Source organism: Galbibacter kalidii, assembly GCF_026241135.1.
Taxonomy (GTDB): Bacteria; Bacteroidota; Bacteroidia; order Flavobacteriales; family Flavobacteriaceae; genus Galbibacter.
The window spans coordinates 115,344-331,087 of the sequence record NZ_JAPFGA010000003.1 but is presented as its reverse complement, the minus strand read 5'-3'; the positions used below and the strand labels follow the sequence as shown (position 1 = coordinate 331,087).

The 215,744-nt window shown below is 38.5% G+C and carries 166 protein-coding genes and 1 tRNA gene (1 of these 167 only partly in view); 96 read left to right on the top strand and 71 right to left on the bottom strand.

The features are described from left to right. The first annotated feature begins 452 nt into the window (after nt 1-452). The 15 genes from OOZ15_RS05410 (at nt 453) to OOZ15_RS05340 (ending at nt 20,859) form a co-directional block, all read left to right on the top strand. Nucleotides 453-1,496 carry a hypothetical protein gene (locus tag OOZ15_RS05410; RefSeq protein ID WP_265954931.1) on the top strand — a complete coding sequence of 348 codons (1,044 nt, stop codon included), beginning with the start codon at nt 453-455 and terminating at the stop codon, nt 1,494-1,496. Nucleotide 1,497: 1 nt separating this feature from the next. Beyond that, on the top strand, nt 1,498-2,787 hold the full coding sequence (locus OOZ15_RS05405; protein ID WP_265954930.1) for a hypothetical protein: 1,290 nt from the start codon (nt 1,498-1,500) through the stop codon (nt 2,785-2,787). After that, nucleotides 2,784-3,902, top strand: coding sequence for a hypothetical protein (locus OOZ15_RS05400; RefSeq protein WP_265954929.1), 1,119 nt, complete (start codon nt 2,784-2,786; stop codon nt 3,900-3,902). Before OOZ15_RS05405 ends, OOZ15_RS05400 begins: the two co-directional genes overlap by 4 nt. Further along, the gene (locus OOZ15_RS05395; protein ID WP_265954928.1) at nt 3,899-4,726 is read left to right on the top strand and encodes a hypothetical protein; all 828 of its coding nucleotides are present in this window, start codon (nt 3,899-3,901) and stop codon (nt 4,724-4,726) included. The genes OOZ15_RS05400 and OOZ15_RS05395 overlap by 4 nt, the downstream gene beginning before the upstream one ends. 34 nt (nt 4,727-4,760) lie before the next feature. Then, the gene (locus OOZ15_RS05390) at nt 4,761-7,580 is read left to right on the top strand and encodes an RHS repeat domain-containing protein (RefSeq protein WP_265954927.1); all 2,820 of its coding nucleotides are present in this window, start codon (nt 4,761-4,763) and stop codon (nt 7,578-7,580) included. 11 nt (nt 7,581-7,591) lie between these two features. Next, the gene (locus OOZ15_RS05385; protein ID WP_265954926.1) at nt 7,592-13,090 is read left to right on the top strand and encodes a DUF6443 domain-containing protein; all 5,499 of its coding nucleotides are present in this window, start codon (nt 7,592-7,594) and stop codon (nt 13,088-13,090) included. Between the two features lie 7 nt (nt 13,091-13,097). Then, on the top strand, nt 13,098-13,400 hold the full coding sequence (locus tag OOZ15_RS05380; protein ID WP_265954925.1) for a DUF7683 domain-containing protein: 303 nt from the start codon (nt 13,098-13,100) through the stop codon (nt 13,398-13,400). Between the two features lie 226 nt (nt 13,401-13,626). Next, nucleotides 13,627-14,808, top strand: a complete 1,182-nt coding sequence (locus OOZ15_RS05375; RefSeq protein WP_265954924.1) for an RHS repeat domain-containing protein — start codon at nt 13,627-13,629, stop codon at nt 14,806-14,808. Then, nucleotides 14,808-15,278 (top strand): WapI family immunity protein, encoded by a 471-nt coding sequence (locus tag OOZ15_RS05370; RefSeq protein WP_265954923.1) that lies wholly within the window; start codon nt 14,808-14,810, stop codon nt 15,276-15,278. Before OOZ15_RS05375 ends, OOZ15_RS05370 begins: the two co-directional genes overlap by 1 nt. 165 nt (nt 15,279-15,443) lie before the next feature. After that, a complete protein-coding gene (locus OOZ15_RS05365; RefSeq protein WP_265954922.1) occupies nt 15,444-15,896 on the top strand; it encodes a hypothetical protein in 453 nt (150 codons plus the stop codon). A gap of 121 nt (nt 15,897-16,017) precedes the next feature. Continuing rightward, complete coding sequence (locus OOZ15_RS05360; RefSeq protein WP_265954921.1) at nt 16,018-16,176, top strand: hypothetical protein; 159 nt, start codon at nt 16,018-16,020, stop codon at nt 16,174-16,176. Next, nucleotides 16,151-17,344, top strand: a complete 1,194-nt coding sequence (locus tag OOZ15_RS05355) for an RHS repeat-associated core domain-containing protein (RefSeq protein WP_265954920.1) — start codon at nt 16,151-16,153, stop codon at nt 17,342-17,344. The genes OOZ15_RS05360 and OOZ15_RS05355 overlap by 26 nt, the downstream gene beginning before the upstream one ends. Nucleotides 17,345-17,349: 5 nt before the next feature. After that, nucleotides 17,350-17,871, top strand: coding sequence for a DUF6843 domain-containing protein (locus tag OOZ15_RS05350; protein ID WP_265954919.1), 522 nt, complete (start codon nt 17,350-17,352; stop codon nt 17,869-17,871). A 165-nt stretch (nt 17,872-18,036) separates the two neighbouring features. Then, nucleotides 18,037-20,436 (top strand): scabin-related ADP-ribosyltransferase, encoded by a 2,400-nt coding sequence (locus OOZ15_RS05345; RefSeq protein WP_265954918.1) that lies wholly within the window; start codon nt 18,037-18,039, stop codon nt 20,434-20,436. Nucleotides 20,437-20,439: 3 nt separating this feature from the next. After that, nucleotides 20,440-20,859 (top strand): hypothetical protein, encoded by a 420-nt coding sequence (locus OOZ15_RS05340; protein WP_265954917.1) that lies wholly within the window; start codon nt 20,440-20,442, stop codon nt 20,857-20,859. Here the strand turns inward: OOZ15_RS05340 and OOZ15_RS05335 are convergent. Then, nucleotides 20,854-21,060, bottom strand: coding sequence for a hypothetical protein (locus tag OOZ15_RS05335; RefSeq protein WP_265954916.1), 207 nt, complete (start codon nt 21,058-21,060; stop codon nt 20,854-20,856). The two genes, OOZ15_RS05340 and OOZ15_RS05335, sit on opposite strands and share 6 nt — an antisense overlap. A 504-nt stretch (nt 21,061-21,564) precedes the next feature. On the opposite strand from OOZ15_RS05335, the gene OOZ15_RS05330 reads away from it, so the two are divergent. Together OOZ15_RS05330 and OOZ15_RS05325 are read left to right on the top strand one after the other, a co-directional pair. After that, nucleotides 21,565-22,509, top strand: coding sequence for a hypothetical protein (locus OOZ15_RS05330; RefSeq protein ID WP_265954915.1), 945 nt, complete (start codon nt 21,565-21,567; stop codon nt 22,507-22,509). A gap of 7 nt (nt 22,510-22,516) precedes the next feature. Beyond that, nucleotides 22,517-22,918: a hypothetical protein gene (locus OOZ15_RS05325; protein WP_265954914.1), complete on the top strand. Its 402-nt coding sequence runs from the start codon at nt 22,517-22,519 to the stop codon at nt 22,916-22,918. Nucleotides 22,919-22,947: 29 nt separating this feature from the next. Here the strand turns inward: OOZ15_RS05325 and OOZ15_RS05320 are convergent, their stop codons facing one another. The 6 genes from OOZ15_RS05320 to OOZ15_RS05295 are packed head-to-tail and all read right to left on the bottom strand — an operon-like array spanning nt 22,948 to nt 29,239. Further along, on the bottom strand, nt 22,948-23,460 hold the full coding sequence (locus OOZ15_RS05320; RefSeq protein ID WP_265954913.1) for a hypothetical protein: 513 nt from the start codon (nt 23,458-23,460) through the stop codon (nt 22,948-22,950). Then, nucleotides 23,450-24,658: a PilN domain-containing protein gene (locus OOZ15_RS05315; protein WP_265954912.1), complete on the bottom strand. Its 1,209-nt coding sequence runs from the start codon at nt 24,656-24,658 to the stop codon at nt 23,450-23,452. The genes OOZ15_RS05320 and OOZ15_RS05315 overlap by 11 nt, the downstream gene beginning before the upstream one ends. Continuing rightward, complete coding sequence (locus OOZ15_RS05310) at nt 24,658-26,919, bottom strand: type II secretion system protein GspD (protein ID WP_265954911.1); 2,262 nt, start codon at nt 26,917-26,919, stop codon at nt 24,658-24,660. Before OOZ15_RS05310 ends, OOZ15_RS05315 begins: the two co-directional genes overlap by 1 nt. A gap of 2 nt (nt 26,920-26,921) precedes the next feature. Continuing rightward, on the bottom strand, nt 26,922-28,334 hold the full coding sequence (locus OOZ15_RS05305; protein WP_265954910.1) for a GspE/PulE family protein: 1,413 nt from the start codon (nt 28,332-28,334) through the stop codon (nt 26,922-26,924). A gap of 3 nt (nt 28,335-28,337) precedes the next feature. Further along, nucleotides 28,338-28,820: a general secretion pathway protein gene (locus OOZ15_RS05300; RefSeq protein WP_265954909.1), complete on the bottom strand. Its 483-nt coding sequence runs from the start codon at nt 28,818-28,820 to the stop codon at nt 28,338-28,340. A 5-nt stretch (nt 28,821-28,825) separates the two neighbouring features. Next, on the bottom strand, nt 28,826-29,239 hold the full coding sequence (locus OOZ15_RS05295) for a prepilin-type N-terminal cleavage/methylation domain-containing protein (protein ID WP_265954907.1): 414 nt from the start codon (nt 29,237-29,239) through the stop codon (nt 28,826-28,828). Between the two features lie 364 nt (nt 29,240-29,603). Between OOZ15_RS05295 and OOZ15_RS05290 the strand changes: the two genes are divergently transcribed. The 13 genes from OOZ15_RS05290 to OOZ15_RS05230 all read left to right on the top strand — a co-directional run bounded on the left by OOZ15_RS05290 (nt 29,604) and on the right by OOZ15_RS05230 (nt 45,552). After that, nucleotides 29,604-30,785 carry a hypothetical protein gene (locus OOZ15_RS05290; protein ID WP_265954905.1) on the top strand — a complete coding sequence of 394 codons (1,182 nt, stop codon included), beginning with the start codon at nt 29,604-29,606 and terminating at the stop codon, nt 30,783-30,785. Next, complete coding sequence (locus OOZ15_RS05285; protein ID WP_265954903.1) at nt 30,782-31,543, top strand: hypothetical protein; 762 nt, start codon at nt 30,782-30,784, stop codon at nt 31,541-31,543. The genes OOZ15_RS05290 and OOZ15_RS05285 overlap by 4 nt, the downstream gene beginning before the upstream one ends. 2 nt (nt 31,544-31,545) lie before the next feature. Continuing rightward, entirely contained in the window at nt 31,546-32,460 is a 915-nt protein-coding gene (locus OOZ15_RS05280) for a hypothetical protein (protein WP_265954902.1), read from the top strand. Further along, on the top strand, nt 32,457-33,395 hold the full coding sequence (locus tag OOZ15_RS05275) for a hypothetical protein (protein ID WP_265954899.1): 939 nt from the start codon (nt 32,457-32,459) through the stop codon (nt 33,393-33,395). The genes OOZ15_RS05280 and OOZ15_RS05275 overlap by 4 nt, the downstream gene beginning before the upstream one ends. Continuing rightward, nucleotides 33,396-36,257, top strand: a complete 2,862-nt coding sequence (locus tag OOZ15_RS05270; protein WP_265954898.1) for a SpvB/TcaC N-terminal domain-containing protein — start codon at nt 33,396-33,398, stop codon at nt 36,255-36,257. Between the two features lie 5 nt (nt 36,258-36,262). Beyond that, nucleotides 36,263-40,570, top strand: a complete 4,308-nt coding sequence (locus tag OOZ15_RS05265) for a DUF6443 domain-containing protein (RefSeq protein ID WP_265954897.1) — start codon at nt 36,263-36,265, stop codon at nt 40,568-40,570. Between the two features lie 4 nt (nt 40,571-40,574). Next, nucleotides 40,575-41,054, top strand: coding sequence for a hypothetical protein (locus tag OOZ15_RS05260; RefSeq protein WP_265954896.1), 480 nt, complete (start codon nt 40,575-40,577; stop codon nt 41,052-41,054). 439 nt (nt 41,055-41,493) lie between these two features. Then, nucleotides 41,494-41,904, top strand: a complete 411-nt coding sequence (locus tag OOZ15_RS05255) for a hypothetical protein (RefSeq protein WP_265954894.1) — start codon at nt 41,494-41,496, stop codon at nt 41,902-41,904. A gap of 96 nt (nt 41,905-42,000) precedes the next feature. Next, nucleotides 42,001-42,726 (top strand): DUF2490 domain-containing protein, encoded by a 726-nt coding sequence (locus OOZ15_RS05250; protein WP_265954893.1) that lies wholly within the window; start codon nt 42,001-42,003, stop codon nt 42,724-42,726. Between the two features lie 127 nt (nt 42,727-42,853). Further along, nucleotides 42,854-43,681: a carbonic anhydrase gene (locus OOZ15_RS05245; protein ID WP_265954891.1), complete on the top strand. Its 828-nt coding sequence runs from the start codon at nt 42,854-42,856 to the stop codon at nt 43,679-43,681. A 363-nt stretch (nt 43,682-44,044) separates the two neighbouring features. Next, entirely contained in the window at nt 44,045-44,281 is a 237-nt protein-coding gene (locus OOZ15_RS05240; RefSeq protein ID WP_265954889.1) for a helix-turn-helix domain-containing protein, read from the top strand. After that, nucleotides 44,268-44,603, top strand: coding sequence for a HipA N-terminal domain-containing protein (locus tag OOZ15_RS05235; protein WP_265954888.1), 336 nt, complete (start codon nt 44,268-44,270; stop codon nt 44,601-44,603). Before OOZ15_RS05240 ends, OOZ15_RS05235 begins: the two co-directional genes overlap by 14 nt. Beyond that, the gene (locus OOZ15_RS05230) at nt 44,593-45,552 is read left to right on the top strand and encodes a HipA domain-containing protein (RefSeq protein WP_265954887.1); all 960 of its coding nucleotides are present in this window, start codon (nt 44,593-44,595) and stop codon (nt 45,550-45,552) included. The genes OOZ15_RS05235 and OOZ15_RS05230 overlap by 11 nt, the downstream gene beginning before the upstream one ends. Before the next feature lie 126 nt (nt 45,553-45,678). On the opposite strand, the gene OOZ15_RS05225 is transcribed toward OOZ15_RS05230, so the two are convergent. From OOZ15_RS05225 to mnmE, 3 genes are all read right to left on the bottom strand, one after another. Next, nucleotides 45,679-45,948 (bottom strand): phage integrase SAM-like domain-containing protein, encoded by a 270-nt coding sequence (locus OOZ15_RS05225; RefSeq protein ID WP_265954885.1) that lies wholly within the window; start codon nt 45,946-45,948, stop codon nt 45,679-45,681. After that, nucleotides 45,917-46,036: a hypothetical protein gene (locus tag OOZ15_RS20420; protein ID WP_265954883.1), complete on the bottom strand. Its 120-nt coding sequence runs from the start codon at nt 46,034-46,036 to the stop codon at nt 45,917-45,919. The genes OOZ15_RS05225 and OOZ15_RS20420 overlap by 32 nt, the downstream gene beginning before the upstream one ends. Nucleotides 46,037-46,208: 172 nt before the next feature. Further along, nucleotides 46,209-47,618: a tRNA uridine-5-carboxymethylaminomethyl(34) synthesis GTPase MnmE gene (gene mnmE, locus OOZ15_RS05215; protein WP_265954881.1), complete on the bottom strand. Its 1,410-nt coding sequence runs from the start codon at nt 47,616-47,618 to the stop codon at nt 46,209-46,211. Nucleotides 47,619-47,843: 225 nt separating this feature from the next. Here mnmE and OOZ15_RS05210 point away from each other — a divergent pair, with 225 nt between their 5' ends. Further along, nucleotides 47,844-48,185, top strand: coding sequence for a DUF4870 domain-containing protein (locus tag OOZ15_RS05210; protein ID WP_265954879.1), 342 nt, complete (start codon nt 47,844-47,846; stop codon nt 48,183-48,185). A gap of 101 nt (nt 48,186-48,286) precedes the next feature. Here OOZ15_RS05210 and dnaN read toward each other — a convergent pair whose 3' ends face one another. From dnaN to OOZ15_RS05190, 4 genes are all read right to left on the bottom strand, one after another. Continuing rightward, nucleotides 48,287-49,405, bottom strand: a complete 1,119-nt coding sequence (dnaN, locus tag OOZ15_RS05205; protein ID WP_265954878.1) for a DNA polymerase III subunit beta — start codon at nt 49,403-49,405, stop codon at nt 48,287-48,289. 69 nt (nt 49,406-49,474) lie between these two features. Beyond that, nucleotides 49,475-51,139, bottom strand: coding sequence for a gliding motility-associated ABC transporter substrate-binding protein GldG (gldG, locus tag OOZ15_RS05200; RefSeq protein ID WP_265954876.1), 1,665 nt, complete (start codon nt 51,137-51,139; stop codon nt 49,475-49,477). Nucleotides 51,140-51,148: 9 nt separating this feature from the next. Beyond that, nucleotides 51,149-51,856, bottom strand: coding sequence for a gliding motility-associated ABC transporter permease subunit GldF (gldF, locus tag OOZ15_RS05195; RefSeq protein ID WP_265954875.1), 708 nt, complete (start codon nt 51,854-51,856; stop codon nt 51,149-51,151). Between the two features lie 19 nt (nt 51,857-51,875). Then, nucleotides 51,876-52,703 (bottom strand): SAM hydrolase/SAM-dependent halogenase family protein, encoded by an 828-nt coding sequence (locus tag OOZ15_RS05190; RefSeq protein ID WP_265954874.1) that lies wholly within the window; start codon nt 52,701-52,703, stop codon nt 51,876-51,878. A gap of 361 nt (nt 52,704-53,064) precedes the next feature. Between OOZ15_RS05190 and OOZ15_RS05185 the strand changes: the two genes are divergently transcribed. Continuing rightward, nucleotides 53,065-54,021: a PhoH family protein gene (locus tag OOZ15_RS05185; protein WP_265954872.1), complete on the top strand. Its 957-nt coding sequence runs from the start codon at nt 53,065-53,067 to the stop codon at nt 54,019-54,021. Nucleotides 54,022-54,645: 624 nt separating this feature from the next. On the opposite strand, the gene tnpA is transcribed toward OOZ15_RS05185, so the two are convergent. The 8 genes from tnpA to OOZ15_RS05145 form a co-directional block, all read right to left on the bottom strand. Then, nucleotides 54,646-55,101, bottom strand: coding sequence for an IS200/IS605 family transposase (tnpA, locus tag OOZ15_RS05180; RefSeq protein WP_265954870.1), 456 nt, complete (start codon nt 55,099-55,101; stop codon nt 54,646-54,648). 170 nt (nt 55,102-55,271) lie between these two features. Beyond that, nucleotides 55,272-56,258: a Gfo/Idh/MocA family protein gene (locus tag OOZ15_RS05175; RefSeq protein ID WP_265954868.1), complete on the bottom strand. Its 987-nt coding sequence runs from the start codon at nt 56,256-56,258 to the stop codon at nt 55,272-55,274. Then, nucleotides 56,242-57,969, bottom strand: coding sequence for a sodium:solute symporter family protein (locus OOZ15_RS05170; RefSeq protein WP_265954866.1), 1,728 nt, complete (start codon nt 57,967-57,969; stop codon nt 56,242-56,244). Before OOZ15_RS05170 ends, OOZ15_RS05175 begins: the two co-directional genes overlap by 17 nt. Nucleotides 57,970-58,107: 138 nt before the next feature. Then, nucleotides 58,108-60,612: a PIG-L family deacetylase gene (locus tag OOZ15_RS05165; protein WP_265954865.1), complete on the bottom strand. Its 2,505-nt coding sequence runs from the start codon at nt 60,610-60,612 to the stop codon at nt 58,108-58,110. 110 nt (nt 60,613-60,722) lie between these two features. Next, a complete protein-coding gene (locus OOZ15_RS05160) occupies nt 60,723-63,095 on the bottom strand; it encodes a S9 family peptidase (protein ID WP_265954864.1) in 2,373 nt (790 codons plus the stop codon). A 219-nt stretch (nt 63,096-63,314) separates the two neighbouring features. Then, entirely contained in the window at nt 63,315-63,908 is a 594-nt protein-coding gene (locus tag OOZ15_RS05155; RefSeq protein ID WP_265954862.1) for a Maf-like protein, read from the bottom strand. Nucleotides 63,909-63,972: 64 nt separating this feature from the next. Then, nucleotides 63,973-64,503: a KdsC family phosphatase gene (locus OOZ15_RS05150; protein ID WP_265954860.1), complete on the bottom strand. Its 531-nt coding sequence runs from the start codon at nt 64,501-64,503 to the stop codon at nt 63,973-63,975. After that, nucleotides 64,484-65,251, bottom strand: coding sequence for a Rossmann-like and DUF2520 domain-containing protein (locus tag OOZ15_RS05145; RefSeq protein ID WP_265954859.1), 768 nt, complete (start codon nt 65,249-65,251; stop codon nt 64,484-64,486). The genes OOZ15_RS05150 and OOZ15_RS05145 overlap by 20 nt, the downstream gene beginning before the upstream one ends. Before the next feature lie 141 nt (nt 65,252-65,392). On the opposite strand from OOZ15_RS05145, the gene OOZ15_RS05140 reads away from it, so the two are divergent. From OOZ15_RS05140 to OOZ15_RS20255, 6 genes are all read left to right on the top strand, one after another. Then, entirely contained in the window at nt 65,393-66,445 is a 1,053-nt protein-coding gene (locus OOZ15_RS05140; protein WP_265954858.1) for a hypothetical protein, read from the top strand. Nucleotides 66,446-66,565: 120 nt separating this feature from the next. Continuing rightward, nucleotides 66,566-69,811 carry a cytochrome c biogenesis protein gene (locus tag OOZ15_RS05135; RefSeq protein ID WP_265954857.1) on the top strand — a complete coding sequence of 1,082 codons (3,246 nt, stop codon included), beginning with the start codon at nt 66,566-66,568 and terminating at the stop codon, nt 69,809-69,811. Between the two features lie 470 nt (nt 69,812-70,281). After that, nucleotides 70,282-70,902 carry a glutathione peroxidase gene (locus OOZ15_RS05130; protein ID WP_265954856.1) on the top strand — a complete coding sequence of 207 codons (621 nt, stop codon included), beginning with the start codon at nt 70,282-70,284 and terminating at the stop codon, nt 70,900-70,902. 184 nt (nt 70,903-71,086) lie between these two features. After that, entirely contained in the window at nt 71,087-71,803 is a 717-nt protein-coding gene (gene bshB1, locus OOZ15_RS05125; RefSeq protein WP_265954855.1) for a bacillithiol biosynthesis deacetylase BshB1, read from the top strand. 62 nt (nt 71,804-71,865) lie between these two features. Further along, nucleotides 71,866-71,941, top strand: a tRNA-His gene (locus tag OOZ15_RS05120). Nucleotides 71,942-72,044: 103 nt separating this feature from the next. Further along, nucleotides 72,045-72,302 (top strand): GIY-YIG nuclease family protein, encoded by a 258-nt coding sequence (locus tag OOZ15_RS20255; RefSeq protein ID WP_265954854.1) that lies wholly within the window; start codon nt 72,045-72,047, stop codon nt 72,300-72,302. A gap of 194 nt (nt 72,303-72,496) precedes the next feature. Here the strand turns inward: OOZ15_RS20255 and OOZ15_RS05110 are convergent, their stop codons facing one another. From OOZ15_RS05110 to OOZ15_RS05100, 3 genes are all read right to left on the bottom strand, one after another. After that, the gene (locus OOZ15_RS05110; RefSeq protein WP_265954853.1) at nt 72,497-74,065 is read right to left on the bottom strand and encodes a M28 family metallopeptidase; all 1,569 of its coding nucleotides are present in this window, start codon (nt 74,063-74,065) and stop codon (nt 72,497-72,499) included. Nucleotides 74,066-74,352: 287 nt separating this feature from the next. Next, on the bottom strand, nt 74,353-75,201 hold the full coding sequence (locus OOZ15_RS05105) for a DUF5777 family beta-barrel protein (protein ID WP_265954852.1): 849 nt from the start codon (nt 75,199-75,201) through the stop codon (nt 74,353-74,355). Nucleotides 75,202-75,264: 63 nt separating this feature from the next. After that, nucleotides 75,265-75,642, bottom strand: coding sequence for a hypothetical protein (locus OOZ15_RS05100; RefSeq protein ID WP_265954851.1), 378 nt, complete (start codon nt 75,640-75,642; stop codon nt 75,265-75,267). Nucleotides 75,643-75,950: 308 nt separating this feature from the next. Here OOZ15_RS05100 and OOZ15_RS05095 point away from each other — a divergent pair, with 308 nt between their 5' ends. Both OOZ15_RS05095 and OOZ15_RS05090 read left to right on the top strand, forming a co-directional pair. Then, nucleotides 75,951-76,274 carry a hypothetical protein gene (locus tag OOZ15_RS05095; protein ID WP_265954850.1) on the top strand — a complete coding sequence of 108 codons (324 nt, stop codon included), beginning with the start codon at nt 75,951-75,953 and terminating at the stop codon, nt 76,272-76,274. Next, nucleotides 76,267-76,845 (top strand): YceI family protein, encoded by a 579-nt coding sequence (locus OOZ15_RS05090; RefSeq protein WP_265954849.1) that lies wholly within the window; start codon nt 76,267-76,269, stop codon nt 76,843-76,845. Before OOZ15_RS05095 ends, OOZ15_RS05090 begins: the two co-directional genes overlap by 8 nt. Before the next feature lie 323 nt (nt 76,846-77,168). On the opposite strand, the gene OOZ15_RS05085 is transcribed toward OOZ15_RS05090, so the two are convergent. The 4 genes from OOZ15_RS05085 to OOZ15_RS05070 form a co-directional block, all read right to left on the bottom strand. Continuing rightward, nucleotides 77,169-78,050, bottom strand: a complete 882-nt coding sequence (locus OOZ15_RS05085; protein ID WP_265954848.1) for a sugar phosphate isomerase/epimerase family protein — start codon at nt 78,048-78,050, stop codon at nt 77,169-77,171. A 163-nt stretch (nt 78,051-78,213) separates the two neighbouring features. After that, the gene (locus OOZ15_RS05080) at nt 78,214-80,169 is read right to left on the bottom strand and encodes an OmpA family protein (RefSeq protein WP_265954847.1); all 1,956 of its coding nucleotides are present in this window, start codon (nt 80,167-80,169) and stop codon (nt 78,214-78,216) included. 12 nt (nt 80,170-80,181) lie between these two features. Continuing rightward, nucleotides 80,182-81,108, bottom strand: coding sequence for a PorP/SprF family type IX secretion system membrane protein (locus OOZ15_RS05075; RefSeq protein ID WP_265954845.1), 927 nt, complete (start codon nt 81,106-81,108; stop codon nt 80,182-80,184). 44 nt (nt 81,109-81,152) lie between these two features. Further along, complete coding sequence (locus OOZ15_RS05070) at nt 81,153-85,727, bottom strand: Ig-like domain-containing protein (RefSeq protein WP_265954844.1); 4,575 nt, start codon at nt 85,725-85,727, stop codon at nt 81,153-81,155. A gap of 942 nt (nt 85,728-86,669) precedes the next feature. On the opposite strand from OOZ15_RS05070, the gene OOZ15_RS05065 reads away from it, so the two are divergent. From OOZ15_RS05065 to OOZ15_RS05000, 14 genes are all read left to right on the top strand, one after another. Next, the gene (locus tag OOZ15_RS05065; protein WP_265954842.1) at nt 86,670-87,686 is read left to right on the top strand and encodes a chymotrypsin family serine protease; all 1,017 of its coding nucleotides are present in this window, start codon (nt 86,670-86,672) and stop codon (nt 87,684-87,686) included. Nucleotides 87,687-87,717: 31 nt separating this feature from the next. Then, complete coding sequence (locus OOZ15_RS05060) at nt 87,718-87,954, top strand: hypothetical protein (RefSeq protein ID WP_265954840.1); 237 nt, start codon at nt 87,718-87,720, stop codon at nt 87,952-87,954. 208 nt (nt 87,955-88,162) lie between these two features. Continuing rightward, a complete protein-coding gene (locus tag OOZ15_RS05055; protein ID WP_265954838.1) occupies nt 88,163-90,961 on the top strand; it encodes a helix-turn-helix and ligand-binding sensor domain-containing protein in 2,799 nt (932 codons plus the stop codon). Nucleotides 90,962-91,193: 232 nt separating this feature from the next. Further along, nucleotides 91,194-94,229, top strand: a complete 3,036-nt coding sequence (locus OOZ15_RS05050; RefSeq protein WP_265954836.1) for a SusC/RagA family TonB-linked outer membrane protein — start codon at nt 91,194-91,196, stop codon at nt 94,227-94,229. A 4-nt stretch (nt 94,230-94,233) separates the two neighbouring features. Continuing rightward, the gene (locus OOZ15_RS05045; RefSeq protein ID WP_265954833.1) at nt 94,234-95,757 is read left to right on the top strand and encodes a RagB/SusD family nutrient uptake outer membrane protein; all 1,524 of its coding nucleotides are present in this window, start codon (nt 94,234-94,236) and stop codon (nt 95,755-95,757) included. A 130-nt stretch (nt 95,758-95,887) separates the two neighbouring features. Beyond that, nucleotides 95,888-96,967 (top strand): LamG domain-containing protein, encoded by a 1,080-nt coding sequence (locus OOZ15_RS05040; protein ID WP_265954832.1) that lies wholly within the window; start codon nt 95,888-95,890, stop codon nt 96,965-96,967. Between the two features lie 95 nt (nt 96,968-97,062). Further along, nucleotides 97,063-98,421 (top strand): glucoamylase family protein, encoded by a 1,359-nt coding sequence (locus tag OOZ15_RS05035; RefSeq protein WP_265954830.1) that lies wholly within the window; start codon nt 97,063-97,065, stop codon nt 98,419-98,421. A gap of 94 nt (nt 98,422-98,515) precedes the next feature. Continuing rightward, a complete protein-coding gene (locus tag OOZ15_RS05030) occupies nt 98,516-99,895 on the top strand; it encodes a glucoamylase family protein (RefSeq protein ID WP_265954829.1) in 1,380 nt (459 codons plus the stop codon). A 67-nt stretch (nt 99,896-99,962) separates the two neighbouring features. Beyond that, complete coding sequence (locus OOZ15_RS05025; protein ID WP_265954827.1) at nt 99,963-100,940, top strand: metallophosphoesterase; 978 nt, start codon at nt 99,963-99,965, stop codon at nt 100,938-100,940. A 4-nt stretch (nt 100,941-100,944) separates the two neighbouring features. Further along, nucleotides 100,945-101,739 (top strand): carboxylesterase family protein, encoded by a 795-nt coding sequence (locus OOZ15_RS05020; RefSeq protein WP_265954825.1) that lies wholly within the window; start codon nt 100,945-100,947, stop codon nt 101,737-101,739. A gap of 2 nt (nt 101,740-101,741) precedes the next feature. Further along, nucleotides 101,742-104,081 carry a beta-glucosidase BglX gene (bglX, locus tag OOZ15_RS05015; protein ID WP_265954823.1) on the top strand — a complete coding sequence of 780 codons (2,340 nt, stop codon included), beginning with the start codon at nt 101,742-101,744 and terminating at the stop codon, nt 104,079-104,081. Between the two features lie 164 nt (nt 104,082-104,245). Beyond that, nucleotides 104,246-106,024: a sulfatase family protein gene (locus OOZ15_RS05010; protein ID WP_265954821.1), complete on the top strand. Its 1,779-nt coding sequence runs from the start codon at nt 104,246-104,248 to the stop codon at nt 106,022-106,024. Nucleotides 106,025-106,155: 131 nt separating this feature from the next. Continuing rightward, on the top strand, nt 106,156-107,997 hold the full coding sequence (locus OOZ15_RS05005; protein WP_265954818.1) for a family 43 glycosylhydrolase: 1,842 nt from the start codon (nt 106,156-106,158) through the stop codon (nt 107,995-107,997). A gap of 164 nt (nt 107,998-108,161) precedes the next feature. Continuing rightward, nucleotides 108,162-108,509 (top strand): cupin domain-containing protein, encoded by a 348-nt coding sequence (locus tag OOZ15_RS05000; protein WP_265954816.1) that lies wholly within the window; start codon nt 108,162-108,164, stop codon nt 108,507-108,509. 58 nt (nt 108,510-108,567) lie between these two features. Here the strand turns inward: OOZ15_RS05000 and OOZ15_RS04995 are convergent, their stop codons facing one another. Beyond that, nucleotides 108,568-108,942 (bottom strand): DoxX family protein, encoded by a 375-nt coding sequence (locus OOZ15_RS04995; protein ID WP_265954814.1) that lies wholly within the window; start codon nt 108,940-108,942, stop codon nt 108,568-108,570. 6 nt (nt 108,943-108,948) lie between these two features. Beyond that, complete coding sequence (locus OOZ15_RS04990; protein ID WP_265954812.1) at nt 108,949-109,587, bottom strand: FMN-dependent NADH-azoreductase; 639 nt, start codon at nt 109,585-109,587, stop codon at nt 108,949-108,951. An 81-nt stretch (nt 109,588-109,668) separates the two neighbouring features. Here OOZ15_RS04990 and OOZ15_RS04985 point away from each other — a divergent pair, with 81 nt between their 5' ends. From OOZ15_RS04985 to OOZ15_RS04960, 6 genes are all read left to right on the top strand, one after another. After that, entirely contained in the window at nt 109,669-110,025 is a 357-nt protein-coding gene (locus OOZ15_RS04985; protein ID WP_265954810.1) for a winged helix-turn-helix transcriptional regulator, read from the top strand. Between the two features lie 265 nt (nt 110,026-110,290). Beyond that, entirely contained in the window at nt 110,291-110,617 is a 327-nt protein-coding gene (locus tag OOZ15_RS04980) for an ArsR/SmtB family transcription factor (protein WP_265954808.1), read from the top strand. After that, on the top strand, nt 110,607-111,107 hold the full coding sequence (locus OOZ15_RS04975) for an SRPBCC family protein (RefSeq protein WP_265954806.1): 501 nt from the start codon (nt 110,607-110,609) through the stop codon (nt 111,105-111,107). Before OOZ15_RS04980 ends, OOZ15_RS04975 begins: the two co-directional genes overlap by 11 nt. A gap of 300 nt (nt 111,108-111,407) precedes the next feature. Then, nucleotides 111,408-111,785, top strand: a complete 378-nt coding sequence (locus tag OOZ15_RS04970; RefSeq protein WP_265954804.1) for a group III truncated hemoglobin — start codon at nt 111,408-111,410, stop codon at nt 111,783-111,785. Between the two features lie 286 nt (nt 111,786-112,071). Continuing rightward, nucleotides 112,072-114,381, top strand: coding sequence for a TonB-dependent receptor (locus tag OOZ15_RS04965; RefSeq protein WP_265954802.1), 2,310 nt, complete (start codon nt 112,072-112,074; stop codon nt 114,379-114,381). Nucleotides 114,382-114,406: 25 nt separating this feature from the next. Beyond that, nucleotides 114,407-115,537, top strand: coding sequence for a PepSY-associated TM helix domain-containing protein (locus OOZ15_RS04960; RefSeq protein ID WP_265954801.1), 1,131 nt, complete (start codon nt 114,407-114,409; stop codon nt 115,535-115,537). Between the two features lie 54 nt (nt 115,538-115,591). Here OOZ15_RS04960 and OOZ15_RS04955 read toward each other — a convergent pair whose 3' ends face one another. The 6 genes from OOZ15_RS04955 to OOZ15_RS04930 all read right to left on the bottom strand — a co-directional run bounded on the left by OOZ15_RS04955 (nt 115,592) and on the right by OOZ15_RS04930 (nt 126,137). Further along, nucleotides 115,592-116,644 carry a YARHG domain-containing protein gene (locus OOZ15_RS04955; RefSeq protein WP_265954798.1) on the bottom strand — a complete coding sequence of 351 codons (1,053 nt, stop codon included), beginning with the start codon at nt 116,642-116,644 and terminating at the stop codon, nt 115,592-115,594. A 38-nt stretch (nt 116,645-116,682) separates the two neighbouring features. Continuing rightward, nucleotides 116,683-117,027 carry a 5-carboxymethyl-2-hydroxymuconate Delta-isomerase gene (locus OOZ15_RS04950; RefSeq protein WP_265954796.1) on the bottom strand — a complete coding sequence of 115 codons (345 nt, stop codon included), beginning with the start codon at nt 117,025-117,027 and terminating at the stop codon, nt 116,683-116,685. Nucleotides 117,028-117,087: 60 nt separating this feature from the next. Then, a complete protein-coding gene (locus tag OOZ15_RS04945) occupies nt 117,088-118,023 on the bottom strand; it encodes a PorP/SprF family type IX secretion system membrane protein (RefSeq protein ID WP_265954795.1) in 936 nt (311 codons plus the stop codon). Between the two features lies 1 nt (nt 118,024). Beyond that, nucleotides 118,025-123,715 (bottom strand): T9SS type B sorting domain-containing protein, encoded by a 5,691-nt coding sequence (locus tag OOZ15_RS04940; protein WP_265954794.1) that lies wholly within the window; start codon nt 123,713-123,715, stop codon nt 118,025-118,027. A 108-nt stretch (nt 123,716-123,823) separates the two neighbouring features. Next, entirely contained in the window at nt 123,824-124,339 is a 516-nt protein-coding gene (locus tag OOZ15_RS04935) for a hypothetical protein (RefSeq protein ID WP_265954793.1), read from the bottom strand. A gap of 136 nt (nt 124,340-124,475) precedes the next feature. Further along, nucleotides 124,476-126,137, bottom strand: a complete 1,662-nt coding sequence (locus tag OOZ15_RS04930; RefSeq protein WP_265954792.1) for a tetratricopeptide repeat protein — start codon at nt 126,135-126,137, stop codon at nt 124,476-124,478. Nucleotides 126,138-126,459: 322 nt separating this feature from the next. Between OOZ15_RS04930 and OOZ15_RS04925 the strand changes: the two genes are divergently transcribed. The 5 genes from OOZ15_RS04925 to OOZ15_RS04905 all read left to right on the top strand — a co-directional run bounded on the left by OOZ15_RS04925 (nt 126,460) and on the right by OOZ15_RS04905 (nt 139,050). Beyond that, nucleotides 126,460-130,632: a hybrid sensor histidine kinase/response regulator transcription factor gene (locus OOZ15_RS04925; protein ID WP_265954790.1), complete on the top strand. Its 4,173-nt coding sequence runs from the start codon at nt 126,460-126,462 to the stop codon at nt 130,630-130,632. Nucleotides 130,633-131,445: 813 nt separating this feature from the next. Further along, nucleotides 131,446-134,655, top strand: coding sequence for a SusC/RagA family TonB-linked outer membrane protein (locus tag OOZ15_RS04920; RefSeq protein WP_265954788.1), 3,210 nt, complete (start codon nt 131,446-131,448; stop codon nt 134,653-134,655). 17 nt (nt 134,656-134,672) lie between these two features. After that, nucleotides 134,673-136,385 carry a RagB/SusD family nutrient uptake outer membrane protein gene (locus OOZ15_RS04915; RefSeq protein ID WP_265954786.1) on the top strand — a complete coding sequence of 571 codons (1,713 nt, stop codon included), beginning with the start codon at nt 134,673-134,675 and terminating at the stop codon, nt 136,383-136,385. 28 nt (nt 136,386-136,413) lie between these two features. Continuing rightward, nucleotides 136,414-137,217 carry a hypothetical protein gene (locus tag OOZ15_RS04910; protein ID WP_265954785.1) on the top strand — a complete coding sequence of 268 codons (804 nt, stop codon included), beginning with the start codon at nt 136,414-136,416 and terminating at the stop codon, nt 137,215-137,217. A 168-nt stretch (nt 137,218-137,385) separates the two neighbouring features. Continuing rightward, on the top strand, nt 137,386-139,050 hold the full coding sequence (locus tag OOZ15_RS04905) for a tetratricopeptide repeat protein (protein ID WP_265954783.1): 1,665 nt from the start codon (nt 137,386-137,388) through the stop codon (nt 139,048-139,050). A gap of 2 nt (nt 139,051-139,052) precedes the next feature. Here OOZ15_RS04905 and OOZ15_RS04900 read toward each other — a convergent pair whose 3' ends face one another. Both OOZ15_RS04900 and OOZ15_RS04895 read right to left on the bottom strand, forming a co-directional pair. Continuing rightward, nucleotides 139,053-140,186: an alpha/beta fold hydrolase gene (locus OOZ15_RS04900; RefSeq protein ID WP_265954781.1), complete on the bottom strand. Its 1,134-nt coding sequence runs from the start codon at nt 140,184-140,186 to the stop codon at nt 139,053-139,055. After that, nucleotides 140,176-140,967: a sterol desaturase family protein gene (locus OOZ15_RS04895; RefSeq protein WP_265954779.1), complete on the bottom strand. Its 792-nt coding sequence runs from the start codon at nt 140,965-140,967 to the stop codon at nt 140,176-140,178. Before OOZ15_RS04895 ends, OOZ15_RS04900 begins: the two co-directional genes overlap by 11 nt. Nucleotides 140,968-141,763: 796 nt before the next feature. On the opposite strand from OOZ15_RS04895, the gene OOZ15_RS04890 reads away from it, so the two are divergent. From OOZ15_RS04890 to OOZ15_RS04870, 5 genes are all read left to right on the top strand, one after another. Next, nucleotides 141,764-142,807 (top strand): c-type cytochrome, encoded by a 1,044-nt coding sequence (locus tag OOZ15_RS04890; protein ID WP_265954778.1) that lies wholly within the window; start codon nt 141,764-141,766, stop codon nt 142,805-142,807. A gap of 2 nt (nt 142,808-142,809) precedes the next feature. Next, nucleotides 142,810-143,502, top strand: a complete 693-nt coding sequence (locus OOZ15_RS04885) for a Tat (twin-arginine translocation) pathway signal sequence containing protein (RefSeq protein WP_265954777.1) — start codon at nt 142,810-142,812, stop codon at nt 143,500-143,502. 242 nt (nt 143,503-143,744) lie between these two features. Then, nucleotides 143,745-144,497 (top strand): sulfite exporter TauE/SafE family protein, encoded by a 753-nt coding sequence (locus tag OOZ15_RS04880; protein ID WP_265954776.1) that lies wholly within the window; start codon nt 143,745-143,747, stop codon nt 144,495-144,497. 237 nt (nt 144,498-144,734) lie between these two features. Next, complete coding sequence (locus OOZ15_RS04875; protein ID WP_265954775.1) at nt 144,735-145,148, top strand: hypothetical protein; 414 nt, start codon at nt 144,735-144,737, stop codon at nt 145,146-145,148. Between the two features lie 7 nt (nt 145,149-145,155). Then, nucleotides 145,156-145,593, top strand: coding sequence for a GNAT family N-acetyltransferase (locus OOZ15_RS04870; protein WP_265954774.1), 438 nt, complete (start codon nt 145,156-145,158; stop codon nt 145,591-145,593). 212 nt (nt 145,594-145,805) lie between these two features. Here OOZ15_RS04870 and OOZ15_RS04865 read toward each other — a convergent pair whose 3' ends face one another. The 3 genes from OOZ15_RS04865 to OOZ15_RS04855 all read right to left on the bottom strand — a co-directional run bounded on the left by OOZ15_RS04865 (nt 145,806) and on the right by OOZ15_RS04855 (nt 152,397). Beyond that, entirely contained in the window at nt 145,806-147,353 is a 1,548-nt protein-coding gene (locus tag OOZ15_RS04865; protein WP_265954772.1) for a glycoside hydrolase family 10-like protein, read from the bottom strand. A gap of 88 nt (nt 147,354-147,441) precedes the next feature. Continuing rightward, complete coding sequence (locus tag OOZ15_RS04860) at nt 147,442-149,148, bottom strand: RagB/SusD family nutrient uptake outer membrane protein (RefSeq protein ID WP_265954770.1); 1,707 nt, start codon at nt 149,146-149,148, stop codon at nt 147,442-147,444. Nucleotides 149,149-149,166: 18 nt separating this feature from the next. After that, nucleotides 149,167-152,397, bottom strand: a complete 3,231-nt coding sequence (locus OOZ15_RS04855; RefSeq protein WP_265954768.1) for a SusC/RagA family TonB-linked outer membrane protein — start codon at nt 152,395-152,397, stop codon at nt 149,167-149,169. A 341-nt stretch (nt 152,398-152,738) separates the two neighbouring features. On the opposite strand from OOZ15_RS04855, the gene OOZ15_RS04850 reads away from it, so the two are divergent. Continuing rightward, nucleotides 152,739-153,488 carry a DeoR/GlpR family DNA-binding transcription regulator gene (locus OOZ15_RS04850; protein WP_265954766.1) on the top strand — a complete coding sequence of 250 codons (750 nt, stop codon included), beginning with the start codon at nt 152,739-152,741 and terminating at the stop codon, nt 153,486-153,488. A gap of 50 nt (nt 153,489-153,538) precedes the next feature. On the opposite strand, the gene OOZ15_RS04845 is transcribed toward OOZ15_RS04850, so the two are convergent. After that, a complete protein-coding gene (locus OOZ15_RS04845; RefSeq protein ID WP_265954764.1) occupies nt 153,539-154,399 on the bottom strand; it encodes a BadF/BadG/BcrA/BcrD ATPase family protein in 861 nt (286 codons plus the stop codon). Between the two features lie 415 nt (nt 154,400-154,814). Beyond that, a complete protein-coding gene (gene nagB, locus OOZ15_RS04840) occupies nt 154,815-156,731 on the bottom strand; it encodes a glucosamine-6-phosphate deaminase (RefSeq protein ID WP_265954763.1) in 1,917 nt (638 codons plus the stop codon). Between the two features lie 282 nt (nt 156,732-157,013). Here nagB and OOZ15_RS04835 point away from each other — a divergent pair, with 282 nt between their 5' ends. The 3 genes from OOZ15_RS04835 to OOZ15_RS04825 are packed head-to-tail and all read left to right on the top strand — an operon-like array spanning nt 157,014 to nt 160,099. Further along, entirely contained in the window at nt 157,014-158,039 is a 1,026-nt protein-coding gene (locus OOZ15_RS04835; protein ID WP_265954762.1) for a sensor histidine kinase, read from the top strand. Further along, nucleotides 158,036-158,770: a LytR/AlgR family response regulator transcription factor gene (locus tag OOZ15_RS04830; protein WP_265954760.1), complete on the top strand. Its 735-nt coding sequence runs from the start codon at nt 158,036-158,038 to the stop codon at nt 158,768-158,770. Before OOZ15_RS04835 ends, OOZ15_RS04830 begins: the two co-directional genes overlap by 4 nt. A gap of 30 nt (nt 158,771-158,800) precedes the next feature. Further along, entirely contained in the window at nt 158,801-160,099 is a 1,299-nt protein-coding gene (locus tag OOZ15_RS04825; RefSeq protein ID WP_265954758.1) for a sugar MFS transporter, read from the top strand. 312 nt (nt 160,100-160,411) lie between these two features. Here OOZ15_RS04825 and OOZ15_RS04820 read toward each other — a convergent pair whose 3' ends face one another. After that, a complete protein-coding gene (locus OOZ15_RS04820; protein WP_265954756.1) occupies nt 160,412-160,999 on the bottom strand; it encodes a superoxide dismutase family protein in 588 nt (195 codons plus the stop codon). A 96-nt stretch (nt 161,000-161,095) separates the two neighbouring features. After that, entirely contained in the window at nt 161,096-162,721 is a 1,626-nt protein-coding gene (locus tag OOZ15_RS04815) for a M1 family metallopeptidase (RefSeq protein WP_265954754.1), read from the bottom strand. 420 nt (nt 162,722-163,141) lie between these two features. Between OOZ15_RS04815 and OOZ15_RS04810 the strand changes: the two genes are divergently transcribed. From OOZ15_RS04810 to OOZ15_RS04795, 4 genes are all read left to right on the top strand, one after another. Further along, nucleotides 163,142-163,831: a hypothetical protein gene (locus OOZ15_RS04810; RefSeq protein WP_265954752.1), complete on the top strand. Its 690-nt coding sequence runs from the start codon at nt 163,142-163,144 to the stop codon at nt 163,829-163,831. 118 nt (nt 163,832-163,949) lie between these two features. Beyond that, entirely contained in the window at nt 163,950-164,735 is a 786-nt protein-coding gene (locus OOZ15_RS04805; RefSeq protein WP_265954750.1) for a DUF4349 domain-containing protein, read from the top strand. A 124-nt stretch (nt 164,736-164,859) separates the two neighbouring features. Next, nucleotides 164,860-165,300: a DinB family protein gene (locus OOZ15_RS04800; protein ID WP_265954748.1), complete on the top strand. Its 441-nt coding sequence runs from the start codon at nt 164,860-164,862 to the stop codon at nt 165,298-165,300. A gap of 256 nt (nt 165,301-165,556) precedes the next feature. Then, the gene (locus tag OOZ15_RS04795; protein ID WP_265954746.1) at nt 165,557-165,778 is read left to right on the top strand and encodes a hypothetical protein; all 222 of its coding nucleotides are present in this window, start codon (nt 165,557-165,559) and stop codon (nt 165,776-165,778) included. A gap of 64 nt (nt 165,779-165,842) precedes the next feature. On the opposite strand, the gene OOZ15_RS04790 is transcribed toward OOZ15_RS04795, so the two are convergent. From OOZ15_RS04790 to OOZ15_RS04770, 5 genes are all read right to left on the bottom strand, one after another. Beyond that, on the bottom strand, nt 165,843-167,252 hold the full coding sequence (locus tag OOZ15_RS04790; RefSeq protein WP_265954744.1) for a transglutaminase-like domain-containing protein: 1,410 nt from the start codon (nt 167,250-167,252) through the stop codon (nt 165,843-165,845). Between the two features lie 53 nt (nt 167,253-167,305). Then, nucleotides 167,306-167,872, bottom strand: coding sequence for a YdeI/OmpD-associated family protein (locus OOZ15_RS04785; protein ID WP_265954743.1), 567 nt, complete (start codon nt 167,870-167,872; stop codon nt 167,306-167,308). Beyond that, on the bottom strand, nt 167,869-168,702 hold the full coding sequence (locus OOZ15_RS04780; RefSeq protein WP_265954741.1) for a dienelactone hydrolase family protein: 834 nt from the start codon (nt 168,700-168,702) through the stop codon (nt 167,869-167,871). The genes OOZ15_RS04785 and OOZ15_RS04780 overlap by 4 nt, the downstream gene beginning before the upstream one ends. A gap of 113 nt (nt 168,703-168,815) precedes the next feature. Beyond that, nucleotides 168,816-170,150, bottom strand: a complete 1,335-nt coding sequence (locus OOZ15_RS04775; RefSeq protein WP_265954739.1) for a M28 family metallopeptidase — start codon at nt 170,148-170,150, stop codon at nt 168,816-168,818. A 40-nt stretch (nt 170,151-170,190) separates the two neighbouring features. Further along, nucleotides 170,191-172,401 carry a bifunctional alpha,alpha-trehalose-phosphate synthase (UDP-forming)/trehalose-phosphatase gene (locus tag OOZ15_RS04770; RefSeq protein WP_265954737.1) on the bottom strand — a complete coding sequence of 737 codons (2,211 nt, stop codon included), beginning with the start codon at nt 172,399-172,401 and terminating at the stop codon, nt 170,191-170,193. A 166-nt stretch (nt 172,402-172,567) separates the two neighbouring features. Here OOZ15_RS04770 and OOZ15_RS04765 point away from each other — a divergent pair, with 166 nt between their 5' ends. Next, nucleotides 172,568-174,376 (top strand): glycoside hydrolase family 15 protein, encoded by a 1,809-nt coding sequence (locus tag OOZ15_RS04765; protein ID WP_265954736.1) that lies wholly within the window; start codon nt 172,568-172,570, stop codon nt 174,374-174,376. Between the two features lie 13 nt (nt 174,377-174,389). Here the strand turns inward: OOZ15_RS04765 and agaR are convergent, their stop codons facing one another. The 6 genes from agaR to OOZ15_RS04735 all read right to left on the bottom strand — a co-directional run bounded on the left by agaR (nt 174,390) and on the right by OOZ15_RS04735 (nt 180,787). Continuing rightward, entirely contained in the window at nt 174,390-175,157 is a 768-nt protein-coding gene (gene agaR, locus OOZ15_RS04760) for a transcriptional repressor AgaR (protein ID WP_265954734.1), read from the bottom strand. Nucleotides 175,158-175,313: 156 nt separating this feature from the next. Then, the gene (locus tag OOZ15_RS04755) at nt 175,314-176,744 is read right to left on the bottom strand and encodes a Gfo/Idh/MocA family protein (protein ID WP_265954732.1); all 1,431 of its coding nucleotides are present in this window, start codon (nt 176,742-176,744) and stop codon (nt 175,314-175,316) included. After that, a complete protein-coding gene (locus OOZ15_RS04750; RefSeq protein ID WP_265954730.1) occupies nt 176,731-177,726 on the bottom strand; it encodes an amidohydrolase family protein in 996 nt (331 codons plus the stop codon). Before OOZ15_RS04750 ends, OOZ15_RS04755 begins: the two co-directional genes overlap by 14 nt. Beyond that, complete coding sequence (locus OOZ15_RS04745) at nt 177,707-178,549, bottom strand: class II fructose-bisphosphate aldolase (RefSeq protein WP_265954728.1); 843 nt, start codon at nt 178,547-178,549, stop codon at nt 177,707-177,709. The genes OOZ15_RS04750 and OOZ15_RS04745 overlap by 20 nt, the downstream gene beginning before the upstream one ends. Nucleotides 178,550-178,551: 2 nt before the next feature. Next, nucleotides 178,552-179,496 (bottom strand): carbohydrate kinase family protein, encoded by a 945-nt coding sequence (locus OOZ15_RS04740; RefSeq protein WP_265954726.1) that lies wholly within the window; start codon nt 179,494-179,496, stop codon nt 178,552-178,554. Between the two features lie 151 nt (nt 179,497-179,647). After that, the gene (locus tag OOZ15_RS04735; RefSeq protein ID WP_265954725.1) at nt 179,648-180,787 is read right to left on the bottom strand and encodes an SIS domain-containing protein; all 1,140 of its coding nucleotides are present in this window, start codon (nt 180,785-180,787) and stop codon (nt 179,648-179,650) included. Nucleotides 180,788-181,143: 356 nt separating this feature from the next. Here OOZ15_RS04735 and OOZ15_RS04730 point away from each other — a divergent pair, with 356 nt between their 5' ends. The 4 genes from OOZ15_RS04730 (at nt 181,144) to OOZ15_RS04715 (ending at nt 190,955) form a co-directional block, all read left to right on the top strand. After that, nucleotides 181,144-184,053, top strand: a complete 2,910-nt coding sequence (locus OOZ15_RS04730) for a SusC/RagA family TonB-linked outer membrane protein (RefSeq protein WP_265954723.1) — start codon at nt 181,144-181,146, stop codon at nt 184,051-184,053. A gap of 26 nt (nt 184,054-184,079) precedes the next feature. After that, on the top strand, nt 184,080-185,735 hold the full coding sequence (locus OOZ15_RS04725) for a RagB/SusD family nutrient uptake outer membrane protein (RefSeq protein WP_265954722.1): 1,656 nt from the start codon (nt 184,080-184,082) through the stop codon (nt 185,733-185,735). A 70-nt stretch (nt 185,736-185,805) separates the two neighbouring features. Continuing rightward, nucleotides 185,806-189,123: a VCBS repeat-containing protein gene (locus tag OOZ15_RS04720; protein WP_265954720.1), complete on the top strand. Its 3,318-nt coding sequence runs from the start codon at nt 185,806-185,808 to the stop codon at nt 189,121-189,123. Nucleotides 189,124-189,152: 29 nt separating this feature from the next. Continuing rightward, nucleotides 189,153-190,955, top strand: a complete 1,803-nt coding sequence (locus tag OOZ15_RS04715) for a DUF3472 domain-containing protein (RefSeq protein WP_265954719.1) — start codon at nt 189,153-189,155, stop codon at nt 190,953-190,955. Between the two features lie 75 nt (nt 190,956-191,030). Here the strand turns inward: OOZ15_RS04715 and OOZ15_RS04710 are convergent, their stop codons facing one another. The 5 genes from OOZ15_RS04710 to lysA all read right to left on the bottom strand — a co-directional run bounded on the left by OOZ15_RS04710 (nt 191,031) and on the right by lysA (nt 195,346). After that, nucleotides 191,031-191,609 (bottom strand): NUDIX domain-containing protein, encoded by a 579-nt coding sequence (locus tag OOZ15_RS04710; RefSeq protein ID WP_265954717.1) that lies wholly within the window; start codon nt 191,607-191,609, stop codon nt 191,031-191,033. 19 nt (nt 191,610-191,628) lie between these two features. Next, nucleotides 191,629-192,087, bottom strand: coding sequence for a VOC family protein (locus OOZ15_RS04705; RefSeq protein WP_265954716.1), 459 nt, complete (start codon nt 192,085-192,087; stop codon nt 191,629-191,631). Between the two features lies 1 nt (nt 192,088). Continuing rightward, nucleotides 192,089-193,228 (bottom strand): serine hydrolase, encoded by a 1,140-nt coding sequence (locus tag OOZ15_RS04700; protein ID WP_265954715.1) that lies wholly within the window; start codon nt 193,226-193,228, stop codon nt 192,089-192,091. Between the two features lie 34 nt (nt 193,229-193,262). Next, nucleotides 193,263-193,787: a thioredoxin family protein gene (locus OOZ15_RS04695; RefSeq protein WP_265954713.1), complete on the bottom strand. Its 525-nt coding sequence runs from the start codon at nt 193,785-193,787 to the stop codon at nt 193,263-193,265. A gap of 305 nt (nt 193,788-194,092) precedes the next feature. Beyond that, nucleotides 194,093-195,346 (bottom strand): diaminopimelate decarboxylase, encoded by a 1,254-nt coding sequence (gene lysA, locus OOZ15_RS04690; RefSeq protein ID WP_265954712.1) that lies wholly within the window; start codon nt 195,344-195,346, stop codon nt 194,093-194,095. A 242-nt stretch (nt 195,347-195,588) separates the two neighbouring features. On the opposite strand from lysA, the gene OOZ15_RS04685 reads away from it, so the two are divergent. Next, entirely contained in the window at nt 195,589-196,233 is a 645-nt protein-coding gene (locus OOZ15_RS04685) for an LON peptidase substrate-binding domain-containing protein (RefSeq protein WP_265954711.1), read from the top strand. 546 nt (nt 196,234-196,779) lie between these two features. Then, on the top strand, nt 196,780-197,973 hold the full coding sequence (gene sucC, locus OOZ15_RS04680) for an ADP-forming succinate--CoA ligase subunit beta (protein WP_265954710.1): 1,194 nt from the start codon (nt 196,780-196,782) through the stop codon (nt 197,971-197,973). Between the two features lie 144 nt (nt 197,974-198,117). On the opposite strand, the gene OOZ15_RS04675 is transcribed toward sucC, so the two are convergent. After that, nucleotides 198,118-198,816 carry a phosphoadenylyl-sulfate reductase gene (locus OOZ15_RS04675; RefSeq protein ID WP_265954708.1) on the bottom strand — a complete coding sequence of 233 codons (699 nt, stop codon included), beginning with the start codon at nt 198,814-198,816 and terminating at the stop codon, nt 198,118-198,120. A gap of 167 nt (nt 198,817-198,983) precedes the next feature. On the opposite strand from OOZ15_RS04675, the gene OOZ15_RS04670 reads away from it, so the two are divergent. Further along, complete coding sequence (locus OOZ15_RS04670; RefSeq protein ID WP_265954707.1) at nt 198,984-199,388, top strand: TerB family tellurite resistance protein; 405 nt, start codon at nt 198,984-198,986, stop codon at nt 199,386-199,388. 246 nt (nt 199,389-199,634) lie between these two features. After that, nucleotides 199,635-200,066, top strand: a complete 432-nt coding sequence (locus tag OOZ15_RS04665; protein WP_265954705.1) for an Hsp20/alpha crystallin family protein — start codon at nt 199,635-199,637, stop codon at nt 200,064-200,066. 189 nt (nt 200,067-200,255) lie between these two features. On the opposite strand, the gene uvrB is transcribed toward OOZ15_RS04665, so the two are convergent. The 4 genes from uvrB to OOZ15_RS04645 form a co-directional block, all read right to left on the bottom strand. Beyond that, on the bottom strand, nt 200,256-202,250 hold the full coding sequence (gene uvrB, locus OOZ15_RS04660; RefSeq protein WP_265954703.1) for an excinuclease ABC subunit UvrB: 1,995 nt from the start codon (nt 202,248-202,250) through the stop codon (nt 200,256-200,258). Nucleotides 202,251-202,321: 71 nt separating this feature from the next. Then, nucleotides 202,322-203,431, bottom strand: a complete 1,110-nt coding sequence (locus OOZ15_RS04655; protein WP_265954702.1) for a T9SS type B sorting domain-containing protein — start codon at nt 203,429-203,431, stop codon at nt 202,322-202,324. 14 nt (nt 203,432-203,445) lie between these two features. Continuing rightward, nucleotides 203,446-204,276: an ABC transporter permease gene (locus tag OOZ15_RS04650; RefSeq protein WP_265954701.1), complete on the bottom strand. Its 831-nt coding sequence runs from the start codon at nt 204,274-204,276 to the stop codon at nt 203,446-203,448. Continuing rightward, nucleotides 204,276-205,178: an ABC transporter ATP-binding protein gene (locus tag OOZ15_RS04645; RefSeq protein WP_265954699.1), complete on the bottom strand. Its 903-nt coding sequence runs from the start codon at nt 205,176-205,178 to the stop codon at nt 204,276-204,278. The genes OOZ15_RS04650 and OOZ15_RS04645 overlap by 1 nt, the downstream gene beginning before the upstream one ends. A 114-nt stretch (nt 205,179-205,292) precedes the next feature. Between OOZ15_RS04645 and OOZ15_RS04640 the strand changes: the two genes are divergently transcribed. Beyond that, nucleotides 205,293-206,363 (top strand): hypothetical protein, encoded by a 1,071-nt coding sequence (locus OOZ15_RS04640; protein WP_265954697.1) that lies wholly within the window; start codon nt 205,293-205,295, stop codon nt 206,361-206,363. 101 nt (nt 206,364-206,464) lie between these two features. Here OOZ15_RS04640 and OOZ15_RS04635 read toward each other — a convergent pair whose 3' ends face one another. Genes OOZ15_RS04635 through rlmH form a run of 3 tightly spaced genes read right to left on the bottom strand, consistent with a single transcriptional unit; the run spans nt 206,465 to nt 208,033 of the window. Then, complete coding sequence (locus OOZ15_RS04635) at nt 206,465-206,956, bottom strand: GNAT family N-acetyltransferase (RefSeq protein ID WP_265954695.1); 492 nt, start codon at nt 206,954-206,956, stop codon at nt 206,465-206,467. Between the two features lie 6 nt (nt 206,957-206,962). Further along, entirely contained in the window at nt 206,963-207,544 is a 582-nt protein-coding gene (locus tag OOZ15_RS04630; protein WP_265954693.1) for a non-canonical purine NTP diphosphatase, read from the bottom strand. Nucleotides 207,545-207,559: 15 nt separating this feature from the next. Continuing rightward, nucleotides 207,560-208,033: a 23S rRNA (pseudouridine(1915)-N(3))-methyltransferase RlmH gene (gene rlmH, locus OOZ15_RS04625; protein ID WP_265954692.1), complete on the bottom strand. Its 474-nt coding sequence runs from the start codon at nt 208,031-208,033 to the stop codon at nt 207,560-207,562. A gap of 108 nt (nt 208,034-208,141) precedes the next feature. Between rlmH and nadC the strand changes: the two genes are divergently transcribed. From nadC to priA, 4 genes are all read left to right on the top strand, one after another. Further along, the gene (nadC, locus tag OOZ15_RS04620) at nt 208,142-208,999 is read left to right on the top strand and encodes a carboxylating nicotinate-nucleotide diphosphorylase (RefSeq protein ID WP_265954691.1); all 858 of its coding nucleotides are present in this window, start codon (nt 208,142-208,144) and stop codon (nt 208,997-208,999) included. 2 nt (nt 209,000-209,001) lie between these two features. Then, nucleotides 209,002-209,943: a YihY/virulence factor BrkB family protein gene (locus tag OOZ15_RS04615; RefSeq protein WP_265954690.1), complete on the top strand. Its 942-nt coding sequence runs from the start codon at nt 209,002-209,004 to the stop codon at nt 209,941-209,943. Nucleotides 209,944-209,955: 12 nt separating this feature from the next. Beyond that, nucleotides 209,956-210,387 carry a DUF2147 domain-containing protein gene (locus OOZ15_RS04610; RefSeq protein WP_265954689.1) on the top strand — a complete coding sequence of 144 codons (432 nt, stop codon included), beginning with the start codon at nt 209,956-209,958 and terminating at the stop codon, nt 210,385-210,387. Nucleotides 210,388-210,472: 85 nt separating this feature from the next. Beyond that, nucleotides 210,473-212,935: a replication restart helicase PriA gene (gene priA, locus OOZ15_RS04605; RefSeq protein WP_265954688.1), complete on the top strand. Its 2,463-nt coding sequence runs from the start codon at nt 210,473-210,475 to the stop codon at nt 212,933-212,935. Nucleotide 212,936: 1 nt separating this feature from the next. Here the strand turns inward: priA and OOZ15_RS04600 are convergent, their stop codons facing one another. Beyond that, nucleotides 212,937-213,629 (bottom strand): LytR/AlgR family response regulator transcription factor, encoded by a 693-nt coding sequence (locus tag OOZ15_RS04600; protein ID WP_265954687.1) that lies wholly within the window; start codon nt 213,627-213,629, stop codon nt 212,937-212,939. A 209-nt stretch (nt 213,630-213,838) separates the two neighbouring features. Here OOZ15_RS04600 and rpsF point away from each other — a divergent pair, with 209 nt between their 5' ends. The 4 genes from rpsF to OOZ15_RS04580 all read left to right on the top strand — a co-directional run. Beyond that, the gene (gene rpsF, locus OOZ15_RS04595) at nt 213,839-214,177 is read left to right on the top strand and encodes a 30S ribosomal protein S6 (RefSeq protein WP_265954686.1); all 339 of its coding nucleotides are present in this window, start codon (nt 213,839-213,841) and stop codon (nt 214,175-214,177) included. Nucleotides 214,178-214,182: 5 nt separating this feature from the next. Beyond that, a complete protein-coding gene (gene rpsR, locus OOZ15_RS04590; RefSeq protein ID WP_265954685.1) occupies nt 214,183-214,479 on the top strand; it encodes a 30S ribosomal protein S18 in 297 nt (98 codons plus the stop codon). 13 nt (nt 214,480-214,492) lie between these two features. Beyond that, nucleotides 214,493-214,948, top strand: coding sequence for a 50S ribosomal protein L9 (gene rplI / locus OOZ15_RS04585; RefSeq protein ID WP_265954684.1), 456 nt, complete (start codon nt 214,493-214,495; stop codon nt 214,946-214,948). Nucleotides 214,949-215,060: 112 nt separating this feature from the next. Continuing rightward, a protein-coding gene (locus OOZ15_RS04580) for a TonB-dependent receptor (protein ID WP_265954683.1) crosses the window boundary here: on the top strand, nt 215,061-215,744 show its 5' portion. 2,493 nt of this gene lie beyond the right edge of the window; the window shows 684 of its 3,177 coding nt (coding positions 1-684); its start codon is at nt 215,061-215,063; its stop codon lies beyond the right edge, outside the window.

The window sequence follows — 215,744 nt, the reverse complement described above, 5'->3', positions numbered from 1 at the left end:
TCTTTCTTCATACTGTGTAAAATTTAAAATTAATAAAAAAATATCGGGGGTCATGACCCCCGATATTTTCTATTTACACAGTTTATGAGATGCTACCATGTGTAAAGAGAAATAAGATAAGAACCGTCTAGATTTTTCAAAAAAATCTTCTAATTTTCTATTGATATTTAAGAAAATTTTATATTTTTGAGGCTATACGCATGATTTAGCATTCCCTCATTCTAAATTTTGTAACCTAAAAACCTGGCAACCTACTATGATTGCACATCTTCATGTAAAGGATATCCTTATATTCTTTTCTACTCCGATATTATACTTAAACGGATATTTCCAATATCAATTTACTAAGATTCTAAAAATATTCCATTGTTTCAGTAAGATATTACTGCCTTTATATTAGGGATTTTACAGAATGAAAACTTCACTATATACAATATCTTAAAACTTAACAAATGACTAAAAATCTACTTTCTATCGTACTACTATTGGCCTGTTGTTTCTCTTATGGTCAAACTGTTACCCAAGACCAGATCCTCGATAAGAACCAGGCAACAATATTTTTAGGGACAGGCGGGGATTCAGGTCCTCATGGGTTCGTCTTTGATGATGACAGCGGTACTCCTTTGCTGGGGATGTTTTACAGAACGTCCTCTAATCAATTACGGGTGGAAGATTACAGTAATGGATCAGGAATTTTCTCCATAGATGGAGATACGAAGTATTCCTATTTTACCGATCGATTGGGTATTGGTACTTCCACCCCAACCCAAAAATTGGATGTAAACGGGAACATTGCTGTAAGTAACAGTATTGTAGGTCCTACCCTGACCATAGATTTGAATAAAGGCAACACCAATGCTCCAAAGAAAATTACATCAAATCATGTGGGAGGATACTATACTATGGAATTCCAGACCTATAGTTCACTTTATGAAAAATTGCAGACCCGGATATTGATGCGTGGCGGAGGTTCTGATGCCATAGAGTTTTATGACAAGGACGAAAACCAGTTTATAATCTTCAATGGAGCTAATGGTAATGTCGGCATTGGGGTGTCAAATCCTGGTTCTAAATTGGTGGTAGACGGAAAGATACGTAGTGAAGAAGTTAAAGTGGAAGTGGTGAATGCACCGGATTATGTGTTTGAAGAGGAATATCACCTAAGGACCTTAAAGGAAGTAAAAGAATATATCAAAAAAAACAAGCATTTGCCGGAGATCGATCCCGGAAAGGAAATGGAACGGGATGGAGTAGATTTGGGGGTGATGAACATGAAGCTCTTAAAGAAAATTGAAGAGCTGACATTATACCAGATTCAACTTCAGGAGAAAATAGAATCACTGACCTCCAGTGCAATTCAACAACAAGAAATACTGCAAGAGAATAAGATTCTTAAAGAAGAAATGTCAAACCTGCAAACCCAAAACAAACAATTGTACAAAAAACTGGAGCAGATAGAACAAAAGTTGTCAATACAGAACAATAAAGAAGATTAAGATGAAAAAGCTAAAGCTATTTTTAATAATAAGCAGTTTGACATGTGGCAGTCTGTTAGCACAAGAAACTTATTATGACGCAACTGCCGGGGATGGGTATGGATTCCGATTTTGGGGTGGTAATGATTCCTATAAAATCCATATAGGGAATACGGCTGAGTACCATTACGGCCCTGTTACGGATTATAGCATAAAGATGAATATGAATGATGTGTCGAATAGGGGATGGACATGGGGTGTAGATGGAGTTACACCTATAGCTGCACTGAATACACAAGGAGATTTTCAAGTTGCAGGAAACATACTGGCATCAAAAAGGATAGGAATTGGAGTCACAGATCCTCAAACATATATAGATGTTGTAAACAGTACCGCCAGTGAAAGTTTTTTAAGGTTTCGGACGCAAGATGCGCTATCAGACCATCTGTTAATTGCCAATACCACTGGAGAGCCGGGGCAATTTATTCCGTTGATCAAAGGGAAGCATGTTACAGACAATAGAACCGCCATAACCTTTATGGGAGAGGTAAATCCGGAAAATGATACAGGCTCAACACCAGTGGTTAGTTTTAATGCAAGAAGGTATAATGGTATGCTTACAGAACGACCATTGTTCAGTTGGGCAAATTATTCAACACGGCTTATGGTGATGCATGCAGATGGTAGATTAGGAGTAGGCACGATGAACCCGAGGAGTAAATTAGAGGTCAAGGGAGTGATTACTTCTTCTTCCAATACAACAACCAATTACAGCAGTTTCTTTGTTAGCGGGGATGGTAATGCCTATATGAATTTTGCTGGTGGAGACTCCAGTAGCAGAATTGGATTTCAGATAGATGGCAGCAGTGCTATGAGTATATACAACAATAAAAGTGTCGGAATAGGAACAGGAAATACAGGCCCTCACAAACTAGCCGTAGAAGGTTCTATCGGGGCCCGTGAGGTAAAGATCCAAGCCTCTGGCTGGAGTGATTTCGTCTTTGAAAAAGATTATAACCTCCCAACCCTTGAAGAAGTCGAACAGCATATTCTGGAAAAAGGTCATTTAAAAGATATCCCTTCTGCCAAAGAAGTAGAAAAGAATGGTATTTACCTTGGAGAGATGGATGCTAAACTATTGCAGAAAATAGAAGAACTCACGCTTTATACTATTGAGCAACAGAAAATGATAAAAGAACAGCAAGAGCTCGTGAAACAGCAACAAGAACTCCTGAAGCAGCAAGAAGAAAATTTCACAGAAATAGTTGCAGGGCTAAAGAAAGAAATAGAAACAATAAAGGATAAGGAATGAGAAAACTTTACTTTTTATATCTTTTGATACCGATACTTAGTTGGTCCCAAACCAATACTTTTCCTGATTCAGGCAATGTGGGGATCGGTACTATAACTCCTTCTTCCACACTCGAAGTTAAATCGGATGCCAACACGAATTCAAGGATCCATATTAATACAACTACGGATGGAGATCCGTCTATCATAAGGTTTCAGGATGCAGGTGAAACAACCTGGGGTTTTCTGTCAAATTATCCAACATTGGGTAAATTTAGTTTATACAACTATCAAAATAATTCTAATGCTTTGGTCCTTAATCAAAATGGGGATATAGGTATTGGCACTAGCACTCCTAGAACAAAATTGCATGTAAACGGTTCCAGTGAGTCCCAATCTGCAAGCATAATAAGCTTTGGAACTTTATCAGATAGTGATTTTGTCACTTCAAATATCTACCGAAGCTTCTCTGGATCAACATATACCGATGGTATCAGTGGAAATATCGGTAAATATATTTCATACAGATCTATATTTGGAGGATATTCCAATTACAATGGGAATGGCCCCGGTTTCTATAGTCAGGGGCATTACCCTAGAATGTTTATGGAAGTTATTTCCGGAAATCATGGTGCCATGTCTGGACTTCCGACCGACTCACCTATAAAAAACGGTTATATCTATCAACAAATTAAAGGACCTGCAGAGAATCAACTAAGTACTCCTGTTAAAGCTACAAATAATAATTCTCAATGGTTATGGGGAGTTAGTAGTGCAGGAAACATTATTGTTGCCGGAAAAATTGAATCCAGAGAAGTAAAAGTAACCGTCAATGCCGGGGCCGATTTTGTTTTTGAAGATAACTACAACTTACCCACATTAGAAGAAGTTCAGCAATTTATACAGGAAAATGGACACCTCCCTGAAATCCCGTCTGCCAAAGACATGGAAACGAGCGGGATTCACCTAAGTGAAATGAATATAAAATTGCTACAAAAAATTGAAGAACTCACACTTTATACTATTGAGCAAGAGAAAAGACTTAAAGAAGAGGAAAGTGAAGTGGAAAAACTTAAAATAATTGTAAAAGAACAACAGAAACTTATCAACCAACTATTTAAAAAATTTGAAGAGTGAAAAAACTAGTTATAATCTTTGTCATTATATTTTTTGTAGAAGCTTCTGCTCAGGATTTAACTCAGAATTATCGTAAAATAATCCTGAATTCACCCAACAACGTAAGTCTGTTCCAAAGTACATCCAGCAATGGTATTTGGGCTAGTGGAATGATTAATGGAGATCGATGGGGTGTGTTCGAGGACGCCACCGGCTCTAAAGAAAGGGTTTCTATACTTTCCGGAGGAAAAGTAGGGGTTAATACAATTGCCCCGGAATCGTTGTTACATATCAACCAAATTAACAGACATAGTGGATTGATGATAACCGAAGAGGGCAATTCACAGTCGGTAAGATTGCACTTGGCTAAGTTTGATGACGGGAGAGAATATGGGTATTTTAAATTGGGTGATTCTACCATGTTAAGGGGGAATGGGGAGCGGTCTTATTTTAAGGGCAGCTTAGGAATCGGAACAATCAATCCTGGGAACTGGAAATTAGCTGTCAACGGAAAAATCCGAGCTAAAGAAATCAAAGTAGAGACCAGCTGGAGCGATTTTGTTTTTGAAAAAGATTACAACCTCCCAACCCTCGAAGAAGTAGAACAGCATATTAAAGAAAACGGACATCTTAAGGATATTCCCTCGGCTATAGAAGTGGAAGAAAACGGGATTTATCTAGGTGATATGAATGCAAAGCTTTTACAGAAGATCGAGGAGTTGATGCTTTATACTATTGAGCAGCAGAAAAGAATTAATAAGTACGAAGAAACTTTAAAACAATTGAAGGAGATTGTAGTTAAACAACAGAAAGTTATCAAAAAACTAGAAGTTAACCACGACTAAACGAAATTTACTAAAATATTTAATGAATATGAACATGAAAAAAGCTAAATATCTATATATCTGTGTATTAATGACTTTTAATGTCGTTTTAGGACAGTCTTACGAATTACCTAAAATTATTCCTCCCTCACCAGAGTCTCAAAAATTTATTGAGTTTATTGATTTTCCTAATCAATTGTCTTTAGGTATTCCCAGCATGAATATTCCTATTTATAATATTGAGTATAAAGACATAAGCTTCCCTATTTCTTTATCATATAGTTATTCTGGCCTTAAGCCCAATGAGGATGTTAGCGGATTTGTTGGTCTGGGATGGTCGTTAAACGCTTTTGGTCTTATTGCGAGATCAATAAATGATGAAGCCGATGAGAAATTTTGGAACTTTAATATTCCTTTGGAAGCTGAAATTTCGAGTAATAACAATAATTTAGAACAGGATGATGATGCCTTAGTTCTCGATCAAATAGCATTGGGGCATAAGGATTCATCTCTTGATTTGTTTTCTTTTGTCCTGCCGAACGGAAAGTCGGGTAAGTTTGTTTTTGGAAGAAACCAGCAGTTAAGTGAGTTTTTAAAGCCAAAATTACTGCCTTATCAACCTGTCAAAATTATTCCCACTTTTAGCGATAATAAGTTTCAGTATTTTGATATTCTGGATGAATCGGGGACGTTGTACAGGTTTGGAAAGTCTTTTAACGGAATTGATACAGCATATGAAGATTATTCAAATATTTCTACCTCAACATTTCCTTTAGGAAGGACCTCCTGGTTACTAATGGAAATAATATCCAAAAACAAAAGGGACACTATTCATTTTAAATATGAAGATGTCATTGTCCGTGCCGATGGATTAAAATATTTTAAAAAGCATAATGTTCAATTCAGTAAGTCCATAACATCAGTAGGTGGAGCTCATACTATAAGTAGCACGGTAAATCATAATGTTTATTATTATACCAAAAAGAGAATTAGAAGTATAGAGTTTAAATCAGGTCATATTCAATTCAATTATTTATATGACTATCCGGAATGTTTATTAAAGGACATAAAAATATATCAAAAAAGCAATGCCAATCCTATTCGGACAATCAAATTTGACCTTTCAAAATTTGCAAATGTTGAGGCTAATCGTAAGAACTGGTATAAATTAGATGAACTTAGTTTTTTAGACTCCAAGAACAAGGAAATCTCCAAATATAGTTTTGAATATGAAAATGGACGATTTCCATATATTGAAAATGAACCTTTTAATAGTAATGCCCAAAATAGTTTTGAAATAGATTTTTGGGGATATTATAATGGAGAATGGAATGAAGATTTACTTCCAGATTTTTTTTGGGCGCCTTATGTAGCTAATATTTTTGGAGACGCCGACAGGTCTCCTAATTATAATTATGCGAAGCTAGGGGTGTTAAATAAAATTGTATTTCCATCTGGGGGAGAACGCATTTATGAATATGAAGGTAATGATGATTATACTGCAGGAATTCGAGTAAAATCTATTATTAACAGGACAGGAAATAATGATCTAAAAAGAACTTATCAATATTCAGATCCGTATTATAGGCTAAACTCAGATGTATACTATCAAAGTCATTTTATGAATGCATATGACAGGACAACAGACCCTGTTTCCAATACAATGACAGCTTCTTCCTCCTCGAATTGTGATGTGGGCATTAATGGTTCTCCTATTATATATGGAAAGGTAACAGAGTTTATTGGAGATGAAACAAGCAGTAATGGTATAATAGAACACTATTTTGATACCTCTTTTATAGATAGGAGAAGATCGGATCAGTGGAGTATAAGTAAAGGATATCCATGGCAACATAGTGAGATTCAATTTTTACCTAAATTCTATTATGATAAAACCTTTGGAAGTACATTCGAGAATAAAACGGTTTACTTGAATACTGATTTAGATACACTAAAAATCGTAAACAATTACTATTCTCATAATGCCAACATGGTTGCTCGTGGGCTAGATGTTTCTAAAGTTGTGAAGAATAACGCCAACGTGAAATTGAAAGCATATTTCTTTACTTTTTATAATATTGAATTTAACCAACTTCATCAAAGATTAGATAGCACTAAAGTAGTGTCCTATTATGATAGCGGTAATTTGATAACTAGGGGACAGTACGAGTATAATAACCATTTATTTTTGAAAAAGAAACAAATCCAAACTAGTCTCGGGGAGCATTTGAGAGAGGATTACTTCTATCCTGAAGATTATTCAACAGCTCCTTATACAGCAATGGTTTCGAGAAATATTTTGTCTCCGGTAATTGAAAAGAAAAATTATAATATCGAGAACGGGGAATCGAATGAAGTTCTTTTAGAATTATCAAAAACCATCTATAAGGATTGGGGCAGTAATAGGATTTTGCCAGAGAAGGTGTTAACCTCGAAGGGGAGTGGTCCTATAGAGCCACGGATCGAGTACAAACGCTATGACAGTTACGGGAACCCAGAGGAAATGCAACAGGCGAACGGCTCTTCGGTAGTGTACCTGTGGGGGTATAATGGTCAATATCCCATAGCTAAGATCGCGAACGTAACCTCTTATGGGAGTATTCCATCTTCCCTGATCACAGCTGCCAAGAACGCCTCGAACACCGGAAGTGAGAGTAGTCTGACCAGTGCACTGGAGGATATCCGGGATGCGATGCCCAATGCCCAAGTAACGACCTACACCTACGACCCCTTGGTAGGGGTGAGCACGATCACTGATTCCAAAGGTTACACGACCTATTATGAATACGACGATTTCAACCGCTTGGAGTTTGTAAAAAACGATGCGGGAGAGCTGCTTTCCGAAAACAAGTACCACTATAAAGACCAAAACTAATGCCAATACCTATGAAAACCTACCTCTTAAAAACGATATATACGACACTCCTTTTTATATGCTTTACCGGGCTAACAACAATAGAGGCCCAGTGCTATAGCTCATCACTAAGCAAAAACCCGTTGGAATTTCCGTTAAACGGGGGCTACCAGACAACAACCGTAAGTTTTCCTTCCGGGGGCTGTGATAACCCAACGATCAGTGTCTATAACGTGCCCAGTTGGCTGACGGTAAATGTATCCGGTTATACGATACAGGTTACCGCCCAAAGTTTGTCGAGCGGGTACAGGGAAGCCAGTATCCCGGTGAGGGCCAACGGCAACACGGTCAACGGTTTTATAGTAAAACAAGGGACCGAGCCACCCCCACCCCCACCGGAACCTTGCTCGGTAAGTGGTTTTAGCGGGGGTACTTTTAATCCTTTTGGTGAAACCAAAAACTATAACCTTAGTTTCTCCAATTGTAGTTCGAGTACTGCTACATTTTCTTTTACCACTTCAAGTGGGCAGTCGATCCCTAGTTGGATCTCCATTTCCCAGACGGGCACTTCTATTTCTGTGACTTGTAATGAAAACAATACTGGTAATACTCGCACAGTTATTCTCGTAGGCAGGGCGAATGTTGGAGGTGATGATGTCGCTATTGGTGAACAAATAAGTCAGCTCTCTTGTTCCAAAACCTGGTACAAAGATGTAGATAATGACGGTTATGCCGAACTTACCCGTGTAGAATGTGCAAGCCCGGGTTCAGGCTACTCCACTACGGTAAAGCCATTGGGGGACTGTAATGACTCCAATGCATCGATCAATCCGGATACCAAATGGTACAAGGATGCCGATGGTGACGGTTTTGCAGCAACGGTAAAGACACAATGTGCAAGTCCTGGATCAGGATATACAAGGACAGTAAAACCGTTGGGGGACTGTAACGATTCCAATGCATCGATCAATCCGGATACCAAATGGTACAAGGATGCCGATGGTGACGGTTTTGCAGCGACGGTAAAGACACAATGTACGAGCCCGGGAACGGGATATACAAGAACCGTAAAGCCATTGGGTGACTGTAATGATTCCAGTGCGGCGATCAACCCGGACACCAAGTGGTACAAGGATGCCGATGGGGATGGATTTGCAGCCACGGTAAAGACACAATGTGCAAGTCCTGGATCAGGATATACAAGGAGTGTAAAGCCATTGGGTGACTGTAACGATTCCAGTGCGGCGATCAACCCGGACACCAAGTGGTACAAGGATGCCGATGGGGATGGATTTGCAGCGACGGTAAAGACACAATGTATGAGCCCGGGAACGGGATATACAAGAACCGTAAAGCCATTGGGTGACTGTAATGATTCCAATGTGGCGATCAACCCGGACACCAAATGGTACAAAGATGCCGATGGTGACGGTTTTGCAGCTACGGTAAAAACACAATGTGTAAGCCCTGGATCCGGTTATACAAGAACCGTAAAGCCCACGGGGGATTGCAATGACAACAATGCTTCGTTAAATCCTGATACTACTTGGTATTTGGATGCTGATGGTGACGGGTATGCAGTTTCAACAAAAACACAATGTACGAGCCCCGGAGCAGGATATGGTACTACTACAAAACCATTAGGGGATTGTAATGACGGTAATCCTTCATTAAACCCTGATGCTACATGGTATGCCGATACCGATGGTGACGGCTATGGAGATCCTAATGCGGCACAATCGGCATGTGACCGGCCTACCGGTTATGTAAGCAATGATGATGATCACGATGATTCGACCGAGCTGATCACCAACATCCCCCCACAGAACTTTTACAGGGATGCCGACGGTGACGGTTTTGGGGAACCTGGCGATACGGTGTACCAAAGTGTTAAGCCTTCCGGCTATGTGACCAACAACAACGACCAGTGCCCGGACGAATACGGGGACAACAATGGCTGTCCTTACGAAGAAGCGACCTTGAGCAACGAGAACTATATCTACACCCGTACCTACCAAAGCCCTATGACTGCCCCCGGGGGTATCAATGAGAACAGCGATGTGATCGAACAGGTCACCTATTTCGACGGCCTTGGCCGTCCGATGCAGCAGGTGGGCATCAAAGCCTCTCCGGGGTCACAGGACATCGTGACCCATATCGGTTATGACGACTATGGGAGGCAGGACAAGGAATGGCTCCCATATATGGCGGGGGGTACCATAGGGAATTACCGGGGAATGGACCCTGACGGAAAAACCCAAACGTATTATGAATCGCATTATCCAGACGATGTGGTACAAGGGAGTGCGAACCCTTATTCAGAAAAAGTGTTCGAACCTTCACCACTCAACAGGGTGTTAAAACAGGCAGCCCCAGGAGAATCCTGGAAAAAAGACGGCGGGCATGAGATCGAGTTTTCTTATGATATAAATGTCGTTAATGAAGTACGGCTGTTCCAAGTAGGTTTTGTAAATGGGGATACAGAGGCCCCGGAACTTGAAATAGATACCGTAGGCCATTACCTGGCCGGTGAACTGTACAAGACCGTGACCAAGGACGAGAACTGGCAACCGGGTGACGGGAACCTCCATACCACGGAAGAGTTCAAGGACAAGCAGGGCCGGGCGGTCCTGAAACGCACTTATGGCCCATCGGACATAAATATGGACGGGAGCATCTCGGCAGGGGAATCGGAGGTGCAACACGACACCTATTATGTGTATGACCTTTTTGGAAACTTGACTTATGTATTGCCTCCAAAGATTAATGCGACAACAGCGAATATAGCTACTCTAAGGTCAAATTTGAATGCTTTAGGATATCAATATAAGTATGATGAGCAGAACCGCTTGGTGAAGAAAAAGATACCGGGCAAGGGCTGGGAACACATTGTGTACAACAGACTCGACCAACCGGTGCTGGCCCAGGATGCCAACCAGAGGGACAACAACGAATGGCTGTTCACCAAATACGATGCCTTTGGCCGGGTGGCCTATACGGGCATTGTCCAGAGCATTGATGACAGGACAGCTATGCAAGCCTCGGCAGACGCATTCAGCACACAGTTTGAAACCCAGACAGCTACGGCAAGTACCTATGCGGGAACGCCCGTACATTATACCAAACAGGCTTTTCCGGACAGTTTCAGTGAAGTCCTGACGGTGAACTATTACGACACCTATGTGGACACGGACGGCCTAACGGTACCTTCCCAAGTGTATGGTGAGCCAAAGGCCACTGGTATAGAAACCAAAGGCTTGCCAACGGTGAGCAAGGTAAAGGTGCTCGATGATGACAGCCCGAACACGTGGACCACCACCATAACGGGCTATGACAAAAAAGGAAGGGCGATCTATACGGCCGAGCAGAACGATTACCTGAACACCACGACCATCAACGAAAGCGACCTGGACTTTACCGGAAAGGTCTTGGTGAGCAAGACCAAGCACCGGAAAGGGACAGGCACCTGGATAGTGACGATCGACAATTACACCTATGACCATAGGGGCAGGCTTGTGGACCATTATCAGTGTATAGGAGAGGGAAGCAGTTTTGAAGGCTGTGACGACACGGCAGATTATGTAAACAAGTCCTATTCGGCTCCGTTAAGCGAGACAACTATAAAAGAGGCCAGTGGGTCCTTTACCTTGCAGCCGGGCTTTCATTTTGTGGCTTCGAGCGGTAAGACCCTTCATTTATCAATAGCCCAAAAAGGGGAACTGATCGCCCATAATGTCTACGACAATCTGGGACAGCTCAAGACCAAAAAGGTAGGGAACACCGAAAGCACCCCTTTACAAACGGTCAGCTATGATTATAACATCAGGGGCTGGCTCAAGAAGATCAATGCCCCATCGAGTTTGGGAACAAGTTTGTTCGGTTTTGAGATCAGGTACAATGACATCGCTGATACCGATAAAAAGCTGTTCAACGGGAACATCAGCCAAACCCTATGGAATACCCAAAGTGAGAATTCGACCAGTAATCCTGTAAGTAATCAGTATACCTACAGCTATGATGCGCTTAACCGGATCACGGGAGCAACGGACAATACCGGCAACTACAATGTAAGTGGTATTGCCTATGACCAGAACGGGAACATTACCGCCTTGGAAAGGCAGGGGCACACAGCTATGGAGAGTAACGGGGAAATTACTGCCTATGGCCAAATGGATGCCCTTACCTATACTTATGGAGTAGGCAACAAACTGACCAAAGTATTGGACGACGGTAATGATACCTATGGATTTAAGGATGGGAACACGGGGACGGATTATGATTATGATGCCAATGGCAACCTTACCCAGGACTTGAACAAAGGGATACCAACGGATGGTATCACCTATAATCACCTGAATTTACCTGCCAGTATCACCATAGGAGGTGGAAATATTTCTTATATTTACGATGCGACGGGTGTCAAGTTAAAGAAAACGGTAAGCACGGGTAAGGTAACGGAATATGCCGGGAATTACATCTATGAGAACAACCAGTTACAGTTCTTCAGCCATGCAGAGGGCTATGTGACTCCCAATAGCAATGGGTATGATTATGTTTATCAATATAAGGATCATTTGGGGAACGTACGTTTGAGCTATATGGATGCCAATAGTAATGGTAGTATAACGGGCGATGAGATCATTGAGGAGAGCAATTATTACCCTTTTGGGTTACAGCACAAGGGTTATGGACCAGGGATTTCATCGCTAGGAAATGATGTAGCGAAGAAATTTAAATATCAGGGGCAGGAACTCACTAAGAGTTTGGGTTATGAAATGTACGAGTTTGAATTAAGGCATTATGATGCGGCAATAGGAAGGTTTATCACTACCGATCCATATGAACAATTTCATTCTCCATATATGGCAATGGGTAATAACCCTGTAGTTTCTTTTGATCCAGACGGTGGAAAATGTTATGATGGTAATGGAAATGTAGTAGCATGCCCTGATTCTGAAATCTATGACGATTATAGGGAAAGTGATGAAAAACATATAACTGTTTTAGGGGAAGTAGAAGTTTCGAATTCAGATTCTAATTTTGATAAAGGCAAAAGAGAGTTTTTAAGAAGCGAAGACGTTCAGGTAGAAAAGTTTATGAATGTCCATGTAGATGAAATAGCTATGGGAGTAGTATTAATGGCTACCACAACCTCTCAATTAGATGGCCCAGAACCCGGGCCAGCTGATGTAGCAGCAGTAGGAGAGCTTTTGACTGGAGCAATGCTGATATCTTTACTTATACAGTCAGAAGATTTTGTTAATGAAAACCATGCTTTAATAACCCAATCCCTTAATTATATACCACCTCCAAAAACTCTTCCGGGATTCCCGGGGGCTACCAAAGTTAAACGTAAAAATGAGAGAGCTAGATGGCATTTGCCTAATGGTGACATTGGCGAATGGGATTCTCAACATGGAGAATTGGAAGTATATGACAAAACAGGTAAGAAACATAAAGGAGCGTATGATCCTGATACAGGGGAAAAGAAAAAAGATGGTGATCCAAAAAGGAAAACAGATAAAAAATAGTGAAATAATGAAAGATTTTAAAATACAAAGATGTATAACCTTTTACGAAAAAAAGGGAGATACTTTCATCGGAGATAGAATTTTATCTGAAGAAGAAGTCTCGTTAAGAGAATTGAAGGAAATTTTCGGTTATTCAGAGAAAGATTCATTACTTTACGAACAATATGATATAAATAATGAAATAGCTAGTATGTTAAGTGATAAAATAGATTTTACTTTTAATTTTGATAAGTATGATTATTTTTTAGAAACGTTTAGTGTTGATGCTAATAAGAAAACAGGAAATGGAATTAGATTAAAAGATTGTTGAATGGTTGAGGTGCATAACAAAAGAGAAAGTGTTGAAAGCCTCGCTCTCCGAAAAGTATAATGAATAAAAATAGTGTGAGTACTGAGCGAACGCCCCCTTACTTCGCACATTCATCTGCTGTAGGTAGAAGTATAACAACAACAACAAAACCACAACCGTAAAAAAGTTGTGGTTTTATCTTGTAAAAAGCAACTAGAAAATTAATTATATTTATGACACTTCGGGCATGAAACTGAGAAAAGAGGTGACCGAAGGAGGTTCTATGACAAAGACGACGGACTATGCCGGGAAATATATCTATGAAGATGACCATACAGGAGAGGGGCCAGAACTCGAGTTCTTCAGGCATGCAGAGGGCTATGTGACCCCGAAGAGTAGTGGGGGCTATGATTATGTCTACCAGTACAAGGATTACTTGGGTAACATACGATTAAGTTATATGGATGCCAATAACAATGGTAGTGTGACGACCGATGAGATTATCGAGGAGAGCAATTATTACCCTTTTGGGTTACAGCACAAGGGTTATGGACCAGGGATTTCATCGCTTGGAAATGATGTAGCGAAGAAATTTAAATATCAGGGGCAGGAACTCACTAAGAGTTTGGGTTATGAAATGTACGAGTTTGAATTAAGGCATTACGACCCAGCCACTGGAAGGTTTGTTGCCATAGACCCATATAAACAGTTTAGGTCTCCTTATATTGCGATGGGTAATAACCCTGTAGTGGCTTTTGACCCAGATGGCGGGAAGTGTTTTGATGCCAACGGGAATGAAGTGGTTTGCCCTGATGATGAAATGTATGACGATTACAGGGACAGTGACAAAAACCATATAACCCTGTTGGATGAAGTAGAGGTTGCCAGTTCTGACTCTTCCAATGAAGAAGAATACGTGGACATAAATGCTCCAATAGGTACTCAAGCTCTACCCAGAAAACGTACACTACTCGGCAAGGCTTATGCTAACTTGGAACCTAGGTCAGTCACCATAAACGGGATTACTTATAATGTCGATGCCGAAGGTACAGTTACTGGAATAAAACCTTTAGGAGGACTTGGGGCAATGGGCTTACTAGGAGGACTCGGATCTAGTGGCAACCTATTAAAATTTAAAGGATTAGTGCAAAATTTATCTTTAAGGTCTTTGACTCATCATCAATTGGTTAAAGCTTTTAAAGGAACTGGATTAAGTTTATCGGGGCATGCGATAACTAGATTGAAAGATATAAGACTTCAAAATTTAGGGGTTAGAACCTTGAATGACTTTAAACAAATCATAAACAAAGGTTCCAAGTTTGACGCAGGAGGAGGAGCAATAGGCTTTTCACATAAAAGAGTAGAAGTTATAATCAACCCTCAAACCAAAGTAATTGTAACCATTAGGCCAGTAAAAAATATAAGGTAATGCTTTCTATTAGAGATAAAAATAAACACTTTAGGCTAGGGATATTAGGCTATGAATTTCTGGATTCCGATATACTAGAAGATTTAAACTGGTTAAATATCGAAGTATATGCTTCTGATAAGAATTATCAATGGAAGGCTAACGGTGCATATTTAACCTCAACAGATTTATCTAAACTATATTCTTGGCTTTCAGATATTGAAAAGTCGAGGGAAGTCGATGATAGAATTAGTTTTTTAGAGCATGAATTATCATTCAGTTATGATAAAAGGAATTTGAAGTTATCAATAAACCTAGATTTTAATTTACACCCTAAAGGCAAAAATTATGATTATACAAAGGATGTAGAATATCAAATGAAGTTTGAGCTATACGATGTCAATATCCATAAGGTCTTAAAATCGTTAAAGAAAATGATAGATGATTATCCTATTCGATATTCTTCTAATGATAATAAGATTATAAATTAATATCCCCGATTCTTTAATGGGAGCATTAGTGGAAAAATATCAAAAAAATTTAGACACAGGGTAACCGCATTAAAGTTAGAGGTGCAGCAGATAATGGATATACAATTGAAATGTGGATAAACACTAAAATAAAAATCATAGAAACAGCATATCCATTAAAATAATATGAGAATACAAATTGACACATTAACTATTACCAAAGAAGGGGGGAGAGTTTTTGGAAACATTTATTTTACCGACCAAGAATTTTCCTTCCCGGAAAAAGGTTGGAATGATTTTGTGATCATCATTTTGAATTGGTGGTGTTCTGCTCTAAAGGGATTGTTGTTAAATGAAAGATTACAAGATGAATTTTTATTTATGGATGGACCTTTTACGGTTAGGGTCACTTACCTTAAAGAAGAGGTATTCAATCTAATCTTTTTGTCTAGTGATGAGTTGGAAGCAAATTACGAAGTTCCTATTAAGGATTTTTCAAACAATTATCTTAGGGAGATAAACTCGCTTATTAGGAAGATCGATGAATTTGGTTGGAACGACGAAGAAATAGAAAGTTTAAAAATTAATTATAGAGATTTAAAAATGATTTTAAAAAACTATAAAATAGAAAACACATAAATGACCTAGATGTGAGGTGTTCTTATCTCGCACAATGAAAAATTCAAAAAAAGTACATGTTAAAAAGTTGTGGTTTTTTCTTGAGAAAAACAACTAACGAATTAACTATATTTACAACGCTTTGGGCACCAAACTGAGAAAAGAGGTGACCGAAGGAGGTTCTGTGACAGGATGGAGCGTTAAAAAATGCCTAGCAGGCATTTTTAGCGATCAGGCCAGGCAGCGCGGTGGAGACTATGCCGGGAATTACATCTATGAGAAACCAATTACAGTTCTTTAGCCATGCTGAGGGCTATGTGACCCCGAGTGGTAGTGGAGGCTATGATTATGTGTACCAGTACAAGGACCACTTGGGCAACATACGCTTGAGCTATATGGATGCCAATAACAATGGCAGTGTAACGACTGCTGAGGTTATAGAGGAGAGCAATTATTACCCTTATGGTTTACAGCACAAAGGTTATGGCCCGGGGATTTCATCGCTTGGAAACGATGTAGCCCAACGTTGGAAGTACAACGGGAAAGAGTTTGATGAGAGCCTTGACATAAACACCTATGACTTTGGGGCGAGGAACTATGACCCCGCCATTGGACGTTGGATGAATATTGACCCGTTGGCAGAGAAAATGTATTCACAATCCACTTACAACTATGCATTTAATAATCCTATGTTATTTGTAGACCCAGATGGAATGTTCCCAATCATCATCCACGTTAGAAGTTTTGTTCCAACAAAGAGCTTCGTTTTAGGGAATCAATTCGCTGGAGACGATAGAGGGTTTAGTGCAAATAATAGTTCGAAATCTAGATTACATCAACAAACAAGTTATGAAACTGATACTGGAGCTTATACTCACAGAGCAACAGGGACATTTAGTTATAGTTATTATGGCGCTATGGGCTATTCAAGGGCATATGTAGATGATTCAGGGTCTTCCTTTGGAAATGTAAACTCGCACCTTTATGGTAGTAATGCAGCTTTATTAGTAGCTCCTAGTCCAGTTGGGCCACCACATTCAATTGATTCAAGCTTTATGACACCAGACATTGATATTCATTCAGGATTAAATGTTGAAGTCTCTCAATTAGATGGAGGCGACCAACTGCTTAATATTAGCGGTAACATAACTGGAGATGCTTTTCCAAATGCAGAAGCTTATGTAGAAGATGTTAATGGGAATACTATTTTTCTAGGAGCATTTGCAACGGCAACTAGTGTGCAAACAGGAATGTTTACTCATTTACCGGGAAATGGTGATAGTCCTATGATGATGAATATTAATCTTTCGATTCTAACAGATGGCGACGGTATCTTTAAAGGAATACAAGCTGGAGACAAAACCATATCTATTGATGAATGGAACAAGAATTTTGAAAGTATGAGTATTGATGAGTTTAGAGAAAAGTATGGAGATTATTATAATCAGTTATTTGGGAATCAAAATTAGATGATATGAGAAACTTGATTTTAACTTTAATATTAGGGTGTATTTTTTTAAGTTGTGCTGAAGAGGGAGAAGATTCTATACGATTAATTCCTAAAGGTTATGAAGGTCCTGTTTTAATAGTTTTTAATCAATCTAAAGGAGAACCCAAAGAATATGAGGATGGGAAACGAGTTTATAGAATTCCTGAAAATGGTATTTTAGAAACCCAATTTGAACCCAATTATGGTATTCAGAAGCATCAGTTTTTTTATGTAGATTCATTAGGTAATAGAGAGGAAATACCTTTTGTCATTGTTCAAGAGCAAGATTCTTTGTTAAAAGTTAAAGATAGAACTAAAGTGTATGCTTTTGGAGAGTCTGCTCCTGGAAAAGGAACAGGTTTTGAACCTAATGAAGGAAAATTCACTTTGCCTCACTCTCGTGAATTTTATATCGGAAATCTTTTAGATATAGAAAAATCATATCAAAGTAAAATGAAGTTTTCTAGAGACCACATAAAGAAATTTAGAATTTTTGAAGATAAGTAAACTATAAATTATTATTACTCTTAAAATTTACCACCCTTCGGGGTGGTTTTTTTTATGCTTTAGAGCGAAGTAACATTTTTGGAAAAGAAATTCTTGAACTTCTTTTTGGTCAGCATCGTATCGATGATTTTAAGGATAGTGGATTTATCTTCCTCGTCAAGCTGATTGATAAGTTTAATCTATTCGTTCTCCCGTACCCAAGGCCTGGCCACGGTGAGCAAGGTAAAGGTGCTCGACGAAGACAGTCCGAACAGCTGGACCACCACCATTACAGGCTATGACAAAAAAGGAAGGGTGATCTATACGGCCGAGCAGAACAATTACCTGAACACTACGACCATCAACGAGAGCGACCTGGACTTTACCGGAAAGGTCTTGGTGAGCAAGACCAAGCACCGGAAAGGGACAGGCACCTGGATAGTGACGATCGACAATTACACCTATGACCATAGGGGCAGGCTTGTGGACCACTATGAGTGTATAGGAGAGGGAAGCAGTTTTGAAGGCTGTGACGACACGGCAGATTATGTAAACAAGTCCTATTCGGCTCCGTTAAGCGAGACAACTATAAAAGAGGCCAGTGGGTCTTTTACCTTACAGCCGGGCTTTCATTTTGTGGCTTCGAGCGGTAAGACCCTTCATTTATCAATAGCCCAAAAAGGGGAACTGATCGCCCATAATGTCTATGATAACCTGGGGCAGCTTAAGACCAAGAAGGTGGGGAACACCGAAAACGCCCCTTTACAGACGGTCAGCTATGATTATAACATCAGGGGCTGGCTCAAGAAGATCAATAACCCATCGAGTTTGGGAACAAGCTTGTTCGGTTTTGAGATCAAGTACAATGACATCGCTGATACCGATAAAAAGTTATTCAATGGAAATATCAGCCAGACCCTATGGAACAGTAAGAGCGTAAACCCAAACCCACCGGACAACCCGGTAAGTGGCCAGTATACCTATACCTATGATGCGCTAAACCGGATCACTGACGCCATAGACAATACCGGCAACTACAATGTAAGTGGTATTGCCTATGACCAGAACGGGAACATCACGGTCTTGGAACGGAAGGGAGCCTTGACACAAGACCCGAACAGCCCAACAGACTTTGGGGCAATAGATCAGCTCTCGTATACCTATGATACCGGCAACCAGCTTTTAGGAGTATCCGATCAGGTCACGGGAGTGACCTCGGAAGTGGAATTCAAGGACGGGAACACTGGGACAGATTATGCTTATGACGCCAATGGAAACATGACCCAGGACCTGAACAAAGGGATACCAACGGATGGTATCACGTACAACCATTTGAATTTACCCACGAGCGTTACCATTGGTAGCGGAAATATTTCTTATATTTACGATGCGACGGGTGTCAAGTTAAAGAAAACGGTAAGCACGGGTAAGGTAACGGAATATGCCGGGAATTATGTTTATGAAAACAGTTCTTTGAAACAGATTACCCAACCTGAAGGATATATAGAACCAGATGGCAGTGGTTGGCAATATGTATACCGCTATGTGGATATCTGGGGCAATACGAGACTTACTTATGCTGATGATAATGGCGATGGTAGTGTAGGGACTTCTGAAATAAGAAGGGAGCAGAATTATTATCCTTTTGGACTTGAACATAAAGGGTATAATATCGGGATGTACGGGGTGAAGAACAACCTGAAAACCTATCAAGGGCAGGAATTTACCGAAGATTTAGGACTGAACACCCACGAATGGAAATACCGCGTTAGCGACCCTGCAATAGGTAGGTTCTGGCAAGTTGACCCACTGGCTGAGGATTATGTTTATAACTCTACCTATGCCTTCCAGGAGAACAAGTTGGGAATGGGCACAGAACTTGAAGGGAAAGAGCTAAAAAAATGGTTCAATCAAGCAGTTGATGGCTTAAATAGATTGTTTGTCGAACCGGTAAAAAACACGAATCGAAGGCAAGCGGAAAGAGCGGCTGTTTATGGAACACCTGACAGGTTGGGCCCTACAAAGAATATCACGGGGAATTATTTTGGAGATGCTGCTTATAAATTAGCTGGAGGAGAAACCATATCCAAAGCACTGGCTGGCGATGCAAAAGCTCAATTTCGGGTAATAGCAGGGGCAGAAGTTGCTTTGGTACCTGGAGGTAGAGGGATTGGAGATGATGTTGCTACAGGTGCTACAACTAAATCGACAGTAAAAACAAGCAATTTTGTTTTTAGGGGAGATACAAGAAATCCTTCACAAATCTTTGAAGAAGGGCTTACCTCTAAAGGGGTCAACTTTAATTTATTAGACCATGCAACAGGACTCATTGATGATAGTGGATTTATATCAACATCAACATCTTCAAATATTGCGAGAAAATTTGCAGGAAAAAAGGGGTTTGTGTATACAATTGAAGCTCCTGCAAATGGAATAGGTGTTAATGTAAAGCTTGGGGATCAAAGCCCGTTCCCCCTTGAATCAGAAATTGCCTTTCCTCTTGAAATACCTTCATCAAATATTCAAGGGGCGAGACAGGTTGGTTCTGATGGGAAATTTATAGGGCCATATATTAAAAAACCTTAACAATTGAAAGAAAAGAAATTAATGTTTGTTAATATTGATGCCTCTAAAAAGTTGAAGGCATCAATATATTTGTATAAGGACAAAAAAAATAATTGTTTAATCAATCTCCATAAGGTATTTGAAAATGAAACTACTTTTTCCGGAGACGACTTTTTTGCTTCTTTTTGTAAATTGCGCAATTGGGTTTATAAGAAGGGGCAGCTTTTTCCTATGTGTAAAGGAGCATTAATAAATGTATATCCATCAAGAATGAGTAGGCAAATGTCGAATGGTATGAAGGCATATTATTTAACTTTAGGAAAGCAAGCCGAGATGAATGATATTGTTGATATATTTGAACCAATTAGAGAAGATGAAATAATCAAATTGTCAACGTCAGAACAACAGACAGAATATTTTAAGAAATGGATAAAAAGCTTATAAACTTTTTAGGTTTTTATAGTTTGGATTTTCAATAAATTCACCTGTTATGATTCCTTTATCATTAACTTTCCAAGCACCTTTTATAGCTTCTTTAGGTACTTCTTGAGTATGTTTAAAAGACTCATCAATCACATAAACCCAGCCATTAGGGTTTTTCAATGCCTCTATAATAGCTTCTTTTGTAGGTTTTAGGTCACTCATAACTTTAAATATATGCTTTTTTCCGGATCAATGTATCAAGGCTTCTTCTCAAAGGTAAGAAAAAAAGAATTAGTTTTTTTGAATAAAGGAATTGACGGGGAAGCGTTGAAAAATAGGATCTTCAATACAATAACAGCAACAAAGCCACAACCGTAAAAAGTTGTGGTTTTGTTGTCTATTAATTTATAGAAAACGACAGTCTTATTTTTAGAGCTATTCCCTATTTATAATTCTGAACAATAACAAAAGCCTCCAAAAACCCTTTCCAGGCTCTAAAATTTTTCTTTTTTTCAAAGTTGATAAGGAAAACTTCCCCGAACTTGGTTTTTTGTTCAAGGTAAGAATCTTAGTGTTGTTGTCATGTGACAAAGTTTTGTATATGTTTGGAGGAAAATAATTAGATATGCATGTCGATTACTATTTGAAAGCAGAAAATTTTAATTGTTTAATGGGATTAATCTCAATATATTTGCGTGTAAAATTTATGTTTAATTAAAATATATTATGAGAGGGTTAATTTTTGTATTTGTTATTTTTCAATCTGTTTCACTTTTTTCTCAAGAGACATTTCAAACGGTAACTGAACGAGGAAGTGTTACCGATAGGCGCCTGGGTTTTTATGCAGGAGGATCTGTAGCATATAATAACCTGGTTGTTGATGGATTGACTATGAATTATAAGGATCCGTTAGTGATAAGACGAAATTTGGACTATTTGGGTTTAGCTATGGATAATGCTGCTATTCGGTTTGATATTGATAATGATGCCATTGATGGAACTCCTACATCATTGATGTTTGTATACCCTAATTCTGGAATTCCATATATGAGAAGAATAGGGAATGATCATACTATATTCAAGATTTGGAGTCCGAGAAATTCTGATAATGCTTATGAATCAACATTAGCCTTAGTAAATGGTGATGGGGAAGAAGAAATTTTAGATTTATACAATATGAGTTATCCGTCAAACCATTCGTTTGGTATTCGTATGCAAAAAAGAGGGGTAGGTGTATATAAACCCTTCCATTTTGAATATAGTGATGGTAATGAAACTTACCCGGTCTTTACAATGAATCCGGACAAAAGCAGTTATTTTTATGGAGATTTATCTATAGGAACTCAAAACTCTCAGGGGTATAAACTAGCAGTTGCAGGTAAAATAATATCGGAAGAGGTAATAGTAAAACTCCAGAATAACTGGCCGGATTATGTTTTTGGAGCGGATTATGAGCTACGATCGTTAGGAGAACTTGAAGATTATATAAAAAAACATAAAAAACTTCCAAAAATGCCTACGGCAGATGAAGTGAAGAAACATGGGATAGCAACAGGGGAGACTAATAAATTACTTCTCGAAAAGGTTGAAGAGCTTACGTTGTATATTATTGATCAAAATAAAAAGCTAGAAAAAATGCAACAGGAAATAGATGAATTAAAAGATAAATAAGCGTAAAATGAATTTAGGTAAGGTATTTTTTATTGTGACCTCTATTTTTTATTGTGGGCTTGCTTATGGTCAGAATAACAGAGACGGCTTAAGAAAAGTTGACTCAATCCGTAAAGAGAAATTGAAGGATTTGAAATTGGGAAATGGAGGGAGTTATGTTGGTGTCGCCCCTGAAAAGGAGAAAAGAAAAAGTAAATTAGACAAGTCATCTATCAAGCAAAATAAAAAATCAAAAAGAGGCTTTATTCAGCATGGAAATTATGTTGGGGTAAACAAAATGACCGAAATCAAGAAAATGAAGTCTAGTGAAAAGAGGGAAAAACTTAAGAAGTTAAAAAATAAAGAGAAATTAAAAATAGATCCAAATGATGGTAGCTATATTGGGGTGAAACCATATAAAGATAACTAAAATTGTATTAGCCTATTCGTGTTTTAGCATTATTTATAATTCTGAACAATAACAAAAGCCTGTAAAAACTCTTTTCTGGTCCTAAAATTTTTCTTTTTTTCAAAGTTGATATGGGAGACCTCCCCGAACTTGGTTTTTTGTTCAAGGTTGTACACTAACTTGAGAATGGAATTAAAACCGCCTTCAACCACAAATTGATGGGAATTGACGGTAAGGTCATTTCTTTTAAAGATATGGGCATCGTTAAATTCAACAAGCTTTAAATTCAAAGAGTCCACATTTTGGTTCAGGCTTTTCAGGAGGTTGTTCTGTAGGGAAGTGCCCCCAATCTGGTATTTGTTAAGCAGGGAATCCAAATGTTGGTTTTGCTTGTTGAGCATATATTGTTGTCTGGGGATATTCTGGAAAAGCACGTTTTCCTTGCTTAATTCCTTGTAAGTGTTTCGGAGGGCAATGGTTTTGGAGATCGCATATTGATATGAAATAAAAAGCACGAGCACCAAGCCTATTGCCAAAATGATATTTTTTGTTTTATTCTTCATGGTCGATAGTAATGGTTATTGAAAATAGGGAGGCCTTGTTTTTTGAGTATTCATAAGAGGTTATTTCAACATTGTCGATCCATTCGTGATCCTCCAGCTTCTCCACCCATTTGGAGAAAGTCTTGCTGTCAGAGGAAAGCCCTTCGATATTAATGTGTTTTTTTTGCATCAAGATTTCTTTATCGGGCCTGATTTGCTTTTCAATAGGTTGATAGATGAGTTTGTTGAGCAATACAGATGAAGGAAGGCTGTTAACTATATCATTGAGATATAGGGAAACCTTGGAAGAAGAGGAAGAGATCATGTCATTGATCATTTTTTCCTTGGCCTTTACGGTTTTATCCAGTTCCAATATCTTTTGCTTGTTTTGGATATTCACCTGTCGGGTTTGCTGCAAACCTTCATTTTTATTGAAATAATGGCTGTAGGCAATATAGTTTATCAGCAAGATAAAGAGGATAAGTCCAAGAGACGCTTTTAGACCAAGGGAAAAGATACGCCTGTGTTGATGTTCTTCTTTTAAGCTTTTGTTGATCTCATCAAAATTGGATGCCGTGATGCTTCCTGCCTGTAAATAAGCCAATACGTTGGCAAAACCCAACAATTGTTCATTGTTTATAGTCAGACCGTTCAAGTCGTACTCTTGTGAAGTACTATTGGTTTCAGGGGTGATATTGGAGATGCTGTTATCTTCCAAAGCCACTATCTTATTATTCAAACGGACAGTATTTGTATCAAGGTAAGGGGTGACTGTATTTAAATTGGAAATCCCCAAAGAGAATCCTGTACATTCAATGTTGTTTTTACTGAACAGTTCAAGGTATTTACCGACATCCTTTTTTCTACAAATGGCAATGACACTCTGCTTTTGATTACGTGCTATCTCATAATAAAAATCATCGATCTTTAAATTGGGAAAGGCTGAGTTCAATAAAGATAGGTCATTCATGTTTGTAGTATCTACAATTTTGGTGATGACATGATCGGTATTGATGATTAAAAATGAGTCTTTACCCCCCGATTTTAAACCATTGGGACCAGCTATATCTTCAATGGTATGGGATTGCTCCAATTCGATGGCAGACTTCAGCTTTTTAAAATTACATAGGATAGCCTTTTCCTTGCCTTCCGATGAAAAGACTTCTAGGGTGTTGTAAACACTGCCTTCTTTGATATATGAAATTAACCGATTATACATTAATAAATGACTGTAGGTTTGATAAGTATGGTGAGTTTCTTTTTGGAATCTTCCCTTTTTCTTGAACTGAACAACCATTTGATGATCGGAATCCTTGACAATAGGGGCACACCGGTACCGGAGTCGTTCTTTGCTTTTTCTTCCAACCCGCCAAGGATAACCAGATCCTGGTCGCGAACCCTGATAATGGAACTGAATTCCCTGGAAGTCAATCCCGGAGGGGCATCCTCCTCGATTCTTTCCCCGCTGAAGCTGGATTGTATCACATTGATGTCAAGGGTGATCTGTCCGTCCCCGGAAACCAGCGGTTTTATGCTTACGGCCAATTCGGCATCGATGGGCAGGTAATTCCGTATTTCCGAAGACTGTGGGATTTGGGAACCGTAATAATTTTGGTTGGTCACCACATAATAGGTGGTTTCGCCAATGGACAGGTTGGCCCTGTGGCCGTTTAAGGTGGACAAACGAGGTGTCGATTTTATTTTTATGTTGCCATTGGATTCCAGTGCTTTGATAGAGGCATAAAAGTTTGGAACCACCTGCCCAAAGTTAAGGGAACCAAAACTGCCAAAACCACCAATGACACGGTTTATGGTTTCAGCACCATAACTGACGTTGGCATCGGGAAACATATTCCCCTGTGTCTCGGTGGGCTCTTCCCCGATACCCATTCTGAATCCGGCTTCTATGGTTGCTGATCTGTTAACTTCCAATAGCATCACTTCGATAAGGATTACCGGCACAGGTTTGTCTATTTGTTTGATAAAAGCCTTAAAACGATTGATATTTGATGCCGGACCGCTTACCAAAAAACTGTTTAGCTCATAATCGATCTTAATATCCAGATCGTTCTTTATCTCATCAGGAAGAATATTGACCAAGGCCTCGGCCTTATTGTCACTGGAACTCAATGTGCTTCTATTGGTGCTAAGGCTTTGTCTGCTACTTGTGTTTTGCCTGTTGTTTAAATTATTATTCATACCGCTGCTGTAATTGTTGCCGTATTGGTTTGAATAATTCCCCCCCATTCCCATATAATTGGTGGTGCCAGTTACGGTTCGGCCACTACTTCTGGAGGTGCCGGACATGGTAGTGGGGTCTCCCAGTAGTTCTACCGAACGGTGCATTAAATGTACCACTTCAACTTTGCGTACACTTAACTGGTTTGAAGTACCGAAAAAGTAGATATTTCCTTCTTTTTTATAGGTAAAATGAGGTGTAGTGTTCTGGTTGTTTCGGTTAGTCGCTTGATTGTTATTCCCTTGATTCGGATTTGAATTGTTGGTGTAAGTGGTATTGGCAGAATTGGTTTCCACGTTGTTGCTTTCAAATGTTTTATCCAAAAGCTTGTCGAAAGTGATCCTATCGGTTTTAAATGTAATGTTACCCGCTTGTTCCAGAGGGGTAGCCGTGTAGATGTTTAATTTAAGGTCATAAGCAATTTCATTGATCACATTGGCTATGGATGCATTTTTAAAATTGACAGCGATTTCTTGCCTTAGGGTATCCAATACTTCGTAATAAAAATTATTGGATTTTAGTGTCCTTACAGGCCTGCTTTGAACCACAGGGGTATCGCCTTGAACATTGTTTTCTGATGGGTTTTGAAGTTGATTGCTGCTAAAAAGGAAGAATCCGTCTCTGGACTTGTTCAACGTCAGGCCATTGGTTAGTGCTAGGTTTTTCATAGCGGTTTCAACGGGAACATCCTTGAGGTAAATGGTCAAGGGGATACTTTCCATACCCGTGGCAAAGAGTAAATTATGACCAGACAGGTCCATTATTTTTCTAAAGCTATCTCCTAGGGGATCATTTTTAAGGTCCAGGGAGATCAATTGGTTTTCCGGGTCATAAGAAACGTAGATCTCTTTTTGAACCTCAGGTTTTACGGGGGGCTCATAAGGCTTAACGGAAAGGATGTTTCCGGTAAAATCGATATCGAGATTGTATTCCTTGCAGAGAAATACCAACAGGTCGGCTACGGTAACATCAGAAAAATTATTGATAATGGTAATATTGTTCAACTCCGGGGAAACGGCAATGTTCACTTGGTGGACTTTGGACACTGCCATCAAGAAATTAGCGATGGTCACATTGTTTACATTAATGTCCAGTTTTAAATTCTCTGTCAGTCCCGTATCTTCAACAGCCAGTAATTCAAGTTGGTTCTTTATATTTTCAATATGCTGTTGCCGTTGCTGGGCAACAGCGGTGAAACATATAAAACATATCAGTAGCGTTAGGGTAATTCTTTTCATCATGTTCAATCACTTAAGAGCGAATATACTTCTTCTACGGAAGTGATACCGCTTTTTATTAAATTAATGGCGTTATATTTTAAGGTTTTTATGTTTTTTTCTTTTAAGAAAGCATCGATCTGGAGCTCGTTGTTCTTTATATGGGGGATCAGGTCGCTGTTCACCGGAATAATCTCGTAAAGGGCTTTTCTGCCTTTATATCCGGTGTGGAAGCATTCGTTGCAACCCTGTGCGACATAATGTGTCGTTAATTCTTCAGGAATGCTAAAGTTCGATGGCAATAAAGAACGATCGATTTCCTGTTGCTTTTTACAAAGCGGACATAATTTTCTGACCAGCCTTTGGGCGATACTCACATTTAACGTACTTGCAATCAGAAAAGAAGGGACTCCCATGTCGATAAGCCTGGAAATAGTCCCCCAAGCCGAATTGGTATGTATGGTGGAAAGCACCAAATGTCCGGTAAGGGCAGCCCTGATCGCCATATTGGCTGTCTTAACATCCCTGATCTCCCCGACCATGATCACATCGGGATCCTGTCTTAAAAAAGTGCGCAGGGCAGAAGCGAAATCAAGTCCGATATTCTCTTTCAGTTGCACTTGATTCACACCTTCCAGTGTATATTCAATGGGATCTTCAATGGTCAGGATATTGGTTTGTTTGTTGTTCAATATCTTAAGGGTGGCATACATGGTCGTGGTTTTCCCCGATCCTGTAGGCCCTGATATAAGAATAATACCGTTGGGCTTTTTAATGCTTTCCCGGTATATTTTAAGTTCGTGCTCAGTAAACCCTAAATCCGTCAAATCAAATTTACTGCTGTCCTTGCTCAATATCCGCAACACGATTTTTTCGCCGTGTAGGGTAGGTAGGGAAGAGACACGGATATCAAATTCGTCGGTATCGGTAGTGACCGTGATCCTACCGTCCTGTGGCAATCGCTTTTCACTGATATCAAGATTGGCCTTTATCTTTATTTTGTTGACTATAATAGGGTATTCCTCAATGGGGATACTGTATTGCTCGGTGAGCTTCCCATCCAGGCGGAACCGGATCCTGCATTTGGTTTCATAAGGCTCAAAATGGATATCACTACTGCCTGTTTCTTTTGCGGTGATCAATATACGCTCCAAAAAATCGGCGGTATAGGTCAGGGTTTGGTTTTGGTCCTTTTTGTTCTTTCGGTAGTTACTGCTCAGGTATGGAAAGAATTCTTCTTCTTTCAGTTTTTTTAGCTTGACCTTGTAGCCCAGGATAATTTCCAATTCGCTTACAATGGAATCAGAAACCGAATCCAAGGAAAGGAAAGTTACCTGTTCTGCCGATTTTTCCACGGGCACTATTTGATAGTGAAAGGCCTGTTCCGCAGAGATCAGTTGCAAGAGGTCGGGGTTTATGTGGTAGTTTTGGTCTTTCATCAGTTAAATTAAATAGGTAGAAGGGAAAAAAGGAGCATAGCTGGCTAGGGTTATGATAGCAAAAAACAGGGAAACATAACCTGCAAAAGGAACCGTTTTATATGCATATTGTTTTTTTAGCAGTAATGAAATCAATAATGTAAAGATCATTGCCAATGCCAGTAACAGGATAAACGTAATGGTCGGAAATCCAAAGGCAACAGCCATAAGGATAAAGGCATCCCCCAGACCGAAGGTTTTGTTGATAAACCCCGTTTTTAATTTCAACCTGCTATATAAGTACAAAACAAGTAGGATTGCCAAAACGATCATCAGGTTAAGGCAGATAGAATAAAAAAAGTATTCAGGACTAAGACTCATAATATAAAACGTTACACCAAACAGCAATCCTGCCAAAGGGAATAAAAACCATTCAACCAGTTGATGTTTATAATCCCGATAAAACACAACTAACAGGACAATGATCAATAATATTTTAGTGACCATTAATATCAATCCTTTACGATTTGTTTTGGATTACCCGACTGGTCGATTTCCCATACATTGAACACCCCATCCCCGTCAAAATCGGTAATCGCTTCAGCACGGGCTTTAAATAGGGCATTGTCTGCCTCGATGATCTGGTATTGATAGTTGGCATTACCATTGTTTTTCACCGTTACCGGTGGCTCATAATCCAATTCGTTTAAATCGTTAGTGTATTTGGAATGCATGTACCTGTAGGTGGTTTGTGCATTGTAAATGGCTTTCAACTGTGTTTGGGCCTCCACACTCTTGGCCTTGGAGATCAAGGGCATAAGATTGGGAAGTGCTATAAGTAAAAGAATACCTATAATGGCCAAAACAATCAGCATTTCCTGCAAATTAAAAGCGGGGATTTTCTTTATGCTGTTCTTTATTTTCATGGAGTAGGTTTTATGTAAAAATAGGAAAATAATAGGTGTATATACTAAAAAAATGTTAATTTTATTTTGATTTGTTCAAATAATCATATAAGTTAGCAGAGTAAATACCTTAAAAATAATTAATTGGATACTATATATTAGTAATGATAATCTTTCATAAAACAGATTCAGTTATAAACTATGATCTACAGAGGGCACAATATAATAATATTAGCTTGTCCGACAATATGGTCAAGATAAAAAAATATTGAATAATGCCTTTTTTAATGACAAATTATTGCTTTTTCAGGGATTGCTCGCATTTCTATGCCTCTTCCGGTTAACGCTATGATTTCCCTAACCTAATAACAAACTACTAATCTTAATGAAAAAACTACCTATACTACTATTACTTTTTGTCGTACCTTATTTTCTTCTTGCTCAAGAAGTCCCCTACACAGATTATCAAAACACGGAGCGGAGTACCCATGGAAACACTGACGGTTTGGTGTATTACGATGCAAACTTTCACCCGGAATACCCGGAATTTAATGGAGATGGAGGGGGGTTGAGTATCTATACCCCCGAAGATGGCTGGGGAGCCATATTTTCCACAAACAATATGCGTTGGCTTACGCCCACTTTTTACGGTGGGATATTCAATAACAAGGTAGGGATAGGAACCGCAGCCCCGGGAGCATTGTTGGAGGTCAAGAGTTCAAATAACAATTCAGTAAGGTTTAATAAAAATGACACCCCGTCCATAACCTTCAGACCCAATAATGGCAATTCAATTTTTCATATTGCCCATAATTTGAACAATAGGTTGACGATATCCCAAGGGACAAATGTTGATGCTACCAACTTATTTACCATTGTAAATTCGGGGAATATAGGTGTTGGAACAACAACTCCTTCGGCAAAGTTGGATGTAAACGGAGCTTTTAAGGCCACCCATAATGCATCAGGAGAACGGAATATCATCATGGAAGCTCCTTCTTCAGTAAATCATAGGGGTAACGGTACACAAAATGCTACCGGATTGGTATATAGACTAGCTCAAAATACGGCATCGGGGGATCCTATTTTTCAGGTAAGAAGTCAAGGACAGGCAGTACGGTTTTTTGTGGAACATGATGGTTACACTGGAGCTACGCATAACTCCGCTTGGTTTGGAGGGGATTTCAACAATTATTTTAAAAGTAATATAGGGATTGGCACAAAAAATCCCGGGAATTGGAAGTTGGCCGTCAATGGAAAAATTCTAGCCAAAGAAATAAAAGTACAGACCGGTTGGAGCGATTTCGTTTTTGAAGATAACTACACACTCCCAACCCTTGAAGAAGTCGAACAGCATATTCTGGAAAAAGGTCACCTAAAAGATATCCCTTCCGCTAAAGAAGTAGAAGAGAATGGGGTTTACCTTGGAGAGATGGATGCTAAACTGTTGCAGAAGATCGAAGAGTTAATGCTTTATACCATAGAGCAACAAAAGCGGATAGAAAAACTGGAAGAATTAGTATTGGAGTTAAAAACGAATAAAAAGGAACAAAAAAGTAAAAGATGAGAAGAATATTATTTTTCATATTGGTAATCATTATGATGAAGTCACACGCACAGTGGGCAGATAACGGAAGTTCTTTGACTACAAGTGATAATGTAGGGATTGGTACTACGAATCCAATAGCAAAACTTCAAGTGAATGGGGATTTTTATTTATACAGTAATGATGCCTATGAAAGTGGTTGGGGAAAAACGCATTTTTATTGGAATAGGCATTCTTTAATAATGGGAACTCCAAAAGGAAGGTATGCACACAATAGGATAGAATTAAAACCCGGTGGCTCTAACACAGGAGAGCTAATCTCATCTTTGGAAATGTATCAGGCCATAGGGATAGATAATTATGATAAGCGAATAAGGCTTTCAACAAGTAATTTCCATCCAACTTGGTTCGATGGTGGGAATGTTGGAATAGGAACTAGGGCTCCTGGAAGTTGGAAGCTGGCGGTCAACGGAAAAATCCGAGCTAAAGAAATCAAAGTAGAGACCAGCTGGAGCGACTTCGTTTTTGAAGATAACTATACACTCCCAACTCTTGAAGAAGTCGAACAGCATATTCTGGAAAAAGGTCATTTACAAAATATCCCTTCTGCCAAAGAAGTAGAAGAAAACGGGGTTTACCTTGGAGAGATGGATGCAAAACTCCTTCAGAAAATTGAAGAACTCACACTTTATACCATTGAGCAGCAAAAAGAAATAGAATTATTAAAGAAGGAGAATAAAGCCCAAAGAGAAGAAATTGAAAAACTAAAAACAAAATAGGTATGAAAAAATCCTTTTCATTATTACTCCTTTTATGTATTGTGGTACAGTTAGGACATTCACAAAATCAAACAGTAAAAACTGTTACCGTAGACGATGCCGGATGGAAGCGGGTTGCTTTATTAAATGGAGCTTATGGCCGAGGTTACAACGAACTTACCTTATTGACAACAGGCGGAGCAAATGCCCCTCATGTCGCTAAAATAAGTTGGTTTAAGGGTTGGTCTAATTATGGCGGCTTGAATATCGTTTCTGTTAGCAGAAATGGATATTGGTCTGATGCCCGGATTACTTTCGACGGGACTTATGCTTATTTGGAAATTAATTTCACGACCCAGATCTTACACTTAAAGGTCCTTCATGATCAATCTGCTTGGAATTCCGGAGCAATAATAGAAGGCACACTGCCGACAGGTGGGGGAGAGATCATTACACAAGCAAAATTTGGCAGGGTCAATTTTAGTGAGGATGACTTTTATCTTGCATATAATGGGAATCTGGGGCTAGGCACTACATCTACAGGCCCTCATAAACTAGCCGTAGAAGGCTCCATAGGAGCCCGCGAGGTAAAGATCCAAGCCTCTGGCTGGAGCGATTTCGTTTTTGATAATGACTATAACCTTCCAACTCTTAAAGAAGTTGAACAACACATCAAAGAAAAAGGCCACCTTAAAGATATTCCAAGTGCTAGAGAAGTAGAAGAAAACGGAATCTATTTAGGAGAGATGGATGCAAAACTATTGCAAAAGATAGAAGAATTGACACTTTACACCATTGAACAGGAGGAAAAAATAAAGAAGCAGGAAGAAAAATTACTGGAACAGCAACGTGAAATTAAACAACTAAAGAAACAAAATAAAAGAATAGACCAACTCGAAGATCAAATCAACCAACTTTTAAATACAATAGAAAAATGAAAAGGATAATTTCAACTTTTGTATTTCTGTTTTTGTTAAATGTAACAGCACAGGATCATTATGAAGGAAAATTTCGTTTAGGTCAGGAATCCACCAACCAGTGGTATAAGTTGGCTGTTTTCGACTTTACAGATAATAGCACCTACAATTCAGTAAACGTAAATGCCGAAATAAACTTTGTAAGGACTCAGGAAAGAGGATATACGGCCAAAGTGCAATTGATTATGAGGGAAGGTCCAACCAGTTTAAATGGGCGTTGGAATTATACTTTAATGGGAACCCAAATGGATGACGCGGTTAAGTTTAAAAAAATATCCCCTTCTGTATTTGAATTGTATGCTAAATCTTCAGGTGGTGGTTTTGGTCATCTTTCTATCGAAATGTCTGTGACAAAAGAACAGTTAATGATTGTAGATGTTCCTTCTTCAACGACACTTATAGCTAACCCTGAAACCTATGAAGATGTTCCCAAGTCGGGTAATTTTTCATTTATATCCGGTAATGTGGGGATAGGAACATGGAACCCTGATTCAAAATTGGCTGTAAACGGTAAAGTTCATGCTAAAGAAGTAAAAGTAGATGTCGTTGGTTGGAGCGACTTCGTCTTCGAAAAAGATTATGATCTCCCAACCCTCGAAGAAGTAGAACAGCATATTAAAGAAAAAGGTCACCTAAAAGATATCCCCTCTGCCAAAGAAGTAGAAGAAAACGGGGTTTACCTTGGAGAGATGGATGCTAAGCTGCTGCAGAAGATTGAGGAGTTGACGCTTTATATTATTGAGCAGGAAAGACAGATAATGCAGCAACAAAGCATAAACAAAAATCTTGATGCAAAAAGACTAGAGCAGAAAAATGAAATTAAAAAGCTTAAAGAAAAGAATAAAGAGTTGGAATTGAGATTAGATAATCTAGAAAAGTTAATTATAAGAAATTAAATGATGTTGAAAAAAATTATTTTATTAGGATTATTAGTAAGTACTATAGTGGTGAATGCCCAATTTAATGAGCGGGTAGAAAACATTTTTCCGCCTTCTCCTGAAGCAAGTGCATTAGCAGAATATGCTAAAATCCCCGTTGATATGTATACAGGGGTAGCTGATATTAAATTACCTGTTTTGAGTTTAAGAGGAAATGATTTAAATATACCGATAACCCTTAGTTACCATTCGGCAGGAATTAAGGTTGATGAAATTGCGAGTAATGTAGGACTTGGGTGGACATTAAATACTGGAGGAGTTATTACAAGAGTGGTTCGTGGAAAGCCTGATGATCATGAGTATGGTTATATAGGAACAAATGAAATTGGTAAAATAATAACAGATCAGCCATTTAGTGCTCTAAGCAGTACTTATGTAGCAGGATTTGGAACAGGGTCTTATGACTCAGAACCTGATATATATTATTTTAATGTTTTAGGAAAATCAGGTCGTTTTACATTTGATGCCTATGGCAATGTGGTTATGATGCCAGAACAGGACTTTAAGATTATCCCTCCGGAAGGTTTTGGTCCGAATGGAACGGGGAGCCATTGGGTTGTTATTGACACTAATGGGACAACATATAAATTTGGAGTGACCAGCAATTCTAGGGAAGAATCGGAAGTGACCACTATATATAATGGAGGAGATCCTGATATAAAAGATCCCTTCATATCAAGTTGGTATTTATCAAATATAACGACCGCAAAGGGTGAAAAATTCGATTATGAATATAACCATGGAAATCAAGTTTCATTTAATACAACGATTGAAGAGTATAGTGATTTAGATTGTACAGTGACAGGCCAAAGTCATGAATATTTTGCAAAAACGAAAGTTGAAGCTTCCATAACTAGTAGCTATTTAAAAAAAATAAGTTCCGATTATGGGTATATAATGATATCAACTTTAAGCCGTCAGGATCTTATAGCTGCAAAAAGAATTTCAGAATTGAAGCTTTACGATTATAATGATAATCCAATTAAAACCATCCGCTTTGGGTATAGCTATTTTCCTTCCAAAGAAAATTGCTCAGAACCTGATTGTAAACGATTAAAACTGGACTTTATTGATGAGCTTTACCCTGATCATAATTTCACAAAAAAATATCAATTTAAATATAATAGCACTCGACTACCAAAAAGAGGATCATCGGAGATTGACCATTGGGGATATTACAATGTAAACAACCAAACAGAACTTATACCAAGGGGCAATCCGTTATTGATAAATCAATATAGAACTTCTGACATAATTGGCGCTAAAGCCGGTATTCTTAAAAAAATAATCTATCCAACTGGAGGCTATACGAAATTCAATTATGGATTAAATAGTTTTTATAATAATGGCAATAAAGTAAGTGGGGGATTAAGAATAAGCTCTGTTGAAAATAATGATGCTAATAACGGTAATACCATTACTCACTATAATTACACAATGGGTTCCTCTGGAAACAGTAGCGGTATTCAATACACTACACCCGATTATAATTCCGAAAAAACATTGACTTACCCTTTAAACAATGGAGGGCAAACTGTAATTGAATATTGTGATGGATATTTTATAAGATCGTCTTCTTTTAATGAATTATTTGATCTTAATGGTTCTCATATTGGATATGGAGAAGTTAAAAAAATACGAGCTGATGGTAGTAAAGAAATAAATAAGTATACAACATTGACTACAAATCCAGATCAAAGAATTAATTCAGATTATTTTCAAGTATTAGTTAAGGAAACCACAAATAATAATAGTGTTGAGAGATTGAAAAATATAAATCCTTATGAAAGCCCATATGCTCCTCCATCAATTAATAATTCTTATCAGCGGAGTAAATTACTAGAAAAAAGTATTAAGGATGCAAATGGTATAGAAGTTTATAAACTTACTAACAATTATGAAGAAAGTAGCAATAATAGTTTGTCAACTAAGGGATTGAGGTTTTACACACTTATAAATATGGTATATGCTCAACCTGGTTATTATGCTGTTTATTTAACATTTAATATTGGAAAATACACAGAGAGCAATAAAAATTACCAACTAATAGAATCTATCGAGAAAACTTATAATGGAAGTGATTTTGTTACAAAAAAAATAAATTACAAATACTCTAACAATCATCCAACTTTAGTGACTGAGGAAACCCTAAGTACAGAAAATTCTGAATTAAAGAGAAAAGTACTTAAGTATCCTTTTGATATTAGCTCCACGATTAATAATGTGTTAGTAAATAAAAATATGATTGCAAATCCTGTAATTAAGGAAACACATTATAGTAATTCTGACATCTTCATTGAAGAAAACATCTTTGAATATAATACGGCAAATTATATGAATACAGGAAATGCTCCCCTACTTAAAACGGTTGAATACACAAAAGGCGATAAACAATATTTCAATTTAACTATTGATAAGTACAATATGGATGGAAACATTATCCAATACCATAAAGGAGATGGTGTCCCTGTAACTGTAATATGGGGTTATGGAGATAAATATCCTGTAGCAAAAATTGAAAATGCAGACTATTCTCAGATTTATCATGGTACGATTGGATTAAACATGAATGTTATTAACAGTACTTTGACAAGTGATACGGCAATGAGAGACGAATTGAATAAATTGAGAACGCATTCTTCCATGAAAAACACTTTGGTCACTACCTATACTTACAGACCTTTAATTGGGATGACCAGTACAACAGATCCAAAAGGTAATACGACTTATTTTGAATATGATGACTTTAATCGTGTGAAGCAGATTAAAGATAAGAACCTTAATATACTATCTGATAATTATTACCACTACAAAAACTAAGACCAATGAAAAATTATTTGCTAAAATCAATATATATAACACTTGTTTTTATAGGCTTTTCTGGGTTAACAACAATACAAGCTCAGAGTTGTTATGGTTTATCACTAAGCAAAAGTGAATTGAACTTCTCATTAAGTGGCGGATACCAAACAACGACCATAAGTCTCCCTTCTGGTTGTTATAGCCCAACTATTAGTGTCGGGAACGTTCCCACATGGCTAACGGTAAATATATCTAACTATACAATACAAGTTACTTGTCAAAGTTTTTCCAGTGGGTACCGAGAAATCAGTATCCCTGTGAAGGCAAATGGAAGCTATGTCAACGGTTTTAAAGTAAAGCAAGGGACTGAGCCAACTTCCCCACCAGCTTCGTGCAGTATAACTGGTTTTAGTGGAGGGAATTTTGACCGTCTTGGTGAGACAAAGAATTTCCCATTAACATTTTCTGATTGTAGTGCAAGTTCTGCATATTTTAATTTTAGAACATATGATAATCAGCCTGTACCATCATGGATAAATATTTCGCAAACAGGCACCTCTATTTCAGTTACATGTGATCCTAATACAACAAGTGCAACAAGAGGGACAACAATTTTGGGTACTACCACTATAGGGGGGCAAAGTGTCACGATTGGTTCACAAATAACTCAATATGCATATAATAATACAGTAAAACATGGTCTTGCCAATGATAATCTTGTTTATACTAGAAAACCTCGTGTTCGGACACAAGACATTTCTGAACTTGGTGATGATGAAATGATTGAAAATGTATCATATTTTGATGGGCTTGGAAGGCCAAAACAAAATATATCCATTAGAGCTGGTGGTAATCATGAAGATATCATTACCCCTATTGTTTATGATAATTTGGGAAGACAATCTCTAGAATATTTGCCTTATGCTACCAGTACTAATGGTGGTAAAATATTTAATGATCCTATTAGCGGTGTTGAGGGCTTTTATAACTCTCAAAAGTATGAAAATACACTTAACCCATATACAGAGACCTACTTTGAATCCTCTCCACTTAATCGAGTAAAAGAAAAAGGGGCTCCTGGAGCTGCTTGGGTTGTCAATAAAAGTAGTAATACAGATCACACGGAAAAATATGAGTATAAGGTAAATGATTTACAGGAAGTAAGGCTCTTTGAGGTGGATTTTGTCAATAATAACACTCAATTGCCTAGTCTGGTACAAGGTTCATATTATAGTCCCGGTGAATTATATAAAAAGGTAGTAAAAAATGAAAACTGGACTTCAGGAAAGAACAATACGGTTGAGGAATTCGCAAATTTATTAGGGCAAACAGTCCTAAAACGAACATACACAAGTACTGATATCAATAATGATGGAATATTGGAAAGTGAAGTGAAACATGATACCTATTATGTATATGATGTTTATGGAAATCTCACGTATATGATACCGCCTAAAGTGAACACAGCTGATGGTATTTCTCAAACTGAACTGAATGAATTATGCTATCAGTATAGGTATGATGAAAAGAACCGGATAATAGCAAAGAAGATACCTGGGAAAGGGGACAGTAACAACTGGGAAGAAATTGTGTATAATGGAAATGATCAACCTATCTTAACACGTGACCCGAAACTAAAAGAAGAAAACAAATGGTTGTTTACCCTTTACGATGCTTTTGGCAGAGTAGCATATACCGGTATTGATTCGGGAAATAGTACTTCCCGTTCTGTCTTACAATCAGCAGCTGATGCAACTACCAAACAGGTGGTTACAAAATCAAATACTGCACAAACATATGCTAATACCACGGTTTATTATTCTAAAGATGCATACCCTAGGAGTTTTGATGAAGTTCATACCATAAACTATTATGATGATTATACTTTTGACCGTGCAGGATTGAGCGTTCCTACAGGAAGTATTTTTGGTCAGGTTATTGCTGCAAATGTTAAAGGTTTGGCAACCGGAACTAAGGTAAGGGTTCTGGGGGTGAGTTCTGCTAAATGGATTACCACAATAACGGCATATGATACTAAGGGAAGAGCAGTTTATGTAGCAAGTAAAAATGAATATTTAAATACAATAAATATTGTAAAGACCAAATATGATTTTTCTGGAAATATATTAAAAACAAGAACAATACACACAAAAGGAAGTAAAACCATTGTTACAGTAGATGCTTATGAGTATGACCATCAGAATAGGCAAAAAAAACACTATCAATGTGTAGGTGATAGCTCGCTGTCTAATAATTGCCCAAATTCAAGTATTGATGATGAAAAAACGATAACAGGTGCTAAAAGCTCCACAATGAATGTAGTTGCAGGGAAAAGCATTACATTGGGAAACACATTTCATTTTATAGCCGGGAGTGGTAAAAGTTTTTCTGCTAAAATTAAACACAATGGGGAGCTTATTGCACAGAATCATTATGATGAACTTGGTCAATTAGACTATAAAAAAGTAGGAGGAAAAGACAATAATGAATTGCAAATAGTGAATTACACCTATAATATAAGAGGTTGGTTGAAAGGGGTCAACAATGTAGACAATATAGGGAATGACCTATTTGCTTTTCAATTACATTATAACACACCGACCCACAATAGTGCCGATGCGTTGTTCAATGGGAATATCTCACAGGTGAACTGGAAAACCCAATCTGACAACTCATCTAAGTTTTGGTACATATATCATTACGATGCCTTGAACCGGATTACGGATGGACAATTTGCAGGCGGAGGTTGGTGGGACCGTTATAGTGTAAGTGATATTAGCTATGATAAGAACGGGAACATCAATACATTAACACGTAGGGGACATAAAGTGGAGGATCCCGTTGCCAGCAATGAGAGTCATTTTGGGATTATGGATAAATTGACCTATAGTTATAACATTGGAAATAAACTCCTTAAAGTAGTAGATAATGTGTCTATAGACCAGTTTGGTTTTAAGGATGATGCTGTAAACACAATGGCAGATACTGCAAATGACTATGTGTATGATGCCAATGGCAATATGACCAGTGATGAGAATAAAGGAATAACGGGCATAGCCTACAACCATTTAAATTTACCCACACGGGTTGAGTTTGGAAATGATAGAATTGATTATATTTATGGAGCTGATGGAACAAAACAAAAGAAAAAGGTAATTAAAGGAGGAGCTGTGACAAAAATAACGGATTATCTTGGTAATTATGTATATGAAAATAATGAGTTGAAACAAGGCACTCATTCAGAAGGATATTTTGAACCGAAATCAGGGGGAGGATACCAGTATGTGTATAAATATATAGATATCTGGGGTAATCATCGGGTTACATATGCTGATGACAATGGAGATGGTGTAGTTGGAACTTCAGAAATTAGAAGGGAGCAAAATTACTACCCTTTTGGATTGGAACATAAAGGATATAATGGTGGGATATATGGGGTTAAGAATAATCTTAAAACTTTTCAAGGACAGGAATTTACGGAAGATTTAGAACTGAACACCCATGAATGGAAATACAGATATAGTGATCCTACGATTGGTAGGTTTTGGCAGCTAGACCCATTAGCTCAGGATTATGCATATAACTCTACCTATGCATTTCAAGAGAATAAAATTGGAATGGGAAGAGAACTTGAAGGTGCGGAAATTTTGAGAAATAATACAGGATGGTTTAAAATAGAGTTAATGTTTGGAGCAAATAATAATGTTTCATTAAGGAATAATAATGTCCCCTCAGTTTTTAAAAATAATTATAATCAACCTTTGTTTTCGGCAGCTTCTGTTGGGTTGAATGGTTCAGGATTAAATAATAATACTTCAGAACCAACTATATTACCATCAAATGATTTACCGAATATTCCGGAATGGACCATGGGAGGTTATGATAATGTTGTTTCAGATGAGCTAGGTTATGGTTATCAAATACATAACAGGAATAGAACAGGAGGGAAAATAGAGGGACTATTGTTCTTGTTTAACTTGTATGATACTTATGATAATAAGGTTCCTATATGGAAGGCCTATGATCAACTTAAAAGTAATTTAACAGGATTTGATAAAGCAATTGGATTAGTTAATAATTCAAGTTTAAATGAAAGTGTCAAATTTAAATTTGATGTCATTAATTTTGTTTATGATGGAAGTTTACCTATAGGGGATGTTAATAAATACGGAATTGAAATGCCATCTATAAATCAGTTTGAAGTTTTAGAAGCAGGAATGAAAATATTAAATGACAATGGTTTGTCAATAAGTAAAGAAACTTATAATTTATATCAATTTTATAACAAATGGTATGATTATAGTGACCGTAATACAATAATAAAAGATTAATTTTATGGAAAATTTTATTCAAAACGGATTATACTCACTAATCATCATTTCTTTTCTAACTTGCTGTAATAAAGTAGAAGGAGGTGGAGTGGATTATGTAACTTATCAAATGAAAGAGTATCTTTCACGTAATGATAGTGTTGAATTTGATAATTTGATTATGCACAAAAGTTCCTTTATGCCAGAGGATAATGAATTCGGTCTATTGCACAGGTTATATGGTAGTTCTTTATTTCATGATAGTGAAAATATACCATATGTCATTGTTGATACATTAAATGAGATGGGACAACTTGTCATAAAGGTGAATTACTTTGAGGGATATGACAGCATAACAGCTATAAAGAAAATTGATTTATTACTTTATTTTGGCCCTAAAGGATATTTTCCTCTTGATAAACTATCTAAATTTGAAACTTTAAAGGTTTATGACAGCATAAGAAGGAGAGAAATATTTTTTGAAAAATATAAGTTTAATGAATAGATTTCACAGCTCATTCTAACTACGACTTTACATATTTATTTATCTGCCGGTTATAGGATAATAAAAGCAACAAAACCACAACCAGTAAAAAAGTTGTGGTCTTATCTTGTAAAAAACAACCAGTTACAGTTCTTTAACCATGCGAAGGGCTCAATGGTAATGTCTATCAATTTTTTCAACTCACGCTCATAAGGTTTTCCATGTATCGCCTGCAGCACCAAAAAATGGAAATGGGACAATGGCATCCCCATTCAGTTCAATTCCATCGGCACAAAAAGTGATTACCAAAGCAAATAGGAACATGAAAGAGGTGTTGAATTCTACTTGTCTACATCTTGGTTAGACCTCAGAAGACTTCCCTGTCCGTTAAAAGAATCATAAAATAATAAATAATAGCAAAGGGAAATTAACATTGTTTACCTTTGCGACCGATTTTTTTATGAAAGGTGTAAACAACATATTGGGACTGCTTTTTTTTAACAGATATAATGATCGTAAGGGACTGTCGGTTATATCGCTGTTAATCGCTTTTGTCCTGCTCGTCTCTTTTGCTTCTGCAGATACCGGTTATGAAGGACAGGATTTGCATACCTCCCATTATTATAAAACATCAGGTAGCCATATAGCAGGCGATGTATTGACTTCTTTACATTTTATAGAAGAATCTTTGGGTATAGAAAACGAAGAAAATGACAATGAAAATGATTATGGTATTTGTCTTCGGTCTTTTCGTAACAAAAAGACGCCCTTTTTTAACTCTCATTTTCCGAAACAATTAAATAGCTTTTACTCTCATACTGAATATTACATCTTGTATTGTTGTTTAAAGATACATCTCTTGGTATCATAAGTATTCAATGCTGATCTTGCCTGATCGGCGGTTTTATTTTATCCATTCAAGAATAACACAGTTGACATCGGTTAACTGTATTAAACAATCAATACAATGAGATTATATATCGGAATTCTTTTTTTACTGGTATGTGGCTTAACGTTTTCACAAGAACACACATACGATCAATCCAGTGCATGGTTTTCAATAATTGCGGATGCTCCCATACACAACAACTTCTATGGCAAAACGGAGATGCATATAAGAAGAACCCATTTCCTTTCGGACTGGCAACAATTCTTACTCAGGCCCTCTGTGCATTATAAATTAAACCCAACGGTCGATTTTGCTGTAGGATATACCTATATAAGAAACCATACTTATGCTCCTTATACTGCACCTATCGATAAAAATGAAAATAATATTTGGCAACAAATAACGCTAAGTCACAAAAGCAATAAAGTGAAGTTCAAACACCGGTTCAGGTATGAAGAGCGGTTTATCGATAAGGTCGTCGAAAAAGATGGCGGGTATGCATTAAAGGGGAATACGTACGCCAACCGTTTCCGTTATCGGTTTACAACTTTTTTCCCGTTGTTGAACATAGCTGAGAAACATGCTTTGTCCGCTCAGTTTTTTGATGAAATTTGGCTTAATCAGAATAAAAACGGGATCTTGCCTAAGGGGCTTAACCAGAACTGGTTTTATGCTGGCTTGGCATTTGATCTTAGCCCCAAGTCTTCTGTAGGGATCGGCTATCTCAACGATTATTTGGCCTTGAAGGGAGATGACTTTGAAGACAATAATATATTACAAACCACTTTAGTGTACCATTTTTAAAATCCATAAAAACAAAAAGTGCTATGAAATACCCAGACAATATTGTTATACCAACTGACCTGCCGATAGGACAGGTATTATTGTCTGGGTATATCATAGCTGATATAATTTATTAAAAATAAATAAAATGAAACAGATGAAACATCATATTTTTTATATTTCGTTAATATTGGGCTTGAATTTTATGACCTCATGTCAGAATGTTCAGAAGAAACAACCAGAGGTAAGTAAAGAAGTGAAGCAAGAGGCGAAAAAGAAAGAAGACAAACACTGGAGTTACCAGGGAGAAACAGGGCCTGAACACTGGGCTAAAATTGAGAAGAACACAGAATGTGGTGGCAAATATCAGTCGCCCATAGATATTGTTGGGGCACAGTCTGATAGTAACTTGCTTCCGTTAGATATTCATTATAGCAGTAAAACAAAAATTCATAATGTGACCAATAACGGACATTCCATTCAGTTCAATTTTGATCCGGGAGACTATATTGTCCTCAATGGCGAGAAATACGAATTAAAGCAATTTCATTTTCACGAATCAGCCGAACATACCATTAAAGGAGTGCGATACCCCATGGTAATACACCTGGTTCATGTAAACAAAAATGGTAAATATGCTGTATTGGCGGTAATGGCTGAAGAAAGTAGGGTCAATAGTGAATCTTTTGATTTCCTGGAGAGTTATTTACCTCTTTCCGTAAAAGAAACAAAGGATATCGGGAAGTCATTTAATATGAATAGTGTTCTTCCCGAAAAGAAACAATACTATACATATGAGGGTTCTTTAACTACGCCTCCGTGTACTGAAGGTGTGCAATGGTTTATATTTAAAAACCCTGTTGATGTTTCTTTAGAAATGATAAAAGAACTACAAGAGGTTATGCCTGTCAACAATTATAGGGATATACAACCCCTTAATGGAAGGGTAGTAAAAAGATCTTTCTTTACAGACTAAATTAACCTCAATAGTTTAGGGATTCTACACCTGTCTGTGCCGATTCAGGCAGGTGGAATGCCTGGACAAAGGTTCGTTTTGTATCTCTTGGTTTCACCTGTAGCTTTTGTTGTAATATTTGGATTTGTTTTCTTCGATTATAATAATTTATTTTTTAAAACTTCTATTCGTTTATAGAATTCTTTATAGTTGCCCCAAATTCAGTTAATCTTTACGAATCTGTTGAAGAAATCGAATTTAAAGTACAATAGCTAATTTATATGCAAAAACATATAATATATACATTTATAACAAAATTATATGTAATTAAATATAATTATGTATATTTGATTTAAATTATATGTAAAAGCATATACTTGTATTATGAAAGAATTAGCAAGTTTCGTAAAAACCAGAAGGAAGTCTGTAAACCTTACCCAAGAAGAATTTGCAGAAAGGGCTGGTGTTGCCCTAACCGTAGTCCGTAAAATAGAACAGGGGAAGACCAATTTGAATATGGAGAAGGTCAACCTTGTCCTGAAAATGTTTGGGCATCAGTTGGCCGTAGTCGATTCAAAGGAGTTTACTAACTATTTATCAGAACAAAATGAGGAGCGCTAATATATTTTATGGTAAATATTTAGCCGGGGTATTGGTGGAAACCAATGACGGGGAATATGAGTTTACCTATGATAAAGCTTATGTAAAAGATCATCCAGGGCAGTTTATCACTTTTACCATGCCGGTACGAAGGGAACCATATAAAGAAAAAAGGTTGTTCCCTTTTTTTGAAGGATTGATACCAGAAGGATGGCTGTTGGATATTGCGAGTAAAAATTGGAAAATTAACCGTAATGATAGAATGGGACTCTTATTGGCCTGTTGTCAAAACTGTATTGGAGCGGTGAGTGTTGTACCAAAAACCGGAGACGATGAAGCGTAAAAAATGTTTGTACTGTTACGAAGAAACCACTAATGAAAATGAGTTTCATGAAAAATGTGCAATGGAGTTTTTTGGCACTTCGCATGTTCCTGAGTTGCCATATAACATGGGACAAATGGCTGAATTGGCTAAAAATGTGGTGGAAAGAAGTATCGCAGTTCCGGGGGTACAAGCAAAGCTGTCTATGTCGTTAGTAAAAGAGGCCCAAGAAAAAACAAACAGGAGGTTGACCGTAGTTGGGGCTTTAGGAGGAAACTACATTTTTAAACCGCCTTCAGAAGATTTTGAGGAAATGCCCGCCAACGAACACCTGACCATGCGAATAGCTGAAGCTTATGGTATTCAGGTGGTGCCATCAGCTTTGATACGATTGCAGTCTGGGGAACTTTCATATATCACCAAAAGAATTGATAGGACTGAAAAAGGAGGTAAAATTCATATGCTTGATATGTTTCAAATAACAGAAGCTTTTGACAAGTACCGGGGCTCTATGGAAAAGATAGGGAAAGCACTAAATGAATATTCCAGCAATACCCTATTAGACAAGCTTATTTTCTTTGAACTCACGTTATTTTGTTATTTGACCGGAAATAACGATATGCATTTGAAGAATTTTTCTATGATATCAACTGATACAGGTTGGGTGTTGGTCCCAGCATATGATTTGTTGAATGTTACTATTGTTAATCCCGATGATACAGAAGAGTTGGCATTGACCATAGAGGGAAAAAAGAAAAAGCTAAAACGGAAACATTTTGATAGGTTGGCAGAGGGACTTGAACTCACGCCCAAACAAATCAGGGGAGTTTATACCCGTATGAAAAAAAATAAGATCAAAGCACTTGATTGGATCAATCATTCTTTTTTGTCTGATGAAATGAAGGAAGCCTATTTAGGAGTACTTAACGAAAGATACAATAATATTCTTGGTAAACATTACCAAATGTAGGTATTCTTTCGATCAATCACTCTTTCAGGTATGAAAGCATAATATGCTATCTTAAATCTCTTCATTACCTTCTGCTTGACCTTACTAATTGAGGGTTTTTGTGTGATATCTAGTAATTCAGCCTTGCTATAGAACACTGAACGACCGATCTTGTAGTATGGTATTTTTTCCTTTTTTTTCAGTGCCACTTTTGATTTTGGCTTTTGTGTCTAAATACTTTTTAAATCCTTTAATGAAGTTTTCATCAATTTCATTACACCTTAGAGTAGAGGAGCAGTATTTTTCTAAATGCTTTTGAGCTGCATCCCAATTGTCATAGTTTCCCTTACTCTCGTAGCGTTCCTCTTTTAACTGATTGTAATATTCAAGAAAATTGGTTTTGCTTTTTGGTTCCATTGGGGTCAATGTATAAACCTTTGTAGTACTCTAAGTAAAGACTGTACTTCCCGCTTTTTAGTTTTTTCTTCTTTAGGCTTATTCTCATAAGAGGTGTATTTTGGTACACCTATAAAGGTTATTTTAAATAAAGGTGTACTTTCGATGTAATAAAAGGACAAAAATAAGCTTATAAAGAGAAAATGAAAATTAGTTTTATGTCTGTAAAGTACTGGTATTATTGAGTTTTGTATACTTTTGCTTTCCTTTGTTTTCAGTAATTACTTCCCGATACAAAAATTAGCAAAAATATTACCCAGAAGATCATCAGAAGAAATTTCCCCGGTGATTTCACCGAAATGATACAAAGCCTGACGGATGTCGATGGCGAGTAAATCACCTGAGATCCCGTTGGCCAATCCTTCTTTTACTTTGTCGATTTCTGATAAGGCTTTTAACAAAGAATCGTAGTGGCGGCTGTTGGTCACAATGGTTTCATTATTGCGTAAGGCTCCGGTGTTGACAAATTCCAGTAATTTATTGGTAAGTTCTTCTACACCTTGTCCGGTCTTTGCCGATAAAAGATGAACATTTGGGATTTGGGATTTGAGATTTGAAATTTCCTCTTCAGAAAGGAGATCGACTTTATTGGCAATGATTACCAGCGGTTTTTGAGGGAATCTGTTCTTGATTTTTTCAATCTCAACCTTCAGTCTTGAACCTTGAATTTTGAACTCTTTTGCATCAAACAACATAACAGTTACCTGCGATTGTTCAATTTTTTCAAAAGTCTTTTTTATACCAATACTTTCCACCACATCTTTAGTGTCACGAATTCCGGCGGTATCAATAAACCTAAAACCAATACCTCCGATGTTTATTTCATCCTCGATAGTGTCACGTGTAGTTCCGGCAATGTCACTTACAATGGCGCGTTCCTCATTTAAAAGGGCATTGAGTAAGGTGGATTTTCCAACATTGGGTTCGCCTACAATGGCTACGGGGATTCCGTTTTTGATGACATTACCCACAGCAAAGGAATCAATCAGGCGTTTTAAAACCAATTGGATTTTCTCCAGCAGGGCATTGAATTGTGTTCTGTCAGCAAATTCCACATCTTCTTCAGCAAAATCCAATTCCAACTCGATCAGGGAAGCGAAATTAAGCAGTTCTTCCCGCAGTTTTTTTATTTCGCTGCTAAACCCGCCACGCATTTGTTGCATGGCTATTTGGTGACTGGCCTCATTGTCTGAAGCGATGAGGTCGGCTACGGCTTCGGCCTGGGACAGGTCGAGTTTTCCGTTCAGGAAAGCCCGAAGTGTAAATTCCCCTGCATCGGCCATACGGCAGCCATTCCGTAGAAATAGTTGTATGATTTCCTGTTGAATAAAGGGTGAACCGTGGCAGGAAACTTCAACCACATTTTCACCTGTATATGAATTAGGAGCCTTAAAAATGGAAACCAAAACCTCGTCCAGGGTTTTATCAGCCTGCCCTGAGCCTGTCGAAGGGTCAATAATATGCCCTAAATGAATAGTATGTGACTTTTGTTCGGAGAGTTTTTTTTGGCGTATGGACCTAAAAAGCGGTTCCGTTATCGAAACTGCATCTTTTCCTGAAATTCGAATGACTGAAATAGCACCTGCACCCGAAGGTGTGGCTAAGGCAACAATATTATCCTGAATCTTCATACACCAAATTTTAAGCAAAAGTACAAATACTGTTGAAGATTAAAGGGAAATATCGAAATTAGGTTTTTGGATGAAAATCACTTGTTCTCAATACTTTTTCCTTCGGAAAAAATTCGAACTGACGTGATTCTCATATATCAATTCTCTTTTTTAGCGATGTATAATAAATTGTAACAAATTACATGATCGTTCGTCATATATGTGTAAACCATCAATCAAAAAGTTATGCAACGAACAGACAATCAATTATTAGTAGTAACACATTTAAGTCAGTTATTGGATTATATAACAGGTTTTGGAGGCTTAATTGTTCCTTTGATCTTATGGCTTTGTAACAAGGAAACCATCTACAGTATGGATGATCACGGAAAGGCAATTATCAACTTTCAATTGAGTATACTCATCTATACACTGATCAGCATTCCGCTTATTTTGCTATTGGGACTCGGAATTTTGACCTTGATCTTTATAGGAATTATCGCTTTTGTATTTCCTATCATTAACGCGATTAAAGCTTCCAATGGAGAGGAGGTTTATTATCCTTTTAGTTTGAATATTATCAAATAGATAAAAAAGTTTAAATCACTAAAGTATAAACAATACAAAACCCCGTTAAATTAACACACAATTTAAACGGGGTTTTTATGTAATGGGTTGTAGTAAGTATATTAACTATTAAGCATCACCGGCATAACCAGCATGGTAATTTCTTCACCTTCGTCCAAACCGTCAACAGGGGTTAAAATTCCCGCTCTGTTTGGCAAACTCATCTCCAAAGAAACATTATCTGATGAAAGATTGTTTAACATTTCGTTCAAAAATCTGGAATTAAATCCTATTTCCATATCGTCGCCCTGATAATCACAAGTGAGACGTTCTTCTGCCTTGTTGCTATAATCTACGTCTTCCGCAGAAATATTAAGCTCTGCACCGGCAATTTTCAAGCGTATTTGATGTGTAGTCTTGTTTGAAAAAATAGAAACCCTTCTCACTGAGCCAAAGAATTGACCTCTGTCGATTGTTAGTTTATTTGGGTTTTCTTTTGGTATTACGGCTTCGTAATTCGGATATTTCCCGTCGATCAACCTACATACCAATTCAATATTGTCAAAAGTAAATTTGGCATTGCTTTCGTTGTATTCGATCACAACATCACTTTCATTTCCTGCTAAAATTCCTTTGAGCAATGTCAGCGGTTTTTTCGGCATGATAAATTCAGTAACCTGTGAAGCTTGCACATCATTTCTTCTGTACTTCACCAATTTATGAGCATCGGTAGCCACAAAAGTCAGGTTCTCAGGAGAAAATTGAAAGAATACACCGCTCATGACCGGACGAAGATCGTCGTTTCCGGAGGCAAAAATGGTTTTGCTGATAGCGGTTGCCAAGATATCTCCCAAAAGTGTTGTTGAAATGGCATCGGCCAATTCTACCGAATTCGGAAATTCGGCACCATCGGCATAAGCCAAGGCATATTTTCCGTGATTAGAACTGATTTCTACCGTATTGTTACTTTCCACAACAAACGTCAAAGGTTGTTCCGGAAACGTTTTTAGCGTGTCTAATAACAATTTTGCGGGAACGGCAACACTCCCTTCAGAATCTGAATCTACCTCAAGCACGGCACTCATGGTCGTCTCCAGATCGGAGGCAGAAACCGTAAGTTTGTTTTGATTCAATTCAAACAAAAAATTATCGAGTATGGGTAGCGTGTTACTGTTATTGATAACACCTCCTAAAACTTGAAGTTGCTTTAATAGGTATGAACTTGATACTATAAATTTCATTTTCTCAATTTTCTAACACTTACAAAGATATCTTAATTGATTTTTTTACAGAAAATAACTTATTAACATTTACGTTGTGTATTTTCTTCTTTTAAAGTAGGTAAATAAGCCTCCAAAAACAAGTATTAAAACTATTGGAACACCAATGTTTACAAGTTGCCAGAAGCCTTTTTCATCATAAGTTTTTTGTTTGTCGAGAAAAGACAGGGTTACTTCTTTTGTACGAATGTTTATAAGTCCGTCGTCGTCCAAAAGGTAATTTACGGAATTTAAGAGGAATTCTCTATTGGCATAAAATTGTTTTGTCCATTTATCAACGCCGTTGATCAAAGGCTTTTTATTCACATAATTGTAGTTCACAATATCACCGTCTGCAATGACGATCATTTTGTTGTCCGCATCGTTTTCTCCTTTTTCTGAATCCAAAGCAAAGGGTTTTACCCTGTTTTGGAATGCGGATGTGAATTTTCCCTCCAACAAAACACCCAAAGTGTTGTTTCCTTTGTTGAACGTCTCAATGGCTTGCTGTGAGTCAAACTGATCCAGACTGTAACCAATAGGCGTACCGACTGCTTTGGATTGTGGCGAACTTTTCAGCAGGATTGTTTTTTGAACACCGTTGGGCAAGGTGTCGATGGTATTGGCAAATTCCAGTTTCACTACATTTAATCCGGTATTGATAGGGTGGTTGTCTGCCGAAGCTACCATAGGCGAATAAAACCAATTGATAGGTATTTCCCCGTTTTGGTCGGTTACCGTTACCGGAATTGAAATGAGGTCTTGTACCAAAGTCTTATTGATGCGAACCCCGTAGCGGAAAAGCATATCGTCCAGATTGAGGTCCATGGGATAGGCCACAGACGAATAGCTTTCATTTTGCAGGCTGTCCAGATCGGCAACAACCTGATCGACCATCCAAAGAGTTTTTCCGCCCTTGATGATATACTGATCTAGGATGTATTTTTCGGTATCTCTAAAGGCTATGGTGGGTTTTGCAATTATGGCGGCCTCAAAGCGGTTTAGGTTCTCCAAAACCTGTTTTGGGTCGTTCTTCAAGGAGTCTAAATTGAATTCCCCGAGCTGATAATAGTTGCGTAGGCTCAATAAAAAATCAACCATATATTTATCGGGCATTTCCCCATTGCCTTTCAAGACAGCTACTTTCTTTTTGTCGGTTATGGTGAGTTGTTTAAAAGCATCTGCAAAGGCGTATTCCAATTGCTGAACGGAATTGTTTACACGTTGTTCGCTGTTTGCTCCCAATTTGTTTTGTAGCAGCGATACTCTCACTGTTTTTTCACCCATATTAACCAGCGCCCAGGGGAAAACCAATTCCCTCGACATTCTATTGCCTTCTTCAACTGTTACCGAAGCGGGTGTTAAGCCCAATTCCTGTAGCGATTGCACATTTTGTTCCCGAGGCATATCATTATCCAACGGATCTATAAAATTAACCCTGATTTGGTTGTTGACCGTAGCAAATTCCTCCAGTAGTTGTTTTGTTTCAGTTTGCAGTCTTCTGAATTCCGCAGGAAGATCCCCTTCCAATAAAACATCAACGATAATGGCCTGATTAGTATTTTGTACCGTGTTTTTAGAAGCTTCCGATAGGGTGTAGCGTTTGTTTTTTGTAAGGTCTGCCCGTAGTACAAAAAAGGAAACTATAAAATTGATCCCGATAAGAATCAGAAGCAACAGAATGATTTTAACACCGATTTTTTTAGTAATGTCCACCACAGCTTTTTATTTCAGGTTAAAAATAGTTAATACGAGGAAAAAGGCCGAAACGCTAACGAAATAGACAATGTTCCTAAGGTCGATTACCCCCCGGGCGATGCTGTCAAAATGATATTTCAGGCTTAGATTTTCCATAAACGAGAGTCCTTCAACAGTAGAAAACCCCGAAAATCCGTAATAGAATGAGAAACACAATAACACAGCCCCCATAAAAGCAATGATTTGGTTCTCGGTAACGGAAGAGGTAAAGACTCCAATAGCGGTATAGGAAGCGATCAGGAATATGAGACCGATATATGACCCTGTTATACTACCCATATCGATATTTCCAACGGGGCTGGCGAGATTCCAAATGGAAACCACATACAAAAGGGTTGGAATGAGCGCAATAATGGCTAAGATAAAAGCACCGAAAAACTTTCCGAAAACAATTTGGCGTTTGTTGACAGGGCGGGTGAGGAGCAACTCCAAAGTACCCATTTTCTTTTCTTCAGAAAAGGTTTTCATGGTCACGGCAGGAATGAGGAAAAGCAAGATCCATGGCGCCAACTGAAAAAACGGATAGAGGTCGGCAAAACCGCTTTCTGGAATATTGAATTCACCTTTAAAGACCCAAAGAAAGAGACCGCTTAGTACTAAAAACAATCCGATGACCAAGTAGGCGATGGGCGTTGAAAAAAAGCTGTTTATTTCTCGTTTTATAATAGCAAACACAAGCTGTTTTTGTTTAAAGTTATATAAAATTAATGGTAATAGGGTCTCTGTATTTCAATCCCAAAAGGGTAGAGGCACCACCCACAGTATCCAGGTTACTTCGGTAGATGGCGAGTTCAATCAGCGAAGCCGAATTGAATATGGCCAGTTTCTCCCCGTCTTTTTTGTTGACAGACTCCGTATCGAAGTTAACCACGTCACTGTATTTGTGATAAACGTTTGTAAATTTATGATTACGTGCCCATAATTCAAAACCTCTTCCCCGTTTATAGGTTTCAAACAAACGCTTGGAAATATTGGTCACCACATTTCCGTAGTTGTCGATATAGATAACGCTACCGGTTATTTGGTTTTCCTCGTTGTTGATAATAGGCGAGAGCCCTTTAGGCATTTTCAGTTTTTTGATAGCTTTCCCAATGACTTCCAGAGTACCGCCCCTGGAAATGTGTCCGGCTACTTTCACAAAAACATCCAATACGGGAAAAACACTCTTGATACGGTCGTGAATATTGATTTCTACGATCTTCTCCGGATTGACCTCATTGGCCAAAAAAGAAAGAATACCGTTGTCGGCACCGATAAAGAAATGCCCGTCGATGGCTACAGCCACATGTTTGTTCACCGGAGTGAGTTCAGAATCAACACCTATAATATGAATACTTCCTTTTGGAAAGGTTTTATAGGCATTTCCTATGATATAAGCAGCTTCCACAATATTAAACGGACTCACCAAATGGGAAATATCAACAATGTTGGCATCTTCTATCTCACTAAGAATAAAACCTTTAATGGCACCTACAAAATGATCCCGCTCACCAAAATCTGTAGTTAAAGTAATTATTGCCATTTATTAAAAATGTTGATGTTTTTTTAATTTAAGAAAGTGATTTTTTGCTTAAGTTTGTTAGGAAACTATAACAAATACAAGATTTAAGCAAATACCTTGCACAAAAGTACATTAAATTTTTTCATTTAAAATGATGAGAATGCATGAATGAAGGAAATTGGTAAAACTTGCGTGACGGAAGGAGGGTTTTCCTGCCCGCCTACTGAACAGGCAGGAAATGAAACTAAAATTTGTTTATGGTTGTTAATAATTTTAATTTTTTATGTCAGAAATCTGCTGAAAAATAAATGAATATTACGTATTTTAATACATACTGTTAAACAGATGACATGATGAAGAGTACTCACTTAAACTTTAGCTTTTGAACGAACTTATAATCGAACTCACTGAAATCAATCCAAAAGACTTTTTTGGAACCCGAAATGCTAATATAGAACTTCTTAAAAAGTATTATCCAAAACTGAAGATTGTTGCCCGGGGCAATAAGATCAAAGCCTATGGGGATGAAGAATTGCTGGAGGAATTTGACAAACGACTCGATATGTTAGTGACCCATTTTGGGAAATACAACAAGTTGGATGAAAATACCATCGAGCATGTACTTTCGAGTGATAGCGGACAGGATCTTATTGACGCCCAACTTAATGGAGAAGTATTGCTTCACGGTACAAATGGACGTTTGATCAAAGCGCAAACTGTTAATCAGCAGAAATTGGTGGAAATGATGAAAAAGAACGATATGGTCTTTGCCATCGGTCCTGCCGGAACCGGAAAAACCTATACAGGTGTGGCTTTGGCGGTCAAAGCCTTGAAAGAAAAGCAAGTACGACGGATCATATTGACAAGACCTGCGGTGGAAGCAGGGGAGAACCTCGGATTTCTACCAGGTGACCTGAAAGAAAAGCTCGATCCGTATATGCAACCACTTTATGATGCGCTACGCGATATGATCCCTGCGGAAAAATTGCAGAATTATATTGAACATGGAATCATACAAATTGCGCCCATGGCGTTTATGCGTGGACGAACCCTCGACAATGCTTTTGTGATTCTCGATGAAGCTCAAAACACCACACACGCCCAGATGAAAATGTTCCTGACACGAATGGGAAAAAATGCCAAATTTATTATCACTGGTGATCCCGGACAGATAGACCTTCCACGACGTGTAACCTCAGGATTAAAAGAAGCCCTTTTGGTACTCAAAGACATAAAAGGCATTGGTATTTTGTATTTGGATGACAAAGATGTGATCCGTCACCGATTGGTTAGAAATATTATCGCTTCCTATAAAAAAATAGAGCATAATAACACTTGATTATCATCTAGTTATGTGTGTTGACATGGTGCTTGTTGTCATGTAAGTGTATTAACTTAAAATTGAGAATCATAAAAAGAGCTGTATATATTAGGAGTGATTTTGTGTTTGTTTAGTTTAATGAGTTGTGGCGTTACTTACGGAGGAATATATGCCAGAGGTTCTTCAAGTCACGCTCCCGAACAAATGAAAAAGGTTTACGGAGCACAAAGTGCCAGGGAATTCGCGCTGGGACAATAGCGAAAGTATGTGAATTACTTTGGAAATTAAGAAGATAAGAAATCAGTAAAGAATATATAGGGGGAGGATTTTAAAGTTCTCCCTTTTTTATTTTTGATTGGAATTTGGTAGTAGCCCCGCTAGGGGCGCAATATTAATAAATTAACCATCAGACCCTAACGGAACTTGGTTGATCGGTCTTCAATATACTTATGGCGATTGCCTACTCTCCTCCTTTGGAGGAGTCGGAAGGAGGACTTCTGTCTATTAACCATGAGAACTCAATGGAACAGTTTAAAAGCTCCGTTAGGAGCGCAATATTAATAGAATGATATGATTCCAAAATCCGATACAAGCTCCGTAGGAGCGTAATGTTAATAACGCAATATTATATTAATCGAAGAATTATTCCGAAAAAATATAATCATCATTATAATCAATTTCATAATCCTTCAGAAATTCAATGTATTCCTCCCGAAACGATTTTTTCTTATGATGTTCTTCTTGATTTTTAATGTAATTGATAATTCTCGGCAATTGTGATTGTCCAATTGAAAATGCACCAAAACCTGTTTGCCATTCAAATTTTCCGTTCACGTATTTATTCTCGTTTACCCATCTTGATGAATAGGCTTTTATATCACGTACCAAATCAGATAAATTACAGTTGGGTTTTGTTCCTAATAAAATATGAATGTGATCAGGCATTCCATTGATAATCATTAATTTTTGGTTTTTATTGGAAATAATTCCTGTAATGTATTTGTATAATTCAGCTTTCCAACTTTCTGAAATTAAATTATCTCTTCCTTTTACGGCAAAAACAATATGAAAATAGATTTGTGTGTAGGTATTAGCCATTTTAATATTACGCTCCTACGGAGCTTGGTTTGGTTGGTGTTGTATGTGGTTGCTATTAATATTGCACCCCCTACGGGGCTGGTTCGGTCTGTGTTTATTTGTTTTGCTATTAATATTACGCCCCTAATGGGGGCTGATTTTACTTCCGACTCCCGACTTCGGTCTTCCGTCTAATAATACCTCAATCCAATAATTTCCTTCACTTCGTCCATGAGCTGCATCAATTTCCTACTGAACTCGTGGGGCATAATCGGACTTTCAGTTTTGCCATCACGTATGAGTTCGTTAAAATGCATAGTTTCATAATTGTAACCTTTGGTAGTTACGCCAAAATCGATGGTATCTTCCTTACCACTGGCATCGGTAAAGCAGATAGAAGTCGGTCTGTGGAATTGTGTATTCAGTTTGATGCTTCCTTTTTCACATGTGATCACGGCTGTTGTGGGTGTTTCCTTCAGCAGTGTGGATTTAAGCTTGGCTATCGCTCCATTTTTATAGTTGAATTCCATATCACAAGAAGAGTCAGCACCGCTTTTAAAAAAAGTGGCCTTGGCCTTAATCTCATCGGGCATTCCTAAAATGGACAAAGCAGCAAAAATAGGATAGATACCAATATCGAGTAGGCTTCCACCGCCTAGTTTTTTATCAAATAGGCGTCCGTTAGGGTCAAAATCCCGATAAAATCCGAAGTCGGCTTCCACACTTAATACTTTTCCGTAGCTACCTTTTTTTAAAAAGTCAAGCAGATGTTGATAATGTGGTAAGAAATAAGTCCACAGTGCTTCCATGAGCAGCACATTCTTTTCTTTGGCTTTTTGAAGCATCTCTTCAACTTCCGCACTATTGAGTCCTAAGGGTTTTTCACACAAAACCGCTTTTCCGTGTTCTAAACAATCAAGGGTGTATGTTTTGTGGAAAGCATGTGGTGTTGCAATATAGATGGCATCTACCAAAGGATCTTTCATTAGCGATTGATAATCACCATAGGCAACCTGACCTTGGTATGTTTGGTTGAAAGCTTCAGCCTTTTTCAAATCCCTTGAAGCCACAGCATGGAGTTCAGCATCATTTATACTTAGCAGATCTTGGGCAAAAGATTGGGCGATTCGCCCCGGGGCCAAAATACCCCATTTTATTTTTTTATCGTTTGATGGCATTGGTTGTCCGGTTGATAGTTTCAAAAATGATTGCAATAAGGATCACCATAGCACAACCTATAAAATTGAGCCACAGATACCCTAGTTTTTCGTTTCCGTCCCCATATCTGTAAATAGCGAAATAATAGATTAGGATAACAATAAATTGTGTGATAATGGCACTGAGGAAAACGGCATTTCCACGAATGAATTTTATAAAGAATGCAATGAGGAAGATCCCCAAAACATTACCGTAAAATATAGAACCTATGATATTCACCAGTTGAATGAGGTTGTCAAGCAAGGAAGCAAAATTAGCAAAAAGAATGGCTATGATTCCCCAGCCCAAAGTGAACCAACGCGTGGCATTAAGGTAGTATTTATCATTCCGTTCTTCTTTTTTAGCTCTTCGGAAGAGATCGATAGTGGTAATGGTGCCCAAGGCATTCAATTCAGAAGCGGTGGACGACATGGCTGCCGAAAATATAACGGCCAGCAGCAAGCCCATAAGTCCGGTAGGAATGTTGTTCAGTATAAAATGAATAAAAACATAGTCTTTGTCGTTGGTTTCCAGGTCTTCATCTACTTTTTCTATGAGAGCGCTGACCTCTTTTCTCCTTTCCCGTTCTTTTATATTGATATCCTTAATATTCCTTTTGGCAGCCATGATAAGATTGTAGTCCTTCACGTCGAGTACGGCAGAGAAATGTTCCTGAGCCATTTTCTTCTGTTTTTCCAATGCTAGATGTTGTATTTCCAATTGGTGATACTCTTCAGCATATTCCGACTGTTCTACGGCTTCTACTGCGGAAGGATTGAAATTGAGTGGAGAATGGTTGTATTGATAAAACACAAAGACCATCACCCCTACAAGAAGGATAAAAAACTGCATGGGCACTTTAAAGAGTCCGTTGAAAACAAGCCCCAACTGACTTTCCCGCACCGATTTTCCCGAAAGGTAACGCTGCACCTGACTTTGATCTGTACCGAAATAGGCAAGTGCTAAAAAGAGTCCCCCTGTAATCCCACTCCAAAATGTGTAACGACTTTTGGTGTCCAACGAAAAGTCGAGAATATTCAATTTGTCGTTTGCCCCGGCTATTTTCATTGCCTTTCCGAAGGAAATATCATCTGGAAGGTAGCTTAGCACCAAAAAAAAGGCGGCAAACATTCCGGTCATGATCACAAACATTTGTTGTTTTTGTGTGACGTTTACGGCTTTTGTTCCTCCTGAAACTGTATAGATGATCACCAGAATACCGATGATGATGTTAAGGGTTTTAAGATCCCATCCCAAAACGGCAGATAGAATGATAGACGGAGCGTAGATGGTAATTCCGGCAGCTAAACCACGTTGTATTAAAAAGAGTATCGCAGCTAGCGATCGGGTTTTTCGGTCGAATCTTTTCTCGAGGAATTGATAGGCGGTGTAAACTTTGAGTCTGTGATAAATCGGAATGAAAACAATACAAATGATCACCATAGCGAGCGGCAATCCGAAATAGAACTGCACAAATCCCATACCGTCATGAAATGCTTGTCCCGGAGTAGACAGGAAGGTAATGGCACTAGCTTGTGTAGCCATCACAGAGAGTCCCACGGTCCACCATTGGGCTTCTTTGCCTCCAAGGACATAATCGCTTACGTTTTTACTTCCTTTGGTACGCCAATAACCGTAGCCTACAATAAATAATAGGGTTCCTATTAAGACAATCCAATCGATCAGTTCCATAAGCGGGGTTTATTTATTGGAGATCATAATCAGGAAAAAAATAAAAATGTAGAGCACATTCATAATGAGCACTATGGTGTATTCTCTTTTCCAAATAAACTTGTTCAGCATAATTTACCCTTTAAATATGATTTGTTTTTAGTTTTCATTTTTCCCCATGGAGAGCATATTGGCAAATAATTTATATGCTCCCGGAACCCCGGCGGGTAATTCCCTGAAAAAACTCAATCCGGTATAAATATAATAACCTTTTCCGTATGGAGCGACCAAAAGGCTACCGTCCTTTTTACTTTCTCCTTTGTCGCGCATAGAAAGTACAGCGGTAAATTCTTTGCCCCACTTATCAGGGAAGTAAAGCCCACGCTCTTGTGCCCAACCATCAAAATCTGTTTTTGTTATTTTGTTTGGGGTGTTTAATACAGGGTGGTCTTTGGCGTTAAAGCTGACTTCGGCGTTTTCATCGGTGACCCGATCTCTCGATAATTGCATCAAATAAGGTGCCAAGTCATTCATTTCCCTTACGTTCCTGCTGGCAGTATTGTACTGAACAATGAGATTACCTCCTTGCTTGATGTAATCGAAGAGTATATCTTGTTTGAATGCAATACTTTCACTTACATTATAGGCCCTGATACCTACAACAACTGCATCAAAACGTTTTAGAAGTCCGCTGTTGATAGCTTCAGGCAGGATGGTGGTTACATTATAGCCTATTTGGCGTAAACTTTCAGGAACAACATCACCGGCTCCTACAATATACCCGATGTTTTCTCCGGATTTTTTAATGTTCAAACGCACCAGATGTGCTTCCGAAGGCAATAAAACTGATTGTTTCGGGATATGTGTATAATCGATATACACCAGTTTTTTGTCGTATTTTTTCCCGTTTAAGGAAACCGTTGGAGTGATGCTGATTTTACTTTCGTTATTGGGCGGGGTAACGGTAAATCTTACAGTTTTTGTATCTCCCTTATTTGCGATGGAAAAATCAAAACTTTCCGGGCTTATTTTCCATCCGTTTTGATGAGCAAGCGTAACCGATCCCGATATATTATCTTTTCCTGAGGTAATGGTCACGGGAATTTCCTTGGCGTGTTCATCTGAAAAAATAATAACCTCATTATCAATCGCCGCTGAAACCGGAGGAAGTATTTCAAAAGGTTGATAGACCTCTCCTTTGTCCGGTTTTGAAAATTTGTAAGCAATGTCCTTTTCAAAAGGAATTTCAACTCCGAGAACTTCCAAAAGAAAAGTAGCTTTGACCAATCGTGGTGTTTGTGGTTTACCTCGTAGTTCTTTCGATGCTGAATACATCCCTAAACTACCCTTGTCAGCAAGCCAATAGGGGGTCGTGTATTTGCTGTTGTCGGGGATGTTAATGTTTATTTCTGATGAAAAAGGCTGGTTATTACTTAGTTTTTTATTCAGTGGATGCAGACTGTTTGATGGGTTTGTTTTTACTGATTTCAATACCATGTCCACATCAGAACGGTTTATGGCATTGACGGCTATCGTTATGTTTTCTCCCGGTACAGCCGATGCATTTTGAGTATTGGCTTCAATAAAAAGTCCGCTACAGGCCTCTATAATTGCTTTGATCTCTTTAAGTTTAACTTCTCGCCAATAGGAATCGTCTAACGAATTTATAAGCTGATAGGTCTCCAATAACTGCGGAATGTGAGCAGAAGGATTTTTGAAATTGAATTCCGTTTCTACTTTTTCAAGGATATTTTGAATGGCTTTCCCGCCCTTTATCCGTGTCCACGTAGTGTTGATGCCTTCAAAGATGTTGTTGCTCTTCGGAAGGTCACCTTTCAGCAGTTCGATATATTCCTGTTCGGTTCCGCGGGAAGAAGTCCTACCAAAGCCTTGACTTAAATGCTGACTCCTGGCTATGGAGGCGATTTCATTGTTGCTTTTCCCAAAAATAGGGTAGTAGGTGCCGATATCAAATTGAAGTAGTTTTGATTTGTCGGCTTTCTCAAAGTTTTCACGACTTCCATAAAACCACCAGGATGTGTTGAAAAACAAGCGTTTCGGTTGCCAAACGTCCGTTTGTTTAAGCTGATCAGGATAAGCGGTTTCTTTTCCGGCAAGGTCGAAAGCTTCAAAACTCAATATAGCTGAAGAAGTGTGATGTCCGTGTGTACTCCCCGGAGATCGGTGGTCAAACCGGTTGATGATCACATCGGGTCTGAAATTTCGAATGACCCGAACTACATCGGACAAAACTTCGTCTTTGTTCCATATTTCAAGGGTCTCATCGGGATGTTTTGAATACCCGAAATCGTTTGCCCGTGAAAAAAACTGTTCCCCACCATCTACACTTCTTGCTGCAAGCAATTCTTGTGTTCTTAAAACACCAAGCAGCTCCCGAAGTTCTGGACCGATAAGGTTTTGTCCGCCATCCCCTCTGGTCAAGGAGAGATAGGCAGTTCTCGCTTTTATATCATTTGATAAATAGGAGATCAATCTGGTATTTTCATCGTCGGGATGTGCGGCAATATATAAGGCCGTCCCGAGAAAGTTCAGTTTTTGAACAGCTTGATAAATATCAGAAGATGTATAGGTTTTCGGTTTTTGGGAATAACCGGAAAACAGACATATACATCCAATCAAAAAAAAGAACAAAACTCTTTGCATAAAGGGAAGTTTAAGGTGCATAGCTTCAAATATAAAAAAGAAATGGTTTTATGGGATATTTCAAAAGTTAAATATCAATAACTTATCAACCTTAACTGTTCTGAATAACCTCATTCTTTATTCAGCAGGCTTTTTTGAAACAGCTTAAAAATACGGGTGTATTCGTCTGTCCAACTGCTGGGTTCAACAAAACTATGTCTTTCTACCGGATAGACGGTCATTTCCCAATTTTCTTTTCCGAGTTCGATGAGGCGTTGTGACAAACGCACCATATCCTGAAAGTGTACGTTATCATCGATCATACCGTGCAAAATCAACAGGTCACCTTTTAAGCCATCAGCAAAATAAATAGGCGAACTTCTGCGGTAAGCCAGACTATCTGTTGCGGGGGTGTTTAAAATACGGGCGGTGTAGCCATGATTGTATGCGGTCCAGTCGCCAACCGAGCGAATGGCTGCTCCGGCACTGAAAGTATCAGCGGCACTGAACATCCCCATCAGGGTGATAAAACCTCCATAGGATCCTCCGTAAATCCCGACCTTCTCTTTGTCTATTCCATAATTGCTAATGAGGTATTCGACTCCGTCTACTTGATCAGAAAGATCTTTTCCACCCATATGGCGGTAAATTCCGGTACGCCAGTCACGTCCGTAACCGGCACTTCCCCGGTAATCAATATCCAGAACGGTATATCCGTTGTCCACCAATAGGTTGTGGAACATGTATTCCCTAAAATAGGAACTCCACCATTTGTGGGCGTTCTGCAGATATCCCGCCCCGTGTACAAAAATAACAGCCGCGTTGTTCTTTACATCAGATTTTGGTTGATAGAGCCTTGCATACACCTTTGCGTCGTCATCTGCTTTGAAGGTAATGATTTCGGGATCTTTCCAGTTGTATGATTGAAAATCTTCTGTAGTAGAATGCGTAATTTGTTGCGCCGGTTTTGTTTTGGATGTCAACGGATTGGATTGCAGATACAACTCCGTTGGTTTGTTACTGTATGAATGCAGAATGGCCATTTGTTTTTCATCCGGAGAAAGGCTTACATCATTCTTTCCGGTCATTTCGGTAAGTTGTTGAAATTCCCCTCCCTTCAGTGGCATGCTGTAAAACTGACGGTCGCCAGGATGGGTTTTGTTGGACGCAAAATACCAGCGTTTTTTGTCTTTTGATATTTTCGGATCGTAGATTTCAAACTCGCCTGAAGTAAGTGCCTTTGCTTTTTTGGAGGAGACATTCATACTGTAAAGATGGGAATAACCTGTTTTTTCAGACATAAACCAGATGTTTTTATCATCGGGCATCCATCCCAAGCTTCCACCTCGCCAACCTCCAATTCCGGGACCGGCAATCCAGGCTTTATCGTGTTGATGATCCAGATTGGTGACGGTTCCGTTTTCGGCATCCAAAAGAACGATCCAACGGTCTTTATAGTCGTTGGAGTTGATATCGAGAACAGCTTTGGTACCTTTATCATTCCAGTACGGACCACTGATATAACCAATCCGATCGTCGTTTTCATAGGTCTTGTTTGGATAATCTTTGGTGTATTCCGGAACATAATCCAGTCCTTCAAGATTGTCCAATACCACTGGATAGACCTCTTTTTTTTTCACGTTGTAGATAGACATTTCATATTTGGTGGGCTTATTACCCACTTTAGAGCGTGTGTTCTGACTCTCGGTATAACCCGATTCGGTAACGTAATGTGGAACGATCGTCCTTTTATTTTTCGAACGTTCTGTAGTCAGGAAGGTGACGAATTTACCGTCGGGACTTATTTTTTGATTAAAAACAGATTTTCCATCTTTTTGAATGGGAAGCGGGGCTTTTTCATCATAACGTTCCATGAGTTTGTCATGCATATCATTTTTGGTCTTGCGCTCGCGAAGCACATCAAAGAGTGCTAGCTGATCGTTGTAGAGCCATTCCTCCCGGCTGTCTCTTTGCTTTGGTCTGTCTTTTTTATTGGTAAAATCGGTTATTTGTACGGTTACACCCGAACTGATGTCCCAAGTATAAATATTGTCGTCTTTTCTATAAGCGATCTGTGTTTCGTTTTTGATGAAATACGGACTGCTCTCACGTTCTTTGGTATCGGTAATTTGAAGGGGTTTGTTTGTTTTTATGTCGAACAAAAAAATATTGCCGTGTTTGCTGTATACTTTTTTGGTGTGGTCAGCATTGTATTTCGCATAGGGGGATGGCAGATTGTATTCGGTTTCAAAATCAGCCTTATCGATCTTTTCCGTTTTCAGGTTGTAGGCATACAACGAATCGCTATAAGCTTTTTCAGGATTCCACTGAAAATAAATAGTGTTTCCGTCTTCAGACCAATAAACATCAGAGGGAAGGTGGCCTACAAAATCATCACCTTGCATGATTTGTTCAATAGATAGGGTGGAAAGGTTGCCTTTTTGAGCAAAACAATGTAGTGTGAGCAGTGAAAAAAGACTGCTGAGAAGTAAAAGTTGCTTCATGTTCCTGTTTGAGATTAGATTACCCCTCAAAAGTACATGAATTTTTTTTATTGAAAATTACTACTCATAAGAGGCTGTCTGCCAATTTAGATGTCATACTGAACTTGTCGAAGTATAGTTTATGAAATTCAATATGTCTTCGACAGCCTTTCGATAGCCCTTCGACAAACTCAGGGTGACAAATCAAATTCACCAAGGGCTTTTTAGACAATCTCTTTGTTATGGATTCACCAAGCTGTTGAGGGTTCTGTACACCTCATAAACCGGTAGTCCGACCACATTAAAGTATGATCCCTCTATTTTTTTGATACCGATTTGTCCGATCCATTCCTGAATGCCATAGGCACCGGCTTTGTCAAAGGGTTTATAATTTGTTACGTAATAATCAATTTCTTCAGCTGTCAATTCCTTAAAAAAGACTTTGGTAATATGATTGATAGTTTTTTCCAATCTCGAGGTAGTAAAACAAACTGAAGTAATCACTTCGTGCATTTGTCCGGAGAGCGATTCCAGCATTTTGATGGCCTCTTCTTTACTTTTTGGTTTTCCTAAAGCCTTGTTTTCATGCCAAACAATGGTATCTGAAGTGATCAGGATATCACTTTCCTTCAACTCTTCTTTGAATGGCAAGGCTTTTAGTTGTGCCAGATAATCGGAAATCTCATATTTAAAGAGACGTTTGGGGTAGACCTCTTCTACTTTTTTTAAACGTACTTCAAAATCGAGGCCGAGTTCTTTGAAGAACTGTTGCCTTCTCGGCGAACCCGAAGCCAAAATGATATGGTGTTTTTTTAATTGTTCGTTGAGTAGCATGGAGGATTTTGTTGATAGTTGTTGGTTGTTCGTTGTTGGAATTTAGTGCTTGGAATTTGGAATTTTACTCAATCGTAGCATCAAAGCTATTATTCCATTTGCCTTGTACTTTCAATACCTGTTCTATAACATCCCTTACACAACCTTTACCGCCTTGTTTATGGGAAATGTATTTTGAAATTTCCTTGATCTCGGCAACGGCATCGTTAGGACAGCAAGGCATACCTACCATTTTCATGACGTGATAATCAGGGATATCGTCACCCATATAGAGCACGTTTTCGGACTTAATATTGTAGACATCAAAATATTCCTCTAGATCGCTAACCTTATCGCTTGCACCTAGGTGAATATCCGTGATTCCGAGTCCGCGTAGGCGTTGTCGTACGCCTTCGTTCTTCCCACCGGAAATAATGCAGATGTTATAGCCTTTGTCGATAGCAGTTTTCATCGCATAACCGTCTTTAACGTTCATGTTGCGTAACATATGTCCGTCGGTAGTGATAACCATGGTGCCGTCTGTCAATACACCATCGACGTCAAAAACAAAAGTAGTGATATGTTCAAGGTATTCTTTATAACTCTTCTCTTCCATAGGTGTTTATAATAGATGCTGTTAATATTTTATAGATGTCTTTATATGCGTTGTTTTCGATTTGATCGAGATGCGAATTTATGGTTTTTATATCGTTTCTGATAGCCGGACCGGTTTGTGCTTCTTTCGGATTTACTTTCATTAGTTTTTCTGAAGTCTCCTTGATTAACGGATGAAGAATCTCGAACGGAATCTTGTCTTTTTCACACAAATCGTTTCCGATGTAATACAGGTGATTCACAAAATTATTGACAAAAACTGCAGCGATATGTAGGGTTTTCCGCTGATGGGAATTCATTTCATAAACTTTATCAGAAAGGGCATTGGCTAATGTTTTGAGGGTATTCAAGTCTTTTTGGTTTTCAGCTTCAAGGCAAATGGGGATTTCTGAAAAATCCACCGGCTTTTCTTTGCTGAAAGTCTGAAGCGGATAAAAAACACCTCTTCTGTTCTTTTCGGCCAACTCGTTCATGGGCATACTTCCGGAGGTGTGAACTACAAGTCTGTCGGAAAAGGGAAGCGTTGCAGAAACCTCTGCAATGGCGTTATCGCTTACTGCAATGATGTACAGATCGGCATCTTTCAGTTTATTGAGGTCGTCTGTTATTTCTAGGTGTTTCTCGAAACTTTTGATAGCCTCGATATTTCTGTTGTAACATTGAATCAAGTTAACAGATGTAAGTTCGCGTATAACAACAAACAAATGATGGGCTATATTCCCTCCTCCAAGTAGAACAGTGTTTAACATGCTGCTAAATTACGGAATGATATTGAGTTATTGATTTCAGCTAAATAAAACATGTAGAATATAAATTAACGTTTATATTTGATATCATGAACTGGTTGAAATCAGTTCCATAAATCGTTTAGTCAAACAAATATAGTAAGCATGAAAAAACTAATACCTGCAATACTCATTTTTATGATATGTAATTATGGATTCTCTCAAGAGGAAACTTCAGAAGAAGAAATAAAAATGATATATTCTTTTTTCTTTGAGATGAATAAAGAAGTATTTAAAGAACCCACATACGCATATAAAGAAGTGCCTATTGATATTAATGAAGAATTTGGAGCTAATGTGATTTCCTCAGAGACTATTAATTCCATATTGGATTCATTGCAAAAAAATGCTGTGATTAAAATTGAATACGGGTTGATATGGAAGAATTTGATGTTGAAGGCCGAATTTCCACGCTTGGGAGAGGGTGATGGAATGGTCGATGGTGTAGAAGTTTCATTAATCGATACCAAAATATATGAAAAGGATGTTCCGGTTGAGATTCAGGAAATAGAGGGGGTTACAGTTTATGAAGGCGATAATAACTTCTTCGATATAAACGAGGAAACTTCGAATGATGATTATCGCTCTTTAAGTTTACGAAACGAGATTTTAAGCGAAATTCAAAATGTGAATGATGTCACAGGCAGCGCAGAATATGCTGTTCAGTTTATGACGGGATATGAAACGGTTGAGTTGTCAAAACAAGATATTGGGAAGAAATTCAAATTAGGAGGAAATGAATACCTTCTGATAGATATTTTCCAAAATAAGGTTGTTATAGATGAACTGACCGAAGAGGCAGAAGAGGAAATAATGAATATTGAATTGATTAACCTTTCTGAAGACGGTAAACACCGACAAGTACCTTATTCCGCAACCGAATTAGCCGAATTAAAGGAAAAAGACGAGAGATATAAGGATGTTGAAGTCTTACCATTCGACAAAATTGAAATTTTTGAGGATAATTATAAGATTTTTAAAAACCACCTGGATATTACAATAGAAGAGTATAAAGAATTGCTGCCTTATGAAGAGTTTAAGGAATTGGAAGACCAGAATGAATATGTTGTTCTATTGAGTCCGGCGCCCGTAGAGAACACTTTTATACTGTACAAACTGGTGTTTGGAACAGAAAAAGAAATAAAAGTAGCATTATAATGATTTAAAAATACTCGAAGGGGAGTCATATCTTAATAATATCCAAAATTAACGCTTTAAGTCGCAAAAACACATTATTTTTGCGGACTGAAATTTAACTGCTAAAAATAGAACATTCCGATGTTAGATTCCCTTAAAAAATTCATTTTTTCTACACGTTTGATGGCCATACTTTTTGTTGCTTTTGCAACGGCTATGGCGTTTGGTACATTTATAGAAACTTGGTACAGCACGGAAACCGCCATGATATGGATTTATGACACCTGGTGGTTTGAGGCGATGATGCTGCTTTTTGTTGTCAATTTCATCGGAAATATAAAACGATACAATTTATTAAAAATAGGGCAGTGGCCGATTTTGATGCTGCACTTGTCTTTTATTTTGATTATTTCCGGAGCGTTTATCACCCGCTATTTTAGTTTTGAAGGTTCTATGCCAATCCGTGAAGGTGAATCAGCTGATTATATCCTGACACGGGAAAAATATGTTTCGGCTTTTGTCGATGGGGAAATCAATGGGGAAGATAGACGTAAACCCCTTCAGGATGAAATTAAAGTCACACCTGAAGCCATACAGGCCTCACTTCCTTGGAAATTCGATTTTAACGGACAACCGTTTACGATTTCTTATGCTGGGTTTATTCAAGGCGCTGAAGAAGGCCTGATAGAAGATGAAACCGGAGAAGAATACCTGAAAATCGTTGAAGCCGGAGGAGGGAACAGGCACGATCACTATTTGAAAAAAGCTGAAGTGGCTAGTATCCACAATGTTTTGTTTGCTTTTAATAAACAAACCCCGGGCGCCATTAATATTGTCATAAATGATTCTGTGAGTACGATTGAATCTCCTTTTGAAGGAACTTTTATGCGTATGGCCGATCAACATCAAGGGGAGGTTGTAAAAGACAGCGTCCAGGAGTTGATGTACAGATCACTTTACAATGCGGCGGGAATGCAGTTTGTTTTTCCCGATCCGGTGGTGAAAGGACACTATGGCGTGGTGGAAGCAGAGCAGAAAAGAGAAAACATACAAGATGCCCTTATTTTGGATGTTTCCTCAAACGGAGAGACAAAACAAGTACGTTTGTTGGGAGGTATGGGCTATATCAACGATCCGAAGACTGTAAAAGTAGGCGGACTCGATTTTCATTTGGCTTACGGGTCCATTAGGCACCAACTGCCATTCAGTATCAAGTTGAATGATTTTATTGCTGAAAAATATCCGGGAACTGAAAAAGGATATTCTTCTTTTAAGAGTAAAGTTACTGTTAACGATACGCGCTCTTTCGATTATGATATTTATATGAACCATATTTTGGATCACGGAGGCTATCGTTTTTTTCAGTCTGGATTCGACCCTGATGAAAAAGGAACCATTCTTTCCGTAAATCACGATTTCTGGGGGACCTGGGTGACTTATATCGGTTATGCTTTGTTGTATTTGGGACTTATTGGAACCATGTTCTTTGGCAAGACCCGTTTTAGGAAATTGGGCGAAATGCTTAAAAAAGTAAAGTCTAATAAAGCAGCTTTGACTGTCGTTGCTGTACTGTTTACTGCTTTTAGTGGTCTGGCGCAAGAAGAACACGTACATACAGAAGGAGACGGACATGTACATGAAACAGTCGAGCAGGAACAAGGGCAACAGGAACACACTCATGTCGCTGCACCGACAAGACATCAGGTGGATTCTGTTTTGAAGACCACCATTGTAAATAAAGAGCATGCGGCTAAGTTTGGAAAATTGGTCATTCAGGATGACCAAGGGAGAATGAAGCCGGTCAACACTTTTGCGTCGGAATTACTTCGTAAACTGACAAAATCGGACACTTTCAAGGGGATGGATGCCAATCAGGCCTTGCTTTCCATGATCCAGAATCCTGCCTTGTGGTATAATGTTGAATTCATTTATATCACCAAGAAAAATGACAGTATCCGCACTATTATCGATGTGCCTTCGGAACAGAAATACGTAAAGGCGATCGATTTCTTTGAAGGTACCAGTTATAAACTATCACCCTATTTACAGGATGCTTATGCAACCAATACACCCAATCAATTTGAAAAAGCATTTAGGGAGTTCGACCTTAAACTGGGATTGATCAATCAAGCTTTGGGAGGGGAGATCCTTAGAATGTATCCTTTGCCCAATGACAAAAACAACAAATGGATTTCGGCTACCGATTATCAAAAAGGGGATGTTCAGATAAAAGATTCCCTTTATGCCAATTTTATCGATAAATCCTTACCTTTTTATGTAATGGCACTCCGAGAGGCTAAAGCTACCGGAGATTATTCGCAAGCCGATAAAATACTGAAAGCATTCAGGCAAAACCAACAAAATTATGGTGCTGAGGTGCTGCCTTCAGATACTAAAGTGAAAGTGGAGGTGATGTATAATGAGATCAATATCTTCCAGGAATTGTTGGTTTGGTATATGATTGTAGGGATCGTCATGTTCGCATTTATCATTACTCAGATATTTAAAGACTCAAAAGTAATCCGCAGCCTGATTACCATTAGTAAAATAGCCATCTTCATCATGTTCATCCTGCAAACAGCCGGATTGATTGCCCGCTGGTATATCAGCGGACATGCACCTTGGAGTGATGCCTATGAAAGTGTGCTTTATGTGGCCTGGAGTACAATGGCACTCGGACTCCTATTCGCGAGAAAAAGTGACCTTACCATTGCCGCGACCGCTTTTGTAACGGCGCTTATCCTCTTTGGAGCGCATATGAATTGGTTGGATCCGGCCATTGCCAACCTGCAACCGGTGTTGGATAGTTATTGGCTTATGATCCACGTAGCCATTATTGTGGGAAGCTACGGACCTTTTACCTTGGGAATGATTCTTGGGGTGGTAACACTGTTCCTGATGATTTTTACGACCAAAAAGAACAAGGCTAAAATGGAATTGAGCATTCAGGAACTTGTTATTATAAATGAATTGGTCCTAACCGTCGGTATTGTGATGTTGGCTATCGGAACATTTCTCGGAGGACAATGGGCCAACGAAAGTTGGGGACGCTATTGGGGTTGGGATCCTAAAGAAACCTGGGCGTTGATTAGTGTTATGGTCTACGCTTTTGTGGTACACATGAGGTTGGTTCCGGGATTAAGAGGCCGATGGGCATTCAGTTTTGCCAGTATTGTGGCTTATGCCAGTATTATGATGACCTATTTTGGGGTGAATTTCTACCTTTCCGGACTGCATTCTTACGCCAGTGGTGATAAAGTGATAACACCGGCCTTTATTTGGTATTCTGTGGCGTTTGTTATCGTGCTGGGAGCTGTCAGCTATTGGCGCTACCGTAAGCATTATTATAAAACAAACGGTTCCTCAGGATTAAAGAATGGTATTTGATTAATAGCCTCTATGACGTTTTATTGAACTATTGAATATACTGAACTAGCTATTTTTAGATGAAATTTCAATGTTTGTGGTTTTGGCTTAGGCCTACGATAAAAATATTGAAAATCAAGGAAGCAGTGGGGGATTGAAGATGAAAATCTGTTTGACCCAGACTGCACATTGAACTGGCCGTGACGTTGGCAAGCGTCTGGGGAGTTTATTTTCATCTGTGGCGGTGGGTTCTGTAGTATTTTCTTATGTTTTTATCGCCAGCCTAGATTTTTTTGGCTTGGTTTATCCTGAGCGTAGCCGAAGGGTTTTTTCATCAATGAATTGCACAGCAATCATGAACACCTATAAAAACAATAAAAAAGAGGTGAATAAAAAAATGAACAGGTGAAATTTATTTCAGATGGAATTGAGTTTTAATGTATTTGTAAGCTAATTTTTATAATTTTATCAAATACATTAAGGATAAGGAAATGAAAAAACACAGCTTTAATTTTAGAAATGCATGCCTTTTCTTCATAGCATTGATTTGTTTTACAGCTTGCAAGGAAGAAAAGAAAGAAAAAACAGAGCAGCTAACAGCTGTAGTTCAAGAAAGCCAAAACAAGATGCAACAGGAAAATATATACCAATTTAAAGTGGAAGACCTCTACGGTGAGGAATTTGATTTTTCTCAGCTGAAAGGGAAGAAGATCATGGTAGTGAACACGGCAAGTGAATGCGGATTAACTCCGCAGTATGAAAACTTGCAAGAGCTTTATGAGACTTTTAAAGATGACAATTTTGTGATTGTCGGTTTTCCGGCCAATAACTTTGGCGGACAAGAACCGGGGAGCAATAAAGAAATAGCCGCTTTTTGTAAAGAGAATTACGGAGTGACCTTCCCCATGATGGCTAAGATTTCGGTGAAAGGAGACGATATACATCCGGTATATCAGTTTTTGACACAGGAATCGAAAAACGGATTTCAAGATTCTGAAGTGGAGTGGAACTTTCAAAAATATTTAATAGACGAACAAGGGTATCTCGTGGATGTTATTTCGCCGAGAACCTTACCAATAGATGAAAAAATAATTAGCTGGATCAAGGGTTGATGAATCATCCAAAACAATAATTATAGACACATGAAACGAACATGAATTTTATTAATCATAAAATGCATAAAAATGCAAGATTAAAAAAATTCATGTGAGCCTGTCTGCTGCAGGCTGGAGCGCAGCGGTTCCATATGTGCAACATTTTTTTGCATATTTTGGACAATGCAAAAAAATTAAACATATGAAATTAGATATACTGGCATTCGGAGCACATCCGGATGATGTGGAATTAGGTTGTGGAGCGACTATAGCAAAAGAAATATCTTTAGGAAAAAAAGTCGGAATCGTAGATTTGACCAGAGGTGAGTTGGGTACTCGTGGCTCTGCTGAGATCAGGGACAAAGAGGCTGCCGCTTCGGCAGAGATTCTCGGGGTTTCTGTACGCGAGAACTTACGCTTTGCCGACGGCTTTTTTGTAAACGATAAACAGCATCAATTAGAGGTGATAAAAATGATCCGAAAGTATCGTCCGGAGGAGGTATTGTGTAATGCCATAGACGATCGGCATATCGACCATGGAAGAGGTAGTAAATTGGTGAGCGATGCCTGTTTTTTAAGCGGATTGATAAAAATTGAAACTTCATTGAATGGAGAAGGGCAGGAGGCATGGCGTCCGAAACATGTTTACCATTACATTCAGTGGAAAAACCTGGAACCTGATTTTGTGGTGGATGTAAGCGGATTTATGGGTAAGAAAGTAAAAGCAATTCAGGCTTATGCTTCTCAATTTTTTGATCCGAATAGTGAAGAACCGCAAACGCCTATCAGTAGTAAAAACTTTATAGATAGTGTGGATTATCGCGCTCAGGATCTTGGCAGACTTATTGGTGTAGGTCACGCTGAAGGTTTTACTTCGGAAAGGATATTGGGGGTAAGTGAGTTAGATAAATTGGTGTAAAAATTGCAAAAAAATCTTTGTAAAAGTGACAAAATCGATTACATTTGCATCCGCAATTAAATGGTGGTTGTAGCTCAGCTGGTTAGAGCGCTGGATTGTGGTTCCAGAGGTCGCCGGTTCGAACCCGGTCTTCCACCCAAATTTATGAGCTTGCTCATAAATTTGTCCTGACCGTAGCGTCAGGACTTTAAAGCATTCAAGCCTCACTTTATTTGGTGAGGCTTTTCTTATTTTAAGCTCTATGTCATTTTACGTTTACATACTGTATTCTCAAAAGCTTGACAAATACTATAAAGGTTATACGAATGATGTAACTCAAAGGTTACAGCAGCATAATTCAGGATATGAATCTTTTACTTCAAAAGGTGTTCCGTGGGAGCTAAAATTAGCTCTTCCAAAACCCACAGAACGTGAAGCGATACAGTTAGAGCGAAAATTGAAAAACTTGAACAGGGTACGATTAGAAGCTTTTATAAAAAAATATGGGAGTTCTGATTAGAACGATTGGTAAAGTTGATGTTTTATCGTCGAAACCCGGCCTTCCACTCAAGACGATTGATAAAATCAATGTCTTGATACCGACACTGCGTTGTCGGAACCAAAAAGACAAAGCTTCCCAAAAGGGGAGCTTTTTTTGTTTAACATAGACCCAAGAGCAAGAACCTGACAGGTTTATTTCTGGAAAATAAGATGTTATTCAGTGGCCTTTGGCTTGTCAACTTTGACTCTTTCAGCTCTGTTGGCTACTTCCCATGCAGTATGGAAAATCAATTGAGTTCTGTTTGTCAATAAATCGTAGTTGATTTTATCCGGGGTGTCCGATATTTTGTGGTAATCGGCATGTGTTCCGTTAAAATAAAAAATAATCGGTACGTTGTGTTTTGCAAAATTGTAGTGGTCACTTCTGTAATAAAAGCGATTCGGGTCGTTCTCGTCATTATAGGTGTAATCCAACTCAATATTAGTGTATTTTTTGTTGACAGCTTCCGACAAGTTATGAAGTTCTGTACTTAATTTGTCAGAACCTATCAGGTAGATATAATTTCTCTCGCCATCTCTTTTTGGATCAATTCTTCCGATCATATCGATATTCAGATCAGCTACGGTTTGCTTTATTGGGAAAATAGGATTTTCTGAGTAATATTCAGATCCCAACAATCCTTTTTCCTCTCCGGTAACGTGCAGGAAAACAATCGATCTTTCCGGGCCATTGCCTTCATCGGCTGCTTTTTTGAAGGCTTCTGCAATTTCAAGTATGGCTACGGTTCCGCTTCCGTCGTCGTCGGCGCCGTTGAATACATTTCCGTTGGGATCAACTCCCACATGATCTAAATGTGCTGAAATAACCAAATATTCTTCCGGTTTGCTCTTTCCTTTGATAACAGCCACTACATTTTCAGAATCTACATCTTCAACCTTGTTTTGAAGATCCAACTTAATTTTTTGATCTAAAACTTTGCTATTATTAGAGGTATTTATTTCAGGATAAATTGTCGTTGCAACTTCTTCATTTATAAAAAAATAAGCAGGCTTTTCCTCATTGCTTTTCAAGGAAATGCTTCCGCCGTTATCAGCTTGTAAATAGTGTTGATACCTTCCCATAGCTCTACTGAAATACGTATCGTCGTAATACAGAATACCAGCCGCCCCATTTTTGTGGGCAGTTTCTATCCTTGTGCCCAAGGTTTCTCTCCAGTTCGACCATTTTGAAGGCTCATTGGTTCCGGAGAAGGTATAAGTCCCGTCTTCATTTTTTGGTTCCCCTATTTTGATCAATACATATTTTCCGGAAACATCAACGTTTGAATAATCAGAATATACATCTGTTTCAATACCGAAACCTGCATATACGATATCATAAGATTGATTTGGAACAGAAGAGAATGTGATAATCCCATCGCCTAAAGCATAGTCACTATCGCCAATTTTAATACTTCCGGAAGGAATCCCACTTATTTCCAAGGGTACTTTCTGAAAGTAATCATCGTTTCCTTTGGCTGCCGGAATACCCAATTCCAAATACTCCTTTTTTAAATATTCTACCGCTTTTTTCTGTCCCGGTTCTCCGGTTTCCCTTCCTTCAAATTCATCAGAGGCATAGGTGTATAAATGTTCTTTTAATTCTTCTTCAGTAATGGTATTCGCATAAGAAACACGGCTTGTTTCTGTTGTGTTAACCTCTGCTGAGGGGGTATTTGCATCTTGGCGGGCACTATTGCATGCCAATGCAAAGAATAACCCAACGTATAGGATTTTTTTCACAGATTTGAATTTTAAGTTAATTTTACAAGTTAGAATCTAGCCTCAACACTCCTTTTAGGAAACCCCGGAGGGACCCATTTTTTGTTAAAGCATTGATATTTTTCAAATATAACCAGAGCAAGTTAATAAAATACAATTACAATATTTAATAAGCTGTTAAAATTGACTGACTAAGTGAGGTTTTTAATGTCCCGACACTTGTGTTTAAATTATTACCTAACCTGCTCGACTATGTCATTCAAGCGGGTGCTTGTGTGTGCTCTGAGGTAGTTTACTTGGATGCTAACTTAGAAAACCCGTGATAGGTTAAATCCGAAGTAAATATCGCCATCGCCCCAATCGCCGGTGGCTTGCCCCAGATATCCGGCCTCATGCATGGGCTGGGCATTACTAAAATGCATCTGAAAAACATGTCCGCCGGTTTCCAAATCCACTCCTATGGAAAGCGGATTGTTGTATGGTGAACCATCAGCTCTGTTAAGATGTACGCCATAATCAGCATTGATAGACCAACGTTTTCCTAATTTGTAGCGTCCGCCAAAGCCTAATGCGAATTGTGATTTTTCCTGTGGTTCATAAAACACATAGTTTTCGTGAAAGAATGTAGGCATTAATTGCAGTGAGAATTTTTCAGAAAATTTGCGCGAAGCTAATACTTGTATGGTATTGGTGAGGCGATCGGAAAAAGAGATGTCAGGTTTGATGTTTTCATCCAAAAAGGTGTTTATCGACAGTTGATAAAACCCCACTATGGTAAAAGGAAACCCTTGCGATCGCTGCTGTACCAATCTGTATTTTAAAGAAGCTTCGTAAGTTTGTTGAAAGGAGCTTCGGGAAATACCTATTTGAAAGCCATGTCCCATACTATACACAAATTGAAGGCGTGTAACGGCATTATCCAATCCGAAGAAGTCGTCTATACCATTTTTAACACTCCCGAACCTGTGTGAGACTATAAAATACAGGTCATTTTTGTCCGCTATCTTTGTCGATTCAAAGTTAACGATCTTCAATCCCTTAAAGGCCGCTTTAACGACATAGGTTGTATCTTGGTGTTCGGCTAATTCGTCAAGTAGGTCCTCTTGTGCACCAACCACGAGAGGCATTAGAAGCAATAATAAAAAGTATTTTTTCATTTGTTATTTGTTTTAAGTTAGTTCAGGTGTAACAACTTACCTGATATTAATCAGTTTAAAATCTCACATAGTGGGGAGTATAATACATTGATCAAATTTCAACTCTTCCAACAATTCATCATAACCTATAAAACGTCCTTTGAATGTGATTAGACTGTCTTTTATAGGTGGAGTTTCAGAAAACCGGGCAACTATTCCGTTGTTGAGAATCAACAAGCTTTCGTTTTGTTCTACCAGCTTCCCTGTTATGACAAGCGTTTTGTTGAGGCACTTATCCATAACCATATTCTTATCAGAATTAAAAAGCTGTGCAAAATCGACTGCTGTACCGGTATACGAGGGTGTTTCCGATTCAATTGTTCTATGGGGTTTATATATCCAAAAGAACAATGCTGCCAGAGCGATCCCTATTAATAAAATTAGCCAGCCTTTCCTTTTCATGATCTCATTATAATTTACTCTATTAAATATAAGAAAAATGGATTTATTTGATTAAATTATTAAAAAAATCGTATATTTATTAATAATAAATCACTTCTTGACACTATTTATTAATAATATGACACGAATTATGTGTTAATAATATTAGACCTCTTAGCAGGTAGTTTCTATCTGAGTGTAATAAATGGTGAATAATGTTTGAGTATTATTCTAATTTATAGGATCGCATATTCATCAGTAAAAATCAATTAACATATTTCATTCCCTCAAAAATGAATATAAAAAGTATTATTTCAGGATGTTTTGCAATGTTGTTGATCGGCTGTTCCGGTAGTGATGATAGTGCAATGGAGCCGCCACCCGGAAATGGTGGAAACGGTGAAGAAGTTACTTATTCTGGCGATGTAAAAGCTATTATAGACAATAATTGTATTCAGTGTCATGCTAATCCGCCGCAAAATGATGCACCAATGTCACTTGTCACCTATAATAACGTGGTTGATGCAGTGAATAACAGGGGACTTAATACCCGTATTAATAGTAGCTCTAACCCGATGCCACCTACCGGACTGATGTCTCAAAGTAACCGGGATATCATTGATGCGTGGATAGAACAGGGTCTGAATGAATAAACTAAATGTTAGAATGGTACCTAAATGGTTTTCATACAGCTTTACATGTTGTATGCTGTTGTGGAGTGTGATTTCCCATGCGCAGGAGAAACACCTTACACGTACCGGAAATGTAGTGTTTGAAGCTTCTGTACCTTCTTTTGAAGAAGTTAAGGCCAAACATGCAAACGTATCGGCGGTGTTGACAGATTCCGGGGAAATTGCAGCATTAATCCTCATGAAAGGATTTCGGTTTAAGCTGGCACTGATGGAAGAGCATTTTAATGAAAACTATACGGAAAGTACGCGTTATCCGCAGGCTACTTTTAAAGGAAGGATTACCGATTTCACCACAGAACAACTTACTGAAACCCCTGTTGAATATTCTGCTGCCGGGGTGATGTTAATTCATGGCGTGAATAAAGACATTACCATCCCGGTTTTGTTGAGTAGGAACGGGGATGCTGTTATTCTTAGCTCAGAATTTGTATTGCTCCCGGAGGATTTCAATATCAAAATCCCTAAAATAGTACGCAATAAAATTGCAGAAACAGTAGATGTTTCTGTTTCTTTAGAACTAAAAACCCAATAAAAAAAGGTGTTTTAGGAAGCAAATTGAAAAAAAATTGTTTCCTAAATCTCAAAGAATTTACACCTTGATTTTTTAAGGGTATTGTTATTGGTTATTGCAGTTTGTCTCTTTATGCTGATCTCTGTCATTCTATATTGGCTATCCTTACCATGTAGTTACTGCATTTTTAAGAAAAAAGGATTGAAGTGAGGTCTGAAAAGCCCTAGGTGAATTTGATTTGTCACCCTGAGCCTGTCGAAGACATATTGAATTTCAATAAATTATACTTCGACAGGCTCAGTATGACATCTGAATTTGCAGCTTTTTAGACAGCCGCTACATTTTTATTTAAATCCGAATGTTTTAAGTCCGTCATGGCTTATTTTGATAGCTTCAAGAGCTTGTTGCCCGTCGAAGGTCATGTCTTGTTCCACCATATAATATTTCATGCCGGATTCTTCTTTTTTATCTAAAATACGCCCAAAGTCGATGGTTCCCGTTCCTACAGGAGCATACCTTCCTTGTTCGTCCATATCTTTTACGTGCCACATTTTAAAACGTCCTGGATATTTTTCAAAATATTCAACAGGATCTGCTCCGGCTTTGGTTACCCAATACAAGTCCATTTGGAAATTCACGTGTTTAGGATCGGTATTCTCCAGGAAATATTCAATCGGAACAATACCATCTTTATTTTTCTTAAATTCAAAATCGTGGTTGTGATAAAGTAGCTTTATACCCGCTTCAGTACATTTTTTTCCAATAGTATTTATGATATCGGTTACGGTTTTAATATCACCTTTCATCCCCATGGTTCTGGTTTTTTGGTCGAATGTGAAGTGTCCCATTGGTGGAATGGGGATCACAAAATATTGAAAACCGGCCGCTTTTACATCAGCTATCATTTTGTCGGCATTTTCTAGGGTCACTGTTGCATTGTGGGAACTGATGGGGGTTAGCCCAATCTCAGAAACAAAACTTTTAAAGTCTTCGGGAGACATATTGTAAAATTTGCCATTGTCATATCCGGCAGCTTCTATGTTTACATAGCCTGCATCAGCTACTTTTTGCAGCGTTGCTTTGGCATCTTTGCCCATATCATCACGAACGGTATAAAGAGCCAAACCGCCAAAATTATCTTGTGATGAACCTGAACAGGCACTTATAAGAATGAGAGTCGTTGCCACCAGTAAAGTCAGTGGCTTTTTAAAAAATGAAAAATTCATAAGCTTGAGTCAATTAGTTAGTATCTTTATTTCTTTCTACCAAAAATAGAAAAATAGTTGATAGTAAAGGGTTTCTTATGAAAATTAACATTTTAGGTATAAAAAAGGACTTGTCGATGTCATAGGTGATGTTCATTAATGTCGACAAGTCCGATTTATCACTCTATAAATCCTTGGTCTCAAGGGTTTGTTTTTCAATGATGATAAAGTTTGATCTTCGGTTTACAGAATGGTCAGCTTCACTACATCGCACACCATTGGAACAACGGTTCTTTAGTTTGGTTTCACCAAATCCCCGAGCACCTACAATCCTTTTTTCTGCTATACCACTGGCGATTAAATAACGTTTGGTACTTTCTGCCCTTTCGTTGGATAGGCTGAAGTTGTAGTTATCTGATCCACGGGAATCGGTATGTGATTCTATTATGATCCTGACTCCCGGGAATTCATTCATGACAAAGAGTACCTTTTCCAATTCAGCGATGGCCTGTGGAGTGATATCTGCTTTGTTGTATTCAAAATAGATAGGATCCACGTCAATCTTGGTCTGGTTCCCTTCTTTAACCGTGAGGCTTTCCAAGGAGGTTAAATAAACATTATTGTTTTCCAGTTTTGCATTGGGATCATCGGTGATTTTTGCATAAACGGTCTCCGAGGTATAGTTAGGCTTTGAAAATAGGAGCTTGTGTTCCTTTTTGAAAGGAAGTTTCAGTTTATAATATCCGTCTTCATCAGTTTCAATGTGGTGAGTGAGCATATCACTTAAGACATCATGGATAATTACTGAAGCATCCGGAATAGGGGCTTCAGTAACTTTATCATACACATGTCCGGAATAATGTTGATATAAAATCGGTTTTTTCTTTTTAAAATAATAAATATCATCATCTCCTTTTCCCATACTTCTGTTGGAAGCAAAATAACCTGTGTTTTCTACCGGGTCAATAATATAGCTGAAGTCATCCATGTTTGAATTGACTACCGGACCAAGGTTTATAGGGATAGTATAGTCTGTTTTTGATTTTATTTTTGACTCAAAAATATCAAGTCCCCCCAAACCATAGTGAGAGTCCGAAGCAAAATATAAAATACTATCGGTTGCAAAAGGAAACATTTCCCGTCCGGCGGTATTGACCATTGGTCCAAGGTTCACCGGGGTGTTTGTTTTACCATCTTCAAAAACTTCAGCTACATAAATATCTGTTTCTCCATAGCCTCCGGGCCTATCGGATACAAAATATAAATATTTCCCATTAGGTGTAATAGTAGGATGGCTATTGGAATACTCAGGGTTGTTGAATGCTAAATCCTCAACATTTGTTATACGGTCTCCTTCCACATATCCTCTTACGATCTTCAGTTTTGAAATCCCATCTTTATTGGATTTTAATTTCTTGTTCTTTACATAGTTTTGAGTGAAAAACACAAATTTTTCATTTTTGCTGAAGCTTACGGTAGCACTGTGAAATCTTGAGTTTAGGTTTTCTCCAAAAGGGCGGAGGTTTTTCAGTTCCCCATTACTTTTATTCCGATCGGCAATATATAAGTCCAAATAGGGTTGTTTGTTCCATTGATAAAGATTTTCTTTAACTATTATCGAATCCCTGCTGGATGAAAACACTAGGTGGTCTTTATAGAATATAGGGGCAAACTCTGCCTTTGCAGTATTGATCCCCAAATTGTACACCTTATACAGGGGGTCATTACCGGAAAGACTATCCAAATGTTTCTTTTGGGTAGTGATCATTTCGAGCCTATCGAGGTCGTCTGTATAATATTCTCTTATTAAACGATTTGCTTTTTCATAATCCCGGACAGCTTTGGCCGATTGTACATACTTGATAAATGTGCTTTCTTTTACATTTTTTTCTTTAAGTCCGTACAATTTGTCATACCATACATAAGCGCTTTGAAAATCAAAAAGGTTAAAATAGCAGTTGGCCAGATTTTCAACATCATCATTGTTGATGGTATTGCTGCCATGAATTACTTTTAGATATAGCTCAGCAGCTTTGTCGAACTGGAAATTGTCATAATATTCATCAGCTTTCCACGTTGCTTGTGAATATGAATTCATATGAATAATGACAGCCAGTATTAGTGTAATATATTTTTTCATAGATTTCATTTTTTAGAAGAATCTAGGGGATGTTGCTCTTCTGTTTAAGTTGGGTAATGTGTATTTTAACATGATCTCATGCGAACCGTCATTGTACCTGTTAAGTTCGGTGGTTGCATAATCGAAGGCATAACCTGCAAAGAAATTTCTTGATATCTGCAAACCGAACATGGCGCTCATGGAATCGTTAAAGCGATAAGAGCCTCCGAAAGTAAACTTATCCATAACCAAAGCATTAAGGGATACATCAACAGTAATTTGTGTTCCTTCGGTATATTTGATCAGGGTAGCGGGCTTTAACCTGAGTTGAGGCCCCATATCAAACACATAGCCTCCCATTAAATAAAACTGTGTGGATTTATCGATCACCAATTGATCATCATCGTTATAGGTCTCCGTTTTAACGAAATTCGGCGTAGAAAGCCCTAAATACCATTTATCACTGTACAGATAAGTACCGGCACCGATAATGGGCCTTAGGTTATTTAAGTTTTCATTAAAGTTGGGGTCATTCGGATCAGCATATTCCCCTTTGGACCAATCGACATTTAGAATATCGATACCCACATTCATTCCGAATGACAAGCGGGTATTGTATGAAATGGGGATGCTGTATGAAAACACCCCGTTCATATCCAATTGATTGGAAGGTCCTATGTTGTCGTTGACCAAGGTGAACCCCAAACCAATACGCTCTCCGCCTCTTCCTCCAATGGTTAGTGATTGAATCGATGGCGCTCCATCTAAACCTGTCCATTGAGAACGGTGCAAGAGACCAACCTCCAATCTGTTGGCTCCGGCATATCCGGAATTCAATACCATGGTGTTGTACATGTATTGCGTGTATTGTGGGTATTGTTGAGCTGTCGCTGTTTGAATACTTGCAACGAAGAACGTGATCAGGGCGATTGTTATTGTATTTTTATTTATGATCTTCATGAATTTATTTTTTTGACGTTTTTAAATAGGGGTCTTTTTATATGCTATTTTGCAATGAATAACCATCCGGATTTGTCTACTCCGAGTTCAGGAACCAGAAGCGAATAGAAGTAAGTACCGGCTGGAAGCTGATGATCCCTTGCAACGGTACCACCCATATTGGCTGTCCCGGTCCAATCGTTTTGATATCCTCTTACTTCATATATTTTATTTCCGTTTCGGTTAAAGATCCTTAATTCACTATTTGGATATTGCTCAATGCATTCAATCCTGAAATAATCATTATATCCATCGTTGTTTGGTGTAAACTCATTGTAGACAACCAGGCAATTCAAGGTTATAGTCACTTCAGAAGAATTATTACCGTCATTTGCATCTTTCGGTGTTGATGTCCTGATGGAAGCAACATTGGTATGACTTCCTGTTGGATTGACTTCAACACGGATGTTGAGCGTAGCGGTTTCATTTGCCACAAGTTCGTTGATTGTCCAAGTGCTGTTTGATGGGTTGTATGTACCGATTGAAGCTGAATGGTTTACATAACTGAAACCAGTTTGTATACGTTCATCAACAATAATGTCGGTAAATTCAGTATTTCCGTTGTTGCTGACAGTAATGCTGAATTCAATATTATCTCCCACCAAAGGATTTGTATTGTCTACCGTTTTGGTGATCGTAATATCTGAAGCAGGCGGACTTTCTATAGTCAGCTCGTCTGTGGTATCATCGTTAGCTGTATTGCCATTTGCATCCGTAGCGGTAGCAATAACGTCATAAGTGCCGTCATCAAGAGCATTCTCTTCCGGAATGGTCAGTGACCAAGTATCGTCACCATTATCTACCAGATTGCCATCACCTTCGGTGTATACAACCCCGTTTACTTCTACGGTCAGCTCATCATCAGAATCGACTGTACCGGTGATGGTTGGTGTCGGGCTATCAGTTGTGATTTCATTCACCGTTGGTGTGGTTGGTCCTGCAGTAGAATCTATAGTTAGCTCGTTTGTGGTATCATCGTTAGCTGTATTGCCATTTGTACCCGTAGCGGTAGCGATAACGTCATATGTGCCGTCATCAAGGGCATTTTCTTCCGGAATGGTCAGTGACCAAGTACCATCACCATTATCTACCAGATTGCCATCACCTTCGGTATAAACAACTCCATTGACTTCAACAGTAAGATCATCATCAGAATCAGCCGTACCTGTAATAACTGGCGTTGGATCATCGGTGATCAACTCATCAACTGTTGGTGTAGTTATTGCTGTGGAATCTACAGTCAATTCGTCTGTGGTATTATCATCAGCTGTATTGCCATCTGCATCCGCTGTGGTAGCGATAACATCATAAGTCCCATCAGGAATTTCATTACCGTCCGGGATTTGCAATGTCCATGTGCCATCACCGTTATCGATAAGGTTACTATCCCCTTCGGTATATACAACGCCGTTTACTTCCACTGTCAGGTCATCCTCCGAATCCGCTGTACCTGTAATAATTGGCGTAGGATCGTTGGTGGTCAGTTCATCAACTGTTGGCGTAGTAGGCAAAGATGTGTCTATGGTCAGCTCATCTGTGGTCTCATCGTTGGCTGTATTACCTGCTTCGTCGGTAGCTATTGCAGTTACATCATAGATGCCATCCGGAATTTCGTTACCGTCCGGGATTTGCAATGTCCATGTGCCATCACCGTTATCGATAAGATTACCATCCCCTTCGGTATAGGTCACCCCGTTTACGGTAACACTCAGCTCATCTTCAGAATCGGCTGTACCTGTAAGAATAGGAGTTGGATCGTTGGTAACCATCTCATCCACTGTTGGCGTAGTAGGCAAAGATGTGTCTATGGTCAGCTCATCTGTGGTCTCATCGTTGGCTGTATTACCTGCTTCGTCGGTAGCTATTGCAGTTACATCATAGACACCATCCGGAATTTCATTGCCATCCGGAATTTGCAATGTCCATGTTCCGTCACCATTGTCGACGAGATTACCATCCCCTTCGTTGTAAGTGACTCCGTTTACCGTTACGCTCAGATCGTCAGCTGAATCCGCTGTACCTGTAAGAACAGGCGTTGGATCGTTTGTTGTGAGCTCATCAACTGTTGGAATAGTCGGTGGGGTGGTGTCAATAGTATATTCATGTGTGTCTTCAGCTGTAGATGTACATTCAGCGGTAATATGAGTGATTGTTGCTTCTACTGTTAAATCACTATCGGCAATAAGTTCGCTACCGGGAACGCTTATTGTAAAGCTGTTGTCACTTTCTACCGTTGTGTTATATGCTGTTCCGTTTACCATTACAGAAATTGCATCCCCTGGTAAGGCATCACCACCAGCTTGACCAACAATGTTTACATTGCCTTCAGCTTCTTGGGCATTTACTACATTGTCTTCAGCTACACTGGTTATAGTTATAGTCGGATTATTTTCAAGTCCTTCTATAGTCCGTGGATTTACATAAGCTCCATAAACTTCAACTATGTTAAGAACACTGGCCAGAGCCCCTATCTCAATACGAACTTCATCATAATCCCCTGTAGTGATCACCCCTGCAAATTGATATCGCTCCGGGTCACCTGTGATTTCAATATCCAACAAGTCTAAAGTTTCTATCAATAAAAGGCCACTACCTGTATTAGAATCGACTTCAGTACCATTTAAATAGGTACTAATAGTAACGACATCCAGTAGCCCCGCTTGGAGTACGTCATTGGCATCGCGGATTAAAAATCCTGCCTGACTTCCGGCGGGATAAACACCCAAGGCATTTTTTACAGCAACGGAAGCGACTTCTGCTACCCCTATTCCTAAGGTGGCTGTGGCAAAGTCTGTTTCATCTTCGGTCAATACATTTTCAGCATTACTTAGCGAGGTTTCCACACCAGCCACTCCCATAATTCCGGTAAATTCACTATTGAGGATCACGGGTTGACTGGGATTAGTCAATGGTGCTATGTCACAGACAATAGGTGCTTCACACAGGGTTTCAAGGATAACACCATATATATTGGTTACGCCGATGTCAACACCAGCCAGTTGATTTATAGTAATCTGAACTTCATCAAAAGGCAAAGAGGCTACAAAACCAATTTGATAACGGCCGTCATCTGCAAACAATAATCCGCTATCAACTGCCAATAATTCATCTGTACTGACATCAACGGTTTCTTGTTCCACACCGTCTAAATAAGTAGTTAGGGTTACATTATCCAGTAATTCCACACTTAGAAGCCCTCCGGTACTAATGTCGAATCCGGCATAAGTATCTGCAGGATATGTGTCTAGAGGGTCGGCTATAGCCAAAGAGGCGCTACCTATGATACCTACTGCCATATCGATGGTTGCAAAATTGGTGTCGTCTGCATCGATTACAGCATTTACATTGGTAATATCACCTACTCCAATACCGCTGATCCCCGTGTTGATTCCATTAATATATAGAGGAAAGTCAGGTTCAGTTGCCAAAACAGGAGTGTTACATGTCAACACCGAGGCGTCGGCGGGACAAAATGATTTCAGGGTTAATCCGTAAACGTCTATACTTCCCAATAATCCCCCTCCGGTAATTTGGACTTCGTCAAATTCTGCTGTGGTGATAATTCCGATTTGAGTGCGCTCGTTTCCTGAGTTTAAAATACTCGTGTTTAGAGCTAGGATTCCGTTGGAAGATCCACTAATACTTTCTTGCTGTGTTCCATCTAAATAGGTGGTAATGGTAATTTCATCCAATAATTCTGTACTGAGAAGTGAAGTGGATTCAATATCAAACCCTGCAAAAGTACCGGCTGAATAACTGGACACTTCATCCCTAATGGCTAAAGATCCTGTACCGAGTGTAAAATCCAAAGTGGTAAAATTATCCGGGTCACTGTCGACTACATTTTGGGTGTCTGAATTACCATTGATTGTTAAGATATTACTTAAATCACTGTTCTCGTCAGAAACACTCATTGGATAGGCAGGTCGTGTCATAGGAGTAGTAGTGTTACACGCCAAAGCAGGACCGGCTTCAAAAGCTATAATGGTAGCATGATATATTTCTGCATCATATGCTGCTGCTACAAGGGTTTCATATTCTATTCTAACTTCATCAAATGCTGATGGAGCTACAAATCCCACAGTTGCAGAGCCGTCCGACAGTAAACCTACATTGATCAGGGCGGTGTCTAATACCAATTCATCACCTGTTGGATTACCGTCATTCCAAGTGGAAATGGTAATAGATAGCCCAACGCTTATGTCCAATAAACTGGAGCCGCCAATACGGAAGCCCGCCCATGTACCGGCAGGGTAAGTATTTGTATCATCACTTACACTAAAGGTGGCATTACAACCTGCTCCAACACCTAAACCCAACACAAAATTTATAAAGGCCGCATTGGTTAAATCGGCATCTACAAGGTTGGCTTGATCTCCGGCGCTTCCCAGACATAGAGGGAGTGCACTTGGAACATCGTCAATAAGGGTGGCAGTCACATTTGGATAAGTACTTGAAATCCATGGCGAAGGCGTGTTAGCAGGTGCATTGGTTATTTGTGCTTGTGTTATCTGTAAGCTTGATATCAATACAAAAAGAGACAAGGCGGTTTTTAATAATGTCTGTTTCGGTGTTTTCATAAGGAATATATTTTTAGCACTGTCCTGTTGAACGCTTTTTGTCTTGTTATTTAAGAACTTACAAAGAACGAGAAGAGTGCTGTTGATCAAAATGAATGGTAGTTTGAATTTCATATGTGGTAGGGTGTAATTATTCTAAATAGGTGTTTTATCAATACAGCTATAACAACTGATTGAGATTAAATAGTTCCAAGGTTAATTTTTGCTCTTTAAGAAGAGCAGAAAATACGTTGAATCGAAGATAAATCTGAACTGTTGTGAACAGGTTGTCGGCATTGTCTATTCCTGTGAAAACTGTAGAATAAACCGGTACTTGAGAATAAGTATTAATGCTAATAAATAAGAATGGTAAAGTCAACACATTCTTATGTGTCGGGAAAGTAGTTTTTTTCATAGGATTCTTTATTTGGTTAATTAACAAACTAATGACTCCTAAGCCAATAAACCGGCTTGGTATAGATTTTGGGGAAAATTTATATTAAATAATTACGCTAATAGTTATCTACTATGACACGCCTAAACCGAAAATTGGCTTAGTGTAGATTTAAAAGGGGAAAGATGTTATAATTCAATATAAACAATATTTCGGTTGTTTAAAGTAGTATACCACTTACAACAAAAACGTTAAGATGTTTGATATTTGTGTTAAAAATAGTAATATTTATCCTAAAAAAATAATATTTTTTTAATTTTTTTAATTTTATTAATATGTTTTTTCTATATACTATGAAAATCGTAATGTTGAAAAGTTAACAGGTTAGTGTAAATAAAAAGTGACAGGCTGTTATTTTCCCTCACGTTAAAAATAAGGGTCTGATTTGTAATTTATTAGAGAAAAAAGCGTTAAATTTAAGAGTAACTAATCAAGAATTTCATCAAGTTCTACTTCAAATAAATAGACGAAGCCTAACGTTATTTATTAATTATTGAAAGAAGGATGAAATGAGTAAAGATATAGAAGAAATTCGGGCTATACTTCGGGAAGAAGGGTCTGAACTTATGAAGAAACCGAATGTAGTAGCTACCGGGATCGGTTATAAAATTGTTGCTGGTCAGCCTACTACCGATTTGGCTATTATTTGCTCGGTGGAGGTAAAAAAAACGTCTACCGTATTAAAAGAAGAAGATATTATCCCCGCATCTGTGCAGGGTGTCCCCACTGATGTAAAACCCTGTGGTATTTTAAGGGCATTCCAAGACCCTACAGAACGATTCAGACCTGCTCCGGGAGGGGTTAGTATGGGGCATTTTCAAATTACAACAGGAACTTTTGGATGTGTTGTGAGTAAAAATGGAGAAAAATTTATTTTATCCAATAACCATGTGCTTGCTAACAGTAATGCGGCCCTAGTCGGGGATCCGATACTTCAACCGGGTGCTTTTGATGGCGGAAGTGTGACACAGGATCAAATAGCAGTGTTGAGTGAGTTTGTGCCCATCCATTTCGAAGGAGAGGAAGATAATGATGATAACAGGCCATGTCGAACGGCCAGGGTAGTAGCATCAATAATAAATACACTAGCCCCTGTGGTAGGGAGTAGAAGTAGGCTTCGTCCGTATACAATTCAGCAGGAAAACAATTTAGTTGATTGTGCTATCGCCCAGCCTTTAAACTCGAACGACATCACTGAGGAAATCCATCAAATTGGATATATCGCCGGAGTAGTAGAAGGACAATTGGGAATGAATGTAAAAAAAAGTGGAAGAACAACAGGGCTTACCACCGGTGTGATCGAACAGATTGATGTAAGTGCCAGGGTGAATTATGGTGCGAACAAGGTTGCTCTTTTTACAGACCAGCTTATGGCAGGTACTATGAGTCAGGGTGGAGATAGCGGATCGGCAGTATTGGACGAAAACAATAATTTAACAGGGCTACTGTTTGCCGGAAGTGAAACGACTACCATTATAAATCGTATTCAGAATGTCTTTGATTTATTACAAATTGACTTACCGTAAAAGAAATTTTTAGATTTAGAAAATGGAAATTATGCGTGGACAAATTGAAAAAGCGTTGGAAATAAAAAGATACCGGGAAAAAAAGTGGTTGGCCATCCCGGGAGTAACGGCTATAGGGATAGGCGTAGTAGGGGATAATCATATGGGAATTATTGTTTCTGTTGAAGAAAATGCAGATGAAATAAGTAAAAAATTCCCTAACTACATTAAAGGGATCATGATCGAAGTGCGGGAAACAGGAAAACTAAAAGCAACTGAGGGTTCATAAAAAGAAATCAAACGGAAACGACAATCATCCTGAAAAGATAGCTAGATGAACAAATAAGGAAATTTATTGTTATTTTAGGGCCTGATCGGTCAATTACCTCGGGACAACTCCATGAGGCACCCGCCTGAATGACACAGTCGGACTGGTTAGGCAAAAAAACTAAAAAAACATTTCAAATCTCACTTAGTGAGTAAATTTTTTTAAGTGGATGAAGGTATCTAGAGTCTTTTATGTGTTGTTGTTTTTATTGTCTATAAACAATATTTCTGCTCAATATTTTCCCTATTTTCAGAACTATTCCCTCGGAGCCTATAATGCCGGAAATCAGAACTGGGATGTTTCCAGATCGGATAATGGTAAATTATATGTCGCAAACAATAATGGTTTGCTGGAATACGACAGACTTAAATGGGGATTTTTCGAATTGCCCAATAAGACTACCATTCGCTCTGTTTCTGCAATAGGGGATAAGGTATATACAGGGTCTTATGAAGAGTTTGGATACTGGTCATACAATCCAAAAGGGGAATTAAAATACAAATCTTTAAACGACTTGTTGGGACAAACCGAATCCACCGCGGAAGAATTTTGGCAGATCATGAGTTATAAGGATGCTGTGGTTTTTAGATCTTTCCTGAAATTGTATATCCTCAAAAACGGGGAAATAACCCAGATAAAACCTAAATCTACAGTAATTTCTATTAGTAATGTTGACGATACGCTTTATGTGGCTACATTGAGAAATGGTATTTATACCCTTAACGATAAATATGAGCTGATCCCTTTTTTAAATGCCCCGGTTTTGTATGACAAGAAAATGGTTTCCGTGTCAAAGTTGGATGACCAATTGTTTATTGCAACGGCACTGGGTGGGTGTTATCTGTATAACGGCAATAATTTAATTCCTTACAATAGAGAGGTTAATCCACTGCTCAAAGAGCATCAACTCAATAAATTCTCCAAGTTAAATAACGGGAATTTGGTTTTCGGAACCATTAAAAATGGAATTTTCGTATCAGATTCCACAGGAAAGATAGTTTATAATATCAACAAGGAAGACGGATTGGCAAACAATACGGTTTTGGGGCTTACGGTGGCTGATGATCGTATCTGGCTTGGACTTGACAACGGTCTTACTTCTATTGATCTGAATAGCCATCAGTGGTTTTACAACGATGTATCCGGAGAATTGGGCGCTGTTTATGATGTTATCAGGTATCGGGATATCGTATATATAGGTAGTAATACGGGGCTGTTCTATATCGATGAGAATGGAGATCTACAATTTATTGACGGCAGTCAGGGGCAGGTTTGGGACCTAACGGTTGTTGATGGAGAGTTGTTCTGCGGACACAATAATGGTACCTATAAGGTAAGAAATAGACGTTTGGAATTAATCTCCCCTTATACGGGAGGGTGGACGATAAAAAAAGCGTCTGAAAGTCAAAACAAATACATTCAGGGGACTTATGCCGGGCTTGTTAAATTTGAGAAGGAAAATGGGAATTGGAAAGCCTCTCATATGGGGAAAACGACAATTCCTGTTCAATTTTTGGTTTTTGAAGATCAATATACAGCATGGGCTGCTCATGCCTATAAAGGGTTGTATAGAGTCAAATTCGATAGAAACCACGATTCTATTGTCAGTATTAAGAACTACGAGGATAAAGGACTCTCCTCAAGCTATAATGTAAGGGTGTACAATTTGAAAAACAATATTTGCTTTAAAGTCAACAGTGGTTGGCAAAAATATGAACCCTTGTTAGATAGTATTGTTCCATATGATTATTTAAATAAAAATTTAGGTAAAGACTCCTACATCATTTCCGAAGATATTTCAGATCAATTGGCCGTTAAGGGAAACACTGGAGGGATAAAATTCTCATCGTTTTCCGGTGATACTAACGGGTTTTCTTTAGGAAAGAAATATATTGAGAACCGATTGATAGTGGGGTATGAAAAAGTATCCAAGATCAATAATTCTACCCATGCTTTAAATTTGAACAATGGGTTCATGTTTATCAATAGTGATGGTTACACACAGAGTGCCATTGTAGATGTTCCCAAAGTTGAAAAGTTGATTCTAAATAAAGAATTACAGGAAATCAGAAACATTGATGTTGTGAATATGAGCTTTCGCGATAGCTTGAATGTGTTGGTTTCCTCAGCAAAATCTGAAGATTTCTTTTTTGAATATAAATTGTTAAACGGACAGGATCACCAAGTAAACTGGCATGAGGTCAGTGGCAATAAAATTGAAATATCTGAACTCAACCCCGGAAGTTATACGCTACAAATAAGGACAAAAAACACACAAGGCATTACTTCTGAATTGAAAAAGCTTGAGATAGATGTCTCCCCGCCATGGTATCTGGATACCTTAGGAGTTGTGTTGTATGTGGCAATAGCAGTTGTTATAATTGGGATCTTTTACATGCTTCACAAAAGAAAAATAAGGAAAGAACAAGATTTGCTACAGAAAAAATTTGTGGAGGAGCAGGAAGAATTGCTTAAAGAAAAGGCATTGGAAAATGAAAAGAAGATCATGAAACTGAAAAATGAAGCGCTGAGCAGGGAAGTAAAATTAAAAAGTAAGCAATTGGCCAATACAGCCATGGCATTGGTGAAGAAAAACCAGACCCTGCAAGAACTGAAAAAAGAACTACATGATAATAAAGAAGATTTTAATAACCGTTTTTCATTTAAAAAACTGGTCAAAAAAGTAGATTATTCCATTGCGCATGATGACGAATGGGAAATATTTGAATACAATTTCAATCAGGTTCACGAAGAGTTTTTTAATAAGTTGAAGGAATTCCATCCGGATATATCCCAAAAAGATCTAAAGTTATGTGCCTACATCAAAATGGGATTGTCAACCAAAGAAATTGCGCCACTGATGAATATCTCCATTCGAGGAGTTGAAACCCATAGATACCGTCTTAAAAAACGTTTGAATTTAGATAATAGCAGTTCTTTGGTTAATTATTTACGAAATCTGAATTAAACGATACTTGAAAACGTTAAATTAACAATAAAAAAATACGTCATTACTACTTCATTTGGGTTTTAAGGTTTCGTTTTTCCTCGTTTTATATTAAATTTAACATACGTCAATACCTAATTATTAACTACTCCTTTTCGGTTGACGTATTTAAAGTGTAGCGGGTTTTTTACTAATAAGTGAAATACCTGATATCTTGCTTTTGAAAAACTATTCTAACTAATTTGAAGCATTTATGAAAACAAAATGTAATCTAGTATTCCTTTTGTTATTTGTTTTTGGCTTTTCCTATGCTCAAGAACGCAGCATAAGTGGAACGGTAACCGATACTGAAGAAGGTTTACCACTTCCCGGAGTCAATGTGATAGTAAAAGGAACAAGCAGAGGAACCAGTACCGATTTTGACGGGAATTACCAAATTCAGGTCAATTCGGGTGAAATTCTTGAATTCAGTGCTATTGGTTTTAGAACTACGGAAGTCACTGTTGGAAATCAAGCGCAGATCAACGTTTCATTAGAACTCGACGTTGAATCTTTGGAGGAAGTGGTTGTTGTAGGGTATGGTACCCAAAAGAAAGCAGATTTAACAGGAGCTATTTCTTCAGTAAGCTCTGAGGAAATCGAAAAAACACCAGCCGCTAATGTTATGCAATCTTTACAGGGAAAAGTTTCAGGTGTGCAGGTAGTTAGTGCCGGATCACCCGGAAACCAGCCTACAGTCAGGCTTAGGGGGTTAAACACCTATAACGATGATAATGCGGGGCCACTTTTCGTAGTGGACGGTATGTTTTATAGCAATATCGATTTTTTGAACCCCAAGGATATCAAATCGATGAACGTGCTTAAGGATGCCTCGTCCTCGGCCATATATGGAGTCAGGGCTGCAGGAGGTGTTATTATTATTGAAACCAAATCGGGGAACATAGAAATGAAACCCCAGATAGAATACGACGGTTATACCGGTATGCAATACGCCCGCGACGTGGTTAAAATGGCTAATGCAGAACAGTTTGTAACCATGGCTTATGAATCGGGTTCAGAAGCCGATGTACAGTTTGTGGAAAATTCCATAGCCCGTTACGGTCGTAGCCGTATCAACCCCAACCTGCCCAACGTCAATACCGATTGGTACAAGGAGATTATCCGCCCTGCCTCCATTACCAATCACAGTATTGGCGTTACCGGGGGGGGTGCTACTGCTTCCTATGCTGTGGGGGTCAACTACTTTGGCCAAGAAGGTGTTCTGGATATGAAAAACGAATACGAACGCTTTAACATCCGCAGTAAAGTGGACGTCGAGGTGTCTCCTAGTTTAAAAATAGGTGCGACTACCATTTTTAGTAACGCCACCAAATACAGCCCGGATGATGCTGCTTGGTTTAGGGCGTATTTTGCGGTGCCCATCATGCCGATTTATGACGGACAAAACACCGATGCGGCTCCCCATCAGCTTTCAAATGCACAACTGTTGGGCTACCGGGGTACACAAAATCCTTTTCAAAATTTGTTGTATAACGAAAACCTGCTAAGGATAAGAAAACTCTTGGCCAATGTCTATGCGGAATATGAAATCATGCCGGAAAAGCTGACCTTTAAAACGCTTTACAGCCATGATTTTTCTGCTTTGGACGAACGTTATATGCGATTGCCCTACACTTTGGGAAACAACTTTGAACGGATTTCAAGTCTTGAAAAGAAAAACAACACTTTTTCCAACCAAATATGGGACAACACCCTGACCTATCAAGACAGTTTTGGCGACCATGATCTGACCGTTATGGCTGGTACTTCGTTTAAAGATGAGTCCGGGCACAACTTCAGCGCCATTGGACAAAACATAAATAATACGGCTTTGTTAAACGAATCTTCTTGGTATTTGGATGCTGCCGATCCTAACTCGTTTTCAGAAGAAAACAATTTAAAAGATACAGGGAACAGGTTTTACAGTATGTCCTACTTTGGGCGATTGGCCTATAACTTTGACGATCGCTATTTGCTATACGCTACCATGCGGGCAGATGGCTCCAGTAAATACACAAAAAACAGATGGGGATACTTTCCTTCCGTTGGAGCCGGTTGGGTGGTTACCGGTGAGGAGTTTTTTGCAGATAACGGCGTGTTCGACTTTTTAAAGCTACGGGCCAGCTGGGGACGTCTGGGTAACGACAGGGTGCCGGCCAGTGCGGGTGACAATGAAATTACTGTAATCAATACGGATATAGGGGATGTTCCTACAACGGGTACAACTTCTACCAATACATACAGTGACTTGGAGTGGGAGTTTCTTGAGGAATCTAACTTTGGAGTCAATATGCAGTTATTGGACAGGCGCCTTTCCATTGATGCTGATTATTACATACGCGATACCAAAAACGCTATTATACCGGTATATCAACCTATTGTTAACAGAACTGTAAATAGAAATGCAGCTACCATCCGAAACCAAGGTTTTGAGTCGATGGTTAGTTGGAATCAAGCTATTTCAGAAAACTTCAGCTATAGCATAACAGCTAATTTTTCAACCCTTAAAAACGAAGTAGTTCAAGTAAACGACCCTCGTGGCTATATTGAAGCCGGTAGTGCCGAATTTAGGCAACGTTCTACCATTGGTGAGCCTATCAGGGCATTTTACGGTTGGGAAACCACCGGGGTGTATCAAAACCAAGCACAAATAGATGCCGATCCTGTATCGACCAACCATTCCGATCTCGTGCCTGGCGACCTTATTTACAGAGACCAAAATGGTGATAATATTATAGACGATGCCGACCGTGTTATCCTGGGGTCTTACTTGCCGTCATTCACATACGGCGGAAATATAGGTGTCAATTACAAGGATTTTGGCTTGTCGGTAAGTGTCTACGGGCAAACAGGAAACAAAATATTGAATCGCAAACGGGGCGAAATTATCTTTACCAACGATACCAATATGGATGCTGATTTGGCCATAAACCGCTGGCATGGTGAAGGGACGAGCGATACTTATCCATCATCCGAAGGCCTGCGTAAGGGTTGGAATCAACGGTTGAGCAATTTTTGGGTGGAAGACGGTGCTTTTTTCAGGATACAGAATATACAACTGTCCTATAACCTTAGAAGCGAGTTGTGGGGAGGTGATAAAGCACCTGATATCAAGTTTACCTTTACGGCCGATAGACCCTTTACTTTCTTTAAATACAACGGCTTTAGCCCGGAGGTACCCAATGGAGTCGACAGACAGGTATATCCAATTCCCGCCGTTTATACCTTTGGAATTAATTTAAAAATATAACGCTATGAGAACTTTTAAAAAACACATTTTCAATATATGGATACTTCTTCTGCTCATGGCTTTCCAATCTTGCCACGACAAATTGGAAACTGTAGAGGGACAGACCAATGTGGGTGATACTGATTATACCATTACGAGTGATATGGTTCAGCCGCTGATAGGGGCGTACCACGAATTTTCAACCCGTGGCTGGGAAGAACATTTAATCTATGCCGTCCGGGGCGACGATGTAAATGCTGCAGGTGATCAGGTGCCACTTCAGGAAGCAGACCAATATAATTACGATCCCGGCAGTTGGATGCCCAATTCTTTATGGGGTGCGCACTACAACGACATTGTACACATGAACAATGCCCGGGAACAAATAGAACTATATAAAGAATTTGCAGATGAAAGCGATTTTGCTTTGGCAGACCAATACCGGGCTGAGACCGATGTGCTCAGGGCTTGGTTGCACCTTAACATGTCGCGTATGTGGAGCGATATTTTTATCATAAATAGTACCGACATAGATGTGGAGCTCGAAGCAGGTGTTGCTACCAAAGAAGAAGTGATGCAATACATTGCCGGCTTGATGGACGAAGCCATGCCCTTGTTGCCCGATTTACGTCCCAATGAGCGTAACGACATTCCGGGAGGTGTGACCAAATACACGGCCTTGGCCATTAAAGCCTTGGCCCTTCAGGAAATAGGAGACTACCAAGGCGTAGCCGATGCAACCGGACAAATTATCAATTCGGGGAAATTTTCACTATACAACGATTTTTATCAACTCTTTAAAAAACCGGGCGAATTGAGCGATGAAAGCTTGCTTGAACTGCAGTTTTCTGATTTTGGTAGTGAATCAGGTGATGCCCACTACCACCTGTATGCCCCTTATGGTCCGCAAGGGTGGACACCGGCACGGGAAAATGCTGGTGGAGGATGGGGGTTTTATGAGCCCACGCTCAAGTACATTAAGTTTATGCTGGATCGGGACGAAATGGTGCGTTTGCAAACCAGTGTGCTGTTTACAAACAGTGGTATGGATGAAATCATGTCTGATCCTGATTATGCAACGCTCCCATCCTGGATGTCAAATACCACTCCGGACGGCGACGTCATCAACGATTATGCCCGGGCCAATTTTGCCAGTGGCAAGCATTACTTGCCATCCGTTCAACTTACCGACGGGCGTAACAATTATGGAGGCGGTAAGAATTTTATCGTAATCCGTTATGCTGAAATCCTATTGATATATGCAGAGGCTCTTACCCAAGGTGCCAGTGCTACTGCTATATCTGCCGATGAGGTGGTCAATATGGTTAGGGCTCGTGCCGGAATGCCGGCCTTAAGCGGGGTGACACTTCAAAATGTAGTGGACGAAAAATTTGCAGAACTGGCTTTGGAATGGGGCATTCGCTATTACGACATGGTGCGCCTTGGTATGTATGGCGAATTGACACATGATGGAAAAACCTTTTCAGAGGATAAAGTGTATTACCCTTACCCAACAGAACAGGTAGATGCGCTTCCACTTGAAAATTAAACCATAAAACTACTTAAAATGAAACATCCATGCTTAATTTTTAAACACAAAGTGAAAAAGATTATATGGATGTTCCACCTGCCTGCCGGTAGGCAGGTGTGACCTTTGAGAAAACAATAAATATAAACACATGAAAACGCTATATAAACTCTTAATGACAATGATAATAGGGGGCTTGGTTGTCTCGTGTTATAATGGGGTAGTAGACTCTGTATCCGAAGTAGATCCCGGACCAGACCAAGGGCCACCAGTCATTGAATTTCAATACCCTTTAGAAGGGACCTCCATTCAGGTGCCCGAACCCACCACTTCAATTGTAATAAAAGCACACGTTGAAGACGATATTGAGGTTGGTGAAGTGGTGTTACAAATGGACGGTGCCGAAATAGCCGTCTTAAGTGACTTTGTCGATTACAGGAATGCTTATATTGAGCTCCCTTTTGATGGGGTTACTAATGGCGACCACGAACTCACCATTTCGGCCACGGACCTGGAAGGAAACAATACCGTCCAATCGGTTAATTATAGTAAACTAGCACCTTACGAGCCCCTGTATGAGGGTGAGATGCTTTATATGCCTTTTGAGGGTGATTATACTAATTTGATAACTTACAATGCTGCAACTGTAGAAGGTTCGCCCGGTTTTGCCGGCGAGGCCAACGTTGGTGTCAATGCCTATGCCGGTGCCACCGATTCCTATTTGACCTTCCCTTCCGAAGCATTGCAAAACGAAGAATTTTCCGCCACATTTTGGTACAAGCTAAATAACGACCCGGATCGGGCAGGTATCCTGGTTATGGGTCCCGAAGATCCTGACAATACCGATGCGGCCAATAACCGCACTAAAGGTTTTAGATTTTTTAGAGAGGCAGCCGGTGACATGCAACGGTTTAAACTGAATGTTGGTACTGGTGATGGCGAAAGTTGGTTTGATGGCGGTGAGGCAGCCGATGTGGACCCGGCAGTTGATCAATGGATCCACTTGGCATTTACCATTTCAAATACCGAGTGCGTGGTTTACATCAACGGCAATGTGGTAAGTCAAAATACGTTTTCTGGGATAGATTGGGATGGTTGTGATGTGCTGTCCATCATGTCGGGCGCACCACGCTTTATTGGGTGGAATCACTTGTCTGACCAAAGTTATATGGACGACCTACGGATTTTTGATGTAGCATTGACACAGGAAGACATACAAAGCATGCTTTAATAAAGCACCTATTTAGGTTAGTTGTTAGTTAGTTTGATTAGCTGCATTTTATCATTGTTAAAATGCAGCTAATCATTACTGGAAATTCGAATTCAATGAAATTTACAACATTCAAAATATTATCAATACTACTTTTATGCGTCACTATTTTATCCTGTAAGAATAAAAAGGAGGAAAACAAGGATGTCGCAATAGACACGAGACTTTCAGATGAAGCTTTGTTGGACACACTTCAGAAACAGACCTTCAACTATTTTTGGGAAGGAGCTGAGCCAAATTCGGGTATGGCCCGGGAGCGTATTCATATGGATAATGTGTACCCGCAAAATGATCAATCGGTGATTACTTTAGGTGGGTCAGGTTTTGGGGTTATGGCTATTTTAGTAGGAATAGAGCGTGACTTTATTAGTAGGGAAGAGGCTTTAACGAGACTTGAAAAAATAGTCGGTTTTTTAGGAAAATCCGATCGTTTTCACGGCGCCTGGCCACATTGGTTAGATGGGAAGACTGGAAAAATAAAACCCTTCAGCAAAAAAGATACAGGAGGGGATTTGGTGGAAACCGCCTTTATGATTCAGGGACTTTTAACGGTTTCAGAATATTTTAAAGACGGAAACGACAGGGAGAAGGCATTGGTTGAAAAGATCGATCAACTGTGGCGCGAAGTGGAGTGGGATTGGTACACCAAGAATGGCAAGGATGTATTATACTGGCATTGGTCGCCTACCCATGGTTGGGAAATGAACTTTCCCGTGGGCGGATATAACGAATGCCTGATCATGTACGTTTTGGCAGCGTCATCACCTACACACCCCATAAAACCATCGGTTTATGAAAAAGGATGGGCTAGGGATGGTAAAATAGCGTCCCAGGATTCCCTTTATGGTGAACCCTTGGTACTGAACTATTATGAACACAATGATGAGGCCATTGTTGGTCCATTGTTTTGGGCACACTATTCTTATTTGGGCTTGAATCCGAAAGGACTTAAAGATCAATATGCTGATTATTGGAAATTAACTCAGAATCATGCAAAAATTCACTATAAATATGCCGTGGACAACCCTGAAAATTACAAAGGATATGGGGATAGTCTTTGGGGGTTGACTTCTAGTTATTCCATGAAAGGATATGCCGGTCATCGTCCGGGAAAGGATTTTGGTGTTATTTCCCCAACAGCGGCCTTATCGTCTTTTCCATATACACCAAAAGAAAGTATGAAAATGTTAAGGAATCTCTATGAAAAAAAAGATACTTTAATTGGGAAATATGGTCCTTACGACGCCTTTAGTCTAGAACACGATTGGTATTTGCCTAGGTATCTGGCCATAGATCAAGGCCCTATTCCGGTCATGGTCGAGAACTATCGTTCTGGTTTGCTTTGGAAACTGTTTATGCAGAACCAAGACGTGCAGAACGGACTTAAAAAATTAAACTTCACGGTTAAAAATTGAAAATGATGAAACCGAGCATGACAAAAGTGAAACACGGAGGAATGATTATGAATGCGAGGTTGCGTGTCCAATAAAAATCAATAAAAATAAACACATGAAACAGGTACTATTATACATGTTTTTTGCGATAGCTGTATTTTCCTGTTCTAACGATCCCGGTACGGGCGAGCCTTTTGACCCCGATCCACCTTCTGGAACTGATGACGACCCTGTGGTTGTCGAGCCCATTCCCGATGTGGAATTGATGGATTTGATTCAAGAAAAAACCTTCAAGTATTTTTGGGATTTTGCTAATACCAATTCGGGAGCAGCAAGGGAACGTTATCATCCGGACAATCCATCGTTGAATGAAAATGTAGTGACTACCGGAGGCAGTGGCTTTGGTTTGATGGCTATTTTGGTGGGCATCGAACGCGGTTATGTTTCAAGGGCAGAAGGTGTAGCGAGATTGTCTCAAATACTTGAGTTTTTTGAAAATGCCGATCGCTTTCACGGAGCTTGGCCGCATTGGATAGATGGTAATACCGGAAGTGTACTTCCTTTTAGTGAGCAAGATAACGGGGGCGATATTTTGGAAACGGCCTTTTTTGTTCAGGGCTTGATCTGCGTAAAGGAGTATTTTAAAAATGGTACCGAAGAAGAAATGGTATTAGCCAATAAAGCTGATGTACTGTGGAAAGGTGTGGAATGGAATTGGTACACACAAGGACAAAATGCCTTGTATTGGCATTGGAGTCCGAATCACGGATTTGCCATTAATTTGGAACTGAAGGGGTATAACGAAACCCTGATAGCATTTATCTTGGGAGCAGCATCACCTGATTATCCCATTCCTGCTGAGGCTTATCACGAAGGATGGGCAGCAAATGGCAACATTGTTTCATCTGATATGCCTTATGGAATACCCTTGTATGTAGAACATGCCGGGGGATCTAATTATGGCGGACCTTTGTTTTGGGCGCATTATTCCTATTTGGGATTGGATCCGAGAAACCTTTCCGATCAATATGCCAATTATTGGAATGTAAACGTAAACCACAGTCAGGTTAATTATGAGTATTGTGTGAACAATCCGCAGAATTACGCCGATTACGGTCCTGATTGTTGGGGTTTGACGGCCAGTTATACCAGAAACGATGACGGATCTAGGGGCTACAGTGCCCATAAGCCCGGAAACGATCCCGGGGTCATTTCGCCTACGGCAGCTGTAAGTTCTATTCCGTACACTCCGGAAGAATCCTTGGCGGCGATGCACTTTTTTCACAGTAAAGGGGAAACCTTGATGGGGCCGGCCGGATTTTATGATGCTTTTAGTCCGGAATATGATTATTGGGTGGCCGAAGCTTATTTAGCTATAGACCAAGGTCCACAAATCATTATGATAGAAAATTACAGGACGGGTTTATTTTGGGATTTGTTTATGCAGAACGAAGATGTGCGAAACGGACTCGATATTTTAGGGTTTAGTTATTGAAAATCAGGAAGAAGATGCAACATAATTAAATCAAAAAGCGTAAATTTTAACCAATCAACCAAAAACAATGAACTTTAAACACTGTTTGCAATTATTAGTATTCGTGTTGATGCTATCGTGCAAATCCTATAAGCGTAGTTTTGAATTTGTGGTATTGCCGGACACCCAAGCATACGTTGAAGAGTTTCCTGAGATCTATTATAAACAGATGGAGTGGATAGCCGATAACAAAGACAGGTTTTCACTTGTGATACACGAGGGGGATATTACCCAAAACAACTCTCAAAAAGAGTGGGAAATTGCCATAAAAGGATTTGAGATGTTAAACGGCAAAGTCCCTTATTCTTTTTGTTTGGGAAACCACGATATGGGAAGTGAGCCCAATAAGTTTGCAGATGTCAGGAATACAACCATGGCAAATAGTTTTTTTGATTTAAATGAACTCAAAAATAACTCTAATATAATAGCTTCCTTTCCAGAAAATAAGGTGGATAATTTGTGTTCTGAATTTGATCTTTCCGGAGAAAAATGGTTGGTGTTTTCACTGGAATTTGGTCCGAGAAATAAAACTATTGATTGGGTTGAAGATATCATTTCGCTTTATCCGGATCATAAGATCATTATCAATACACATGCCTATTTGTATGAAGACAGTACCTTGCATGACGGTGAGGATTGGTGGCAACCCCAAGCTTATGGTGTGGGGAAGGATACCGGTGACGATGCAGTTAATAACGGAAAACAACTTTGGGAGAAACTCGTCTCAAAACATAAAAATATACTAATGGTCTTTTCGGGCCATGTGTTGAAATCCGGTGTCGGTAGGTTGGTTTCTGAAGGAAAACACGGGAATAAAGTGTATCAAATGCTGGCTAATTACCAAAAAGGTGTCGACAGATCAGAAAACGGAGGTAATGGCTTTTTACGGATCGTAAAAGTGAATACAACAAACAAAACGATTTCGGTAACTACCTACTCCCCTTGGTTAGATCAGTTTAAAAAGGATCCTGAGCACGAATTTGTTTTTAAAAACGTAAAATTTTAGATAGATGAAAACGACAATAACTACAATACTCCTCATGGTATTAATGTCTGGAACATTAATGGCACAAGATCAGCTTTATCAGGAAAAAGAATTTGTGGTCAATAAGGATACCTTAAAATACCGCATCATGTATCCAAAAGGCTTTTCAGAGGATAAACAATACCCACTCGTACTCTTCCTTCACGGCGCCGGAGAGCGAGGTAGTGACAATGCTAGTCAACTGATACATGGCAGCAGCCTTTTTGCTTCTGAAGAAAACAGGAAAAACTTCCCGTCCGTCGTTATTTTTCCACAGTGTCCAAAGGAAAGCTATTGGGCTAATGTTACAGTGGATCGAAATATACATCCATATGAGATAAAATTCCCTGCACAAATACCGCCATCAAAACCACTGAGTCTGGTTATGCAGTTGATGGATCAATTTGTAGAGGAATCGTATGTAAAAAAAGAACAATTATATGTTGGCGGACTCTCCATGGGGGGAATGGGCACTTTTGAGCTGCTCTACCGAAAACCTGAGATGTTTGCTGCTGCTTTTGCCATTTGTGGCGGTGGTAATACCGAAACAGTAAAAAAATATGCTGGTAAAACAGCTTTATGGGTGTTCCACGGGGCTAAGGACGATATCGTAGACCCTCAACTTTCGATAAATATGGTAAGTGCTTATCTAAAAGCCGGAGGAACACCCAATTTTACCCTATATGAAGAAGCTAATCATAACAGTTGGGATGCAGCATTAGCAGAACCTGAATTGTTGCCATGGCTTTTTTCCAAAACAAAACCTTCAACTCAAGAATAAGGATGAAAAAATCAATCAAACAATATATCATCTTATCGCTGTTTTGTACAGTAGTGCTATTTGCCTGTAAAAACGAGGGCGCAAAAGCAACTGCGAATAACGCGAACAATCCTTTTGAAAATCAGGTAGATTCCATTTTAAGCTTAATGACCCTGGAAGAAAAATTGGGACAGCTGAATTTACCGGCTTCCGGAGATATTACAACCGGACAGGCACAAAGCTCAGATATTGGTAAGAAAATAGAAGAAGGGAAAGTAGGAGGACTTTTCAATATAAAATCAGCTGAAAAAATAAAAGCAGTTCAGCAGATAGCGGTGGAAAAAAGCCGCCTAAAAATCCCTTTACTCTTCGGTATGGATGTTATTCATGGATACGAAACAACCTTTCCCATTCCTTTGGGCTTGTCAAGTTCATGGGATATGGAATTGATAAAGCAAACAGCTAGAATAGCAGCCCAAGAAGCTACTGCTGACGGAATCAACTGGACATTTTCCCCTATGGTGGATGTTTCCCGCGACCCGCGCTGGGGCCGTATTTCCGAAGGTTCGGGTGAGGATTCTTTTTTGGGAAGTGAAATAGCCAAAGCGATGGTAAAAGGCTATCAGGGAAACGATTTGACTAAAAACAATACCATGATGTCTTGTGTAAAACACTTTGCCTTGTATGGTGCGTCGGAAGCGGGGCGGGATTACAATACGGTGGATATGAGTAAAATCAGAATGTATAACGAATATCTACCGCCGTACAAAGCGGCCGTGGACGCCGGAGTGGGTTCTGTGATGGCATCGTTTAATGAAATTGATGGTATTCCGGCTACAGGGAATAAATGGCTGTTAACCGATTTGCTTAGGAACGAATGGGGCTTTAATGGTTTTGTGGTGTCGGATTATACCGGAATCAACGAGATGATAGCCCACGGTATGGGTGACCTTCAACAAGTATCAGCTTTAGCGCTTAAAGCCGGAACAGATATGGATATGGTGGGTGAAGGGTTTTTATCCACACTGAAAAAATCCTTGGATGAAGGAAAGATTTCCATGGAAGAGATCGATACTGCCGTAAAACGGCTTCTTACCGCCAAATACCAACTCGGACTCTTTGATAATCCATATAAATACTGTGATGTAAACCGTGCCGAGACCGAGGTGTTTACTGATGAAAACAAGGCTTTTGCCCGAAAAGTGTCAGCTGAATCCATGGTATTGCTTAAAAACCTGCCTGCCGGCAGGCACGGTGGGAATAAAGTATTGCCATTAAAAAAACAGGGAACCATTGCATTGGTTGGCCCTTTGGCCAATACGGCGGTCAATATGGCTGGAACCTGGAGTGTAGCGACCAAACAGGAAAAATCTATTCCGCTTTTGGAAGGCTTGAAAGAAGTTGCAGGGGATAGTGTTGAGGTACTTTATGCCAAAGGCAGTAATGTGGATTATGACTTGAAATACGAAAAAAATGTAACCATGTTCGGGAAGGAAATTCCACGTGATGACAGAACAGATAAACAACTGTTGGATGAAGCCGTAACTGTGGCATCAATATCTGATGTTATCCTGGCAGCCATTGGAGAAACTGCCGAAATGAGTGGAGAAAGTAGCAGTGTGACCAATCTGCAAATACCACAAGCACAAAAAGACTTGTTGAATGCCCTTTTAAAAACCGGAAAACCCGTAGTGATGGTTCTGTTTACCGGAAGACCTTTGGCTATAGTCGAAGAAAATGAAAATGTGCCTGCTATTTTGAATGTCTGGTTTCCGGGAAGTCAGGCCGGATTGGCTATTTCTGATGTGTTGTTTGGTGATGTTAACCCTTCGGGGAAATTAACGGCTACCTTCCCGATGAATGTGGGACAAGTGCCTATTTATTACAATCACAAGAATACCGGACGTCCGTTAAGTAATAAAGAAGGCAAGTTTGAAAAATTCAGAAGTAATTATTTGGATGTCCGAAACGAACCCCTCTATCCTTTCGGTTATGGGTTGAGTTATACAAACTTCGATTACAGTAACTTGAAATTGAGCTCCGAGACCATTTCGATGCAGGATACTTTGGAAGTTTTTGTCGATATTGCCAATACCGGCGACTATGACGGAAAAGAGGTTGTTCAGTTATACATCCGTGATCTGGTGGGCTCTGTAACCCGTCCGGTTAAGGAGTTGAAAGCCTTTAAAAAGATTGAACTGAAAAAAGGGGAAACGAAGAACATCAGTTTTGAGCTTTCAGTAGAAGACCTTAAATTTTATAATTCTGATCTTGATTTTGTTGCAGAGCCCGGTATGTTTCAAGTGTTTGTTGGAACTGATTCTGAATCGGTATTAATGGAAGAATTTGAATTGACGGAATAAAATTAACATAAACCAAAACAAATTGAGATGAAATGCCCATTAACTTATTTATCAAACCAACCGATATTATCTTGGGCATTACTCGCAAAATTTTAATTTGTATAATGGAACTCGTGAATCTTCGATTTCCATCTGACCACTAAAAAACAATAAAAAAAGAACAGATGAAAAAGTTTGCATATATAATATTAGGAATGACATTGCTAATAGGCATAGTATCCTGTAAGCAGAAAAATACTGATGATAGTGTCAGTTCGAGCCTGCCTGCCGGACAGGCAGGCGCAGTCGAGAACAAAACCAGACCGAATATCATATTTATTATGGCCGACGACCATGCCATTCAAGCGATTAGCGCCTACGGACATGAGATCAGTAAATTAGCTCCTACACCCAATATTGATCGTATAGCCCAAAACGGAGCTTTACTGAACAGAAATTATTGTACCAATTCTATTTGCGGTCCGAGCCGGGCAGTTATCCTTACCGGAAAGCACAGCCATATCAACGGATTCAGAATGAATGGCGAACGTTTTGATGGCAGTCAGCAAACTTTTCCAAAACTGCTCCAAAAAGCGGGGTACAATACGTCCATTGTTGGAAAATGGCATTTACACGGTTATCCGCAGGGGTTTGATCATTGGGATATTTTAAACGATCAGGGGAATTATTACAATCCGCAGTTTATACGATTAAGGGATACATCACTTTTAGATAAAAAACGGATAGACACCACAGCACATTGGGCTGCAAAATTGCCCGACACCCTTGTTGAACAGGGGTACGCCACCGATTTGATTACCGATAAGGCCATTGCCTATATGGAAAAGGTAAAAGACAGTGCGAATCCGTTTATGATGATGGTACACCATAAAGCACCTCACCGTAACTGGATGCCGGCATTGCGTCATGCAAACAAGTATGATTCGGTACAATTTCCGTTGCCGGATACCTATTTTACCGATCACAAGGGGTCTTTGGGCTCAAAAGAACAACAGCAGACTATATACAAGGATATGTACGAAGGACATGACCTGAAAATGACAGTTGCTAAAGGAAGCCATAAATTGGCTCATAATCCTTGGAAAACGGACTTTGATCGTATGACTCCTGAGCAGCGAGCTACATGGGACAAAGCTTATCAAGGAAAGAATGATGCCATGCACGAAGCAAATCTTTCGGGAAGGGAGCTTGCCGAATGGAAGGGACAGCGTTATCTTCAGGAATATTTGGCGACCATAGCCTCGGTGGATGAAGGTGTGGGAAGAATCTTGGATTATCTGGAAGAAAATGACTTGATAGAGAACACTATTGTGGTTTACACCTCTGATCAAGGTTTTTATTTGGGTGAAAAAGGATGGTTTGACAAGCGATATATGTATGAAGAGTCCTTTGGTATGCCTGCTTTGATACAATATCCTAAATCAATAGATAAGGGAACTGTGATTAATGCCCTGACCCAAAACCTGGATTTTGCAGAAACTTTTTTAGACTATGCCCAAGTGGATATTCCACAGGATATGCAGGGAAAATCTTTAAGACCTGTTTTGGAAGGAGAAGCTTCAGAAGAGGATTTCAGGGATGCAATTTATTATCATTACTATGACTATCCGGCCTTTCACATGGTAAAACGCCAGTATGGTGTGAGAACTCTTCGTTATAAACTGATTCATTTTTACGATGATATCGATACCTGGGAACTGTATGATTTACAAGAAGATCCTGATGAGGTCAACAACCTTATTGATAATCCGGAATATGATACTATTGAAGCACAACTTCGGATAAAACTGGATTCCCTTCAAAAACATTATAAAGTAACCGATAAGGAATTTGTGCCGGTAGATAAGAAAAGGATAGAGCGAGCCTATAAGACCTTTGATAAGTTAAGAGGTCATACAGGGACTTCATACGATCCACAGATCGATAAAGATAGCCGGCCATGAAAGGGCCGAGCGTTAAAAAAATGTCCAGCGGACATTTTTAGTGAAGGAGCCAGGTGGCGCGCTGGACGTTTTTCAACTAATTTGCCTAAATAGAATGGATAAATTGATAAAAATTTAAACAAGATTATTTTATGGAATCACTGAAAAAACAGTTGATATATACAGTTCTGATTTTTTGCTTGTCGTGTCAATCAGAGGCAAAGAAAGAAACAACAGAATCTTTGGCTATAGAAGAAACTGAGAAACACTATAAAACCTATTGTAATCCTTTGGATATCGACTATTCCTATATGTCGCACTACAGGGCAAAAAATGCAGTGTCGTATCGCTCAGGAGCAGATCCTGCAGTAGTGAATTTTAAAGGAAAATACTTTATGTTCGTCACCCGTTCCCATGGCTACTGGATGTCTGATGATATGAGTAATTGGAAGTTTATAAAACCCCAAAGCTGGTATTTTAATGGGAGTAATGCCCCGGCTGCTGTGGTAAAAGGCGATAAAATTTTGGTTTATGGTGATCCGTCGGGCAGGGGAGCCATAATAGAAACAGATAACCCTGAATTGGGGGATTGGAAGACTAATTATGCAGTCTTGAATCCGCCCGGGGGAATCCAAGACCCGGATTTGTTTGTAGATGACGATGGTCGGGTCTATTTATATGAAGAATCATCGAACAAATGGCCTATTCGTGCGGTGGAATTGGATGCTGAAAACTATTATGTTCCCATGGGCGAAGAAAAAGATTTGTTCAACCTTGATCCGGAAAACCACGGCTGGGAACGCTTCGGACAAGATCATAGATCAGATTTAAAACCTTTTATCGAAGGGCCTTGGATGGTTAAACACGGTGACACTTATTATTTGGAATACGGGGCGCCCGGCACCCAGTGGAATGTTTATGCCGATGGTGTGTACACCAGCAAAAGTCCTTTAGGCCCGTTTGAATATGCTCCCTATAACCCCATTTCGTATAAACCCGGTGGATTTTTAAAAGGATCCGGACACGGAAGTACAGTACAAGACAACAACGGAAATTACTGGCATTATGCTACCATGGCCATTTCGGTAAACTACAAATTTGAACGTCGCCTCGGGATGTATCCGGCCGGGTTTGAGGGCAACGGACAAATGTTCGTCAATACCGCTTACGGTGATTATCCGCATTATTTACCGGATACGGAGGTAGACAATCACAAACAGCGATTTACCGGATGGATGCTGCTTTCTTATAAAAAACCGGTGAAGACCAATTCGCCTTTGGTAACTGATGATATCAATGTGGTGGACGAAAGTGAGAAGGGATATATGCAGGAACAGATCAGGGAGTTCGACATAGCCAAGATCAACGATGAAGAAATACGTTCCTATTGGGTGTCCCAGTCCAATAACGATTCGATTTATGTGGAGGTGGATCTCGGAAAAAAGATGAATGTCAAAGCCGTCCAGATCAATTTTGCCGATTATAACAGTACGATTTTCGGAAGACCGGACGATTTGAGACAACAGTTTACCATTGAATTATCCATTGACGGAAAAACTTGGGAAACCCTTGCCGATTATTCAGAAAATGAAAAAGACATGCCACATGCTTATATAGAACTGGATACACCTAAAGATGCAAGGTATATCAGATATAATCATGTGTATTGCTCAAATGAATATTTGTCTATTTCAGAATTCAGGGTTTTTGGAAATGGATATGAAAACAAACCAGAAGAACCTTCCAATTTTAAAGTAGAAAGGCAAGTGGACAGGCGTAATGCCGACCTGAGTTGGGATAAGGACGAGAAGGCAACCGGGTATGTGGTTTATTGGGGAATAGCTGAAGATAAACTCAATTTATCCGTCTTGATTTATGAGGATGCCCAATATGAATTAAGGGCTTTAAACACAGATCAAGGGTATTATATGCAGGTTGAAGCCTTTAACGAAAATGGCATTTCAGAAAAAAGTGACATTATTTATATAGAGTAAAAGATTTTAAAAGATCCCTTGTATAAAAAAACTTGTTAAGCAATAGCAGACACAGGACTTTTGTTGTATATATTCCCTTGTTATAAAATGAGATAAAGACATCTCATCAATAAAGCCTATTTTTGTTTATAACTTCAATATTTAATAACAAAAAGGCTAAGCATATGGTGTCATTTGGGGCAAGTAAAAAATTTTCAAAAGGTGATGAATCTCTGTGGGAACAAGTAGATGAAGGTATTCAGCGGCAAATCATGAGTTATGATGATAAGATCATGCTCGTTAAAGTGAAATTTGAAAAAGGAGGCGTGGGAGCCCTGCACGACCATTACCACTCTCAAGTAACCTATGTAGCCGGCGGAAAATTTGAAGTCACCATAGCCGGAGAAACCCAAACATTAACCGGAGGAGATACCTTTTACATTCCACCACATGCAAAACACGGGGTTGTTTGTTTAGAAGGAGGTGTTTTAGTGGATGTATTTAGTCCTATTCGGGAGGATTTTATGAAGTAGGCTATAACCACAAGTTGCAAACCTGTCTGCCGATAGGTAGGCATGTGGTAGCTGGGAATTATTCAATCAGAATCTTAAAATTTTTGTCTAACACGAGTAAGACAATCGAAAGCACACACATAATTAATGCATTGTAAAAGTGATGGTATTCATTATGGGCCATGTGTGCAGTAAATGCTCCAATCGCAAAAGGAAACAATAATAGAATCCCCACATTTCTTAATAAGGGCTTAATAAGCCCAATTACAAGTAATATAACGCCGATTAGTTCGCCAACTCCTGTTAATATAGTCCAGGTTTTATTAAAACCTAAAGATAGCATACTTTCCATCATCGAGTGTTTCTGAAAAACCTTGAAAAGTGAAGCATAACCAAATACATATAAATAGTATGCGTAACTTAACCAGTAAATAATTGTTCGAAATGTTTTCATTTGTATTTATTTTAACTTTTGTATTTGGCTATGTACATCACGTTGGGCTTGGGCAAAAAGATTTCCTTCTCCATATACCTTATCACTCTCATAGTTGAGAGAAATTATTTCAATGTCTTTGACACCCATGACTGTAAAAATCATTTTTAAATAACTGGTTTGAAAGTTCATATGGGCATTGAGTTCCCCTTCTCCATATCCATTACCCCCTCTACTCGACAAAATGAACAGTTTTTTATTTTCAAGTAATCCGACATAATCACCGTCTGGCATTCCTGATCTAAATTTCCAGGTTTCGTTTATTCTCATTACCTGATCAATGTATGATCTTAATCCACTCGGAATAGACCAGTTATACATAGGAACACCTATTGCATAAATGTCCGATTCTTTGAGTTCTCTTATAAGCGTGTTACTCAGCTCCAAAGGTTTCTGGTTTTCCCCGGTTCTGTTTTCTGGTTTAGTTTGGTAAGCTGTAATCCACTCACTGGTAATATGCGGAATAGGGGTTGAGCCTACTTCCCGATAGGTATAAACATCTTCGGGGTAATTCTTAGCCCACGTTTCTTCGAATAACTTTGTAAGTGCTCGACTATTTGATCCTTCAAGTCTTGCGCTTGAATTGATAATTAAAACTTTTCTCATTTTTTATGTACATTTATTTATGCAAAACTTCTAATTTTTTTGCGTAAAAAATAGCGGCACCACACTAATAAAAAAGTAAGTATGGGTAATCGAAAAGAAAATTCAACAAATACTATAAACGAAATTTATTGGAAAGAACATTGCGGTCTTTCACATACCTTGTCATTAATTGGCGGGCGATGGAAAATAAATATTATCGCTTTTCTTTTACATGAGGAAAAGCTCCGGTACAATGAGTTAAAGGAACGATTGGTTGGTATTTCTGAAAGGATGCTTGCCTCCCAGTTAAAGGAATTAGTGAATGACGGCATGGTAAACCGAATTGATTATGAACAATTCCCGCCAAAAGTAGAATATGAATTAACCACTTTTGGCCAATCACTAAAAGAAATATTAAACCAAATGGAAGATTGGGGACAAGCCAATCTTCCTGGTTAACGAAACTTTCAATGCTTCGTTTAATGTATCTTTTTTTCAAGTCGATATACTCTTTGTAGTCACTTGCTCAATCGGTCTCGGTAACGAGATCTACCTGCCGGTAGACAGGTTTGCAATCCGTTTAAACTATAGTCCCACCAGTTAGGCTTTTGATTCTTAGTTTAACGCCAGTTCAATGTTAATTTTTGAAAAAAGAGCAGATAAATTTGCGAAACCGAAAAGTTGCATATATATTTGCAACTGATTGGTTTCATAATTAAGAAGAATGAGAAGAGATGTATTTCAGGCAATTGCCGATCCAACAAGAAGAGCCATTATTGCTTTAATTGCAATGCAGGCAATGACACCCAATGCCATTGCCAAGAACTTCGATATATCCCGACAGGCAGTTTCTAAGCATCTAAGGATTTTATCCGAATGTGAATTGATCAAGCAGGAACAACAAGGTCGTGAAATCTATTATCAGTTGGAAGTTGAAAAAATGAAAGAAATAGACCAATGGTTGGAACAATTCAGAAAGATCTGGGAAAACCGTTTTAGTCAATTAGATGATTTATTATTAACCATAAAAAACAAGAAAGATGAAAAGTAATTTAAGTTTTGAGTTTACCGTGAACAAAGAAACAAAAACGGTAGAAGTAAAAAGAGAATTTGGAGCCGGACTTTCGCTGGTCTGGAAAGTATGGACAGATCAGGAGTTGCTCGATCAGTGGTGGGCACCTAAGCCTTGGGTCTCAAAAACCAAATCTATGGAGTTTAAAGTAGGAGGCAGAAGACTCTATGCCATGTGTGGACCAGAAGGTGAAGAACATTGGGCGCTAGCGGATTATACGGTCATTAGTCCGAAAACAAATTTTAAATTCCTGGATGCCTTTTGTGATAAGGACGGAAATCTAAATGATGAATTTCCCCGCTCCAATTGGAATGTTGACTTTAAAGAAGGGGAGGGTACCACCATGGTAAATATCTTGATCAAACATAAAGAGCTTTCCGATTTGGAAAAAATCATAGCTATGGGATTCAAAGAAGGCTTTACCACTGCTATGGATGGTCTGGATGAATTGTTAAAAACCAAAGCATAGGAAGAAACCGGACTGGCTTTTTTGATTTTTGGTAATGTAATTCTAATATTGGATCATCGTTATTCTACTTTGACGTGAAGTAATTCTAATATAAGACAAAGTAACTTTACATTGGGGCATAGTAGTTTTACATTCTAGCGTAGTAATTTTAATTTATGCCACAGTACTTGCCCATATGAAGTCAAAATTTATTTTTAACGCTTTACTGATTAGCCTGTTTGCTAGTATAATTACTATTATTGCATATTTGCTGTTTTAAAACAAGATTAGGCTTTCCATAACAACTATCATAATATCACAATGAGAGATATTCAAACCCGGGATGATATTTTTAAACTGGTTTCTTCTTTTTATGAGGAAGTACGACAACATCAGGTCATTGGTTCTTTTTTTAATGAAACCATATCAGATTGGGATGCTCATCTGAATAAGCTTACCGACTTCTGGGAGTCAAATCTTTTTCATAAAGCTCGCTATAAAGGGAATCCTCATGAAGCCCATGTCAAAGTTGATAAGAAATTTAACCATACCATAGAAATGGAACATTTTGGGAAATGGATTGAGTTGTGGTTTTCTACAATAGATAAACTATATGCCGGAGAACTGGCCGAAAGAGCCAAAAACAACGCCCGAAAAATGTCCACGAGTTTATATTTCGGAATTTACGGGAGGAGGTGATAGCTGCTGATCAATGTTATTTTATAAAATTCTTTTTTCATTATCGATATTTCCACTAAGTAGATTAATCTCATTGTCTTGAGACCAGTTTTCAGGTATTTCTATATTAAAGTTAAATTACTGAGGTTCTGATAAATACTATCAAGCATTATATATTTTAAACAATTTCGTAGAAAAAAAGCATAAAAAATCACTTTGAAAAGCTTGTTTCTAAAACCTCTCCTTCATATTTTCGTACTTTAATTATATTTAATCTAAATAAAAATAAATAACTAAATCAACTAGAATGAAATTGAAAACTCTGCTTTTCATTTGCTTGGGGATTGTTTTTTCACAAGTAAGAGCACAACAGGATAATGCATTAATAACAGGTATTGTTATAAATAAAAAAGGTGACCCTGTGACCTTTGCCCATATTTTACTCAACGGATCCTCCACCGGAGCAACAACCGATGCCAACGGTAAATTTGAAACTAATATAGTGCCCGGCACACACGATTTAAAGATAACATCCATAGGGTATAAGCCTTATACCGAGCGGATAAGAGTCTCAGGAGATAATATTGACCTAGGGCAAATAACCATAGAAGAAAATGTAGAAGCATTGCAAGGAGTGACTTTAACTTCCGATCGGATCAATAAGTTTGCCAATAAAAAAACGGACTACGTAGCACGGATGCCTCTCAAAAACTTGGAAAATCCGCAGGTGTATAGTATCGTGGGTAAAGAAATGATAGAAGAGCAGATCATGACAGACATAAAAGAACCATTACGTTCTGCTCCGGGTGTTGTTCCTGCCGATTATGTTACCGGCATGTTCAATATAGTATCCAGAGGATTTAAGTTATGGAGCTATGCCCGTAACGGTTTAGCCACTTCTGTGTGGAGAACAGGGACAGAAATAGCTAATCTGGAAAGGATAGAGCTTATCAAAGGACCGTCGGGTACACTTTTCGGTTCGAGTGCATCTTCCTTTGGAGGGGCATTGAATTTGGTGACCAAAAAGCCGTATTCTGAATTTGGAGGACAGCTAAGTTATAGTTTGGGGAGCTTTGAACTGAGCAGGACCACTTTGGATGTCAATACACCCCTGAACGAAGACAAATCCTTATTGTTCAGGTTGAATGCTGTTCATCATAAACAAAACAGTTATAACGAATATGGAAAAGGGAAAAAGACTTTAATTGCTCCCAGTCTTTTTTATCAGGTAAACGACAAACTTTCTTTCCTTTTTGACCTTGAGTATTTTAAAGGAAAAGGTACACAGGCTCCATTTACACTTCTCGGCGCCGATGCAGATTTTGGCTCTTTTGAAGATATTCCGGTGGATTTTGACGCTTCTTTTTATAGGAACGATCTGTTGAGTGAATCGGAAGCCATGAAATATTTCTTTAAGGCACAATACCAACTGAGTGACAATTGGACATCTACCACTGACATTTCCCATATCAATGAGTTTGTAGATCATAGTTATCAACCTTATAATAATTGGATCGATAGGGAAACCCTTGTTCCAAATGTAAGGCTTTTTGGTCCAAGGGATAGGACTTCGGCAAATTTTCAGCAAAACTTCAACGGTTCTTTTCAAACCGGGAGTTTCCGACACAATATGTTGATTGGGGCGAGCTTTGAATATATTAAAGAATCTGCCACATACCGAGTGAGTCAGGATTTTGATGTGGTTTCTGTACAACAACCCTACGATCTTTTGGGGAAAACTGAAGTCGATCAGATATTGTCAGATCCCGCTACAGTTGGGGGTGGTATGTCTGGTCAAAATGCCTTCGGGTTATATATGTCTGACGTTATTGATTGGACAGATAATCTATCTACCATGCTTAGTCTGCGTTTGGATAGATTTGAACGTACAGAAGGGGACTACTATGCACAAACTTCACTTTCTCCAAAATTGGGACTGATCTATCAGCCGGTTAAGGATCAGGTGTCACTTTTTGTTAATTATATGAGTGGCTTTAAAAACCAAGCTCCCGGTGATCAACCGGATGGAAGCACCTTTACACCGGATCCTGTATTTGCCAACCAGATTGAAGGAGGGGTTAAAACAGAGTTATTGGATAAGAAGTTGAATATGACCCTTAGTTATTACCATATTGGGATTGATAATGCAATCCGTACAGGTGATGATCTTTTTATTATTCAAGATGGTGAACAGGTAAGCAAAGGAGTAGAATTTGAACTGATCGCCAATCCGCTCAAAGGTCTTAATATTGTGACAGGTTACGCTTTCAATGAAAACAAAATCATTCGTGCGGCCGCCAACGAAGGTAATTTGATTCAAGGAGCACCGCAGCATATGGTCAATTATTGGGTTAGCTATCGCTTTCCGGCGATAAAAAGTATCGAAGGTATCGGAATAGGCTTTGGTGGTAATTATGTAGATGAATCTTTCTATAATGCTAGTAACACAATGGTGATACCGTCCTATCATTTGCTTAACGCTACAGCATTTTATGAAACGGGAAAATGGCGATTAGGGCTTAAATTCAATAACATTACTGATGAAGAATATTGGGACATATCCGGGAATCAACAGTTTACCCGAAATGTTACAGGAAACATTACTTTTATGTTTTGATTTTCTTGTTAACTTCAAATAAAGAATGAAACAACTTATTAAAAAACTCCATCTTTGGCTCGGACTTGCTTCCGGGCTGGTGGTGTTTATATTGGGTATTACAGGTTGTATTTATGTTTTTGAGGAAGAATTAAAACATGCGTTTTATCGAGAATGGTACGATGTGGCTCCACAACAAAATGAACCTTTACAGCTAGAACAACTCCTTCCGATAGCACAGGAGGCGTTGGGGAAAGACAGACCTGTAAAAGTGATCAATGTCCCGGCTGAATCTAACAAGAGCTATCGTTTCATGACCTTCAAGAACAATCCGTCAGGTTGGAACTATTTCAATATATATCAATATTACCAGACGGTATTTATCAATCCTTATAACGGACAAGTATTGAAAGTACAGGACTCCAAAATGGAGTTTTTCAGGATTGTGGTCATTATACATTACAATCTTCTTTTGGGTAGTGTTGGTAAACAGATAGTAGGTTGGAGCACCGTCGTTTTTATATGCTTGCTGTTATCCGGATTGGTGTTATGGTGGCCTAAAAATAAGACTGCTGCCAAACAAGTTTATTGGTTTCGTTGGCGCCCTACAACCAAGTGGAAGCGAAAGAATTATGACCTTCACAATATTCTCGGTTTTTATATTCTTGGTTTCGGACTTGTTATTGCCCTTACCGGACTGGTTTGGGCCTTCAATGGGTTTAGTTCCGGAGTGGATTGGCTCGCCAATGGAGGAGTACATTCCCCAAAAAGGGTTTCTAAATATGTCGACCGTAAACCTGAAAAAGAAGCAAAAGGCGTTTATGATGTAATATTACAGGATCTTGCTGAGAAAAAAAAACAAGCCGATAGTTATGAAATACGCCTAAATAATACCGCATTCCTACTTCAGGGAGTAACACGATACGGAAATAATCCCAAAAGACATCAAGTTGATATTTACCAATACCATCCAAAATCGGGCGAGCTCATAGAACAGCTCACTTATGAAGAGAAAACCAATGGGGAAAAGTTGAAAAGCATGAATTACACCATTCATGTAGGGAGTATATTGGGACTTCCCGGGAAAATACTTGCTTTCTTCGTTAGTCTTATCATTGCCAGTCTTCCCATTACGGGATTCTTTGTTTGGTATAACCGTACTTATGGGAAGAGATAAGATAATCAGCATAAAAATTACTGTTTAAAACTGCTCAATACTGCACCCCATACCTTAATTTTTTTCTTTCATCAATATTTTTTCCACAAACGCTTTCTCTTTTTCGGTGAGCTTAATGTCCTCCATTTTTAAATTCGGGTCAGGCATATACCAAGCAAATTGAGAAAAGTATTCTTTAAGGTCTGGACTGTCGAAATCATATCCATATCGAGCATATATGGTATTTCTTAAAAGTCTGAGTTGGCTTTTAGAATGATTGGTTTCTAAGGTCAGGTTGCGTATTGAAATGATTTCTCCCATCATGGCTTTCCCGTAGTCAACCGGTGAACTGTAGAAAGCGTATTTACTTATCACTCCAAACTCAATGTTTTTTGTTGGTTGAAAGTCCGTCACCTTAATTTGAAGCTGACCGCTAAGGACCCTGACCATTCTATACGGGCCATTATCGATATAGTTAAATTTTTTATTGATCACTTTTCCTGAACCGATTATCGACCAATCGGCAGTCTGACCGAAAATGTCATTGACGTAGAAATATTGATTTTGCCCCATGTCAATGTTGACTGTCAGGTCTTTTATTTTTCCACCGGCCCATTTTGAACCTGTTGTGAGGATGTAGTTATAAAACCGGTCGAATGAAACATTACTACTTGCCGGAAAATTGTAGCTATGGTTGATTTGATTCAGTCCCGGTTTAAACGTGATTTCAAAGAGGAAGACAAAAATACCTGTCTCAGATTGAGAAAAATGGAAGTCTTTCGGGTCTTTCAACTCACAATCTTCACATTCGGCAGCTTTCAATTGGTATGGAAGGATCTTTCCGTTTTGAATAATGGTGAAGTTATTTATTTGATTGAGGTTGCTCAATGAATCCGAAACATCGCCTGCAGCAGTTGGAGCTTGGAATCCAATCAAGAGTTTTCTGTCGGTGTTTTCAGGGTTATTGAATTCAAATTGAATGTTAACATAAGCAACCCTGTCCTTTATTTTGAATGATAGTATTTCTTTTTCCAAGGAAATTTTTGTCTCCTGAGTTGGGTAAATCACGCTTCCCCGGGTCAGATATGCACCATCATTTCCAAAAACGGAAAATGTGAGGATGAGCATCAATATTGTCGAAAGTTTTGTTTTTATTTCGTTCAGTATTATACCATTGATTTGTTACAATAGGTTGCTTTTTCAAAATCCCTAATATTGATTGAAATAATTGAAACGTCCGGGAACATTGATTTCAGTTCAGCAATAATTCTTTCAGAAAGATTCTTTTTTTGAGAAACAGTTCGTCCTTCCATAATATTAGCGAAAATGTGAATAAAATCATCTTTTGTATTTCCGATATTGTAATATTTAAAAGGGTTAATTCTTACTTTAATGTCTCCTTTATCAAAAAGGTCAGTTGATTCAGCTGTATCATATACCTTCTGAATGATTTCTTTCGGGGATTTTATCTTTATGATATTTTCAGAACAATCAATTACAAAATGTGGCATAAATTAGTTTTTAATTTAAATGTTGGGAAACTTATTTCTGTTTCTCTTTTCAAATATATGTTAACTCTGATTATATCCACCACCAAAACGATAGCTCAACGACAATCCATGTGTATTGGTGAGGGGGGAATTGGTAGTCCTGTGGTTATAGGAATAGATAAACCGCAGGTTGTTGAACACATAAAAACCGGCCAAAAAGTTGAACATGGACGTGGTTCTATAGCCAACACCGACTTCAACTTTGCTTCGGTAACTCACCAGTAAATTGATGTCCAACTGCAATGGAGCTCCTTCTTCATATTTGAGTAAAGCGTTGGGCTTGATCATATAATCCTCAAGGGCATTTCCATAAAAGCGATATCCGAAATAGGCATAATATGGACTTTGAAGATTTACACTTTTATCTGATGATAAAGTATTTCCCAGTACATTTGGAGCTGCAAGTCCCAAATACAGATCTCTCCGGTTGTATAAAAAACCAACTCCGATAGTGGGGATGCTTGCGTTGATGTTTTCATCAAAATTAGGGTCGTCTTCCAGACCTAATTCCAATAGATTCTCCCGATATGATAAAAGTCCGGCCGTAAGTCCGAAGGATATCACTTGAGGATTGGCTTGAAACCACCGGGGCTGATTGTAATCACGCCCCAAATGTATTTTGTAGGCATAAGAAGCAAAAACCTGTGTGGCTTCTGTCACTCCAATTTGATCATTGATAATCCCGGCACCAAATCCCATTTTTCCGAGGTTTCCCATTCTTCTTTTGTCCAATGAGGTGTTGAAAGTCCCGGTAAATGTTCTCGGACTCCCTTCAACAGAATTTCCCATACCGTGATTAGCCAACACGACTTCTGTTTCCGAATACAGACCAGCATGGGCCGGATTAATGACCAATGTATTGTATATGTAATCTGAAAACACAGGGGTTTGCTGCGCTATTGAATGCGTAGCTATTATAAAAAATGCAGTAAATATGGTGGTTTTTAGTAGTCGCATATTAACGTTTTAATACAATAAAGCCTTGTAGGTTATTGTGGTTATGGGGTTCGTTGATTCTGATTGTATAGAAATATGTTCCATTGGGGAGTTTGTCTGCCCCCAATCCTTTTAATTGATTGGCAGTTCCGTTAAACACATTAGTGTAATTGTCATAGCCTTTTACTTCAAAGATTTTATCTCCCCATCTGTTGAATACAGATACTTCATTGTCGGGATATTCTTCAATTCCCGGGATTTCCCAAAAATCGTTGATACCATCTCCATTTGGGGAAATCCCGTATTTGGAAGTATTTGCTATCGGATTTGAAGTTGTAGTCCTAAAACTGTATTCGTTACATCCTGAAGCATCCCCTGCAGAATTGTACGGAATGACTTGAACATAAATCTGTGTGTTTTCAGGTAGAGGCTCTGAAAAAGTATAGGAAGTGATGTTACCTACATCCAAATCCTCAACAATATCTCCTCTTCCCGGTTCAGTTCCCACTGTCAAGCGGTAGCCTTCAGCTGAAGATGTATCCCCCCATTCCAGCTGGGTGTCTACCGCTATGTCAATGGTATTATTAGGTACTTTTAATGAAGTACAATCAGGTATAGTGATTAGTTTTTCTGTGGTAAAACTGATTTCTGTAGTGCATCCTCGTGAAGATTCTTCATCTTCAGGACTTCGCTGTCTCGGAGTGATGCTAACGTAGATGGTAGTTTCCTCCGGTAATGGTTCAGTAAGTGTAAAAGTTTCTTCTTCGATCAAGGTATTGACTAAATCAATTCCACCGGGAGTTGTTCCTACCAACAACAAATAATCGTCGGCTCCTTCACTTGCTGTCCATTGCAGTTCTATGTCAATAGCTACATCAGTAGCACCATCCAATGGTTGAAGAAAAGTCACGCATTCAAGAGTATCGATGACTTTTTCCGTAGTAAAACTAGTCTCGGTACATGCTGTGGCATCCCCTACGGAATTGTAAGGAGTGATATTTACATAAATAGTGGTTTCCTCCGGCAGCGGATTTGTAAAAGAATAGTAAGTCAAATCTCCAACATCTAAATCATCGACGATATCTGTTCCTCCTGAGCTTGTCCCTACAGATAAGCGGTATCCTGTAGCCGAACTACTCGTTTCCCATTCTATGTCGGTGTTAATAGCCACATCAGTATCACCATCTAGAGGTTGGATCAATGTTGTACACTCAGGAGCTTCGGTAAGCTTTTCCGTAGTAAAACTAGCTTCGGTACACGCTATGGCATCCCCGGCAGAGTTGTATGGTGTGATATTGACGAATATTTCTGTTTCTTCAGGTAACTGAACGGGGAACGTAGTTAGGTCTCCAATATCAAGGTTGTTGATGATGTCTGTTCCTTCAGAAGTTGTTCCAACTGATAATCGGTATCCCGTAGCAGAAGCGATAGTTGCCCATTGCAAGTTGGTATTGATAGTTACATCGGTAGCCCCGTCCAAAGGTTGGGCGAGTGCTGTACAAGAAGGAGCAGTGATTGTTTTTTCCGTAGTAAAATGAGCCTCAGTACATGCTGTGGCATCCCCAACAGAATTATACGGTGTTATGTTAACATAGATATCTGTTTCTTTCGGTAGCGGATTCGTAAAAGAATAGTCCGTCACATTCCCTACATCAAGATTATTGATGATATCTGTTCCTCCTGATGTTGTTCCAACAGATAATTGGTATCCTGTAGCCGAACTGCTAGTCGCCCATATCAAGTTGGTGTTGACAGAGATTTCCGTGTCACCGTCTATTGGTAGACTAAGTGATGTACATTCAGGGGCAGCGGTGATTCTTTCCGTAGTAAAACTAACTTCGGTACACGCTGTGGCATCCCCAGCAGAGTTGTACGGAGTAATATTTACGAATATCTCTGTTTCTTCAGGCAACTGAACCGGTAACGTAGTCAGACTTCCTACATCGAGGTTATCGATAATATCAGTTCCTCTTGAAGTTGTCCCTACGGATAGGCGATACCCTGTAGCAGAGGTGATGGTCTCCCATTGTAAGTCGGTATTGATAGTTATATCAGTTGCGCCATCCAAAGGTTGGGTGAGTGTTGTACAAGAAGGAGCGGTAATTGTTTTTTCCGTAGTAAAACTAGCTTCTGTACATGCTGTAGCATCCCCTGCAGAATTGTACGGTGTGATGTTGACGAAAACCTGAGTGTCTTTAGGAAGTACATTCGCAAAAGCATAGTCGGTTACATTCCCTACATCTTCATTATTTACAATGTCGGTTCCCCCTGAAGTTGTTCCGACGGATAGACGGTATCCTGTAGCAGAACTGCTAGTCGCCCAAATCAGGTTGGTGTTGATGGATACCTCAATATCGCCGTCCGTTGGTACACTTAATGAAGTACATTCAGGTACGCCCAAAGTGGTAAAGGACTCTTCAGCACACCCCACAGCATCCCCTGATTCGTTATAAGCCGTAATGTTAGCGTAAACGGTAATTCCATCAGCTAAAGCTTCGGTAAAATTGTAAGTCGTAACATTGCCCAGATCTTGGTTATCCACCAAATCGTTTCCACCTGAAATCGTCCCCACAGTCAAACGGTAACCATCTGCACCGGTAATAGGCTCCCATTCCAGACCGGTGTCGACGGACACATCCGAGGCACCGTCAAGTGGTGCTGTCAGTGAAGCGCATTCCGGTACCGCAAGGGTAGTGAAGGATTCTTTAAGGCATCCTGTGGCGTCTCCCGATTCGTTGTAAGCAGTGACGCTGACATAAACGGTAGTCCCTTCCGGTAGGGCATTGGTAAAACTGTAAGTTGTGACATTGCCCAAATCTTGGTTATCTACCAGATCATTTCCTCCGGAAGTCATTCCTGCTGTCAAACGATAACCATCGGCACCGGTAGCAATAGCCCATTCCAGATCGGTGTTGACGGACACATCCGTGGCATTGTTCAACGGAGTTGTCAGTAAAACACATTCAGGTACGGGCAGGGTAGTGAAGGACTCTTCAGTACATCCTACAGCATCCCCTGAATCGTTATAAGCCGTGATACTGATGTAAATGATGGCATCTCCCGGTAAAGCTTCGGTAAAACTGTAAGTCGTGACATTGCCCAAATCTTGATTGTTCACCAATTCGTTTCCACCTGAAGTCGTTCCCACAGTCAATCGGTAACCTTCGGCACCAGTAACAGCATCCCACTCCAGATTGGTATTGATAGGGATATCCGTGGCACTGTCAAGCGGAGCTGTCAAGGACGCACATTCTGGTATGGCTAGAATTGTAAAAGTTTCTTCGGCACATCCTGTTGCATTTCCAGCGTGGTTATAGGGTGTAATGTTTACATATAAAACAGTGCCTTCAGGTGGTATTGTCGCAAGAGTATAAGTTGTTACATCACCCACATCTTCATTATTCACTAGATCAATTCCGCCGGAAGTCGTTCCAATGGTTAGATAATAACCTTCCGCAGTTGATACAGCTTCCCACTCTATTTCAGAAGGACCAACAGATTCTACAAGTGAAGTACATTCAGGGATATTATAAGTGGTAAATGATTCTTCTGTACAACCGGTATGGTCTGTCCCTCCATCATAAGGGGTTATGTTTACATATATTCGGGTGTTTTCCGGTAGGTTTTCCTCAAAATTATAGACAGTGGTATTCCCTACGTCTTCATTATTTACAATATCGGTTCCTCCCGGAGTCGTCCCGACATTAATTTTATAACCACAGGCACCCGGGTCATCACTCCATTCAATAGCGGTATCTGTTGGGACATCTACATCACCATCTAAAGGAGCGGTCAAAGACACACATTCCATTATGGCCATATTTACCCCAAGGACAATTCTGTGGCGTTCCAGTTCCAGGTTTTTGCCGTCAGTTCCAGGCGGGTCTTCGTTTTCAAAAGGTACCAAATCACTGGTCACTATACAATAATAAACCCCGGTATCACAAGTACTGGCACTTGTCAATTCATAATTAGGGGAATCAGGGGCGTCGGGAATAGGCTCACCGTCTTTATACCATTGATAATGGTTTTGTTCTCCGCTTACTGTTGTGGTTAAAATAATAGCTTCTCCTGCATCCCTTACTATGATATCACCTTCTTCATCTACTTTTGCCTGTGGAGCATAGGTGTATGAAGAAAATATCATTGTTAAAGATTCGGGATACCTTGGTGTATTCGAAAGTTCAACAAAAGCATCATGAACTCCTTCCAAATCGCCGAATTCAAAAGAATTCTCTTCTATGGCCAACTTAAAGCCGAAAGCATTCCCATCTACCAAAGTTGAAAAATCGGGAACAGTACCGGATAAATTATTATTACTAACATTTAAATTGTTGTACCAACCTAGTCCGCTATCATTAGTCCGTATGATATGGTATTGTTCGAGAATCGAATTTCCACTGAGTTGGTTATCATTGGCATAAAGATCTTCTAGCCCAATACATTTACTGATATCGAGTTCGGTCAATTGATTATAACCAACACTCAGGTAGTCAAGCTTTGTGTTTTGGGTGACATCTAAAATGCTTATGTTATTATTACTTAGATTAAGATCAGTTAAATTGATGTTTTTGGAAATATCTATAGCTGATATTTGATTGTATTGGAGTTTTAAATCCCTTAAAAGGGTATTGTTGGTAACATCTATAGCAGTCAATTTGTTGGATTGAACCTCCAAACGAGTTAAACTGGTGTTTTGGGTGACATCCAGAGAAGTAAGATTGTTATAAGCAAGATCGGCAGAAGTTAAATTAGTGTTGTTGGTAATGTCCAAAGAGGGCATATAATTATTGTTGAGTTCCAGTGTTTTAAGTGCCGTATTTTGGCTGATATCGATATTTAAAGGAGTTTCATCTCTAGCCCATTCTACAGTTAAGTTTTCTAATTGGGATGCATTTTCAAAAGAGGTGATACCGGTAAGCTTATGGCTATATATATCAATTCTTTTTAGAGTTTCTGTAGCTGGTAGTTTTAAATTTTGGACGCCTGTATACCTAAGAAATAATTGCTCTAAAGCGACGTATTGTGAAACATCTACCACGTCAATACCAATCGACTGTATTCTAAGGTTTTTAAGTTTGTCTTTTACAGCAGGTAATGTTAATGTCACACTTCCTTCGTTATCATCTAGAGTAAAATTTTGAAGCCCTGACATATTGGTCAAATCAATTTCGGTCAATTTCAAATCACCTAATGATATGCTTGTTATCTGGTCTGTTGTTGTCGGGAATGTTAATGATGATAGGTTTCCAAAATCAATTATCCTGATATCTGTTAGGCTGATGTTGTTTGATAAATCCAATGCCGTAATAGGAGGGGCACTATAAGTCCCTGTTATATTTAATTTTGTCAGGGCTGTATTTGCTGAAAGATCCAAAGAGGTTAGGGAATTGTTGCCAAGGAAAGTCAATTCTTCCAAAGCCGTTAAAGCTCCAGTGGGTATGGTGGCAAACTGATTTCTACTAAGGTTCAAAATCGTCAAATTGGTAAACGCCTCCAACCCGGTAAAATCGGTAATGTCGTTACGGTCTAAGATCAACTGCGTAACACTTTGTGCATTGGCATTAGAGATCGTTCCGTTAACAGTACCGTCGGTGTCTATACCTTGATCCACCAAAAATTGTTCAAAATTGTTATCAGATATGGCAGTAGTTTGGGCTTGAATAGACATAAAGCATCCAAACAAAAGAAGAAGTAACAGTTTAGTTTTCATCTTTGTTTATTGTTGATTCAGGATTTTGTACTGTGCAATATTAACTGAGTGTCAGCTGAAAAAAGTTCCATTCGAACGAGTGGCACATCTTTTTGATTGTAATTTTGGCTAATTTGAATGTGCTTGTATTTCACTTTTCTTTATTTCGTCACATTCCTCGCCCCAACATACCGAACAGGGTTCGTATATCGTATCAAAATCTTCTTGTTTGTTTTCGGTTACAAATGAGAAGTTTGTAGTGAATCCTCCCGAATAGGTAGTTATCCATCGTCCGATTCCTTTTTGCCTATCCGTCCATATAAATTTGATGTTTTGTCTTTTTTCAGATTCAGTCCAGTTCCATTTTGCTTTGATGAAGACTGTATCGGCGACCTCAGAGGTTTCCAGAACATCCAATTCAAAATCTTTCTGTCCCTCTTTAAAAACGATCTTCTTATCTTCTTTAATAGAAAGAAGCATGTTTGGACCATTACACGGATTGAAAATGACCAGTTTACCTTTTTTATTTGGGGTGAGTTTCACCCAATTCTTAGGTAATTTGGCAAGATCAAATTGCATGGTATTCGCTTGCTTGCAAGAAACCATAGCGGTTGATAAAATAAATAGTAGTAATATTGTTCTCATTGCTTAGTTTGTTTTTACATAACAACTATGGATATTAGTGTGTTATGTTGAATAACTGTGCAATATTAGAGAAGCATCAACGGGAAAATGTTCCATCCGCTTGAATGGTACTAGTTTTAATAAAAAAGTTGAAATCTTAAGCCGACTTCTGTAAAATGTTCTTTTTTCGGTATTCAGAAGGAGTGAGTCCGGTATGGTTTTTAAAAACCCTGTTGAAAGATGTTTTGCTTTTAAAACCGGCTTCGTAGCCAATAGCCAAAATTTTATAGTCTATATAAGCGGGATCTTTCATGATTTTTCGAGCCTCATTCACCCGATAAATATTGATGAAGTTGTAGAAGTTCTGTTCAAAACAAAAATTTAATACTTCTGAAAGGTGATGGGAACTCATATCGAGATTGGAAGCCAGATCAGACTGATTGATATCAAAATCCAAATAAGGTTTTTCTTTTTCCATATAGTCGAGAACAGCATTCATCAATTTTTCCCGATCTTCTTGGGTTAGGGAAGAATTTTTATATCGTGTGGTCGCTTTGGACACTGTTTCTTTCTCTTTTTCGTGCTTTTTCTGATACTTTTCGGCAAGCTCCTTCATTTTTGTTTTAAGCACTTTATTCTCGTTAAAAAGAATATCGTGATCACGTTCGAAGCGTACCCGTTCTTTTTCGACATGTTTCTTTTTTCTGATGTAAAAAAAGAGCATGCTTCCTAAAATCGCAATAGCAACACTGCTTCCCAGTAACATATTACTTTTATTGGTATCAGATTCTGATACGGTTTCCAGTTCTTGCTCTACAATTTCTTTTTCATTTTCAGCATCGTGTTTTACGTCAACTACAGTAGCGTCTGCCCTCTGTTGAGATAATTCTTTGTTTGTTTCAGCATAAGCCTTTTGTTCTTTAAGGGATTTTTCATAATTTCCTATTAGTTCATAAGCCTCGGCAAGGTATAAGTAGCTGGTGTTTACAAGATGTTTCTTGTTTTGGTCTATGGCCATTTCCTTTGACTCAATAAGGTACGGGATAGCTTTTTCTGCATCTTCTTTTTTTACATAAGCCATTCCAAGATTCAGTGTAGCTTCCAACTTTCCCCTTTCTACATCCGGATATGATTCTAAAAATTCTGTAGCCACTTGTATGGTCGAGTCATAGTCTTCCATATTGAAATAGATGTTAATAATATTTACCGAGCTTAGCACCGTAGCTTTTATATTATTTGTGCTCTCTCCATACCTCTTCAATTTATTTAGGTATTCCAATGCTCTGTCATACTCTTTGAGCCTTTTATAACTATTTCCCAATATATTATAGACCGACATTCTTTTCATGTCCGAAACGTTATGAAGCTCCGAAAGGGTTATGATTTGTTTTGCATATACAATTGCCTTCTCAAACAAACCTATTTTGTTGTATACTTGTGCGATGTTGTTCAGTAGGTCTATTTTATGTTCTACAGTGCGGGGCATCAATTCATTGCAAGCGTCTAGGGCTTCGAGATATATTGATAAGGCTTCTTCATATTCATCGTTAAAAATATGGTACGTGGCAATGTTGTTTAATGCGTCAATCTTAATGCCGGGGAGATTATAGTGTTCAGCAATATAAAGAGCAGAATCGTTATAGACCTTAAACCCATCCCGATTTCCATCGTTATATTGTTGAAGAGCTATTTCTGTATATTGAATGCTTTTTTCTTTAGGGCTAGCAATAGTATCCAGCCAGTTTGTGTCAGCATCTTGGGGGTAAGATAGATAACTCCAAAAAAATAATAATGGAAAGAGTAGGTATGTTTTATTCAAATTCAAACACTTCAAAATTCTATTTAATGATTTAGGTTAGGTTTACTAAGGTGCAAGTTAGAAAAAAGCACAAATTAATCGGTGTAGATTCTCTAAAAAGATGTGAAACGACTAGTTTTGTGACATTTTTCACAAAATCTTCTATTTTTTGTTATGACTCACAAGCTCTTATGAATCTCCTCTTGTGTACGAAAGTCCGTTACTATAAATTATAGTATGTGAATAATTAAGTAGAACTTGCTTTATTTTTTAGTACTGATTGTAATTTTATGTTATTTTTGGCTAGTTTGTGTCACATTAAAAATAATATAATCAGCCCATTATGCTTAATAATAGACTTATTGCTTATTTAGTATTGCTGTTAAGTGCTATTTCATGGTCTCAGGATGTCTCTCCAAGATTCAATTTTGTGAGCAGGATGGGCGATGTGCCCAAAGTGGGGATATATACCATCAATCAAGACGATTATGGCTTTATGTGGATTGGCACCAATGGTTCAGGTTTGTATCGCTATGATGGTTTGGATTATAAATCTTACAGGTTCACACTAAACGATTCCACTTCATTAAACAGTAGTATAGTATACAGCACTTATTTGGATGATAAAGATAGATTATGGGTCGGAACTGGGGAAGGATTAAACCTTTATGATAGAAATAAAGACCGATTTATAAGAATACCAAACACTGAATTTGGGGTTGATGAAAATACCAATATTGCTATCAGAAGTTTACAACAGGGAAACGATGGAAGCTTGTATATAGGAACCTTCGGACAGGGACTCTATGTCTTGGATCTATCCAGTTTTGCCATAAAACAAGTTTTGAACAGTCCCTTAAATCAGTCTATACCTCTTACTGTGTATTCCATCAAAGTTGATAAAAAGGGAAAAATATACGCAGCTACAAATCTGGGATTACAAGAATATGATAAAGAGAAGAACCTTATAAAACCTTCGGTATTCTTAAATGGAGAATATATAAAGGTCCATATGGAGTCATTGTTAATAGATGACGACGACAATATATGGGCTGGATCTAATTATGATGGAATTTTTAAGCTGAGTCATTTTAATGGTGATGACACCGGTATCCGTACCATAGAGAATTTCAAGATATCCAACAACCTTTTCTTTTCTCTAACAGATTTGAAAGACGGGACTTTGTTGTGTGGTACAGAAAACGACGGTTTGTTTCATATAGATGCTGAAGGGAATATCATACATCACTACTTGGCCAGTAACAAAGACGAGAAAAGCTTACTGTCTAATTCCATTTGGTCTTTGTTTACCGATCACGATGATAGGGTTTGGTTGGGTTATTACAATAAAGGTATTGCTGTTTACGACGAATTGCATGACAAATTCAACGGACTGGAAAGCATCTATAACAACTCAAATTCTTTACACACAAGTTCTGTTTCATCTATTGCTGAAGATGAACAAGGAAGGTTTTGGATAGGGATGGATGGTGGAGGAATAGATCTTTACAATAAAAAAACAAAAAAATTCACCCATATCAACAAACAAACCAAGGGTGAATATGGCGGATTGGGTAGTGAATACATACAATGTGTGTTTATAGATAGTAAGAAAAATAAATGGGCCGGAAGTTGGGATAAAGGAATCTATTTTTTGAAAAACGGCACAAAAAAATGGATCAACTTCAATACAGAAAACACTAGGGGAAAACTTAAATCCAATACCATTGTTAGTATTACCGAAGATTTAAAAGGGATTATTTGGATAGCAACATTCCACAATGGATTACATTCATACGATCCAAACACAAAAGAGTTTACACACCACAGTTCTCAGGCTTTCATAGAACATGGATTATCAAATTGCGATGCCTGGAAAGTTTTGGCAGATAGTAAAGATAACTTGTGGTTGGGGACTACACATGGACTTTTCAAAATCCAAAATAAAAATGGAAAGTTTGAGATTGTTTCTATGCTGGATAGAATGGGAGAGAAATATGACAATGCAACAACAGCCAATCATATCCTTTCCCTATACGAAAGTGAAAATGGGATTTTATGGATCGGTACCAAAGGTGCCGGATTATGTAAATATGATATAGATAATGATAAGCTAACCTGGTATAATAAATTAAATGGCTTGCCACTGGATAATATATGTGGAATTATTGAAAGCAACGATCACAATATTTGGGTGTCCGGGAATTCCGGAATCGTAAAAATGGACACAAAAACAAAAGAGTTTACCAATTTCACCATATATGACGGCTTGTTGTCCAATGATTTTAATATGAATGCAACGTATAGAGATTCCCGTGGGGAGATTTATTTTGGGGGCTATGGCGGAGTAGATTATTTTGATCCTGATCATATAAAAACCAATACACGTGAAAACCATTTGTATCTGTCAGAACTGAAGATCTACAATAAAAAAATAGGTCCAACCGAGTCAAATTCCCCACTAAAAAAAGTGATTACTCAAACCGATAGTATTTCGCTTACAAATCAACAAGCAGTTTTTACCATCGAATATTCAGGAATCAATTATACCCGACCGGAAAAAAATGAATATGCTTATTATTTAGATGGATATGAAAACATCTGGAACTATGTGGGGACTAATAAAAGTGCCACATACACCAACTTAGACCCCGGGAATTATGTTTTTAAGCTAAAATCGTCTAACAACGATGGTGTTTGGAGCACAAACCCTTTGGAGCTTAAAATTACGGTATTACCTCCGTGGTGGAAAACGAATTGGGCCTTAGCGTCATATATCGGACTGTTCTTATTAGGACTTTTTATTTTGAATAAATTGACCCAAAATAGAATCCGTGAAAAGCAACTGGCAAAATATGAGCGGGAAAAAAGACAGCAAGAAAAAGAGTTGAATGAGAAAAAGTTCCAGTTCTTCACCAACATTTCCCATGAGTTTAGAACACCTTTAACCCTGATCATGAATCCACTTCAGGATATTATAAACAATAAAGACCTGAACCTTTCCCCAAAGATTAAGGAGAAGCATCGCATCATTCATAAAAACACGGCCAGACTACACCGATTGGTGAATGAGCTTTTGGATTTTAGAAGACTGGAATTCAACAAAATAAACGTTAAGGCTACAAGAATTAATTTAGAAGAATTAACAGAAAATGTTATTGCTTACTTTAAAGAAGAGGCTTTGGAAAAAAGGATTGACCTGAGCTACGACAGCGATCAAAAAGATATTATAGTATGGGCAGATGAAAACATGATTGAAAAAGTGATTTTTAACATTGTTTCAAATGCTTTTAAGGCTACTCCGGAAGGGGGCAGTATCAATGTTGCGTTATATGCCAGCGATAACATTATTGATTTTCCGTTGGTAGAAGAAGGTTATCAAAGTAAAGCCATAGAAATTGTTGTTTCAGATACCGGGGTGGGGATAGAAAAAGAGGAACTCAACAAAATGTTTGAGCGTTTTTATCAGGTTGAAAGTTTGAATAAAACCTATTATGGCGGCACCGGAATTGGCTTGGAAGTTGTGCAGAGTTTTGTCAATTTGCACAAAGGGAAAATTAAAGTGAGCAGCGAAATAGGAAAGGGCACAATGTTTAAGGTTCAATTACCCGTAGGGAAGAAGCACTTTGGGGAAAGTGAGATTCAAACAACCCTAAATTCAGATGTTATTTCTTCAAAAGAAAAATACCTAAGGTCGGATACCGGTGCTGTTCAGTTGAAGGAAAATAATTCAAATGATGTTTCTGTAAACGTGTATACATTACTTATCGTGGAAGATAATATCGAGTTGCGTAATTATTTAAAAAGCGAACTGACAAGTCAGTATAAAGTAGTCACTGCAAATCACGGTAAAGAAGGATTGAAATTGGCAAAAGAGATACTTCCTGATGTTATTTTAACGGACGTTATCATGCCGAAAATGGACGGGTTGACCTTTTGTAAACATATAAAAACAGATATCGGAACCAGTCATATCCCTCTGTTGATGCTTACTGCCAAAGCTAAGATTGATGATAGAATAGATGGCATAGAAATAGGGGCAGACGCCTATATGGTAAAACCCTTTGATATGCGCCTTTTAAAGCTGCGTTTGTCGCAATTGATCACGAGTAGGCAGTTGATCTTTAATAAATATTTTAGTGGTATCAGCGATCTACCTGCCAATGCCAATACCACTTCTTTAGACAAGGAATTTATACAAAAAGTATTGAACTATATCAATTCACATATAGATGACCCTGACATTGGGGTAGAATCCTTAGCAGTTCATCTCAATTTGAGTAGGAGTCAGGTATACCGAAAAATAAAGGCACTGACCAATCAAACAGCCAATGAGTTTATAAGAAATATAAGGCTTCATAAAGCCAAGGTGTTAATTCAGGCAGGTAATTCCAATATAAGTGAAGTGTCCTATGCCGTTGGGTTCTCATCATCTTCATATTTTACCAAATGCTTTAAAAGTTATTTTGGGATTCTACCCACACAAGTCACAGTAGAAATAGATCCAGAGGAGTAGAGGTTGCCTTCTAAAAAGTTGCAAATTCAGATGTCATGCTGAGTAATGCCACCCTGAGCCTGTCGAAGGGCTGTATAAGCATAGTCAATTGAAAATCAACGAGTCATCGACAGGCTCAGACTGACAAATTGTGCTAAAATTTTCTTTTTAGAAGACAGTCCTTATTTTGACACAACCCTTCAAAGGTTATTTTCACCTATCCACAACGGTCATTTACACCTTCCGATACGTTGAAAAACCATCCCTCGGGGTAAAAAATACCTTTTAATAGGTCTGTCAATCCATTTGTCTGGGTTAAAAACCTGTCCCGAGCATTGTTGAACGTACCCTAGGGGTTTGGAACCTCTCCATATACGTTGGTGAGCGTATCCAAAAGGGTATTAACCTATCGGATATATTGTTGGACGTATCCGTTGAGGTCAAGAACCTGTCTAGATATGTTATTAGACGTATCAGGCGGAATACCATAATACTTTCATTTACTGATTTCTACAATAATATAACAAATGTTGCATCAAATATAAATTATGTTGCAACTACTCTATTTGTTATAAAAACTGCATCAAATGTTCTAGCAATTGCTTAATACGTGATATTCTTCATTTAATGTTTTTTTAACATTTACATAATGAAGAAATTTTTTGAAAAGCATGGCTGGAGAACCCTTATAGAGATCCTTTTAACCCTAATCATTATAGGCTTATTGGTTTTTTTGGTCTTTTATATTTTCTGATGAAAGTATAAACCCGGCTATAGTGCTTTACACAAACTTTCAAACATAGATCTAACTCAATTAACTTAAATGATTAAACAATGAAGCTAAAGTTTAAATTCGCGATGCTTGCTTTGTTACTGTTTAGTATACAAAGTGCATTTTCGCAAACTAAGACCGTCACAGGAGTCGTTGCTGATGCTACAGGAATGCCTATGCCGGGTGTGACTGTCCTCGTTGAAGGAACAAGCAATGGGACCTTGACAGATTTTGATGGAAAGTATGGCTTAGATGGCGTTAGTCCGTCAGATCAGCTAGCCTTTACCTATATAGGTATGGTGGCACAAACCATTCTGGTAGGAGACCAAACCACGATCAATGTTACCATGGAAGAATCCTTGGAAGCCTTGGAAGAGGTTGTAGTGGTAGGATATGGTGTGCAAAAGAAAGCACTTACTACCGGGGCTAATATAAATGTAAAAGGAGAGGATATAGCTAGACTGAATACCGGAACAGCTATGGAAGCCCTACAGGGGGTTACTCCTGGAGTAAGTATTAGTAGAAACAACGGTGCACCGGGTGCAGGAACCAAAGTAACCATTCGTGGATTGGGTACTATCGGAAATTCAAATCCACTATATATTGTTGATGGGGTAGCGGTAGGAAATATCGATTACCTGAGTTCCGGGGATATTGAAAGTATCGATGTCCTAAAAGATGCTGCTTCTGCAGCTATTTATGGTTCACGAGCTGCAAACGGGGTTGTATTGGTAACCACTCGAAAAGGTAGAAACTCAAGACAGGCAGAAGTTCATTATGAAACTTATTACGGTTTTCAAAACATATACAAAAACTTGACTCCGTTAAATGCTCAGGAGTATATGTATATTATGGATGAAGGAAGGGTTAATGAGGGACAAGCTCCTTTTGACTGGGAAACCATGATTAAAAATAACACTTGGATAAACGATACTTTTCCAGGTGAATTAGGAACAGAGTTAGGGGATCATGTATGGACGATGTTGGAAAACGGTTGGGAAGGTACCAACTGGATTGACGAAATGACCATGAAAAATGCACCGGTATCCAATCACTCCATTAATATTACCGGAGGAAGTGAAGATATCACCTATGCTTTAGGGGCTTCATACTTCGACCAGAAAGGGATTATAGGAGGTAATATTACCGATGCCGGATTTAAAAGGTTGACTACCCGATTAAATACAGAGTTTGTATTATTTAAAAACGACAACCACAGTATCATTACCGTTGGAGAAAACTTCACCTATTCCCAAACAGAAAATAGAAGTGTTGCAACCGGAAATATTTATTGGAATGATTTGCACAACGGTTTGGTACAACACCCTTTAATGCCGGCATATTGGGATGAATCTCCTGATCAGTATGGTTTTACACCAACGATGGGTGGATTGTCTGAATTTCAACACAATCCGGTGGCTGTGATGTATTACCGCCATAACTTTTCCAACCTTGGTAATAAAAGCAATACTGTAGTAGGGAATGTATATATGGAGATTGAACCTTTGGAAGGTTTAAAATTTAGATCTTCCTATGGTATTAATGCTTGGTTTGGTCATGGCAGGTCATGGAATCCGGTCTTTAATTTAGGTGTACTTTACGGTAACAATACAGATGGTGTTACTCAAAGTCAATATCTGGGGAATAATTCAACATGGACCAATACCCTTTCTTATGACACCACTTTTGGAGATCACAAAATAACTGCTTTGATCGGTACTGAAGCCTATAAAAATGAAATCAATTTTGAAGTAGGGGGAACTAAAGCAGATTCGCAATTCGGATCACCTGACTTTGCATTCTTAAACAATGTAGATAAAGACAAAATAGGAGGGATAGATACCTGGGGAGCCGATTGGGCTGCCGGAGGTGGAGGAATACTCTCTTATATTGCCAGGGCTCAATATAACTATAAAGAAAAATATTTATTGTCAGCTACTATGCGTGCCGATGGTTCTTCAAACTTTGCTGAAGGAAATAGATGGGGGTATTTCCCTTCTGTATCTGCAGGGTGGATTATAAGTGCTGAAGACTTTATGGATACAGATAGCTTTATCAAGCTTAGAGCAAGTTGGGGACAAAACGGTAACCAAAACATAAGTAATTTCATATATAGTTCAACACTTTCTTATATTACCCCTGGATATTATTTTGGAGATACAAAACCAACATATGGTTCTACAGCTATTCCATCGAGAATACCAAACCCAGATGTGACTTGGGAAACTTCAGAACAATTAAATATAGGTATTGATACACGATTTTTAAGTTCTCGTTTGGCTTTTACAGCCGATTGGTACAAGAAAAAAACCATAGATTGGTTGGTCGAAGCTCCTCAATTGGGAACAGCCGGAGCAGCACCACCTATCATTAATGGAGGGGATATAGAAAATACCGGATTTGAAGTGATGTTGTCGTGGAATGATGATATAGGGGATTTCTCCTATGGTGCTACAGTAACAGGAGCTTATAATAAAAACGAGGTTACCCGAATTGATAATGCTGAAGGAATTATAACCGGTGAACCACATATATTGTCACAGGGAACTGCCTATATTTCAAGAGCTGAAGAAGGTTATCCTATTGGGTATTTCTACGGTTTTGAAACGGATGGGATTCTACAAAATCAAGATGAGGTGGATGCTTATGTAAAACCAACTGATGGCACTCCGTATTTTGACGATCAACGTCCCGGAGATGTTCGTTTTGTAGATCAAAATCAAGATGGGGTGATCGATGAAGCTGATAAAGTAAAGTTGGGAAATCCAAATCCTGATTTTGAACTAGGACTTCAGTTGAATGCTGAATACAAAGGTTTTTATGCCAATGTAACCATGGCAGGAAAATTTGGGATGCAGGTCATGCAGTCCTACCGTTCGTTTGCCGATAGTTTTGATCAAAACTATACTACAGGAATCTTTGATCGTTGGCATGGAGAAGGAACGTCAAACAGATTGCCACGTATGAGTTCAATATCCAACAGAAATACCCAATGGATATCAGATATTTATATGCACGATGCTGATTATTTAAGAATCAGCAACTTAACTGTTGGGTTTAGACTTGGACAGTATTTAGACGATGTAGATTATATCAAAGACGTCAATATTTATACTTCTGTCAATAACCTGTATACGTTTACAGGATATGATGGAATGGATCCTGAAGTTACCTATGGTGGAAATGATGGTACACCGTGGGCGTCAGGAGTAGATTTAGGTTTATATCCCTTACCAAGAACAGTAATGCTTGGATTGAGTGTTGATTTTTAATGATAAAAAGTAAAACAATGAAAAAATTAATATATAGTATAACCGTCGCTGCACTGATACTATCAGTAAGTTGTAGTGAAGAGTTTTTGGAAACGGATAATCTTTATGAAAAAAGTTTGAATAACTTTTATCGTACTCCTGATGATATTGAAGAAGCGATGTCAGGAGTGTATAGTGCACTGTATACTGCAGGAGTGCACAGTGATGAAGCTGTTGCAGCCAACCTACTTTCAGATATGATGCTTGGTGGTGGTGGTCCTGATGACCGATCGGCAAAAAATGTAGATGGTTTTAAAGATCCCGAAGAGGATACCTATAAAGATCTATGGGTAGAAACCTATAATGGGATAAACCGATGTAATGCCATTTTAGAAAAAGTTGAAGAGGCGGATTTTTCTGAATTTTTTATAAATGAAGATGAAGCAGAAACTTTTAAGCAGGAAACGATAGGGGAAGCCTATTTTATGCGTGGTTTCTTCTATTATAGAGCTGCAAAATTCTTTGGAGGGATGCCTATAATTCCTACGGTTGATGCACCTAGGGATGTACCAAGAGCCTCCTATTCTGAGACTTTTGCACAAATTGCAGCGGACTTTAAGACAGCGATAGAGCTGTTGCCTTCGACCCCCTTTCCTAGTATTCCAACGGCTAGATATGGCCATGCTAACAAATGGGTAGCACAGGCCTATATGGCAAGGATATTTTTGTTCTATACGGGATATATGACCAATATTGAAGGACAAGCAACTAGTGATTTACCTTTGCCTGAAGGAGGCTCTATAAACAAATCTCAAGTACTTGCCTATCTAAACGATTGTATCAATAATAGTGGATATGGTTTAGTCGATGATTTTAGAAACCTATGGCCATATTCCTATGTGAATACAAGCGCCGGGGAGGTAGTACTTCCATGGGCAGAAACTGAAGGACTGATGTGGGCAGGGCAGGATGGATTAACTCCAACTTTCGGAACAGGAAATAACGAATTTATGTTTGTCCAACGTTATTCAACAACCAACTGGGATTGGGGACAGCAATACAATAACAGGGCTCCCCTTTTCTTTGGAATTCGTGATAACCCTAACCTTATGCCTTTCGGACAAGGATGGGGCTGGGGATCTGTAAATCCTACATTGTGGAATCAGTGGGATGATGCTGATTTAAGAAAGCAAGGATCCATTCTTCAACAGGGCGATCCGGAGCAAGGTACTGATGCATGGGAACTTGATAAAGGAGATCATGAAACAGGCTTGGTCAATAAAAAATATATAACCATAAAGCATGATGATCCTGATGGACAAGACGGAGTGCAAGGAATGTTCTACTTTTTATACGATATGAACAACGCTGATATGCAGTTATGGGCAGCACAAGATTATGTTTATATGCGTTTTGCCGATGTATTATTGATGCATTCGGAAATTTCTGAAACTTCAGACGGAATGAATGCTGTACGTAACAGAGCAGGATTAGGTGCTATTGGCTATTCTTTGGAAGCCTTAAAGGAAGAGCGTATGCACGAACTTGCTTTTGAAGGCTTGCGTTGGTTCGACCTTGTTCGCTGGGGAGATGTGGAAGATGCTTTTGGAAATCAAATAGATGTTAGAAACTCGGGTGTTGATGCTACATATAGTGTACAATACAGATCGGAAACCAAAGGATTGGTTCCCGTCCCTGAGTCAGAAATAAGACTGTCTAACGGTGTTTATGAACAAAACCCGGGCTGGTAAGACTGCGTTAATCTTAAAAACTAATAAAATGAAAATATATAAAATTGTAAATCTTTGGGCTTTGTCGCTTGTGCTACTGGTTACAGCATGCCAGCCCATAGAAGACAGAGATGACCTTGAAAATTCAGTCGCTGTAGAAGAAGTTGAATTAGTCGCTACCCAAGCAACAGAAGGGGGAAATAAAATAGAACTTCATATGACAACTCCCGGAATTACCGGCTATTGGGATTTTAATTTAGGAAAAGCCCTGACCAATAGGGTAGAATTTATTTACCCCATTCCCGGAGCTTCAACCTTTACCTATGTTGGTACTTTAGGCTCAGAATTTTTTACCAAAACCATTGATGTACAGGTTGATCAATTAGATCATGAGTTGGATCAGGATTGGTACGATTTAGTGGGTGATGATACTGCAGCAGGAAAAACATGGGTGTTTGATGGCGGGCCTGAGCCTGATGGCGGGCTGTGGTGGTATATGTCTCCACCAGATGATCCTTCTCAATGGGAAGCGGTTTGGTGGAACTCTGCAGGGGACTGTTGTCCTCCTGTTGATGCTGCGGGTAAAATGAAGTTTGATCTTGATAAAGGTGCAAATTTCACCTATCATTCAAGTGCTGAAGCAGAAGGACAAGCAGGAAGTTTTGTATTAGACGTAAAGAACCAAACCCTTCAAATAAACGATGGGAATATCCTAGGAGCAGAAGCTCCTAGGGGAAACCCGGACGGCCTTTACACCATAATCTCTTTAACAGCAGATCAATTGATATTATATGTTCCAAATAATGAAGGAGGAACAGGTTGGGTATGGATATTTAAACCGGAGGAACTATAAATTGTTCGATATAGTCATACAATTGTAATTTTAATTAATTCTTTAGTTAATTGTGATAAGCCCCGCTTTGTATATAGCACATAGTGGGGCTTTTTCTTTTGCATCAATTAGTTTTTATTAAAGTAATCTAAACTTGGTTTATATTTGTATGTAAAGAATACATAATAAATGCGAGCCATACTCTACTTTCTAATTTGCTTTAGCTTAATTGACCTTTACGGTCAAAAGGATATAGATAGCTTGCATTTGTTATTGGAGCAAAAGGATCTGTCAGATAAAGTACGAACAGATGTTTTAAACGACCTTGGTTATGAATACTGGATCATTGATACCAAAAAATCAATTGAATATGGGGGAGATGCCCTGGAACTAGCAAAGAAGTTAAGTTACAAGTCCGGTATTGCAAGATCGGGAAGGGTAATAGGGGTTGCTTATTGGGCTCAGGGAAATCCGAAACAGGCTCTTGAAAATTTGACCTCATCTCAGGCAGTTTATGAAAGCATAGGAAATAATGAGGGATTGGCCAATTGTCTTCTTAATACAGGAATGGTGTATGCAGATATTAAAGAGTATACCAAAGCTGAAGAACTTTATGAAAAGGCCATAGAAAAATTTACAATCCTTAATCTTAAGGGACGGATTGCAACTACATATACAAAAATGGCCGATATATTCCTGGCACAGAACAATTTGTATGATGCCAAGGAATTTTTGGACAATGCACTGAGCATTCACTCGGAAAATGACTTTACTTATGGGAGGAGTGAAGTACACAACAGGCTTGGCAGGCTTTTTATTGAAGAAGGGGAACTGGAACAGGCAGAATACCATATTAGGCAGTCCACTATTCTTGGAAAGGAAGCGGGGGATGAAGATGGGAAAATTAGTAACCTTATTCTTTTTGGGGAACTATTAAGGCTGAAAAATGAATTCGAAACTTCAGAAATACATTTAAATCTCGCCTTGGTTGAAGCAAATAAAAAGGATTTAAAAAAATACAGACTGGCAGCACTACGCGAACTTCAACTGCTAAAAAAGCAACAAGGGGAATTTGCTGAATCCTTAAATTATTATGATGACTATATTGTGCTTAAGGATTCTATATACAATACCGATAAATCCAAACAAATTGCAGCTATAGAATTTAGTAATGAACTTCAGGAAAAGGATAGACAACTGCGTTATCTGAACGAGAGTAAAAAAGCAGACACATATATAAAATGGCTCCTGATTACAGGTATTTCCATAATTTCCCTTCTTTCCTTTTTTTTGATAAAGAGTTTAAGGTCAAAGAATAAAAACCAACAAAAGTTGTTGACATCCATTGCAGATCTTAATAAAAAAGAGTTGGAAAACCAACGTTTGAAGCAAATCGATTTGGAAAATCAATTGCATTTTAAAAATAAAGAACTGACCTCTTATGCTTTAAACTTTGTACAAAAAAATGAACTGTTGGAAAATCTTTATTCAAAATTAAAAGAGGTCAGGGAAGCGACTCCCGGAAATCAGATAAAATATCTGAAAGAAATAGAGCATACTATTAAGCAACATAAAAATTTAGAGAGAGATTGGGAGGATTTCAAAGTCCATTTTGAACAGGTTCATTCTGATTTTCTGAAGATACTAAAAGATAAATATCCTGAACTGAGTGGTAATGACTTAAAAGTAGCAGCCTTAACACGGTTGAATTTAAGCATAAAGGAAACTTCCGGTATTTTAGGAATCTCCCCTGAAAGTGCAAAAACTGCTAGATATCGACTTCGTAAAAAATTAAAAATGTCTCAGGAGGAGGATCTTTTTTCTTTTCTTTCAGAGGTGGAAAAAGGGGATTAATCTCACTTATGGAATCCGAAAAATTGAATTTTAGAATTTACCTGCGGAAGGAGTGGATCATTTTTTAACTGGTTTTTATCTTTTGTATCCATGCTGGGATTTCCGTTTGTAATAAATTGAAATATGTCATTTGCAACATGTTTTGGTATTCCCCAATGAAAATTATGCCCAATTTCATTATTTGCTTCCGTAAAAGTTCCATAGGTTTTAAAATAGGAAGCTGTTGAATTTTTCCTGAAGGCTTTTTCCAGAGCTGACTTTAAGGTCTTTTGATCAAATTCTTCCGTAAAAAGAACATCTCCTGTGGCCCATAGTATCATTGTTCTTGTTTTAAGATTTTCCAATCTCCCGGTATTATTGACCGCGCACATACCTTCCAACGCCCCAAACCATGTCCCCAAGGGCACTTTAATGGTTTCATTATAAATAGCGTCTAGGAAGGTCGCAGGGGCATAGGTTTCAGTAACCCAATTTTCCTTTAAAAAATCCATAACATCGCTTCCCATATCCATAGGGGTCGATCTATACGATTTTTCCCTCCAAGTACTCCCATATTGATTTTCCAACTGCTTTTCCCATGTGCCAAAAACAAGTTCACTTACCAGAAATTCATTTATAAATGCATTGTTTTTTGGGTCTGCTGTTGTTCCTAAAAGAATTAGCGTCGAAATTTTCTCCGGTTCTTTTAGTGCAATCTCTTGTGCTATGATACTTCCCATAGAGTGTCCAGCCAAATGTATCTTAGCGATATTCTTTTGTTTTATTAAATCTAAAACATCATTTACAAAATCTGACATTTTAAAATAGTCCGATACATTTTTCATTGGATGCATTTCCGGTAAAGAAGTTTCCCCATGTCCTCTTAAATCCGGAGCAATGATCCATAGATCCTTATCCAGATCTAACAGTTCTTGGATGACATTTTGAAATGAGCGGGAGCTATCTGTATATCCGTGTAAAAGAACCAAAGGAATGCCATTGGTTTTTCCGGATTCAAAATACTTCATTTCAATTCCGGTTGAGAGCTGTACACTTTTCTTAGTTGCTGCGAACTCGTCTTTATTTTCAATGCTTTGTGCGGCAATATAATGAGCAAAAAGCATAAAGAAAAATATAATTTCTGTCCTAAATTTCATTATCATCATTTTTTTCGTTGGAAATATCTTTAAATAAAAGCATCTCTTTTAATTTATTGGATGCACCCTTATAAAATCCTGTTTCATAAGTATATTCTTTAGGATTTTTAAATGTACCGAACAGGATATCAAAAATTGAGATGTCGGAATAGTTATACGCATGGATACCTTTGGCATGATGCAGGGCGTGTGCTTCCGGTCTTTGAATAATATATCCAAGCCAAACAGGTGTTTTTATATTGCTATGCTGAAAAATGGATAAAAATGTAGTGCCTAGGATAATAAGTGTAGTTGCCTCCGGGCTAAAGCCGGCTATGATTATCAGGCAAAAACTTCCCAGAAAGGTGAAGCCGATCATATCCATTGGACTGAAATAAAATGCTCCATAACTATCCAATCTTTCAGCACTATGGTGCATTTGATGAAAAATTTTCCAAAATAGGTCACTTTTGTGCATAACCCGGTGCCATATATAAACTCCCAATTCATAGAGGAGAATCCCTACAACAGCACCCTTGTAAGTACCCAATGAAGTTAAATCCATTATTTGGTATTTGGATAAATACCCATCCCACAGAAGTGGCAGGTAAGATGACAAGTAAAAGAAAATAATAAATGCTATCATCCCCTTTAGTTTCCAAAATTTTATTGAAGGAAGTGCCCTTGCGGGAAATAACGCTTCCCAAATCATTAAAGTTCCATAAATACCAAATACAATTAATGACACAGGGTCAATAAGCATGTCTATGGGACCTGGCAAATTACTTAATATACTTTCCATAATTTTTCTTTTTTAACTATTGTGCTTTTTTCTAATTTGACATCTCCTTTGTTCCCGAAATCCACGAGCATAAATCTGGTTCTCCCGATTTGTGATGAATTGTTCATTTTTCTGTTCTTTGTTGATTGATATAATGATTTTTCCATTTAAAACATCTCGTACTTCGACGCTTATATTTAAATGAAGGGCAAAAATATACTAGCTTGACCATAAATGAATAAAAACCAAGGGGATACACTGTGTACAACAGCATAATATAAGGTAGACAATTAATACAGGATCCTTAAACTGAGGTAGACGAGGGAAATAAAAAAAACCGTAACAAATTGATAGTCAATAAAAAAAGATTGATTTAAACTTCTTTTTAAAAGGATAAGTATGTTAGTTTTATTTTTCCAATGGGGAAGAAAGGAAAAAAAGTTCTTTCCTTTATGTGGCATTCAGTTTTAACCGAAGCCGGGACCTGACTGTTTTGTGCAAGGATAAATCTACCGTTTTTGAGTACGGGCTTTCGATTCGCTTTAAATTAACGATGGTATAATTTCTTTATACCTTATTCTGGTGATCAGTAATGTGTTAATAATTCTTGTTCACCTATTGTCTACCTTGTTTTTAAGAGTAATGTCACATTGTCTACCTTATATAATACTCTTGTTTACAGCATATACCTGTATTTTCTTATCCATTGCTAATTAGGGATTTATATTAGCACATACATTAAATCAATTCCGTTTTTATGGACTTGAGGATGTAAATGAATAACACAGCATTGTAAAGAGGAATTATTAGCGGTTATATGTCCAATCATAATCAAAACAATTTTATTCATGGATTAAGGCAGTTGTACAAGATACTTTTAGTGTCCACTTCAGCTGTGGTTGTCTTGTCGTTATTGGTTTCATTCTATGCTTCCGGGATGATGAAAGAATTTTTTTCAAGGAATGGAACTGTCGATGTATATGAATACGATTATGGGGTATCAAACTTAAAGGGCTTTGAAAAAGAAGAAGCCATAACTTATGGCTATGAGCTTTTTAAAAGCACCCAAAAATACTTGGGGCCGGACAGTGAAAGTGAACAAATGAATTTTGCCGGGAATCGCTTATCGTGTAATAACTGTCATCTGCAGATGGGGACAAAGCCGTATGCAGCTCCTTTGATAGGTATAGTGCAACGTTTCCCCCAGTTCAGAAATAGGGAGAATAAGTTGGGAACATTGGAAGAAAGGATCAATGGCTGTATGCAGCGAAGTATGAATGGAAGGGTATTGCCAGAAGATTCAAAGGAAATGAAGGCATTTATCGCCTATTTGGAGTGGTTAAGCCGTTATGCTCCGGATGATGGAAGGATTGAAGGACAAGGATTTGTGAAAATACAGATTCCCAATAGACCGGTGAATTTGAAACATGGAAAGGAAGTTTTTGTAAACCGCTGTACTGAATGTCACGGCAATAATGGACAGGGTAAAATGGGTGAAGATGGATATCTCTATCAATATCCCCCTTTGTGGGGGGAGGATTCATATAATAATGGAGCCGGAATGACCCGGGTGATAACTGCAGCGAACTTTATCAAAGCAAATATGCCCTATGGAACCACGTATGAAGCCCCTGTTTTAACAGATGAAGAAGCCTACGATGTTGCCGGATTCATTAATCAGCAGAATAGGCCTGAAAAGAAAAATTTGGATGTGGATTTTCCCGATTTGAAAAAAAAGCCGGTATCCACACCCTATGGTCCTTATACGGATAATTTTTCAGAACAAGAGCATCAACTGGGGCCGTTTCAGCCGATAATGGAATACTATAAAAAAGAATATAATTTAATTAAAAATCAGTAAACATGAAGAAAAATCACCAATCAAGACGAAAGTTTGTGGGTGCACTCGCACTTGGAGCAACGGCTAGTACGTTTGCGGCAATTTCAAATCCTTTAAACCCTCTGGTCAACCTACCTTCATTTGACGATGAAAAAATTATGGCTAAGGGAGATGCCGAGGCATGGTTCAAAAAAATAAAAGGTGAACACAGGGTTGTTTATGACGGTTCCATGCCTCACGATGGCTTTCCAATTATATGGAACTGGGCTTATTACCTGACCAACAATGAAACAGGATCTGCCGATAGTGAAATTACGGCCATGACCGTCTTAAGGCATGACGCCATCCCTTTTGTGTTGCATTCCCGTATTTGGAAAAAATATAAGCTGGGAGAAGTTTTTAAAATAAATGATAATGCTACCCAAAAACCATCACTTCGCAATCCCTATTATGAGCCACGGGAAGGAGATTTTCCACTTCCGGGCATAGATGGGATAAAACGGCTGCAAGAAAGAGGAGCTATGTTTTGTGTCTGTAACCTTGCTATAAAGGTCTACAGTGGTATAATTGCAGGAAAAATGGATATGGATACCGATAAAGTTTATAAAGAGTGGGTAGATGGTATTCTTCCCGAGATTCAATTAGTTCCTTCAGGGGTATGGGCGTTGGGTCGTGCACAAGAACACGGCTGCGCCTATATCTACGCAGGAGGATAAAACATTTTTTCAGATAGAATAAAGAAATTCTTATCAGGCTGAATTCTAAAAAGCCCTAGGTGAATTTGATTTGTCAGTCTGGGCTTGTCGAAGACATATTGAACTCCAATAAATTATACTTCGATTGTGCTTCGACAGGCTCAGCATGACATTGCTTTGTATGACATCTGAATTTGCAGCTTTTTAGACAGCCCCTGGGATTTCATTGAAAAAAAGGGAATAATTTATTAGTAAGATTATTAATGGAAATATTACAGTGTATAGGGTATTTGGGAGCGTTTGTTATTGGAACAATTATGGGAATTACAGGTTGCGGGGGTTCGGTTATAGCAGTCCCTGTTTTTAGCTACCTGTTTTTAATGAACATGTATTCCACCACAACATATTCCTTATTTGTGGTAGGGGTTTCCGCTTTGGCAGGGGTGTTGCTCAAGACAAAGACAGGGAAAATAGATTGGCAATTGACCACATTTTTTGCCCTGCCCATTTTTATAACCATGTTTGTTGTACGGAAGTTTTTGTTGCCTTCCATCCCGGATGAATTACTGAGAATAAGTGATATTACGGTTACACGTGACCTAGCAATAATGGTACTTTTTGGTATTTTGTTGGTAACGGCCGCTTATTTTATGATTACGGATGAAAAAGTGAAATTATCAAGATCTTCAGATCAAAAAAACAAACTTTTTTATGTCCTGTTGCTGAGTATGGGTATAGGATTGGTAACCGGGATTACAGGTACCGGAGGTGGCTTTATGATTGTCCCCGTGCTGGTTGTGTTTCTAAAATTGCCCATTAAAAAAGCTATTGTAACATCGTTATTGATTATCGCAATAAAATCCTTTATAGGGTTTATTGGAGATATAGGTAATATTGATGTTGACTGGACATTGTTACTTAGTTTTACAGGGATATCATTAACAGGAATGATAATTGGTATATATAGTTCTAATTTTATAGCAGAAAAAAACTTAAAAAAGGTTTTGGATATATAGCGTTATGTATTTCATTGTTTGTGTTTTATAAAGAGTTATTTATGCCATCTTAATATGGTTGCCATATCAACATAATGGTTTATGATGACAAAAATTCAAAAGAGTACAAAGGGAAGAAATTTAAGAAGTAACAAAACAATTTTTTTGTCTATAAAACATCCGAAGTCAACATTCCAAAATTGATGCAGGATAGTGTAAAGCCCATTAAATACATACAAAACCACAAATAATAATAATATGGAAAATCATTTTCAATTAACCGATTTGGAATTTGAACAACAGTTTAAAAACTGTCAACTCGCCCCTGAGTTGTTTAGCCACGAAGCCCACCTCAGGCTTGCTTGGATAAACATTAACAAGTATGGCATTGAGCAAGCGATAGAGAGTGTTTGCACACAACTAAACAATTATGTGACACATTTAGGGGCGACAGGCAAATTCAACAAAACATTGACCGTAGCTGCCGTTAAGGCAGTCTATCATTTTATACTGAAAGCAAATTTTGATACATTTGAAATGTTCATAAGCAGACACCCTAGGCTCAAATACCATTTCAAGGAACTCATGGACACTCATTACGGGATAAACATTTTTTCTGAAAGAGCCAAAAAGGAATATATTGAACCCGATTTATTGCCTTTTAATATCTAAATTACGCATGAAAAACATTCAAATAGTAAAATACACCGATAAATACAGGGAAGCGCTTCTTGTAGTTTGGGAGCAATCTGTTTTGGCTACCCACGATTTTTTAAATCCATCAGACTTTCAAGATATCAAAGAGCTTGTTCAAAGTATTGATTTTAATGCTTTTGAGGTTTGTTGCATGCTTGAAAATAGCAAAGTTATTGGATTTATTGGTGTAGTCGATCGGAAAGTAGAAATGCTTTTCCTATCGCCCGAATACTTAGGAAAAGGGCTTGGAAAAAAGCTATTGGACTTTGCTGTTTCAAAACTAAATGCCGATAAAGTAGATGTAAACGAGCAAAACACCAAGGCAGTTGCATTCTATCAAAAATATGGTTTTAAAGCTTATGAAAGAACAGACAAAGACGATCAGGGAAGGGATTATCCATTGTTACGAATGAAACTTTAAACAAAAGATAATTTAAAACCTAACAAATTCATTTTCAGTCTTCACTTTGAAGTCCTGACAATTTCCGTTCCATTTGAGTCTGAATTCTTCCATAATGAGCTTTACCGTACTTTCGGGCAAATTTCTCGGAATTCTCTCTGTCGAAATAAACTAAAATAAATTCGTTTGATCACCTTTTAGGTATGCCCTCGTGGTAGTTGATTCTTTTGCTTTTATTGTATATCGATTTCCATAAACCTACTCTGATTTCCTGTTCTGTCAACTGCTGATACAGCTATTTTTACAAGTGGTTTGTCATCAGTTTTTAATGGTAGATGGTGTGAATCTTGTTCTTTATTGATTATCGTATAATCCCAGTTTTTTTGTTCGTATTTAAAATAAACGATCCAGCTGAATACATCTTCTTTCTTTGAGTTACTCCATTCAATTTCAAGCTCATTTTCAATAGATTTGGTTTTTACTTTAGGTGATTCAGGAGGGATATTGTCAAGCCACGGACTTGTTGGAACCAATACCTTTTTTGAGTAAGGTCCGTTTTTTAAACTGTTGGATAGGGTGTCGTATTTTACTAAAGGTCCAATACTCCAATGAATGCTCCCTTTGCTTTCTGGCAATATACCACGGGTAATCATAATTTGATTAATGGTTTCATCAGCATTTTTTTCGCCTCCACCCAAATCCACTTTAATACCTGGCCATAAATGGCGCTTATTATTGTTTTCCCTTTGCCACCATCCCAGTAATTCAGGGAAACTTTGTCCCTTTTTGTTGATCTGCCAGTAGAGTTGTGGTGTGAAATAATCCACATAACCTTTGTTTAACCATAGTTTAGCGTCGGCATATAATTTGTTGTATTGGTCAAATCCAACAACAGATTCCGGATGACCCGGACGCCAAATTCCAAACGGACTGATACCAAATTTCACATAAGGTTTTGTCTCCTTTATCGTTTTGTAAACAGCTTTGATAAAACTATTTACATTTTCCCGTCTCCAATCACTTTTTGAAAGTTTTCCTCCTGATATTTTATAGTATTTCCAACTGATCTCATCGGGAAAGTCTTTATCGTTGTTGTAGGATTCATAAGGGTAGAAATAATCATCAAAGTGAATTCCGTCAACATTATATCTTTCAACAATATCTTTTACAACCGACAATGAATGTTTTTTGGTTTCTTCCCGTGCGGGATCCATCCACCACATGCCGTTTTCCAATCTAACGACCAATTCAGGGTGTGTTTTTACAAGAGATTGGTCACTTATTTCCTTTCCTGTAGTATGGTGTGCCCTGTACGGATTCAACCATGCATGTAATTCCAAGCCTCTTTTGTGGGCTTCGTCAATCCAAAAATTCAAGGGATCGTAGTAGGGCACAGGTGCTTTGCCTTGCTCTCCGGTTAAATAGTATGACCAGGGTTCTATCTTACTGTCGTAGAGGGCGTCTGCTTGTGGGCGTACTTGAAGGATAACGGCATTAAAATTATGATCAGACAAATAATCCAATAATTTCAAGGCCTCTTCTTTTTGTTCATCTACGGGAAGTCCGGGTTTGCTTGGCCAACTGATGTTAGCTACGGTGGCCACCCAAGCAGCCCTAAATTCTTCTATGTTAAAAGGAGCCCCGGGGTCCCACTTTTTAGTGTCCCCATTTTTAGAAGTATAATTTATACCTTGATCTTTATTGTAATACGCTCGATGATCCGCAGATTTGCACGCCCCCAATAGAAAGATGAAAATTATATATGGAAGAAATTGTTTCATGACTTAAAAATATATTAAAAAAGTTCTTCAAGAGGTCATCTTGAAGAACTTTAACTAGTTTTTAATTCTAATTATTTTTCCAGACCCTTTACCATCCTGGATTTTGTTCCAACTCTACTCCGTTATCTTGATACAAGGTTATTTGATCTAAAGGAATCGGACTCAAATAGACCCTGGGATCATCAAATGTTCTCAAAGATTCTGCTGCGGAAGCCGGTATGATATATCCTTCTTCTCCATTGGTCAGCGTCATGGATTCCAGATCGGTTTCCGGATAGTCCGATTTTCGAATCCATGCACCATTATTGATTTCTGGATGGGTTACCATGTCAACATATTCAAGTTTTTTCCACCTTCTAAGGTCATCAAGTCTAAACCCTTCCATCATGAGCTCTGTCCTTCTTTCCCTTCTTATTTCCCAAATTATGGACGAAACATCTGGATCTCTATCGGGATCATCATAAACAACTCCACCTACGGCAGGAGAGTCTCCCATGACCTGGAGGTGAGGGATGGATCCTCTATCTCTGAGAACGTTGATTGATTTATCTAAATCTTGTTGAGTGAATGCCGCTCCTCCAACAGTAGCCAGCTCGGCGGCGGCTTCAGCATAATTGACTAAAACCTCTCCGTATCTTATTATAGGAGCGTCTGTTGGATTGAGGTTAGAACTTCCTACTGGATCATCTTTTATTTCTTCATTGAGAAACTTGTGAGTGGCATAAGCGGTTGTCGAATAGTTGGAGGCTATACCGTCAATCCTTAGCTCATAGGGAACAAAAGTTTCATGCATCCTCAGATCTCTGTCGGTCATTACATTTTCTATACCATCATCCCCTTGATACAAGGGCGAAAGGGTTATAGGAAGCCCATCTGAGGCCAGGTAAGTTTCCATAGCATCTCGAGATACACCGGTTTGTGGCTCTTTGTTGTTATAACTATTTAAAGCATGGGTTAACAAGCCTGGCTCATATTCTCTGTACAATATCACTTCGGGGTTTGAAGAGAGGCTTAGGGAGTTAAAGACTTCGCGATAATCACCCAGGGAATAATTTCCTGAACTCATCACTTGATCTGCAGCCCATTTAGCTGCTTCCAGATATTCAGAGGCCTTAGCATTATTATTCTCGTGATATTTTTGCCAGGTTCCTTCAAAAAGAAATATACGGGACATATAAGCAAGAACCACATATTTATTGACCTCGAGTCCATTGTTGTCTACAGAGGCTCTAACATGGGTCGCTGCATATTGAAAGTCTTCTAAAACTTTATCCATTACAAATGTCCTGTCATCTCTTTTTTTGTAAAGTAGCTCCGTTTCATTTTCTGATAATTCCTGATCATAATAAGGAATATCTCCAAATCTATTTACAAGGTCGTGGTATTCAAGACCCCTAAAAAATCGCCCAATGCCCGTCCAATGTTCAATGGGCTCTTGCTCCATGGGAACGGTTTGAACTCGATTGATAAAGATATTGGCTTTTCTCACCCATGCAAAAGACCAGCCTCCTCCAGAGGAAGGTACCTGTTGTGTAAATCGGGGAGGGTTTGAAGGAGCAAAATCATCATTTAACGCCTGGCCTGAGAAATACTGTCCCCATGCATATCCTGATCCATAACCAGTAAAATAACCTGTGTAAAACCCAAAGGCAAATGTTCTTACGTTCCCTTCATTGGACCAATAGGTCTCATCTACAAGTAAATCTTGCGGAGGGACTTCCAAAAAATCCTTTTCACATCCTACTAGTGCAGTAACACTCAGGAAAAGAATCAATATTTTATTTTTTATTTTCATCGTTACTGATTTTTAAGTTTAAAATGTTAGTTGAACTCCAAAGGAGTATGATCTTCTAAAGGGATAGACCCTTCCAAAAGTATTCGGATCATTTAGACCGGCAGTCGTATAGTCGACTTCGGGATCAATAGGTACTTGAATACCTGAAAATTCAAATAAATTCTCACCACTGACATATATCCTTAATCTGTTTATACGTTGCTTTGATAGAATCGATTCAGGTAGTGTATATCCCAGTGTGATGTTTTTCATCCTCAGGTATGACATATCCAGCAGGTATTTGCTTTGTGGTAAAAAGTTCATGGCGTTACTCGATTGTTGCTGGTCGTTTGGACGAGGATAATACGCATTTGGGTTTTCAGGAGTCCAATAATCTAGTTGATGTTCATACCAGCCTTCGCCATACCGATACCCCGGTACAAAGACAGGGCCGTTTGCCCAAAAATCACGTTTTCCAACACCCTGCATAAAAATACTCAGATCAATACCTTTCCAATCAGCTCCTAATTGGAAACCGTATTGATAGCGAGGAGTGGAATTACCGATAACTTTCATATCTCCCGAATCTCCCACAGTCTCGGATCCGTAATCAATAACACCATCGCCATTGATGTCTTTGTATTTTACATCACCTGGGCCGTAGAAGAACCACCCGTTGGTTTCATAAAGCTCCTGACTGGGAACTCCATCGGCATAACTTCCATCTGCATTAAAGTCATCTTCTGTAAAGAACCTGTCGGTTTCATATCCCCATATCTCACCCAACATTTTACCTTCGTAGTGTGAATCTATCAACTGGGTTGTATTTTCATATTTGGTAACCTTTTCTTTGAAATCTGATAGCGTAGCTACCGCATTTATTGATAATCCATTATTGAATGTATGATTGAAATCTACAGCGACTTCCCATCCTGTGGTTTGTAATTCCCCGTAATTTCTTATAGGAGACGAGGTACCAAAACTACTTGGAAGGGTAAGTCCGGGACTGTGCATATCACTTACTTTTCTTCTGTACCAATCGAAATTGACTCCTAATTTATTGTTGAAAAATTTAGCGTCAAAACCAAGGTCTAGGGTAGTGACAGTTTCCCAGGTTAAATCAGCCGGGAGTGCACCAGGTGTTCCGGTGGCTACTTGGTTTTGCCCACCGATAAGCCATCCGGAATTATAGGAAGACATCACTCTGTAAATGTTCGAGAGATAGGTGTTCTGATTTCCTACCGAACCATAAGACCCTCGTATTTTAAAGAATGAAAGCGTGGGTTGTAACGAGGCCATGAAATCTTCTTCCGTTAGTATGTACCCTGCGGACATCGATGGGAAATACCCCCAATTTTGTGTTGCGGAAAGCCTAGAAGAACCGTCATAACGCGCATTGACTTCTAGTAATAGCTTGTTTTTATATGCGTAATTTACCCGTGCAAAAAAACCAAGCGTTGACCATTTGTTTCTGTCTCCGCCTACAAACTGATCTCCGGTGGCTAATGCCAGTTCACCTTGATCGGGGTTTAAGAGGTTTCTTCGCTGTGAATAGTGGAACCAATATTCATATTCTTCCATATCACTACCGGCGGTAAAATCAAATTTATGAACATCGTCAAATGTAGCTGTATATATGCCGTATAATTTGGCTGTATTTCTGCGGCTCCACTCGGAATTATACTGTACGCGGTCGAAGGCAGCACTACTATACGGGACATAGGAAAAATCAGCACCTTGTGCCCAAAAGTTATAGGCGTAAAGCGTACCCCCTGTTTGTTGTTCGTGTTCTTCAACCCGGTCGTGTGTGTAGTCAAAATTAATGGCTAAATTTTTTACAGGGGTAAGGGTGGTACCCAAATTTATTCTAGACAGTGAATTTGTGTTTTCATTCATTTTTGCCTGCTCTACTTCAGAGATATGGTTTCTGAAGGGTTTGCCATCAACAGTTCCGTAAGGGTAGAATGCCGGCCAACGAGTGGTGTAATACCAAGCGTCATAGGTTGCGGATCCGAATTTAAAAGGCTCTGTGGTTAGCGAATTTGTATGCAACACCTTGGCTCGGATATCCAACCAGTCTGTTACACTAGTATTTATACTTAAGTTCAAGTTGTAACGCTCAAACTCGTCTGGATTGGTCTTGTATACTCCTCCTTGATTGAGATACCCCAAGCCTAAGTAATAGTTGGTGTGTTCACTACCTCCGGAGACAGAAACATCGTGTTTTTGTTGTAAAGCCCATTTTTTTACAAAAAGGTCGGTGGGGTTCCAGGGTCTATAAAAGAATAACCTTCCGTCCCTTATTTCGTAATCTCGTCCCGCTACCATTTCCATACCGAGGTCTTGTCCGCCATAGAGACTCTCCCATTCTCTCATTTTGTCAATGGCAGTTTGATCGATATACATGCCTACGACTCCAAAAGACTCTAGTGAAGGAATCCTCCTGCGCACTGCCGCAAATGCCATTTCGGCACCTTCAGCCGCTGGAGCTACAGTTGGACTTCCTGTTGGAGTGGCCCATGAGAAGTTGTTCGAATAGCTGATACTTGGCGCTTTTTCTCTCCTTCCATTTTTGGTGGTAATTAAGATCACTCCCCAAGCACCTCTTGCTCCGTATATCGAGGTTGAGGCTGCATCTTTCAAAACTGAAATATCCTGAATATCTTCAGGATTAATGGATTGAAGGTTGGGTATTTCAACGTTGTCAACAAGGATTAAAGGTTGTGCTCCCCCCGATGTTCCTAAGGTCCCTACATTTCCTCTAAGCCTGATGGTGGGATTCTGTCCGATCTGTCCACTGGGAGATAAGATGGTCAGCCCTGGAGTAGTACCTTGAAGTCCTCTCCCCACATCGGTGATAGGTCTTGATTCAAGTACTTTTGTGTCTATCGTTGATACAGCTCCCGTGAGGTTTCTCTTTTTTTGGTTTCCGTACCCAACTACGACAACTTCATCCAGACCTTGGATATCTGTCTGAAGGGTTATCTGAATACTCGTTTGATCTCCTACTACAACTTCTTGTTGTAAAAAACCAAGAGAAGAAAATACTAAGGTAGTCTGTTCATTTTCTGGTATTTCTAGTGAAAAATTACCATCAAAGTCTGTGACAGTACCATTTGAAGTTTCTTGGATCAAAACATTTACACCTGGTAGGGGAACTCCTTCCGGGTCATAAACTTTCCCTGTAACTGTTCTATTTTGCCCCCATGCTTCTTGTATAATGCATAGGCAAAAAAGAAGCAATAATACTTTTTGCAGTTGTTCTTTCATTGTTAAAGTTTGATTTAAGTTGATTGATATTGATATCCCTGTTTTTCATTTTACTGAAAAACCACTTGTAGATCAGGGGTGTATGACTTTGATTAAAATCAAAGCATATCCGTTTTTTGCAGTTTATTTGTATATTGATATATGTCATATATCTTTATATATGAGATAGATAAAAAAGACGGGGGAAATCAAAAATATGCAAAATATTGCACATTATGCATTTTTTTGCAATATTTTTAAATAATTTGTTATATTTTTTAGTTTCCCCTGTTTTAGTATGGTTGTTTTTGAGACTTTGTTTATTTATTCATACTTTTTCACAATTATATAATTACCTCAAAATGTTAAAAGCGGAAAGACACCAAATCATCCTTAATGAAGTAAGGATTCACAATAGAGTACTTTTGGTAGATATAGCAAACCTTCTCAAAGTTTCAGTAGATACTATTCGTAGAGATGTTACGGAGTTGCATAAAGAGAAGAAATTGAAAAAAGTTCACGGAGGGGCTATTTCCCTGGGTTTTAATAATTATAGTATTAAAAAGGATGAAATATATTCTCTGGAAAAAAAATCAAAAATAGCTGAAAAGGGAATTACATTGTTTAAGAATGGTCAGGTAATTTTACTAAGTGGGGGTACTACCAATATGGAATTAGCACGGATGTTGCCTCCAAACCTAAAGATTACTTGTTTTACACCCAGTTTGCCCGTTGCTAACCAATTATTGACAAAAACCAATATTGACATAATCTTTATCGGAGGGTTGATATCAAAAGATTCAAAAATAACCATAGGAGGGGGAGCCATTAGTATGTTGTCTGATATAAAGGTGGACCTTTGTTTTTTGGGCACCAATTCCATAGATGTCCATAATGGATTAACAGAGTTTGACTGGGAAATAGTGCAGCTTAAAAAAGCGATGATCCGATCAGCCAAACAAGTGGTTGCCCCGGTGATTTCTGAAAAATTGAATACATCTCAACGCTATAAGATTTGCGATATGGAAGATGTTGACATCCTTATCACGGAATTACATCCAGGAGATGGTGAACTAAAGGATTTTAATAATAAGGGGATTGTCATACTGTAGAAAGTGGGAGGAGTGGCTGTTTATACGGGTAAGTGATTTGATTTGAAAAATCAACTTTGAATATTCAGATTAACAATATACTTCATCAAGCTATCGATTGGTTTTTTTACAAAGGTATTTGCCCTGTAGCCACGTTCACTAAGTTGTTTGTTGATAATATCCTGACTGTAAAATGCGATTGATCCCACAAAATGAGCCGGATACTGCTGAAGCTCTTTGTGATAATGAGTCAGGTAAGTTTCTACAAAGGAGGCTATGGTATGCTGCAATATACGTTCAATAAAAGGATCATTTCTGTGCTTGAAAGCAAAACGTGCGAATGAAGCCAGATATTTATTCGGATTTTGATGGTGATAAAGTTGCTGGAACACTTGATTCATATCTGTATTATACACTTTTTCAAAATCTTTGGCTATATGTTCGGGCATTTTATGATGATAATAACAGCAGAGCAATTCCTTACCAATAAAATTCCCGCTCCCTTCATCAGATAGGACATATCCCAACGAAGGTATTTTTTGGACAATGTTCTTGCCGTCGTAGAAACAACAATTAGAGCCAGTCCCTAAAATACAGATCACTCCGGGTTGACTAGTGGTGGCGTGAATAGCCGCGACAATATCTTCTTTTATGTCAATATGGGTTGAGTTTTCAAACACATTTTCCAGAAGGAGCTTCATTTTCTTATCGGCACTTTGGGTCCCGCATCCGGCAGCATAAAAGTGTATTTGTGTCACCAAACTTTTGTAGGGTTCTAGGTCTTTGTTCCCATGAATGATGTTAGAAATAGCTTTATCTGATAAAGCCATAGGGTTGATCCCTTCAGTTTGGGAAAAAAGTAATTGTTTTCCGTTCTTGTCGGCCAATACCCAATCACATTTTGTAGAACCGCTGTCAGCAATTAATATCATGGTTGATTTTTTGTGTTGTATATAAAAATAACGAACTTTTTTGATAGATATGAGGTTGTCTAAAAAGTTATAAAATCAGATGTCATACAAAACAATGTCATGCTAATAGCCTGTCGAAGCACAATCGAAGTGTCATTTATTGAAAACCAACACATTTTTAACAGCCCTACGACAGGCTCAGGGTGACAAATCAAATTCATCAATAACTTTTCAGACAACCTCAAAGAAGAAAATCACTAACTTAAATTAATAAACTCGTTTAATCTTTTTCGATTGAAGCGAAAATCAGTCATTTTGTGCTCGGTTGAAGGCTTTTTTAAGTTACATAGCAGCGCTACGTAAGGAAAAAAAGACAAAAAGTGAGTGCAAAAGGGCGATTTTTTAGCCAATTAGAAAAAGTTTAAATGAGTTCAAGTTAAAAATGATGTCTTTTGAAAGCTTCTATAGCTTCATATTCGGCCAATCCGAGGTTGTCGTATAATATGGCTGTATTTCTGTTTCGTTCCTGTGCCCGTACCCAAAATTCACGAGCGTCTTCTCCTTGAAACATCACACGGTCTTTTTGTGATTGATGGAAAAGGATGGCGTTAATCTTTTTGTTCATTTCATCCGGACTTAATGGAACAGCCATTTCTATATCGGCAATATCCCATTCGTGCCAAGCACCTCGATATAGCCATAACCAGCAATCATCCATAAATGATTGATCCTTAATTTGATCAACGGCTTCAAAAATGGCATCCAAACAGAGTTTGTGTGTACCGTGTGGATCGGCAAGGTCTCCGGCAGCATAGATTTGATGTGGTTTTATCAATGTAATAAGATCGATAAGGATCTGAATATCATCTTCTCCGATCGGATTTTTCTTGATTTTTCCTGTTTCATAGAAGGGAAGATCAAGAAAATGTACTTTAGAATCATCTAGTCCAAGGTACCTGGTAGCGCCATATGATTCCATTCTGCGTATCATCCCTTTTATTTTCCGGGTTTCGAGATTGTCTTCATAGGCGGTAGTCTTTGAATTTAAAAAGGAAATAATCTTATGGAAGTTATTGTCCTTTCCAATTCCGTTAAGCGATTGTGCTACTTCAGCAAATTTTAATGCCTCTTCGTCGGTAACAGCAATACTTCCTGATGTTTGATAGGCCACATGAACTTCATGTCCTTGGTCGATCAACCTTGAAAAAGTCCCTCCCATAGAAATCACATCATCATCTGGGTGCGGACTGAAAATGATAACTCTTTTCTTTGCCGGAGTAGAACGTTCCGGTCTTTTTGTGTCATCTGCATTGGGTTTTCCTCCCGGCCATCCGGTGATGGTGTGTTGCAGTTTGTTGAATATTTTTATGTTGAGGTTGTATGCAGAACCTTCAATGGCCAGTAATCCAGCCATACCGTGTTCGTTATAATCTTTGTCGGTAAGTTTAAGCACCGGTTTTTGTAATTCTTCACTCAACCAGGTTACGGCCCTTACCTTCAATCGGTCTGTCCAGATAGACTGACTTACAATCCACGGGGTTTTGATACGTGTTAATTCCGAAGCGGCTTCAGAATCAAGAACCATAGTGGTGTTAGAGTGATTTTGTAGGAAAGTAGCCGGAACATTGGAGGTGATCTGCCCTTCAATGGTTTCTTTTACTATGGATGCCTTTTTATGTCCCCAAGCAAGCATAACAATACGTTTGGATTTCATAATAGTACTCACCCCCATGGTAATGGCCTTTTTCGGTACATGTTCGATACCGTTAAAATCGTTGGCAGCATCTCTTCTGGTAACATGGTCCAAAGTAATGATCCTTGTTCCCGAGTTTTTGTGCGAACCGGGTTCGTTAAATCCTATATGTCCTGTACGACCAATCCCCAGCAACTGAAAATCGAGTCCGCCGAGTTGTTTTATTTTCAAGTCGTAATCAATGCAGTATTGATCCAATTCATTTTGAGAAACCGTTCCCGATGGAATATTGATGTTCTCCGGGTTGATATCCACATGATCAAACAGGTGTTGATGCATAAAGTAGTAATAACTTTGGCGGTTTTCCGGCTCCATAGGGTAGTATTCGTCTAGGTTGAACGTAATTACATTGTGAAAGCTCAGTTCCCCTTTTTTATGAAGGTTTACCAATTCTTCATAAACCTTTATAGGAGATGAACCGGTTGCAAGTCCAAGTACACAGGGTTTACCTTCTTGTTGTTTTTGCTTGATAAGGTCAGCAATTTCATATGCCACCAGGATGGATGCACGATTGGAATCCTCAAAAATTTCGTTGTGGATTTTTTCGAACTTGGTATCTTCAAATTTACCAATTTGCTTATGCTTAATTTGTTCTATCATTCTTTATAGCCGTTTTATCATTATATTCTTTCGTAGATAGTAAGGAATCTTCTGAAAGAATGATAAAAATTACTTTTTTATGCTTATAGCAAAAAGCTTTTTATACCAACAACACCATTTTTCCAATAAACGACATAGAATTCAGGATAATGCTTTTTTTGAGATTTTGATTTTTTAAAATGTTTTGGATATTCTTTTAAATAATTATACTTTTTCACGATTTTTTAATCAAAATAACCAAATTGATGAATATTATATAACATGGTTGTAAGCGAACCTTTAATGAAAAGAAACATTAAAATCGGATATCACATCTGTTTTTGGATAGTTTACTTTTTGTTCAATTTTATCAGATGGGGAAGTTATTTTAATAACTATTCCTATTCATTTGCTTCCAACTTGGTTGAGTTTTCCCTTCATATCGTTGTGGTTTATTTCAATATTTACTATTTGATCCCCAAACTGCTTCTCAGGAAAAAATATACCTTCTATATTGTTTCTATATTGTTGCTCTTGGCGGTTCACTATAGTTTGCGAACCGGACTTACCTATTGGTTGGTTACAGAAAATATATGGCCGGAGGCCGAAGGTGTTTACAAACCGTTTGACCCCAACCACATAGCCGCAGTAAGTATAGGAGAGTTGTATGTGTTGGGAATTACGGCAGCCATCAAGTTTACGGTGGATTATATTGGTGAGAGAAATAGAAATCAAGAACTCAGGGAGTTACAGTACAAAACTGAATTGAAATACCTGAAGGCGCAGATGCAGCCTCATTTTTTCTTCAATACACTCAATAATTTATATGGACTGGTCTTAAAAAAATCATCTCAAGCCCCTGATGTTGTTATAAGGCTTTCCGATATTATGCGTTATGTTATATATGACGCAAGTAAAAAACGACTACCTTTAATTCAGGAAATTAACTATATAGATAATTATATTGAGTTGGAAAAACTTAGGTATGAAACCAACATAGATTCTGAAATAAGCATAAAAGGAAATGTGGATAATATTACCATTCCGCCATTACTTTTTCTACCATTCGTCGAGAATTCTTTTAAACACGGTGTTCAAGATGATAAACATTTAAAGCTTCTTGTTTCTTTTGAAAAGATGGGGGACGAACTTGTTTTCCAAACGATAAACAATTTTGATGTAGAAAACCACTCTACTTCATCACCGGGAGGAATAGGCTTGAAAAATATGCGAAGACGATTGAAAATGCTTTATGAGGATAGATTTGATTTGAAAGCTGATGTAAATAATGATATGTTTGTAGTCACTCTAAAAATTCCCATCAAATGATCATAAGAAGCTTAATCATAGACGACGAGCCGATAGCGATAGAGATCATCAAATCGTATATAGGGGAATTTAAAAACATTGAGATTGTAGGTGTTTATAATAACCCCATAGAGGCACTGCACGTAATAGATCAGGAAAATATTGATGTTGTTTTTCTGGACATTAGTATGCCTAAAATGAACGGTCTGGAATTTTTAAGGAATCTGAACGAACATCCGCATATCATAATCACCACAGCTTATAGAGAATATGCTATTGAGAGTTATGAGTTGGAAGTTTTGGACTATTTGGTAAAACCCATCCCATTCAACCGTTTTCTAAAGTCTGTCAATAAATTAACCGCTCGATTATTGATGGAAGCGCAAGGAGCAAAACCAACCACCGATTTTGATCAGGAGCCTCATATTTTTCTTAAAGTAGAAAAGAAACTCATAAAAATATTCCTGCACGACATACTGTATATCGAAAGCCTAAAAGATTACATAAAACTACACAGTAGGGAGGGAACCTATATTTCCCATAAATCCTTATCCAGTATCAGTGAAGAACTCCCATCAGAAAACTTTATCAGGGTACACAAATCATACACCATTGCGATCGACAAGGTAAAATCAATAGAGGGTAACCTGATTGAAATTGAAAATAAAAGGATTCCCATGGGAAGGAATTATTCAAAATATGCCAAAGAGCGTATTATAAAGAATAAAGGGAATCTGTTGAACGAAGAATAAATACATTATTAATTAAGTCACACAAAAATTATGACAACTACCTCACAAAGATCAAACACATTAATCCCTATGATTATTATTGCGGGATTGTTTTTCATTTTTGGTTTTGTAACCTGGATCAACGGAGCGCTTATACCGTTTATGAAAACCATCAATGAACTCACCGATGCACAATCCTATTTGGTGGCTTCGGCTTCCTATATTTCATTTGTGGTTATGGCTTTACCGGCCTCTTATGTGTTGCGGAAAGTAGGCTATAAAAAAGGATTATCTATAGGGTTGATCATTATGGCCATAGGAGCCTTGGTGTTTATCCCTGCTGCAGAAGCTAGGACTTATTGGATGTTCCTGACAGGAATCTTTATTCAAGGAGCCGGAATGACATTATTGCAAACAGCAGCCAATCCGTATGTCACGATCTTGGGGCCTATGGAAAGTGGGGCAAAACGAATTGCGATCATGGGGATTGCCAATAAAGTGGCCGGGATGTTGGGTTCTTTTATTTTTGGAGCCCTTTTATTAACGGGAATCGATGAGATCAAAGAAAAAGTGAGTCAGGTATCAACCGATGAAAAAGTAACTCTGTTGAACAAAATGGCCGATAGTGTAGTGTTGCCATATATTGTCATGGCGGTTGTGTTATTCCTCTTGGCCATTGTGATAACAAAAGCGCCGCTACCGGAAATAGAAGCCGAAGAGACAGAAGAAACGGATGCTAAAGATGGAGTAGTAGCCAAAAAGACCAGTATCTTCCAATTCCCACACCTTTGGTTGGGAGTATTTGCCTTGTTTGTTTATGTTGGGGTAGAGGTTATTGCTGGAGATACCATTATCTCTTATGGCTTGGCACTCGATATCCCTGCCGAAGATGCAAAAACATTTACTTCAATGACTCTGATGGCTATGGTGTTAACCTATGCCTTAGGGGTTTTCTTGATTCCGAAATACATTAGTCAGAATTTCGCATTGAAAGCCAGTGCGGTATTGGGAATCCTTTTTTCATTCGGGATAGTATTCACTACAGGATTTACCTCTGTATTGTTCGTTGCCGCCTTAGGAATTGCCAACGCACTTGTTTGGCCGGCAATTTGGCCGTTGGCTTTGGACGGACTCGGAAAATTCACGAAGACAGCCTCAGCATTGTTGGTTATGGCCATTTCCGGAGGTGCGATCATTCCACCATTATACGGAGCTTTGGTCGATTCAAATAAAGCAACCCTTGGTGTAGGAGATGCCGCTACTTCGGGGTATTGGATTTTGTTCCCGTGTTATGCCATTATTCTTTACTACGCCCTGCACGGACATAAAGTTGGATTAAAGAAAAAGTAGGGCCGAACGTTAAAAAACAATCCGGTGGATTGTTTTAGTGGTGGAGCCAGCTGGCACATGGGCAAAATAGTTCTGTTTTTATACAAATTGTCAGTCTGAGCCTGCCTACCGTCAGGCAGGCCTGTCGAAGACGATTAGATTCTCGTTATATTACCCTTCGACAAGCTCAGGGTAACAAAGATTTTCACTTGTCCAGACATGTCACCCTGAGCTTGTTGAAGGGTATCGTCTGGAAAACCTGTGAGGTCTTTTTAGGAAATAAAAAAGACTGTCTTTAACGGACAGTCTTTTCTTTATTTTATAGAAGATGTTTTACTGAATCACCCCGCCACAGCTTACTCTTGCTCCGGCTGCACCGCTGGGTTGTGATGTGAAATCATCGGTTCCTTGGTGAACGATCACCGCTTTTCCAAGGATGTCTTTTTTGTCATCCCCACATCCTATACACCATTCATCGGTTTTAAAGGTGATGGTACCATTACCGTTTTCGTCTGCCGGGAAGTTTCCTATATCCCCTTTGTGATATCCGTCTGGGCTTCCCCATTTTCCGTGGTTGGCAAAAGTCGGATTCCAATGTCCTCCGGAAGAAGTTCCGTCTTCAGCAGAACAATCTGCTTTTTCATGCAAATGGATAGCGTGTTCCCCTGCATTTAACCCGTCAAAAATAGCGGTCATGGTTACAACGCCACCTTCTTCTTTGAAGACAACATTTCCACTAACATTAGACTCGCTTTTTGCGGTCATGGCCACCTTTACTTTTTTTGCTTCAACTTTCTTTTCTGTTGTTTTCTCTACTTCAACAGTGGTCTCTTCCTCTGTAGTTGTTTTATCTGCTTTTTTCTTACAGCTCATGCCCATAAGGAGGGTCAAGGCTAAAAGTGATATCCCTAATTTTTTCATGATTAATATAGTTTTAAGTTAAATCTAAGTTAGTAAGATATCCTGCAATCCCAAAAAATAAACGAGCAATTAACGTAGTTTGTACTTAGAACTTGTTTAAACTTTTTCAGGAATCACAAAGAAATCTTCGTCTATTTTTATGCTATCGATAACAGTTTCCGTTTTTATCTCTTTCCATTCCGAAGAAGGGAAAATCCATTTATCTTCAGTATTGATCACCGCCTGAACAGGCATGTCAAATCCGTCTACAATATCGGTGTATCTGAATTTCAACGTATTTCCATCAATTGAATATTGCAGTTTTGGGATGTTAACAGTCCTCAAATACTGATCGAAAAAAGCACTGAGGTCTTTCTCCGTACGTCGGCATAGGTAATCTTCGATCTGCTCTGTCGTAACAGTTTGATGGTAGAATTCCTCATTCATTCCCCTTAGGATAGAGCGCCATTTTTCATCGTCTTCAATCAATTGACGTAGTGTATGAAGCATATTTGCCCCTTTGTAATACATATCGCTGGAACCTTCGTGGTTCACATCATATTGTCCAATGATAGGTTTGTCGTTACGGATGCTCTTTCGTGTACCGATAACATATTCCGCAGAGGCTTCTTTTCCGTAGTAATAATCAACATAAAGATTTTCTGAATAGGCGGTAAAACTTTCGTGAATCCACATGTCGGCTATGTCTTTGTAGGTAATATTGTTGGCAAACCATTCGTGACCGGCTTCGTGAATAATGATAAAATCGAATTTTAACCCCCACCCGCTACCGGAAAGATCGTTGCCCAGATATCCATTTGCATATTGATTGCCATAGGTCACCGAACTTTGGTGTTCCATCCCCAAATAAGGAACCTCTACCAGTTTGAAACTATCCTCATAAAAAGGGTAGGGACCAAACCAATATTCGAAAGCTTCCATCATTTTCGGGGCTTGCTTAAACTGTTCTTTTGCTTTTTTAAGGTTATAACTCAATACGTAATAATCCATATTGAGTTCGCCTTTTTCGCCCTCGTATTTTTCGCCAAAATGAACATAATCCCCAATATTGACATTCACGCCGTAGTTGTTGATCGGGTTACTCACAAACCAATGGAAAGTTTTGGTGTCTTCGTGTTCATCTACTTTTATCAAACGTCCATTAGAGATATCCATCAGGTTTTTGGGAACGGTAACACTTATTTTCATACTATCCACCTCGTCATACATATGGTCTTTGTTGGGCCACCAAACGCTGGCACCCAGTCCCTGGCAGGAAGTAGCTACAAAATGATTCCCGTTTTTGTCCTTTTTCCATGAAAATCCGCCATCCCACGGCGCCCTTACGGCTTCTCTCGGGTGACCGGAATAGTGAACCACAACCTCGTTATATTCACCTTCCTTCTGTTCTTTTTTAAGTTGAACAAAATGTGCATTTACTTCTGAAGAAAATTCGAGTTCCTCTCCGTCTTGAGTCACCTTTTCAATTTGCATAGGCGGTTGCAGATCGACTTGCAAGACCTGTTTCGGAGTCAAAACCTTATACCGGATGGTGTTTTTCCCGGCAATAAATTTCTCATCGGGTTTCACCTCGATATCCAAATGATAATAGTTGAGATCCCACCATTCCCTTTCCGGGGTGATGCTCCCTCTTAACGTATCTTGTTTTGTGAATTGATGTTCTTGAGCTGTGGCAGAAGCAATTACGCCCAGCAGCAGTACAGATAAAAATATTTTTCTCATGATTTAGCAGTGTGATTGTAACAAAACTAAGCAATTTCCGGATTTTTTGGGAGGATCGAGCGTTAAGAAAATGTCCAGTGGACATTTTTAGCGAAGGAGCCAGATGGCGCGATGGCAAACAGAACCACCTAATTGCTAATGAAAAACGAGCTTTTTATCCCAAACCACCCTCTTTTTAGGTATTTTGATGAAGTTTTTACGTCTTTTAATGAAATTTTTACGTTACACAACGTAAAAATTTAGGTAAACAACCTAAACGGAACACCTTAACAACGTATTAGGGATACCATAATAAGCTGTTGTTTCATCTTTTTACCTATACAGGATATCTTTTTGGTTAAAAGCTTCTTGGATATAGCTAAAGAAAAAAGGTTATATTTGAGAGGAGTATAATTCTATAAGGATTTGAATAAGTTTAAAATGGGCAATGAATTAAACAAAGATCAAGCTTTAAAAGAGTTTATCAACCTTGTAATTAAAAATGCTCCAGAATATGACAATTTTTCTGTTTATGATCTTCATGAAAGTTTAAATTTGACTGAGACTGAACATAAGAAATTCAAAGATTTATCATTTCAAATAAGAAAATCTCTAGTCGATGATGGAATAGCTATTTTATATGGGTCAAGACAAATTAAGTTAACAGAATATGGTAGGCATTTAAGATTAAATTTGGAAATAGACAAAAGTATTTTAATAGAATTGAATAAACTTAAGCAAGGAGAAGCGATTCCCCAAACTAAACATACAGATACTGAACTTTATAAAACTTTTGATAGACTAATTAATTTAGGAGTTTTAAAAAAAGAAGAACATTTAGTAAAACTCAAAAACTTGAAACTTCTTTCCAAAGTGATTGAATTAAAATCAATAGATAAATTCATAAATTGGAATGAAGACTCTGCATTAGGTAAAACTACAATTACAAATAATTTTACTAATTCAAATGTTGGTCAGTTTAATCAATCAACGGAAAAAGTTGACTCTAAAAATAATATTAAGCAAGGAGTAAATACAAAGAAAAGATCAATACTTGAAATAATTACATGGATTATTGGGATTATTGCAGGATCAATTGCAATCTATGAGTTCTTCATCAAACAAAATTAAATACAGGTGCATAATAATTTATTCTATGAAAAGCATTAACTCCCCAGCTCCCGCGAGTTTTTTAACTCGTGGCGTTCTTAAGTAAGCCACAAAAACATCAAACTTAAATAAAACAACAATGAAAAATTTAACCCAATACTTCGGACTGATACTATTACTAAGCATTTTTGGGTGCTCACAAAACTCAGAAAGTGCCGGGATGGAAATGGCGGCAGATGAAGCAATTGCAGCACCAGCACCTCAACAAAAACCGAATGAATCCATAGAACGTAAATTGATCAAGGACGGACGTGTGGAGTTTGAAACGGATGATTTAAGCGCCACAAGGACAACTATTTTTGAAGCAGTCAATAAATATGAAGCCTATGTTTCTTCCGATCAAGAATATAACTCACCGGGGCGTGAAAGTAACACCGTTGTTATCCGAGTGCCGGCTGATAATTTTGACAGTTTGCTAAAGGATGCCACTCAAGGAATAGAGAGGTTTGACAGTAAGGAAATCAATGTCAAAGACGTAACCGAAGAGTTCCTTGACATTCAAGCCCGGCTAAAGACAAAAAAGGAACTTGAAAAACGCTATTTAGAGCTTTTGAAACAAGCTAAAGACGTGACCGAGATCTTAGAGGTTGAAAAACAAATAGGACAGTTAAGGTCTGATATAGAATCTATCGAGGGACGACTTCAATATTTACAGGACAGGGTATCATTCTCAACATTGACCATGACGTTTTATGAACGTATTCCCGATCAAACACAATTTGGGAAGAAGTTTAAAAACGGATTTAGAAATGGTTGGGAAAACTTGATCTGGTTCTTTGTTGGATTGATTAATATTTGGCCGTTTATACTTATTTTAATAGTACTCATAATCGGATTAAGGATTTATTTCAGAAAGAAAAAATAGCTCCCTAAGGTCACAGACATTGGAGCGAGTTCAACCAGTTGCAAACTGGCGATAGCAGAGGAGGTAGTGGTGTAGAGGTAAATCCCATCCCGAAGGCTCGGGACAAACACCAAATTCAAAACACATGAAAACATTTTTTAAAGACATATTTGAATACCACAATCACTTTAATCAAAAACTGGCCGATCTATTGATCGAGAATAAGGATAGGATCAGTGAACGGACAATTCCTCTTTTTTCACATAATGTGAATGCACATCAAATATGGAATTCAAGAATTATCGGAATGGAATCCTTGGGGATAAATGAAGTTCATACTTTGGAGAAGTGCAAGGAAATAGACCAAATGAACCATACTGATACCCTGAAAATACTTTCAGGGTTTGATCTGGATAAGAAAATGAAATACAAAAATTCAAAAGGGTATAAATTCGAGAATTCTATTCAACATGTCTTATTTCACATTGTTAATCATCACACCCATCACCGGGGGCAAATCATATCAGATTTAAGGCAAAACGGAATTGTACCCCTAAAAACCGATTATATTTTTTATAAAAGGTAAAACTTTACTGAAATAATGTTAGGAAATAAGGAGTACCAAATTCCAAGCATCATCAGTCTCCCAATTTTAACATAGTAGTAAAAAAACAAAATCAACTTACTATAACTACTTCTTCATGGGATTATTTTCTGTTTAATATCTGGCTTTGTCCAAAAATTAAACAAGTTAAAATATATGAGATTAAATGAATATTTGTTATATTCGACAAGTATGAATGTTAATTCATCTGATTTTTAATAACTAAAACCCTTTAATTATGAATAAGTTAAAAGAATTCAAATACTTAAGCCTGGCCATGTTACTGTTTGGCTTTGTAGCTGTTGGATCTTTAAGTTCTTGTAAGGAAACTAAAAAAGAAAAAACTGAGCAGGCAGAGGAAGAGCACCCTGAAGGGGAGGCTAAGGCTGGTGAAGAACACCCAGAAGGAGAGGAGCATCCTGCTAAAGAAGCTGATAGCACCGAACATCCTGAGGAATAATCTTATAGTGTAAGATTAAAATTGTAAATATTTTATAGTTATAGATTAACTGAGGTAAAGATTATTATTGTCCTTTTACCTCAGTTATTTTTTTGGGGTCAACCTTTCGATTAAATGAGAAGAATGTGTCTGCTATTGCCGGACTGCCTCCAATCTCAAAGACCGGATAAGCTAGAAAATTGATTGTCCCTGAACTTGGTCCGGGTTCAATTACAAGATCACGCCCACGGCTGAATTCGATTCGATTGGCCGGATGCCTTCCAAAGTAATAAGTGGCAAGTGCTGTGTATTTATTGGCTTCACTGATATCTACAGGCCACCATTTTCCTTCTGCATAGAATTCTGCCCAGCAATGATATCCATCAATCCCACCTTCATCACGTTCTGATGGAACTGCAGCTCCTATGGCAAATCGTGCTGGTATATTTGCTGATCTAGCCAGGGAAATAAACAGCGAATGAAACTCAGTGCAATTTCCCGTAAGGGCATCACAGGCATAAACGGCATCACCGGTACCATATTTCCCTGCTTTTTGATAAAGCATGTTATCAATAATGTAATCATATAAGGCTCTGGCCTGAACAAGGGTACCTTCATTGTGTTTATCTGCAATAATAGAATCTGACAATGCCTTAAAACGGTCACCGACTGGCATTAGCAAACTGGGATTCAGGTATTTTTCTGAATAGGTGCTTTCTTCATAAGGGTTTTTCTCTTGTCTTTCCACATTATAGACAAGTTCCACTTTCTCACCACTGTCTTCCGGGTTAAATTCAAGATATAATATGGTATTGCCATATTCTTTTTCTTCGATCATCTTGTGTTTTCCGGGGACATCCATTGATAATAGTTCTACAGTTTGAAAGTTGTCGCTTTCCGGGATGGGAATCCACATCTTGGCGTCATCCTTCATTTTCGGGAGTGTAACTTCATATCGAAATTCAAACTTGTCTTCTCCTTCTATAATTCCTAACAAGTCAGACGTGGCTTGTTCAACGGGTATCTGGTGCCAGGTTTTATCCTTATGTTGTTTCCAAGTGTAAAAAGGTTTACCGTTTAGTTTATGCAGGCTTGTTCGTGTAACGTTCATGTCTCCGGGGTCACCTTCTAAGAAAAAATCGACATCATAGACATCACCGCTAACATCGGCCAAGTCGACACAGGCAAAATGACTACCTGGACCTAAATTGGCAAGGTATTCTGTATGTACACGTACCAATTCGAGTTTAAGTTCATCGTCATCTTCAGTTTTCATATGGAAATACCCATTGCCTTTTTTTACCTGTTCGTCAATATGGGTCTTGATTCCGGTTTCTATATCGGCAGTCACCACTATCGGAATATTTTCATCTGTGGTTTTTGTGGCTTCTTCTTTTGTTTTAGAGGTTGATTCATCTTTCTTTTTAGTGGCTGAATTGCAGGACATTATTACAGCTGCTATAATTAAGCTTAAAACGATGCGTGGGTTTATCATTTAAAAATGGATTTTAAAAAATTTAAGTTTGAGCTGATGTATAACAAAAGTAATCAATTTCTGGACTTTATATTTTGTTCGCATAACTGGATTATTTCATCAATTCTTTTTTTTCGGGTTGCATCCCTTTTTGCTTGATTGAGCCAGTATAAATAGCCTTTTTTATAGGTTTTGCTGAAAGAAAAATAGTTTTTGAAAGCAGTTTTATTGGTGTCAAAAGCTGATTGAAGGTCTTCCGGAACGATAAGGTTTTCAACATTATCTAAAGCTGTCCACGAACCATTTTTCTTGGCAATATCTATTTTGGCATAGCCACTGTCATGGATGAGTCCTTTTTCGTGAAGCTCTTCTATATAATTTTTATTGAGTTTACTCCACATGCTTTTTGATTTTCGCGGAGTGAAATATTGTTTTCTTTTCTCGTGATTAATTTTTCTTACGGTAGAGTCGATCCATCCGTAGCATAAGGCTACTTTTACGGCCTCCTCCCATCGCATACTTTTTTTGTCGCTGTCTACAGTATAAAATATAAGGTAAACACTATCGCATTTTTCATGATTTTCATGAAGCCATTCCCGCCACTCTATATCAGAAGGAAAGTATAATTCAGGTGTTTTCACTTATTCAGCAACTTTAGCAAGCTTTCCCAAGCTTTATCATGAGCTGTTTTATTGGCTTCGTCAGCGTCACTTTCCGCACCTCGGCGCATAAATGCGTGTCCGGCGCCGTCATAAATAACATGTTCATACTTTTTATCATATTTCTCCATGGCTTTTTCTGTGTCTGGAATGGTGGAATTGACACGGTTGTCATTTCCGCCGTAAAAACCGTAAACCGGACATTTAATTTGTTCTAAAACTGATTTATCCTTTGGAGCAGTACCATAAAAAACCAGTGCTTTTTCTAAATCTGGGTTGTTCGTGGCATAGCGAAAACTTTGTGAACCACCCCAGCAAAAACCAACAACAAAGATTTTATTGTTACTTGCCGGATCATTTTTGATGTACTCATAGGTGGTGTTCAGATCTTCGGTCACCTGATCGGGGTCAAGGGCATAAATCGCTTCCCGTGCTTTGTCTGAATTCTCAAAATCGGTTGTTTTTTCAATACCTTCAACCGTATTGGAGATCAAATCGGGAGCGATGGCCAGATACCCCTCGGCCGCCAATTGATCAGTAAAGGATCTTGCCCAATCGTTCAGCCCCCGGTTTTCGTGGATTACAATAACCGCCTGGGTAGGCGTATCGCTTTCAGGGTATACAACAAAGGCTTTAAAGGTTCCGTCGCCTCTTTTCAGATCTACCCATTCGTGGTGTCTTTCAGAAACTGCCAATTCATCACTGATGGTAGAAGCTGTTTCTGCAGCAACCTCATTGTTGGTTTCTTTGTTGGTCTTATTTTTACATGCGATTAAAACGCAAAATACAAGAAGAAGACTTAGAGTTCTCATAATATGGTTGTTTTCATTAAAGATACAGATTTTTAAAATATCCTTTAATTATGACCTAAATCTTCTATGGCTGGTGTGATATTTCCCCTCCTTAGGAGGGGTTAGGGGAGGACTCAATCCCTTATAATATCATTCGGAAAAACAACAACACTTTCATGACCGTTTTCACCAACGGCTGCTACTCCGAAAAAGAAATTATCGATGACCACGCCTTCCAGTGTGAATTCCGATACATCACCTACATAGCGGGAATGGTTCCAAGTAGGGGAGGTAGTATCCCGCCAATAGATTTTATAGCCTTTGGCTCCGGGGACTTTATCCCATTTGAGTTTGGCTGAGGCTTCTACAATACCACCGACAGCTACTTTTATAGGGGCAGGTGGCGCCCAGGCAATAGATGCAAGGTTAATAGCATTGACGGCTGTGAGTTTGGCGGCATAATCAAAGTTGACGTGTTTGAGCACGTCGCCGTATTCGATTCCGTTTTCTGTTCGCAGATCTTGATGTTGTTGGGTGTAATTTTCGTGGGCTTCCATGATTCGGATTCCTGCAAAACCGGCATCGTTGAATGGTCTGTGATGTCCGCCACGCCCAAAACGGTCGAGTCTGTAGATCAGCATCGGATTCATTTCCGGCATATAGGTTTTTACATTCTTATGGACATAGCGTGCCAATTGTCTTGAAATTCCGTCCACTTCACCGCCATATAATCTACGCCTTCTACGTTCTTGTTCTGTTTCGGTAGGAGGGGTAGGTTCAGAAAAAATCCTGAAATCGGTATTGCTGATAATGCCATCTACTCCTTTTATGTTTCCGATCATGTCGTTATTGAAAATCCCGATGATCTCCCAACCATTTTCTTTGGCGTGTTCGGCCAACCCTTTTCCACCGAACAAACCTTGTTCTTCTCCGGAAAGACCTACGTAGATAATGCTGTTTTCAAATTGGTATTTAGACAAAACCCTGGCAGCCTCCATAGTGCCTGCCATTCCACTGGCATTGTCATTGGCTCCGGGGGATTCTGAAGTGAAATTATTGGGATCTGAAACCCTGGAATCGATATCACCACTCATGATGATGTAGCGATTGGGGTATTTGCTACCTTTTTGAACGGCCACGACATTGACCACCCATACATTTTTTACAATCCTGCTGTTTGTCCCTTCTTCAACAAGGTTTTTTTGATAGAACACATTAAGACAACCTTTACAGTCTGATGAAGTATTTTCAAATTCTTCTTTGATCCATCGTCTTGCAGCGCCAATACCTCTTGTTTGCGATGTAGTATCGCTCAGGGTATGGCGAGTACCAAAGCTCACCAGTTTGGTAATGTCTTTCTCGATCCGATCGGCTGACACATCCTCAATAATGTCATAAATACGGGTATCGGTTTGTGCCGAAACCATAGCAGACGCTATAAAAATGAGGGTGAAAAAAAGATTTTTCATATAAGTAACATTGATTAAAGATTAAAGATATGAAAAACAGCTACGCATCCACAAATTTTTGAAGCAACGTCCTTACTTCATTGGTGTCTTTTACATAATACCGGGCTTTGGTCTTTTTAAATCCAACTTTTACCGTATAGGCGTCTTCGGGGACTTCCTCAAACATATATTCATCGGTCCAGTCGTCGCCTATAGTAAAGACAAAGTCGTAGTTTTTAGTAGAAAGCAATCGGGAAGCGGCTCTTCCTTTGTTTACACTACTGCTTTTGATTTCGATTACTTTATTGCCTTTCAATACGCTAAGGTCGTTGTTGGAAATCAAACTGGTGAGCACAGTATTCAGTTCAATAGTCCTTATCTGTGCCAATTCGGGGTCGGCTTTGCGATAGTGCCAAGCAAGGGAATATTTTTTTTCTTCTATAAATGTTCCGGGTGTGCGGTCTACAAAGGTTTCAAGAATGGGACGAATGTTCTCCATCCAATCGTTTTTTAATCTTTCTAATGCTTCCCAGTCTTTATCAGATTTTTTTAACCACACTCCATGATCGGTAATGAGGTTGTAATTCTTGTTTCCAAACCATTTTTCAAAAGTCTCTTTATCGCGTCCGCTGATGATGACCACATCGGTATTCTTTTTATTGTTCAGTTTATCGAGTAGTTCCAAAAGGGTTGTATCGGGACTGGCTTGTTTCGGATTGTCGTGGAAACCTTTGAGTGTTCCGTCATAATCCAAGAGGATCAAGCTGCTTTCCGCATTTTTATGGTCCCCGATTATTTTGTTGTATAATTGATCATTTAATTTAGTAGAAACAATCACCTCTCCAATATTTTTGGTAGCTTCCAGGGATTTCATGAATTCATGGGCCCATTTTTCCACACTGTAGCGTTCCAAACGTTCTTGAAGGATGGTATTTCTCGCTATTTGTTCTTCCAAAGGCATTTCCAAAGCCTGTTTGATCGCGTCTGCTATTTGATCAAAATTATTGGGGTTGATCATAATGGCTTCGTTCATTTCCTTAGAAGCTCCGGCCATTTCACTAAGAATCAACACTCCGCTTTTGTCGGTACGTGTAGCGACATATTCTTTGGCTACCAAATTCATCCCGTCCCTGACAGGGGTTATCAATGCGATATCTGCCGAAGTGTAGAGATCGATGAGGTTGTCGAAAGGCATGGAGCGGTAGAAATACCAAATGGGGGTCCAGCTAACTGTTGCGAGCTGTCCGTTAACACGACCTACGAGTTCGTCGGTTTCCTTTTTCAGTAATTGGTATTGCGGAACATTGGAGCGGGAAGGAACCGCAAGCATGATCAGCCGTACTTTTTCTTTAAACTGCGGATATTTATTCAGGAAATGTTCAAAGGCGCGAATGCGATTGGGGATTCCCTTGGTATAATCCAATCGATCTATAGAGAGAATGAGTTTTGTGTCTTCTGAAGCCTGAATATGGTCGTCCAGTCTTTTTTGGAGCTCCGATCGTTCTTTAGAACTCTGTTTTGTATGGTTGGATGCTGCATTGTGGAATTTCTTATAGTCGATTCCCATCGGGAAAGAATCTACTTTTACAATTCTATCGTGATAGGTGATTTCGTTAAATTTGACATCGAGTCTTAAAATACGTTTTATCGAACTCAAAAAATGCCGTTCGTAGTCGTAAGTGTGAAAACCGAGAAGGTCTGCACCCAACATACCTGTGAGCAGTTCTTCACGCCAGGGAAAGATCCTGAAAATCTCATAGGAAGGGAAGGGGATATGAAGGAAGAAACCAACAGAAGTACTGGGTTTTTTGTCTTTGATCATTTGTGGTAGCAGCAACAATTGATAATCGTGTACCCACACTTGATCGCCGTCTTCCAGATGATCGATAACAACGTCGGCAAATTTTTGGTTCACCTCTTTATAGGATTCCCAAAATTCCCGTTCAAACTCGGTATATTCTATAAAATAATGGAATAAGGGCCAAAGGGCCCTGTTACTCAAGCCGTAATAGAAGTTTTGGATGTCATTTTCCGTTAGGTTTACCGAAGCACAATTCTCTTTGGCAATGGCCTTGTCCACTTTTTTTGCCAGTGATGCGTCCAATTCTTCCTCAGTAAGTCCTGACCAACCTATCCAGATGCCATCACCTTCTTTGTGCACAGACTTCATACCGGTGGCAAGTCCGCCCACACTGGGGACAACCTCCAATTCGTTGTTATTCAATTTTACTTGTAATGGCAATCGGTTGGAAACAATTATTGTTCTGCTCATGTATTTTAAGTTTTCATAGAAATCCTCAGAAAAGATTCCGTTTTTTTGACAAGAATGCAATGATGAAATTTATTTATCCTCATTTCATAATGCGATCTTGGTTAACAAATAAGATTTTCGTTAATTTAAGGAATTATTAGGTTTTTTACATTAAAAAAAATAATTAATGGAGAATTTGGAATACGGAATCATAGGTAATTGTAGAAGTGCAGCTTTAATTTCAAAAACGGGGTCTCTTGATTGGTGCTGCCTTCCGGAATTTGATTCTTCTTCTGTATTTGCCAAGATCTTGGATGACGAAAAAGGAGGCCATTTCGGCTTTACGGTCGATCATACATATAAAATAACTCAAACATATTTTAGAAATACTAACATTCTGGTCACGGAATTTTCCAACGGAACGGATGCTTTTTTGATAAACGATTTTATGCCGCGTTATTATAATGAAACCGGAGGATATAATGCGCCTCCGGATATCATTCGTTACATAGAATACAAAAGTGGAAAACCAAAATTCAGGGTGGATTATAAGCCTAAATTGGAATACGCTTTAGGGACAACCAATATTTATGTAAAAGATGACTTCATTGTGAGTCTTACCGATAAGGAAAGGTTTGATACCTTGTTTCTTTATACCAGTTTTGATAAAGAAAAGGTAGTCAGTGGAGAGGAGATTGAAGTTACCGATGATGGATATTTTTTGGTAGGTTATAATGAAAAAATATTTGTACCCACTGTTAATAAAGCCTTTCTGGAGCTCAACAGGACAAAGGTTTATTGGCTGAATTGGGCAGACAGAACACCTACTTATAAAAAATACAACAAAGAAATTTCGCGTAGTGCCCTGACCTTAAAAATGCTAAGTTATGATAAATCCGGAGCGGTTTTGGCAGCGGCTACGACTTCCCTGCCGGAAACCATTGGGGAAGTGAGGAATTGGGATTACCGTTTCTGTTGGATTCGCGATGCGTCCATGGTTATAAAAGTGGTTTCTGAGCTGGGGCATAAAAACATGGCAAAGCGCTATTTGAAATTTATTATTGATCTGATCCCGGATAAGGATGAGAAATTGCAGATCATGTATGGGATCAACAAGGAAAAAATATTGACAGAAAAAACCTTGGATTACCTAAATGGTTATGAAGGCTCCAAACCTGTAAGAATAGGAAATGCTGCTTATGAACAACGTCAGAATGATATCTACGGAATATTGATGGATGTTATTTATGAGCAGTTTATAAAATTCAGTATTGAAATTGAAAATAGTGAAGATCTGTGGACGATCACCAAGGGCATCGTTTGGGTAGTGAACAAACACTGGAGGGAACCCGATAAAGGCATATGGGAATTCAGGACGGAGGAAAAGCATTTCACATTTTCAAAGATTTTGTGTTGGGTAGCGGTCGATAGGGCTTTGCGTGTAGCCAAAATGTTGAACAAAGACCGTAAGATCGACAAGTGGGAATGCTTGGAAAATGAGATCAGGAAAGATATTTATAAAAACTCCTGGAATGAAGAAGTGGGGGCTTTCACGCAATCCTATGGCTCTAATGACATGGATGCTTCAGTTTTGCTTATGGAAACTTACGGATTTATCGATGCCCGTGACCCGAAATATATAAGCACGGTAAAAGCTGTTGAAAAGGAATTGAGCAACGACGGTTTGTTGTATCGATATAAAAACAAAGATGATTTTGGCTTGCCGTCGTCATCTTTTACAATTTGTACTTTTTGGTATATCAATGCCCTTAATAAGATAGGAGAGCATAAAAAAGCAATTGAACTTTTTGAGAAATTGTTGTCGTATAGTAATCACTTAGGGCTGTTCAGTGAAGACATAGATTTTAAAACCAAACGCCTTTTGGGGAACTTCCCACAGGCATATTCACATTTGGCACTTGTTGAAACTGCGATCAATCTTTCCAATTATATTACCGAGGAAGAGCAAATTGTGGAAACGGTGAGACAAGACTAATGGAAGTCGTTTTTTAGGCAATAATCACTTCCACATTATTTTTTTCAAGCATTTCACGGTCAGACGGATCAATCTTGTCGTCTGTGACGAGTTTGTGGATTTTATCAAAGTTGCTGATAAAGGCAAAACCTGTCTTTTTGAATTTTGATGAATCAGAAACAACGATTACTTCTTCGGCAATATCGATCATGATCTGGTTGAGGTAAGCCTCTTCCATATAGTGTGTAAAGACCCCTGTATTGGGTTTAATACCATCAACACCTAAAAACAATTTATTACAATACAATTGTTTGAAATTCCTTTCAGCCATAGGGCCAACCATAGACATGGAAAACTCTTTGAGATATCCTCCGGGCATAAAAACTTCAAGGTTGTCAAAGTGAGCCAAATTGTTTATGATATCCAGAGCATTACTGATAACCGTAAGCCTTTTATACGAGCTTAGGTTGTTTGAAATTTCAAAAGTAGTTGTTCCTGAATCAAGGATGATACTATCATCTTCATTGATAAACGAAGCTGCTTTTTTTCCGATGGCACGTTTGATGTCGAGATTGATTTTTTTCTTTTCGGTAACGGTCAATGCTAAATTGTTTGTTTTGAAAGCACCTCCATGAGCTCTGATAAGCAAGTTGTTTTTTTCAAGCTTATCAAGGTCATTCCTGATAGTGACTTCACTCACCCCCAATAAATCACTTAATTCATTAACATTGACTTGGCCGTTTTCATCCAGTTTCTGTAGAATTAATGATCTGCGTTGAACAGTTTTTTTTATACCAGTCATTTTATAGGTTTATGTGAAAAAATATACTTTTTCAGTTGAGGGATCCTGAATTTTTGCTGTATAGTGTAAATGTAACAAATAAAATTAGAAATGTAAATATTTAAAAAAAAGCCACAATTTTCTTTAAACTAGCTAATAAAAACAACTAAATAACTACTATTTGTTGAAAATAACGTTGGTAGTACCTGCTCCTTTAAGTGTTAATTCAATTGGAGCATTGGTTTTCCACGATCCACGGGTAAAGTCAGGAACATCAACAGATTGTGCTCTGTTTGCTACCGAACGCTCACTCAGCGGTGCGATAGAACTCCACAGTGCGGCGTCATATACATCTTGATCTAAAGCTAGGCCATTCCTCAAGCAATCGATCAACCTCCAGTCCATAATAAAGTCCATGCCGCCGTGACCGCCAACTTTTTTGGCCAATTCGCCGACTTTTTTAACGATTTCGGGGGTGTATTTTGTTTCTATTTCTTTAAACTCTTCCTCGTTGATCCATTGGTGTCCTTTGGCAATTCTGGCGGGAGAAGGCCATTTTCTGGCCATTCCTTTAGAACCACTTACCAAATGTATTCTTGAATAAGGTCTTGGAGAACTCACATCGTGTTGGATCATGATGCTTCTCCCTTTTTTGGTCTTGACCATGGTGGTGTTCATATTTCCTCGGAAGGCCACATCTTTATACGGATTGTAAAAATCGTCCGTAGCGGCTGATTCAACAGCCCTATTGTGCATATTGAAGTCGTTGGAGGACAATGATGTAAGGTAATCCATTTGATCCCCGCGGTTGATGTCCATAATCTGACAGATAGGCCCCAGACCATGTGTAGGGTATAGATTTCCGTTTCGGGTAGCATTTTCTTTTAAGCGCCACATGCTTTCATAACCGGTTTCTTTATTGAAATTAAGATCAACAAGATTGTGGATATATGCACCTTCTCCGTGTACAATCTCTCCGAAAAACCCTTGTCGTGCCATGTTTAAAGTAAGCAGCTCAAAAAAGTCGTAACAACAATTTTCAAGCATCATACAATGCTTTTTGGTCTTTTCTGATGTCTCTACCAATTGCCAGCATTCATCGATGGTTTTGGCTGCAGGGACTTCAACAGCAACGTGTTTTCCGGCCTCCATGGCATAAACCGCCATAGAGGTATGTAATTCCCATGGGGTGGCGATATAGATAAGGTCGATATCATCCCTGTCGCACATTTTTTTCCATACTTCTTCATCACCTGAGTATGTTTCAGGATTATGCGAAGTGTTTTTCAATATTTTTTGTGCTTTTTCAACTTGTTTTGGTCTGAGGTCGCACAGTCCTTTTATTTCTACACCATCGATATAACTCATGCGTTTTACGGCTCCCGGGCCTCTCATGCCAAGACCTATAAAACCAATGCGAACTGTCTCCAGTTTTGGTGCCTGATAGCCCGACATGTTGAAATTTTGTATTGATGAAGTCACTTCGGTAGCTAAAACAGCTTCCTTACCATTGGTGTTTTTACAGGAAGCAATAAGGTTTGCACTTGCCAGTCCAAGTCCGGCTAGGGAGCCTAACTTTAAAAAATCTCTTCTTTTATTGTTGTTCATAACGGTATGTTTTAACTGCATTTTGATAAAATATTTTTTTAAGCACTTCCTCCGGAAGGGAAAGCCCTTGAAAGGATCCTTTGAATTCCGGAGCAGTAAGTGTTTTGTCAGTAGCAAAAAAATCCCAGTGGTTTTTCCAAAGCCTTTCAAACTTATTGGCAACCTCTTCTTCTGTCATGCTGCCATCGTCTATAACATCGGTTCCGTAGATAATCCGGTCTTGGTATTTGATAAAGAAATCTTTCACTTTTTGATGTGCGTCTTTTGCCTGTAATTGCACATGGCATATTCTTTCAGCCAGATCGGTCATAGTGTTAGGATAGGTGTCCAAGCGCTTAGCAACTTCATCGATACTCCATTCCATACTAAACAAATGGAGTCCGACATATTTCAGCTTCGAAAATTTTTCCAAGACATTATCCCTGGCTTGCATTTGTTCTTCATAAGACGGGTATTTCGGATTTTTATACATATGGTATTCAGGATGTTCTGAGAAGTAATCCCTATCAGAATCCACTGTCATTTCTTCAAGGGGAAGCCAGCAATTCTTCGGTTCTCCCTGATGACCTATCAGTAAAATGTTATTCTCCTGAAGATATTCATAGATGGGGTGGAAGCGAGGGTCATCCAGCATTACAAAGTTGCCGTTTTTATCGACCACACTTTGATCCATCCCTATATTTTTCCAGATTTTCACCCCTACAGCGCCGTTTTTTAATCCGTTTTTTATTTGCTGCATAGCATGCGGAAGCCATTTTTCTGTGTTCCAATACTGAGTGTCAAAACTGGTAATATATTTAGTGCTGTTTGGATATTTCGCTAACAAATCGTGAACAACCTGCTCCTGTTCTTCCAATGTGTCAAAAAAAGGAATATCGGTATTAATGGATAAAAAAGACACATTGTATTTCTGGGCTATTTTCATCTTAGCTTCTGATCGCGTGTTCAAATGTACATGTGCATCAATGAAGTGTTTTAGCATGAGATTCGTTTTTTATCATTAATAATTTTGTCTTTACCAGGTCTGTAACCTGGGAGGTAGCTTTTGGAAAAACTTTCCTTAGATCAATTTCTGTACTGTCAGTAAGTTCGTTTTTCAGAGTATTCATAAAGATGTTCTTGATCTCGGTAGCGAGATTTACTTTACAAATACCATTACTAATCGCCTCTTGAACTTGACTGTGAGGTACTCCGGAACTTCCGTGCAATACCAGAGTAGCATTGGCTACTTTTGCGATGGCTTTCAGTAGTTGAATGTCCAGATTAGGTTTTTCTTTATAAAACCCGTGAGCAGTTCCAATGGCGACAGCTAAAGCATCAACCCCAGTGGCATCTACAAAGCTTTTTGCTTCATCGGGTTGGGTAAAACCTTGTTTTCCGTGTGATTGTCCCAATTTTGCAACGTAGCCGAGTTCTGCCTCTACATGAGCGCCATAACTTTGGGCTCGTTTTACGACTTCTCGGGTTATTTTTATATTTTCTTCAAAGGGAAGCTCACTGCCATCGATCATCACAGAATCAAAACCGGCATCAAGACATTTTTGCACCAATTCTACCGAACCGCCGTGATCCAGGTGTATCCATCCTTCCACACCAAACTGTTCTAGTCCGGCTCTACCCATTTTTACAGCAGAATCAAGTCCCATATAGTCTATAGAACTTTGTGTGAGTTGTAAAATGACAGGTTCGTTCAACTCTGAAGCAGCCCTGAGCACTCCGTGCAAGGTTTCCAGATTATAAAAATTGGTCGCCAGAAGGCCTCGTTTCTGTTTTGTGAATAATTCTAATTTTTCCTTAAGCTTCATTTTTATAATGCTGAATTAAAAATTGATTTTACTTTTCCATTGATGTTATCCCTGTCTGTAAATGCAGCTGTTCCGCCTGCGGCAGTGGTGTTTAAAGCGCCCATAAGATTGCCGTGTTTAAGGCATTTTTCTATGCTTTTTCTTTCAATATATTTTTGAATGAAGCCCGAATTAAAAGAATCACCCGCACCGATAGCGTCCACATATTCCGGATTCTTAAAGGCTTTAACAGTTGTTTTTTCTCCGTTTTGGTAGGCCATACTGCCTTTACTTCCCATTTTTATAACGATGGTGTTGGCATACGGACTGATAAGTTTTACACCTTCTTCAATAGACGATGCTTTGGTTAAGGCAAGTAATTCGCTTTCGTTGGGCATAAAAACATCGACATGTGGAAGACATTCCTTGTAATTAAAATCCCATTTGTTTTCAGGATCCCATTGTAAATCCAATGAAGTGGTTACCCCTTGTGTTTTGGCTTTTTTAAAGATGTTGGTGATATCATTTCTAATACCCTTCTGAATAAAGAAATTAGATAAATGAAAATGTTTGAAATCACCTAATTCATTCCACGGAATATGGTTCTCGTTAAGTGCTTCCATAGCTCCGCAATAAGTAACATTGGCCCGGTCTTCCTCATAATTCATGACGATGGTGATACCGGTTTTATGATCAGGGCTTGTTTGTATGTATTTGGTGCTTACTTGTTTTTTTGATAATTCATCAAGAATAAGCTTTCCGAAATTGTCATCACCAACAAGTCCGCAGAACGAAGTTTTTACACCAATCGATGCGCTATTGGCAGCCATAATTGCTGAAGAACTTCCCATGACCAGGTTCATTTGATCGGCCAAAATTTCAGTGCCGATTTTAGGAAAGCCTTCGATCTCGTTTAAAATGAGGTCGACATTCAATTCTCCAACTACAAGTAAATCGTGATGTGGCATAATATTAAATTTTACTCATTAAGTGAGATTTAATCCCGATCTATCAGGAGCTCCGACGCCTGTCTATGCCGTCAGGCAGGCCTGCCTTTGTCGGCAGAAAGGCTTGCTCCGAGATAGTTGAATTTTCACCCTACAATTTACAGCACTTTTTTTATTGTCTCTTATAAATTACTACTCCTTGCACCACCCGATTGATTGCTCCTGAAACAGAAGGGTTGTCTGGATCTAATCCCATGTTCAACGATTTATACAACCCGAGCAGCTGTCCGACAATGGTTATTGGGACTGCTTGAAGCGGATTATTATGCGTTGTTTCTATGAGTATTTTGTTTGAATTCGGGAGATGAACTTCCGGTATGTTACCAACGGCAATAGATCTGATTTCTCGCAGGTCTTTAGCGATATCTTCAGCAAGGTCTTTTTCATATTTAAAAACATGAGGGTCATCTGAAAATAAATAAACGATCAGGGTATTGGCATTGACTACGGCTCTTGGTCCGTGTCTGAATCCCAAAAATGAATCGTGCTTGCATATAACCTGTCCGTCTGTGAGTTCTTGTAATTTTAAATGGCATTCCCTGGCAATACCCAGCATTTCTCCTGATCCGAGAAAAACAACCCTTTCAAAATTATTTTTTACAATCTCCTGAAAAATATCTTGGGAATTGATGATGGTTTTTCCCTGATCGATGATAGCATCAACATATTTTTCTTTCCCTTTAATATTTTCAATATCCGAAATAAGAATAGTTGTGAGCAGCATACAGGTAAAACTGCTGGTCATTGCTAAACTCTTATCGTTGGTTTCCTCTGGAAGGACTATGCTATAACATGGGCTTTTGGTTTGAGATGCATAATCGGCCAATTCACCGTCTTTATTACAAGTGATAATTAAATGGTGTATATCATCACAGTATTGGTCTGCCAATCTAACGGCTTCCATGCTTTCAGGACTGCTCCCTGATCGAGCGAAAGATATAAAAAGGGTAGGGGTATTCTTTAAAAAATAGGACTCCGGATGTGTCACCAAATCCGTAGTAGATATAGGTTGGGTGATCCTATTGGTTTGCTTTTGAATGATGCCCTGGGCAGATTCACCAATAAATGCAGATGATCCTGCACCGGCTAATATGATCCTGAGATCCTCTTTTTTTATGATGGGCGCAAGATAATGACTTATTTCCTTTCGTTGATTTACTAACAATGAATAGGTCTCTTTCCATAATCTTGGCTGTGCCTTAATTTCCCGCTCTGTATGTAAACTATTTTTTTTGCTGGTCTCTATGCTCATACTTCTGTTCAAGTGTATAATTAAAAGGTAACCGTTTTTAATAAAGAAAACAACTAACCTTCGAACAAAGGTAAAACAAATAAATCGAAAATAAAAAATGTTTCATTATGTTTTGTTATTTGTAATTAAGAATGATTTTCTAATGAATTAAAATAAAAACAATTATTTGTAGTAATAATGAAGATAATTAATAATAATACGAAAGAAAAAATATTTCTTTTATTTGGATTTGTAAAATATATTTATAATTTAGCAAATAATATGAAGACAAATTATTTACGAATACTTTTTATTTTGCGATAACATGGATTAATATGTTAAACTAATTATTGCACAACTAGATTAAATCTATTTTTATGAGGAAAACCTTATTTATGTTAGTTGCTTTTTTGAATTTTTCACTTTTGTTTGCGCAAGAGCAAAATGTGAAAGGTACGGTGACTGACTCTGAAACTGGGGCGCCAATACCCGGAGTAAATGTATTGGCGAAGAATACAACTAAAGGTGTTGTGACAGATTTTGACGGAAACTATGTTATTGATGTTGCTTCAGACGCTGTGTTGGTTTTTAGCTATATAGGCTATACACAGGAAGAAGTTTCAGTAGCCGGAAAATCTGAGATTAATATGGTGTTGACACTATCTGCGTCAGAATTGGATGAAGTTGTGGTGGTGGCATATGGTACTCAAAAAAGAGAAGCTGTTACTTCTTCTGTGGTAAGTGTAAAAGCAGAAGAGTTAACAGATGTTACTACCCCGGATGTGTCTACCATGTTACAGGGTAAAGCTTCTGGTGTACAGGTGTCTGCTTCGAGCGGAGCTCCGGGAGCCGTTCCCGATATACTTATCAGGGGAGCTTCGACTTTAGGAGGGAATGTAGTGCCTTTATGGGTGGTAGATGGTGTTATTCAACACTCAACACCAATTATTAACCCAAATGATGTAGCGTCTATTTCAGTGTTAAAAGATGCTTCTGCAACTTCACTTTATGGTTCAAGAGGTGCCAATGGAGTAGTTATTGTTACTACCAAAAAAGCAAAGCTGGGTAAAAGTGAGATTACTTTTAGTACCAAGCTGGCACTAAATGAGTTTAATAATGGAAACTTTGAGGTGATGGATTCACAGCAACTTTATGATTATCATACCCAGTTCGAGAACTCACAGCCTTGGTTTTCGGAAGATCTTTTGCAAAGGGATTATAACTGGGTAGAGGGTGGTACCCAAACAGGGATTGTTAAAGATCACAACCTGACATTTACTGCCGGAACCGAGAAGTTAAACCTTTATGTTAATGGCGGTGCATATGAAGAAACGGGAACTATCCGTGGTAATGAACTAGATCGATATACTTTCCGTACCAATGTAGATTATCAGATGAACGATAAGTTAAAAATAATGCCTAAGATATCGTTTAGCTTTGATAGAAAAGATAAAATAGCAGAACACCCAAGATATGAGCTGTACCTTAATGTACCATGGGATTTGCCATTTGATGAAGAAGGAAATCCGGTAAATGCGGAAGAATCACAAGATTGGATAGGACGTGATCAGAGAAATTATTTTTATGATTTACAATGGAACTATACATCCAACAAAACTTTTAACATGAGTGCTAATTTTGATTTTGAATATCAAATAGTGCCCAATCTACGTTACCGCTCTACTAATAACTTTACCCTGTATGACTTCAGGCAGAAATCGTATACAGATCCAAGATCTACATCAGGTCGGGCAACCAATGGTAGTATAAACGAGTTTTCAGCGAGAAGGCTAACCCGTCTAACAACACAAATGCTTACTTATGCCAATGATTTTGATGATCATTCGGTGTCTGTTTCGGCAGGTTATGAATATAATGATTATGAATATGAGGATTTTGGAGCTACAGGAGAAGGTCTTGTTGCGGGAACTGAAATTCTAAATGTTACAAGTGAAGTTGGGGAAATTAGCGGATTTAAAAATGATTATGCATTGCAATCTTTTTTCTTGTTAGGTGATTACGCTTTTAGTAATCGTTACTTTGTTAGGGCTTCTGTAAGAAGGGATGGTGCTTCAAACTTTGGTTTGGACAATCAGTATGGTACTTTCTTTTCTGTTGGTGCCGGTTGGAATATCCACAATGAAAACTTTTTCTCCAGCGAAGCCTTTAATGAATTAAAACTTAGGGTAAGTTATGGTTCGGTAGGGAACAGGCCTTCGTCACTTTATCCGTATCAAAACACTTATGGTCTAACACAATACAATGGTATTCCTGCTGTTATCCTGGATCAATATGGTAATCCTGATTTAGGCTGGGAAAAATCGTATGAAACCAATATCGCTATAGATACAAGGTTGTTTAACAGGGTAAATGCAACGTTTGAATATTATAACAAAAATACTTCTGACTTGCTTTATCGGGTGGATTTACCAGATCTTACCGGATATACAGGATTCTGGGAGAATGTTGGAGGGTTGAAAAACTCTGGTTTTGAAGCAGCGGTATCTACAGATATTATTCAAAATGATGATTTCAACTGGAATATCGGTTTTAACATTGGGTTCAATAAAAATGAGATTACTGAGCTGTTTGATGAGCAGACGGAAATCCCAAGGGGAAGTAAGATATTTAAAGTTGGAGAAGACTCTAATTCTTGGTATATGAGAAAATGGCTAGGAGTAAATCCGGAGAATGGCGACCCGCTTTGGGAAGTTGTGGATCCTGAAACTGGAGAACGTTCAGAAACCAGTGATTATAATGAAGCTACATTACAATTAACGGGTACTTCTACCCCTGATTATGTAGGTGGTTTTAATACCAGTATCGCCTATAAAAACCTATCGTTAAGATCTAATTTTACGTTTTCAAAAGGAGCTGAAGTTTATAATGCTTCAAGGGAACTATTTGATTCTGATGGGTTTTATCCAACATTTAATCAGCAGGTGTTAATGGACGACTGGTCCAGATGGGAACAACCGGGTGATAATGCAACACATCCCAGGGCAGTTGAAGGTGGAAATTTAAACTCTAACAAACCTTCTTCAAGGTATTTAGAAGATGCAAGTTATTTGAGAATGTCTAATGTTACTTTGTCATATGCATTACCGGAAAATGTGTTGAGCAAGTTGGGTATAGCCAGGGCAAGTTTTTATCTAGCCGGAGATAACCTTTGGACCATAACAGATTTTTCTGGCGTAGATCCTGCAGTTAGCGGTCTTTCTGGAAATGCTAGTTTAAGTTACCCTATCCCCAAAAGATATGTGTTGGGTCTTAATGTATCTTTTTAATAATAACATATTTTAAAATATTGAAAATGAAAAAGCTTATATATACACTTCCAATAATTGCGGTGTTTTTCTTTTCGTGCGAGTTGGAAAAAAATCCGTACGATCAGGTTGCAGTAGAAGAATTGTTTGAAGATCCGGGCTCCGTTGAGGCCGCAACCTTAGGGAATTATTCCTTGCTGAAAGGAGATAAAGGTTTTGATGGATGGGCTGACGATCTACATAGGATCACAGAATATCCGGGCGATAATGTAGCGCTAAGTGGAGGAACTACAGACCATCTATTCTTTTTATACAATTATCAGGCAATTGCAACAAACTCAAGAGTAAACCGTTTTTGGCGAAACTCGTATAAAATTGTAGTGGGTTGTAATGTGGTAATAGAAAAAATAATTGAAAGAGAATCTGAAGAAACAGACCAGTTATTAGGAGAGAACTATTACCTAAGGGCATTGGTGTATTTCCAAATGGGAAACATTTTTGGACGACCATATAATCAGGGAGCTTCTAATTTGTCAATTCCATTAAAGCTAACGTCTGACACGGAAGACAGGCCTGATAGAAATACCGTTCAGGAAGTCTATGATCAGGTGATAGCAGATTTGGAGAAAGCAGCGTCGTTAATGACTATCAATAAAGGAGCTCCTTATGCTTCTAAAGGAGCGGCAGAGGCATTATTGTCCAGAGTATATCTATATATGGAAGACAATACTAAAGCCATTGAATATGCAGATAAGGTAATTCAATCTGGTGAATATACTTTATTGCCAACAAATAGGTTTGCTGTAATGAATACCCTGACACCTGAAGAAAATGAAGAGGCTATTTTTAACGTTAAACTTTCAAGTAGCGCCGATTTATTGGGTGGATCAGACCATTGGTTTACTCCCGGTTCTATGTATGCTTCTGTTGATGGAACGGGCTGGGGTGAGATGTATGCCTCGAGATCGTACCTCGATCTTATTGATAAAAACCCTGAAGACACCAGGAAATCGTTTATCGAAGCACAATATCTTACGGATGAAAATGGTGAAAAAATACCGGCTATCTATTGGGTAAATAATGAGTATAAGTATGAGTTTGCCAGAACAACAGAAACTGCCGGGGTAACTACATTTGAATATGACGGGAGTACCTATACACTTCAATCTGAAGAACAAGATGGAAAAACGGTTTATTATTTTAACGGACCTGATGGCAGACAGGATGTAATTAAAGATTACGATATGCAAAAAAGAAATGGATATCCTAAGTTTTTTATCCTTAAAGCTTCATTACAAGAAGAAGACCGTCATCTTTGGTCACCTACTGTATCTCGTTTGGCAGAAATGCACTTGAATAAAGCAGAGGCTTATGCAAAACAAGGGATGGATCAGCAAGCCTTGGATCAGGTAAATATTATAAGGGAACGAGCCGGTGTGCCAACATATACATTGGAAACCATTCCTTCCGGAAGTACCGTTTTAGATGTTGTTCTTGAAGAACGTAGATTGGAATTAGCCTACGAAGGACATAGAAAGTTTGATGTGTACAGAAATGGAAGAACCATGGATAGAAGATATCCGGGTACGCACCTAAACGGAACGAATGCCTTCCTTGAAATACCTCCAACACATGCACGTGTTATAGAGTTTATCCCGGAGCAGCAGATTATTTTGCAGCCTTCATTAATTCAAAACGATTAAATAGAATATTGAGACCTCTTTTTTAGGGGTCTCTTTGTTTATAGGATCGTTAAAACAACCTTATAAAAAGATGAGAAAACTTGTTTTTTTAAAATGTTGGGGAATTTTCTTGATTTTTATGCTTTTAATAGCGTGTAATAAAACGGCAAAGGATTTACCCATCGATAAGCTTTTTACCAATGTTCCTGCTGAAGTTTCAGGGGTGACTTTTGAAAATAAGATCCTTGAATCAGAGCGGTTACATTATTACAAATACCTTTATATTTATATAGGAGGAGGCGTTGCTGCAGCCGATTTTAATAACGATGGCTTAGAAGACCTCTTTTTTACTTCAAACATCTATCACAATAAACTTTTTCTCAATAAAGGAGATTTTAAATTTGAAGACATCACCATAAAAGCCGGTATAGAAAAAAGAGTCGGTTTTGATGTGGGTGTTTCGGTGGCGGATGTAAACAATGATGGCTTTTTGGATATCTATATCAACCGGGCAGGTTGGTTTAATGATGATAAAAAGCTGGCAAATATGCTCTACATCAATAATGGAGACCTCACCTTTACAGAACAGGCAAAAGATTATGGCATAGCCGACACCAACAGGTCTATTGCATCTACTTTTTTTGATTATGATAAAGATGGAGATTTAGACCTTTATGTAGCAAATGCACCTGCCGGTTTTAACTTGTCTTCTATAATATTTGACCTAAAACAAGTTCAAGATAACAAGGAAACCCTGACCTTTAAAGGAAGTGACAAACTGTATGAAAATAATGGGGATGGCAAATTCACAGATGTATCTTCTAAAGCAGGAATATTACCCGAATTGGGGTTCGGACTCAACCCGCAGGTTGGTGATCTCAATAATGATGGTTGGCCGGATATATATGTCTCTAATGATTTTATTACCCCCGATTTTACTTATATCAATAATGGAGATGGAACCTTCACTGATAAAAGAAATGAGTTGTTCAAGCATATGTCTTATTACAGTATGGGGAGTGACATTGCAGATGTGAACAATGACGGACTTACAGATTTGATGGTGCTGGATATGAGCCCGGAAGATTATGTAAGGTCTAAAACCACTATGGCAATGATGCCACTCCAAAGATTTTATGAAATGGTTGACAAAGACCATCATTACCAGTACATGCACAATGTGATGCAAATAAATAATGGTAACGGAACTTATAGTGAAATCGCCAATATGTCCGGTGTAGCTAAAACAGATTGGAGTTGGGCTGCCTTGTTGGCAGATTTTGATTTAGACGGTTATAACGATATCTATGTTACCAATGGTATATATAGAGATGTGGTAGATAAAGATGTGAACATACAGATAAATAATCATATAAAAGAGGACAAGGAAAACTTAACAGAAAAAGACTTTTACGAGTTTACCCAAAAACTGCCTCAACAAAAATTAACTAATTACTTTTTTAAGAATAAAGGAGATTTAACTTATAAAAATACTTCTGAAGATTGGGTAGATTCAAATCCGACGTTCTCCAATGGTGCCGTATATGCAGACTTAGATAATGATGGGGATTTAGATGTAGTAGTGAACAATTTAGATGAAAATGCCACGATTCTAAAAAACAATGCTGTTGAGAAAGGAGGAAAGAAATACCTTCAGTTAAAGTTTAAGGGTCCTGAAAAAAATCCATTTGGAGTAGGTGCTAAAGTTATTGTACATCAAGACAACTATAAAAATCAGGTTCGTGAACTTATAAATAATAGAGGGTACCTGTCGGCAGTTTCGAATAAACTACATTTCGGTTTGCAGGATAAAGTAAAGAAAGTAGAGGTGTACTGGCCAGATGGAAACATTGAGGTTTTAGAAAATATTGCTGCAAACCAATTGTTGGAAATCGACTATAAAAATAGTACCGGCGCTTTAGAGGAGAAGGTAAAAGAAGCAAAAGAACAGATATTTGCAGAAACCCCGATCAATATAACTCATAAAGATACCTTTTTTAATGATTTTGAAAAGCAATTATTACTTCCGCATAAATTATCGCAAACAGGTCCTGCATTGACCAAAGGAGATGTAAACGGAGATGGTTTGAAAGATTTATTTATAGGAGGAGGTCATAACCAGGCCGGACAATTATTGCTGTCTACTGATAATGGATTTGACCAAGTAGCTGTTAGTGATTTTGAAAAAGATAAAGCCTATGAAGATGTAGGGGCAACCTTTTTTGATGCCGATAACGATGGTGATTTAGACCTGTATGTGGTTAGTGGTAGTTATGAATTTGATGAAAGTTCACCATTGCTTCAAGACCGACTTTATATCAATGATGGTAAAGGAAATTTTAAACGTTCAACAAACCAACTTCCCTCTTTTAACAGTGCAGGATCAATAGTTGTAGCTTCAGATTATGATAATGATGGTGATGCCGATTTGTTTGTAGGAGGGCGGGTTATCCCCGGTAAATACCCATATGCTCCAACAAGCTATTTGCTGATAAATGAAAACGGAAAATTTGTTGTTCAGACCACAAATTTAGCACCGGAACTCGAACAAATAGGAATGGTTACAGATGCTGTTTGGGAAGATATAAATGACGATGGAGAGACAGACCTGATTGTTACAGGAGAATGGATGGGTATCGAAGTTTTTATTAATAATCAGGGAGTCTTGTCTAAAAGTGATGATTATAAAGGTTTATCTACTGTCAAAGGGTGGTGGAATAAGTTGCTGATAGAAGATGTAGATGGGGATGGCGATAAAGATATTGTAGCGGGAAATTTAGGGCTTAACTATAAGTTCCATGCATCAGAAGAGAAACCTTTTCATATTTACACCAACGATTTTGACAATAATGGAGTTGAAGATATTGTATTGGCAAAATATTATAAAGCTAAACAGGTTCCGGTAAGGGGAAAATCATGTACTTCAGAACAAATGCCATTTTTAAAAGAAAAGGTCAAGACTTATAACCAATTTGCCAATTCTGACTTAAAAGGAATTTTCGGGGAGAATATTGAGTCTTCCTTACATTATCAGGTTAATGAATTTAGGTCCGGCATCTTTCATAACGATGGAGATGGAGGTTTTGATTTTCGTCCGTTTGCTATACAAGCTCAAACTTCACCAATAAACAGCATTCTATATAATGATTTTGATGGAGACGGAATAAAAGATTTACTGATGGCCGGGAACAATTATCATGCAGAGGTAGAAACCACAAGGGCTGATGCCGGCACAGGCGTTTTTCTTAAAGGTGTTTCTTCCGGGAAATTCAAATATATAGACAATACGATTACCGGGTTTTATGCAGATAAGGATGTTCGGGGAATGCTTGTGTTGCAATCTGGTAAAAACAAACAGATACTTATAGTAAACAATAACGATAAAAGCCAATTGTTTACTGTCAATTGAATTATTAACCAAACTAAAATTAAAAACAGATGAAAACGTATGTAAGTAAAATTTTCAGCACATTTTGGCTCTTTTTTTTAATTGTCTCCTTTTCATGTAGTGATGATATCATGGAAGCCAACACCGAAGATTTGGAGGTAGAACACATTAAAAAGAAGTTTTCCCATAAAATACCGCCCGGAGGGAATAGTTGGGTGGTAAATGACCTTTCACAGAATGCTATTGTAATTTCAGATGCGGGAATCCATAACTGGACTGATCTTAATAGCGTTATAAGAACCTATTTCAAAACCGAAACCACAGGCGATTTAAAGGTTGCCCTGAATATGAAAGTGCCTTCAGGTGTTTCAAAAATTAAGGTTACTGTAGGAGATAAAAGTAAAGTGATAGATGTTAGTAGTAATGAAAATTATGAAAATATAAAAGCAGGGACTTTCAGTATTGAAGAAGCAGGATATAATTATATTGAAATTCAAGGGATAGAAAAATCAGCGACCTATATAGGTGATATTAATGAAATTCTTATCGACGGACCGGCTCTTGACAATGGAGTTACCTTTGTACAAGATGATTTCTATTGGGGAAGAAGAGGGCCTTCAGTGCATCTTACCTATACACCACCTCAAAATAAAGATATCCTGTGGTTCTATAATGAAATAACGGTACCGGAAGGAGAAGATAAAATAGGCTCTTATTTTATGGCCAATGGCTTTGGAGAAGGATATTTCGGTATGCAGGTGAATTCAGAAAGCGAACGCAGGATCTTGTTTTCTGTCTGGAGTCCTTATGATACACAAAACCCGGATGAGATTCCTGATGATTACAAAATTATCCTTTTAGGCAAGGGAAATGGGGTGACTACAGGTGAGTTTGGCAATGAAGGTTCAGGTGGACAAAGCTATAAAGTCTTTGACTGGAAAGCAGGTAATACTTATAAGTTCTTATTGAAAGGAGAACCTTCCGTTAATAACTCCACCGATTACACAGCTTATTTCTATGACCCGGAACAAGGGGGATGGAACCTGATAGCCAGTTTTAGAAGACCTTACACAAATACATATTTAACAAGGCCACACTCGTTTTTAGAGAACTTTAGAACTGAAGCAGGAGTACTTTCAAGGAAAGGATATTATGGAAACCAATGGGTGTACAGTACGGAAGATGTATGGCATGAAATGATCGAAGCTAAATTTACAGCAGATGCTACCGCCAGAAAAGGAGCTCGTCTGGATTATGCAGGTGGTGCAGAAGACAATATCTTTTTTATGAAAAACTGTGGTTTCTTTAACGACAACACAACTATAGACAGTTATCATCAGAGAACTGCAAATGGAGTAGCTCCAAACATTGATTTCTCTCAACTGGAAGTGCCTTCACTTCCTGAAGAACCTAACTTGTTAGACAGGACAGGATGGACCATAGCAGACTATAGTACTCAAGAAGATAATGGAGGAGAAGGTGATACCGGTAGGGCAGCTGATATCCTTGATGGAGATCTTAATACTTATTGGCATTCTTGTTGGTCTGGTTGTACGGCAACCCCACCTCACCATATTACTGTAGATATGGGAGCTTCAAAAGCAGTTGATGGTTTTAGGTTCTATCAAAGGCAAACACTTTCAAGAGCTGTTAAAGATATCGAAATACAAATAAGCAATGATAATTCAACCTGGGTGAGTTTAGGAGATTTTGTGTTACAAAATACTGCCTCGGCACAGGATATCGATTTGCAGACAGCAGAAACGTTTAGGCATTTTAAATTTATTGTCAAAACAGCACATGATGGTGCTGGTCATGCTGCCTTGGCAGAAATAAAACCTTATACAAGGTAAATTTTTGAGAAAAGATTATATGGAATTTAAAGCCAAAGTATACTATTGCTTTGGCTTTTTTAATTATGATAACAATCACAAAAGCTTGTTAATCCTAGCATATTGAATCAACATAATGGTTTTTGCGTCTTTAATATCACCATTTTTCACCATGGCTTCAACTTGAGTAAAAGGCACTTCAAAAACTTCTATGTTCTCGTTTTCCTCTTCCAGTCCGCCGCCTTCGTGTACTTTCATCGTATCGCTGTATTCTGCGACAAAGAGATGTAGCGTTTCTGAAACTGCGCCCGGAGAGGTGTAGGTTTGCAATACTTTTGTAGCGTCTTTGATTTCAAATCCGGTTTCTTCTTCGGTCTCACGGATAATGGAGGCTTTCGGACTTTCATCTTCAATAATTCCGGCGGGGACTTCGATCATCATTCCGTTTTCATTTCCGTTGAGATAGGTGGGCATTCTAAACTGACGGGTTAAAACAACGGTACCTTTGTTTTTGTTGTAGAGTAAAATGGCGGCTCCGTTGCCTCTGTCGTATACCTCCCGGCTTTGTTCTTCCCAGCTTCCATCATCGAGTTGATAACTGAAATCTACTTTTTTTAAGGTGTACCAATTATTTGAAAGGGTAGTTTCCTTATTGATCTTTACGCCTTTGTTCATTATTTAATGAAGATCTTGATTATTCTCCGTTAACTTCGATCCAATATCCGTTAGGGTCTTGCAAATACACCTGTCGGATGCCGTCTGGTCTGCTGTTGGTTACTTTTGGTTCACCTGGCCAGCTTTCAAAATAAATATTATTCTTTTTAAGATGTGCGATAAATGCATCCAGATCATTGGCACGTAGGGCAAAATGGACACCTTTTACATCAGGGACCTTATGCAATTTATTTTCAATGACATGAATAGAAGTATCGCCTCCCATAGAAAACCAACGAATATGCGATTTTTCGGTTTTGTTTTCGATTTCTTCCAAACCAAGGATGTTAAGGTAGAAATTGGAACTTTCGGTAAGGTCCTTCACCTGAATGGCATTGTGATCAAAAGATAATTTAAAATCTTGGGCTTCTGATTTTGTGGTCATTAGTAATAAAGTTGTTATGGAGATAAATGATAATAAAGTGAGTCTTCTTCGCATTTTATGGTTTTTCTTGTAATTGTTGTTTGTATAGTTGTCTTCCGAGCTCAGCTAAAAAAGGAATACCAATATTGTCAAATTCATAGTTGTTGTCGTTAAAAATGCGATTTTCATTCACGTGGATAGTGGCTGAAACAATAAATTCGACATCATTTTCCTGATCGTGAATATAAGCGCAATCGGTCAAATAACCATAAGCATATCCCACTTTGTTATGTATCTTGATGTCTCTTGGAATATTTTCTTTGGAATCGCCATAGATAAAGAATTTTCCATAGCTGTCGTAATATTCAACCGGATCATAGCCGTGATCCTTGGGATAGGAGGCCATGGAATTCAAAATAAATGTCCGGTCGGTGGGCTTGAGTTCAAACCGTTCATTTTCTTTAAAAGTTTGAGGGAAAATAACCCGTTTCACAATGTTGTGAAGTGTGGTCAACGGAAGATAATTCTTCAGTGAGAAATCCATAGGTTCCATAACAAGCGAATCGTTGTCCATATACCCTTTTCCTTTTATCAGTCTATTGATCTTTAATGGTGTAGGCTCTTGGTTGATCGTCCCCGGGACCTCGGTCAGTAGTGAATCTTTTTCATAAAAGATAAGGGGTTTGGTGGTGACATTATAAGCATCGGGAGTAGACAAGCGATGACTTATTCTGATGGGCTTAAGCCCCTTGCTTTTTAATGTTTTATTGATATAATCCGCTCCCAGATATTCAAACAGCCGATTGAAAGCCTCATTATCACTTACGGCAAATATTTTGTCAATCTCGTTTTCTACTGTGGTCTCTATGGAATCCCCTTCGACATAAAATTGTGTTTTTCTATTGAAACGCTTGTCTTTACCGAGTTTTTCCAGTGCCAACAAAGCGATGGGGAGTTTTACTGTGCTTGCCGGATAGAAATAATTGGAATCATTGACCTGATATTGATAGTCGGTAAAGGAAATACTGTCACCATTGCGGTTGATTTTAGTGAAGATGATCTGAAGTTCGTGATTCTCTACACTATCGACCACTTTTTTTATAATCGGTTTATTTGACTTTAAGGCTTTCTCTATCGGATTTTGAGTTGTATTATGCTCAGTACAACCCGTGATAAAAAGACAAAAAAACAGACCTAAGTATTTTAAAAAGCGCATAGTAGTATGGGTTTATGACCTGTTCGTATGATTCCTACTTACTTTTTTCAGCATCATAATCGGTCCAGCTGGTGGTTTTATATATGTCATCTCCGAAATATTTGGCGATTTTCAGAAATCCTTCCGGTTTCATATATCCCGGTACTGGGGATATCAATTGTTGTTGTTCGTTGATGAAAACAACGGTTGGAAAGCTCATTCTCCCTTGCAGTAAGGCCGCAGCCAATTCGTGATATCCTTTTTTCCCTTGAGAAATGTATTTATAGGTACGGTCTTTGTAAACAATGTCTTCTTTTCCTTCAGCATTCATTTTTACCATATAGAAAGTCTTGTTCATATAGGTTGCTACTTCGGGATCGTTGAAAGTGTTTTTGTCCATTTTTTTACACCATCCGCACCAATCTGTATAAATATCTACAAATATTTTCTTCGGATTTTCCTCAGCGTCTGTTTTTTCAATAGCTTCGCTCCACGACATCCATTTTATTTCCTGGGCTTCTGTCGATAAAACAAACAAAAATGTTAGGGCTATGATCAATACAGGTGTTTTCGTTTTCATGCTTTTTTCTGCTAAATAACTCATGATTTCGGGCTTTTGAGTACAAAATTGATATGTAAAGATAACAAAACGGATTAAAATGGAAGGGTTGGTAAGGTTGCAAATAAAAGAGGATGTCTAAAAAGCCCTGAACGAACTTGATTTGTCAGTCTGAGTCTGTCTGCCGACAGACAGGCTTGTCGAAGACATGTTAATCTTCAGTAAATTATGCTTATGCTTCGACAGCCCTTCGACAGGCTCAGGGTGACATTACTTAGCATGACATCTGAATTTACAGCTTTTTAGACAATCTCTCTCTTAGAATTTTATTTTGCCTCTTTTACAAGTTCTGGTTCTGTTTTGTGTTGAAACATCGGGATATCCGGTTCAACTAAATTATTGATGAGGTCGTTGAAGGTTTCCCGCTTTCTTATCAAATGCGCTTTTCCTTCGTGCCACAATACTTCTGCCGGCCTGAACCTTGAATTGTAATTGCTGGCCATAGAGAAGCAATAAGCCCCTGCGTTTTTGAAACAAAGAATGTCACCTTCAGAAATCTCATTGATGCGCCTGTTGCTTCCAAAAGTATCAGTTTCACAAATATAACCTACAACAGAGTAGAATCGCTCTTTCCCCGTAGGGTTGGAGAGGTTGTATATTCTATGATACGAATTGTAAAGCATAGGTCTGATCAGGTGATTAAAACCCGAATCAATACTTGCAAAAACAGTCGATGTGGTTTGCTTAACCACATTTACATTGGCTAAGAAATAACCGGCATCACTCACTAAGAATTTCCCGGGTTCAAAGGCAAGGGTGAGATCACGACCTATTTCCTTGCAGAAACTATTGAAACGTTTGGTTAATTTTTTACCCAATTCCTCCACATTGGTTTCAATATCCCCTTCTTTGTATGGCACCTTAAAACCACTACCAAAGTCCATAAACTCCAATTTTTCAAAATTTTTGGCTGTTTCAAAGAGAATTTCAGAAGCATAAAGGAATACTTCAACATCCAATATATCACTTCCTGTGTGCATATGGATACCGTTCACACGCATTCCTGTATTTTCTACAATTCTTAGAATATGCGGAATTTGATGAATGCTGATACCAAACTTAGAGTCGATATGTCCTACGGAAATGTTTGAATTTCCACCTGCCATAACATGCGGATTAATCCTGATACATACCGGGATGTTTGGATTTCTGGTACCGAACTGCTCTAAAATGGAAAGGTTGTCGATGTTGATTTGAACCCCTAAAGCCGCCACTTCTTCAATTTCCTCAAGCGAAACACCATTTGGAGTGAAAATAATATCTTCAGGCTTAAAACCAGCCATAAGACCCAATTGCACTTCCTGCACTGAAACGGTGTCGAGTCCGCTTCCAAGGGAGTTCATCAATTTTAATACAGCAACATTTGATAGCGCTTTAACGGCATAATTGAGCTTTAATTGTTTCACATTTTTAAACGCAGAGGTAAGTCTGTTGTATTGTGAAACAATTTTTTCGGAGTCGTAAACATATAACGGACTTCCAAACTCATTAGCTATTTTTAAAAGATCACTATTATTCATACTTCATGTAAATTAAAAGGCAAAGCTAAAAAAGCGCCGGTTCTATTAAAAATTATTCAGAGATTTAAAATAAAATAAAACATATTGTTACGTATAAAACAAACTCAATCTCATGTAAAAGATTGAGAAAACGTCTTATTTTTTGTAAATTTATAAAATAAGTGGTCACAAACTGAATACATTTAAACTTTTTCACTTCAATCAAAAAAGTTTAAAGTGTTCAATAAAAATGAAGTAATTTTATGAGTAATGCCATTCCATTATTTCCACTGCAGTTAGTGGTTTTTCCTGGAGAGCGCCTTCCTTTACATATTTTTGAAGAGCGTTATAAGCAGCTTGTGACCGATTGTGATGAAGAAAAAATCAATTTTGGAATTCCCACCTATATAGATGGGAAAATGGAATATGGTACGGAAATAAAGTTGGGGCAAATCGTCAAACGCTATGAAAATGGCTCGTTGGATATCGTGTGTATGGCCCTGCGGGTTTTTAAGATCGATAAGTTTTACAATCGCTTGCCCGATAAATTATATTCAGGTGGGGAAGTCAGTTTTATAAACAATGTTGACGATAGCACGGAAGCACAACGAAAAGAAGTGATCCAGCTGATATACAGATTGTATAAAAATATAGGTGTGGCCGTAAAATATATAGATGAAGAGAGCTTCAGCAGCTTTTTATATGCTCATAAAATAGGAATGAGCATAAAGGATGAATACAAATTGCTTCAGATAATGAGTGAGCGGGAACGTTTGGCTTACATAAAAAAACATATCAAAAAAGTTATTCCCATTCTAAAACAGATCAATAAAACACGGGAAATTATCCAAATGAACGGACACTTCAAAAATTTGGATCCACTGGACTTCAATAACTACATTTTATGATTTTACCCTATTGTGTGTTTTGAAATCTCAAAGTTCTGATGGGAATAATTAAATCAAAATCATAGACACTACTCTAATAATGTTCAAAGCGTTTTATTGGATTAGCTTGGGATTAGATTGAATTCCAACGTTTGTGGTTTGATTTTCGGCCTACGATAAAAACATTGAAAATCAAGGAAGCAGTGGTGTGTTAAAGATAAAAATCTGTTTGAGTTCCGCCCTAAGGCGGAATGAGTTATTTTTATCCCTGCCTGCCGGCAGGCAGGTGTGGCTGAGGGTTCCGTAGTATTTTCTTATGTTTTTATCGTCAGCCTAGATTTTTTTGGTTCGTTTTTTTATCAATGAATTGCACAGCAATCATGAACACCTCTAAAACAATAAAAAGTGAGGTGAATAAAAAAATGAACACATGAAAATTTCACATTTGAACTAAAAAGAGTGAATAATTTTGTTTAGACAAGAAGAACGTCTAAAAAAATAAATCCTTATTGGGTTTATTAAACTCCATTTGTTACTTTTGTTCCGCTTTAAATTATAGAACGCGTTATGAATTTACACGAATATCAAGGAAAAGAAATACTGGCAAGTTTTGGAGTGCGTATACAACGAGGCATCGTGGCTCACAATGCCATTGAAGCTGTAGAAGCGGCAAAACATTTAACTCAGGAAACAGGAACCGGATGGCATGTGATCAAAGCACAAGTACATGCCGGTGGACGCGGAAAAGGAGGCGGAGTTAAACTGGCCAAGAATCTTAAAGAGGTTGAGGAAATAGCAGGAAATATAATCGGGATGGACTTGGTGACTCCTCAAACTTCAAAAGAGGGTAAAAGAGTACATCAGGTATTGGTGGCAGAAGATGTTTATTATCCAGGGGATAGTGAACCTTCAGAATTCTATATGTCGGTGCTGTTGAATAGAGGTGTAGGGAAAAATATGATTATGTATTCTACTGAAGGTGGGATGGATATTGAAGAAGTAGCTGAAAAGACACCTCACCTGATCTTCCACGAAGAAGTAGAGCCTTCAACAGGACTATTGCCTTTCCAAGCCAGAAGAATTGCATTTAATCTTGGTTTGAGCGGAACTGCATTTAAGGAAATGGTGAAGTTTGTTTCGGCTTTATACAAAGCATACGAAGCGTCTGATTCTTCATTGTTTGAAATCAATCCTGTATTGAAAACCTCAGACGATAAGATTATGGCCGTTGATGCAAAAGTGACTCTTGATGACAATGCTTTATACCGTCATAAAGACTACGCGGAGATGCGTGACCTTAGGGAAGAAGATCCTATTGAAGTAGAAGCAAAAGAGGCCGGATTAAACTTTGTGAACCTTGACGGAAATGTTGGTTGTATGGTAAACGGAGCTGGATTGGCGATGGCAACAATGGATTTGATCAAAATGGCGGGGGGAGAACCTGCAAACTTCCTCGATGTTGGAGGTACAGCCGATGCTAAAAGAGTCGAAACAGCTTTCAGGATCATCTTAAAAGATCCAAACGTAAAAGCCATTTTGGTAAATATCTTCGGAGGAATAGTGCGTTGTGACCGTGTAGCACAAGGAATTGTGGATGCATATAAAAATATGGGAGACGCTATTCAAGTGCCAATCATTGTGCGTCTGCAAGGAACCAATGCGGAGATAGCAAAAGAACTGATCGATAATTCAGGACTTGCGGTACACTCTGCTATTGAATTTAAAGAAGCAGCAGATAAAGTACAAGAGGTTTTAAAATAAGAACAACCTAATTTTATTTGATAAAATAATTAGACCTGTCAGGTTTTCAAAACCTCACAGGTCTTTTTTTTGCTGGGGTTTACTCCCCTCCTTTGGAAGGGTTGGGGGAGGATTTGTAGGTGTTAAATAAATTTATCAGCTGATTTACAAATGCAAACCACATTCAGTTTTCGGACTGTTGTTCCAGCGTCCGCTTCTATCATCACCGGGAACTGTACAGTGTTTACACCCAATGGAATTATATCCTTTGGATACAAGGGGGTGAAATGGAAGTTGGTGTTCTTTGATAAACTTGTCCCTTTTTTCCTTTGAAACATCCAACAACGGATAGAATTTCAGGATCTCACCGCGCTCTTCAAAAATATCTAAAGTCGACCTGTGATCACTTTGCCACTCCATAAGTCCCGATACCCAGACCGTATATTTCTTTTTGATGACATCTAAAGGCTTTACTTTATTGATGCTACAGCAAAATTCAGGATTCTTTTTATAGGTTTCATCCTGGACAGTAAAATCGTGTTCTTCCTTGATCGCACTGATAGACGAAACATTCAATCCGTATAATTTGGTGAGTTCCTTTTTATAATCCAAGGTTTCCGGAAAATGAAACCCGGTGTCTATAAAATATACTCTCTGAGCTGGATGTACTTTGGAAAACAAACGCAATAAAAATGCTGAAGTTGCAGCAAAAGAACTGGTAAGCATAATCTCCGACTCGCTAAAGTCGTTGTACAGTTCAGCAATCCTTTCCTCTATGCTTAAGGGTTTGTATTTCTTGTTGAGTTGTTGTATTTCTTCTTGTGGTAAAATACGCTTTCGGGTCGTAGTTTCTTTGACAATCATATAAATCTATTTATTCGATAGACTAATGGTTTTAATGTTGCAATATAATCTTTTTATTTTAAAAAGTTATGAATGGGGTGTATGTTATCGAAAAATTAACAGGATGTCATTTTTTTATCTTCAAATTCTATATTTTAGTGCCGGAAAAAACTCAAAACAGCCCCGTTATGAGCGACAAGAGAAAGAAACTTAGCTTGTTATCTGAAATGATCGATATGATTGAGGCCGATCATATTGTCAACGAAAGGGAATACGACTTCATTTATGCCATTGCTAAATTGATGCATATCGAAAAGGAAGAACTCGATGCCCTTTTTGAAGCTAAAAAGCCGCAATACGTCCCACCGACACCGGAATCGGAGCGCATACTTCAGTTCCATCGATTGGTCTTGTTAATGAATATTGACAAAGAACAGCATCCCAATGAAATCCGCCGTTTAAAGGAATTTGGATTGCGAATGGGCTTAAGTCCGTTTGCGATGGATCGCGTACTTGAGATTATGGATGATTACCCGAATAGGGTAGTGCCTCCCGATGTGCTGATCGATATTTTCAAGACATATTATAATTGATTTTGTATATTTTTTATCCCCCATCTAACCTCTCCTAATGGGAGGATTCTTCAAGTGTAAGTGGTTTGGTTTCTATCAGAAAATAAACAGTTGACAGCCATTCCTATAATTAAACATGACGATTTGTCGGTGTTTCATACAATAAAAGCGACAAAAAGTCATTAAAGTTAAATTGGAATCAAAATTGTCTATATCAGGTCGTAAAGACAACAAAAAACAAAAAGTTTAATTAAAAATATTAAGATTATGAACCTGATAAGAAGAAATAACAATTTGTTTCCAAGTTTATTTGATGAAATGTTCAAACCTGATTGGTTTGGAGGATTGGAGAATTTTGCGCCAACTGTACCAGCGGTAAACATCAAAGAAGAAGAAGATAAATTTTCTTTAGAATTGGCTGCTCCCGGTATGAAAAAAGAAGATTTTAACGTAGAGGTAGAAAAGGATGTTTTGACAATTTCTGCTGAATCAAAAAACGAAAAAGAAGATAAGGGAGAAAACGGAACATACAGTCGAAAAGAATTTAGTTATACTACCTTCAAACGTGTGTTTACCTTACCTGAAACGATTGACAACGAAAAAATTAATGCTACTTACACAGATGGAGTGTTAAACTTGACATTGCCTAAAAAAGAGAAAGCATTAGAAGAAGCAAAAAGGCTTATTGAAATTGCCTAAAGGAAGATAATGAGTTAGTTTTTTCATAAGTAGATTTGGTTAGTTAAGGTTGTCTAAAAAGCTGCAAATTCAGATGTCATGCTGAGCTTGTCGAAGCATACTTTATTGAAGTTCAATATGTCTTCGACAGCCCTTCGACAAGATCAGGGTGACAAATTAAATTCATCAAGGCTTTTTAGACAGCTTTTTTTATGCAATTTTTTCCTGTAACATTTTGATCTCATCCCTGAGTTTGGCTGCTTCCATAAAATCGAGTTCTTTGGCGGCTTTTTCCATTGCCTTGCGTTTGTCGCGTATCATTTTTTCAATTTTTGGCTTCGGAAGGTATTCCAGCTCGGGTTCTGCTGCTTTTCGGGCTGCTTCCTGTTCCAGTTGATATGTGGAGATGGAATTCTTGGCCAGTACGCTGTCCAGATTTTTGTTCAACGCTTTTGGCGTGATGTTGTATTTTTTGTTGTAGTTGATCTGCTTTTCCCTTCGGTAATTGGTCTCGTCTATGGTTTTTTGCATGCTGTTGGTAATTTTATCAGCATACATGATAGCCCTTCCATTTAAGTTACGGGCGGCGCGCCCCACAGTTTGTGTCAAGGCTCTGGCGCTACGTAAAAAACCTTCTTTATCAGCATCCAGAATGGCCACCAAGGATACTTCCGGAAGGTCGAGTCCCTCACGTAAAAGGTTGACACCGATAAGAACATCAAACAAACCTTTGCGAAGGTCCTGCATGATTTCCACACGTTCCAGGGTGTCGACATCGCTATGGATATAACGACATCTCACTTGAATGCGGGTCAGGTATTTGGTGAGTTCTTCGGCCATACGTTTGGTTAGGGTGGTCACTAATACACGTTCGTCTTTCTCTACCCGTTGTTGTATTTCTTCAATCAGGTCATCGATTTGGTTTTCGCTGGGGCGTACTTCAATCACCGGATCCAGTAAGCCTGTAGGACGAATGACTTGCTCTACATAAACACCGTCACTTAATTGCAATTCGTAATCTGCGGGCGTGGCACTCACAAACATCACCTGATTTTGCAGGGCTTCAAATTCTTCAAATTTCAATGGACGGTTATCCATGGCGGCAGGAAGTCGGAAACCGTATTCTACCAAATTCTCTTTTCGGCTTCGGTCCCCGCCATACATGGCGTGGACCTGCGGAATGGTCACGTGACTTTCGTCAACGACCATGATGTAGTCGTCAGGGAAATAATCCAACAAACAGAACGGACGTGATCCGGGCTGTCTTCCGTCCAGATATCGGGAATAGTTTTCAATTCCGCTACAATAACCCAATTCGCGTATCATTTCGAGATCGAAATTAGTACGTTCCTCCAAGCGCTTCGCTTCTAAATGCTTACCGATCTCTTTAAAATAATTCACTTGCTTTACCATATCATCTTGTATTTGATGAATGGCATTTTGAAGGACATCCGGGGAGGTAACAAACATATTTGCAGGATAGATATTGAGTCGGTCGTACCTTTCGAGCACCTTGTTGGTATTCGGGTCAAAAGCTTCAATTTCTTCAATTTCATCCCCGAAAAAATGTATTCTGAAGGCGTCATCAGCATAACTGGGGAATACATCCACAACATCACCTTTCACCCTGAAATTCCCGTGGACAAAATCCGCCGAGGTTCTTGAATACAAACTTTGAACGAGTCGGTGCAGCAATTTGGTGCGGGAAATAACCTGGTCCCTTTCTATGGAAATGACATTCTTTTGAAATTCCACCGGATTCCCAATACCATACAAACAAGAAACCGACGCGACCACCAAAACATCCCGACGTCCGGAAAGTAAAGAGGAAGTTGCACTTAATCGCAATTTTTCGATTTCATCATTGATAGAAAGATCTTTCTCGATATAAGTTCCCGTTACCGGAATATAGGCTTCGGGTTGATAGTAATCGTAATAAGAAACAAAGTATTCCACTGCATTATCAGGGAAGAATTGTTTGAATTCAGAATACAATTGGGCGGCTAGCGTTTTGTTGTGAGCTAGGACCAGCGTAGGTCGTTGAACGGACTCAATAACATTGGCTACCGTAAAGGTTTTTCCCGACCCCGTCACTCCCAAGAGCGTTTGGTGTTTTTCATCGGTCTCAATGCCGTTTACCAATTGTCGGATAGCTTCCGGTTGGTCTCCGGTCGGTTTGTAATCAGATTGTATCTTGAATCGCATTTTGTAAAAATACTAAAGAATATACAAGTATCTTGTTTACGATATGTGAAAATTTGAAGGTTAGCTTTGCATCACCTTTTCAGTGCAAAATGTCCTTTAACTTCCTTCCCGTCCTTGAGGGTAGCATGGAACCAATAATCGGCTTCGGGAAGTGGATTACCATTGATGGTACCGTCCCAGCCTAGACTTGTAGCTCTCAGTTGTTTTACAAGTTTTCCATAACGATCAAAAATAGAAATATAGGAATTGTTAAGTAAAAAAGAGCTTACATTTTCTATTGGCCAAAAATCATTGATACCATCACCGTTGGGAGTGAAGAATTTATCAAATTCAAACGCTACTGAAAGTTTAAAGTTAATGATCTCAAAACAACCATTCGGACTGGTAACACGAGCGTAAATCGTCTTTGATTCAGCAATGAGTGAGATGGTTTCAGGGAGCGGATTAGCATTATCTATGGCATCAGTTTCATTTTCAAAAAACCGGATGTCAACATTTGGATCGGTACTGATTTCACGTTTAAAATCATTCAACAGGAAAGTATAAGAGCCGGTGGTGGTGCTTTTGTGTTGATCAGGAATATTGTTTGCTTCAACCCCTGTGGGGAAAGGCATTCCTCCTTGGGTGGCAGTACCTGTCCATTCCAATTCGAATCCTCCATCACCATGAGGCCTGTCTATCACTATATAATATGAATCCCCTACAGAAACATCCAATGATTTTACAAAACTATCGCCGTCAGGTCCGGGACCTTCAGAGGTCTCCGTTGCGGTGTCATTCATCCCGGTATGGTTGGAAGTCAGCCCGGCAGCATCCGGATTGGTTGTAGAACAACGAATGGCTTGTCCGAGGTCATTGCACGAAGCATTTGGTCCGAAAATAAAGAAGTCATAGTCCACCATAATATCAGTACTGCTGGGTTTTAGGGTAAAGCCTAAAGTACCGGATTTTACAATATCTATTTTGAGCCATAGACTGTTGTTTTCATCACTGAAACAACTGTTGGATCCGGGAAAGAGTTCTTGTGTTCCGAAACCTTGTGCATTTGAACTTAATTTTCCATTTCCACACAAAACAATAGCGTTTACACAATCGTTGGGAAGGGAATTCTCTTGTCCGAAGTTCGTTTTTGAAAGAAAGACAAGTAGTATAAATAGGAGGGCGTTTTGGGTTTTTAGCATAGGATTTTTAAAGCTTATAGGTCGCGTTTTTTTAATAGGGCATAAGATAAATATATAAAAATAAACGTCCATATTAAAACAATAAAAATCTCATACCAATGTACTGCATAATCCTTGGTAACGGATTCGCCTATTTGATCGGCGACAGACTGTACGGCTCCCATCCTGCTAATAGGCTCTTTGATAAGGTTTGACATGGAATTCAATGGAAAAAATTGTGTAATGGCATCGGCTGTATTCCCATCCGATTGCCAACGGATCAATCCATAAGCAATACCTTCAATAACTTGCCAAAGGATAAGAAAACCAAGGGCGAAGGCCGACCTTTTGACAAAAATCCCTAAAAAGAGACAGAAAGAGAAAAACCCAAGTAACTTAACAAAGAAAGCGACAAGGTATTCCAAATCGGAAAAAATGATACTCAATTCGTTATAATCAGAATAGAAAAGTCCCAAAATCAGGGAAACGAAAAAGACAAAAACAGTAGAAATAAGCGAGAACACAACAACCGTCAGGAATTTAGACAGGATAAATTCTTTTTTGCTCAGTCCGTCTATCAGGTTTTGCTTGATAGTTTTATTGCTGTATTCATTGGACATCATGGAAACAATCACAATGGCCAAAAAGAGTTTAAAGAATGCTGCGATATAGGAGTTGAAATGCCAGATATAGGGAAAATTAAAGATTCCCTGGTCTGCCAATTGAAAATGTACTTGTCCGATATCAAATTTTATGGTGGCGAACAAGGCAATAAAAGTGAGCAATATGAAGTAGGAAACAATGAGGATTCTACTTATCCTGTTATTCCACAGTTTTATGGATTCTATTTGTAATAGCCGTATCATTAGTTGGATTGGTTTTTAGTAAGTGTAAGGAATTGTTCTTCGAGACTTTCTTTTCTTTTTACAAGATGAGAAAGGACAAGGCCTTTTTGATAGGCGAAGCGGTTGAATTCAGCTGCTTCCATAGGCTTGTTTAAAAAGGCGGTGATAAGTCCGTTTTCTGTTTTTACAGCACCAAAATCGGGGTTTTCACTTAAAATATTGAGTAATTCTTTTTGATTTTCAGCTTTCAATTCAAAAAAACCGTGACTGGCGATCATTTCGTCCACACGACCGGAATAGAGTTTTTCTCCCTTCCTTAAAATAATAACATGCGAACACACTTTTTCAACCTCATCCAGCAGGTGAGAGGCCAAGAGTATGGTTGTTCCTCCGGCAGCAATCGTTTTTATGATCTCCCTTATTTGATGGATTCCCTGTGGGTCGAGTCCGTTTGTAGGTTCGTCAAGAATCAGTATTTCCGGGTCGTTCAACAAGGCAGAGGCAATGGCCAAACGCTGTTTCATCCCCAGGGAATAGGTTTTAAATTTACTGTCCTTTCTGTCTAAAAGACCAACCAGTTCTAATTTTTCCTCGATCTTATCATCGGGAACTTCTTTAATTTTACAGACCAATTTCAGGTTTTGAACCGCACTCATGTACGGATAAAAGTTTGGACGCTCTATAATGGCGCCTACTTTTTTTAGGGCTTGGTGTGTAGAGGTATTGCCGTCAAACCAAAAAAAGTCGCCGGCGGTGTTGTTCACTACGTTCAAAACCATGCCCAAAGTGGTCGATTTTCCACTGCCGTTCGGACCTAAAATGCCATATACATTTCCTTTTTCAATAGTAAAGGAAAGGTCGCTTACGGCAATCAGGTAACCGAATTTTTTCGTGAGATTGTTGACGGTTAAAATGGTTTCCAATGTACTTTGTTTTTTGTTGGTTCTACTAACTTGACGAATTCTATGTCCGATTGTTACAATAATATAGATTAATTTTGATTAAATTACACCAAATAAGGTAGAAACAGTGGTTTTATGAGTGAAAAATTAATGTCGAAAAAGAAACCGTCGTATCCGATTAACGAGCGTTTATTGGGGTATTTGGAACGATACAACCGAACGACAAAAATTCCTATATCCTATGATGATTTGTTGCGATTCGCAGGTTCGGTAGTGGTGTATGACGACGACGGAAACGACACCATGTGGATACGGGTGTATTATTCAGAATTTGAGAGACCTGAGATCGACTATCATTTAAAGCAGGTCTATACACTTATTTTTTCTGATGGAAATGAAGATATTTTTCAGTATTTAAATGTGGATGCTATTGATTATTGCACCTTCGGAAACTCGAAACCTTTCCGGATCAAAGTGCGTAATATACTGAATGATAACTACACTTATATCTATGTAAAAAAAGCTGATGCGTCGCGGGTCTACGGATTGGAATTGGAGCATATTCTTTCTCCGAATCGGATCAATTTTGCTGTTTTTCACGATACGCTGATCGAGGAACATATTTCTGGGATTCCCGGGGATGAGTTTATTAAAAATGCCTTGCCGAGTTGTACCGATATTCAGAAAAGTCAGATTGCGAAGGAATTTGTTAAGTTTAACGAGCGTTGTATGATACGTCTTTTAGGAGATATGCGTTCGTATAACTATGTGATTATCCCGGTGCACGATTTTGACAATGTGATATTCCGGATCAGGGCTATTGATTTTGACCAGCAATGCTATGAAGGGAACTTTAAAGTGTACAAACCTCAGTTTTTTAAGGAGAATGTTGAAATGGTCAAAAATGTAGAGCAACGATTGAAACCCGCATCGATAGAGCAATATAAAAAAGAAGAACGTTCACTGCTCGCTAAGCGGATCATTACTTCGAAAAAAAGGCTTAAAGCAATGTTGAGGTGTATGGTGAACGATCATATTACCACCAAGGAGAATTTAGAGGAATTGAAAATGCAGTTGTATGACTATACGCTGGATATGAAATTTAAACGCTGCCGCTCTATGGGACAGGTGGTGAAAGTAGCCTTGGAGTTTGTCCGCCGTAATTATGAAGATATAAGTATGAAACGCCTGTTGCATGAAGGGTGATCTTGATAAAAGACTTTAGGGCTTAGGATGTAAGACCAATCCACGTTATCTTTCAAATTTCACACCCCCAACTTCTAACTTCATATTTCTAATTTCGTATTTCAAACCTCCTTCTGATATCCGACCACATCCAGGATTTTTCCAAACTTTTCTCCTACATTTTTAAAATGAGCACACTGGAAATACCCGGCCTTTGTAAATAGTGAAATACTGGCTTTGTTGTCACCAGTAATGATTCCTAACAAACTTTTTATGCCGCTTTCTTTCGCTTTCTTTTCGATATGGTCAAGGGCTTTTTTTCCGATTCCTTTTCCACCAAAACCATTTTTTAGATAAATAGTGACCTCTGCGGTGCGGTCGTAGGCCTGTCTTTTCTTATAATGGGTGGTAAAACAATACCCGGCAAGCTTATCATCGGCATAAATAAAAAGGGAATCGTATAGCGGATGATCAAAATGCAGGAGTTCTTTTAATGCTGACAGAGAAATAGGTTCTGTATGAAAAGTGGCGGTGGAGTTGGCGATATACCAATCATAGATATCTTTCACTACGGGAAGATCCTTTTCTTCGATGTCTTTATATGTTAGTACCATGATTCTTTATTTAGCTTTGAGTTTAAGGTAGTCAATGAGTTGTTGCATTGCTCTTCCCCGATGACTGATGTTATTTTTTTCTTCAGCTGAAACCTCTGCAAAGGTTTGATCATAACCATTGGGTTGAAAAATGGGATCGTACCCAAAACCTTTTCCGCCATGCTTTTCAGTAGTTATTTTCCCGTTAACGATGCCGGTGAAAACATTTTTCCCTTCTTGAAGACGAAGTGCAATTACGGTCTTAAAGCGAGCGTTGCGGTTGTCTTTGTCTTTTAGTTCGTCGAGGAGTTTGTCCATATTATCCTCCGCACTTTTTTGATCGCCGGCATATCGCGCTGAATAAACACCAGGAGCGCCGTTGAGTGTTTCTACTTCCAGTCCGGTATCATCCGCAAAGCAGTTCACTTGGTATTTTTTTAAGATATAATCGGCTTTTATCGAGGCGTTCTCTTCGATGGTACTTCCGTTTTCTATAATGTCTTCTGTACAGCCGATATCGTCCAGACTCAGGAGTTCGATATGAGAAGGCATAATGGCTTTTACTTCAGCCAGTTTGTTTTTATTATGAGTAGCAAAAACGAGTTTCATATTAATGTGTTTGATTTATCTATGATGATAGGGTTCATTTCTTAAAATGGTAAACCCGCGATACAGTTGTTCAATAAAAAACAAGCGGATCATCTGGTGGGAAAAAGTCATTTTGGATAGCGATATTTTTCCCTGTGCTTTTTGATATACACTATCGGAAAAGCCATAAGGCCCACCAATGACAAAAACCAGTTGTTTTACACCGGCGTTCATATATTTTTGAAGATGACTTGCAAATCCTTCTGAAGAAAAAGTCTTTCCGTTTTCGTCGAGAAGAACCAACAAATCCGTCGGAGCAATTTTTTTCAAAATAAGCTCTCCTTCCTTGTCTTTTTGTTGTGTTTCAGAAAGGTTTTTAGCGTTTTTAATATCGGGAATGATTTCAAAATTGAAATTCACATAAAATCCCAAACGTTTTATATAGCGATCGGTAAGTGTATTCAGTTCTTTTCCGTCTGTTTTCCCGACGGCAATGAGTTTGATGTTCATACGGCAAAATTAGGAATTTCGAGGCATATGAGAACTGTTGATTAAAAATAAACGTTTCAAATTCGTCCCTAAAAAGGATTTTAATAAATTAGCGCAAAACATGACTACATGATTTCAGAAAAACAATTTCAAAAAGAATTGGAAATTATCATAACCAATGCTATTCGGGAAGATGTTGGTGATGGCGACCACAGTTCGCTGGCTTGTATTCCCGCCGATGCCAAGGGGAAAGCGATGCTTTTGGTGAAAGACAGGGGTATAATTGCCGGAATTAAGTTTGCCGAGATGGTCTTCAGTTATGTTGATGCTGAGCTAAAAATAGAGGTGTTGATTGAAGATGGGGAGAGGGTCAAACCGGGTGATATTGTTTTTTATGTTGAAGGGAGTTCACAATCCATATTAAAAGCAGAGCGTTTGGTGCTCAACTCCATGCAGCGCATGAGTGCCATCGCGACGAAAACACAAGGGTATGTGAAGCTGTTGGAGGGCTCAAAAACCAAGATCTTGGATACCCGAAAGACTACGCCCGGAATACGGGCGATCGAAAAATGGGCGGTGAAGATAGGGGGGGGTGAAAACCACAGGTTTGCTTTGTATGATATGATTATGTTGAAAGACAACCATATTGACTTTGCCGGGGGAGTTATAGAAGCCATCGAAAAAACCAAGAAATATCTGAAAGAAACGAAAAGAGATCTTAAAATAATTGTGGAAGCAAGGGATCTCACCGAGGTAAAAAAAATATTGGAGGCCGGTGGTGTTTATAGGATTTTGCTGGATAATTTTAATTATGAAGATACTCAAAAGGCGGTCGAGTTAATAGGGGATAAGTGTCTTACAGAATCCTCTGGGGGGATCAACGAAAAGACAATAAGGAACTATGCCGAGTGTGGCGTGAATTTTATATCTTCGGGAGCACTCACACATTCCATTTACAATATGGACTTAAGTTTAAAAGCGGTATAAGCATGTCTGTAGAAATTGAAGAAAAACTTGAAAAAATTCCAGTAATTAACTTGATTGTCAAGTTTTTAAAGAAAATAAAACTTCCTGGTTTTGAAGGACTTTCAGTTTACGATCTTACTGAAATGTATTTTATCGGAATCGTAAAAGGAGCACTTACATACAGGGCCGGTGCTATTTCATTCAGCTTCTTTATGGCTATTTTTCCCTTTCTTTTGTTTGTGCTTAATTTGATTCCTTATGTACCTTTAGAAGGGTTTCAATCCGATTTTATTTATTTTATTGAAAGTCTGTTGCCGCCACAAACGGCAAATTTCTTCGATGCTGTCATTGAGGATATTGTGAGTAAACGTCGTGGTAGTTTGCTGTCATCAGTATTTTTCTTGTCCATTTTTTTAATGGCCAATGGGATTAACGCCATTTTTGGCGGATTTGAAACCTCTTATCACGTTACGATCAATAGAAATGTGATCAATCAATACATTGTTGCGCTGTGTGTGGCCTTATTAGTAGCATTTATGTTTTTGGCCAGTGTGGTTGGATTTATTTTTTATGAGATCTACATTGTACAGTATCTAAGTGAATTGGCAGCCAAAACCAATGGATTTGATATAGAACGAGGGGATACCATTGGAGTGCGTATAGGAAGGTTCATGTTCTTTGTCATTATTACGTTCTTAACAACCTCTGTGCTTTATTATTTTGGCACTACCGAAGGGAAGCAAACCCGTTTCTTTTCTCCCGGTTCCATTTTAACCACATTTTTGATCATAGTAACGACCTATTTGTTTGGGATTTACATTGAAAATTTTTCTCAATACAACGAAATATACGGGTCTATCGGAGCGTTACTTATATTAATGCTTTATATTTGGATCAATTCGAATATACTGCTTTTAGGATTTGAATTGAACGCTTCGCTGAGAAGTTTGAGGCGAAATTATTAAAAAGTAAATACGATGCAAAAAATATTATTATTAGTGTCTTTTATTCTTGTGTTTGGTTTATCTGCTCATTCCCAAACAGTTTTTGGAAAGTGGAAAACCATAGATGATGAAACCGGAGAAGCCAAATCCATTGTTGAGATTTATGAAGAAGGAGGTAAGGTTTACGGAAAAGTGGTAGAAATCTTGAACAAAGACAGGGTGGATGCCATATGTGATAAATGTACGGGCGTAAAAAAAGACCAGCGAATTTTAGGGTTGGTTATTATTGAAGGCCTTGAAAAAGATGGAGACAAATATGAAGGCGGAACCATCCTAGATCCGAAAAAGGGAAAAGAATACAGATGTAAGCTTTGGGTAGATGAAGAGGATGACAACATACTGAATGTAAGAGGGTATATTGCGTTCCTCTTCAGAACTCAAGTATGGCATAGGGTTCAAGGCTGATCTTAGAAAGAAAAAACCGTTTCAGAAAATACCAAATCGCTGTTAATCCAAGCTGCGTTATACTTAGTAATATTAAAGTGGTTTCATGCATTTTATCGATGTTGTATTGCCTATTCCTTTAGAAAAAACCTTTACTTATAGTATATCAGAAAGGGAGGCTTCTTTTCTTCAGCCCGGTATGCGGGTGGCAGTACCTTTCGGGAAATCAAAAATCTACACGGGATTGGTGTACAAGGTGCACGAAAAAGCTCCGGAAACATATAAAGCCAAGGAAATTGACCAAATACTGGATGAAACTCCCATCATCACTCCCAAACAACTACAACATTGGGAGTGGATTGCTTCATATTATATGTGTACGCTAGGAGAGGTGTTCAAAGCAGCTGTTCCGTCGGCTTTTTTGTTGGAAAGCGAGACACTCATTCTCAAGAGTGATTCGGTAGATGTAGATGAAGAAGATCTTAAAGATGATGAATGGTTAATCTATGAAGCCCTTCAGCATCAATCGATGTTAAAAGTACACGAGGTAAGCAGTATTGTTGATAGGAAGAATGTACTTCCGGTATTGAAGCGACTATTGGAAAAAAATGTCATCTTGCTGAAAGAAGAGGTTTATGAGCAATACAAACCCAAAATGGTGAGGTATGTAAAGTTGAATTCAAATTACGCTTCAGATGAAAGCCTGAACTTTTTATTGAACACATTAAACCGTGCCCCTAAACAAAAAGAAGTTATTATAACCTTGTTTTCTTTGAAAGCGGTGTCCAAAAAGCCAATCCGGGTAAAGGAACTGGAAGAAAAGAGTAAAGCTTCGTATTCTGTGCTCAAGGCCTTGGTGGAGAAGGAAATTTTGGATGAGTATTACATTCAGCAGGATCGCGTACAATATGACGGCAAAGAGGTTTCAGACACAAAATCTTTAAATCAATATCAAGCAGCGGCCTTGGGAGAAATCAAGGAGTATTTTAAAACTGATGATATAGTACTTTTACATGGCGTTACTTCCTCAGGAAAAACAGAGGTGTATGTAAAGTTGATAGAACGTTTGCTTACTGAAGAAAAGCAGGTGTTGTACCTATTGCCCGAAATAGCGTTGACTACACAATTGATCAAGCGTTTACAGGATTATTTCGGAGATAAAGTAAGTGTGTACCACTCCAAATATTCGGTCAACGAGCGGGTAGAAGTCTGGAATAACATACTGAAGAACGACGGCAAGACCCAAATTGTGATAGGGGCGCGTTCGGCGGTTTTATTACCGTTTTCAAATCTGGGGCTGATCATAGTGGATGAAGAACACGAAACTTCGTTTAAGCAATTTGACCCCGCACCTCGCTATCATGCAAGGGATGCAGCTATTGTGCTCGCTTCCATGCATCAGGCGAAAACACTCTTGGGAACGGCCACACCGGCAGTTGAAAGCTACTATAATGCCAAAAAGGGGAAATACAGGTTGGTGGAGATCAACAGGCGTTATGGCGATGTATTGATGCCCGATATTGAACTGACCGATATCAAAGAGAAATATAGGAAAAAACGAATGACCGGACATTTCTCAGACCGATTGATCGAGGAGATACAAGAGGTTTTGGAGAATGGCGAACAAGTTATTGTCTTTCAAAACAGACGAGGTTATGCCCCTATTTTAGAATGTAACACCTGCGGCCACTCGCCACAATGTCCGAATTGTGATGTGAGCCTGACCTATCATCAGTATAAAAACCAATTGCGTTGCCATTATTGTGGCTATGCGATGGCGCTTCAACAAGCCTGTCTTGCCTGCGGAAGTAGTGAATTGGACACCAAGGGCTTCGGAACAGAGCAAATAGAAGATGAGTTGAAAAAACTTTTTCCGGATTCGAGAGTTGGTCGGATGGATTCTGATACCACACGCGGAAAACACGGTTATGAAAAGATCATAACGGCTTTTGAACAATTGGAAATTGATATTTTGGTGGGAACGCAGATGCTTACCAAAGGGCTGGATTTTAGGAATGTGAGCTTGGTGGGGATCATGAATGCCGATACCTTGCTGAATTTCCCTGATTTTAGGGCGCATGAACGGAGTTTTCAATTGATCCAGCAAGTGGCAGGAAGAGCAGGACGAACACAAAAAAGAGGGAAGGTGATCATTCAGACCTATAATCCGTATCATCAAATATTGCAGCAGGCTTCCATGAATCGGTATTCAGAAATGTTTATGGATCAGTGGAATGAGCGTAAGCAGTTTAAGTACCCTCCTTTTACACGGATTTTGAAAATAACGTTCAAACACAGAGATTACAACAAGGTAAATGAGGCTAGTGGTTGGTTTGCCAAGGCCTTACATACGGTTTTTGATAAGAACACACGAATGGAGATACTGGGACCTGAATTTCCTCCGGTTTCGAGAATAAGAAATGAATATTTAAAGGATATTGTGATAAAAATTCCTAGGGATCAATCCATAAAACAGACAAAATTATCCATAAAAAGAATTAATAAGAGCTTTCAAGCGATTGCAGCCTATAGAAGTGTCAGGCTTATTTATAATGTAGATGCGTACTAAACTAAGAATTACTTAAAGCTTCTGAAAGTTCCTGCTTTTTGTTTCTGCTCAGTGGAATTTGCTTTCCGTTTACTTCTACATTTTTACTGTTGAATTTCTCTACTTTGTCAAGATTGACGATATACGATTTGTGAATTCTTAAAAAACGATCTTCAGGAAGCTGTTTTTCAAAAGACTTCATAGTAGACAGAATCACGATGTTGGCCTCTTCAGTAACCAATTTGATGTAATCCCCAAGCGCTTCTACCCAATTGATCTCGTTCAGGAATACTTTTCGCTTCTTCAAGTTGCTCTTTACAAAGATGTGTTCGTCATCTTCTTTATTAGCTACTTTCAGCTTAAAGTTATCCTGTGCTCTCTTTACAGAGGCTTCAAAGCGTTCTTGTGTGATGGGTTTGTGGAGATAATCTGTCACATCATAGTCAAATGCTTTAAGCGCATATTGGGCACTTCCCGTAATCAAAATGACCTGAGGTGGATCGCTTAAAGCCTCCAAAAGGTCAAAACCGTTGACTACTGGCATTTCGATATCCAAAAAGATAAGATCTATCTTTTGGTTTTTCAAACCATTCCTGGCCTCAATAGCATTGCTATATTCAGCCACGAGGTTGAGCATCGGGTGGTTTTTGATTAATCTGGCTACAGACATCCGTTGGATGCTGGAGTCATCTACTATAATACAATTCATTTTCATTACATCTAGGTAAAGAGGTTGGATAATTGACTATACAATAGTAGTGAAAAAAGGAAGGTGAAGCAAAGAATATGTTGTGAAACAGGGAAAATCTGTTGACAAAAGGGGGTTTTTACCCTTATTTTGTCGAAATATCTAGTGAGATGTTTGTAATTAAAATAATAAACTATACTTTTGCAGCCTTAAATTTAAAATAATTATTTCAAATTATGAGTCATTACGAAACTGTTTTCATTCTAAATCCCGTTTTATCTGAGACCCAGATAAAGGAAACAGTTAAGAAATTTGAAGATTTCTTAACCTCTAAAGGGGCAGAATTTGTGTCGAAAGAAGATTGGGGGCTTAAAAAGCTAGCTTACCCGATCCAAAACAAAAAAAGTGGATTCTACCACCTTTTTGAATTTAAAGTTGCCGGTGAAGCAATTGAGCCTTTTGAATTGGAATTTAGACGCGACGAGCGAGTTATGCGTTATCTAACTGTAAAGTTGGATAAACACGCTATAGCTTGGGCAGAAAAAAGAAGAAAAAAACTTAACGAAAAAGCTTAATCATTATGTCATCAATAGAGCAACAAGCAAAAGGAAAAAAAGACGGAGAGATCAGATATCTTACTCCGCTTAATATAGAGACCAATAAGACAAAGAAATATTGTCGTTTCAAAAAGTCAGGAATCAAATATATCGATTATAAAGATCCTGAGTTTTTATTGAAATTGGTTAATGAACAAGGTAAAATTTTACCTAGAAGGTTAACCGGAACATCGTTGAAGTATCAAAGAAAAGTGTCTGTAGCTATCAAAAGAGCTCGTCACTTAGCTTTAATGCCGTATGTAGCAGATTTATTAAAATAAAAGGAAGGTAACCATGGAATTAATATTAAAGAAAGACGTAGAAAACTTAGGTTTTAAAGACGATGTGGTAACTGTAAAAAATGGTTACGGACGTAACTATTTAATCCCACAAGGTCAAGCTATATTGGCTACCAGCTCTGCTAAAAAAGTATTGGCTGAGAACTTGAAGCAAAGAGCCTTCAAAGAGAAAAAGATTATTGATGATGCTCAAAAAATTGCTGATAAACTTAAAGATCTTGAGATCAAGATCTCTGCTAAAGCCGGTGCCGGAAATAAATTGTTTGGTTCTATAAGTAATGCTGACCTTTCTGCGGTCATTAAAAAAGAAGCAGATATCGAAATCGAAAAGAAATATATCAGCATCTTGGGAGGTAATGTAAAAGTTGCCGGGCCTTACGAGGCAACCATAAGATTGCACAGAGAAGTAGTTGTAGATTTTCCATTTGAAGTGGTAGCGGAAGCTAAGTAATCAACAATTATAGGTTAATAAAATATTAAGGCTGTCCAAAAGGACAGTCTTTTTTGTTTGTACTTTTGTGAGGAAAGCTAATTTATAACTTAAACACATTAACTTACAAAGGATGAACAAATTATATCTATTGGCATTGTTATTTGCAATAGCCATTAATCCGCTATTTTCACAGGTAACGACATCAAATATCAAAGGAGTTGTTACAGATACTCAAAACGAACCACTACCTGGTGCGAGTGTAGTGGCCGTACATACACCGACAGGGACCAATTATGGTACTGCTACTAATTTTGATGGAAGGTTTAACTTATTGAACTTAAGAGTAGGAGGACCTTATACCGTTACTATTTCTTACATCGGGTTTCAAACTCAGGAAATTACCGATGTTTATCTGGATTTAGGTCAAACCACTGATTTGGAACTTGTGTTGATAGATGATAGTCAGCAATTGGATGAAGTGGTGGTCACAGGTGATCGCTCCGGTACATTTGATGCCGACAGAACAGGGGCAGAAACTAATGTTGGACGAAGAGAACTTACACGTCTGCCCACGATCTCGAGATCAGCACAGGATTTTACAAGACTCGAACCCACCGCCAGCGGTAATTCGTTTGCGGGTAGGAACGATCAGTTTAATAACTTTTCTTTAGACGGAGCAGTTTTTAGCAATCCTTTCGGTTTGGATGCGGCAACTCCGGGCGGACAAACAGATGCGCAACCTATTTCTTTGGATGCGATCGATCAGATACAGGTTGCTGTGGCACCTTATGATGTGACACAATCAGGATTTACA

What these genes read in the sequence shown, in the direction of transcription:
- OOZ15_RS05410 (WP_265954931.1), top strand. Translation starts at nt 453, where the DNA reads ATGACTAAAAATCTACTTTCTATCGTACTACTATTGGCCTGTTGTTTC.
- OOZ15_RS05405 (WP_265954930.1), top strand. Translation starts at nt 1,498, where the DNA reads ATGAAAAAGCTAAAGCTATTTTTAATAATAAGCAGTTTGACATGTGGC.
- OOZ15_RS05400 (WP_265954929.1), top strand. Translation starts at nt 2,784, where the DNA reads ATGAGAAAACTTTACTTTTTATATCTTTTGATACCGATACTTAGTTGG.
- OOZ15_RS05390 (WP_265954927.1), top strand. Translation starts at nt 4,761, where the DNA reads ATGAAAAAAGCTAAATATCTATATATCTGTGTATTAATGACTTTTAAT.
- OOZ15_RS05385 (WP_265954926.1), top strand. Translation starts at nt 7,592, where the DNA reads ATGAAAACCTACCTCTTAAAAACGATATATACGACACTCCTTTTTATA.
- OOZ15_RS05380 (WP_265954925.1), top strand. Translation starts at nt 13,098, where the DNA reads ATGAAAGATTTTAAAATACAAAGATGTATAACCTTTTACGAAAAAAAG.
- OOZ15_RS05375 (WP_265954924.1), top strand. Translation starts at nt 13,627, where the DNA reads ATGAAACTGAGAAAAGAGGTGACCGAAGGAGGTTCTATGACAAAGACG.
- OOZ15_RS05370 (WP_265954923.1), top strand. Translation starts at nt 14,808, where the DNA reads ATGCTTTCTATTAGAGATAAAAATAAACACTTTAGGCTAGGGATATTA.
- OOZ15_RS05365 (WP_265954922.1), top strand. Translation starts at nt 15,444, where the DNA reads ATGAGAATACAAATTGACACATTAACTATTACCAAAGAAGGGGGGAGA.
- OOZ15_RS05355 (WP_265954920.1), top strand. Translation starts at nt 16,151, where the DNA reads ATGAGAAACCAATTACAGTTCTTTAGCCATGCTGAGGGCTATGTGACC.
- OOZ15_RS05350 (WP_265954919.1), top strand. Translation starts at nt 17,350, where the DNA reads ATGAGAAACTTGATTTTAACTTTAATATTAGGGTGTATTTTTTTAAGT.
- OOZ15_RS05335 (WP_265954916.1), bottom strand. Translation starts at nt 21,060, where the DNA reads ATGAGTGACCTAAAACCTACAAAAGAAGCTATTATAGAGGCATTGAAA.
- OOZ15_RS05330 (WP_265954915.1), top strand. Translation starts at nt 21,565, where the DNA reads ATGAGAGGGTTAATTTTTGTATTTGTTATTTTTCAATCTGTTTCACTT.
- OOZ15_RS05325 (WP_265954914.1), top strand. Translation starts at nt 22,517, where the DNA reads ATGAATTTAGGTAAGGTATTTTTTATTGTGACCTCTATTTTTTATTGT.
- OOZ15_RS05320 (WP_265954913.1), bottom strand. Translation starts at nt 23,460, where the DNA reads ATGAAGAATAAAACAAAAAATATCATTTTGGCAATAGGCTTGGTGCTC.
- OOZ15_RS05315 (WP_265954912.1), bottom strand. Translation starts at nt 24,658, where the DNA reads ATGTATAATCGGTTAATTTCATATATCAAAGAAGGCAGTGTTTACAAC.
- OOZ15_RS05310 (WP_265954911.1), bottom strand. Translation starts at nt 26,919, where the DNA reads ATGATGAAAAGAATTACCCTAACGCTACTGATATGTTTTATATGTTTC.
- OOZ15_RS05305 (WP_265954910.1), bottom strand. Translation starts at nt 28,334, where the DNA reads ATGAAAGACCAAAACTACCACATAAACCCCGACCTCTTGCAACTGATC.
- OOZ15_RS05300 (WP_265954909.1), bottom strand. Translation starts at nt 28,820, where the DNA reads ATGGTCACTAAAATATTATTGATCATTGTCCTGTTAGTTGTGTTTTAT.
- OOZ15_RS05295 (WP_265954907.1), bottom strand. Translation starts at nt 29,239, where the DNA reads ATGAAAATAAAGAACAGCATAAAGAAAATCCCCGCTTTTAATTTGCAG.
- OOZ15_RS05290 (WP_265954905.1), top strand. Translation starts at nt 29,604, where the DNA reads ATGAAAAAACTACCTATACTACTATTACTTTTTGTCGTACCTTATTTT.
- OOZ15_RS05285 (WP_265954903.1), top strand. Translation starts at nt 30,782, where the DNA reads ATGAGAAGAATATTATTTTTCATATTGGTAATCATTATGATGAAGTCA.
- OOZ15_RS05280 (WP_265954902.1), top strand. Translation starts at nt 31,546, where the DNA reads ATGAAAAAATCCTTTTCATTATTACTCCTTTTATGTATTGTGGTACAG.
- OOZ15_RS05275 (WP_265954899.1), top strand. Translation starts at nt 32,457, where the DNA reads ATGAAAAGGATAATTTCAACTTTTGTATTTCTGTTTTTGTTAAATGTA.
- OOZ15_RS05270 (WP_265954898.1), top strand. Translation starts at nt 33,396, where the DNA reads ATGATGTTGAAAAAAATTATTTTATTAGGATTATTAGTAAGTACTATA.
- OOZ15_RS05265 (WP_265954897.1), top strand. Translation starts at nt 36,263, where the DNA reads ATGAAAAATTATTTGCTAAAATCAATATATATAACACTTGTTTTTATA.
- OOZ15_RS05260 (WP_265954896.1), top strand. Translation starts at nt 40,575, where the DNA reads ATGGAAAATTTTATTCAAAACGGATTATACTCACTAATCATCATTTCT.
- OOZ15_RS05255 (WP_265954894.1), top strand. Translation starts at nt 41,494, where the DNA reads ATGAAAGGTGTAAACAACATATTGGGACTGCTTTTTTTTAACAGATAT.
- OOZ15_RS05250 (WP_265954893.1), top strand. Translation starts at nt 42,001, where the DNA reads ATGAGATTATATATCGGAATTCTTTTTTTACTGGTATGTGGCTTAACG.
- OOZ15_RS05245 (WP_265954891.1), top strand. Translation starts at nt 42,854, where the DNA reads ATGAAACAGATGAAACATCATATTTTTTATATTTCGTTAATATTGGGC.
- OOZ15_RS05240 (WP_265954889.1), top strand. Translation starts at nt 44,045, where the DNA reads ATGAAAGAATTAGCAAGTTTCGTAAAAACCAGAAGGAAGTCTGTAAAC.
- OOZ15_RS05235 (WP_265954888.1), top strand. Translation starts at nt 44,268, where the DNA reads ATGAGGAGCGCTAATATATTTTATGGTAAATATTTAGCCGGGGTATTG.
- OOZ15_RS05230 (WP_265954887.1), top strand. Translation starts at nt 44,593, where the DNA reads ATGAAGCGTAAAAAATGTTTGTACTGTTACGAAGAAACCACTAATGAA.
- OOZ15_RS05225 (WP_265954885.1), bottom strand. Translation starts at nt 45,948, where the DNA reads ATGGAACCAAAAAGCAAAACCAATTTTCTTGAATATTACAATCAGTTA.
- OOZ15_RS20420 (WP_265954883.1), bottom strand. Translation starts at nt 46,036, where the DNA reads ATGAGAATAAGCCTAAAGAAGAAAAAACTAAAAAGCGGGAAGTACAGT.
- mnmE (WP_265954881.1), bottom strand. Translation starts at nt 47,618, where the DNA reads ATGAAGATTCAGGATAATATTGTTGCCTTAGCCACACCTTCGGGTGCA.
- OOZ15_RS05210 (WP_265954879.1), top strand. Translation starts at nt 47,844, where the DNA reads ATGCAACGAACAGACAATCAATTATTAGTAGTAACACATTTAAGTCAG.
- dnaN (WP_265954878.1), bottom strand. Translation starts at nt 49,405, where the DNA reads ATGAAATTTATAGTATCAAGTTCATACCTATTAAAGCAACTTCAAGTT.
- OOZ15_RS05190 (WP_265954874.1), bottom strand. Translation starts at nt 52,703, where the DNA reads ATGGCAATAATTACTTTAACTACAGATTTTGGTGAGCGGGATCATTTT.
- tnpA (WP_265954870.1), bottom strand. Translation starts at nt 55,101, where the DNA reads ATGGCTAATACCTACACACAAATCTATTTTCATATTGTTTTTGCCGTA.
- OOZ15_RS05175 (WP_265954868.1), bottom strand. Translation starts at nt 56,258, where the DNA reads ATGCCATCAAACGATAAAAAAATAAAATGGGGTATTTTGGCCCCGGGG.
- OOZ15_RS05170 (WP_265954866.1), bottom strand. Translation starts at nt 57,969, where the DNA reads ATGGAACTGATCGATTGGATTGTCTTAATAGGAACCCTATTATTTATT.
- OOZ15_RS05165 (WP_265954865.1), bottom strand. Translation starts at nt 60,612, where the DNA reads ATGCAAAGAGTTTTGTTCTTTTTTTTGATTGGATGTATATGTCTGTTT.
- OOZ15_RS05160 (WP_265954864.1), bottom strand. Translation starts at nt 63,095, where the DNA reads ATGAAGCAACTTTTACTTCTCAGCAGTCTTTTTTCACTGCTCACACTA.
- OOZ15_RS05155 (WP_265954862.1), bottom strand. Translation starts at nt 63,908, where the DNA reads ATGCTACTCAACGAACAATTAAAAAAACACCATATCATTTTGGCTTCG.
- OOZ15_RS05150 (WP_265954860.1), bottom strand. Translation starts at nt 64,503, where the DNA reads ATGGAAGAGAAGAGTTATAAAGAATACCTTGAACATATCACTACTTTT.
- OOZ15_RS05145 (WP_265954859.1), bottom strand. Translation starts at nt 65,251, where the DNA reads ATGTTAAACACTGTTCTACTTGGAGGAGGGAATATAGCCCATCATTTG.
- OOZ15_RS05140 (WP_265954858.1), top strand. Translation starts at nt 65,393, where the DNA reads ATGAAAAAACTAATACCTGCAATACTCATTTTTATGATATGTAATTAT.
- OOZ15_RS05135 (WP_265954857.1), top strand. Translation starts at nt 66,566, where the DNA reads ATGTTAGATTCCCTTAAAAAATTCATTTTTTCTACACGTTTGATGGCC.
- OOZ15_RS05130 (WP_265954856.1), top strand. Translation starts at nt 70,282, where the DNA reads ATGAAAAAACACAGCTTTAATTTTAGAAATGCATGCCTTTTCTTCATA.
- bshB1 (WP_265954855.1), top strand. Translation starts at nt 71,087, where the DNA reads ATGAAATTAGATATACTGGCATTCGGAGCACATCCGGATGATGTGGAA.
- OOZ15_RS20255 (WP_265954854.1), top strand. Translation starts at nt 72,045, where the DNA reads ATGTCATTTTACGTTTACATACTGTATTCTCAAAAGCTTGACAAATAC.
- OOZ15_RS05105 (WP_265954852.1), bottom strand. Translation starts at nt 75,201, where the DNA reads ATGAAAAAATACTTTTTATTATTGCTTCTAATGCCTCTCGTGGTTGGT.
- OOZ15_RS05100 (WP_265954851.1), bottom strand. Translation starts at nt 75,642, where the DNA reads ATGAAAAGGAAAGGCTGGCTAATTTTATTAATAGGGATCGCTCTGGCA.
- OOZ15_RS05095 (WP_265954850.1), top strand. Translation starts at nt 75,951, where the DNA reads ATGTTGTTGATCGGCTGTTCCGGTAGTGATGATAGTGCAATGGAGCCG.
- OOZ15_RS05090 (WP_265954849.1), top strand. Translation starts at nt 76,267, where the DNA reads ATGAATAAACTAAATGTTAGAATGGTACCTAAATGGTTTTCATACAGC.
- OOZ15_RS05085 (WP_265954848.1), bottom strand. Translation starts at nt 78,050, where the DNA reads ATGAATTTTTCATTTTTTAAAAAGCCACTGACTTTACTGGTGGCAACG.
- OOZ15_RS05080 (WP_265954847.1), bottom strand. Translation starts at nt 80,169, where the DNA reads ATGAAAAAATATATTACACTAATACTGGCTGTCATTATTCATATGAAT.
- OOZ15_RS05075 (WP_265954845.1), bottom strand. Translation starts at nt 81,108, where the DNA reads ATGAAGATCATAAATAAAAATACAATAACAATCGCCCTGATCACGTTC.
- OOZ15_RS05070 (WP_265954844.1), bottom strand. Translation starts at nt 85,727, where the DNA reads ATGAAAACACCGAAACAGACATTATTAAAAACCGCCTTGTCTCTTTTT.
- OOZ15_RS05065 (WP_265954842.1), top strand. Translation starts at nt 86,670, where the DNA reads ATGAGTAAAGATATAGAAGAAATTCGGGCTATACTTCGGGAAGAAGGG.
- OOZ15_RS05060 (WP_265954840.1), top strand. Translation starts at nt 87,718, where the DNA reads ATGCGTGGACAAATTGAAAAAGCGTTGGAAATAAAAAGATACCGGGAA.
- OOZ15_RS05055 (WP_265954838.1), top strand. Translation starts at nt 88,163, where the DNA reads ATGAAGGTATCTAGAGTCTTTTATGTGTTGTTGTTTTTATTGTCTATA.
- OOZ15_RS05050 (WP_265954836.1), top strand. Translation starts at nt 91,194, where the DNA reads ATGAAAACAAAATGTAATCTAGTATTCCTTTTGTTATTTGTTTTTGGC.
- OOZ15_RS05045 (WP_265954833.1), top strand. Translation starts at nt 94,234, where the DNA reads ATGAGAACTTTTAAAAAACACATTTTCAATATATGGATACTTCTTCTG.
- OOZ15_RS05040 (WP_265954832.1), top strand. Translation starts at nt 95,888, where the DNA reads ATGAAAACGCTATATAAACTCTTAATGACAATGATAATAGGGGGCTTG.
- OOZ15_RS05035 (WP_265954830.1), top strand. Translation starts at nt 97,063, where the DNA reads ATGAAATTTACAACATTCAAAATATTATCAATACTACTTTTATGCGTC.
- OOZ15_RS05030 (WP_265954829.1), top strand. Translation starts at nt 98,516, where the DNA reads ATGAAACAGGTACTATTATACATGTTTTTTGCGATAGCTGTATTTTCC.
- OOZ15_RS05025 (WP_265954827.1), top strand. Translation starts at nt 99,963, where the DNA reads ATGAACTTTAAACACTGTTTGCAATTATTAGTATTCGTGTTGATGCTA.
- OOZ15_RS05020 (WP_265954825.1), top strand. Translation starts at nt 100,945, where the DNA reads ATGAAAACGACAATAACTACAATACTCCTCATGGTATTAATGTCTGGA.
- bglX (WP_265954823.1), top strand. Translation starts at nt 101,742, where the DNA reads ATGAAAAAATCAATCAAACAATATATCATCTTATCGCTGTTTTGTACA.
- OOZ15_RS05010 (WP_265954821.1), top strand. Translation starts at nt 104,246, where the DNA reads ATGAAAAAGTTTGCATATATAATATTAGGAATGACATTGCTAATAGGC.
- OOZ15_RS05005 (WP_265954818.1), top strand. Translation starts at nt 106,156, where the DNA reads ATGGAATCACTGAAAAAACAGTTGATATATACAGTTCTGATTTTTTGC.
- OOZ15_RS05000 (WP_265954816.1), top strand. Translation starts at nt 108,162, where the DNA reads ATGGTGTCATTTGGGGCAAGTAAAAAATTTTCAAAAGGTGATGAATCT.
- OOZ15_RS04995 (WP_265954814.1), bottom strand. Translation starts at nt 108,942, where the DNA reads ATGAAAACATTTCGAACAATTATTTACTGGTTAAGTTACGCATACTAT.
- OOZ15_RS04990 (WP_265954812.1), bottom strand. Translation starts at nt 109,587, where the DNA reads ATGAGAAAAGTTTTAATTATCAATTCAAGCGCAAGACTTGAAGGATCA.
- OOZ15_RS04985 (WP_265954810.1), top strand. Translation starts at nt 109,669, where the DNA reads ATGGGTAATCGAAAAGAAAATTCAACAAATACTATAAACGAAATTTAT.
- OOZ15_RS04980 (WP_265954808.1), top strand. Translation starts at nt 110,291, where the DNA reads ATGAGAAGAGATGTATTTCAGGCAATTGCCGATCCAACAAGAAGAGCC.
- OOZ15_RS04975 (WP_265954806.1), top strand. Translation starts at nt 110,607, where the DNA reads ATGAAAAGTAATTTAAGTTTTGAGTTTACCGTGAACAAAGAAACAAAA.
- OOZ15_RS04970 (WP_265954804.1), top strand. Translation starts at nt 111,408, where the DNA reads ATGAGAGATATTCAAACCCGGGATGATATTTTTAAACTGGTTTCTTCT.
- OOZ15_RS04965 (WP_265954802.1), top strand. Translation starts at nt 112,072, where the DNA reads ATGAAATTGAAAACTCTGCTTTTCATTTGCTTGGGGATTGTTTTTTCA.
- OOZ15_RS04960 (WP_265954801.1), top strand. Translation starts at nt 114,407, where the DNA reads ATGAAACAACTTATTAAAAAACTCCATCTTTGGCTCGGACTTGCTTCC.
- OOZ15_RS04955 (WP_265954798.1), bottom strand. Translation starts at nt 116,644, where the DNA reads ATGCTCATCCTCACATTTTCCGTTTTTGGAAATGATGGTGCATATCTG.
- OOZ15_RS04950 (WP_265954796.1), bottom strand. Translation starts at nt 117,027, where the DNA reads ATGCCACATTTTGTAATTGATTGTTCTGAAAATATCATAAAGATAAAA.
- OOZ15_RS04945 (WP_265954795.1), bottom strand. Translation starts at nt 118,023, where the DNA reads ATGCGACTACTAAAAACCACCATATTTACTGCATTTTTTATAATAGCT.
- OOZ15_RS04940 (WP_265954794.1), bottom strand. Translation starts at nt 123,715, where the DNA reads ATGAAAACTAAACTGTTACTTCTTCTTTTGTTTGGATGCTTTATGTCT.
- OOZ15_RS04935 (WP_265954793.1), bottom strand. Translation starts at nt 124,339, where the DNA reads ATGAGAACAATATTACTACTATTTATTTTATCAACCGCTATGGTTTCT.
- OOZ15_RS04925 (WP_265954790.1), top strand. Translation starts at nt 126,460, where the DNA reads ATGCTTAATAATAGACTTATTGCTTATTTAGTATTGCTGTTAAGTGCT.
- OOZ15_RS04920 (WP_265954788.1), top strand. Translation starts at nt 131,446, where the DNA reads ATGAAGCTAAAGTTTAAATTCGCGATGCTTGCTTTGTTACTGTTTAGT.
- OOZ15_RS04915 (WP_265954786.1), top strand. Translation starts at nt 134,673, where the DNA reads ATGAAAAAATTAATATATAGTATAACCGTCGCTGCACTGATACTATCA.
- OOZ15_RS04910 (WP_265954785.1), top strand. Translation starts at nt 136,414, where the DNA reads ATGAAAATATATAAAATTGTAAATCTTTGGGCTTTGTCGCTTGTGCTA.
- OOZ15_RS04905 (WP_265954783.1), top strand. Translation starts at nt 137,386, where the DNA reads ATGCGAGCCATACTCTACTTTCTAATTTGCTTTAGCTTAATTGACCTT.
- OOZ15_RS04900 (WP_265954781.1), bottom strand. Translation starts at nt 140,186, where the DNA reads ATGAAATTTAGGACAGAAATTATATTTTTCTTTATGCTTTTTGCTCAT.
- OOZ15_RS04895 (WP_265954779.1), bottom strand. Translation starts at nt 140,967, where the DNA reads ATGGAAAGTATATTAAGTAATTTGCCAGGTCCCATAGACATGCTTATT.
- OOZ15_RS04890 (WP_265954778.1), top strand. Translation starts at nt 141,764, where the DNA reads ATGTCCAATCATAATCAAAACAATTTTATTCATGGATTAAGGCAGTTG.
- OOZ15_RS04885 (WP_265954777.1), top strand. Translation starts at nt 142,810, where the DNA reads ATGAAGAAAAATCACCAATCAAGACGAAAGTTTGTGGGTGCACTCGCA.
- OOZ15_RS04880 (WP_265954776.1), top strand. Translation starts at nt 143,745, where the DNA reads ATGGAAATATTACAGTGTATAGGGTATTTGGGAGCGTTTGTTATTGGA.
- OOZ15_RS04875 (WP_265954775.1), top strand. Translation starts at nt 144,735, where the DNA reads ATGGAAAATCATTTTCAATTAACCGATTTGGAATTTGAACAACAGTTT.
- OOZ15_RS04870 (WP_265954774.1), top strand. Translation starts at nt 145,156, where the DNA reads ATGAAAAACATTCAAATAGTAAAATACACCGATAAATACAGGGAAGCG.
- OOZ15_RS04865 (WP_265954772.1), bottom strand. Translation starts at nt 147,353, where the DNA reads ATGAAACAATTTCTTCCATATATAATTTTCATCTTTCTATTGGGGGCG.
- OOZ15_RS04860 (WP_265954770.1), bottom strand. Translation starts at nt 149,148, where the DNA reads ATGAAAATAAAAAATAAAATATTGATTCTTTTCCTGAGTGTTACTGCA.
- OOZ15_RS04855 (WP_265954768.1), bottom strand. Translation starts at nt 152,397, where the DNA reads ATGAAAGAACAACTGCAAAAAGTATTATTGCTTCTTTTTTGCCTATGC.
- OOZ15_RS04850 (WP_265954766.1), top strand. Translation starts at nt 152,739, where the DNA reads ATGTTAAAAGCGGAAAGACACCAAATCATCCTTAATGAAGTAAGGATT.
- OOZ15_RS04845 (WP_265954764.1), bottom strand. Translation starts at nt 154,399, where the DNA reads ATGATATTAATTGCTGACAGCGGTTCTACAAAATGTGATTGGGTATTG.
- nagB (WP_265954763.1), bottom strand. Translation starts at nt 156,731, where the DNA reads ATGATAGAACAAATTAAGCATAAGCAAATTGGTAAATTTGAAGATACC.
- OOZ15_RS04835 (WP_265954762.1), top strand. Translation starts at nt 157,014, where the DNA reads ATGAAAAGAAACATTAAAATCGGATATCACATCTGTTTTTGGATAGTT.
- OOZ15_RS04830 (WP_265954760.1), top strand. Translation starts at nt 158,036, where the DNA reads ATGATCATAAGAAGCTTAATCATAGACGACGAGCCGATAGCGATAGAG.
- OOZ15_RS04825 (WP_265954758.1), top strand. Translation starts at nt 158,801, where the DNA reads ATGACAACTACCTCACAAAGATCAAACACATTAATCCCTATGATTATT.
- OOZ15_RS04820 (WP_265954756.1), bottom strand. Translation starts at nt 160,999, where the DNA reads ATGAAAAAATTAGGGATATCACTTTTAGCCTTGACCCTCCTTATGGGC.
- OOZ15_RS04815 (WP_265954754.1), bottom strand. Translation starts at nt 162,721, where the DNA reads ATGAGAAAAATATTTTTATCTGTACTGCTGCTGGGCGTAATTGCTTCT.
- OOZ15_RS04810 (WP_265954752.1), top strand. Translation starts at nt 163,142, where the DNA reads ATGGGCAATGAATTAAACAAAGATCAAGCTTTAAAAGAGTTTATCAAC.
- OOZ15_RS04805 (WP_265954750.1), top strand. Translation starts at nt 163,950, where the DNA reads ATGAAAAATTTAACCCAATACTTCGGACTGATACTATTACTAAGCATT.
- OOZ15_RS04800 (WP_265954748.1), top strand. Translation starts at nt 164,860, where the DNA reads ATGAAAACATTTTTTAAAGACATATTTGAATACCACAATCACTTTAAT.
- OOZ15_RS04795 (WP_265954746.1), top strand. Translation starts at nt 165,557, where the DNA reads ATGAATAAGTTAAAAGAATTCAAATACTTAAGCCTGGCCATGTTACTG.
- OOZ15_RS04790 (WP_265954744.1), bottom strand. Translation starts at nt 167,252, where the DNA reads ATGATAAACCCACGCATCGTTTTAAGCTTAATTATAGCAGCTGTAATA.
- OOZ15_RS04780 (WP_265954741.1), bottom strand. Translation starts at nt 168,702, where the DNA reads ATGAGAACTCTAAGTCTTCTTCTTGTATTTTGCGTTTTAATCGCATGT.
- OOZ15_RS04775 (WP_265954739.1), bottom strand. Translation starts at nt 170,150, where the DNA reads ATGAAAAATCTTTTTTTCACCCTCATTTTTATAGCGTCTGCTATGGTT.
- OOZ15_RS04770 (WP_265954737.1), bottom strand. Translation starts at nt 172,401, where the DNA reads ATGAGCAGAACAATAATTGTTTCCAACCGATTGCCATTACAAGTAAAA.
- OOZ15_RS04765 (WP_265954736.1), top strand. Translation starts at nt 172,568, where the DNA reads ATGGAGAATTTGGAATACGGAATCATAGGTAATTGTAGAAGTGCAGCT.
- agaR (WP_265954734.1), bottom strand. Translation starts at nt 175,157, where the DNA reads ATGACTGGTATAAAAAAAACTGTTCAACGCAGATCATTAATTCTACAG.
- OOZ15_RS04755 (WP_265954732.1), bottom strand. Translation starts at nt 176,744, where the DNA reads ATGAACAACAATAAAAGAAGAGATTTTTTAAAGTTAGGCTCCCTAGCC.
- OOZ15_RS04750 (WP_265954730.1), bottom strand. Translation starts at nt 177,726, where the DNA reads ATGCTAAAACACTTCATTGATGCACATGTACATTTGAACACGCGATCA.
- OOZ15_RS04745 (WP_265954728.1), bottom strand. Translation starts at nt 178,549, where the DNA reads ATGAAGCTTAAGGAAAAATTAGAATTATTCACAAAACAGAAACGAGGC.
- OOZ15_RS04740 (WP_265954726.1), bottom strand. Translation starts at nt 179,496, where the DNA reads ATGCCACATCACGATTTACTTGTAGTTGGAGAATTGAATGTCGACCTC.
- OOZ15_RS04735 (WP_265954725.1), bottom strand. Translation starts at nt 180,787, where the DNA reads ATGAGCATAGAGACCAGCAAAAAAAATAGTTTACATACAGAGCGGGAA.
- OOZ15_RS04730 (WP_265954723.1), top strand. Translation starts at nt 181,144, where the DNA reads ATGAGGAAAACCTTATTTATGTTAGTTGCTTTTTTGAATTTTTCACTT.
- OOZ15_RS04725 (WP_265954722.1), top strand. Translation starts at nt 184,080, where the DNA reads ATGAAAAAGCTTATATATACACTTCCAATAATTGCGGTGTTTTTCTTT.
- OOZ15_RS04720 (WP_265954720.1), top strand. Translation starts at nt 185,806, where the DNA reads ATGAGAAAACTTGTTTTTTTAAAATGTTGGGGAATTTTCTTGATTTTT.
- OOZ15_RS04715 (WP_265954719.1), top strand. Translation starts at nt 189,153, where the DNA reads ATGAAAACGTATGTAAGTAAAATTTTCAGCACATTTTGGCTCTTTTTT.
- OOZ15_RS04710 (WP_265954717.1), bottom strand. Translation starts at nt 191,609, where the DNA reads ATGAACAAAGGCGTAAAGATCAATAAGGAAACTACCCTTTCAAATAAT.
- OOZ15_RS04705 (WP_265954716.1), bottom strand. Translation starts at nt 192,087, where the DNA reads ATGCGAAGAAGACTCACTTTATTATCATTTATCTCCATAACAACTTTA.
- OOZ15_RS04700 (WP_265954715.1), bottom strand. Translation starts at nt 193,228, where the DNA reads ATGCGCTTTTTAAAATACTTAGGTCTGTTTTTTTGTCTTTTTATCACG.
- OOZ15_RS04695 (WP_265954713.1), bottom strand. Translation starts at nt 193,787, where the DNA reads ATGAAAACGAAAACACCTGTATTGATCATAGCCCTAACATTTTTGTTT.
- lysA (WP_265954712.1), bottom strand. Translation starts at nt 195,346, where the DNA reads ATGAATAATAGTGATCTTTTAAAAATAGCTAATGAGTTTGGAAGTCCG.
- OOZ15_RS04685 (WP_265954711.1), top strand. Translation starts at nt 195,589, where the DNA reads ATGAGTAATGCCATTCCATTATTTCCACTGCAGTTAGTGGTTTTTCCT.
- sucC (WP_265954710.1), top strand. Translation starts at nt 196,780, where the DNA reads ATGAATTTACACGAATATCAAGGAAAAGAAATACTGGCAAGTTTTGGA.
- OOZ15_RS04675 (WP_265954708.1), bottom strand. Translation starts at nt 198,816, where the DNA reads ATGATTGTCAAAGAAACTACGACCCGAAAGCGTATTTTACCACAAGAA.
- OOZ15_RS04670 (WP_265954707.1), top strand. Translation starts at nt 198,984, where the DNA reads ATGAGCGACAAGAGAAAGAAACTTAGCTTGTTATCTGAAATGATCGAT.
- OOZ15_RS04665 (WP_265954705.1), top strand. Translation starts at nt 199,635, where the DNA reads ATGAACCTGATAAGAAGAAATAACAATTTGTTTCCAAGTTTATTTGAT.
- uvrB (WP_265954703.1), bottom strand. Translation starts at nt 202,250, where the DNA reads ATGCGATTCAAGATACAATCTGATTACAAACCGACCGGAGACCAACCG.
- OOZ15_RS04655 (WP_265954702.1), bottom strand. Translation starts at nt 203,431, where the DNA reads ATGCTAAAAACCCAAAACGCCCTCCTATTTATACTACTTGTCTTTCTT.
- OOZ15_RS04650 (WP_265954701.1), bottom strand. Translation starts at nt 204,276, where the DNA reads ATGATACGGCTATTACAAATAGAATCCATAAAACTGTGGAATAACAGG.
- OOZ15_RS04640 (WP_265954697.1), top strand. Translation starts at nt 205,293, where the DNA reads ATGAGTGAAAAATTAATGTCGAAAAAGAAACCGTCGTATCCGATTAAC.
- OOZ15_RS04635 (WP_265954695.1), bottom strand. Translation starts at nt 206,956, where the DNA reads ATGGTACTAACATATAAAGACATCGAAGAAAAGGATCTTCCCGTAGTG.
- OOZ15_RS04630 (WP_265954693.1), bottom strand. Translation starts at nt 207,544, where the DNA reads ATGAAACTCGTTTTTGCTACTCATAATAAAAACAAACTGGCTGAAGTA.
- rlmH (WP_265954692.1), bottom strand. Translation starts at nt 208,033, where the DNA reads ATGAACATCAAACTCATTGCCGTCGGGAAAACAGACGGAAAAGAACTG.
- nadC (WP_265954691.1), top strand. Translation starts at nt 208,142, where the DNA reads ATGATTTCAGAAAAACAATTTCAAAAAGAATTGGAAATTATCATAACC.
- OOZ15_RS04615 (WP_265954690.1), top strand. Translation starts at nt 209,002, where the DNA reads ATGTCTGTAGAAATTGAAGAAAAACTTGAAAAAATTCCAGTAATTAAC.
- OOZ15_RS04610 (WP_265954689.1), top strand. Translation starts at nt 209,956, where the DNA reads ATGCAAAAAATATTATTATTAGTGTCTTTTATTCTTGTGTTTGGTTTA.
- priA (WP_265954688.1), top strand. Translation starts at nt 210,473, where the DNA reads ATGCATTTTATCGATGTTGTATTGCCTATTCCTTTAGAAAAAACCTTT.
- OOZ15_RS04600 (WP_265954687.1), bottom strand. Translation starts at nt 213,629, where the DNA reads ATGAAAATGAATTGTATTATAGTAGATGACTCCAGCATCCAACGGATG.
- rpsF (WP_265954686.1), top strand. Translation starts at nt 213,839, where the DNA reads ATGAGTCATTACGAAACTGTTTTCATTCTAAATCCCGTTTTATCTGAG.
- rpsR (WP_265954685.1), top strand. Translation starts at nt 214,183, where the DNA reads ATGTCATCAATAGAGCAACAAGCAAAAGGAAAAAAAGACGGAGAGATC.
- rplI (WP_265954684.1), top strand. Translation starts at nt 214,493, where the DNA reads ATGGAATTAATATTAAAGAAAGACGTAGAAAACTTAGGTTTTAAAGAC.